This window comes from Micromonospora siamensis (assembly GCF_900090305.1).
Classification (GTDB): Bacteria; Actinomycetota; Actinomycetes; order Mycobacteriales; family Micromonosporaceae; genus Micromonospora; species Micromonospora siamensis.
On the sequence record NZ_LT607751.1, the window covers coordinates 5,892,895 to 6,117,659 of the forward strand.

Genomic DNA, 224,765 nt, shown 5'->3' on the forward strand with positions numbered 1-224,765 from the left:
GGTCGCGGTCGGCCGCCTCGGCCCGCCAGCGCTGTGCGCTCTCGTGCTCGCCGGTGGCCGCCCGTCCCCGGGTGATCTCCCCGGCCCAGCGTTCGGCCAGGCCGCTGGCGTTCCAGACCGACCAGAGCACGTCCTCGACGGTGGCGCCCGGCCGCTCGGCGGACTCCCGGGCGATGGCCAGCAGCCCGGCCACGGCCTGCGCCGGCTCCGCCCAGCGGCGGTCGATCGCGCCCAGCTCCTCCGGGTCGCGTAGTGCGTCGACGATCAGCTCACCGGAGGGGCGCCGGTCGCCGGCGGCCAGGGCCAGGGCACGCAGGCCCTGCCGCAGCCGCCGCTCGGCCAGCGGGTCGGCGCCGCCCAGCGGCGAGTGCAGCAGCGCGACGGCGGACTCCTCGTCCAGCCGCTCCGGCTCCAGCGCGCAGCGCAGCAGGAGCAGCAGCGGCGCGACCGCCGGTTGCAGGTGCAGCGGCAGGTCCTCGCCGTGCACCACGGTCGGTACGCCGGCCGCGTGCAGCGCCCGTTGCAGCGACGGCAGCCGCAGCGCGGTGGACCGCACCAGCACCGCCATCCGCGACCAGGGCACCCCGTCGAGCAGGTGCGCGGTGCGTAGCGCGTGGGCCAGCCAGACCGCCTCGCTGGTGGCCGAGCGGAAGGTGCGGACCTCCAGCTCGCCGGGGGGCGCGTCGGGCAGCGGATGCAGCCGCCGGTGCGCCGCCGGGCCGCGCAGTCGGCGGGCCAGCCGGCCGGTGGCGCCGAGCAGCCGCGCGCCGGCCCGGTAGGAGGTGGTCAGCACGACCCGGGCGGCGGGCGCTCCGGAGGCCGTCCGGAACCGGTGCGGGAAGGTGGTGACCACGGCGGGGTCGGCGCCGCGGAACGCGTACGTGGAGGAGTCCGGGTCGGCGAACGCGACCAGGGACCGGCCACCGCCGGTCAGCACGTGCAGCAGCTCCTGCTGGGCCGGGTCGGTGTCGGCCAGCTCGTCGACGTAGACGTGGCGCAGCCGGCGGCGCTCGGCGTCGAGCAGCTCCGGGTCGTCCAGCAGCATGCCGGTGGCGGCCCGGACCAGCTCCGCCGGGTCGTACGCGATGGAGCCGCGGTTGCTGACGTCGCGCAGGGCGAGGACGGCGACGTACTCCCGGAGGAAACGGGCGGCGGCCGGCCAGTCGGCGCGGCCCAGCTTCTCGCCCAGCCGGGCCAGCTCCACCGGACCGACGCCCCGCTCGGCGGCACGCATCAGCAGGTCCCGCAGCTGCGCGGCGAAGGCCCGGGTGCGCAGTGCGGGGAGCAGGTCCTCCGGCCAGCCGACCGGGTCGTCGTCGGGCTCCTCGCCGACCACGTCGAGCAGCTCGCGGATGATCAGATCCTGCTCGGGGCCGGTCAGCAGCCGCGGCGACGGCTCGCCCCGCTCGGCGGCGGCCCGGCGCAGCAGCCCGAAGGCGTACGCGGGGAAGGTGCGCACCAGCGGCTCGCGGAGCACCCGGTGCCCGTCGGCGGCGATCCGGGCCTCCAACCGGTGCCGCAGGTCGGTGGCCTGCCGGCGGCTGAAGGTCAGCACCAGGACGCGTTCCGGGTCGACGCCCTCGGCGACCCGGGCGGCCACCGCCTCGACCAGGGTGCTGGTCTTGCCGGTGCCGGGACCGCCGACGACCAGCAGCGGGCCGTCGGTGTGCGCGACGATCTCGGCCTGCACCGGGTCGGCCAGCCGCCCGGCCGTGAACCGGACCCCGGCCGGACCACCCGCGGCCCCGACCCGTACGCCCTCACCGGCCGGACCGCCCCCGGTCACCGCCTGGACGCCGGAACCGGCCGGCGTGCCGGGGCCGGCCTGCGTGGCATCGCCCGCCGACCCCTCGGGCCGGCGGCCCGCCTCGGCCCCCTCTGTGGACCGACCATCCCCCCGCGCCGTCCCGCCGTCCGCGCGGTCCCCCCGGACCCCCTCGGCGGGCCGGCGCACCAGCCGGTACGCCTGCATCACCTCATCCCACCACGCCGGTACGACATCCCCACCCCCACCACCCCGCCCTCAGCCCCAGCTCACGTCGATCATGAGGTTGACGGCACAAATGGAGATCCACTTCGCCGCGAACTTCATGATCAACGGGCCGGGTCGGGGGTGTGGGGTGGGGTGGGGCAGTCAGGTGAGGTGGGATTCGAGGGCGTCCAGGGCGGCGGGGACGGTGTCGGTAACCGTGAGCAGGGCCAGGCCGGCGGGCTTGAGGAAGGTCTGGTCGGCCAGGGCGCCGAGCCAGTCGACCAGCGGACGGTAGAACCCGTCGGCGTCCACCAGGGCCATCGGCTTGGTGTGCATGGTGAGCGTGGCGGTGGTCCAGACCTCGAAGAGCTCGTCCAGGGTGCCCAGCCCGCCGGGCAGGGTGAGGAACGCGTCCGACTTCTCGATCATGAGGGTCTTGCGGCTGGCCATCCCGTCGGTCACCAGCAGCTCGTCCGAGGCGAGGTCGGCCACCTCCAGGTCCACCAGCGCCTGCGGGATCACCCCGATCGTCCGCCCGCCGGCCGCGCGGGCGCCGTCGGCCAGGGCGCCCATCATCCCGACGCAGCCGCCGCCGCTGACCAGCGTGTGCCCTCGCCGGGCCAGCTCCGCGCCGGTGGCGGCGGCCAGGTCCAGCCAGCGCTGGTCGAGGGTCCGGGAGGAGGCGCAGAAGACGCAGATCGCCGCCACCGGATCAGACCTCCCCGCCCGGCCGGGTGACCCGTCCGCCGGCCGGTCCCCCGGTACGCTCCGGCTCCGGCGTCGCCTCGGCGGCGGCCTGCTGGTCCTCCCCGGTACGCGCCACGGCCTCCTCGCGGACGGCCTCCTGCTCGGCGGAGAGGGCCGCCTCGGCCTCCACGATGTGCCGCACCGCCGCGTCGACGTCGTCGGTGACGCAGATCAGCTCCAGGTCGACCGGGCCGATCTTGCCGTCGGCGGCCATGGTGTCCCGCAGCCAGTCCAGCAGCCCCTGCCAGTACGCCTGCCCCATCAGCACCACCGGGAACCGGGTCACCTTGCCGGTCTGCACCAGGGTCAGCGCCTCGAAGAGCTCGTCCATGGTGCCGAAGCCGCCGGGCAGCACCACGAACGCCTGGGCGTACTTGACGAACATGGTCTTGCGGGCGAAGAAGTACCGGAAGTCGATGGCCAGGTCGACCCAGTCGTTGAGGCCCTGTTCGAAGGGGAGCTCGATGCCGAGGCCGACGGAGAGGCCGCCGGCCTCGCTGGCGCCCCGGTTCGCCGCCTCCATGACCCCTGGGCCGCCGCCGGTGATCACGGCGTAGCCGGCCCGGGCCAGCGCGGCCCCCAGCTCCTCGGCCATCCGGCACTCGGGGCTCTCCGGCTTGCTGCGGGCCGAGCCGAAGACGCTCACCGCCGGCGGCAGGTCGGCGAGGGTGTCGAACCCCTCGACGAACTCGGAGAGGATCCGCAGTGCGCGCCAGGCGTCCTTGGTCTTCCAGTCCCCGCGCCCGCTGGAGTCCAGCAGGCGCTGGTCGGCGGTGCTGGACGGGATGGCGCCGCGACGCAGCGTCACGGCGCCCCGGTGCCGTTCCGGGTCGCGGCCGGGCTGGCGCCCGTTGCTCTGGCTCATGAGGGCCACCGTAGTGGAGCAGCTCACGGTTGGCGTGCGGGCCGGGCCGGCCGGGAAATAGTTCCGGATCTTGAGCAACCAAACCGGTTGCCCACACGTCTTACCATTCACATACCCGGTATGCCGGGGCACGCGCCTTCGGGGGAGGAGCCAGCGTGATCAGTAACAGCGAGATGACCCGGATCCGTCGTCAGATGCAGCGACGGATCCACGACGTCGTGGCCGAGCGCCGCCGCGCCCGCCTGTTGGAAGCCCACACCCCTGATCCCACCGCCCAGCCCACCACCACCCAGCCCCTCACCCCCGCCCCCTAGACCAACCCCACCCTCCCCAGCCCCGCCCAGCGGGGCGATCAAGGAGTTTGCGTCACCGGGAGCGTTCTCCGGTGACGCAAACTCCTTGATCAACGGGAGAGCCTGCGGGCGACGGGGGTGGGGTGGGGTGGGTCAGGCAGGGGTGAGCCAGCGGTGGAGGGTGGCGGCGCCGTCGCGGATCTTGCCGATCTCGACGTGCTCGTCCTTGTGGTGGGCCAGGTTGGGGTCACCCGGGCCGAAATTCAGCGCCGGGATGCCCAGGGCGGCGAAGCGGGCCACGTCGGTCCAGCCCAGCTTGCCGATCGGGGCGGCACCCACCGCCGCCAGGAACTCCCGCGCGGGCGGGGCGTCCAGGCCGGGCGCCGCGCCGGCGGCCGAGTCGGTCACCACCAGGTCGAAGCCGGCGAACACCTCGCGTACGTGCGCCTCGGCGGCGGCGGGGTCGCGGTCCGGGGCGTACCGGAAGTTCACCTCGACCTCGCAGCGGTCCGGGATCACGTTGCCGGCCACGCCGCCGTGGATGCCGACGGCGTTGAGCCCCTCCCGGTAGTCGCAGCCGTCGATCGTCACCCGGCGCGCCTCGTACGTCGTCAGCCGGCGCAGCACCTCACCGGCGGCGTGGATCGCGTTCGAGCCGTGCCAGGAACGGGCGGCGTGGGCCCGGGCGCCGGTGGTGGTCACCGTCGCCCGCAGCACGCCCTGGCAGCCGGCCTCGACGATGCCGTACGTCGGCTCCAGCAGGACCGCGAAGTCCGCCTCCAGCCACTCCGGGTGCGCCTGGGAGACCAGGGTCAACCCGTTGTAGCGGGACTCGATCTCCTCCGCCTCGTAGAAGAGGTAGGTGACGTCGTACCGCGGGTCGGGCAGGGTCACCGCGAGGTGCAGCGCGAACGCCACCCCGGACTTCATGTCCGAGGTGCCGCAGCCGTACATCAGGTCGCCGCGCATGGTCGACGGCCAGTTGTCGTTGTGCGGCACGGTGTCCAGGTGGCCGGCGAGGACCACCCGCTGGGACCGGCCCAGGTCGGTACGCGCCATCACGGTGTTGGAGTGCCGGTACGTGGTCAGGTGCGGGACGGACCGCAGGACCTCCTCGACGCAGTCGGCGATGGCCTTCTCGTTGAGGGACACGGACTCCATGTCGACCAGCACGCGGGTGAGCGCCACCGGATCGGCCAGGACCTCGGGGGTCAGCGGGTTCTGCATGTCTCGCACGGTACCGTCAAAATCGTGACCACTGCACAGTCTGCCTGGGGCATCGGCCTCGCCACGATCACCGCTGACGATCAGGTGCTCGACACCTGGTACCCGACCGGCAAGCTGGGCCTCGGCGAGCTGCCGCTGGTCCCCGGGGAGGACCAGGCCGACGTCCTGGACCTTCCGCCGGGCGCGATCGGCGAACGGGCGCTGCCCGGCCTGCGTACCGTCGAGGTGACCACGGTGATCGGCTCGCTGGACGACCCGATCTCCGACGCCTCCGACGCGTACCTGCGGCTGCACCTGCTCTCCCACCGCCTGGTGCGGCCCAACGAGCTCAACCTCGACGGCATCTTCGGCAAGCTGGCCAACGTGGCCTGGACCTCGGCCGGGCCGTGCCCGCCGGAGCGGGTGGACGAGCTGCGGGTCATCGAGCGGGCCGCCGGCCGCCACCTGGCCGTGTACGGGGTGGACAAGTTCCCCCGGATGACCGACTACGTGGTCCCGGCGGGCGTACGGATCGCCGACGCGGACCGGGTCCGGCTCGGCGCGCACCTGGCCGCCGGCACCACCGTGATGCACGAGGGCTTCTGCAACTTCAACGCCGGCACGCTGGGCACCTCGATGGTCGAGGGCCGGATCGTGCAGGGCGTGGTGGTCGGCGACGGCTCCGACATCGGCGCAGGAGCGTCGATCATGGGCACGCTCTCCGGCGGCGGCACCGACAAGGTGCGCATCGGCGAGCGGAGCCTGGTCGGCGCGAACGCCGGCATCGGCATCTCGCTCGGCGACGACTGCGTGGTCGAGGCCGGTTGCTACGTCACCGCCGGCTCCAAGATCACGCTGCCGGACGGCCGGGTGGTCAAGGCCCGCGAGCTCTCCGGGGTGGACGGGCTGCTCTTCTGGCGCAACTCGGTCAGCGGCGCGCTGGAGGCGAAGCAGCGCAGCGGCAAGGGCATCGAGCTGAACGCGGCGCTGCACGCCAACTGACGTTCGCCGCGCGGAGTGAGCCGGGTCTGCGAGCCCGGCAGTCGCGAACAGAGTCGGCACTGACCGGACCGCTCCGGGTCCGCGGCGCATCGGCCGCGGACCCGGAGGTACGGCTCACCGCAGCCGGTAGGCCCCGATGATCCGCTCGGTCACCGTGCTGCCGGCCGCGTCCCGGGCTTCGGCCCGCAGCGAGACGTACCCGGCCCGGTCGGGGTGGCGCACCACGGCCACCCAGCCCAACGGCGTGTGCCGCACCCGGGCCGGCTGCCACCTCTTCCCACCGTCGTACGACACGTCGACGGTGAGCGCCGTCAGCTTCGCCGTCGGCGCGCCGGGCTGGCGCTGCACCGCCACCGGGATGACGTACGGCCGCCCCTTCGGGGCGCTGTTGTCGATCCGCAGCGGCGGCGTGAAGCGGACCGCCATCGCCGGCAGCCGCACCCAGTCCTTGCCGGCCACGTGCCGGGACCGGAACGTCCAGGCGGCGCCGACCTCGCTGCTGAGGTCGGTGAAGCCACGCCGGGCCGAGGTCACGACCTTGTAGTCGGCCGCCCCCGGCGGCACGGTGAACTCGGCGTAGCCGGCCGAGTCGCTCTCGGCGAGCAGCTTGCCGTTGCGGTAGAGCGCGGTCCGCGCGGTGTCGTTCAGCGACCCGCCGGGGTGGCCCGCCGCGTCAGTGTGCACCGGCAGGATGACCAGCAGCGTGTCGCCGAGCCGGGTGATGCCCTGCTCCGGCCAGCGGGGCTGCGGGAACGACGGCCCGTACGGCGCGGAGTTCCAGTCCTCGTGCGCGGTCCGGCCGGCCCGGTACGCGGTCGGCACCGACTCCAGCACGGCCTTGACGTCCAGCCAGCCCTCCTCGGTCGGGGTACCGAAGTCCAGCTCGGAGGCCCAGCGCATCCCCGGGCTGGTGCTGTAGTGCTCGGTCCGCCGGCCGGGCAGCGGCGCGGCGAGGATCAGCGCCGAGCCGCCCGTGTTGTAGCCGGACTCCGGCATGACGTACCGCTCGGCCTGCATTCCCGGATAGCCACCCCGGAACCGGTGCACCACGGTGGCCAGGTCCCGCTGCCGGTAGTCCCGGACGAAGCCGGTCGGCATCCGGCCGGGGAAGACCTCGCTCAGCGCGTACAGGTAGGGGCTGGTCCGGGTCCCGTCGGTCCACTGGCTGGAGAGGCTGGCGACGAACCGGTCGGCGGAGACCCGGGGGCCCAGGTGGGCGGTGTACAGCCCGTCGAAGCCGGCCGCCCAGAGCCCGAAGCCGTAGATCACGTCCTTGCCGTAGTAGGTGGTGCTCAGGTCGATCAATTCCGGGCTGGCACCGGATCGGGGCACCGTCATCCCGACCGGCCGCCCCGCGCGGGCGGAGAGGGTGATCCGCTGGTCGTGGTCGACCACCATGTCGGGACGGGCGAGCATCGTGGTCTCCACCCAGTCGCCGGACCCGTCAGGCCGGTAGATCAGGCTGTTGAGCGCGTACCGACCCCTGGGGACGCGGACGGTGGCCTCGCCATCCGGGTCGTTGATGTCCAACGGAAATTCGAAGCGGTCCAGGTTGACCAGCGAGGTGTAGTGGTCGCCGGTCCGGGCGCCGGCGCGGTCCTCGGTCCGGATGGTCAGCGCGTAGCTCTCCACCTCCCGGTTCACCGCCAGCGGGGTGACCGCGACGGTGGTTCCCGCGTGGGCGACCAGCCGGCCGGTCCAGAAGCCGTCCGCCCCGCCGAGGCGGGTGTCTGCGGTGACGGTCACCTGGCCGGTGCCGCCGGCCGGCACGGTCAGCCGGGACGGGCTGACCCGGAACATCCCGGCCGGCGCGGGCCGTCCGCCCGGCCCGCTGATCTCGGTGCCGATCTCCAGCGTCAGCGGCCCGGTGCCGGCGTTGCGGTAACGGACCGTCCGGGTGATCGGCGCGTCGTCGCCGTGCGGCCACAGCGCCTTGCCGAACGAGACGCTGGCCGGATCGCTGGTGACCTGCTCGGTGATGGCGTGCGCCACGTCCACCCGGCCGGCGCCCTGCGCGAAGGCGGTCTGCGCCGGGTGCGGTTTCGCGGACGCCATCAGGAGGGCCTTGTACCGGCCGGCGTTCCAGCCGGGGTGCTGCTGGGCGAGGAGCGCCACCGCGCCGACCACGTGCGGGGTGGCCATCGAGGTGCCGGAGAGGGCGACGTACTTCTCCCCCACCGGTTCGCCGATCACGCCGTGGGCGGCCCGGGCGGCGACGATGCCGACGCCGGGGGCGGTGATGTCGGGCTTGATCGCGTCGTCACCGATGCGCGGGCCTCGACTGGAGAAGTCGGCCAGCTCGTCGTCGCGGTCCACCGCACCGACGGCGAGGGCGGCGTCGGCGCTGGCCGGTGAGCCGACCGAGGCGTCGGACCCGTCGTTGCCGGCGGCGGTGACGAAGAGGGTGCCGGTCTGCGCGGTCAGCGTCTGCACGGCCTGCTCGAGCGGGTCGACCTCGGGGGTGTCCCAGCCGCTGAGGCTCATGTTGACCACGGTGGCGTGCTTCTCGGCCGCGGCCCACTGCATGCCGGCGAGGATGGCCGAGTCGGTGCAGCCCTCGTCCTCGCAGACCTTGCCGGAGAGCAGGGTCGCGTCGGGGGCCACGCCCCGGTACTTCCCGCCGGAGGCGGCGCCGCTGCCGGCGATGATGGAGGCCACGTGCGTGCCGTGCCCGACCGTGTCGTCGTTCTCCGGGACGGCACTGAAGTTGCGGGCCTCGGCGACCCGGCCGGCCAGGTCGGGGTGGGTGAGGTCGACGCCGGTGTCGAGCACCGCGACGGTGACGCCCTTGCCGGTGAAGCCGGCCTTGTACGCGGCGGGCGCGCCGATCTGCGGCACGCTGTGGTCGAGGGTGACCCGCCGCCTGCCGTCGAGCCAGATCCGGTCGACACCCCCTGCCGTGTCGACGCGGGCGCCGGCCCGTCCGGTGGTGAGGCCAGCCCAGACCCCGGCGGTGTCGGTCTTCGTGGCCACCAGGGCCGCGCCGCCGATCGCCGGCAGGTCGCGGGTCACCCGGGTGCCGGCCGGCGTGGCCGTCGCCCGGCGGGCCACCCCCTGGCGGTACGACACCAGCAGCGGCAGCGTGTCCCGGTGGGCGTCGTCGTAGCCGGCGGCGATCAGCTCGGTGACGTCGAAGAGCCGCCGGTCGACCCGGCCGGCCCGGATCAGCGGCAGCGCGTCCTGCGGCAGCACGGTGAGATGGTCGCGGTCGCGGCGGACCAGGAATCCGATGCCGGCCCGGCCGGCGCCGGGGCGGACGGCGGCCCGGCCGGCGGCGGTGAGGGTGACCCGGTCACCGGTGAGCAGGGTGACGGTCGCCGACCGGCCGGCGCCGGGCGGTGCGGCCGGGGCTGCGCTGGTCGGGGCTGCGGTGGCCGGCCCGGCCGGTGCGGTACGCGGTGCGGCGGAGACCGGCGCGTGCCCGCCGATCACCATCCCGAGCGTGAGGCCGAGGGCGGCCAGTTTTCTTCTGCTTCGGGGCAACGGTTCCTCCTCCTGAGGCGTCTACATCGATGGGAGCTACATCGATGGATCGCCCCAGGATTGCATACCAGGTATGCAACAGGGAGTCGCCAAGCCGACATATCTCGCCAAACAGCCGAACCGGCATCGGGCATGATCGACTCATGGCATCCATGAAGGAACGCATGCTGGCCGGCGAGCCGTACATCGCCGAGGGCCCCGAGATCATGGCCGACCTGGACCGGGCCGCCCGACTGGCCGAACGCTTCAACACCAGCTCCGCGAGCGACCCGGAGGGCCGGCTGGCGGCCCTGAAGGAGCTGCTCGGCTCCGTCGGCGAGGACACCTGGATACGCCCACCCTTCCACTGCGACTACGGCACCCAGATCCACCTCGGCCCGCGTTGCTTCGTCAACTTCAACGCGGTGTTCCTCGACGTCGCCCCGATCACCATCGGCGCGGACGTCCAGATCGGACCGAACGTCCAACTGCTCACCGCCACCCACCCGATCGAGCCGGAGGCCCGGCGGGCCAAGTGGGAGGGCTCCGCCCCGATCACCATCGAGGACAACGTCTGGCTGGGCGGCGGCGTCATCGTGCTGGCCGGGGTGACCATCGGCGCCAACACCGTGGTCGGCGCCGGCGCGGTGGTCACCCGCGACCTGCCACCCAACGTGGTCGCCGTGGGTAACCCCGCCAAGCCGATCCGGACCCTGTAGACGCCGTTTGAGCTGCCAATACGACGGATCGGCCGGTGGCCGGAAGCCCTCCGAGAGGCGCACTCTGGGTAGCTAGAGGGTTACCAGGGAGTGGGCATGGTGGAGCGGGTGCTGGAACTGCGGGTGCACGGGGTCTCCAACACCCCGCCCCAGCAGATCCTCGGGCTGCAACCGGAGCCGGGCGGCGCCGGGGCCCAGCCGTGGCTGGTCGCCGGGGGCGAGGTCACCGGTTTCTACCGGTCCACCGCCGCCCGGCCGGACGAGCCGATCGCCGTCGAGGCGTACAGCTGGGGGCAGTTGACCTCCGGCGCGCGGACCGCGCGCGACGTGGAGCGGGCGTTGTGGACCGTGCTGTTGCCGTTCACCCTCGCCAACGTGGCCCTCTACGCCCGGCCCGGCATCCCGGCCGACCCGGACCGGGAACGCTGGGGCAGCCGGTCGGGGCTCACCGCCTGGTTGATCCGGTTGTTCTGCCTGAGCCTCACCGTCACCCTGGTGGTCACCGTGACCGGGATCGGCGTCGACCTCGTCGGTTGGCAGTGCGTGGACCGCAGCTGCCTGGGGCAGCTGCCCGGGCCCTGGGAGTTCCTCGCCGACGGGTGGTGGGGGCAGGGCACCCGGGCGCTCGCCGTCGGCCTGCTGCTGCCGCTGGCCCTGCTCGTCCTACTGGGCCTCATCACCTGGCGTACCTATCAGTACGAGGCGGAGATGCCGGCCGAACCGCGCACCCGGCCGGCCGCCCCGGAGACCGAGGCGGAACCGCCGGCCAACCCCCTGCAGGATCCCACGTTCTGGTGCGGTGAGGGGCAGCTGCGCCGGGCCGGCCTGCTGCACCTGTGCACCGGCGCGGCCGTCGCGGCGGCGGTGCCGTTGGCCGCGGTGATCCGGATGGACCCACCGCGGCACGCCCGGGCGGTGGTGGCCTGGCCGACCGCCGCCGTCCTCGGGGCGGTCCTGGTGATCGCCGTGGTCGCCGTCGGCCGTCCCTACCTGACCCGGCGTGGCGGGGACACCCCGCTCGGGCCGTGGAGCTTCGCGGTCGCCCTGCTCACCGGGCTCGGTCTGGTCGGGACGTTCCTGCTCCTGCTGCTGCCGGACGGGCCCGCCGGCCGGCCGCTGACCGACCTGCGGCCCCCGGCTGGCTGCGCGCGGGACGCCACCCTGCCGGGCTGCCGGGCCGACCGGTCACTGCCCGGCTACGACGGCGCCGTCGCCTGGTTCGCCACGTACCAGGTCCTGCTGCTGATCGCGATCGGCGCCGTTGCCCGGTCCGGCCGCCGAGGGCTGGTCCCGCCGGTGCTGGCCGGCACCCTGCTGCCGCCGGCGGTGATCTGGCTCCACCCGGGACTTCCGGGACTGCCGCCGGCCCCGCCCGGGCTGGCGACCTGGATGGTCGCCGTGCCGGCCATCGCGGTGGCCGGCACCGGGTTGCTGCTGCATCCGGTCCCGACCGACGGCGAGCAGCAACCACTCGGACCGCGAACCGGCATCGTCTGGGGCCGGCGCGGTCCGGCCCTCATCGCCGGCTTCGGCTGGCTGATGGCCATCTCCTACTGTGCCGGACTGTTCTCCTGGGTCACCGACCGGCTCGACAAGGCGACCGGCCCAAACGGCCTGCCACCGGTACGGCAGCCCGAGCCGGTGCTCTGGGCCGGCCTCGGGTTCGTCGTCGCGCTGCTCGCCCTCGGCTGCACCGCGCTGCGCGCGGGGATGCTCTTCCACAACCTGCGCCGCCAGGAGTACGCCCGACTGACCCGCCCCGGCACCGGGCTCTCCGCGCACGACCTGCGGCGGTGCCGCGACGTCGCCCGGTTCCGGGCCCTGCATCAGCTGGTCGGCGACCACGGGGTCCGGTTGATCGGTTGCTACGCCACGGCCGTCGCGGTGCTGGTCACCCTCACCTGCGCCGCCGCCCTCTCCCGCGACCGGCCCGCCCTCGAACCGGTCGCCGGCTGGTGGGGTGTCCTGGACCGCGTCGCCGACGTCGGCGACTCGATGCTGGCCTGGCTGCCGGTGGTCATTGCCGGTGTGGGCCTGCTGGTCTACCGCAACGACACCGTGCGCCGCACCGTCGGCGTGTTCTGGGACGTCGGCACCTTCTGGCCCCGCGCGGCGCACCCGCTCGCCCCGCCCAGCTACGCAGAACGGGCGGTGCCGGAGCTGCAGACCCGGGTCGCCGGACTGCTCGGGCTACCGCCGAACGACCCGCGCCGGATGGACGGTGTGATCCTCTCCGGGCACAGCCAGGGCGCCGTCATCTGCGCGGCGATGCTGTTCCAGCTGCCGCCCCGGTGGCGGCGGCACACCTGGTTCTTCTCCTACGGCTGCCAGCTCACCCGCCTCTACGGCCGCGTCTTCCCCGCCTACTTCGGCCCGGAACGGCTGCGCGCGCTCGCCACGGCGCTCACCCCGCCCGCCGGGTACGTCGCCTGGACCAACTTCTGGCGGGACACCGACCCGCTCGGCTGGCCGGTCGACGCCGGGGAACGGGACGTCCCGGTGGCCGACCCGGAGGCCCTGCACCCGAGCGGCGGCGAGGTGGCCGACCCGCCGATCCGCAACCACAGCGGCTACCCGGAGGCGCTTGAGTTCCGCCGGGAACGGGCGGTGGTGGCCCGGCTGCTGCGCCGGGCCGTGCCGTCACCCCGGCAGCGGGTCGGCTAGCCGGACCACCAGGTCCGCCCGGCCTGCGGTGCCGGCAACCAGCGCCGCGTTCGTCTCGTCGGTGCCCAACGCCCACTGCCGGGCCTGCTCGGGTGACCGCCCGTACGCCTCGTGCCGGGCGGTCAGCCGGCGCAGCCGCAGCTCCGCGTCCAGATCGAGGAACCAGGCCTGGTGCAGCAGCGCCCGGACCTCGTCCCACGGGTATTCCGGAAGCAGCAGATAGTTGCCCTCGGTCACCACCAGCGTCACCTCGGGCGGCACCGCGATCGCCCCGGCGACAGGCTCCTCCAGGTCGCGGCGGAACTGCGGAGCGTACACGGTGGTGGGTTCCAGCCGGCGCAAGCGGCGCAGCAGCGCCACGTAGCCGTACGCGTCGAAGGTGTCGACCGCCCCCTTGCGGGCGTCCCGGCCGAGCCGGCGCAGCTCCGCCTGGGCCAGGTGGAAGCCGTCCATCGGCACCAGTGCCGCGGTCGGGCCGACCGCCGCGACCACCCGCTCGGCCAGGGTGGACTTGCCCGCACCGGGCGCCCCGGCGATGCCCAGCAGCTGCCGCGGCCCGTCGGCGGCCAGCACCCGGGCCCGGTCCACCAGGTCGTCGAGCGGCAGGGTGTGCGCCTCGGCCATCAACTCAGGGCCGGTTCGCTGATCGTGAAGCGAGCCTGGACGACGGCGTTCACGCCCTGCGGCTGCGGGTCCAGGTCCAGCTCCGGCGGCCCGCCAGCGGCGCCCCCACCCTTGAACGCCCGGCCCATCATCGGCACGCCGGCACCGTCGGTGTCGGAGAGCTCCAGCAGGCCGGTCACCCGGGCACCGAGCGCCTCGGCGTACTCCCGGGCGCGGGCCAGCGCGTCGGTGATCGCCGCGTGCCGGGCCTCCCGGTACGCCGGGCTGTCCGGGCGCAACGACCACCACGGCCCGGAGACCTCGACCTGGTCCTGGTCGGCCAGGCGCAGCATCAGCTCACCCAGGTCGGTGAAGTCGGTGACGGTGACCGTGGTGGCGACGCTGCCGTGATAGGCGACCACCCGTTCCCCGGAACGCTTCGTCTCCGGCCGCACCCACAGGTCACCGGTCTCCCGGTGGGCGATCACCGGCCCGTACGAGTCGAGCAGCACCCGCACCGCGGCGGCCCGCTCGGCCAGCCGGGTCAGGGTGGTCTCCCGGTCCCGGTCCCGGGCCGACGCCCGCACCGTGAACCGGGCCAGCTCGGGCGCCACCTCCCGGTACGCCTCGCCGCGTACCGCCACGACCGGAGCGTCCACCATGACCAACACCCTAGTCGCCGGAGACCGGACGCGCCTCGGCGTCGGGGTCAGGCCGGACACAGCCCGTCGTACCCGACCACGCCGCCGGTGACCCGGCAGCCGGTGAGGTGTCCCCCGGCCGCCCCGAGCTCGCACAGCCAGGCCACCTCGCCGGCTGGGTCGGCGTCGAGCGGGAAGTCGGCGCGGACCGGGCGCGACCGGCCGGCGGCGAGGGCGGCCCGGGCGGTCGCCGCCCGCTCGTAGCCGGCCACCAACGCGGCCCGGTCGTCCCGCCGTAGCGCGGTGGCGAGCTCGTCCAGGGCGGCCCGCACCGCGTCGAGCTGGCCCAGCACCTCGTCCCGGTTGTCCAGGAGCATGTTGGCGGTGCGCGGGGCCGGCGTGCCGGCGACCCGGGTCCCGTCCCGGAAGCTCCCCGCCGCCAGGGAGAGCACGGCGTCGCGCACCGGGGAGGCGTCGACGGCGCCGGCCAGGCCCCCCGCCAGGAGGTGCGGCACGTGCGAGGAGAGCGCCACCACCCGGTCGTGCGCCACCGGGTCCATCGGCACCACCCTGGCCCGGAAGACCTCCAGCAGCAGCGCCGCCAACGTCCGGAACCGCCCGATCCCCGCCGGGTCCGGGCAGAGCACCCAGGCAGCGCCGGTGAACAGGTCGGGACTGGCCGAGGCGAGCCCGGCCCGCTCCGTACCGGCCATCGGGTGGCCGGGGACGAACCGGTCGGCCAGGCCGTGCGCGACGGCGAAGGTGGCCACCGCCCGCTTGGTGCTGCCGACGTCGGTGAGCACGCAGTCCGGGCGGGCGATGGCGGCCACCTGCGTCAGCGTCGCGGTCAGGGTGGGCAACGGCCCGCAGAGGAAGACCACGTCGCGGTCGGCCACCGCTTGTTCGATGCCGTCCGGGCTGGTCAGGCCCCGGTCACGGGCCAACGCCCGGGTGGCCGGATCCGGGTCCCAGGCGGCCACGTCCAGGCCCGCCTGACGCAGCCGCAGCAGCACCGAACCACCGATCAGCCCGGTGCCGACCACCGCCGCCCGGGGCGGCGCGCCCGTCCGACCGTTGCCCATGGTGGTCGGGCCGTCAGACCTCGGCGAGCCGGCCGGCGACCGCGGCGACGTGCTCGTCGGACTCGGTCAGCGCCGCCCGGACGTACCGCTGGCCACCGGGGCCGTAGAAGGCTCCCGCCGCGACCAGGATGCCGCGCCGGGCCAGCCAGTCCACCGTCGCCCAGCAGTCCTCGTCCCGGGTCATCCACAGGTAGAGCCCGGCCTCGGAGTGCTCGACGGTGAACCCGGCGCCGGTGAAGGCGGCGTACAGCTGCTCCCGTCGGGCCCGGTAGCGCTCCCGCTGGGCGTCGGCGTGCGCCTGGTCGCCCAGGGCGGCCACCATCGCGGCCTGCACCGGGGCCGGCACGATCATGCCGGCGTGCTTGCGCACCTTGAGCAGCTCGGCGACCAGCCGCGGGTCACCGGCCACGAACCCGGCCCGGTAGCCGGCCAGGTTGGAACGCTTGGAGAGCGAGTGCACGGCCAGCACCGAGTCGTAGGAGCCGCCGCAGACCTCGGGCGAGAGCACCGACACCGGCTCGGCGTCGGCGGACCAGCCCAGCGGCAGGTAGCACTCGTCGCTGGCCACCACCGCGCCCCGCTCACGCGCCCAGTCGACGACCTTGCGCAGGTGCGCGGCGGGCAGCACCCGGCCGGTCGGGTTGCCGGGCGAGTTGACCCAGACCAGGCGTACCCGAGGGCTCGGACCGACCGCGGTCAGCGAGTCGGCGCGGACCGTGGTGGCGCCGGCCAGCCGGGCCCCGTCCTCGTACGTCGGGTAGGCGATCGACGGCACCACGACCACGTCGCCGGGCCCGATACCCAGCAGGGTGGGCAGCCAGGCGACCAGCTCCTTGGAACCGATCGTCGGCAGCACGCCCAGCCCGTCGACGCCGGCGCCGCAGGCCCGGGCCACCCACGCCGCGATGGCGTCCCGCAGCGCGGGGGTGCCCGCGGTGAGCGGGTAGCCGGGGGTGTCGGACGCGTCGGCGAGCGCCTGCCGGATCACCTGCGGCACCGGGTCGACCGGCGTGCCCATGGAGAGGTTGATCAGTCCACCGGGGTGCGCCGCGGCCAGGGCGGCCGCGGCGTCCAGCGTGTCCCAGGTGAAGTCGGGCAGCCGCGACGAGACCGGCTCGGGCCGGTTCAGTGGCCCTCTCCGCGCGGCGGCTGCGCCGCCACGAAGGTCGCGTCCTTCTCGACCTTGCCGATCTTCGACGCGCCACCGGGCGAGCCCAGGTCCTCGAAGAACTCGTAGTTCGCGCCGGTGTAGTCCTTCCACTGCTCCGGCACGTCGTCCTCGTAGAAGATCGCTTCGACCGGGCACACCGGCTCACAGGCACCACAGTCGACGCACTCGTCGGGGTGGATGTAGAGCATCCGATTGCCCTCGTAGATGCAGTCGACCGGGCATTCCTCGATGCATGCCTTGTCGAGCACATCCACGCACGGCTCGGCGATGATGTAGGTCACCGGTCTTCTCCTCCGCAAGACTCGCCGCGATCACCGCGACGGGTAAGAGCCTAGTATCTCGCCGGGGAGGAGGTCGATCGTGCTCCGACAGCAGGATGTGGGACACCGGATCGTGGTCCGGCGGATTGTGGGGATTCGCGAAGGCCGGCCGCAGTTCTCGGACGCTCTCGGTGAGCTGGTCGAGCTGACCGAGACCCAGATCACCCTGGCCACCCGGCAGGGCCGGCTGACCGTTCCGCTGGCCCAGGTGCACCGCGCCAAGCGGGTGCCGCCCACCGCCCGGCCGACCGCCGCCTCCGTGGTGGCGCTGGAGGTCGCCGCCGACGAGGCGTGGCCCGCCGCGGTCCGCGGCCGGCTCGGTGACTGGCTGCTGCGCGGCGCCGCCGGGTGGAGCGGTCGGGCAAACTCGGCGCTGCCGATCGGCGACCCGGACCGGCCGCTGCCGGCCGCGGTGGACGCCATCGAACGCTGGTACGCCGACCTCGGCCAGCCGGCGATGGTGAACACCCCGCTGCCGCTGGCCGCCCCGGTCGGCGCGGAGCTCGACGCCCGAGGCTGGGGCACCCGGCCGCCGGTGCTGGTGCAGACCGTGCCGCTGGCCGCGCTGCCGCCGGCCCCGCCGGCGTCGGCCGATCGTCCTCCGGTGGAGCTCGCCACGGTGCCGTCCCCGGAGTGGCTGGCCGTCGCCGCCGGGCGCAAGGGCGGCCTCCCGGAGGCCGCGCGGCACGTGCTCACCGCCGTGGACCAGGTCCGCTTCGCCCACGTGTACGCCGACGGCGCGCTGGTCGCCATGGGGCGCGGCACGGTCACCGGCGGGGGCCGCTGGCTGGGGCTGAGCCTGATCGAGGTGGTCCCCGGGGCACGCCGACGGGGACTGGCCGACCGGGTGGTCCGTGAGCTGGTCGCCTGGGGTGCCGCAACCGGCGCGACGGACGCCTTCCTCCAGGTCGAGCAGCGCAACACCGCGGCCGTGGGCCTCTACCGGAAGCTGGGCTTCCACACCCACCACACCTACCTGACCCGGGTCGCCCCGCCCGCCTGACCGGGGCCCGGCGGGCCGAAGCGCGGAGATCAGCGGCGGACGACCTTGCGGGGCTTGGCGGACTTGATCTCCGCGTAGCGCTTGAGCAGCTGGGAGCGGTGGTCCCGGCCGAGGGCGGTCAGCAGGAGGTAGCCGATGGCGACCCCGGCGAACGCGGCGGCCAGGTAGAGCCAGATCTGGGCGAAGAAGAGCCCGGCGCCGCCGCCGAACGGGTTGTTGCCGACCAGCAGCGGACCGACCAGCACGGTCAGGGCCAACGCCACGCCCACCGCGGCGGCCACGTCGGCGGACCAACGGGCCAGCGGACGGGTGGCGCCCTGCCGGAAGGCCACCACGGCCAGGATCAGGCCGATCACCACGAACATCACCAGCGAGACCCGGTCCGCGGCCTTGTCGTCGCCCTCGAAGGCGAACCTGATGACCAGTCGAGCCAGCACGTTGACCGCGAACAGTGCCGCCGCGAGGGCGCCGATCGCGCGCCACCGATCCCTCATCGCACCTCTCCCGCCGTACCGCCCACCGGGGTCGGTGGGCCTTCTGGCAGGAATATGTACCACCCGTACCCGGGTGTCGTCATCACCCGCGGGACACGGCGGCGGCGGGGGCGAGCAACTGGCGGAAGATCATCACCGCGAAGGTCACCGCCCCGGCGAGGATCATCCCCAGGCCGAGGACGTTGTCCCCGCCGAGCAGGAGGTCACCCTCCCGGGTCCGGACGGCGGCCACCGCGATCAGCACGAACCACGGCAGCGCGGGCAGCAGGGCCGCCCAGCGGGTGCCGACGGCGGCGTGCGCGAACCAGCTCACCGCCACCGTCGCCGCGACCACCAGGCCGAGCCCGGCCACGCCGAACGCCAGGCCCACCAGGAGCTCCCCGGCCGAGGTGGACCGACCCTTGACGAACTCCCAGGCCGCCACCACCAGGATCAGCTCCAGCACCCCGGCCAGCGCGCCGGCGACCAGCGCCACCCCGCCGCCGGCCACCCGCAGCACCACGTCGAGCAGCCGCCCCGACCGGCCGGGCGGCGGCGGGGTGGTCTGCTCCGGCAGGACCGACATCGGCGCGATGGGCACGGTCACCGGGAGCCGACCGCCACGGCCGGGGACCGGTCGGCGCCGTCCGGCGCGAGGCCGGCGAAGAGGTCGTCCTCCCAGCCGTACGGGCCGCCGCCCGGTCCCTTCTCGCCGACCGCCAGGGTGAAGTACTCCACCCCCATGAACTCCGCGCCGAAGTTCCCGGCGATCGAGTAGAGCCACGAGTTGGCCGGGATCTGGGTGGCGTGCGCCCGCATCGCCGCCTCCTTGGCGGCGTGCTGGTCGGTGGCGTCGATCCGGGCGGCGATCTCCGGGTCCGGCGTGCCGAAGGGCAGCTCGTCGGCGTGGTCGATGCCCGCGAAGGGATTGTCCGACGACTCGGTGAAGTGGCTGAGGCCGGCCTCGAGGACGCTGCGCGGCATCGCCGTCCAGTAGACCTTGGCGGGGGCGATCCCCTCGGCGGCGGCCAGCTCGACGGCCCGCATCGCCACCCGGTGCGCCTGGATGTGGTCCGGGTGACCGTAGAAGCCGTTCGGGTCGTACGTGATCAGGACCTGCGGGCGGACCTCGCGGATCACCTCGACCAGCAGCCCTGCGGCCTCGTCGAGGTCGGCCCGCCAGAAGGCCCGGGGGTGCTCGTTGGTGGCCATGCCCATCATGCCGGAGTCGCGGTAGCGGCCGGCGCCGCCGAGGAAGCGGTGGTCGGCGACGCCGAGCGCGGCGCAGGCGGCGGCCAGCTCGGCGATCCGGTAGCCGCCGAGCTGGTCGGCCTCGGCAGCGGCGAGCTGCGCCAGCGCCGGCACGTGGATCTCGCCCTCCTCGCCGAGGGTGCAGGTGACCAGGGTGACGTGGGCGCCGTCGGCGGCGTAGTGGGCCATCGTCGAACCGGTGCCGATGGACTCGTCGTCGGGGTGCGCGTGGACCAGCAACAGGCGGCGGTCGGGCAGCGTCGTCACGACCGTCACTCTAACCGGCGGTCCGCCTCCAGACGGGCTGACGTGTCCGCCCAGGTCGGCCACATCACGCCGGGCGCGGCTCTACGATCCGGGTTGTGGACTTTCCCGAGCTGGCCGCCCGTACCCGTCGGTTCAGCCTCGGGGCGCCGCGCGCCGTCACCGTCGCCGAGGACGGCTCCCGGGTGGTGTTCCTCCGCTCGGACGGCCCCGAGGATCCCGCCGACGCCCTCTGGCTCTACGACGTGGCCGCCGGCGAGGAACGGGTGGTCGCCGATCCGGCGGCGCTGCTCGGCGCGGACGCCGACCCGGCCGCCCTCTCCCCCGGTGAACGGGCGTTGCGTGAGCGGCAGCGGCTGAGCGCGGCCGGCATCGGCTCGTACGCCCTGGACGCGGCCGGCCGGGTGGCGGTTTTCGCGCTGGCCGGGCGGGTGTTCCGGGCCGACCTGGTGCACGGCGACGTGATCGAGGTGGCCACCGTCGGCCCGGTGATCGACCCCCGGCCCGACCCGACCGGCGAACGGCTGGCCTACGTCACCGACGCCGCCGAGGGGGTACGCCGCGGCCAGCTGCGGGTGGTCGGGTCCGACGGCACGGACACCCTGCTCGCCGGGGAGGACTCCGGGGTCACCTGGGGCCTGGCCGAGCACATCGCCGCCGAGGAGTTCGGCCGGTTCCGGGGCTACTGGTGGGCGCCGGACGGGCGCTCGGTGCTGGCGGCCCGGGTCGACGACTCCCGGCTGCCCCGCTGGCACCTGCACGACCCGGCCGACCCGGCCGGTCCGCCGACGACGCTGCCGTACCCGGCGGCTGGCGGGGCGAACGCCGAGGTCAGCCTGCACCTGCTCGACCTGGACGACGGCTGGGTCGACGTGCACTGGGACCGGGAGACCTACCCGTACCTGACCTCGGTGGACTGGGCGGACGGCGGGCCGCTGATCACCGTGCTGCGTCGCTCCCAGCAGCACGGCCTGGTGCTGGCGGTGGACCCGCGTACCGGGGAGACGCAGGTGCACGCCGAGCTGGCCGACCCGCGCTGGGTGGAGCCGATCCCGGGCACCCCGGCGCACCTGCCGGACGGTCGGGTGCTGGTGGGCGGGGAGCTGGCCCACGACGGGTACGACGCCCGCTGCCTCTTCGCCGACGGCACCCTGCTCACCCCGCCCTCGCTCTACGTGCGCCGGGTGGTGGGGCGGCTGCCCTCGGGCGCGGGCGGCCCGGCGGACCTGCTGGTGGAGGCGAGCGACGGCGAGCCGAGCGAGCGGCACCTGTTCCGGGTGCGGACCGCGATCGGCGGTGGGGTGGACGCCCGCCGGCTGACCACGGACGCGGGCTGGCACACCGCCGCGGTCGGCGGGGACGTGCTGGTGGTGGGGTTCGCCTCGCTGGACCACCCGGGGACCCGCTGGACGGTGTACCGGGGCGAGCAGGAGGTGGCCGAGCTGCGGTCGCTGGCCGCCACCCCGCCGTACGCGCCGCTGCCGCTGCTGGAGCGGGTGACCGACCGGCGGCTGCCAGCCGCGGTGCTCTACCCGGACAACCACGTGACCGGCCGGCGGCTGCCGGTGCTGCTGGACGTGTACGGCGGCCCCGGCCACCAGGAGGTGGTGGCCGCGCGGGCGGCGTGGCTGGAGCGGCAGTGGTGGGCCGACTCCGGCTTCGCGGTGGTGACGATCGACAACCGGGGCACCCCCGGGGTGTCCCCGTCGTTCGAGAAGGCGATCCACCGGCGGGTGGCCGACGTGGTGCTCACCGACCAGATGGACGCGCTGGCCGCTCTCGCCGAGAAGCATCCCGACCTGGACCTGGGCCGGGTGGCGGTGCGGGGCTGGTCGTTCGGGGGCTGGCTGGCCGGGCTGGCGGTGCTGCGTCACCCGGAGCTGTTCCGGGCGGCGATCGTGGGGGCGCCGGTGACCGACTGGGCGTTGTACGACACCGCGTACACCGAGCGCTATCTGGGCCTGCCGGACGACGGGATGGACGTCTACGCCCACCATTCGCTGGTGGAGCTGGCCGCCGAGCCGGTCCGCGACCCGGAGCAGGCCCGCCCGATGCTGCTGGTGCACGGGCTGGTCGACGACAACGTGGTGGCCGCGCACACGCTGCGGCTCTCGGCGGCGCTGCTGGCCGCCGGCCGGCCGCACTCGGTGCTGCCGCTGACCGGCGCCACCCACATGGCCGCCGGGGGCACCGCCGAGCGCCTGCTGAGGCTGGAGCTGGACTTCCTGCGCGCCGTGCTGTGAGGGGCCCGGTCGTCGACCGGGCCCCTCACAGTCAGACGGTCACTGCTTGACGTACGCGTTGACGAACGACGGGTAGCCGAAGACGGAGGAGATGAAGACGCCGCCGACCTTGGAACCGTGCACCGCGTACGCCACGTCGACGTAGAGCGGCACCACCGGCGCGAACTCCTTCATGATCCGCTCGTCGAGCTTGCCCCACTCCGGGCCCTGCTCGGCCGGGGGCAGTGCCAGGATGCGGTCCATCTCGGCGTTGATCGCGTCGTCGTTGAAGAACGCGCTGTTGCTGTTGCCCTCGGGCTTGATGGTCCGGCCGTCGTAGAGCACCGGCAGGATCGACGCGCCGCTCGGCCAGTCGGCCGCCCAGTTACCGATGTAGAGGTCCCAGGGGTTGTCCTTCTTCTTGACCTCGTCGAGCTTCGCGTCGTCCGGAATGTTGCGCACGGTGATCTTGAAGCCGGCGCGCTCCAGGTTGCCCTTGAGCTGAACGGCGATCTGCTGCTCGTTGGTGTTGTCGGCGACGCCGAGCACCAGCTCGGGGGTCTGCCCACCGAGCAGCTCCTTGGCCTTCTCCGGGTTGCCGGTGGCGCCGGCAGGGTACGCGTCGTACGCCTGGTAGCCGATGGTGGACGGCGGCATCAGGGTGGTCATCGGCTGGGCCACGGTCTGCCCGCCGAGCGCCTTGATCAGGCCCTCCCGGTCGATCGCGTAGTTCAGTGCCTGGCGGACCTTGAGGTCCTTGACCCGCTGGTTGTTGATCACGAGCTGGTTGGCGCTCGGCGTCGGGGACAGGATGGTCCGCGACTTCAGCGCCTGGTCACCGGCGACCTTGGCGACCAGCGAGGCGGGCACGTAGTTCCAGGCCAGCGCGCTCTGGTCGGCGCCGTTGTCGGCGATCACCCGGTTGACCGCCGCGTCGGCGGTCGGGCCGAAGGTCCAGACGAACTGGTCCGGGTACTGGTGGCGTACCGGGTCGGTCTTCGGGTCCCAGTTCGGGTTGCGGTCCAGGGTGATCTGGACGCCCGCCTGGTTCTTCAGGATCTTGTAAGGCCCGGAGGAGAACGGCTTCTGGTCCAGGTTGACCCCGGTGTCCTGCTCCGGCTTCAGCGGGGCGGTGGTCGGCAGCGAGACCGCGAAGGGCAGGTCGCAGCGGGGCTTGGCGAACTCGAAGCGCAGCGTCTTGGCGTCCGGGGTGGTCAGGCCGGGCGGCAGCGACGTCTTGTTCTTCTTGAAGTCCCACTTGGTGTCGAACTGCGCGGTGTCGGCCAGCCACTCCTGGATGTAGGTGGGGCCGCTGGTGAGGTCGGGGTCGAAGGAGCGGGCGATGCCGTACGCGATCTCCTTCGAGGTGATCGGGCTGCCGTCCTCGAACTTCACCCCGTCCTTGATGGTGAATTCCCAGACCTTGCAGTCGTTGTTGACGTTCTTGCCCGGCGTCTCGGCCAGGTCGCCCACCAGGACCAGGCCACCCTTGCCGTCGTCCTTCCAGGTGGTCAGGTAGCGGGCGAAGAGCGGGCTGGCCATCAGGCCGGCGAACGAGTACGTCCGCTGGGGGTCCAGGTGGGAGATGGGGGTCTCCCGGATGATGGTGAACGTGCCGCCCTTGGTGGCGCCCTCCACCTCGGCGGCCGGCCCCTGGGAGTCCTTCGGGTCGGTCGCGATCACCCCGGTCTGCTGCCGGGTGGCGTCCACCGTGGTGCCTTCGCCGGTGTTCTCCGAACAGGCGCCGAGCGCCACAACCAGTGCGATGGCGCCGCCTGCGGCGGCCGCTGCGCGTGGTCGCATCTCCTACCTCCTCCACCCCGTTGCCGGCGGGGGTGTTCCGCCGACGTCCCGAGGATCGTAAAGAAGAAAACCTACAAGTTGTGTAACAGTTGTCGATAAATTCCGTCGCGGCCCACGGTGGCCACCGTAGAGCGTCAGCGCAGGCGGACCCGCGGGTCGATCGCGGCGTAGAGCAGGTCCACCACCATGTTGGCCAGCACCACGAAGATCGCCGCGATCAGCACCGTGGCCATGATGGTCGGCAGGTCGCCGGAGCGGACCGCGTCCACGGCCAGCCGGCCCATCCCGTTCAACCCGAAGGTGGTCTCGGTGATCACCGTCCCGCCCAGCGCCCCGCCCACGTCGAGCCCGGCGATGGTCACCACCGGCGTGATCGCCGCGCGCAGCGCGTGCCGGCCGTACACCTGGGGTTTGGCCAGACCCTTGGCCCGGGCGGTCCGGACGAAGTCCTCGGAGAGCGTCTCCAGCATCTGCGCCCGGGACAGCCGCGCGTAGATGGCGGAGAAGAGGAAGGCCAGCGCCACCCAGGCCAGCACCAGCCCGCTGGCCCACCGCAGGGGATCGTCCAGCAGGGACGTGTAGCTCGGCACCGGCAGCAACCGCAGGTTGTAGACGAAGACGATCAGCAGCACCGCGCCGACGAAGTAGAGCTGCAGCGACGCGCCGGTCAGCGAGAAGCCGATGGCGGCCCGGTCCAACCAGGTGCCGCGGCGCAGCGCGGAGACCATGCCCAGCCCCACCCCGAGCAGCAGCCAGAGGATCGCCGCGGGCACGACGATGCTCAACGTCACCGGCAGCACCCGGGCGATCGAGTCGGTGACCGCCTCGTTCGAGACGTACGACCAGCCGAGGCAGGGGGCGTCGCACCGACCGCCCTGGGCGCTGCCCAGGTCCCGCCCGGTGACGATGCCCTTCATGTAGCCGGCGTACTGGGCGATCAGCGGATCGTTCAGGCCCAACTCCTGGCGGACCCGCTCCAGGCGTTCCGGGTTGCAGTTCTTCGGGCACATGCCGGTGACCGGGTCGCGCGGCAGGGCGAAGAACATCAGGAAGCTGAGCACGCTGACCGCGAAGAGGGTGAGCGCCGCCGAGAGCAGCCGGCGGATGAGGAAACGCGCCATGGTGGCCCCCTACCTGGACGACTTCGGGTCGAGCGCGTCGCGCAGCGCGTCGCCGAAGAGGTTGAAGGCGAGCACGAGCGCGAAGATCGTGATGCCGGGGAAGAAGACGTACGCCGGGTCGGTCTGCAGGTAGTCCAGGCTGCGGTAGATCATCCGGCCGAAGCTGGGCGTGGCGTCGGTCAACCCGACCCCGATGAACGACAGCGCCGCCTCGCTGGTGATGTACTGCGGCACGGCCAGCGAGAACGAGACCAGGATCGGCGCCCAGACGTTCGGCAGCAGCTGGCGGAAGAGCATGTGGCCCAGCCCGGCCCCGCTGGCCCGCGCGGCGTCCACGAACTCCCGCTCGCGCAGCGCGATGACCTGGCCGCGGACCAGGCGGGCGGTGCTCGTCCAGCCGAACAGGGCGAAGATCCCGATCAGCACGCTGATCTGGAAGTACGCCGGCACCGCCTCGCGCTGGCCGTAGAAGCGCAGCGCGATGGTCGGGGTCAGCGCCAGCGCGATGATCAGGAAGGGCATGGCCAGGGTCAGGTCGGTGATCCAGTTGATCACCGCGTCGACCCAGCCGCCGAGGTAGCCGGCGAGGGTGCCCAGCGCCACCCCGATCGCGGCGGTGATCACCGCGGCGGCGAACGCGATGAACAGCGACGTACGCAGGCCGTGCACCATCCGGATGAAGATGTCCCGGCCCAGCCCGGGCTCCAGCCCGAACCAGTGCTCGCCGGTGATCCCGCCGGCATAGCCCAGCGGCATGCCGAAGCCGTCCAGCCGGCCCTGGAACTGCTCCTTCGGCCCCACCCCGTACACCGCCTGGATCAGCGGGACGGCCAGCGCGACCAGCACGAAGAAGACCAGCATCGCGCCGCTGACCAGGGCGGTCCGGTCGCGCTTGAGTCTCGCCCAGGCGAGCTGGCCGGGTGACCGGCCGACGAACCGCTTCGCCGGGGCCGAGCCGTCGCCGGTCGACTCGACCTCGGCCAGCGCCACACCCTCCACGGGGGACAGGCTCACTCCGCCACCTCCTCGACGCCGCCGCCCACCGGCGCGGGGTCACTTTCCCGCCGGGCCGCCGGTGGACCGTTCTCCGGCTGTGCCGCCGCCGGACCGTTCTCCGGCTGTGCCGCCGCCGGGCCGCTCTCCGGGTAGTGGCAGGCGGTCGCCTGCCGGCCGCCGTCGCGCGGGACCAGCGCCGGTTCCTCGGTGGCGCAGCGCTCCGTCGCCTTCCAGCAGCGGGTCCGGAACCGGCAGCCGGACGGCGGGTCCAGCGGGGTCGGCACGTCGCCGGTGAGCCGGATCCGCCCGGCCGGACCGAGCGCGGTCACGTCCGGGATCGCCGACAGCAGGGCCCGGGTGTACGGGTGTTGCGGCCGCTCGTAGATGTCCGCCCGGTCGCCGATCTCGACGATCCGGCCCAGGTACATCACGGCGACCCGCTGGCAGAAGTGCCGGACCACGGCGAGGTCGTGGGCGATGAAGACGAACGCCAGGTCCAGCTCGCGTTGCAGGTCGCGCAGCAGGTTCACCACCTGCGCCTGGATCGACACGTCCAGGGCGGAGACCGGCTCGTCGGCGACGATCAGCTTCGGCCGCAGCGCCAGGGCGCGGGCGATGCCGATCCGCTGCCGCTGACCGCCGGAGAACTCGTGCGGGTAGCGGTTGTAGTGCTCCGGGTTCAGCCCGACCAGCTCCAGCAGCTCCTGCACCCGGCGCTTGACGCCACCCGGCGGGTCGATCCCGTTGACCTGCAACGGCATGGCGACGATCCGGCCGACGGTGTGCCGGGGGTTCAGCGAGGCGTACGGGTCCTGGAAGATGATCTGGAGGTCCTGCCGCAGCGGGCGCAGCTCGCGGCGCCCGGCGTGGGTGATGTCCCGCCCGGCGAACTCGATCGTCCCCGCGGTGGGCTCCAGCAGGCGGACCAGCATCCGCCCGGTGGTGGTCTTGCCGCAGCCGGACTCGCCGACGAGGCCCAGGGTCTCCCCCGGCCGGACGTCGAAGTCCAGGCCGTCGACCGCCCGCACCAGGCCCGTCGTCCGGAACCCGTCCCGGACCGGGAAGTGCTTGCTCAGCCCGCGAACCCGCAGCAGCGGCTCGGTACTCATCTGTGCCCACCTTCGTTCGCGACTGCGGGACTCCGCTGCGCTGCGTTCCTCGCGCTCACCGAGCGACCCCCACCTGGGCGACGTCGGACCGGTAGAGGCGGTCCCGCTCCTCGGCGGGCAGGTGGCAGGCGACCAGGTGTCCCGGCTCCCCCGCCGGGCCCAGCGCCGGGACCTCGGTGCGCGACCGGTCACCGTTGCGGCCGGCGTACCGGCAGCGGGGGTGGAAGGCACAGCCCGGGGGCAGGTTGATCAGCGACGGCGGGTTGCCGGGGATGGGCAGCAGGTCCGCCTCCGCGTCGCCGTGCAACGAGGGCACGCTGGAGAGCAACCCCCAGGTGTACGGGTGCTGCGGGCGCCGCAGCACCTGCTCCACGCTGCCGTGCTCGACCGCCCGGCCGCCGTACATGACGAGCACCTCGTCGGCGACCTGGGCGACCACGCCGAGGTCGTGGGTGATCAGGATGATCGCCGAGTGGAACTCGGCCTGGAGGTCGGCGAGCAGGTCGAGGATCTGCGCCTGCACGGTCACGTCCAGCGCGGTGGTCGGCTCGTCGGCGATCAGCAGGGCCGGGTCGTTGACCAGGGCCATGGCGATCATGGCCCGTTGCCGCATCCCGCCGGAGAACTCGTGCGGGTACTGGTCGAAGCGGCGGGCCGGCTGCGGGATGCCGACCCGCCCGAGCATGTCGACCGCCCGGTTGCGGGCCTCCCGTTTGCCGGCGCGCGGGTGGTGCACCCGGTACGCCTCGGCGATCTGTCGACCCACCGTGTAGTACGGGTGCAGCGCCGAGAGCGGGTCCTGGAAGATCATCGCCACGTCGCGGCCGCGCAGCTTGCGTACCTCCTCCTCCGGCAGGCCGACCAGCTGGCGGCCACCGAGGGTGATCTCGCCGGTGACGGTGCCGCGGCGCGGGTCGTGCAGGCCGAGGACGGCGAGCGAGGTGACGCTCTTGCCGGAGCCGGACTCGCCGACGATGCCGAGGGTGCGGCCCCGGTCCACGCCGAACGAGATCCCGTCGACCGCGCGGACCACGCCGTCGGTGGTGTCGAAGTGGACCCGCAGGTCGCGTACGCGCAGATAGGGCTCCTCCGCCGCGCGCCGCGCCGACGGCTCGGGGCGGTCGTCCGACCGCGCCGGTTCCGGACTGTCCACGACCGCCTCCCTCGGGGTTGTAGGGAACCTACAACAATGAGCCGAAGGTGAAAATAAGCTACACGGCAGGTGGTGTCAGCAGGGCTGAGCGTAACGACTCGACAACGTCCCCGCACCCCGCACTCGGCTCCGGCATCGCACGCGAGGTGCGACCATGGTCGCGGTGACCATCGGAGAATCTCCCGGCACACGAGGTGAGGGGTGACCATGACCGCGGCGGTGTTCGACAGCCATGACGGCCCGTGGACCGAAGAGGAGTACCTCGCCCTCGGCGAGACGCCGCAACGCGTCGAACTCTTCGACGGGAGCCTGCACGTGACCCCTGCCCCCACCCCACGCCACCAGAACATCTCCGGCGAGCTGCGATCAGTGCTGCGCACGCCGGCCCGTGAGGCCGGACTGCACGTACTCGAAGGGGTGAACGTGCGGCTCAAGCCCGGCCGGATCCCCATCCCGGATCTCGTCGTCACCGGGCCGATCGACTTCGACGAACTCAACATCGAGGCCGGCGACGTGCGGCTGGTCTGCGAGATCCTCTCCCCGAGCAACTCGGCCACCGACAAGGTGCTGAAGATGCACTACTACGCCGCCGCGGGTATCGAGTGGTACCTGCTGATCGAGCAGGACAACGGCGCTCTGCACCTCTACCGCTGCAAGGACGGCCAGTACCACGAACACTCGGTGACCAGGGTCGGCGAGATCCTGGAGCTGACCGAGCCAGTGAAGGTGACGATCCGGCCGGAGGAGTTGCTGCCCTGACGGATGTCGGTGGGCTCGCCTAGGGTCGGTCCATGAGCGAGCGCCAGCGAGCGAATCATCGATGCAGCGCGGACGTGCCTCGGGCCGGCACGGAGCGAAGCGGAGGGCCGGCATGAGCGGGTTCGACGCGGCCACCGCCGCCGTCCAGGCCGCTCTCGACGCCGGCGCGCGCTACGCGGACGCCCGGGTGATGCACCGCCGCTACGAGTCGATGTCGGCGCGCAACGGCGCGATCGAGGAGCTGACCCAGCACGAGAGCATCGGGCTGGGGGTGCGGGCGCTGGTCGGGTCGAGCTGGGGGTTCCACGCCGTGCCGGAGCTCTCCGACGCCGCCGCCCGCGCCGCCGGGCGGCAGGCCGCGGCGATCGCCACCGCCAGCGCCCGGGTGCCCGGCCCGCCGATCGACCTGGTGCCGACCCGGGCGGTCACCGCGAGCTGGGCGTCGGAGTGCGCGGTCGACCCGCTCGGGGTGCCGCTGTCCGACAAGGGCGACCTGCTGGTCCGGGCCACCGCGACGATGCGCGAGCACGGCGCCGACCTGGCCGAGGGGCTCTACCAGGTCTGGGACACGGCCAAGTGGTTCGTCTCCAGCGAGGGGCACCGGATCGACCAGCGGATCCGCGAGTGCGGCGGCGGCATCTCCGCCACCTCGATCGGCGAGCGCGAGACCCAGCGCCGGTCATATCCCAGCTATCGCGGCCAGTACGGCACCACCGGCTGGGAGCTGGTCGACTCGCTCGACCTGACCGCGCACGCCGCCCGGATCGCCGAGGAGTCCCGGGCCCTGCTGACCGCGCCCGAATGCCCGGCCGGCGAGACGGACCTGATCCTCGGCGGCGAGCAGCTCGCCCTCCAGATCCACGAGTCGGTCGGGCACGCCATCGAGCTGGACCGGATCCTCGGCTGGGAGGCGGCCTTCGCCGGCACGTCCTGGCTGGACCTGGCCCAGCTCGGCTCGCTGCGGTACGGCTCCGAGCTGATGAACGTCACGATCGACCCGACCATCCCGGGTGCGCTCGGCAGCTTCGGCTTCGACGACGAGGGCTCCCCCGCCGTGGCCCGGGACGCGGTCCGCGAGGGGCGGTGGGTGGGGGTGCTCGCCGGCCGGGACTCGGCCGCCGTCGCCGGCCTCGACTACGGCGGCAGCGTACGCGCCGACGGCTGGGCCCGGCTGCCGATGGTGCGGATGACCAACGTGGGCCTGGAGCCCGGCCCGCACACCCTCGACGAGATCGTCGCCGCGACCGACGACGGGGTGCTGATGGATCTCAACCGCTCCTGGTCGATCGACGACAAGCGGCTCAACTTCCAGTTCGGCTGCGAGATCGGCTGGGAGATCAAGAACGGCCGGCGGGGGCGGATGCTGCGCAACCCGACGTACACCGGCATCGGCCCGCTCTTCTGGCGCTCGATGGACATGCTCTCCTCGGAGATCGTCCCGTGGGGCACGCCGAACTGCGGCAAGGGCCAGCCCGGCCAGATCGGGCACACCGGCCACCCGGCCGCGCCGGCCCGCTTCCGTAACGTCCGAGTGGGGGTGCGCGCGTGACCGACACCGAAGCCGCGATCGCCGGCCGGGTGGTGGAGCTGGTCCGCCGCCTCGCCGGGCCGGGCGCGCAGGCCGAGGTCGGGGTGACCCGGCGGCATCTGGCGCTCACCCGGTTCGCCAACTCCTTCATCCACCAGAACGTCGACGAGGTGGCCGTGTCGGTACGGCTGCGGCTGCACGTCGACGGGCGGACGGCCACCGGCGGTGGCAGCCTGGTCGACCCGGACGGCCTGACCGCGCTGGTCGAGCGGACCCTCGCGGCGGCCCGGCTCTGCCCACCCGACGAGAGCTGGCCGGGGCTGCTCGCACCCACCCCGGTCCCCGCCGCTCCCGCCTGGGACGACGCCACCGGGCACGCCGCCCCCGACGACCGCGCCGAGCGCGTCCGGGCTTTCGTAGCCGCGGCCGGCGGCCTGGAGACGGCCGGCTACTGCCGCACCTCCGCCACGATCGAGGCGTTCGCCAACTCGGCCGGGCACCTGGCGACCGGGCGGTCGGCCGCGGCGGCCATGGACGGCATCGCCCGGGCCGGCGGGGCGGACGGGGTGGCCCGGCTCGCCGTCGACCGGCTGGCCGACCTGGACGGCGCGGCGCTGGGCGGCCGGGCCGCCGCGAAGGCACGCGCCGCCGGCGACCCGGTCGAGCTGCCCCCGGGGCGCTACGAGGTGGTCTTCGAGCCCGCCGCCGTCGCCGACCTGCTGCAGAACCTCTCCTGGTACGGCTTCAACGGCAAGCGGTACGCCGAGCGGCAGTCCTTCGCCGAGCCGGGCACGGCACAGTTCGACCCGGCGGTGACCCTGGTCGACGATCCGCTGCACGGCTCCCACGTGCCGTTCGACTCCGAGGGCACCGCCCGCCGGGCGCTGACCCTGGTCGACGGCGGCGTCACCCGCGCCCTGGCGTACGACCGGCGCAGCGCCGCCGAGACGGGCACCGAGTCCACCGGCCACGGCATGCCCGGGGCCGCCACCTTCGGACCGGTCCCGCACAACCTGCGCCTGCTCCCGGCGCCGGACGGCGGGGCAGCGAGCGGCGGAGCAGCGGCCGGCGACCCGAGCGGCGGCGCGGCAACGAGCGGCACCGAATCGGCTGCGGTGGCCGGCGCGGTGGCCGATCCGGAAACCGCCGCGCTGGTGGCCGGGATGACGCGGGGGCTGCTGGTCAGCGACCTCTGGTACACCCGGGTGCTGGATCCGAAGAGCCTGGTGATCACCGGACTGACCCGCAACGGGGTGTGGCTGGTGGAGGACGGGGTGCCGGTGCGGGCGGTACGCGACTTCCGGTTCACCGAGGCGTACCCGCGCGCGTTGGGGCCCGGCGCGGTGCTCGCCCTGGGCACCCGGGCGGTACGCCTGCCCGACCGGGACGACGGTGTCTGGTGGGAGGCGCCACCGGTGCGGTTGGCCTCCTGGAACTTCACCGGCGGCGCCTCCGGCTGACCGGGAGGGCCGTTCCGCGCCGCCCCGACCGAGCGCGCGGACCGCCGCACCCCGACACCCTGACCCTGCCGCCCGGGTCCGGGGCGCCGGACGGGTCGAGGAGGTCGGGAGTCGATGCTCCGAGCGAGCGGGATACCTCAGAGGTATATCTATGACTCTGAGGTATCCCGCTCGAAAAGTTGTCCGCGCCGGGGTCCGGCTAGCCGGGCCGGGGCGACACCCCGAGACGCCGCAACCCGAAGCCTAGTGGGGGCCGGATCGGCCGGGTTGCGGCAAAGGGGGCGGTCCGCGCACCAGGCCGCCACATATTGATCTTGGTCTAGGGTCTTTCCAAGCTGAGGGACACACGGGACACTGCGTTGCACGGCCGGGCCGTGGAGATCGGCGTAACGTGTGTCACTTAGCTGCGCCCTTTCGCGGTGCGGTCGCATGCGTGCGCAAGACGTGCCAGTGGACGCGGTCCCGCCGGTCCGCTGAGGCGAACGAGAACGTGATCCGCGGCCCGCGAGGGCTGCGCCGTCAGGGAGACGACTCGAATGACTTCTACGGCAACGAGGCCGCGGGGAGCGCGAGCGCGCGCCGCCATCGCGGCGAAGACGTTGCGTACCGACCGTTGGTGGTTCGCCCCACTGATCACCGTCGTCGGGCTCAGCGCGTGGGTCATCTACGCGACGGTCCGGGTCTTCATGCACGACTTCTACTGGGTCCCCGACTACCACTACCTGACGCCGTTCTACTCGCCGTGCGTCACCGAGCGGTGCGTCGAGGGCTCCTCGCACTTCGGCAGCTTCCTGCCCGGCTGGTGGATCATCCCGGACGCCGCGCTGACCCTGCCGTTCCTGCTGCTGTTCCGGCTGACCTGCTACTACTACCGCAAGGCGTACTACCGGTCGTTCTGGTTGTCGCCGCCGGCCTGCGCCGTGCCGGACGGGCACAAGTCGTACAGCGGTGAGACCCGGTTCCCGCTGCTCGGGCAGAACCTGCACCGCTACTTCTTCTACGCCGCCGCGATCATCTCGCTGATCAACACCTGGGACGCGATCTACGCCTTCCACTCGCCGAAGGGCTTCGGCTTCGGGCTGGGCAACGTCATCCTGCTGGTCAACGTGGTGATGCTCTGGGCGTACACGATCTCCTGCCACTCCTGCCGGCACATCATCGGCGGCCGGTTGAAGCACTTCTCCAAGCACCCGGTGCGCTACAAGGCCTGGACCGGGGTGTCCTGGCTGAACACCCGGCACATGCAGCTCGCCTGGATCACCCTCGGCACGCTGGCGCTGACCGACTTCTACGTGATGGCCATCGCCGCCAACTGGTTCCCCGACCTGCGGTTCATCAACTGAGAGCCCGGACATGACTGAGACACGAATCGAACGACACCACTACGACGTCGTCGTGATCGGGGCCGGCGGCGCCGGCCTGCGCGCGGCGATCGAGGCCCGGCTGGCGGGCAAGCGCACCGCGATCATCTCCAAGTCGCTGTTCGGCAAGGCGCACACGGTGATGGCCGAGGGCGGCGCCGCCGCGGCGATGGGGAACGTGAACAGCCGGGACAACTGGCAGGTGCACTTCCGGGACACCATGCGCGGCGGCAAGTTCCTGAACAACTTCCGGATGGCCGAGCTGCACGCGAAGGAGTCGCCGCAGCGGATCTGGGAGCTGGAGACGTACGGCGCGCTCTTCGACCGCACCTCCGACGGCAAGATCTCGCAGCGCAACTTCGGTGGCCACGAGTACCCGCGGCTGGCGCACGTCGGCGACCGGACCGGCCTGGAGCTGATCCGTACCCTCCAGCAGAAGATCGTCTCCCTCCAGCAGGAGGACAAGCGCGACCACGGCGACTACGAGGCCCGGATCAAGGTCTTCTCGGAGACCACGATCACCGAGCTGCTGCTCGACGGGGACCGGATCGCCGGCGCGTTCGGCTACTACCGGGAGTCCGGCGAGTTCGTCCTCTTCGAAGCGCCCGCGGTGGTGCTGGCGACCGGCGGCGTCGGGCGCTCCTACAAGGTCACCTCGAACTCGTGGGAGTACACCGGAGACGGGCACGCGTTGGCGCTGCGGGCCGGCGGCACGCTGATCAACATGGAGTTCCTCCAGTTCCACCCGACCGGCATGGTCTGGCCGCCGTCGGTGAAGGGCATCCTGGTCACCGAGTCGGTCCGCGGTGACGGCGGCGTGCTGAAGAACTCCGACGGCAAGCGGTTCATGTTCGACTACGTCCCCGACGTCTTCCGCAAGCAGTACGCGGAGACCGAGGAGGAGGCGGACCGCTGGTACACCGACCCGGACAACAACCGGCGTCCGCCGGAGCTGCTTCCCCGCGACGAGGTCGCCCGGGCGATCAACACCGAGGTCAAGGAAGGCCGGGGTACGCCCGCCGGTGGCGTCTACCTGGACATCGCCTCCCGCAAGTCGGCCGAGGAGATCCGTCGCCGCCTGCCGTCGATGTACCACCAGTTCAAGGAGCTGGCCGACGTCGACATCACCAAGGAGCCGATGGAGGTCGGCCCGACCTGCCACTACGTGATGGGTGGCGTGGAGGTCGACCCGGACAGCGGCGCGGCGTTCGGGACGGTACGCGGGCTCTTCGCCGCCGGTGAGGTCTCCGGCGGCATGCACGGCTCCAACCGGCTCGGCGGCAACTCCCTGTCCGACCTGCTGGTCTTCGGCAAGCGGGCCGGCGGCCACGCAGCCTCGTACGCCGACGGGCTGACCGCCCGGCCGAAGCTGGCGGTGGCCGCGGTCGAGGCCGCGGTGGAGACGGCGCTGGCGCCGTTGCAGCGGGACACCGGCGAGAGCCCGTACGTCCTCCAGCAGGACCTCCAGGCGGTCATGGGAGATCTGGTCGGCATCATCCGCCGGGAGGGCGAGCTGGTGGACGCGCTGTCCCGGCTGGCCGAGCTGCGGGAGCGGGTGGCGAAGGTCAGCGCGTCCGGTGGCCGGCGCTACAACCCGGGCTGGCACCTGGCGCTGGACCTGCGCAACATGCTGGTGGTCTCGGAGTGCACCGCGAAGGCCGCCCTGGAGCGGCAGGAGTCGCGGGGCGGGCACACCCGGGAGGACTTCCCGGCGATGGACCCGAAGTGGCGTCGGGTCAACCTGGTCTGCGCTCTGGAGGGCGACACGGTCCGGCTGACGCACAAGCCGCTGCCGAAGATGCGCCCCGAGCTGATCAATCTCTTCGACCGGGCGGAGCTGGGCAAGTACCTGACGGACGAGGAGCTCGCCGAGTTCGACGCCCTCGCGAAGGAGGCGGGTAACTGATGGGCAGCAAGAGGCAGTTCCGGATCTGGCGGGGCGACGAGTCCGGCGGCGACCTGCAGGACTACACGGTCGAGGTGAACGAGGGCGAGGTGGTCCTCGACGTCATTCACCGGCTCCAGGCCACCGAGGCCCCGGACCTCGCCTGCCGGTGGAACTGCAAGGCGGGCAAGTGCGGCTCCTGCTCGATGGAGATCAACGGCAAGCCGCGGCTGAGCTGCATGACCCGGATGTCGACCTTCGAGGAGGCGGAGACGGTCACGGTGACCCCGCTGCGGACCTTCCCGGTCATCCGCGACCTGGTCACCGACGTCTCCTTCAACTACGAGAAGGCGCGGGAGACGCCGGCGTTCGCGCCCCCGGCCGACCTGGCTCCGGGCGAGTACCGGATGCAGCAGGTCGACGTGGAGCGCTCGCAGGAGTTCCGCAAGTGCATCGAGTGCTTCCTGTGCCAGAACGTCTGCCACGTGATCCGCGACCACGACGAGAACAAGCAGGCGTTCTCGGGCCCGCGGTTCTTCATCCGCGCCGCCGAGCTGGACATGCACCCGCTGGACGCGAAGACCGACCGCAAGGAGTACGCGCAGGCCGAGCAGGGTCTGGGCTTCTGCAACATCACCAAGTGCTGCACCGAGGTCTGCCCGGAGCACATCAAGATCACCGACAACGGGATCATCCCCATGAAGGAACGGGTCGTCGACCGCAGGTACGATCCCCTCGTGTGGCTTGGTAGCAAGATCTTCCGGAGGGGTCAGGTGCCTCAGACCAGCGTGAACAGCGGGCAGCACAGCGGCGCCGCGACCGCCAGCGCGGCCCACCGCGGCGTGCACTCGCACGCGGGCGGTTCGCACGACGCCCGGGCCGAGCGCCAGGCGCAGCAGGGCGTGAACTGGCACCGGGAGGTGCCGCACCCGACGGCACCGGCGGTGGACGACAACGGCAAGCTGCCGCTGACGGAGCTGACCTTCGACCGGGCGGCGGCCCCGTCGCCGTTCGGCGACGACGTCACCTTCCCGCTGCCGCCCGAGCACCTCAACTTCGCTCACCCGCAGCAGGACGAAAAGCACTGAGCACGACGAGCACCACGACGGGGGCCACGGCACATGCCGGCGGCCCCCGTCCCGTTTTCGACCTGCTGTCCGTTTTCCCCGGGTCAGCCGCCGGTGAGCAGTTCGCGCAGCGCGGGCACGATCGGCACGTCGGCGGGGAGCCAGTCGACGCTGTCCAGTTCGTCGACCGAGAGCCAGCGCAGGGCCGAGTGTTCCAGCAGCCTGGGTTGGTCGCCGTGCAGCAGCCGGGCGGCGTAGACGCGCAGCACGGAACGGCCGTGCGCCATCCGGACGTCCCGGCCGACCCGCTCACCGACCTGCACGCGTACGGCGAGCTCCTCGGCGCACTCGCGGGTCAGCGCGGCGGTCTCCGTCTCACCAGGCTCGACCTTGCCGCCGGGGAACTCCCACCGGCCGGCCACCTCGGGCGGCGCGGATCGGGCGCAGGCGAGCACCCGCCCGTCCGCGATGATCGCCGCCCCGACCACGACCTTCAGGTCCCGTCGGTCGGCCTGCCCATTCCCGTTAGCCCGTTCGGTCCGCACGGCCGTCCAGCGTGCCAGATCAATCGGCGATTCGGGTACCGTGACCGGCCGCCAGGACAGTAGATCTGAGAAGTGTGGGCGTGGACACACCCCCGGCGCGGCGACAAGACTTGGGGGTACCGACGAGGACACGGGACGGCGACGATTTGGCCACAAGCCGGCAACGACGCCTGGGAGGTGCGGTGATGCGCGCGCTCTTCAACGGCCGAACGAAGCACGACTACCTCACCGACGCGTTGACCCTGCTGACCGGCTGGACGCGCGAGGGCGAGCAGATCCGCCGCACCCTGGTCATCGACGACACCCAGCACGCGGCCCTGACCGAGCGGGTCAAGGTGGTCGCGGACGCGCTGCGCCTGCGGCCGGAGATCAGCCGACGCGCCGACCACACCCAGATCCGGGTCGGTCACGGTGACGGCGTGCCGCTCACCGAGGGCGAGGTCCTGCTGGCCGCCCGCATCGAGGACGCGTACCGCGCCGTCACGGGCGCCTGATCCCCCTCGACGCTCGCGGCCGGTGGCCCGGGGTTCCTACCGTGGGGTGCATGGCCAACGCGACGTACGACCGCAAGGAGCAGTTCCAGCAGATCCAGAGCGGCCTGCTCGACGGGGAACGGATCATCGCCGTCTACGACGCCGTCGGGACGGGCACCGGGTTCATCGGCCTGACCGACCGGCGCGTGATCATCCAGGACCGCTCGTTCGTCGGCAAGAAGTACGCGATCACCAGCATCCCGTACTCGAAGATCACCAGCGTGAGCGTGGTGAGCAACAAGTCGTGGGGCGGGTCGTTCTTCTCCACCGGCGCGATCGCCATCCACGTCGGCACCCACACCTACGAGGTGGAGTTCCGGGGGGCCGAGAAGAGCCACCACGTGCACAACGTCATCCTGCACTACATCTCGTGACCGCCCGGCCCGTCGGCGGGCCGCCGCCGCCAGGGCCGCCACCCGGTCGGCGCGTTCGCGCCCCGGGACATCTGCCGGTTGATCGCCCAGATGAGGACCAGGCCGGGGAGCACGAGCCATCCCGCCCAGCCACCGAGGCCCGCGGCCACGGCGACCAGCCCGCAACCGAACCCGAACGCGAGGTACTGCCAGCCGTGCCGCCGGGTCACCGGGTCCCGCCGAACGGCGCCCTTGACCAGCAACGTCAGGCCCGCCAGGGCGAACAGGCCGCCGACCACCCCGCCCGACCAGGCGCCGAGATGCTCCACTGGGTCCCCCGATCCGTCGGCGTCGGCTCAGCCTAGGGCCGGTCGGCCGGGCCCGCGACCCCACGCCGGGCCGCGGGGGTGGCAGGCTGGCGACCATGCCGGGCATCGAGGACCATCACCGGGTACGCCGCAGCTACGACACGGTCGCCGGGACCTACCGGGAGCGCATCGGCGACGAACTGGACGGCAAGCCGCTGGACCGGGCGCTGCTCGCCGCGCTGGTCGAGGAGGCCGGGCCCGAGCCGGTCGTCGTCGACCTGGGCTGCGGGCCGGGCCACATGGCGGCGTGGCTGGCCGTTCAGGGGGTACGCGCCGTCGGCGTCGACCTCTCCCCCGCGATGGTGGCCACCGGGCGGGCGGCGTACCCGGGGGTGGAGTTCCGGGAGGGCGACCTGCTGGCGCTGCCGGCGGGGGACGGCGAGTTCGACGCGGCGGTGGCGCTGTACTCGGTGATCCACCTGGCGGCGGACGAGCTGCGGCCGGCGTTCACCGAGATGCGCCGGGTGCTGCGGCCCGACGGAACGCTGCTACCTGCTGGCCCGCCGTCCGACATGACCGGAAATCCGTTGCCCGCACCCGTCGACGGCGGTTGACTGGCCCGGTTGTCCACTGAGGGGAGACGGCGTGTCGGTCTTCGATGATCCCGCCCTGTTCGGCCGGCTCTGGGCCGCCAGGTACGACTCGACCGACAATCCGGACCCGACGGCGGCCGTGGAGTTCCTGGCCGGTCTCGCCGACGGTGGCCCGGTCCTGGAGTTGGCGATCGGCACCGGGCGGGTGGCGCTGCCGCTGGCCGAGCGCGGCCTGGCCGTCGAGGGGATCGAGGCGTCCGAGGAGATGGTGGCCGTGCTGCGCGGCAAGCCGGGCGGCGACCGGATCCCGGTGGTGATCGGCGACATGGCGGACGTGCCGGTGGACGGGTCGTACCCGCTGGTGTTCCTGGTCTTCAACACGTTGTTCAACCTGACCGGCGCGGGGCGGCAGGCGGACTGCTTCCGCAACGTGGCGCGGGTGCTCGCGCCGGGCGGCGCGTTCGTCATCGAGACCTTCGTGCCGGACGCGGCGAGCTTCGACCGGGACGAGCAGGTGCAGATCCGCGAGGTCACCGAGGACTCGGCGACGATCCGGTTGCACCAGTACGACCGGGCCGCGCAGACCTTCGTCCGGCAGACCATCACCTTCGACCGTGACGGCGTACACCTGAAGCCCTTCGCCATGCGGTACGCCTGGCCGGAGCAGATCGACGAGTTGGCCGGGCGGGCCGGCCTGCACCTCACCGAGCGGTACGCCGACTGGGACCGCTCGCCGTTCACCGCCGAGAGCCGGTCGCACATCTCCGTCTACCGGCCACGCGACTAGGGTCGACCCATGTTCCGCTCGCCGCAGGTCATCCTGTTCAGCGAGGACGTCCCTCGGGCCGCCGCGTTCTATTTGGGGCTCGGCTTCACCGAGACGTTCCGGGTGCCGGCCGAGGGCGAGCCGATCCACGTCGACCTGATCCTCGACGGCTACAAGATCGGCATCGCGTCGGCACGGTCCACCCGGGACGACCACGGCCTGGACCCGATCAGCCAGGGCCAGCGGGCCGCCGTCATCCTCTGGACCGACGACACCGCCGCCGCTTTCGCCGAGGTCACGGCCGCCGGGGCCGCCGCCCTGGCGGCGCCGTACCGGTGGCTAGACCGGTTGCTGATCGCCTGGGTCGCCGACCCGGACGGCAACCCGATCCAGCTGGTCCAGCCCCTCTGAGCTGCCCCGGCCGCCCCCGGTCGTCTGCTGTGGACCGCGCGCCCGGACCCGCCACCGCGTCGGCTGCCGGCAGGTCACGCGGCTGCGCGGCAATGGTGCGCCGCCCCACCGGGTGGGCCGTCCGCCGCCTACAGACTTGAGAGCGTCAACGACTCAGCAGCCGGTGCGGATCCGTTCTCCGCCGGGCAGGGCGGAGGCTCCGCCGATCCCCGGAAGGCCCGGAGGCTTTCGTGAGTCGTCCGTGCTCTCAAGTCTGTAGGCGGCGAACAAGCACCTCGCCGCCCGAGAACGCGACGCGGACAAGCGGCAACGACCCTTGACCGCCGCTTCGGAAAGCCCGGCCACCACGCGCCGAGCCGGCCGGCTCAGCCGGTGAGCTGGTCGCGGACGAGGGCCAGCAGCTCGGCGTGCGTCTGCTCGTCCGCGGCGACGAGCAGCCCGACCGGGCCGGCCGCGAGCGGCGCACCGCGCAGGTCGGTCACCACACAGCCGGCCGCCCGGCACAGCGCGATCCCGGCCGCGAAGTGGACGCTGTCGGCGACCGCACCGTCGGTCAGGTAGGCGGCCCGCCGGCCCGCGGCCACCCAGGTGAGCGCCAGGGTGGTGGAGAGCACCCGGGGCCCGAACCGGGCGACGAACCGGTCGTCGGCGAGCAGCCGGGCGGCCCGGAAGGCGGAGGCGTTCGGGAACGGCGGGTCCAGGTTGACGTCCACCAGCCGGGACTCCCCGGTCGGTGCGAGCGGCTCGTCCGTGCCGGCGTGGCGGACGGACGCACGGGCGCCGTCGGTCCAGAAGACCTCGTCGGTGAACGGGTCCGCCATGGCAGCCGCGCTGACGTGGGAACCGGTGCGCAGGGCCACGTTCACCGCCACCAGCTGGGTCCGCGCGGCGAAGTTGAGGGTGCCGCAGAGCGGGTCGACCAGCCAGGTGCGCGCGGCGTCGGTGCCGCCGGTCCGCCCGCTCTCTTCCGCGAGCACGGCGTCGTCCGGCCGGGCCGTGCGCAGCACGTCCAGGATGGCCTGCTCGGCCTCGATGTCCGCCGCCGTGGCGAAGTCCGTCGGCGACTTGTCGAACCGGGCGAGCACGGTGCCGTAACGGACGCGGACCACGTGGGCACCGGCCGACGCGGCAGCCACGGCCAGTTCAGAATCGGGGATCGACATGCCCGGGAGCGTAGCCGGGGCATCGGGGCCCGCCGCCCCGTCGACAGCGGGACACCGCCACAGCGGGTCAACGAGTCGATCTGCGGGCGCACGGCCCGTCGTGGTCGGCCCGGAGCAGGCACCGCCGGCCGCCGGGCAGCCGCAGGTCGCAGAAGACCCGATGGCGTACGCCCTGGTCGTCCTCGGCGGACACGGTGGTCTCCCCCGGGTCCGCGGCCGGCAGCAGGCCCGCCCACCGCGCCACCACCCGGGCCAGCCGCAGGGCCGCGGCCAGGTCGGTCGTGACCAACGGCAGGTGTACGACGAAGCGCTCCCGCCCGACCCTCACCGCCGGGCCGCCTGGCCCCGTTGCGCCTGCTCGGACTGCCAGCGGCGCAGCGCCTCCTTGATCCGGGCCGTCTCCAGGCGGCTCTCGCGGAGCGCGTCGTGGACCGCGGCGAGATCACCGGCGACCCGCTCCAGAAAGGTCTGCACCTCGTCCGGGTCCAGGCCACGGCGGCCGAGGCGGGTCCACCGGAACTGCCGCTCCCGCACCTGCCAGGGCAGCAACGGCAGGTACGCCGACGATCGGTAGTTCGCTCCCGGCCCACGGGTCCGGAGCGGTCGCTGGTTCCGGCCGGTACGCCGCAGCAAGGCACGCAAGGTCTCCACCTCTCGGAGTCGGGCTGGAAGGGGTGGTCGACCCGCCCGCCGCGCGCGGGCCGACCACCCCGCCCCACCACCGCAGCTCCGATCAGCAGTACGACAGCAGGGCCGCGCACAGCGAAGGACACCTTCGGGTGAGGGTGTTCGGTCACCCGACGAGCACCCTTCGCTAACGGCGACTCTAGCAAGAGGGCAATGTTCCAACAATGCCAACATGGCTCGTAGCCACAGGGGCACAAGGCTTGACGAATGACCATCGATCCGTATTCGCACACCCCGGTCTATGTGCAACTCGCCGACCTGATCCGCGAGCGGATCGAGTCCGGCAGTCTTCCTGCCGGCGCGCCCGTCGGAACCGAACTGCAGCTCAGCCAGGAGCACGGGATCGGCCGGGACGCGGTGCGCATGGCCATCTCGCTGCTGCGGTCCGAGGGACTGGTCACCACGACCCGTCCGATGGGCACGCGGGTACGCGAGACGCCCACCCGGCGGCAGGTCGAGCTGGCGCCGGGGGCGACCGTGGTGGCGCGGATGCCCAGCGGCAAGGAGCGGCGGGCGATGCAGTTGGACGAGGGCGTACCGATCCTGGAGGTGCGCAATCCCGGCGGCGCCGTCGAGGTGCTGCCCGGCGATGAGGTGGAACTCATCCGGCCCGAGGCCTGACCGGTGGTCGCCGCAACTACCGGAAAGATCAGCAGCCCAGCGACCTGTGGACGTTCAAGCGCTCCGGTCCGCCCCTTCAGCGACCCGCGAACGACGCGCCGACCCGCTCGAGCTGAGATTGTTCTAAAATCGAACACGTGGCGACAACTGACAGCGAGGCGATGGGCCGCCGTATCGCGGAAGCCCGCGCTCGCACCGGCCTGACCCAAGAAGAACTTGCGGCACAGATCTCTATCGACCGCTCCGCGCTCGCCAAGATCGAGAAGGGGTCGCGCAGAGTTTCCGCTCTGGAACTCGCCCGCATCGCGCACGTCCTGCAGGAGCGGATCGAGTGGTTCGTGCTGGACACTCCGCCAGCGATCGTCTCGCACCGCAACGTCACCGAACCTGGGGCGGCGAGCCCTGCCATCGATCAGGTGGCCGAGAGGATCGCCTGGCACGTCGAATTCGTCGACAAGAACGACGACCGATTGGCACTCGTTTCGCCGGAGTTCATGGCGCGGCCCCGCAGCCCCGAGGAGGTAGAGAAGGCTGCCGCGACCGCTCGACGGCTTCTGCGCCTAGACACCTCAGAGCCATGCTTCGACGTTTCGAAGCGCCTGGCCCATGTGGGCCTGTTCACGTTCGCCTTCGATCTGGGGGCGGACGCAGCAGACGCCGCCTCACTCCATCTGCGCCAGGGTGGGATCGCGCTCATCAACGGCCATCTGCACGTCGGCCGACGGCGACTGGCCGCCGCCCACGAATTCGGCCACTACCTGTTTGCCGACGAGTACACCGTCGACTGGAGGGTCGGCGAGAGTGAGGACGACGCCGCGTGGGAGGCACGACTGGACAGATTCGGTCGCGCTTTACTCCTGCCGCCACAGGCCGTGCGGGCCAGTTGGAGCACTCTGCGCTCCCAAGGTGATGATCTGCGGACGGCATCGGTCAAGCTCGCCAGCGCCTTCCGGGTGGACATGTCGACCCTGGCTCGTCGACTCCTCGAACTCGAACTCGTACCGCCGAGTGAGGCTCACAGGGTGCGGCAGACCCGCACCACTCGTGCCGACATCATCGAGTTCAACCTTCTGGTGAACGACGAGTTGGCCGCGCCCCACCTGCCGCAGGCATACCAGGCGGCAGTTCTGCGTCTCTACCGCCAGGAGACAGTCACCGCGGCCCGAGCCACTGACCTACTGTTCGACACCTGGGACGAGGACGATCTACCGGAACTGCCGAAGTTGCCGCAGAGCGCCGTTTGGAACCTCGTGTGAACGCCGAGGACGGTGCGGCCGCGCACGATGAGGAGCGAGAGATACTGGTGTTCGACACCAGCCCCCTGGTGCACTTCGCACGGCAGAACTGGCTGGGAGTGTTAAAGGCGGTCGTCGGAGATCGTCTAGCCCTCGTGCCCGATGTCGTGGTGGACGAGTTGCAACAGTTCGCGGCCGTGGACAGTCGGGTGAAGGCAGTGCTGGAAGCCTCCTGGATCGAGCCCCGAGAGTTGCGGAGCCCTGCCGAAATCTTGGCATTCGCCGAGTTCTCACAATTTCTGGTCAGAGGAGAACGTAACAAGGGCGAAGCAGGTGTCCTCGCCTTGGCGTCGACCATCGGTGGAATCGCAGTCGTCGACGACGGCGCTGGACGGAAGGCCGCCCAGCGGGCAGGAGTTCACCTGCGCGGAACCCTCGGACTGCTCTGCGACGCCATCCGGAAGAACCTCCTGACCATCGCGCTGGTGAGCGCGTTGGCTGACGACCTACTTGCCAGCGAGTACCGTCTGCCGTTCAAGCACGGCGAGTTCGAAAAATGGGCCATCGAGAACGGCCTGTGTTAGGGCTGTCTGTTCGTCCGGCAGGTGGTGGGGTACGGGATCGGGACACGACCGGAACGGAGACACCCCTGATGCGCTACACCACTCTCGGATCCACCGGCCTCGAGGTGTCCGCCCTCTGCCTCGGCTGCATGAGCTACGGCGTACCCGACCGTGGCCCGCACCCGTGGTCGCTGCCGGAGGATCAGGCCCGCCCGTTCATCAAGCAGTCGATCGAGGCGGGGATCAACTTCTTCGACACCGCCAACGTCTACTCCGACGGCACCAGCGAGGAGATCGTCGGCCGGGCCCTCAACGAGTACGCCCGCCGCGAGGAGGTGGTCATCGCCACCAAGGTGCACGGCCGGATGCGGCCCGGGCCGAACGGCGCCGGCCTGTCCCGCAAGCACATCATGACCGAGATCGACAACAGCCTGCGCCGGCTCGGCACCGACTACGTGGACCTCTACCAGATCCACCGGCTGGACCCCGGCACGCCCATGGAGGAGACCCTCGAAGCGCTGCACGACCTGGTCCGGGCCGGCAAGGTGCGCTACCTCGGCGCTTCCTCCATGTACGCGTGGCAGTTCGCCAAGGCGCTGTTCCTGGCCGACGCGCACGGCTGGACCCGGTTCGTGTCCATGCAGCCGCACTACAACCTGCTCTACCGCGAGGAGGAGCGGGAGATGCTGCCGCTCTGCGCCGACCAGGGCGTCGGGGTCATCCCGTGGAGCCCGCTGGCCCGGGGCCGGCTCACCCGCGACTGGGACGAGACCACCGAGCGTTCCGGGACGGACGAGTTCGGTCGTACCCTCTATGCCGGCACCGAGGCCGACGACCGGCGGGTGGTCGACGCGGTCGCCGCGGTGGCCAAGGCCCGGGGCGTGCCCCGCGCGCAGGTCGCGCTCTCCTGGCTGGCCGACCGGCCCGGTGTCACCGCGCCCATCGTCGGCGCCACCAGGCCGCACCACCTCACCGACGCCGTCGCCGCCCTCGACCTGCACCTCACCGACGAGGAGAACGAGACGCTGGAGAGCCCCTACCGGCCGCACCCCGTCCTCGGCTTCTCCTGAGTACGGCGGCTCATGTGCCGACGGTGCCGTCCGGGCCACGCTGGGCGGCATGACTGCCACTTCCACGCCCTCGCGCCCGCGGCCCGGCGGTCCGGTCGTCGGACTCCTGGTGCTGCTCTGGATCGGTGGCCTGCTCGCGGCCGGCTGGTGGTTGTTCAGCATCGGCATGGAGCAGTGGGCCGCCTCGTACTCCCCGCCGGACGCCGCGTCGGCGGAGCTGGAGCGGCGGGCGTCCCGGGCCGGGACGACCCTGGTCCTCGTCGTGGCGGGCGGGCCGCTGGTGATCGCGCTGGTGGCGTACGGGATGCGGCTGGTCCGGACCGCGGTCGTCTTCCTGGTGCTGACGCTGCTGCTCGGCGGTCCCGCGCTGGTGCTGGGCGCGGCGGCCAACCGGGATCGGCAGCCGCCCGTCCCGCCGCCGTCGGCCCCGGGGCACTGTGTCGAACTCAGCGGTGGCGACACCCGTTGCCCGGGCGGCTGACCCGCCCGGCCCGGTCAGCCGCCGAGGACGATGAACTCGTTGCCGTCCGGGTCGGCCAGCACCACGGCGCCGTCCGCGGCGGCCCCCAGCCGGGTCGCTCCGAGCGAGACGAGCCGGTCGACCTCGGCCCGCTGGTCGCCGTCGGGCGGGGCGAGCTCGAAGCGCTGCGGGTTGCGTACCTCCTTCGCGGCCACCGGGGGCCCGCCCCACGCGGCCTTCGTGCCGCCGTGCGGCGACTGGACCGCGGTCTCCTCGTCCTGGTCCCACACCAGCGGCCAGTCGAGCACCGCGCTCCAGAAGAGGCCGACCTGCCGGGTGCCGTCGCAGGCCACCTCGCCGAGCGGGCCGCAGCCGGCGAGGAAGTTGTTCTCCGGCTCGATCACACAGAACGCGTTGCCCTCCGGGTCGGCCAGGACGACGTGCCCCTCGTCGGGGCGCTGCCCGACGTCCAGGTGACCGGCGCCGAGCCGCAGCGCCGCCGCCACCACCTGCTGCTGGTCGCCGGAGACGTCGCTGGTCACATGCAGGTGCAGGCGGCGGTGCGGGCCGCCCTCGTCCGGGCCGGCCGGGACGAAGCGGAGGGCGACCTGGGTGTCCGTGCCGGGCACCAGCGCACCCCGGGCGTCCTCGACCACCTCCCGGCCGAGCAGGTTGGCCCAGAACCGCGCCAGGCGGGTGGGATCGTCCGCGTCGAAGGCCACCGTCAGCGTTCGCGAGAGCATCCCTGCACCGTAGACACGGGGCAGCGCCGCGCCAACCGAGTTACTACGCTGCCGGGATGGCAGTCACCGATGGGCCGACGTCGGAGTTCCCGCCGGACCAGGTGCCCGGTCGAGGACGCGACTGGTACCGGGGGGACTGCCATGTCCACTCGACGCACTCCAACGGTGGGGAGCTGACACCCGACCAGCTGGCGGCGGACGCCCGGGCCGTCGGGTTGGACTTCGTGGCGACCACGGAACACAACAACTGCGCCGGGCACCGGGACTGGGCTCCGTACGCCGACGACCTGCTGGTGATCCTGGGTCAGGAGGTCGTCACCCGGACCGGGCACTGGCTCGCGCTCGGCCTCGAACCGGAACAGGTCGTCGACTGGCGGTACGGAGTGCGCGACGGCCTGGTGGACGGGCAGCTGCGCGAGGTGTCCCGGGTAGGTGGCCTGTGCGTGGCCGCCCACCCGCACGCGCCGTACCCCTGCGGGGTGTTCATGTACCCGTACGGGAAGTTCGACGTGGTCGAGGTGTGGAACGGGCGGTGGACCTCGGACCTGCCCTGGAACGCGGACAACGAGGCGGCGCTGGCGGAATGGGGCCGTGGCCTCGCGGCCGACATCCACGGCGGGCGGTGGCGGCCGGCGCTGGGCAACAGTGACGTCCACGTGGCCGGCCAGCTCGGCACACCGCACACCGTCGTGCTGGCCGAGGAGCTGAGCACGGAAGCGGTCCTGGCCGGCATCCGCGCCGGGCGGAGCTGGATCGCCGAATCGGCCGCCGTCGAACTGGAGCTGACGGTCTCCGCCGGAGATCGCAGCGCCGGAATCGGTGATCGGCTGGAGACCGCCGGCGACCCGGCGGAGGTACGGGTGAGCGTCCGTGGGGTGCCGTCCGGGCTGGTCAGCTTCCACACCGAGCGGGGCACGGCGCACCGCGAGTCGTTGCCCGAAGACGGCACGGGCACCGTGCGGTGGCACACCGCCGCCGACGCGTCGGCGTTCGTCCGCGTCGAGGTACGCCACCCGGATCGCACCATGGCGGCGCTCACCAACCCCGTCGTGCTGAACTGAACGCTGCCGACTGGTAGCGACCGCCCGAACAATCCGGCGGAAGAAGGGCTGAGCGGGCCGTTCACTGGGTATCTGAACGGAATGGACAACGAGACCGAACTCTGGCGGACGCTGGCAGAGCAGCACCGGCAGCACGACGACGACCCGCGGCGTTGCCGCGACTGCCAGGCGTACTGGCCGTGCACCTACCGCCTCGACGCCGACCGCCACCTGCTCGCCACCGTCGGCGCGGCCGGGATGCCCGGCCAGCAGCACTTCGTCTTCGCCTGACCCCGCCACCCGCAGGCGGCCGTTTAGCAGCAGCTCGCAGCCGCCCCGGTGGTGGCCGGCGCCGCCTCGGTGCCGGTCGTGCAGCCGGCGCTCTCGACGGCCTTCCCCAACTGCGGCGAATCGGCCTTGACGGTGTAGACCTCCCACGGCTCGTCGCCTGGACCCCGCACCCAGACTTTGTCCTGGAGGGCGTAGCAGCACTCGGTGTCGTTCTCCTCCAGCGTGATCAGGCCGGAGTGCTTGCGATGGGGTCGATGTAGTCCCGCTACTCGATGATGAGCCCGTCGCGGATGAAGGTTTCGCGGGGGTTGCTCACGTCGGGCTCCTTCGAGTCGGTGGGCCGTCTGTCGGCACGCCGAAGGGCCCCGCGAATACGAACGTCATCCTGAAGTCAACTTCGCCGGACCTTCAGTTGGCCCCGATCAACATCTCAAGCACGCACTCAGCCGAATCGCTTCGGGTCGAAGGGCGCAGGGTAGTGGAATCGGCCGCGTTGCCCGTTGTAGTGGGTGAGTGCGCGAACCTGAAAATACGTCCCCCACGACGCATCGGGTGGGTGGATGTCGTACTGCTGCGCAGGGACGAACCCGAATCGGTGATAGTAGTTCGGGTCACCTAGCAGCGCCACCAATGGCTCGCCGAGCGCGTCGGCCGCGCCGAGGACGGCGTGCATCATCGCCGAGCCGATCCCGGCCCGTTGGCGATGCGGGAGCACACTGACCGGGCCGAGGGCCAAAGCTGGTTCGGCATCGACGCGGGCGCGGGTCGCGAGCACGTGACCGACCACCTCATCGTCCTCGATCGCGACCAACGACAGCTCAGGGATCCAACTCTCGTCAGCGCGAAGCCACGACACGAGCGTCGCTTCACCGGGATCGCCGCCGGGCTCCACCGGTGGGGCGCTGTGGTCAAGGCCCCGGAATGCGGCTGCAGTCACGACCCGGATCGCCTCTGCGTCATGGTCGAGTTCGCGTCGAATGATCACCGCCGAACCCTGGCAGCATCCAACAGACACGACAACTCATTTACAGTCTGAGAACGTACTTGAGATGGGGGTGAAGGGGCCCGGGACGATGGCTGGCGGGATGGACCGCGCAACCACCCACGGACCGTGGCCGGAGTCGGAGCGCCAGCGGTGCCGGCTTCCTGCCCAGCCTCCATCAACTCCCGGCCGGCGGCACTGACGCCGGGATCGACCGAGCGGCTCGCCCGCATGCCCGCGGTCCGAGGCCCTCGACCGACGGCCCGACGCTAACCCACGAGGCTCTTGGTCATGACGTGCTCGCGGCGCACCCCGTCGGGCATGAGATCGCCGAGTTCACCCGTGTCACGGAAGCCGTTGCGTTGGTAGAGGGCCCAGGCGTTCTGGTTGCCCTCCACAACGGCCAGCCGCAGCGTCCGCGCGCCCACCAGCCGGGCCCAGTGCTCGACCGCCCGCACGAGGTGGTCGCCCGCGCCTTGGCTACGCCCCGCAGGTGCCACGTACATCGAGATCAGTTCGATGCCCTCATCGTGGTCGGTCGGCACCCCGCTGGCCATCCCGACGGCTTGCCCGTCGAGCATGGCGAAGATGTTGTACGAGCCGGGGATGGCCAGTCGATCGCGCCAGCGTTCCTCGCGGTCGCCGTCGCCCTGCCAGTCCGCCAGCTGGGAACCGAAGGCGTACCCGGCCTCCGCCAGCGCAGCGAACCGAAGTTCCCGCCACATCTTCCAGTCGCCCTCGCCGAGCACACGTGTTTCGATCACGCGGAGAGGGTTCCGCGGGCGCGGCGAGCAGGCAACTCGGTATCCGGCGACGGAGTCCACGACCTCGCTGATCCGCTCGGCAGCCGTCGAGCGGGCCGGGGCTACCCGAAGACCCCCGCCTACGCTGCCGATTCCCGCCCGTAAGATCCGAACCGGAGTTGTTAAGCGGGGGCCCCTGCTATACCGAATGCGCCGCGTTGACAGGGGGCCCCTGCTTACACGTTGAAGCGGAACTCCACCACGTCGCCGTCCTGCATGACGTACTCCTTGCCCTCGATCCGGACCTTGCCGGCGGCCTTCGCCGCCGCCATCGATCCGGCCTCGACCAGGTCGTCGTAGGAGACCACCTCGGCCTTGATGAAGCCGCGCTGGAAGTCGCTGTGGATCACCCCGGCGGCCTCCGGCGCGGTCGCGCCGACCGGGACGGTCCAGGCCCGCGCCTCCTTGGGGCCGGCCGTCAGGTACGTCTGGAGCCCCAGCGTGCGGAACCCGACCCGGACCAGCTGGTCCAGCCCCGGCTCGGACTGCCCGATCGACTCCAGCAGCTCGCGGGCCTCCTCCTCGGGCAGGTCCACCAGCTCGGACTCGATCTTGGCGTCCATGAAGACGGCCTCGGCGGGCGCGACCAGCGCGCGCAGCTCGTCGAGGAACTCGGCGTTGCCCAGCTCGGCCTCGTCGACGTTGAAGACGTAGAGGAACGGCTTGGTGGTGAGCAGGTGCAGCTCGCGCAGGTGCTCCAGCTCGATCTTGGCGGCGGCGGCCCCGGAGTAGAGGGTGGTGCCGCCGTCGAGCACCTCGACGGCCTGCTTCGCGGCCTGGACGGCGGCGGCCCGGTCCTTGCGGAGCTTGGCCTCCTTCTCCAGCCGCGGCAGCGCCTTCTCCAGAGTCTGGATGTCGGCGAGGATCAGCTCGGTGTTGATCGTCTCGATGTCGTCGGCCGGGGAGACCTTGCCGTCGACGTGCACCACGTTCGGGTCGGAGAAGGCGCGCACCACCTGGCAGATCGCCGAGGCGTCGCGGATGTTCGCCAGGAACGCGTTGCCCCGGCCCTGCCCCTTGGAGGCGCCCCGGACCAGGCCGGCGATGTCGACGAACGAGACCGGCGCCGGGAGCACCTTCTGCGAGGAGAAGATCTCCGCCAGCTTGCCCAGCCGCTCGTCGGGCAGCCCGACGACGCCGACGTTCGGCTCGATCGTGGCGAACGGGTAGTTCGCCGCGAGCACGTCGTTCTTGGTCAGCGCGTTGAACAGGGTGCTCTTGCCGACGTTGGGCAGGCCGACGATCCCGATGGTGAGGCTCACGGGCGGCCAGTCTACGCGGCCGACCCGGCCCGGCTCCGACCAGCACAGCCGCCGGCGGGCCGGGGACCGCTCAGCCGAGCACCCGGGGCGTGATCACCGTCTCGGTCACCGTGCCGTCGTCGCCCCGACGCAGCTCGTACGCCGCCACCCCGGCGCGCTCGGCGACCGCCTCGACCCGCCGGGTGCCCCGGTAGACCAGCCCCACCCCGTCGTCGGTGCAGTGGCTGGTCGGCAGGGTGCCGTCGGCCACCAGCCGGTGCATCAGCGGCCGGCGCTGCTTCTCGCTGTCGTAGTGCACCCCGTTGCCGTACGGGAGCCAGCCCAGGCCGTCGGTGAAGGCGCGCAGCCGCGGGCCGTAGCTGTCGGTGGCGCCACCGACGTGCCAGCAGATCGAGCCGGCGGAGACGCCACCGAGCACCACCCCCGCCTCCCAGCACTCGCGGAGGATCTCGCCCAGGCCGTGCGTCCGCCACACCGCGCAGAGGTTGGCGACGCTGCCGCCGCCGACCCAGACGACGTCCTGGGCGAGCAGGTGGGCCCGGATGTCGTCGACGTTGGGCATCGGGAAGAGCGCCAGGTGCGACGGCCGGTAGCGGGTGCCGGCGAACGCGCCGTACCAGAGGGTGAGCGAGGTGGGCTGGTCGCCGACGGCCTGGTTGAGGTAGCAGATCCGCGGCTCGGCGGCGCCCGACAGCTCGGCCATCAGCTCGAAGACCGGGCCGGGGGCCGCCACCCAGGGGCCCCGGCCGCTCGGCGAGAAGCCCATGCTGGTGGCGACGATGGTGGGTTCACTGGCGGGCACGGCGCTCCTCTTTCCCCTCGGTGGTGGTGGTCATGCAGCGGGCACGGGTCGGGCCGGCGCGGTCAGGTCTCCGCCCCGGCGGCGGCCAGCAGGGCACGCAGCAGGTCTCCCAGGTGTTCCTGATCCCGCGCCGGCAGGGCGTCCAGGATCCGCCGTTGCACGGCCAGGCCGGCGTCGGCGGACTCCTCGACGACCCGCCGCCCCTGGTCGGTCAGGCTGATCCGCAGCCCGCGCCGGTCGGTCGGATCGGGGGTACGCCGGACCAGGCCGGAACGCTCCAGCCGGTCCAGCCGGCCGGTCATCCCGCCGGAGGTCAGCATCAGCCCGGCGGCGAGCGCCTTGGGGGCCAGCGCGTACGGCGAGCCTGCGCGGCGCAGCGCGGCGAGCACGTCGAACTCACCCCGGCTGATCCCCCAACCGGCGTAGACCTTCTCCTGCGCGTCGCCGACCAGCCGGGCCAGCCGGTAGATCCGGCCGAAGACGGCCATCGGCTCGGGACTCATTCCGGCGCGCTCCCGCCGCCACTGCTCGACGATCACGTCGACGTCGTCCCGCTCGGCCACCACCGGATTGTGCCGCACCTCGCACCCCACCTCCGACCCCACGGCAAATAGCTTAGCGCTAAGCTACTTAGCGTCGAGAGAAAAGGGGTGACCGATGAGTCGCCGTGCCGCCGACGTGGCGCTGACCGCCCTCGCCCCCGCCACCTGGGGCACCACCTACCTGGTCACCTCCGAACTGCTGCCGCCGGACCGGCCGCTCTGGTCCGGTGTGATCCGCGCCCTCCCGGCCGGGCTGCTGCTGCTCGCCCTCACCCGCCACCGGCCGCACGGCTCCTGGTGGTGGCGTTCCGCGGTGCTCGGCGCGCTGAACATCGGCGCGTTCTTCCCGCTGCTCTTCCTCGCCGCGTACCGGCTGCCCGGCGGGACCGCCGCCGTGCTCGGCGCCGCCCAACCACTGCTGGTGGCCGGGCTGGCCGTGCTGGTCCTGCGCGACCGGCCGCACCCGCGGGCGGTGCTCGCCGCGACGGCCGCCCCGCTGGGCGTCGCGCTGGTCGTGCTCCGGCCGGACGCCGGCACCGACCCGATCGGCGTCGCCGCCGGGCTGGTCGCCACCGCGGCGATGGCCACCGGCCTGGTGCTCACCCGGCGCTGGGGGCGCCCGCCCCGGGCCGGCGGCCTCGCGGCCACCAGCTGGCAGCTCACCGCCGGCGGCCTGCTCATCGTGCCGGTCGCGGTCGCCGTCGAGGGCCCGCCGCCCGCGCCGGACGGCCCGGCCCTGCTCGGGTACGCCTGGCTCGGGCTGGCCGGCACCGCACTGGCGTACGCGCTGTGGTTCCGGGGCGCGGCCCGGCTGCCGTTGACCCAGGTCTCGGTGCTCGGGGCGCTGAGCCCGCTCACCGCCGCCGCGCTCGGCTGGCTGGTGCTGGGGCAGGCGCTCACCCCGGCCCAGCTCGGCGGCTTCGCGCTCGCCGTCGCGGCGATGATCGCCGCCCAGCTGCCGGCCGGCACCGGGCGCGCCGCACGGATCCAGCGGGCCGGACGGCTCCGATGGGCGGCGCGGCTCCGATGGGCGGAGCGAGGTGGGCGGATCGGGAGCAGTCAGCCCGCCAAGCGCCAGTCCGCCTCGCCGCCACCCGCTGCCGCATCCTCGGCGCCGCCCGCCGTGCCACCGGCGTCGACCGTGGTCGGCAGGGTGCCGGGCGGCAACTCGGCCGCGGCGGCGAGCGGCAGGGTGAACCGGTGCGCGGCGGCCGGGCCGGCCGCGTAGGAGCGTTCGAGCAGCCAGCACACCTCGTCGGCCGTCCAGCCCAGCCCGGAGCGGGTGGCGATCTCGCGCACCAGCCGCAGGCCGACCCGGGTGTCGTCGTCGTAGAAGCGCATGCACCAGTGGTGCGCCCACATGCCGAGCGCCCGCAGCCCGGGACCGTCGAGCGAACCGGCCAGCCGGCCGCAGGCCGTCTCCGCGAAGGGCAGCTCCGGGTCGCCGGCCCGGTCCCGCTCGATCGCGCCGTACGCCGCCGACGCCACCACCCGCATCCGGTCGTAGAGACCCTGCACCACCGCGCGGTCCAGCTGTGTCCGCTCCGACCGCATCAGCGGGCACCTCGCCCGGCCACGCTCGCCATCCCCGCACCTTTTCTGAAGTTGGTGAACGCCGACGGTACCGACCACTACCGACACTTTCTCGCGTCCGGGACGGGCGGGCCGGCTCGGCACGGCGCGGACGACGGCCGCCACGGCCAGGTCCGAATCCCGCCAGCCACCCACCCTGAACTGGGGGCATCATCGTTGGCGTGGAGTTGGACTTCGAGCGTTGCTACCGCGCCGTCGACAGCCGTGACCAGCGCTTCGACGGCTGGTTCTACACCGGCGTGACGTCGACCGGGATCTACTGCCGGCCGTCCTGCCCGGCGATGACCCCGAAGCGGCGCAACGTCCGGTTCTTTCCGTCGGCCGCCGCCGCGCAGGGCGCCGGGCTGCGGGCCTGCCGCCGCTGCCGACCGGACGCCGCCCCCGGCTCACCGCAGTGGGACGTCCGCGCCGACGTGGTCGGCCGGGCGATGCGGCTGATCGCCGACGGGATCGTCGACCGGGACGGCGTACCGGGGCTGGCCCAACGGCTCGGCTACACCGAACGGCACCTGCACCGGATGCTCCACGCCGAACTGGGCGCCGGACCGCTCGCGCTGGCCCGGGCGCAACGCGCGCAGACCGCCCGCACGTTGATCGAGACCACCGCCATGGGCATGGCCGAGATCGCGTTCGCGGCCGGCTTCGGCAGCGTCCGGCAGTTCAACGACACGGTCCGCGAGGTGTACGGCGTACCCCCGTCGGAGCTGCGCACGGCGCGCGGGCGGCGACCGGCGGCCGGCGGGGCGGGCACGATCACGCTGCGCCTGGCGTACCGGCCGCCGCTGCACGCCGACGCGCTGCTGGACTTCCTCGCGGTGCGGGCGCTGCCCGGTGTGGAGGAGGTCCGCGACGGGACGTACCGCCGGGGGCTGCGGCTGCCGCACGGCACCGGCGAGGCGGCCCTGACCCCGGCGGACGGGCACGTCGCCGCCACCCTGCGGCTGACCGACATGCGTGACCTGGCCCCCGCGGTGGCCCGCTGCCGCCGCCTGCTCGACCTCGACGCCGACCCCGAGGCGATCGACGCCACCCTCTCCACCGACCCCACCCTGGCCGCGCTGGTCGTCGAGGAACCCGGCATCCGCCTCCCGAGAGCGGTGGACGGCTTCGAGATGGCCCTGCGCGCCATCACCACCCAACAGGTCTCCCTGGCCTCGGCGAGAACCACCCTCACCCACCTCCTCCACCACCTCACCACCCCCGCCCAAGGCGTTGATCATGAAGTTAGCGGCGATGTCGATCTCCAAAACCGACGCAAACTTCATGATCAACGCGAGCCGGGCGGCAGCCCGGCGGCGGGTGGGCTGCGGGGGTTTCCGGGCGCGGAGGAGGTGTTGGAGGTGCCGGATGCGGGGTTCCGGATGCCTGTCGGGCGGCGCGAGACGATCCGGGGGCTGGCGCGGGCGGTGGTGGCCGGGGAGGTCGACCTCGACGGGGCCGGGGACCGGGCGGAGACCGTACAGCGGCTGACCGCGCTGCCCGGGATCGGCCCGTGGACCGCCGGCTACGTCGCCATGCGCGCCCTCGGCGACCCCGACGTCCTGCTCGCCACCGACCTGGCGGTACGCCGGGGCGCCCGCGCCCTCGGCCTGCCCGACGACCCGACCACCCTCGACCCGTACGCCGACCGCTGGCGCCCCTGGCGGTCGTACGCGACCATCCGACTCTGGAGAGCGGCATGACCACCCTGGACAGCACCGTCATCGACACCCCGGCCGGACCGTTGAGCGTCCTCGCCGACCCCGACGGGGCGGTACGCGCCGCCGGCTTCACCGCCGACCCGGCCACCCTGCTCCCGCTGATGCACCCGAGCCTGCGCGGTGACCTGCGACCCCGCACCGACCTCGGGCCGGTCGACCGGGCCGTGGCGTCCTACCTGGACGGCGAGCTGACCGCGATCGACGCGGTGCCGGTCCGTCAGCACACCGGTGGCCCGTTCATGGGGCACGCCTGGGCGGTGCTGCGCGAGGTCGCGCCGGGCGGACCGGTGACGTACACCGGTTTCGCCGCCCGCGCCGGACGCCCCCTGGCGGTACGGGCGGCGGCGGCGGCCTGCGCCCGCAACGCGGTCGCCCTCTTCGTGCCCTGCCACCGGGTGCTGCGCACCGACGGGACGCTCGGCGGCTACCGGTGGGGACTGCCGGTCAAGCGGTGGCTGCTCGCCCACGAGCAGGGCAAGGTGCCCGCGATGACGGCAAGCTGACACCGAAACTGTCGGCTACTGCCGCTACCGTCGGGTAGTGCCTGCGCGCATCGACGGTGACCGCACTCCCAGCGGCGGCACCCGCCCGCGCCCGCTGCACAACCTGCTGCGGCTGCGCCCCTACCTGCGCCCGTACGCCGGGCAGTTCTGCTGGCTGCTGGCCGCCGCCCTGGCGGCCACGGCGGCCAGCCTGACCGTTCCGCTGCTCACCCAGCGGGTGGTGGACGGGCCGATCGCCCGGCACGACACCGGCGGTGTGCTCCGCCTCGGCGCGCTGGCCCTGCTGCTCGGGCTCACCGAGGCCGTGCTGATCTTCATCCGGCGGTGGACCCAGTCGTCCTCGTCGGTCGGCATGGAGGCGGCGATCCGCGCCGACGTCTACGCCCACCTGCAACGGTTGCCGGCCGGCTTCCACGACCGGTGGCAGTCCGGCCAGCTGCTGTCCCGGATCACCAGCGACCTGTCGGTGATCCGCCGGTTCCTCTCCTTCGGCCTGCTCTTCCTGGTGCTCAACGTGGCCACCTACCTGGCGGTGGTGGTGCTGCTGATCCGGCTGCACCCGGGGCTGGGGCTGCTGGTCGCCGCGAGCGCCGTCCCGCTGTTCCTGATCAGCCGCCGGTTCGCCCGGCACTACCACGCCGCGTCCCGCCGGATGCAGGACCAGCAGGGTGACGTCGCCACCCTGGTCGAGGAGACCGCCCAGGGGCTGCGCACCATGAAGGCGTACGGGCGGGGGCCGCAGCTGGCCGAACGGTTCGCCGGCAGCGCCCGCACGTTGCACGACACCGGGGTCGCCAAGGCCCGGCTGCTGGCCCGCACGTCGGCGCTGTTCGACCTGGTGCCCAACCTGACCCTCGGGGCCGTGCTGGTGCTCGGCGCCGCCGCCGTCGCCGACGGCCGGCTCACCGTCGGCCAGCTGGTGGCCTTCGTCAGCCTCCAGCTCATGCTGATCTGGCCGGTCCAGTCGCTCGGCTGGATCATCGCCAACGGGCAGGAGGCCGCCACCGCCGCCGACCGGATCCACGAGGTGCTCGACACCGCCCCGTCGATCGTGGACGCCCCGCACGCCGTCGAGCTGTCCCGCGCCGCGGTGCGCGGCCGGCTCGTCTTCGAGCAGGTCGCCTTCCGCTACCCGGGCACCACCGCCCCGGTGCTGCGCCAGGTCGACCTGACCGTCGAACCGGGCGAGACGCTCGCCCTGGTCGGCGCCACCGGCAGCGGCAAGAGCACCCTGCTGTCGCTGGTACCCCGGCTGCACGAGGTCACCGGCGGGCGGATCACCGTCGACGGGCACGACGTGCGGGACCTGCGGCTCGGCTCGCTGCGCCGGCTGGTCGGCGTGGCGTTCGAGGAGCCCACTCTCTTCTCCATGTCGGTCTGGGAGAACCTCACCCTCGGCCGGCCCGACGCCGGCGAGGACGAGGTCCGGGCGGCGCTGGCGCTGGCCCAGGCGGACTTCGCGTACGAGCTGCCGTGGGGGTTGGCCACCCGGGTCGGTGAGCAGGGGCTGTCGCTCTCCGGCGGCCAGCGGCAACGGCTGGCGCTGGCCCGCGCGGTGCTCGGCCGGCCGGCGCTGCTGGTCCTCGACGACCCGCTCTCCGCGCTGGACGTGCAGACCGAGGCGCTGGTCGAGGGGGCGTTGCGCCGGGTGCTGGCGGACACCACCGCGCTGCTGGTGGTGCACCGCCCCTCCACGGTGGCGCTGGCCGACCGGGTGGCGCTGCTCGACGGGGGCCGGATCGTCGCCACCGGCACCCACTCCGAGCTGCTGGCACAGGTCCCGGCGTACCGCGCGGTGCTCTCCGCCGGCCCCGGCGGGACCGGGCCTGCGGTGCCGTCGCCCCGCAAGCCGAACGGCGCCGGGCTGGTGCGGTCGTGACCGCCGACCACGCCGGGGCGGCGGCCGGGGACGCGGCCGAGCTGGCCCGGTGGCGGGGCCGGGCCACCGACCCGGACGCCGACCGCAGCCGCGCCGAGGACGCCTCGCCGGAGGCGGTGGCCCGGCTGCGCGCGCGCAGCCGGGTGCTGCTGCGCGACCTGCTCCGCCCGCACCGCCGCCGGCTGGGTGGCGCCGTCGCGCTGCTGCTGGCCCAGAACGCCGCCGCGATGGCCGGGCCCTACCTCGTCATGCTCGGCATCGACCGGGGCATCGCGCCGCTGCGGGCCGGCGACCCGCGACCGCTGGTCGCGCTGGCCGTCGCGTTCGGCCTGGCCGCCGGAGTCGAGTACGCGGCCCGGCGCGGCTTCCTCACCCTCTCCGCCCGGATCGGCCAGGCCGTCCTGCTGGAGCTGCGCCGCCGGGTGTACGACCACTTCCTGCGGCTGTCCGTCGGCTTCCACGAGCGGTACACCTCCGGCCGGATGGTCTCCCGGCTGACCAGCGACCTCGACTCGATCGCCGAACTGGTCGACGGCGGCATCGACCGGCTGGTCGTCTCCGCGCTGTCGGTGCTCACCGTGGCCGGCATCCTGCTCTGGCTGGACCCGCCGCTGGCCGCGGCGACCCTGCTCGCCTTCCCGTTCCTGCTGCTGCTGTCCCGCTGGTTCGCCCGCTCGTCGGCGGCGGCCTACCGGCGCACCCGGGAGGCGGTGGCGCTGGTCATCGTCCACTTCGTCGAGTCGCTGCGCGGGATCCGCGCGGTCCAGGCGTACCGGCGGGAGCGGCGCAACCAGCGGATCTTCGACGCGGTCAACGACGACTACCGGGAGGCGAGCCTGCGGGCGTTCCGGCTGATCGCGATCTTCTCGCCGGGGATCCGGGCGATCGGCAACGTCACCGTGGCGGTGGTGCTCGGCTACGGCGGCGCCCGGGTGCTCGGCGGCGGGATGGCGGTCGGGGTGCTCGCCGCGTTCCTGCTCTACCTGCGCCGCTTCTTCGAGCCGATGGAGGAGCTGAGCCAGTTCTACAACTCGTTGCAGTCGGCGACGGCCGCGCTGGAGAAGCTCGCCGGGGTGCTCGACGAGCCGCCCGGGGTGCCCGAACCGGCGCGGCCGGTGCCGCTGCCCGCCGGCCCGGGCCGCGGCGCACTGCGCTTCGACGGGGTCGGCTTCGGCTACCGGGCCGACGCGCCGGTGTTGTCGGGGCTGGACCTGACGGTCCCGGCGGGGCAGACGGTGGCGCTGATCGGGCCGACCGGCGCCGGCAAGTCCACCATCGCCAAGCTGGTCGCCCGGTTCCACGACCCGGTCACCGGCACCGTCGGCCTCGACGGGGTCGACCTGCGCGACCTGGCCGACGCCGAGCTGCGCCGGGCCGTGGTCCTGGTGACCCAGGAGAACCACCTGTTCAGCGGCTCGGTGTCGGAGAACATCCGGTTCGGCCGGCCGGACGCCGACGACGCCGAGGTCGAGGCCGCCGCCCGGGCGATCGGCGCGCACGACTTCATCGCCGCCCTCCCCGACGGGTACGCCACCGAGGTGCACCGGCGCGGCGGTCGGCTCTCCGCCGGGCAGCGGCAGCTCGTCGCGTTCGCCCGGGCGTTCCTGGCCGACCCGCGCGTGCTGATCCTCGACGAGGCCACCTCGTCGCTGGACGTGCCGAGCGAGCGGCTGGTGCAGCGGGCGCTGGCCACCGTACTGCGGGACCGGACGGCGCTGGTGATCGCGCACCGCCTCTCCACCGTCGAGATCGCCGACCGGGTGCTGGTCGTCGACGGCGGCAGGATCGTCGAGGACGGCCCGCCCGAACGGCTCACCGCGGCCGGCGGCCGGTACGCGGCCCTGCACCGGCAGTGGCGCGAGTCGCTGCTCTGAACCGGAACTGCGTGGCCCGGGTCGGGTCCGCTGCCTACCATCGAGCGATGACCGACACGGCGAGGACGGCCCGCGCCGGCGTCCCCGAACGTCCGACCCTGGACGGCATCGAGGACACCTGGGCGCGGCACTGGCAGCAGGAGGGCACGTACACGTTCGACCGCAGCAAGGAGCGGCGGGACGTGTACGCGATCGACACGCCGCCGCCGACCGTATCGGGCGAGCTGCACATGGGGCACGTCTTCTCGTACACGCACACCGACACGGTGGCCCGGTTCCAGCGGATGCGCGGCCGGGCGGTCTTCTACCCGATGGGCTGGGACGACAACGGCCTGCCCACCGAACGCCGGGTGCAGAACGTCTACGGGGTGCGCCCCGATCCGGCCCTGCCGTACGACCCGGGCTGGACGCCGCCCGGCCAGCCGGTGAGCGAGGACGCCCGGAAGAACCCGACCGCCATTTCCCGGCGCAACTTCATCGAGTTGTGCGAGCTGCTGACGGCCGAGGACGAGCAGGTGTTCGAGGCGCTGTGGCGGCGGCTCGGACTGTCGGTGGACTGGTCGCTGACGTACACCACCATCGGGCGGGCGGCCCGGACGGCCAGCCAGCGGGCGTTCCTGCGGAACCTCACCCGGGGCGAGGCGTACCAGGCGGAGGCGCCCACGCTCTGGGACGTCGGCTTCGCCACCGCCGTGGCGCAGGCGGAGCTGGAGGACCGGGAGCGGCCCGGCGCGTACCACCGGCTGCGGTTCCACGGCGCCGGCGGGCGGGAGGTGCTGATCGACACCACCCGTCCCGAGCTGCTGCCGGCCTGTGTGGCGCTGGTCTGCCACCCGGACGACGAGCGGTACGCCGACCTGGTGGGCTCGGCTGTGCGTACCCCCGTCTTCGACGTCGAGGTGCCGGTGCGCGCGCACCCGCTGGCGGACCCGGCCAAGGGCACCGGCATCGCGATGGTCTGCACGTTCGGCGACCTGACCGACGTGACCTGGTGGCGCGACCTGGAGCTGGAGACCCGGGTGGTGATCGGCCGGGACGGCCGGCTGCTGCCGGAGCCACCGGCCGGTGTGCCGGCCGGGGCCTACGCGGCGCTGGCCGGGCAGACCGTCAACGCCGCCCGGCGGGCCCTGGTGGAGCTGCTGACCGAGGCCGGTGACCTGGTGGGCGAGCCCCGCCCGATCACCCATCCGGTGAAGTTCTACGAGCGGGGCGACCGGCCGCTGGAGATCGTCTCGACGCGGCAGTGGTATCTGCGCAACGGCGGCCGGGACGCCGACCTGCGCGAGGAACTGCTGGCCCGGGGCCGGGAGCTGCGCTGGGTGCCGGAGCACATGCGGCACCGCTACGAGCACTGGGTGGGCGGGCTGACCGGTGACTGGCTGGTCAGCCGGCAGCGCTTCTTCGGCGTGCCGGTGCCGGTGTGGTACCGGCTCGACGACGCTGGCGAGCCGGACTTCACCCACCCTCTCACACCGGACGAGGCGGCACTGCCGATCGACCCGTCCAGCGAGCCGCCGCCCGGGTTCGACGAGGCGCAGCGCGGCCGGCCCGGCGGTTTCGTCGGCGACCCGGACGTGCTGGACACCTGGGCCACCTCGTCGCTGACCCCGCAGATCGTCGGCGGCTGGGAGACCGACCCGGACCTGTTCGCCCGGGTCTTCCCGATGGACCTGCGCCCGCAGGGGCAGGAGATCATCCGGACCTGGCTCTTCTCGTCGGTGGTCCGCGCCCACCAGGAGCACGGCGTGCTGCCCTGGCGGGACACGGTCCTCTCCGGCTGGATCCTCGACCCGGACCGCAAGAAGATGTCCAAGTCCAAGGGGAACGTGGTCACCCCGATGGCCCTGCTGGAGCAGCACGGCTCGGACGCGGTCCGCTACTGGGCGGCCAACGGCCGGCCCGGCACCGACCTGGCCTTCGACCCGGCGCAGATCAAGGTGGGCCGGCGGCTCGCCACCAAGCTGCTCAACGCCTCCCGGTTCGCCCTCGGGCTGGGCGCCGCCGACGCCCTGCGCGCCCCGGCCACGGAACCGCTGGACACCGCCATGCTCACCGAACTGTCCGGCGTGGTCGCCGCGGCCACCACCGCCTTCGACGGGTACGACCACACCGCGGCGCTGATGGCCACGGAGGCGTTCTTCTGGCGGTTCTGCGACGACTACATCGAACTGGTGAAGGAACGCGCCTACGGCACCGGGCCGGGCGCCGACTCGGCCCGGGCGGCGCTGGCCACCGCCCTGTCGGTGCAGTTGCGGCTCTTCGCGCCGGTGCTGCCGTTCGTCACCGAGGAGGTCTGGTCGTGGTGGCGGTACGGCTCGGTGCATCGGGCCACCTGGCCCACCACCTACGAGGTCGGCCGGGCCGTCCAGGCGCCCGGTGACCCGGAGCTGCTGCGCCTGGCGTCGGACGCGCTGGGGCAGATCCGCCGGGCCAAGTCGGAGCGGAAACTGTCGATGAAGGTGGACGTGCCGCTGGCCGAGGCGCTCGGCCCGGCCGCCCTGCTCGACCGGCTCACCCTGATCGCCGACGACGTCCGCGCCGCCGGCCGGGTGGCCAAGCTGGACCTGCTCCCGGACCGCACCCCCGAGCTGGTGATCGCCTGCGCGTTCTGACCCGTCGAGATTCGCCTATCTTCGGGGAAATTGCTGCCTCCCGGCGACAGGAGGCAGCACTTTCCCCGAAGTTCCCGCCACGTCAGCTCGTCTCGCCCGCCACGGAGAAGGAGCGGAGGCGGTCGATCGCCAGGACGGTGAAGCCGACGCTGACCAGGGCGGTCAGCACGGCGGCGACCGGGACGGAGACGCTGCCCGACAGCAGGTCGGTCGGGGCGATCCGGTCGGCGAGGGTGATCACCCACTGCTGGACCGACAGCACCTTCGTACCGTCGATGAAGTTGCCCAGCAGGCCCTCCCAGATCAGCACGTACGCCAGGCCGAGCAGCACCGGCCGCCGGGTGAGCAGGCAGAGCGCCAGGAACAGCGCCGAGTAGGCCAGGGCGCCGAGCGTCGCCGCGACGGCCAGCCCCAGCCCGAGCCGTACCGAGTCGGCGAGCACCCCGGCGACGAGCAGCGGGACGCCCACCGTGGCCGCGGTGACGCCGGTGGCCACCGCCAGCTTCGGCAGCACGATCTGCCAGCGGGGCAGCGGCTTGGTCAGGATGTGCACCACCGTGCCGTCGTCGATCTCGGCGCCGAGCACGCCGGTGCCGACGACCAGCGCCACCACCGGCAGCACCACGGCCAGGCCGAGGCCGACCAGCACCGGCGGCCCCCAGTCGGCGGGCGCCACCCGCAGCGCCCGGCAGAGCACGGCGAGCCCGACCAGCAGCAGCGGCAGCGGCAGGAGCAGCAGGAAGCGGCGGCGGCCGAAGAGCCCGCGCGCGGTGATCCAGGAGACGGTCGACATGATCCTCAGGCCTCCACCAGGTAGGAGAAGACGCTCTCCAACGACTCGTCCTCGGGCAGCAGCTGGCGCACCCGGATTCCCTCCCGCAGCGCGATCTTCGGCAGCCTCCGGGTGAAGGCGCCGTAGTCCCCGGCCTTGACGGTCAGGCCGGTACGGCCCAGCTCCACGCCGGTGACCGAGGGTTCGGCCATCAGCGCCACGGCCAGCGCCCGATCGTCGGTGGAGTGCACGGCGAACACGTGCGGCCGGTTGGTCATCAGCCGGCGGATGGTCCGGAAGTCGCCGGAGGCGGCGAGCCGCCCGGCCACCATCACCTGCACGGTGCCGGAGACCTGCTCGACCTCCTCCAGGATGTGCGAGCTGAACAGGATCGTCCGGCCGGCGTCGCCGAGGGAGTGCAGCAGACCCATCATGTGCAGCCGCTGGCGCGGGTCCATCCCGTTGAACGGCTCGTCGAGCAGCAGCACCTGCGGGTCGTGCACCAGTGCCGCGGCGACCCGGGTGCGCTGCCGCATCCCCTTGGAGTACGTGCCGATCCGCCGGTCCTGCGCGTCGGCCATCTCCACCAGGGCGATCGCCCGCCGGGCGGCCGCAGCCGGGTCGGCCAGCCGGTGCAGCTTCGCGCTGGCCAGCACGAACTCGTACGCGGTGAGGAAGCCGTGCACCGCCTCCCGCTCGCTGACCAGGCCGAGTCGCCGGTAGACGGCAGGGTTGCGCCAGGTCGGCTCGCCGCCGAGGGTGACCGTGCCCCGGGACGGGGCGAGGAAGCCGGCCATCATGTGCAGCAGCGTGGTCTTGCCGGCGCCGTTCGGGCCGAGCAGGCCGGTCACCCCGGAGCCGAGCCGCATGGTGACGTCGTTGACCGCCACCACGTTGCCGTACCAGCGGGAGACGCCGGCCAGGTCGACGGTGGCGGCGGGGGTGCTCGGAGCCGCCGGCTCCGCGCTGATCGTGGTCATCGGGCAGCCACCTTCCGGTAACGCAGCAGCAGCAGGGTGACGCAGCCGGCGACGAGCAGCGCGGCGGCGACCGCGTAGAGCGGGCCCCACCGGCCGATCTGCATACCGTCGCCCGCCTCCGGCGCGAGCCAGTCCCGCAGGGCCCACACCCCGACGCCGTTGACGAGCGTGGACGGTGAGGCGAGGAAGGCCAGCTCGTTGACCGTCCGGGAGGGCAGGACCGACAGCACGCCGACGATCGGGGTGGTCATCAGGAAGACCGCCACGATGCCACCGGCGGCGAACGCCCGCTTGCCGGTCAGCGAGGCGACCAGCAGCCCGATCGAGGCGAAGACCACCGCCCACAGGCCGGCGTAGAGCAGCCCGGGCAGCAGGTCCAGCAGCTCGTCCCAGACCCCGCGCATGCCGTTGCCGGTGCTGAACGCCGCGCCGAGGAACATCAGCAGCTGCGGGCCGCCCAGCAGCAGCCAGAGCGCGGTGACCAGGGCCGTCAGCTTGGCCAGCGCGTAGTCGCCGCGGGGCAGCGGCCGGGAGAAGTACAGCGGCAGCACCCCGCTGCGCAGGTCGCGGGAGACCAGCTCCGGCGCGGCCACCGCGACGAAGAAGATGACCAGCCAGGCCATCGCGTCGGCGAACTGGGCGTACGTCATGACGACCTGGCCGAACTGGGCGCGTACCGCGGTCGCTCCGGCGGCCACGACGGTGAGCACGGCGACGATCAGCCAGGGGAAGATCTTCGCCTTGGCGCTGCGCCCCAGCCCGAACGCGGTGCGTACGCCGTGCAGGTAGAGCGCGCCGAACACGTGCCCGCGCCCCAGTCGGGGGCCGGTGTAGCGCTGGTAGCCGATGTCGTGGATGACTCCGGTCGGCTCAGACATGGCTGGGCTCCCTCGCGGCGAAGAGTTCGGCCACCCGGTGCCGGCGCTGGTCCAGCCGGTGCAGCGGCAGGTCCAGCTCGGCCACCGCGCCGAGGATCAGGTCGTAGGTGCCCTCGTCGGCGAGCGGGACGAGCAGCGTCCGGCCGTCCCGGGTCACCGGCAGGTCGAGCGCGGCCAGCCGACCGGCGAGCTCGTCCGTACCCTCACTGACCTCGACGGCGAGCAGATCGGTGCTGGTGGTCATCGCGGCGATCCGGTCGGCGCGCAGCAGCCGGCCACCGTCGATGGCAACCAGCGTGTCGCAGATCCGTTCCACCTCGCCGAGCAGGTGCGAGCAGACCACCACCGAGATGCCGAACTCGGTGCCGATCCGGTGGATCAGCGCGAGCATGGCGTCCCGACCGGCCGGGTCGAGGCCGTTGGTGGGCTCGTCGAGCAGCAGCAGGTCCGGGTCGTGCACCAGCGCCTGGGCCAGCTTGACCCGCTGCTTCATGCCGGTGGAGTAGCCGCCGACCGCCCGGTGCCGCTCCTCGTGCAGACCGACGTGCCGCAGCGCCTCGGAGGCCCGCTCGCGGGCCACCATGCGGGGCAGGCCGCTGATCCGGCCGAGGTGGGTGACCAGCTCGGCGGCGGAGAGATCGGGCGGGAGGGCGTCGTGCTCCGGCATGTAGCCGACCCGGGCGCGTACCGCCGCCGGATCGGTGGTCGGGTCCAGGCCCAGCACGCCCACCCGGCCGCTGGTCGGGGCGAGCAGGCCGAGCAGGATCTTGATCAGGGTGGACTTGCCGGCGCCGTTCGCGCCGACCAGACCGACGATGCCGGGTTCGACGGCGACCGTCAGGTCGTTCAGGGCGGTGACCCGGCCCGCGTACGTCTTGGTCAGCGACTCGGTCGCTATCAGCGTCACGACGGTCAGCGTATGGACCGGACGCCAGCGCGGGTATCAGGAATCGCCCGGGGCGGGCCCTGAGATGTCTCAGGGCGGTCGACCGGGCCGGTAAGGGTTCCGTAAGACCGGCGGGCCGGCCACCGGCTCCGGTTGCCGGCCAGAATGACCGGCATGCTCACCCGCCTGCCGCGCACCGCTGTGCTCTGGACCGCCGTCGTCGTGTTCGCCGCCGGGGCGACGGTCGGGCTGTGGTGGTTCCAGCCCTGGAAGGCGGTGACCGACACCCGGGTCAGCGAGCAGCTGTCCGAGGTGGCGGAGACCGCGTCGCCGGCCGCCACCGCCAGCGCGGCGCCGGCCACCTCGGTACGGACCGCCGGGCCGGCGCTGGTCAGCCGGGGTGAGTTCGTCACCCAGGAGCACGACACCTCGGGCACCGCCCGGGTGGTCCGGGCCGCCGACGGCAGCCACCGGCTGGAACTGGTCGGCCTGGCCACCCTCAACGGCCCCGACCTGCGGGTCTGGCTGAGCGACCAGCCGGTGCGGGCCGGCCGGTCAGGCTGGGACGTCTTCGACGACGGTCGCTGGGTCGAGCTGGGCCGGCTCAAGGGCAACCGCGGCGACCAGGCGTACGACATCCCGGCCGGCACCGACCTCGCCCGGCTGACCAGCGTCTCGATCTGGTGCAAGCGGTTCGCCGTCTCGTTCGGCGCCGCACCGCTGACGTCCGTGAGTTGACCTGCCGGCCGATCGGTCGTCCACCCGCCGGTGAACCCCGGGTGGAGTGGCGGTCTCGACCGATCGGCGGCCGGCTGCGAAACTGTGTGCCGGCCAGGGAGTGGGGGGGTTCGATGAGCAACGGATGGGTGCTGCCCGACGACGTGCTTCGGGGCGCGCAGGCGTACACGCCGCGGCCGGCGGAGCTGGCCGATCTGGAGCTGCTGCTGTCCGGGGCGTACGCGCCGCTCACCGGCTTCATGACCCGCGCCGACCTGACCTCGCTGGCCCGCCGGGGCCGGCTGGCCGACGGCACCCCGTGGCCGGTGCCGGTGACCCTGCACGTGCCCGCGGCGCTCGCCGAGGGGCTGGACCCGCACGACCCGCAGCGGCGGGGGCTGCTGCTCACCGACGGCGAGGGCGCGCCGGTGGCCGGGCTGGAGGTGACCGACCTCTGGCCGGCCCGGGACGGGCTGGTCGGGGTCGGCGGCGGCGTACGCCGGATCGGCGACGGCGGGCACGGGCCGTTCCAGCGGCTGCGCCGCAACGCCGACGAGGTGCGGGCGCTGCTGCCGCCCGGCCGGGTCCTCGGGGTGATCGCCGACCGGCCGCTGCACCGGCCGCAGCTCGCCCAGATCGCACACGCCGCCCGGACTCTCGGCGCGCACCTGCTGGTGATGATCCCGGTGGGTGACGGGGTGGCTGGCGCGCTGCCCTCGGAGGCGCTGGTCCGCAGCGTCTTCGCCGCCCGGGACCGGATGCCCCCGGCCACCATCGTGGCGGTGCCGCTGTCCCGCCGGGTCGACGAGATCAGCGACGCGCTGCTGCGCGCCCGGGTCTCCGCCGCGTACGGGGTGACCCATCTGCTCACCACCGGCGAGATGCTCTCCGGCGCCGGGCTGCGGGTGCTGGTGCCCCGGGAGCTGGCCTACGACAACCGGGACGGCCAGTGGCGGTGGCGGGAGGACATCCCGCCGCGCAACCGGCGGCTGGCGCTCAGCCAGGCCGAGATCGACGACCTGCTGGACCGGGGCTTCCCGCTGCCCGAGTGGCACACGCCGCCGGCGGTGGCCAAGGAGCTGGCCCGGGCGCGGCCGGCCCGGCGACACCGGGGCCTGGTGATCTTCCTGACCGGGCTCTCCGGCTCCGGCAAGTCGACCATCGCCCGCGGGCTGGCCGACGTGCTGCGGGAGCAGGGCGACCGGACGATCACCCTGCTCGACGGGGACGTGGTGCGCCGGGAGCTCTCCGCCGGGCTGGGCTTCAGCAAGGCCGACCGGGACGCCAACGTGCGGCGGATCGGCTGGGTGGCCGCCGAGATCGCGAAGCACCGCGGGGTCGGCATCTGCTGCCCGATCGCCCCGTACGCGCAGGCCCGGGCGACCGCCCGGGAGATGGCGCTGACCACCGGGGCGGGGTTCCTGCTGGTGCACGTGGCGACCCCGCTGGAGGTGTGCGAGCAGCGCGACCGCAAGGGCCTGTACGCGCGCGCCCGCGCCGGCCTGCTCACCGGGATGACCGGCATCGACGACCCGTACGAGACGCCGGTCGACGCGGACGTCGTGGTGGACACCACCGACCTGACCGTCGACGGGGCGGTCCGCACGGTGATGGAGCACCTGACCGAGCACGGCTGGGTGGAGCCGCGCCTCCAGTCCACCTGACGGCCGCCTTCGCAGGTCGACCTTCCGTCGCGCCCGGCTGCGCGCTAGTGTTCGTTCTTGTTGGAACACGTTCGACCGCGTGGGAGTGGGCGCGGGAAGCCGGAGGTGCGGAGGATGCTCGCGCGGCAGCGGCAGGCGGCCATCCTGGACCGGGTCCGGAGCACCGGCGGCGTCCGGGTGACCGACCTGGCCACCGAGTTCGGCGTCTCCGACATGACCATCCGGCGCGACCTGGAGACCCTGCACGAGCGCGGGCTGCTCGCCAAGGTGCACGGCGGCGCCACAGCCGCCGGCCCCGGCTCCACCGACGAGCCGGGTTTCGCCGCGAAGTCCGTCCGGCAGCTGGCCGAGAAGGCCGCCATCGCCACCCGGGCCGCCGAGCTGGTCCGCCCCGGCGCCGCGATCGCCCTCTCCGCCGGCACCACCACCGCCGAGCTGGCCCGCCGGCTGGTCGACGTGCCCGGGCTGACCGTGGTGACCAACTCGCTACCGGTGGCCGAGGTCTTCCACACCGCCGGCGGGCCGGACCAGACCGTGGTGCTCACCGGCGGTGTGCGTACGCCGTCGAACGCCCTGGTCGGGCCGCTCGCCGTGGCCGCGGTCCGGTCCCTGCACCTGGACCTGCTCTTCCTCGGCGTGCACGGGATCACCGAACGGGCCGGCTACACCACCCCGAACCTGATGGAGGCGGAGACCGACCGGGCGCTGGTCGCCGCCGCCGACCGGCTGGTGGTGATCGCCGACCACACCAAGTGGGGCACCGTCGGCATCTCCTCCATCGTCGAGCTGGCCGCGGCGGACGTACTGGTCACCGACGACCGGTTGGCACCCGAGGCCCGCCGGGTACTCGACGAACACGTGGGCGAGCTGGTGATCGTGCCGGGCACCGAGGGGGCGCAGTGAAGCGTACGCAGATCGAACTGGCCGACGGCCGCGACCTGATCTACTTCGACGAGCGGGACGACGCGGTCCGCGACCAGCCGGACCGCCGCGAGCTGCCTCCGCCGCCGCCCGCCTCCCAGCTGCGGTACGACCCGCTGACCGACGAGTGGGTGGCGGTCGCCGTGCACCGGCAGACCCGCACCTTCCTCCCCCCGGCCGACCAGTGCCCGCTCTGCCCGTCCCGCGGCGACCGGCACAGCGAGATCCCGGCCCCCGACTACGACGTGGCGGTCTTCGAGAACCGCTTCCCCTCGCTCAGCCAGCGGGTGGCCGAGGAGCCGGCCGAGATCACCCCGTTCACACCGGTACGCCCCGGTCGCGGGCGGTGCGAGGTGGTCTGCTTCACCGACGACCACAACACCTCCTTCGCCAGCCTCTCCCCGGAACGGGTCCGCCTGGTGATGGAGGCGCTCGCCGACCGGACCACCGCGCTGTCCGCGCTGCCCGGCGTCGAGCAGGTCTTCCCGTTCGAGAACCGGGGCGTGGAGATCGGGGTGACCCTGCACCACCCGCACGGGCAGATCTACGCGTACCCCTTCGTCACGCCGCGCACCCGGTCGCTGCTCGCCGCCGCCCGCCGGCACGCCGAGCGCACCGACGGTCGCAACCTCTACGCCGACGTGCTCGCCGCCGAGCGGGCCGCCGGCGACCGGGTGGTCGCCGCCAACGAGCACTGGACGGCGTACGTCCCGGCGGCCGCCCGCTGGCCGTTCGAGGTGCACGTGGCCCCGCACCGGCCGGTGCCGGACATCCCGGCCCTGGACGACGCCGAGCGGGCCGCCTTCGGGCCGCTCTACCTGGACGTGCTGCGCCGCTTCGACGGCCTGTTCGAGATGCCGATGCCCTACATCGCCGCCTGGCACCAGGCCCCGGTACGCGTCGACCGCGAACTGGGCCACCTGCACCTTCAGCTGTTCAGCATCCGGCGGGCCAAGGACAAGCTGAAGTACCTGGCCGGGTCGGAGTCGGGGATGGGCGTCTTCATCAACGACATCGCCCCGGAGCGGGCCGCCGAACTCCTGCGTGCCGTGTGAGGAATGGGCGCGGCGTTTCGCTGCGCCCGGGCCGGGTAGCGGTTTCGAGGATGTCTGCGCAGAACCCGACGCTCCGGCAGCACCGGAAGCTCATGCTGTTCATTCGCCGATACCCGCTGGCCCACTTGGCCATCGGCCTGCTCGGCAACCTTCTCTTCCTCACCGGCAGCACGCTGTTTGTGCTGGGCCTCTCGCATCCGGCGGGATATCTCTTCCTGGCCGGCAGCTTCGCCATGCTTCTCGGCGCGCTCGGCGAGGTGGTGAAGGCCATCGGGCGGCGAGCCATCCGGCGACACGACGCCGCCCTGCCGAACAGCGAGCGGACGGGCCCGCGAGCGCGGAACCACGAGCTGACGCCGCCGTAGCCGACGAGCGCCGAACCGGAACGGACAGGGCGCGGGGGGCCCGGGACAGGGCCCCCCGCAGGGAAGGGACGGCTGGCTGTGCAGGACAGCCGGGAAGGCCGGCTGGTCGGCACTCGCGTCGCGAGGCGACGGGTCAACCTTCCAGGACGCGACTGGCACCACGTCCACCCCGTACAACGACGGCGCCGCGGTGGAGTGACGAACGGCCGTCCGCCGCGCGGATGCGGCGGGGCGGCAGAGCAGCGGCGGCCGAAGTCGACCGCGGATCGAGCGTGATACCTCTGAGTCATATCCATGCCCGAGAGGAATCATGCTCGTCGAGCTTCTGCCCCCCGGGCACGACGGAGCCCGCCGGCAGCGGGGCCGGCGGGCTCGGTCGGTGACGCGGGCGAGGATCAGGCGTTGATCCGGCGCGCCAGGTTCTCGTCGAGCGCGTTCATGAACTCGTCGGTGGTCAGCCACGGGGCGTCCCGCGAGATGAGCAGCGCGAGGTCCTTGGTCATCTGCCCGCCCTCGACGGTGTCGACGATGACCTTCTCCAGGGTGTTGGCGAACTCGGTGACCGCCGGGGTGCCGTCCAGCTTGCCCCGGTGGGCCAGGCCCCGGGTCCAGGCGTAGATCGACGCGATCGGGTTGGTCGAGGTCTTCTCGCCCTTCTGGTACTGCCGGTAGTGCCGGGTGACGGTGCCGTGGGCGGCCTCCGCCTCGACGGTACGGCCGTCCGGGGAGAGCAGCACGGAGGTCATCAGGCCCAGCGAGCCGAAGCCCTGCGCGACGGTGTCGGACTGCACGTCACCGTCGTAGTTCTTGCAGGCCCAGACGTAGCCGCCCTCCCACTTGAGCGCGGCGGCGACCATGTCGTCGATCAGCCGGTGCTCGTAGGTGATGCCGGCGGCGTCGAACTCGGCCTTGAACTCGCTCTCGAAGACCTCGGCGAACAGGTCCTTGAACCGGCCGTCGTACGCCTTGAGGATGGTGTTCTTGGTCGACAGGTAGACCGGGTACTTGCGGTCCAGGCCGTACCGGAACGAGGCGCGGGCGAAGTCCCGGATCGACTCGTCGTAGTTGTACATGCCCATGGCGATGCCGCCGCCGGGGAAGTTGGCGACCTCCATCTCCATCGGGGCGCCACCGTCGGTCGGGGTGTAGGTGATGGTCACCTTGCCCGGGCCGGGGACCACGAAGTCGGTGGCCTTGTACTGGTCGCCGTGGGCGTGCCGGCCGATGACGATCGGCTTGGTCCAGCCGGGCACCAGGCGGGGCACGTTGGACATGATGATCGGCTCGCGGAACACGACGCCGCCGAGGATGTTGCGGATGGTGCCGTTCGGCGACCGCCACATCTTCTTCAGGCCGAACTCCTCGACCCGGGCCTCGTCGGGGGTGATGGTCGCGCACTTGACGCCGACGCCGTGCTCCTTGATGGCGTTGGCGGCGTCGACGGTGACCTGGTCGTCGGTCGCGTCGCGGTTCTCGATCGACAGGTCGTAGTAGTGCAGGTCGACGTCGAGGTACGGCAGGATCAGCTGCTCGCGGATCTGCTTCCAGATGATCCGGGTCATCTCGTCGCCGTCGATCTCAACGACCGGGTTGTTTACCTTGATCTTCGCCATCGACCGGCGCTCCTCTCGGGGGACACGTGCTCAAGCAGTACGAGCGTACTGCAAACGGGCCGGCACCCCCCAGCCGGCCTCGGTGGGTGGGAAAAACCGGGCGGTCGGCGCGGGAGATCACTGGCATCATCGGCCGATGCCACTGAGCCGCACCTTCGGGTCTATCACGGTCACCGCCCTCACCGACGCGGAGGGCCCGTTCTTCCAGCCCTGCGCGGAGGCGTTCCGGGACGCCACCGAGGCGCAGTGGCGGGAGGCGGACCGGCGGGACCCGGCCGCGGTCACCGCCGACGGCGAATGGTGGCTGCCGTTCCGCGCCTTCGCGCCGCGTACCGGGGACGGGCCGGCCACCCTGGTCGACGTGGGCCCGCCGGCCAGCTCCGGGTGCTCGACGGCGACACCGACCTCACCCCCGGGGTACGCGCCCTGAGCACCCCCGGCCACCAGTGCGTACTGGTGGACGGCCGCGACGAGCGCCTGCCCCTCACCGGCGACCTCCTCGTCCACACCCTCGACCCCGTTGATCATGAAGTTGGCGGCGGTGGAAGAGATCGACTTCGCCGCTAACTTCATGATCAACGCGGGCAAGGTCCGGGGTGGGTGGGGTCGGGAAAGCCGGAAGGGCGGGCCGGCGGGAGCCGGCCCGCCCTTCCGGCGGTGGTTCTCAGGTCACATGCTGGCCACGTCGGCCTGCTTGGCGCGGACGGCCTCGGCGGCCTCCTTCAGGGCGGCCAGCTCGTCGGCGTCCAGGTCGGTCTCGACGACCTTCTTGACGCCCTCGGCGCCGATCTGGGCCTCGACGCCCAGGTAGACGCCGGAGATGCCGTACTCGCCGTCGACCCAGGCGCAGACCGGCATGGTGTCGCCGGAGTCCTCCGCGACGGCCTTCGCCATCCGGGCGGCGGCGGCGGACGGGGCGTAGTACGCCGAGCCGGTCTTGAGCAGCGCGACGACCTCGGCGCCACCGTTGCGGGTCTTGACGACCAGCTCCTCGATCTGCTCGGCCGGCATGGCCTCGCGCAGCGGCTTGCCGTTGACGGTGCTCTTCGACGGCACCGGCACCATGGTGTCGCCGTGCGAGCCGAGGGTCAGCGTCCGGACCGACTTCACCGGCACGTTCAGCGCCTCGGCGACGAAGTTGGTGAACCGGGCGGTGTCGAGCATGCCGGCCTGGCCGAGCACCCGGTTCTTGGGGAACTGGGTGGCGAGCTGGGCCAGCGCGGTCATCTCGTCGAGCGGGTTCGACACGACGATGACGACGGCGTTGGGGGCGTACTTGGCGACGTTCTCGGCGACCTGACGCACGATCTTGGCGTTGGTCTCCAGCAGGTCCATCCGGCTCATGCCCGGCTTGCGGGGCAGGCCGGCGGTGATGACGACGACGTCGGAGCCCTCGATGGCCTCGTAGCCCTCACCGTTCGGGCCGGTGGTGACGCCGACGACCTTGGTCTCGAAGCCCTCGACGGCACGGGACTGGTTGAGGTCCAGGGCCAGGCCGGCCGGCTTGCCCTCCACGATGTCGGTGATCACGACGGTGTCGAAGACGTCGTACTCGGCCAGGCGCTGTGCGGTGGTGGAGCCGTAGAAGCCGGCCCCGACGACAGTGACCTTCTTACCCATGGTCGTCCCACTCCCTGATACCAGTCGGTTTTCCGGACCGTATCAGTCATCGTGGCACCTAACCGGGCAGGGGCGGCGCCCATCGGCTGGATGGGGCGAACGTCACCGGTGGGCGGTTCGAACCGGCGCCCCGACCGTCAGCCGCGCTCGGCGCGCTCCACCACGTTGGTCAGCAGCATGGCGCGGGTCATCGGGCCGACGCCGCCCGGCATCGGGACCACCCGGCCGGCGACCTCGTTGACCTCCGGGTCGACGTCGCCGGTGTAGCGGCCCTTGCCGTCGGCGCCGATCACCCGGGTGATGCCGACGTCCACCACGGTCGCCCCGGGGGTGACCATGTCGGCGGTGAGCAGACCGGGCACGCCGGCGGCCACGATGACGATCTCCGCGGCGCGGGTGTGCGCGGCGAGGTCGAGGGTGCCGGTGTGGCAGAGGGTCACCGTGGCGTTCTCGCTGCGCCGGGTGAGCAGCAGGCCGAGCGGCCGGCCGACGGTGTTGCCCCGGCCGACCACGGCGACCCGGGCGCCACGCAGCGGCACCTCGTACCGGCGCAGCAGCTCGACGATGCCGCGCGGCGTGCAGGGCAGCGGTGCGTCGTAGCCGAGGACGAGCCGGCCGAGGTTGACCGGGTGCAGGCCGTCGGCGTCCTTGGCCGGGTCGATCATCTCCAGGGCCCGCTGGGTGTCCAGGTGCCCGGGCAGCGGCAGCTGGACGATGTAGCCGTGGCAGGCCGGGTCGGCGTTGAGCTCGGCGAGCACGTCGTCGACCTGCTGCTGGGTGGCGTCGGGCGGCAGCTCCCGGCGGATCGAGGCGATGCCCACCTCGGCGCAGTCCCGGTGCTTGCCGTTGACGTACGCCTGGGAGCCGGGGTCGGCCCCGACCAGGACGGTGCCGAGCCCGGGGGTGATCCCGCGCTCCGCCAGTGCCTTCACCCGCGTCCGCAGCTCGTCCTTGATCTCGGCCGCGGTCGCCTTGCCGTCCAGGATGATCGCCGTCACGAAGCGATCGTCTCACGTCCGGCCGCCGCCGGTCCGAACGGAACGCTCGATCACTTTGCGTGACGTGTTCTTCGTCACCGAGAGTGACGTTTTGTGGAACAGGCCACAGCTCGACCGGGACGCGACACCACGAAGCCGGACATTTCCGCTTCCGGGTCGGGCGGTACGCTGCCGGCGCGAAACCGGACGACCCTCCGGCGACTCGGGCGCCGGATCGGCCCTGAGCTGCCCCTGGGCGGCCAATTCGCTAGCAGACGACGAGGCGGCCGACAAGACCGGCGACCCCGGAACGTTATCCGTTCGCAACCCTCGCGTTGTCGAAGCCATCCCGGCGACTTACCGTTGCGGATCGTTGCGCAGCGTCACCCAGCGCCGGGCCTGACTGCGCAGCGTGAGGAGATGAGGAGACCCCCATGCGTGTTCGTAGGCTTGCCGCCTGGACCGCCCTCCCGCTCGCGGTGACCCTGGGCCTGGTGGCCTGCGGCTCGGGCGGCGACGGCGGTGGCCAGAGCGACCCCAACGGGGCCGTGCGGATCGAGATCGCCGAGCCCCAGCACCTGGTGCCGACCAACACCAACGAGACCAACGGCTCCCAGGTGCTCAGCGCCCTGTTCAGCCCGCTGGTCGACTACGACGAGGCCAACAAGCCCTACGAGGTCGCGGCCCAGTCGGTGGAGTCGTCGGACAACAAGGTCTGGACGATCAAGCTCAAGGACGGCTACACCTTCCACAACGGCGAGAAGGTCACCGCCGACAGCTACCTCGACGCCTGGAACTACGGCGCGTACGCCCCGAACGGGCAGAACTCCAGCTACTTCTTCGAGAAGATCGCCGGGTACGACGACCTCCAGGGCGAGTCGCCCGCGGCGAAGACGCTGTCCGGGCTGAAGAAGGTCGACGACCTCACCTTCACCGTGACGCTCTCCCAGCCGTACTCCGAGTTCAAGACCATGCTCGGCTACACGGCCTTCTATCCGCTGCCCAAGGCGGCCTTCTCCGCCCCCGGCGTGCTGAAGGAGGGCTACGAGCAGGCCCCGATCGGGCAGGGCCCGTTCAAGATGAAGGGCACCTGGCAGCACGACGCCAAGGTCGACGTGGAGCGCTACGACGCCTTCCCGGGCGAGAAGCCCAAGGTGGCCGGCGTCGAGTTCCGGATCTACCAGCAGCCCACCGCCGCGTACGCGGACGTGCTCTCGGACAACCTCGACGTGATCAAGACGATCCCGACCGAGAACCTGTCGACCGCCGCCGACGACCTCGGTGACCGGTTCCAGCAGAGCCCCGCCTCGTCGCTCCAGGTGCTCTCCTTCCCGACCTTCCAGAAGGAGTTCAGCAAGCCCGAGGTGCGCAAGGCGATCTCGATGGCGATCGACCGGGACGAGATCAGCAAGTCGATCTTCAAGGGCTCGCAGAAGTCGGCCCGCTCGTTCGTCTCCCCGGTCGTCGCCGGCTACCGGGAGAACACCATCGGCGACGCCGGCACCTTCGACCCGGCCAAGGCCAAGGCGATGTACGAGGCCGCGGGCGGCCCGAAGAAGATCGAGCTCTCCTACAACGGCGACGGTGGCCACAAGGACTGGATCGACGCGACCTGCAACCAGCTCAAGGCCAACCTGGGCGTGGACTGCGTCGGCACCGCCGAGCCGAAGTTCGCCGACCTGCTGACCAAGCTCAAGCAGAAGCAGCCGGTGGGCCTGTTCCGGATGGGCTGGGTCATGGACTACCCGTCCATGGAGAACTACCTGGGCCCGCTGTACAGCACCAACGGGTCGTCGAACTACTACGGCTACAGCAACCCGCAGTTCGACAAGCTGCTCACCCAGGGCGCCCAGGCGCCGACCGAGGAAGAGGCGATCAAGAAGTACCAGGCGGCCGAGGACCTGCTGGCCAAGGACCTGCCGGTGATCCCGCTGCGGTACGGCCAGAACAACTTCGGCCACTCGACCAAGGTCAAGAACGTCGAGATGGACCTCTTCGACCGGATCAACCTGCTGAAGATCGAGGCCGTGAAGTAACACCGTCGTGAGGTAACACCGCCGTACGGCACCAGCACACGGAGCGGGTCGGGTCACCAAGGTGACCCGACCCGCCACGCGCTTCGCACCTTTTCCGGAAGAATGCACAATATGCTCAGGTTCGTTCTGCGGCGACTGCTCCAGATGGTCCTCGCCTTCTTCGGGACCACGCTGATCGTCTACGCGCTGATGTTCGCCGGCCAGGGCGACCCGATCCAGGCGCTCGCCGGGGAACGGCCCGTAACCGCGGCCCAGCGGGCGTACCTGACGCAGAAGTACCACCTGGACGCGACCGGGGTCGGCGGCTTCTTCTACCGCTACTTCGACTACCTCAAGAACCTGCTCCGGGGCGACCTGGGCCAGTCGCTCACCGGCCGGTCGATCGGCGACATCCTGGTCGCCGCCTGGCCGGTCACCGTCAAGCTGGCGCTGATCGCGATGGCCGTGACCATCCTGATCGGGGTCACCGCCGGGGTGATCGCCGGCATCCGCCGGGCCAGCGTCTTCGACAACTCGACGCTGGTGCTGACCCTGCTGGTGCTCGGCATCCCGACCATCGTGCTGGCCCCGCTCGCGCAGTACTTCCTCGGCGTGAAGTGGCAGCTTTTCCCGCCCACCGCCGGCGCCCAGCCCGACCTGTACGCGCTGCTGCTGCCCGGCATCGTGCTCGGCTCGCTGTCGCTGGCCACCGCGCTGCGGCTGACCCGGACCTCGGTGGCGGAGAACCTGCGCGCCGACTACGTGCGTACCGCCCGGTCGAAGGGGCTGGTCAAGCGCCGGATCGTCGGCGTCCACGTGCTGCGCAACTCGCTCATCCCGGTGGTCACCTTCCTCGGCGTCGAGCTGGGCAACCTGATGAGCGGCGCGATCATCACCGAGGGCGTCTTCAACATCCCCGGCGTCGGCTTCAACCTGTTCCGCGGCATCCGCACCGAGGACGGCCCGCTGGTGGTGGGCATCGTCAGCGTGCTGGTCGTGGTCTACCTGATCTCCAACCTGGTGGTGGACGTGCTCTACGCCGTACTCGACCCGAGGATCCGCTATGAGTGACTTTGAAACGGTGGCCGCCACGGAGGACCAGTCGGCGCGGCGCGGGGTCTCCGGGGAGCCCGGCACGCCGGCCGCCCGGCAGCGGCCCCGCAGCCTGGCCGGGGACGCCTGGCGCGACCTGCGCCGCAAGCCGGTCTTCTGGATCAGCCTCGTGCTGGTCGTGCTGGTCGCCGCGATGGCCGCCGTGCCGTCGCTGTTCACCACCAACGACCCGCGCGACTGCCTGCTCTCCCGCCAGCACGCCGGGCCGTCCGGCGGAGCCATCTTCGGGTACGACTTCCAGGGCTGCGACACGTACGCCCGGGCGGTCTACGGCGCCCGCGCCTCGCTGCTGGTCGGCGCGTTATCGGCGCTGCTCACCGGCGTGATCGCGCTGGGGGTCGGGATGGTCGCCGGCTTCTTCGGTGGCTGGGTCGACACCGTGCTCTCCCGGGTGATCGACATCGTGCTCGGCATCCCGCTGCTGCTCGCCGCGATCGTGCTGCTCAAGCGGGTCAGCACCGCCAGCGACAACGTCCGGCTCTTCGCGGTCATCTTCGTGCTGGCCGTGCTGGGCTGGACCACCGCCGCCCGGGTGGTCCGCTCCTCGGTGATCACGGCGAAGGAGCAGGACTACGTGGCCGCGGCCCGGATGCTCGGCGCCGGCAACGGCCGGATCATGTGGCGGCACATCCTGCCCAACGCGCTGGCCCCGGCCATCGTGGTGCTCACCATCGCGCTCGGCTCGTTCATCGCCGCCGAGGCGACGCTGAGCTTCCTCGGCATCGGCCTCAAGGCCCCGACGATCTCCTGGGGGATCGAGATCGACGCCGGCCGGGTGCACATGCGCGAGAGCGCGACCCCGCTGGTGGTGCCGTCGGTGTTCCTGGCGCTGACCGTGCTCGCCTTCATCATGCTGGGCGACGCGATCCGCGACGCCTTCGACCCGAAGCTGCGGTGACGATCTCATGACCCACGCTGCCGTCCGGCCCACGCCGGCCTCCCCCACCCCGCCCGGTGGACACCTGCTCGAGGTACGGGACCTGCACGTCGAGTTCCGCACCGGTGAGGGCGTCGCCAAGGTGATCAACGGGGTGTCGTACCACCTGGACGCCGGGGAGACCCTGGCCGTGCTCGGCGAGTCCGGCTCCGGCAAGTCGGTGACCGCCCAGGCGATCATGGGCATCCTGGACACTCCCCCGGCGCACGTCCGCGCCGGCCAGATCCTCTACCAGGGGCAGGACCTGCTCACCCGGTCCGAGGAGCAGCGCCGGCAGGTGCGCGGCACGGAGATCGCGATCATCTTCCAGGACGCGCTCTCCGCGTTGAACCCGACCTTCCCGGTGGGCTGGCAGATCGGCGAGACGCTGCGCCAACGGGCCGGGATGTCCCGCGCCGACGCCCGGGCCCGGGTGGTCGAGCTGATGGACCTGGTCCGCATCCCGGGCGCGGCGAACCGGCTCGGCGACTACCCGCACCAGTTCTCCGGCGGCATGCGGCAACGCGTCATGATCGCGATGGCGCTGGCGATGAACCCGAAGGTGCTGATCGCCGACGAGCCGACCACCGCCCTGGACGTCACCGTGCAGGCCCAGATCATGGACCTCCTGGCCGACCTGCGGCGCGACCTCGACATGGCGATGATCCTGATCACCCACGACCTCGGGGTGGTCGCCGGCGTCGCCGACCGGATCGCCGTGATGTACGCCGGCCGGATCGTCGAGCACGCCGACGTGCGTTCGCTCTACCGGGCGCCCGCCCACCCGTACACGAAGGGGTTGCTGGAGTCGATCCCGCGCCTCGACGTGCGTGGCCAGGCGCTCTCGACGATCAAGGGGTTGCCGCCCAACCTGATGCGGATCCCCTCCGGCTGCCCGTTCCACCCCCGGTGCCCGTACGCGCAGCAGGTCTGCGTGGACGTGGTGCCGCACGACCTGGTCCTCGGCGACGGCCGGACCAGCGCGTGCCACTTCGCCCAGGAGGTCCGCGATGACAGCGCCCGCTAGCCCGGCAAAGGTCCGCGGCGAGACGATCCTCGCGGTCGACAACGTGGTCAAGCACTTCCCGATCACCCGGGGAGTGCTGCTCCAGAAGCAGGTCGGCGCGGTCAGGGCCGTCGACGGGGTGAGCTTCGAGCTGCGCCGCGGCGAGACCCTCGGCATCGTCGGCGAGTCCGGCTGCGGCAAGTCCACCCTGGCCCGGCTGCTGATGCGGCTGGAGACGCCGACCGCCGGGCGGGCCGTCCTGGAGGGGCGGGACCTGTTCGCCGCGAAGGGCGCCGAGCTGCGCCGGCTGCGCCGCAACATGCAGATGGTGATGCAGGACCCGTACACCTCGCTGAACCCGCGGATGACCGTCGGCGACATCATCGGCGAACCGTTCGAGATCCACCCCGACGCCGCCCCGAAGGGCAGCAAGCAGAAGCGGGTACGCGAGCTGCTGGACGTGGTCGGCCTGAACCCGGAGCACATCAACCGCTATCCGCACCAGTTCTCCGGCGGCCAGCGGCAGCGCATCGGCATCGCCCGGGCGCTCGCCCTGCGCCCCGAGATCATCGTCTGCGACGAGCCGGTCTCCGCCCTCGACGTCTCCATCCAGGCGCAGGTGATCAACCTGCTGGAGCAGCTCCAGGACGAGTTCGGGCTGTCGTACATCTTCATCGCCCACGACCTGTCGGTGGTCCGGCACATCTCCGACCGGGTCGCCGTGATGTACCTGGGCCGGATCGTGGAGATCGGTACCGAGAACGAGATCTACGAGCGGGCCACCCACCCGTACACCCAGGCGCTGCTCTCCGCCGTGCCCGTCCCCGACCCGGACGCCCGGGAGAACCGGAACATGATCCGGCTGACCGGCGACGTGCCCAGCCCGGCCGACCCGCCGTCCGGCTGCCACTTCCGCACCCGCTGCTGGAAGGCGCAGGAGATCTGCGCGACGCAGGACCCGGCGACGGTGCCGAGGGCCGCCGACCCGCACCCGTCGGCCTGCCACTTCGCCGAGCTGCGCCCGGTCGCCTGACCGGACGGGGTTGACGCCCGCGGGAGACTCGACACATGGGGGCGCGTCGATCGGCGATCGGACTGGCGGTGGCGACCGGGCTCCTGGTCGCCGGATGCGACGGGGCGGCGCCGGCGGCCGGACCGGGTCCCGGCCGACCGGCCGGCGCCGGACCGGAAGCCTCCGCCGGTGGCCGCAGCGCGCCGGCCCATCCCCCGGCGGCCGCGCCCACCCCGACCTGTCCGCCGGACAACCGGCTCGACACCCTCACGGCCGGCGGTGGTGGCGAACTGGTCGGCAACCCCGGGGTGTTCTGGGCGTTGCTCTTCCACACCGAGGAACGCCTGCGCCCCGGCCAGCGGCTCAAGATCGCGCTCAAGATGACCGGCTCCGGCGCGCTGACGGCGCGGGCCGTCGGGCCCGACGGCGCGACCGTCGAGCCCGAGGGGCTGGACACCCACGGCGACAGCGACTGGCGCCGCCCCGGTGACGAGTGGGGTTCCTACTGGGTTTTCCCCACGGCCGGTTGCTGGACCGTCCAGGCGGAACGCGCCGACGGTACCCGGGGCGCCTTCAGCCTGCGCGCCGGCTGAACGACCCCGACGCGAGAGGCCCCGCCCCCTGGAGGAAGAGGGGGCGGGGCCTCCGCCGTCCGGTCCGGGCCGCGGGACCGGCCCGGACCGGACGACGTCTGCTACAGCTGGGCCAGGTCGAACGCCCAGATGCCGCGTCCGTGGGTGGCGACGTAGAGCGAGTTGGTCGCCGCGTCGTACTCGACGTCCATCCCGACGGTCAGCGGCAGGCCGCTGCCGAGCCGCTGCCAGGTGGTCGCCCCCGGCGCCCGGTAGAAGGAGGCCAGGTCGGTGGCGAGCACCAGCGCGCCGTTGGGCAGCTCCTTGACCGAGCTGGCCGGCACGTCCGGCAGGTTCGCCGAGACGTCCTTCCAGGTCGCGCCCGCGTCCGTGGTCTCGAAGACGTGGCCGAAGCCGGCCCCCGGGCCCTCGGTGAACCGGCGGGAGAAGCCGTTGACCGCCACGAAGGCGTGCGAGGCGTTCGCCGGGTCGACCCCGACGCCCTGCACGAACCGGTTCGGGAACTCCGCCGGCAGGGTCAGCTGGTGCCAGCTGGCCGGGTCGTTCACCTTGCCGACCGCGACACCCCGGGTGAAGCCCGAGTTGTTGCACGGCCCGCACCAACCGACGTACGCGGTGCCGCCGGAGACGCCGACCGAGGTGGCGGTGTGTCCGGCACCCAGGTCGAACACGTTGCTCCAGCCCTTGCCGTCCGGGATCGAGTAGCCCTTGGTGTTCACCCAGACGTGCTGGCCACCGGCCACCCAGACGTTGGCGTCCCTGGTGTCCCCCGAGAACGGCGCGATGAACCGGGCCGGCTCGTCACCCGGCGACGAGGTGTACGGCTGGATGTCCCGCGAGGTGGAGGTCTCCGCCGTGCCCGGACCGGGGTTGGCGTTGCAGTTCTCCGTCACCCGCATGGCCAGGTTGGTGTACTCCTGCACCTGGCGGCAGCCGTTGGCCGGGTCGGCCAGCGAGTCGCCGCCGTCACCGCCGAAGTTGGAACCCATCACGGTGTCGCCGGGCCGCAGCACCGACACGCCGTTGTCCTGGAGACCGCCGCTGACCACGTTGCCGGCCTTCGCCGGGTCCTTGCCGACCGCCACCGCGTAGTACTGGAGGGCGTCGATGGTGCCGTCGTTCAGGCTCTGCCAGTCGGTGGCGTGGCCTTCCTTGTCGGTCTTGCCGCTGATCGGCCGGCGGTAGATGCCGCCGTCGTTGCCGACGTAGACGAACCCGTTGCCGACCGCCACCGAGTGCTGGTCGGAGTGGGTGGTCTTGTTGCACTTGTTCTGCGCGTCGTAGATGTTCCAGCAGGCGAAGCCGAAGTTCCAGTACGGCCCGACGGTCTTCCAGTTGGCGCCCGCGTCGGTCGACTCGTAGACCTCCTCCAGACCCGCCCAGACATGGTTCGGGTTGGCCGGGTCGACGGTGAGGAACTGGTTGTACCAGGCCTGGATGCCGGGGCCGTACCCCTTGCCGATCACCGTCTGCTTGAGCGCGGAACCGGAGTTGCCCAGCTTCGACGAGTCGGCGATCTTGTTCCACGGGCCGGCCGGGTTGCCGGTGTTGGATACGTAGATGCCGTCCAGGTAGCTGTTGACGTTGCCGGCCGGCTTGTTCAGCAGCTTCGGCGACTGGTTGATCGCGTACAGCTTGCCCCCGTCGGCGGAGAACGCGAACGTCACGTAGCCGATGTCGTCGGCCGGCATGGCGCCGGTCGGGTTGACCTTCGCCCAGCCGCCCGCGGTGTAGTCGGTGGTCTCGTAGAAGCCGTTGTACGTGTCGCCGGACCGCCAGGCGGAGGCCACCACGACGTGCTTCGGGTTGCGCGGGTCGTCGGCCACGTCGTTGACGATGTTCTTGTACGCGGCGTTGGCCGTGCCGGCGTTCGCGCCGCCCGGCAGGTACGACGGGTTCGGCGCCCACTCGAACTTCCACGCGCCGGAGGCGCTGCTCATCGAGTGCGAGTACAGGCCCCGGTTGGTGGCCGCCCAGACCTTGCCGTCGAAGAAGCGCAGCTTGTTGATGACCGAGCTCTCCAGCTCGGTGCCGCCGACCCGGTCGCTCGGGCTGAACGTGCCGGTCGTCGGGTTGGCCAGCCGGTAGACGCCGGCGCCCACGAAGGAGGTGGCGCCGGTGTTCGCCTCGCCGGTCGCGTACCAGAGGGAGCCGTCGGAGGCGAGCACGACGTCGCCGCTGGACAGGGTGGGCAGCTTGTCCGTGATCGGCGTCCAGCTCCCGCCGCCGATCGAGGACCGCCACACACCGCCGTCGGCGCCGGCCGCGTACACGTGACCGCTGTTGTCGGCCGCGAGGCCGGTGATCCGGCCGGTCTGCAGGCCGGCGCCCCCGGAGGAGTTGGAGGCGTAGTCGCGGTAGCGGGGGTCGTCACCGTCGTACTTGATCCTCGTGACCTCGCGCCAGTTGCCCGCGGTCGCCGGCATGCTGCCCAGCTCGCTGAACGCGTTGGCGTACGCGCCCGGCGCGACGATGCCCGGCGCGGACCGGGCCTGGGCGAACTGCTCGGCGATCACCCGGGCCTCGAAGGCCTCCTCGCCCGCCTCGGCCGAGTCCTCCCCGGCCGCCATCTCCATGAACTCCCGGGCGTGCCAGGGCATGTTGGCGCCCGGCTCGTCGGCCAGGCCGAGAGCTTCCTGCACCTCGTGGTTGGTGGCTACCACGCCACCGAGCGCGGCGGTCAGCACCAGCGCGCCCGCGATTGTCGCCGGCTTGCGCCAGCGGGACTTCGACATGTGAATCCTCCGGGATTCAGGGGGATCCCGGGCGGCTGTGGCCCGGGGAGGGGGATCCGGGACGGCGGACGGCCGGCCACGAACCTGGGGAGACGGACGGGTGTCGGGACACGACGGTCCCCGGTGGTGGTCGACGCAGGAACGGCCGGCGACGAGGCGTTCGGACCAGGTCACTGGTCGGGTGGCCGCCGCACGGCGGGGGCCGGTGCGCCGGCGGTCGTCGTGCCGCGGGGGCCGCGGCCGGCTGACCGGCGTCGTGGGGCGGGTCGACGTGGCCCGGTCAGGCGACGGGTGGGGCCCGGGAGGGCAGCGTGCCGCGCGGCGGCAGCGGGACGGCCGGCGCCCGGTAACGCGGGGCGGCCACGACGACGGTCGACGGGCCACCGGCGCGCACGGGCGGGCCGAGGAGGGGATCGTCCGGTCCGTCGCTGGTGACGACGCCGGCGCGGTGGTCACCACACGGCCCGCCGCACGCGCCCTCCCGCAGCTCCGACGGTGCGCCGGGCCGCGCGAGGCGGTCCGCGACGGCACGGGGGTCGCCGGTGGCCGGGACGGTGCGGTGCGGGGTGGTGACCGGAGCGTCGACGCGCCGCGCGTCCCCGGCGGGGAGGTGCGACGCGTCGTGGACGATCGACCGGTGCGCGGCGGTGACCACCGCGCCGGGCTGATGGGTCTCCGCACAGGCCGGGGCGCCCAGTCCCGCCAGGACGAACGCCAACGCGACGGCGACGGCGCTCAGCCGTTCGAACACGCGCATGGGCGGACCTGCCGGGGGATTCGGGGAGCCGCTCAGGCCGGCGGCCGCACGGGCCGGGGGCGGGAGGCGGCGGCGGGGAGAACGGGGAGGGTCGATCGCTTGCTGCCGCGACCACGCTAGCAACAACATTTGACCGACGGCAACGGCCGGGTCGTCGTACTTTCGGCTGCTCAGCGCCGCCCGGTCCGCAGTGGAGCAGACGGCGCGGGACGCGACGACCGCGTCCCGCGCCGCGGCCTCAGTGGAAGAAGTGCCGGGTGCCGGTGAAGTACATCGTCACGCCGGCCTCCTTGCAGGCGGCGATGGTCTCCTCGTCGCGGATCGAACCACCGGGCTGCACGATCGCCGTGACGCCCGCGTCGAGCAGGATCTTCGGCCCGTCGGCGAACGGGAAGAACGCGTCCGAGGCCGCCACCGCGCCCCGGGCCCGCTCGGCGCCGGCCCGGTCGACCGCCAGCCGCGCCGAGTCCACCCGGTTCACCTGGCCCATGCCCACCCCGACCGAGGCGCCGTCGCGGGCGAGCAGGATGGCGTTGCTCTTCACCGCGCGTACCGCCCGCCAGGCGAAGACCAGGTCGGCCAGGGTCGCCTCGTCCGCCGCCTCGCCGGCCGCCAGCCGCCAGTTCGCCGGGTCGTCGCCCTCGGCGTCGATCAGGTCCCGGGTCTGCACCAGCAGGCCGCCGGTGACCTCCCGCGACTCCACCCGCGGCGGGGCGTACGCGGGGGCGCGCAGCAGCCGGACGTTCTTCTTGGCCCGGAGCACCTCCAGGGCGCCCTCGTCGTACCCGGGGGCCACCACGACCTCGGTAAAGATCTCCGCGACCTGCCGGGCCAGCTCCACCGAGACCGGCCGGTTGACCGCGATCACGCCGCCGAACGCGGAGACCGGGTCGCAGGCGTGCGCCTTGCGGTGCGCCTCGGCCACGTCCGCGCCGACCGCGATGCCGCACGGGTTGGCGTGCTTGATGATCGCCACCGCCGGCTGGCCGGTGAAGTCGTTCGCCGACCGCCACGCGGCGTCCGCGTCGACGTAGTTGTTGTAGGACATCTCCTTGCCGTGCAGCTGCTCGGCCTGGGCCAGCCCGGCCGGGGCGGCCGGGTCGACGTAGACCGCCGCGCCCTGGTGCGGGTTCTCGCCGTAGCGCAGCACCGCCTGCCGGCGCAGCGCCGACCCGGTGAACCGCGGCCAGGTGTCGGCCTCCGGCGCCAGCTCCCGCGCGAACCAGTCGGCGACCGCCACGTCGTACTCGGCGATGTCGGCGAAGGCGCGGGCCGCGAGCGCCCGGCGCTGCGCCAGCGTGAAACCGCCCGCGCCGAGGGCGGCGACCAGCCCCGGGTACGCGGCCGGGTCGGTCACCACGGCCACCGACGCGTGGTTCTTCGCGGCGGCCCGGACCATCGCCGGCCCACCGATGTCGATCTGCTCGACGCACTCGTCCTGGGTCGCGCCGGAGGCGACGGTGGCCTGGAACGGGTAGAGGTTGGAGACCAGCAGGTCGATCCCGCCGATGCCGTGCTCGTCGAGCTGGGCGGCGTGCGAGTCCTTGCGCAGGTCGGCCAGGAGGCCGCCGTGGATCTTCGGGTGCAGGGTCTTCACCCGGCCGTCGAGGATCTCCGGGAAGCCGGTCACCTGCTCCACGGCGGTCACCGGGACGCCGGCCCCGGCGATCGTCGAGGCGGTGCTGCCGGTCGAGACGATCTCCACCCCGGCGGCGTGCAGCGCCCCGGCCAGCTCGACCAGGCCGCTCTTGTCGTAGACGCTGACCAGCGCCCGCCGGATCGGGCGGCGCTCGTCCCCAGTGGCACTCACGGAATGGTGACCTTTCTCCCGGTGATCGTCCAACCTTCACGGACCAGGCGGCCGACCTGCTCGACGAGCTGGCGCCGCTCGGCTTCCTTGATGCGCTCGGTGAGCGCCTCCTCGTCGTCGCCGTCGAGGACCGGCACGGCGACCTGCGCGACGATCGGACCGGTGTCCATCCCCGCGTCGACGAAGAAGAGGGTGGCCCCGGTGACCTTGACGCCGTAGGCCAGCGCGTCGCGGGGGCCGTGGATGCCGGGGAACGCCGGCAGCAGGGTGTTGTGCGTGTTCAGGTAGCGGTCGCCGAACGCGCCCAGGAAGTGCGGGCCGACCAGCTTGAGGAACCCGGCGCTGATCACCAGGTCGGGCCGGTGCTCCGCGACGTGCGCGGTCAGCGCCTTGTCCCAGTCCTCCCGGGTCGGGTGGTCCTTCAGCCGGTCCACGAAGGTCGGCACCCCGGCCGCCGCCGCCCGGTCCAGGCCGGCGATGCCGTCCCGGTCCGCGCCGACCGCCACCACCCGGGCGCCGTACCCGGGGTCGGCGGCGGCGTCCAGCAGCGCCTGGAGGTTGCTGCCGGAACCGGAGACGAGGACGACGAGGCGGGCGGCGGACGCGGGCTCGGTCACGCGGCAACCCTATCGGGCTGCCCCGGACGCCCGGCGGACGGGCGGTACGGCACGGCACGCGGCGTCCGCCGGGTGGGCGACGCGGCGTTCGTCTCGATCATCGGTCGCGCGGACGCGATACGCTGCCGATCGCTCGGTGTCCGGCGTACGCCCGGCCCGGGGACCGCCGTCGCCAACGAGGAGTACGCCGAATGCAGCCCGGACAGCCCGGACAGGACCCGTACGGCCAGCAGCCCAACCAGGACCCGACCGCTCCCCACTACCCCGCCGACCCGTACGCGCCGCCGCCGCAGGCGCCCTACGGGCAGCAGCCCCCCGCCGGGCAGGACCCGTACGCCCCGCCGCCGCAGGCCCCGTACGGCCAGCCCTACGGCCAGCAGCCCACCTCGGGCCAGCCGTACGGCCAGCCGACCTCGGGCCAGCCCTATGGTCAGCCGACGTCGGGGCAGCCGTACGGCCAGCCCACCTCCGGGCAGCCCTACGGCCAGCAGCAGCCGTACCAGGACCCGTACGGCCAGCAGCAGCCGCCGTTCGGCGCGCCGTCGTACCCGGGGGCCGGCTACCCGCAGCCGCAGGCGCAGAACAACACCCTCGGTCTGGTGTCGATGATCCTCGGCATCGCCGCGATCCCGATGCTCTGCTGCCTCTACCTGGGCATCCCGATCGGCATCGCCGCGGTGATCACCGGTTACCTGGGCCAGCAGAAGGTCGCCCAGGGCGTGGCCAACAACGGTGGCCAGGCCAAGGCGGGCATCATCTGCGGCGCCATCGCGGCGGTCCTCGGCATCGTGCTGATCATCCTGGCGGTGGCCGGCGGCCTGAAGATGCCGACCAACCCCTGATCCACCGGCGTCACGAAGGGGCGTCCCGGCTCGCGCCGGGGCGCCCCTCGCCGTCTCCCGGTCAGCGGGAGGTGGCGCGGGGAGCCAGCACCTTCGCCGCCGCGCTCCCCAGCACGGCGCCCACGGCGACGACGCCGGTCGCCACCGCCGCCACCTGCCACGGCACCGGCCCCACCTCGGCCAGCCGGCCACCACCGACCGGCCCGCGGGAGGCCGCCGCCGCGGCGCCGAGGAGCAGCCCGGCCACCGGGCCGGCGAGCGCCGCCGACCCGACCAGCGCCGCCCAGCCCAGCTCGGCCCGGCGCTCCGCGGCGTCCCGGAGCAGCCGGCGACCGAGCAGCCAACCGGCGGCCATGGCGACCAGCACCGGGACGGCCAGCAGCGCGCCGCCCACCCCGTCGACCGGGCCGCGCGGCAGCCCGGCCAGCAGCGGTACGGCCGGCAGCGCGCCGACGGAGACCTCGCTGGTGCGTACGGCCGTGTCGACGCCGACGGCGAAGCCCGGCCCGAGCAGGTAGCTGGCCGACCAGACCGCGGCGTTCGGCGCGTAGGCGAGGCTGACCAGGGTGATCCCCGCCTGACCGGCCGCCCCGGTCCGGTACGCGCCGATCATGTCGGCGGCGTCCCCGCCGCCGGTGGCCACGGCCAGCCCGGCCGCGCCGGCGCCCGCCCCGAGCAGCAGCAGCACGGCGACCACGCCGGCCCGGGCACCGTGGGCCAGCCACCCCGGCGTCGCCCGGGTGAGCAGGGCGCCGACGCCGGTGGTGCCCAGCGCGCCGAGCAGCGCGCCCGGCACGCCGACGGCCAGGCAGGTGAGCGCGGCCCGGAGCGGGGAGACGTGCGGGCCGGAGATCCCGACCAGCACCGCGGCGAGCGCTCCGACCAGGGCGTACGCGATGCCGACCGCGCCGGCCACGGTGAGTGCCGCCCGGGGTGAACGGCCGCCGCGGGCGCCGACGGCCCGGCTGGCGTGCACACCCGCGCGGGTGAGCCGCCAGATGCTCAGCCCGGTGAGCGCCAGCGGGCTCAGCCCGAGCGGGCCCGCGGCGGTCTCCAGCGGAACGCCGTGACCGAGCAGCCAGCCCGCTCCCCCGGCGCCGAGGGCGCCCCACAGGGATCCGGTCCCGTCACCGAGCCGCACCAGGGCCAGCACCACGACCACCGGCAGCCAGCCGGTGAGGGCGGCCCAGAGCGCCGCGACACCGGCGGCGACGGGCAGCGGCGCCCGGCTGCGGGGCGGCTCGCCGGCCCGTGGCGCGGGCACCCTCGGGCCCGCGCCGGGACGACCGGGCGGCCGGGTGCCGGCGCTGGGGCGGCGCGGCTGGTCAGGGGTGACGGAGGACATCGCGTCTACTCTGGCATGCCCGGCGGGTCGGGGCCGCCCGGTACCGCCCCCGACCGGCGGCGAGTTCCGTGATCCACGGATCCGGCCCCCCGATCCGGTCTAGCCTCGGGCCAGGGACGCGACCTTCCCGTCGCGGCACCGACCGCTCGGAGGAAGCTGTGAACGCTCCGTATCCGCCGCCACCGCCGCCGCCGGCCGCGGGCCGGGACCGCACCACCCTGTGGGGTGTCCTCGGCATCGTGCTCGGCCTGATCTGCTGCGGCATCCTGGGCATCGTCTTCGGCTACCTGTCGATCCGGGACGCCAGACGCTTCGGGAAGTCGCCGCTGCTCGGCTGGCTGGCCATCGCGGCCGGTGTACTCAACATCATCATCAGCCTGATCGTGCGGGCGCGGGGCAGCTACTACTACCCGTACTGGTACCGCTGAGAAGCCCGAGGGGGCCGACCGTGACCGGTCGACCCCCTCGTCGTCAGTGGGCCGCTGTGCGGCCCCAGGTGATCCCCCGGCCGCCGGAACGGCCGATGGGGATCCAGCCGGCCGCTCAACGGCCGGACATGATCTCCCGCATCAGCTTGGCGGTCTCGGTCGGCGTCTTGCCGACCTTGACGCCGACCGCCTCCAGCGCCTCCTTCTTGGCGTCCGCGGTGCCCGCCGAGCCGGAGATGATGGCGCCGGCGTGACCCATGGTCTTGCCGGGCGGGGCGGTGAAGCCGGCGATGTAGCCGACCACCGGCTTGGTGACGTTCGCCTTGATGAACTCGGCGGCCCGCTCCTCGGCGTCGCCGCCGATCTCGCCGATCATCACGATCGCGTCGGTCTCCGGGTCGGCCTCGAACGCGGCCAGGGCGTCGATGTGGGTGGTCCCGATGATCGGGTCACCGCCGATGCCGACGCAGGTGGAGAAGCCGATGTCGCGCAGCTCGTACATCATCTGGTAGGTCAGCGTGCCGCTCTTGCTGACCAGGCCGATCCGGCCGGAGCCGGTGATGTCGGCCGGGATGATGCCGGCGTTGGACGCGCCCGGCGAGGCGATGCCCGGGCAGTTCGGGCCGATGATCCGGGTCTGCTCACCCTTGGCCACGTTGTACGCCCAGAACGCGGCGGTGTCGTGCACCGGCACGCCCTCGGTGATCACCACGGCCAGGTCGATGCCGGCGTCGATCGCCTCGACCACCGCGCCCTTGGTGAACTGCGGCGGCACGAAGATGACCGTGACGTCCGCCCCGGTCTCCTTCATCGCGTCCGCGACGGAGGCGAAGACCGGCAGCTCGGTGCCGTCGAAGTCGACCGTGGTGCCGGCCTTGCGCGGGTTCACGCCGCCGACCACGTTGGTGCCCGCGGCGAGCATCCGCCGGGTGTGCTTGGACCCCTCGGAGCCGGTCATGCCCTGCACGATGACCTTGGAGTCCTTGGTCAGCCAGATAGCCATTGTCAGACCCCCGCAGCTGCCAGCTCGGCGGCCCGCTCGGCCGCGCCGTCCATGGTGTCGACCCGCTGGATGAGCGGGTTGTTCGCGTCGTCGAGGATCGCCCGGCCGGCCTCGGCGTTGTTGCCGTCGAGGCGGACGACGAGCGGCTTGGTGACCTCCTCGCCGCGCTGCTTGAGCAGGTCGAGCGCCTGCACGATGCCGTTGGCGACGGCGTCGCAGGCGGTGATCCCACCGAAGACGTTGACGAAGACGCTCTTCACCGCCGGGTCGGAGAGGACGATCTCCAGGCCGTTGGCCATGACCGCGGCGCTCGCGCCGCCGCCGATGTCGAGGAAGTTGGCCGGCTTGACGCCGCCGTGCCGCTCGCCCGCGTACGCGACCACGTCGAGGGTCGACATGACCAGACCCGCGCCGTTGCCGATGATGCCGACCTCGCCGTCGAGCTTGACGTAGTTGAGGTCCTTCTCCTTGGCGGCCTGCTCGAGCGGGTCCACCGACGCCTGGTCGACCAGGGCCTCGTGGTCCGGGTGCCGGAAGCCGGCGTTCTCGTCCAGGGTGATCTTGGCGTCGAGCAGCAGCACCTTGCCGTCGCCCGTCTTGGCCAGCGGGTTCACCTCGACCAGCGTGGCGTCCTCGGCGACGAAGGCCTTCCACAGGCCCACCGCGACCTCGACGACCTGGTCGGCGACCTCGGCCGGGAAGCCGGCGGCGGTCACGATCTCGCGGGCCTTCGCCTCGTCCACGCCCTTGACGGCGTCGATCGGGGCCTTGACCACCTTGTCGGGGGTCTCCGCGGCGACCTGCTCGATGTCCATGCCGCCGGCGACGCTGGCGATGCAGAGGAAGGTGCGGTTCGCCCGGTCGAGCAGGTACGAGAAGTAGTACTCCTCGGCCACGTCCGCGGTCACGGTGATCATGACCTTGTGGACGGTGTGACCCTTGATGTCCATGCCGAGGATGTCGGTGGACCGGGCCACCGTCTCCTCCGCGCCCTCGGCCAGCTTGACGCCGCCGGCCTTACCGCGGCCACCGACCTTCACCTGCGCCTTGACGACCACTCGACCGCCGAGGCGTTCGGCGATCGCGCGGGCCTCCTCCGGGGTAGTGGCGACGCCGCCGGCGAGCACGGGCAAACCGTGCCGCTCGAACAGGTCCCGCCCCTGGTACTCGTACAGGTCCACGATTGCGCGTCCCGTCCCGTCTCCGCGGCGCGCCGTCGCGCCGCCACCAGCGTTGGAAATCAGTTTGACGCCTGTCATCAGATGAGACAGGCCATTTGCCGCAGCCTAACGAGATGGGAACCGGCGGCAACCGAGCGGGTGTGGGGTGTGCGGTAATGCACAGCCGCCGGGCCATCGGGTCAGTCGATCGGAGCGCGGCCGCGGGCGTACCGGCGCAGGGCCGCCACCACCTCCGGCGTCGACCGGTCGGTGTGGCGCAGTCGGGCGGTGAACCCGGGGTGCGGCACCCGGCCCCGCCCGGCCGGACCGGGCGCGTACGCGTCCAGCCAGGCGAGCAGCCCCAACCGGCGGAACAGGCCGCGGTCCCGCGGCTCGACGCAGAGCACCCGCTCGCCGCCGTACCACCGTTGGTGCACCAGGGCGACGTCCGACCAGGGCAGATGGACCACCTGCCCGCGGAACGCGCGGGCCCGGACCCAGAGGCCATCCGGCCCGGCGGCCAGGGTGGGGGTGTTCGGGTTGGACAGCCAGAACAGCAGCGCCAGCAGCAGACACCAGCCGACGGCCGGGACGGCGAGCGCGGCGACCGGCCCACCCACCACCACACCGGTCACGGCGAGCCCGAGGGGCGGTGCGGCCAGCAGGGCGGCGCCCCGGAGTGCCCGGCGACGCACGTCCGGCCACACCACGAAGGGCTGACCCTCCGGGATCCGTCGGGCGACCGGGACAGGCGAGGGCGGGCTGATCACGACGGCCTCCGGCTACGGAACGGGTGGCACCGGCATCCGCAGGATAGAACCGTACGTCAATGGCCGGTGACCCCTTGTCACCGAGCCGGGTCCGGGCCGCCGCCGCCCCGACCGCAGAAGAGGGCCAGCCGGCCACCGCTCCGGGCGTCAGGAAGGGTGCCTTCCCTGCGCGCGGGCACCACCCGTTCGGGGGACGGCCGAAGAGTTCCGGAGGGGGCGCGTAACCCCCGCTGGGGGACGTCGTTGAGTGTGATGTCGGAGCGCTGATGCAGCGCGAGGACGGGAGCGGCCGATGCCCTGTCGGTCGAGGGGTGGCGGCGGGGCATCGTGCATAGAAGGGCCGGGCGTGTGAGGGGTGCGTCCGGCCCTTCCCCCTGTCCGGAAACCGGCGGTCGCCGCCGGCTCAGCCGCGCCGGGTTCCGGCGGGCTCAGCCGCGGCGGGGCCGACGGTCAGGCGACGGCCTGCGCGACGTTCGCCCGGACCCACTCGACGATCGACTGGGTGGTGGCGCCCGGCGTGAAGATCTTGGCGACGCCGAGCTGCTGGAGCTCGGGGATGTCGGCCTCGGGGATGATGCCCCCGCCGAAGACCACGATGTCCCGCGCGTCGCGCTCACCGAGCAGTTCGAGCACCCGGCGGAAGAGCGTCATGTGCGCCCCGGAGAGGACGGACAGGCCGACCGCGTCGGCGTCCTCCTGGATCGCGGTCTCCACGATCTGCTCCGGGGTCTGGTGCAGGCCGGTGTAGATGACCTCCATGCCGGCGTCACGCAGGGCGCGCGCGACCACCTTGGCGCCCCGGTCGTGGCCGTCCAGGCCCGGCTTCGCGACGACGACCCGGATACGAGAGCTCATCAGCGCACTACCTTTCACGGGCTCCGCGACTCTTCACCTGAACGAACGGTAACCCGCCGCGTCCGGGCCGGGAAATCGGGGCTGCGTCACTACCGTGACTTCGTTCCGCCGCGAAGCCGGACACCTCCGCCGTTCGGTCACTCTGCGCGACGAACGGGCAGTATCGGGGACGGCCATCTGGAGGGCCAAGCTATGACAATGTCGTACGGAAATGGACAGAAAGAAACGCCGGTTCGGCGCTTCCGCTTGTGACCAGGGCAGGGGTTGGCTAACGTGTCCACGGTTGTCATCAGGTCCACGGACGGGTGACGACGCGGCCCCGGACGTTCGGCAGAACTTCACCGAACGGTCGGACGTCGCATCGGATCCCCGACAACGGAGGGTGTGCGTGCGCCAGCGCCTGTCGTCTGAGCCCGATAGATATCGCGGTCGCCGCCGCGTACCCACCCCACCGCGGAGCCGCTACGCCGCCGTCGTCACCACCGCCTTCGTCGGCGCCGGTGTCGTCGCGCTGGGCGCCGGCGCCCTGCCCGACGCCAAGAGCGTCAGCCCGTCGGTCCTCGACGAGCTCAAGCAGGCCTCGATCACCAGCCAGGATGTCGCCGACCGCGCCGACTCCGCCGACCGGGCCGACCGTTCCTCGCGGGACAGCGAGGCCAGCCGGGACGAGGTCTGGCTCCTCCCGCTCCAGGGCTACGACTTCAACTCGCCCTACGGCATGCGCTGGGGCAAGCTGCACACCGGCATCGACCTGGTCGCCCCGGAGGGCACCCCGTTCGTCGCCATCCACGAGGGCAAGGTCACCAAGGCCGGCTGGTTCGGCGGCTACGGCTACGCGGTGATCGTCCAGCACGCCGACGGCAGCGAGGCGATCTACGGTCACGCCTCGCAGGTCAGCGTGCGCGAGGGCCAGCAGGTCAAGGCGGGCGACCAGCTCGGGCTGGTGGGCAACACCGGCCACTCCTACGGCTCGCACCTGCACCTGGAGGTCCACGTCAAGGGCCAGCCACTGGACCCGGTGCCGTGGCTCGCCGAGCGCGGAGTGGACATCAAGCTCCAGGTGGAGGCAATCTACAGCGAGGTAGCCGCGTCCTGACGCTGCGTACCGCCCGTTGACCGCCCGGATCGATCGATCCGGGCGGTTTTTCGTCGCGGTCGCCGGTCGCATGTCTGCCGGGTCACAGCCGGCGATGTGGTCGACGCCACCGACGGCCAAGATCACTTATCCGGCCGAACCGTCCAGTGAGGCAGAAAGTCGGGCAGCGGGCTGTCGCGTCCCCGGCTTCGCCCCGGGACCCCTACCCGCCGGTCACCTTTCGCACACCAGTATTTGCGGGGTCAAGTGCCCCGAGAATCTGCGAAGGTCCCCGTGCAGGAAGACAGCAACAGCCGCGACGACACACGTATCGCCCCCGCCCGCCACCGGCTACGGCGGCGCGGGCGTGGCCTGGTCGTCGGCGCGGTCGCCCTGGTCGCCGTGGGCGTCACCGGGGTGTCGGCCGCCACCCTGAGCCGCCACGACTCCCCGGAACCCGCCGTGGTCTCGCTGGACGCGCAGGCCCGCGCCGAGGCCGCCGGCCGGGCCGACCGGTCCACCCGCGAGTCGGCCGCGCCGGCCAGCCCGTCCGCCACCACCGCGCCGAGCCCGGCCGCCACCACCGCCAGCCCTTCGGCCCGCCCCACCCGTACCGCCACCACGAAACCCCGGCCGAAGCCGAAGCCCACCCCCACGGCCACCGCCACCGTCAAGCGCACGGCCAAGCCGAAGCCCAGCTGGGTCGTCCCGATGAAGGGCGCCGAGATCACCTCCTGCTACGGGCAGCGGTGGGGCACCCTGCACGCCGGCATCGACTTCGCGATGCCCGCCGGCACCCCGATCCACGCCGCTGCCGCCGGCACCGTGGTCAAGGCCGGCGACGCCGGCGACGGGTACGGCAACTCGGTCTTCATCGACCACGGCAACGGCTACCTGACCCACTACGCGCACCAGAGCAGCCTCGAGGTGAGCGTGGGCGACAAGGTCGCCGCCGGTGAGGTGATCGGCTACGAGGGGGCCACCGGCGACGCCACCGGCCCCCACCTGCACTTCGAGGTGCACCAGGGCCAGATGTGGAACCAGATCGACCCGGCGCCGTTCCTGCGCGCCCGGGGCATCGACGTGGCCTGCTGACACCACCCGCACGGCAGAGGGCCCGGCCGCCGGCATGTCGCCGACGACCGGGCCCTCGCCCCGTTCAGATCTTCTCGACCGGAGCGTGCCGGAGCACCAGCCACATCGTCTGGTCGCCGAAGTCGATCTGCGCCCGCGCGCCCGGGCCGTGCCCCTCCACCGCGAGCACCCGGCCGAGGCCGTACCGCTGGTGGTTGACCCGGTCCCCGGCGGCGACCTTCGGGGCCTGCGGCAGCTCGCTGGCGGTGGCCAGCCGGCTGCCGTCGACGCCGAGCTTGCGCGCCAGCTCCGCCGCCTTGGGGGTGCCCCCGGCGAAGCCGCCGCGCGGCGCGCGGTCCGCGCGGCCACCGACGCCGCCGCCCCCGCCGGCCCACGAGGTGTACGACCCCTCGGTGCGCTCCCAGCGCACCAGCTCCGTCGGCAGCTCCTCCAGGAACCGGGACGGAGGGTTGTAGGCCGGCTGCCCCCAGGCCGAACGGGTGACCGCCCGGGACAGGTAGAGCCGTTCCCGGGCCCGGGTGATGCCGACATAGGCCAGCCGGCGCTCCTCCTCCAGCTCGCGGGTGTCGCCCAGCGACCGCAGGTGCGGGAAGACCCCGTCCTCCAGGCCGGTCAGGAAGACCACCGGGAACTCCAGGCCCTTGGCGGTGTGCAGCGTCATCAGGGTGACCACGCCCTGGTGGTCGGGATCGTCGGAGGGGATCTGGTCGGCGTCGGCGACCAGCGCCACCTGCTCCAGGAAGCCGGCCAGGGTGGCGCGCTCCCCGTCGGCGCCCAGCGCCTCGATCCGCTCGGTGTACTCCCGGGCGACGCTGACCAGCTCCTGGAGGTTGTCCACCCGGCCGGCGTCCTGCGGGTCGAGGCTCTCCTCCAGCTCGGTGAGGTAGCCCGAGCGGGTCAGCAGCGCCTCCAGCACCTCCTCCGGGGTGCCGGTCTCGGCGAGCTCCCGGGCGCCGTCGAGCAGCGCCACGAAGTCCGCGATGCCGTTGGCCGCCCGGGTGGAGATGCCCGGCGCGTCCCTGGCCCGGCGCAGCGCGGCGCCGAAGGAGACCCGGTCCCGGCTGGAGAGCGCCTCGACGCAGGCCTCGGCCCGGTCGCCGATGCCCCGGCGCGGGGTGTTCAGGATCCGGCGCAGGCTGACCGTGTCGTCGTCGTTGACCACGGCGCGCAGGTAGGCCAGCGCGTCGCGGACCTCCTTGCGCTCGTAGAAGCGCACCCCGCCGACCACCTTGTAGGGCAGGCCGACCCGGATGAACACCTCCTCGAAGACCCGGGACTGGGCGTTGGTGCGGTAGAAGACCGCCACGTCGCCGGGGCGGGTCTCGTCGGCGTCGACCAGCCGGTCGATCTCCCGGCCCACCCAGTCCGCCTCGGCGTGCTCGGTGTCGGCGACGTAGCCCACGATCCGCTCGCCGGCCCCGGCGTCGCTCCACAGCCGCTTCGGCTTCCGGGAGGTGTTCCGGTCGATCACGGCGTTGGCGGCGTTGAGGATGGTCTGGGTGGAGCGGTAGTTCTGCTCCAGCAGGATCGTGCGGGCGTCGGTGAAGTCCCGCTCGAACTCCAGGATGTTGCGGATCGTCGCGCCGCGGAACGCGTAGATCGACTGGTCGGCGTCGCCGACCACGCAGAGCTCCGCCGGTGCCAGCCCCTCGGTGCCGGCGACCAGCTCCTTGATCAGCGTGTACTGCGCGTGGTTGGTGTCCTGGTATTCGTCCACCAGCACGTGCCGGAACCGGCGGCGGTAGGTCTCGGCGACGTGCGGGTGCGACTGGAGCAGGTGCACGGTCGTCATGATCAGATCGTCGAAGTCCAGCGCGTGCGCCTCGCGCAGCCGCCGCTGGTAGAGCGTGTACGCCTCGGCGAGCGCCCGCTCGTTGGGGCCCTTCGCCCCGGCGGCGAACGTCTCCGGGTCGGTCAGCTCGTTCTTCAGGTTGGAGACCTGCGCGGCCAGCCCCCGGGCCGGGTAGCGCTTGGGGTCCAGGTCCAGCTCGCGGGTCACCATCTGCATCAGTCGGCGGGAGTCGTCCGCGTCGTAGATCGAGAAGGTCGACTTCAACCCGGCGTGCTCGTGCTCGGCGCGCAGGATCCGCACGCAGGCGGAGTGGAACGTCGACACCCACATCAGCCGGGCGCGCGGGCCGACCAGGTTGGCCACCCGCTCCTTCATCTCACCGGCGGCCTTGTTGGTGAAGGTGATCGCGATGATCTCGCCGGGGTGCACGTCCCGGGCGGCGAGCAGGTAGGCGATCCGGTGGGTCAGCACCCGGGTCTTGCCGGAGCCGGCGCCGGCCACGATCAGCAGCGGGGAGCCGGAGTGGGTCACCGCGTCCCGCTGGGGCCCGTTGAGGCCCTCGACCAGCTGCTGCGGGTCGAGGTGGCCGCGGGCGGGCCCGGGCCGGTGCGGCGCGGGGCGGGCGGGCTCGGGCGCGGACGGGGACGCGGGGATGTCGAAGAGAGGATGCATCGCACGGCGAGTCTATGCCGCCGGCCGGACACTTCCCGTCCGCGTACGCGCCGGGGAGATGTAGCCGTCATCCCACTGGTTGGCGGAATCCTTGCGAGGCCCGCGGAGCAGCCGGCATACTCGACGACGTGTTCGGTCAGCGCTTCTACTTTTACTACGGCACCGGGAGTCCGGCAGCCGTGGGTCGCGCCTGATCAACCAGACCTACGAAAAGCCCCGGGCTCGAGGAGCCCGGGGCTTTTTCGTCCCGGTTCCCGGCACCGGGCCCGATCTCGGCGAGGAGTACGGCGATGATGGCAGATGTGATGCAGTCGGACGGCGCGCAGCGGGCGGCCGGTGACCGGCCCGACGCGGTGGACGGCGGCGCAGGCGACGACCGGCCGGCCGGCACCGGCACCGGCACCGGCACCGAGGATTCGGCGGCCGCCGCCCGGATCGTCGCCATCCGGGAGCGGATCGACGAGATCGACCGCACGATGATCGACCTCTGGCAGGAGCGGGCCGCCCTCTCCCAGCAGGTGGGGGCCACCCGGATCGCCTCCGGCGGCACCCGGCTCGTGCTCTCCCGCGAGCGGCAGATCCTGGAGCGGTTCCGCGAGGCCCTGGGCGCCGACGGCACCCAACTGGCCCTGCTGCTGCTGCGGGCCGGCCGCGGACCGCTGTGAGGCGTACCGTCCGCACCGGGAGCCGGGCGGCACGCCCGGTCCACCCGACGGGCGGCGTACCCCTGGCAGCCGGCGCGGGCGGGCGGCCGGGACCGGCGGGCGGACGTCGCCGGCCGACGGCCCGGGCCGGGATACGCCGAACCGCCCGTCGGCGTCGTGCTGACGCGGGCGGGCGGTTCGGCGAGGGTCACCCCTCGTAGCTGCCGACGATCTCCCGCTTCTCAGCGAAGTGGCAGGCGCTCGGGTGGTCCGAGCCCGGCCGGATCTCCAGCAGCGGCGCCTCCTGGGCACAGACATCCTGCGCCTTCCAGCACCGGGTGCGGAAGCGGCAGCCCGACGGCGGGCTGATCGGCGAGGGGACGTCACCGGTGAGCCGGATGATCGACTTGCTCTCCCGCAGGGTCGGGTCCGGCACCGGCACCGCCGAGAGCAGCGCCTGGGTGTACGGGTGGGTCGGCCGCTCGTAGATCTCGTCCTCGGTGCCGATCTCCACCATCTTGCCCAGGTACATCACCGCGACCCGGTCGGAGAGGTGGCGCACGACCGACAGGTCGTGGGCGATGAACACGTACGACAGGCCGAACTCCTTCTGGAGCTGCTCCAGCAGGTTCATCACCTGCGCCTGGATCGACACGTCGAGCGCGGAGACCGGCTCGTCGCAGACGATCACCTCGGGCCGCAGGGCCAGCGCCCGGGCGATGCCGATGCGCTGCCGCTGCCCGCCGGAGAACTGGTGCGGGTAGCGGTTGATGTGCTCCGGGTTCAGGCCGACCAGGTCGAGCAGTTCCTTGACCTTGTCCCGGCGGCTGCCCTTGGGGGCGACGTCGGGGTGGATCTCGAACGGCTCGCCGATCAGGTCACCGACCGTCATCCGCGGGTTCAGCGAGGTGTACGGGTCCTGCATGACCAGCTGGATCTGCCGGCGCAGTCGACGCAGCGCGCCGCCGGACAGCCGGGAGATGTCCTGGCCCTTGTAGAGCACGCTGCCGGCGGTCGGCTTCTCCAGGTTCATCAGGACCCGGGCCAGCGTCGACTTGCCGCAGCCGGACTCACCCACCACGCCGAGCGTCTCACCGGTCTTCAGCTCGAAGGAGACGCCGTCGACCGCCTTCACGTGACCGATGGTCTTCTTGAACACCACCCCGCTGGTGACGGGGTAGTGCTTGACCAGGTCACGGACCTCGATGATGTTCTCAGTCACGGTTCACGAGCTCCTCGGCGAAGTGGCACGCACTGGCCCGACCGGCGCCGACCTGCAGCAGCGGCGGCACCTTCTCCGTGCACACCGGCTGGGCCATCGGGCAGCGCGGGTTGAACGGGCAGCCCGTCGGGATGTTCATCAGGTTCGGCGGCAGGCCCTTGATCGTACGCAGCTCCTGGCCCCGCTCGTCCATCCGCGGGATCGAGTTGAGCAGGCCGAGCGTGTACGGGTGCGCCGGCTTGCGGTACAGCTCGAACACGTCGGCTTCCTCGACGATCCGGCCGGCGTACATGACCGCGATCCGGTCCGCGACGTCGGCGACCACGCCGAGGTCGTGGGTGATCAGGATCATGCCCATCTGCCGCTCCCGCTGAAGCTCACCGAGCAGGTCCATGATCTGGGCCTGCACGGTCACGTCCAGCGCGGTGGTCGGCTCGTCCGCGATCAGCACCTCGGGGTCGAGCGCCAGCGACATCGCGATCATCGCGCGCTGCCGCATACCGCCGGAGAACTGGTGCGGGTAGTTGCTGTACCGACCCTTGGCGTTCGGGATCTTCACCTGGTCGAGCATCTCGATCGCGCGCTTCTTGGCGTCCGCGCGGCTCATGCCGCGGCGGATGCGGAACTGCTCGGCGATCTGGAAACCGACGGTGAAAACCGGGTTGAGGGCGGAGAGCGAGTCCTGGAAGATCATGGCGATGCCCTCGCCACGGATCCGCCGCCGCTCCTCGGAGGACATCTTGAGCATGTCCTTGCCGTGGAAGCGGACCTGGCCGTTGGTGACGAACCCCGGCGGGGTGTCCAGGATGCCCATGATGGTCTGGGCCGTCACGCTCTTGCCGGAGCCGGACTCGCCGAGCACGGCGAGGGTCTCCCCCGCGTCGACGTGGTACGTGACCCCGTTGATGACCTTGGCGACGCCGTCCCGGGTACGGAACTCGACCCGCAGGTCTTCCACCTCGAGCAGCCGACCCGACGGGCGGCCGGATCCGTCGGCGCCCGGTGCGGACTGCTCGGACACGAGAATGTCGGACACTTCAGTCTCCCCTATCGGAGCTTCGGGTCGAGGGCCTCGCGGACCGCTTCACCGAGCATCACGAAGCTCAGCACGGCGAGAACGAGGAACAGCGAGGGGAAGAACAGCAGGGACGGCGAGACCCGGATGAAGCTCTGCGACTCGCTGATCATGATGCCCCAGGAGACCACCGGGCTCTTCAGGCCGACGCCCAGGAAGGAGAGCGTCGCCTCGGCGCCGATGAAGGAGCCGACCATGATCGTGCCGTAGACCAGCAGTGGCGCCAGGCAGTTCGGCAGCAGGTGCTTGAGGATGATCCGGCCGGTGCCGGCGCCGAGCGCCCGGGCGGCGACGATGTAGTCCGCCTCCTTGGTGGCGAGCACCGAGGAACGCATCAGCCGCATCACGACCGGCCAGCTCAGCACGATCAGGGAGGCGGTGACCAGCCCCATGATCTTCCACTGGCTGTTGCTGGTGCCGGAGCCGTTGAAGGTGGTCAGGATGACGATCGCGCCGAGCACGAACGGCAGGCCGAAGAAGACGTCGGCGACCCGGCTCAGCACCGCGTCGACCCAGCCGCCGCGGTAACCGGCGATGATGCCCATCGTCCCGCCGACCAGCAGGGTGCCGAGCACGGAGAGCACCGAGACCACGATCGACGCGCGGGCGCCGTAGATCACCCGGGCGTACACGTCGCGACCCTGGAAGTCGTAGCCGAACCAGGCGTCCCCGGAGGGCTTGACCAGGCTCCGGTCCAGCGAGCCGTTGACCGCGTCACCCGAGGTGAACAGCTGCGGGAAGGCGGCCATCAGCAGGAAGACCAGGATGAAGAAGGCCGAGATCCAGAACAGCGGCTTGCGGCGCAGGTCGAGCCAGGCGTCGCCGAGGAGGCCGCGCACCTTCTGCTGGCGGGTGTTCTCCACAAGCTCGGGCTCGCCCGGCGGGACGGCACCGGCCGGCTGCTCGGCTCGGGGCGGGCTGGCGATCGAAGCGGCGTTCGGGTCACTCATAACGGATCCTCGGGTCCAGGGCGGCGTAGAGCAGGTCCACCAGCAGGTTCATCAGCAGGTAGACGAGCACCAGGACCACCACGATGGAGACAACGGTAGCGCTCTCCTTGGTGACGATCGCGCGGTAGACCTGCCGGCCGATGCCGTTGATGCCGAAGATGCCCTCGGTCACGATCGCGCCGCCCATCAGGGCGCCGAGGTCGGTGCCGAGCAGGGTCACCACGGGGATCAGCGAGTTGCGTAGCAGGTGCACACCGACGACCCGCCGCATGGGCAGGCCCTTGGCGATCGCGGTGCGGACGTAGTCGGCGCGCCGGTTCTCGGCGATGCTCGTACGGGCCACCCGGGCGATGTACGCCATCGAGGCGCTACCGAGCACGAAGCCGGGCACCAGCAGTTCGGTGATCCGCATCTCACTGGAGACGGTGGGGGTCACGATGCCCCACTTCACGCCGAGCAGCCACTGGAGCACGAAGGCGATGACGAAGATCGGCAGCGCCAGGAGGAAGAGCGTGGACACCAGGACCAGGTTGTCCAGGAAGCCGTTGCGGCGCAGGCCGGTCAGCACGCCGGCGCCGAGGCCGATGACGGCCTCGATCAGCAGGGCGACCACGGCCAGCTTCAGCGTGTTGGGGTACGACGTCATGATGATGTCGTTGATCGACCGGCCGCCGAACGTCTGCCCGAAGTCCCCCTGGAACAGGTTCTTCATGTAGGTGGCGTACTGCACGAAGATCGACTGGTCGAGCTGGTACTTGTCGGTCATGAAGTCGACGTACTGCTGCGGGCAGCGTCGTTCGCCGCACTTGCCGGCGAACGGGTCACCCGGCACCGACCAGACGAGCCAGTAGATCAAGAACGTCGTGCCGATGAAGACCGGCACGAGTTGCAGTAGCCGTCTCAACAGATAACGGCCCATGGGGTGGTCCTCCTGACAGGGGGCGCGTCGGGCGGCCGACACGGGGGTGGCGACAAACGCGAGGGGAGCCATCTCGCGGAACGCGAGGGAAGCTACACCCTCTCGTGGAACGGCCCCAGGTCGGGCTCACCGGAGGTGGTGAGCCCGACCCGGGGGTCATGCCGTGTGGATCAGAGCTCGATCGAGGTGATGTCCGCCTCGCCGACGTTGTTCAGCTCCATCTTCTTGATCTTCTCCGAGTGGCCGGACTGCTGGCCGTAGAAGTAGATCGGGATGGACGGAACCTTCTGGTCGACGATCGCGACGGCCTCGGCGAACTTCTCGTGCGAAGCCTCCAGGCTCGGCGCGGCGGAGGCCTCCTTGGCCAGGGCGTCGACCTGCGGGTCGCTGAACTTGCCGTCGTTCGAGGAACCGCCGGTCACGAAGAGCGGGTTGACCCAGTTCTCCACGTCCGGGTAGTCCTGCTGCCAGGCCGCGCGGTACGGGCCCTTCATCTTGTACGCGTTGATGTTCTGGCGGAACACCGCGAAGGTCGGCACACCCTCGGCGCGGGCGTTGATGCCCAGGTTGGTCTTGACCTGCTGCGCGACCGCGTCCATCCACTCCTTGTGGCTGGAGTCGGCGTTGTAGTAGAAGACCATCTCACCCTGGAAGCCACCGGCCTCGGTGAGGAGCTGCTTGGCCTGCGTCGGGTCGAACTTGCAGACGGTGCAGTTGCCCGGCTTGGCGCCCGGGGTCAGCGGGTTGGCCCAGCTGTCAGCCGGCTTGCGGGTACCGAAGAAGATCTTCTCGGAGATCTCCTGCCGGTTGATCGACAGCGAGACGGCCTTGCGCAGCTTCTCGTTGGTGAAGCGCTTGTCGTACAGCGGGAACGCGATGAACGCGGTCGACGGCGTGACGGTGTTCATGGCGCGGTCGCCCAGGTCGGACTTCCACTTCTCACCGGCCAGCGCGGAGGTCGGGATCGTCTCCAGGAAGTCCAGGTTGCCGGAGAGCAGGTCGTTGTAGGCCGCCCCCTCGTCCTGGTAGATCTTGACGGTGACGTCCTTGATCTTCATCTTGTCGCGCAGGTTGTAGTCGTCGAACTTGGTCAGCTTGATCGCGACGTCGTCTTCCCACGACACGAACTTGACCGGGCCGTTACCGATCGGCTTCTTGCCGAAGTCCTCGGGCTTCTGGCTGAAGAAGGCGTCCGGCAGCGGCATGAAGGCGCTGTAGCCCAGCTTGGTCGGGAACACGGCGGTCGGCGCGGAGAGCGTGACCTCGAAGTTCCAGTCGTCGACGACCTTCAGACCGGACATCTTGTCGGTCTTCGGCTCCGGGGCCTTCTTCGGGCCGTCGCCGTCCGGGTCGGCGGTGTTCACGTCGGCGAAGCCGGCGATGTCCGCGAAGAAGCTGGAGTTCGCCGCGCCGTTGGGCGAGTAGGCGGCCCAGTTCCAGGCGTCCACGAAGTTCTTGGCCTTGACGGGGGTCCCGTCGTGGAACTTCGTGTTCTCCTTGATCTTGATCTTGAAGACCTTGGAGTCACTGGTGTCGATCGACTCGGCGACCGCGTTCTGCGGGGCGCCACCGTTGTTCGGGTACTCGACCAGGCCGGTCCACAGCCAGTCGACGACCTTGCCGCCACCGGTCTCGGTGGTGTTCGACGGCACCAGGGGGTTCTCCGGCTGCACGCCGTTGATGACGACCGCGCCGTCAGCGTTGCCGCTGCCGCCCTCGTTGTCACCGCTACCGCCGCTCGAGCAACCGGACGCGATGAGCGCGACTGCCGCGCTCAGCGCAACCGCGCTCGCCCGCTTCGAGACTCTCATTCCGAGGGGCCTCCTCTTTCTGACCTGATGCCGTCGTGGGTTTCACGCACGTCTTGGGGGGTGACACCGCCGGTGGCCCCACGGGGCCGCCGGCTTACCGCAGTGAAATCGGGACACCCCTGATGTACCGATCCGCCGGGCTGCCGCGCCTCCGCGATCGGCACCGCGCAGGGCCGATGGCCACGGAGCCGCGCTCAGGGGCGGGGTCCCATGGCCCTCGGGCCGAACGGGGTGCCTCACCCGGGGGCGAGGTGCTGCAACTGTGACACCAACCGGCCGCTTCCGTGAAGGTGCCGTTATCAAGCCGTTAGTTGGCTGGCACGTTGCCGATACTTGAGAAAAGATCATGAAACATCGCGGTCGCACCGTTCTGAGCAGGTAAGACCTGGCGACGCACCGGGCGAGAGCGGCCGCAGCTGCCGAATTCGGGCAAGCAGGATCCGGTCCGTGCAGGTCAACCGCCCGGAACCGGAATCTGGCCGTCCGACCGACGCCGGGCTCAGCCGTGGGGACCGAGCCGACCTCCAGGCGTACGAGGGCGGAACCGGGCACACGCCGCCACCGGGTCCGGCCGGAGACGACCAGACGCCGTCACACCAGCCGACGGTCGGCCGCCCAGCGGGACAACTCGTACCGGTTCGACATCTGGAGCTTGCGCAGCACGTTCGACACGTGCGTCTCCACCGTCTTGATGGAGATGAAGAGCTCCTTGGCGATCTCCTTGTACGCGTACCCCCGGGCCAGCAGGCGCAGCACCTCGCGCTCCCGGTTGGTGAGCTGGTCCAGCTCGGGGTCGGCCACCGGCGCGTCCGGCCGGGCCGCGAAGGCGTCCAGCACGAACCCGGCCAGCCGGGGGCTGAACACCGCGTCCCCGTCGGCCACCCGGCGGATCGCGTCGGTCAGCTCGTCCGGCGAGATGGTCTTGGTGACGTAGCCGCGGGCACCGGCCCGGATCAGCCCGATCACGTCCTCCGCCGCGTCGGAGACGCTCAACGCCAGGAACCGCACCTGCGGGTGGGTACGCCGCATCGCCTCCAACACCGCCCGGCCACCGCCGTCGGGCATGTGCACGTCCAGCAGCACCACGTCCGGCCCGGTGGCGGCGATCCGGCTGACCGCCTCGGCGACCGTGCTCGCCTCCCCCACCACCTCGACGTGGCCGCCCAGCTCCGACCGGACCCCGGCGCGGAACATGGCGTGGTCGTCGACGAGGAAGACCCGCAGGCGCCCGGCCGGCGCCGACGCGCCCTCGACCGGTCCCGACCCGTGCTCGGCCATGGTCATCTGTCCCTCTCCGCTGTGCCGCCGTTGCCGGTGATCGGCAGGATCAACCGGACCTCGGTGCCCTCACCCGGGCCGGAGCGGATCTCCGCCCGGCCGCCGTGCCGCTTCATCCGGCCGATGATGGAACCTCGTACTCCGTGCCGATGGTCCTCCACCGTATCGGGGTCGAAGCCCCTGCCCCGGTCGCGCACGAAGACGCTGACCTGATCGGGCTCCACCTCGGCATAGAGCGAGACGGTCCGTACCTCGGCGTGCCGGGCGGCGTTCACCAGCGCCTCCCGGGCCGCGGCGATCAGCGCGCCGACCCGCTCGTCGGTCTCCCGGTCACCGACCACCACCGCCTCGACGGTGATCGCGAAGGTGTCCTCGACCTCGGCGGCGGCCTGCTCCAGGGCGGCCGCGAAGCGCTCGTTGGGCGACGCGGTGGGCCGGTAGAGCCAGTTGCGCAGGGACCGTTCCTGGCCCCGGGCCAACCGCTGCACGGTCTTCACGTCGGCGGCGTTGCGCTGGATCAGCGCCAGCGTGTGCAGCACCTGGTCGTGCACCATCGCCGCCAGTTCGGCGCGCTCCTGCTCCCGGATCCGCCCCTCCCGCTCGGAGCGGAGCTGGTTCCAGGTGCGCCACAGCACGGGTGCCGCGACCACCCCGACGCCGGCCAGGCCGACCAGGGCGAAGATGACGCCGTTGACCACGACGTCGAAGTTCTGCACCGGGGAGTAGACGGCGACGACGCCGATGATGCCGACCGCGACGAGCACCCCGCCGCCGATGAACCGGAGCACGAAGGCCCGCCGGTCGCTCTCCTCCACCACCGCACCCAGCCAGGGCACCGGCATCGACTCGCCCCACTGCCGGCGGCGCTCCGGGGCGGACTGGTGCCAGATCACCCCGGCCCCGACCGCGATGATCGCGACCAGCCAGCCGGCGGTGCCGGCGGCGCCCACCGAGTGGAAGACCATCATCTGGACCAGCAGCACGCCCAGCCCGATCGCCACGAACGGCAGCAGCTCGGCGACGTCCCGCCGGGCCGGGGCGGCGGTGTCGCCGGGGCGCAGCGGGACGACCGCCCAGAAGGCGGCGTAGAGCAGCAGGCCCAGCCCGCTCAGCCCGAGCAGGACCATGAAGGCGATCCGTACCCGCACCACCGAGATGCCGAGGTGCTCGGCGATGCCTGCGGCGACGCCCGCCGCCATCCGGTGCTCGGGCGCCCGGTAGAGGCGGGGTGGCTGGGTCACGGTGCTGATCGGAGGCTCCCGGGTGCGGTGGGCGGCGGTGCCGTCGCGGGGTGGCGGCACCGGTACCGATCGTCACACGCGGTGCACCCCACGGACCACGGGGACGCCCCCGACATTCGCCGCCCAGGGATCTCAGGGTGGGGTCAGGGTCGGTTCCTGAGGACGCTCGGGCGGATCGCGCAGCAGGATCGACGCATGACCGACGACGCCGCCCGTCCGCCCCTGCCCGGGGCGTCACCGCAGGACGCGCCACCACCGCCGGCGGCGGCCACCCCCGCCGGCGCGGAGCCCGCAGCGGACTCCGCCACGCCACCGCCGCCCGGGCCGCCCCGGCCGGGCGAGGGCCCCGCCGGCCCGCCGCCGGGCGCCGGGCAGCAACCCCCTCCCGGGTACGCTCCGCCGCCCGGCGCCAGCTTCACCTCCCGGTACGGCCTGGTCCGTCCCCGGGAGGGCCGCTACCTGGCGGGCGTCTGCGCGGCGATCGGCCGGGCCACCAACACCGATCCGGTGCTCTGGCGGGTGATCCTCGCGGTGCTGGGCTTCTTCGGCGGCATCGGCGTCCTGGTCTACGTGTCCGCCTGGCTGATCATCCCCGGCGAGGGGGACACCGCCTCCCCGGTCGAGTCGATGCTGGGACGCGGCCGGTCGAGCATGTCCCCGGTCACGGTGATCGTGCTCGGCATCCTGGTGGCGGTGAGTTTCGGCTACATCGTCACCGACGCCTTCCGGGCGGTGCTGCTCGGCGCGGCCATCCTGGTCGGCGGCGCCCTGCTGCTCAACCGGGAAGACCGACGGCCGGTCGCCGGGCCCGGCCCGGTCCCGCCGCCGGGCCCGCCGGGCGCACCACCCGGTCCGGTGCCGCCGGTCGCCTGGCCGGCGCCGGCCCCCACCGTCGCGCCGCCGCCCGTCGTGCCGACGGCACCGGTCTCCGGCGGTCCGGCGGCTGCTCCGGTGACCGCTCCACCGGCCCACCAGCAGGCGGCCCCACCTGAAGTGGGCTATCCACCAGCCGCCTGCGCGGAGGCCGGCCACCCACCGCCGGCCCCACCTGAGGTGGGCTACCCACCGGCCGCCCGCGCGGAGGCCGGCTACCCACCGCCGGCCCCACCTGAGGTGGGCTATCCACCGGCCGCCCCACCTGAGGTGGGCTACCCACCGGCCGCCCGCGCGGAGGCCGGCTACCCACCGGCCGCCCACCCCGTGCCGGGGTACCGGCCGGAGCCGGCGTCGCCGGTCGGCGTACCGCCGGTCGGCCCGCTGCCCCCGGCCGGCTACCGCCCGCCGTTCGCCCCCGGTGGCCCCTGGGCGGCCGGTCCCCGGCCACCGGCCGCACCGCCGGCCCCACCGAGCAAACCGCCGAAGCGGCCGCGCGAGCGGTCCCCGCTCGGTGCGGTCACCTTCTCGCTGATCTTCCTGGCGCTGGGGGTGGTGGCGCTGCTGGACCTGCTGGACGTCTTCCCCATCGGGGCGGCCGCGTACTTCGCGGCGGCGCTCACGGTGATCGGCCTCGGCCTGCTCGTCGGCGCCTGGTTCGGTCGGGCCCGCTGGCTGGTGGCGCTGGGCCTGGTCACCGCCGCCGCCCTGGGCGTGGCCACGGTGGCCGACTCCTACGACGGGGTCGGCGGCCTCGAGGGCGACGTGACCTGGGCTCCGACCAGCTACCAGGAGCTCGCCGTGCGGTATCGCAACGACCTCGGCAACGCGGTGCTGGACCTGCGCGCCGTGGACTTCGACAAGCGGGAGACGACGGTCGACGTGACGGTGAACCTGGGCAACGCCACCGTGGTGGTGCCACCGGACGTCGACGTGACGACGGTCGCCGAGGTCCGGGCCGGTGAGGCGGTGGTCTTCGGGGAACGCACCACCGGCCCCGGTGGCCAGCCCCGGAAGGAGGTGACCGACCTGGGTCGGGACGGACCGGGCGGTGGCCGGCTGCGGTTGGTCGCCCACGTCAACGCGGGCAATCTGGAGGTGACCCGGTGAAGGCGCACCGCACGGACGTCGTCTCGCTCGGCTTCGGGCTGGTCTTCCTCGCGCTGTCGGCCTGGTGGCTGCTCGCCCAACTGCTCGGGCTGGCCCTGCCGCCGATCGGCTGGTTCCTCGCCGGCGGTCTGCTCCTGGTCGGCGTGCTCGGGCTGGTCGGCGCCCTGCGCTCGGCCCGGCCCGACCCGGCCGTACCCGCCGGCGAACAGGGCTGGCCGGCCGCACCCGCCGCCGCGGAACAGGTATGGCCAACCTCATCCGCCGCCGCGGAGCAGGGCTGGTCGGGCGGAGAGGTGCCACCGGTCGACCCGGCAGCGGCCGCCTGGGGCAACCCGGACGCCGGCCGGCCGGCCGACGACGAAGGGCCCACGGCCGAGTTGTCGCCGGAGCGACCGGACGCCGACGAGTGGCGCACCGAGGCGTCCACGGACGAGCCGCGTACGGCGGTCGAGGACCGGGTGGCCGACGAGCCGGCCGGCCCGCCCGGCCGGTCCGACCCGGCACCGCCGGCCGACCCGACCGACCCACCGTTCCCGCGGTCGGGTCGGGACGGTTGACCACGGCGGTGGGCGGCCCGCGGTCCGGCGCTTATGCTGACCGTGGAGAACTCGCTCCGCCGGCCGGCCCGCGCCGCCGGGCCCCGACCGCCGCCGAGCCGCTCGGCACGTGCGTCCGGTCCCGCCGCGATTCCCTCCCTACCTCGTCAGGAGTCCTTCCGAGATGACCCAGTCCCCCGCCGTGCGGACCTCCGGCCAGCCCGGTCCGGTCCGCATCGGCGAGCGCGCCGCCCGTGCCCTCGTCAGCGAACTCGCCCGTCGCAACGACCCGAAGTCCGCCCTGCTGGTGGGGGCGACGCCGGAGTCCGCGGTGCTCGCCGCGGCGGTCGACGCGCTGCTGCCCGGTGACACGCTCACCGTCGTGCCGGCCGAGGCGGCCACCTCGGCCGCGCTGCGCGATCACGTGACGGCCCAGGGACGCTGGGTCGCCGACCGGGTCCGGGTCGTGGACTCGCTCGCCGAGGCCGACGCCGCCGAGGTGGTGATCGCGGCCGAGCCGTTCGCCGGCACCGCGGAGGAGACCCGCGCCGCCGTGGACGGCCTCGCGAAGTACCTCACCGACGGCGCGGTGCTCAGCGTGGCCGGCCCGCTCTACCGCACCGCCGGGGCGAGCGCCGAGCTGGACCGGCACGGCGTGCTGTACGGGTTCCGCACCGACCTGGTGCTGCGCAACACCCCGCCGGTGCGGGTTCACCACCTGCGCTTCACCCCGGCGAGCGCGGCGCTGGCCGGCCGGCTGGCGCCCGCGTACCGGCCGTCGAGCGTGCCGCTGACCCGGGGCATGCACATCGACTCCAACGGTGTGGCCGCGGCCGGCATCACGCTCGGCCTGGCCGCGCTGGCCCGGATCAGCCGGCCGAAGTCCAAGCTCTGGCTGCTGCCGGCGCTGGCCGCCGCCCCGGTGGCCGCCTTCTTCCGGGACCCGGAGCGGGACGTGCCGGAGGACGCGTCGGCCGTGGTGGCCTCCGCGGACGGGCAGGTCCTCTCGGTGCAGCGGCTGCGCGACGAGCGGTTCGGCGAGGGCGAGTGGCTGCGGATCGCCGTCTTCCTCTCGGTGCTGGACGTGCACGTCAACCGCTCGCCGGTGGCCGGCAAGGTGGTCGACTACTTCGTGGCCGACGGCGGCTTCGTCAACGCGATGAAGCCGGACGCCGAGCACAACGTCGCGGCGTACACGGTGCTGGACACCGAGCACGGCACCGTGGTGGTGGCCCAGCGGACCGGGCTGATCGCCCGGCGCATCGTGCAGCGGGCACCGATCGGCTCGCTGCTGGCCCGTGGCGAGCGCTTCGGGCTGATCCGGTTCGGGTCGCGCACCGACGTCTACCTGCCGGCCGACGCGGCCGAGCCGCTGGTCGGCCCGGGTGACAAGGTGGTGGGCGGCTCGACCGTCATCGCCCGCTGGAGCTGACGAACGACATGAGAAAGGGGCGCCGCTCGTCGCGGCGCCCCTTTCTTCGTGCTTCGGGTCAGACCGCCCGGCGCTGGTGCAGCCAGAGCAGCGGACCGCTGACCAGGTAACCCACCACCACCAGGGCGAAGGTGAGCCGGATGTCGACCAGCGCGCCGACGACCGGGGCGAGCCAGAGCCACGGCGGGAGCTTGACCAGCCGGGCGAGCTTGGCGTACGGGAAGCTGGAGACCATCGCGAAGGCGAGCAGCGCCACCCCGGCCACCAGCACCGCGCCGGGGACGGGCAGCCCGATGGCGACCGTCAGGGCCAGCACCGCCGCCGACATGGTGGTCGGTACGCCGCAGAAGAACCGGCCGTCCTTCGGCGAGACGTTGAACCGGGCCAACCGGATGGCGGCACAGGAGGCGACCAGCGCGCAGGCCACCGCCGCGGCGGCCGGCGGGGCCGAACCGGCCAGCGAGGCGTAGACCACCACCGGCGCGGCCAGGCCGAACGAGCACATGTCGGCCAGCGAGTCCATCTGGGCGCCGAACGGGCTGGCCACCCCGAACTTGCGGGCCAGGGCGCCGTCCAGGCCGTCGAAGACCACGCAGGCGATCAGGAAGAAGGCCGCGATCCGGGCCTGGCCGTTCATCGCCACGAAGATCGCGTTGATGCCGAGCATCAGGCTGGCCAGGGTGCACGCCTGGACCAGCGCGAACTTCATCCGGCGGGACGCGGTGCGCTCGCCCGGGAGCAGCGGGATCGACATCGCCGGCGACTCGTCCACCGGCTGGCTCGGCGCGAGGGCCGGGCTGACCGGCATGACGGCCTCGACCTCGGCGCGCTCGTAGCGGGCGCGGCCGCGCCGGCGGAGCTGCCGGTCGACGTAGCGGGGCTCGGGCAGGTCGGTGCCGGGCATCAGGTCGCCGTCGCGGCGGCCCACCCGGACCAGCAGCACCTGGCGGGCGAACGTGCTGCTGCGGCGCAACGGGCCCGCCCAGCGACGCCCTGCGGGGCGCGGACTGTCAGTCGTACGACGCCGGCGCCATGGGGCTCTCGGCACGTTTCCTCCATCACCGGATCGACTGGCCGCCACGGGGGCGGGTGTCCGGCTGTCTCGTGCCGGACCGCTCTTGGCCCGGCAGCCGTTAGCGGAGTACACCATTGCACAGGGGAACGGGGCTTGGCGATAGCTGCCGGCGGTACTTATATCAGGCTTAAACCGCTCGAACCGCCTTCTTATTCCCATCCCGGGCTCCATCGCCCGTTTTCTTCGCCTGCCCTCACCGCTGACTGTACCGGAGGCCGCCGATGTCGGCCCGGCGAGCGGTATCTATCGCCCCCGACGTCCGGTTGCCAGCGCGGCCACCTCGGTGAGCCTCAGGGCATCGAGTTCAGCGGGTGGGAACCACGCCGCACTGGCGGTGGAACCGCCCGCCAGCTCGGTCACCCGCGCCTCGGTGGGGTCGTCCACCACCACCCGGTAGATCACCCGCACCCCGTGCCAGTCCAGCGGGCGGCCCTCCGGCCCCAACGCTGCCGGGTTGTGCAGATTGTCCACGCCGATCAGCTCGACCACCCGACCCAACTGGCCGGCCTCCTCGACCAGCTCGCGGAGCAGCCCGGCGGCCGGCTGCTCGCCGTGGTCGGTGCCGCCACCGGGCAGGTGCCAGCGGCCGGCACCCGGGTAGCCGGGAGCGATCTGGGTCAGCAGCACCCGGCCCGTCGGATCGGTGACCAGCCCGTACGCGCCGAACCGCAGGCGCCGGTCGAGCGGCGGCTCGGCCGCGGCCGGAGTCGGGGCGGACCGGGGCAGGCCGGCCGGCAGCGGTGTGACCGGCAGCCCGAGCAGCTCGGCGGTGAACGGCATCAGCGACAGCCCGGCGGCTTCCTCCGGGGTCACCCAGGCCAGCTCGTCGGTGCCGCCGGCGACCTCCGGCCGCAGCTCACCGGAACGGACCTCGACGTCGAAGACCAGCCGGTCCACGTGCAGCGCCACCCCCGCGTCCCGGAGGGTCAGCACGTCGGCCACCGCGGCCCGCAGCCCGGTCGGGGCCACGGTCAGCCCGGTCTCCTCGGCGAACTCGCGGACCAGCGCGTCGGCCGGGTGCTCGGCGTGCTCCAGCCCGCCACCCGGCACCTGCCACACCCCGGGGGCCGGGCCGGCCGCCGAACCCCGGGTCAGCAGCACCCGCTCACCCTCGCGCAGCACCCCGTACGCGCCGACCCGCCGCTCCTGCCGCATCGACCGCTTCCCCCGCCTCCCGTAGCGCTTCGTCGATCATGAGCGTACGGGAGAAGGGGCTCAGGTGAGCTGGGCGGCGTGCACGGCCTCGGCGGTCACCTCGGTCAGCCGGTCGGTGGGCAGGGCGCCCAGCTCGTCCCGGGCGAACCAGCGGGCCTCACAGGTCGAACCGCCGACGTCGGCCACGGTGGGCGGGGCGGGCTGGTCGACCACTACCCGGTAGAAGGCGCGCACCCCGTGCCAGTCGATCGGGTAGCCCTCCGGGCCGAGCGAGGCGGCGTCCCGGTGGCTGGCCACCCCGAGCAACTCCACCAGGCGGCCGGTCTGGCCGGTCTCCTCGACCAACTCGCGGATCAGCGCCGCGCCGGGCTGCTCGCCGTAGTCGGTGCCGCCGCCGGGCAGGTGCCAGCAGCCGGCGCCCGGGTAGCCGTCGGAGACCCGGGTCAGCAGCACCCGGCCGTCCGGGTCGGTCACCACGGCGTACGCGGCGAAGCGCTGGGCCCGGTGCAGCCCGTCGGGACCGGGCACGGCGTAGAAGGAGGGGAACTCCGGGGCCTCGTCCGGGACGATGTCGGCGGAGGAGGCGGGCAGCCCGAGCGCCCGGGCGGTGAACGAGCGCAGCGGCAGCTCGCGAGCCTCGTCCAGGGTGAACCAGCGGGCCAGGTCGGTGGGGCGGTCGACCCGTTCGGTCAGCGTGCCGCCGCGCACCGTCACCCGGTAGAGCAGCCGGTCGGTGTGGATGGTGATGCCCCGCTCGGGCAGGGCCCGCATGTCGGCGAGGACGTCGTGCAGGCCGGACACGGCGACCGAGAGGCCGGTCTCGGCGGCGGTCTCCCGGACGACCGTGTGTTTCGGGTCCTCGCCGTGGTCGACCGCCCCACCGGGCAGGGACCACGTGCCGGGGGTGCCGGAGCGCTCCGATGCGCGGACCAGCAACACTCGGCCGACTGAATCAGCACAAACTGCGTATGCCGCGATCCTGCGGAGCGGCTCCAGCAAGGTGGTCACGGGTGCAAATTCTCCCCCGACCGGGTTACCTCCATCGAAAAGAGTCAGATTCCTGACTCTTCGCTGGCGTCTCAGGGATCGATCAGGGTAGGAGTCCGGGCGGTCACCGAGGTCGTCGCGCGGGCGGCGAGCGACCGTGGGGACATGACCTCCACATTCCCGCCCCAGGCCCCGTACAAGCAGCTCCGCCGACCCACCACCGACCGGATGCTGGCCGGCGTGGCCAGCGGCCTCGGTCGCTACTTCGACGTCGACCCCACCCTGGTCCGGGTGGTGTTCGCGGTGAGCGCGCTGCTCACCGGCGGCTTCGCCGCGCTGGCGTACCCGATCATGTGGTTCCTGATGCCCGAGGAGCCGGCGGGCGCCCCCGCCTGGCCGCACCCCACGGACACCGCGCCCCGACCCACCCCACCGGCCCCGCCGGCCGGGTGAGCCGGGCTCACTCCCACTCGATGGTGCCCGGCGGCTTGCTGGTCACGTCCAGCACCACCCGGTTCACCTCCGCCACCTCGTTGGTGATCCGGGTGGAGATCCGAGCGACCACGTCGTAGGGCAGCCGGGACCAGTCGGCGGTCATCGCGTCCTCGCTGGAGACCGGGCGCAGCACCACGGGATGCCCGTAGCTGCGCCCGTCACCCTGCACCCCGACGCTGCGCACGTCGGCCAGGAGCACCACCGGGAACTGCCACACGCCCCGGTCCAGGCCGGCGGCGGTCAGCTCCTCCCGGGCGATCAGGTCGGCCCGGCGCAGCACGGCGAGCCGCTCCTCGTCGACCGCGCCGATGATCCGGATGGCCAGGCCCGGGCCCGGGAACGGGTGCCGCCAGACCATCGCCTCGGGGAGACCGAGCTGGAGACCGAGCCTGCGGACCTCGTCCTTGAACAGCGTGCGCAGCGGCTCGACCAGGGCGAACTTCAGGTCCTCCGGCAGGCCGCCGACGTTGTGGTGACTCTTGATGTTGGCGGTGCCGGTGCCACCGCCGGACTCCACCACGTCCGGGTAGAGGGTGCCCTGCACCAGGAACTCGACGTCACCGTGCGCGGCGACCTCCCGCGCGGCGGCCTCGAAGACCCGGATGAACTCCCGGCCGATGATCTTGCGCTTCTGCTCCGGGTCGGTCACCCCGGCCAGCGCCCCGAGGAACCGCTCGCGGGCGTCGACCACCTTGAGCTTGATCCCGGTGGCCGCGACGTAGTCCTTCTCCACCTGCTCGGCCTCACCGGCCCGCAGCAGCCCGTGGTCGACGAAGACGCAGGTCAGCTGGTCACCGACCGCCTCGTGCACCAGCGCCGCGGCGACCGCCGAGTCCACCCCGCCGGACAGGCCGCAGATGACCTCCTTGTCACCGACCTGCTCCCGGATCCGGGCGACCTGCTCCTCGATGATGTTCTCGGGCGTCCAGGTCGGCTCGATGCCGGCGATGTCGTAGAGGAACCGGGTGAGCATCTCCTGGCCGTGCGCGGTGTGCCCGACCTCCGGATGGAACTGCACCCCGGCCCGACGCCCGGCCAGGTCCTCGAACGCGGCAACCGGCGCGCCCGCCGACTCGGCGGTCACCGTGAAGCCCGCCGGCGCCTCGGTCACCGCGTCGCCGTGGCTCATCCAGACCGGCAGGTCCGCCGGCAGGTCCCGCAGCAGCACCCCGGGCTCCAGCAGGCGGGGGCGCAGCGGCGTGCCGCCGTACTCCCGGTTGCCGGTGCGGGCCACCGTGCCGCCGAGGGCCTGGGCCATCGCCTGGAAGCCGTAGCAGATGCCGAAGACCGGGACGTCGGAGTCGAACATGCCGGCGTCGATCTGCGGGGCGTCCGGCGCGTAGACGCTGGACGGGCCGCCGGACAGGATGATCGCGGCGGGGTTCTTCGCCAGCATCTCGGCGACGGGCATCGAGTGCGGGACGATCTCCGAGTAGACCTTCGCCTCGCGCACCCGGCGCGCGATGAGCTGGGCGTACTGGGCTCCGAAGTCCACCACGAGGACGGGGCGAGGCGTGCTCATGGTCTGCAGATCCTATCCGTCGCGCCCTGGCGCCCCACCACGGCCGCCCCGCCCGCCCCTCGCGACGCCACGGTCGTCCGTGACGCCACCGCGGGGCAGTGCCAACTCGTCGTCCATGGCGGGGGCGTAGCCCTCGACGGCGCTGACCCGGCGGGCGATGAGCCCGAGCAGGACGCCGTAGACCACCTTCGACGTGACGTCGGCAACCGTGTAGGTGATCTGCCGGGCCACCACCCCGTCGGCTGAGTCCCACATCGCCGGCATCAGGTACGCCCCGGGATAGAGCAGCCAGGAGACGACGACCAGCCAGAACACCCCCCTGGCCATGCCCCGTGCCGACTCGGGCAGCCGATGGAGGTTGCCGAAGATCACCCGCGCCACCAGGGCGAGCAGGAGCAGGAAGAAGACCGTGCTGATCAACCCCCACACCCAGAACGGCGCGTTGCGATCGACCTCGTGGAACTGCCCGACATAACCGGTGTAGATCATCGCCAGGCCGCCGACCACGAACGCCACCCAGCTCAGGTGGAACCGACGACCGGTCACCCCCATCACGACCAACAACTGGATCAACAACACCGGCACGTCGATCGACCAGTTGACGTACCGGTAGCCATTGGAAAAGAGGGTGCCAGCCTGGACGAAGGCGGAGCCGTTCCACTGAAAGGCACCGACCCAACGTTGGTAGAGCAGCAGCAGCTCAAAGAAGGCCGACACCATCACCACCGCGGAGAGCAGCGACGCCGACTGGTAGCGAGGGGCGACGGTACGCCTGTTGACCAGGAAGTAGACCAGCCCCGCGGCCATCACTGCGAAGCCCAGGCTCAGCACGTGGGAGATCAACGTGAACTGATCCACGTTGTACGAGAACGTGTTCTCGAAGTTCACCTCTGCCTCCGGTCGGCATCACGGCTTTCAGCTTTTGACGCGTTTATGTCGGTTTATCCTATGGATCGTCGGAGGGCACGCGGACGGATCTCCCGAACCCGAGCCCGGAACCGACGGCGACCGGCCGGGACCGATCCGGCCCGGTGGACGGGCGGAGCGGGCGATGAGCGGGTGGTGGCTGTGGGGCTACGTCGCCGCCATGGCGGCCGGCGCACTGCTGTTCCTGCGCTGGTGGGCCGACCCGAAGGGGGTGCCGTCGGTCGAGTACCGGGTGGCCCTCGCAGTCCCGGTCTGGTCTGGCCTCTGGTACACCCTGCTGGCCCTCGGCGGCGGCCGCACGGACGGCGGTGGCCATCCGGTCTACTGGGCGCGGTACGCCGACTGGGCAGTCAGCGCCTCACTGCTGCTGACCGCGCTGGCCCTCACCGCGACACACGCCCTACCCCACCGGCACCCCCGGCTGCTGACGACGCTGGTCGGCGCGAACCTGGTGATGATCCTCAGCGGCCTGCTCGGCGACCTCGCCGTCGATCCATGGAGCCGATACCTTCTCTTCGGGTTCGGAGCTCTCAGCCTGCTCGCCATCCTCACCTTGATCTACGGACCGCTCCGCGCCGTCGCCCGCCGGCAGCCGACCGAGCTTTACCGGGCCTATCGGGAGGCGGCCCTGCTGCTCGGCGCGCTCTGGCTCGGATACCCCGTGTTCTGGTTGCTCGGGCCCTCCGGCGTGGGGCTGCTCGGCGGCACCACCGACACGGCCCTGTTCGTCCTGTTGTCCGTCGCGTCCAAGGTCGGCTGGGGAGCCCTCGACCTCGCCCGGCTCCGCGAACTGGGCGCGCGGCACGAACTCCCACTCGGATCAACCCGGTGACCGTCCCCGCCGCCGGCGACGCCGCATGCACCGCAGCGGACAGCGGGGCCCGAACCGCCTCCCCGCCGTACGCCACCGGCGCAGGAGGTGCGGGCACCCGCCGAGTGCTGTCCCGGTCCGGCGGAGCCGCCACACTGGTGGCACTGGCACTGCTCGTCCTGGCCCCCGTCCTGCGCCGGTACGACCTGGGCGCGTCCCCGCCGTACCTCGTCGCCGGGCTGCTCCTCGGCCTGCCGCACGGGGCGGTCGACCACCTCGTGCCGGCCTGGCGGTCGACCCGGACGCGCCCCCTGCGCACCCGGCTGGCGGTACTGCTCGGCTACGCCACGATCGCCACTGCCGCCCTGCTGGCGTTCCGGGCCGCCCCGACCCCGGCGACCCTCACCTTCCTCGCCCTCTCGGTCCTCCACTTCGGCACCGCCGACGAGGGATTCCACGCCGAACGCGCCGGGCGGCCGATCCGGTACCCGGTGTCGGGGGTCCTGGCCCGCGGCGGCCCGCCGGTGGTCGTACCCCTGGCACTGTGGCCCGGGACGGTGGATCCGCTGATGACATCGGTGGCCCCCGGCGCCGCGGCCCTGCTCACCGTCGAGGTCCGGCTGCTGGCGGCGGCCGGGCTGCTGCTGGCGGTGACGGCGACCGTCGTCCGCGCGCTACGGGCCGGCCGGACGGCCGAGGCCGGTGAACCGGTCCTGCTGATCCTGCTCTTCGCCGCGGTGCCACCCGCGCTGGCCGTCGGCGCCTACTTCGCCGCCTGGCACTCGACACGGCACGTCGCCCGGCTGCTGTCCGATGACCCCGCCAACCGGGACGATCTGGCCGCCGGCCGCCTCGGGCCGCCGGTACACCGCTTCATCCGCCGGGCGGCGCTGCCGTCGCTCGCCGCGGTCGCCGTCCTGGCGGCACTGGTCGGCGGGCCGGCCGATCCGCTGCCGGCCACCGTCGCCGTCCTGGCCGCGCTGACCGTTCCGCACGCGGCGCTGGTGGCCTGGACGGACCGGTCCGGATCCGCCGGCACCCCTCGCCACGACCACAGCTAGTGGCGCAGCGCGGCCGGGGCGTCCGCCGGGACGGCCGGCGCCCGCGGCGGGACCGGGTCGAGCCGGCGGTACGGCGCGCCGAGCGGCGGCCGGGGATCCTCCTCGCCCTTGTTCGGCCAGAACGACATCGCCCGCTCCGCCTGCGCGGTGATCGTCAGCGACGGGTTGACGCCCAGGTTCGCCGAGACCGCCGCCCCGTCCACGACGTGCAGCCCCGGGTGCCCGAACACCCGGTGGTACGGGTCGACCACCCCGTCGGCCGGGGTGGCTCCGATCGCCGCGCCGCCGAGGATGTGCGCCGTCATCGGGATGTTGAACGGCTCGGTGAGCGCGCCGCCGGGCGTACCGCCGATCTCCTCGGCGAGCAGCCGGACGGCCTGGTTGCCGGCCGGGATCCAGGTCGGGTTCGGCGCGCCGTGACCGGGACCGGCCACCAGCCGCCGGCCCAGCGGGCCGCGCCGGAACCGGGTGGTCAGCGAGTTGTCCACCGACTGCATCACCAGGGCGATCACCGTCCGCTCGGACCAGCCCCGCACCGACAGCATCCGGGCGGCCAGGCCCGGCTGCCGCAGGATGCTGCCCAGCCAGCGGCGGACCCGGTGCGGCCCGCCGTCGACCAGCAACGACTGGAGCAGCCCCATCGCGTTGGAACCCCGGCCGTAGCGGACCGGCTCGATGTGGGTCTGCGGGTCCGGGTGGAACGAGCTGGTGATCGCCACCCCCTCGGTGAAGTCGGTCCCCGCGGAGCGGGCCCGCTGCCGGGGCACCGACGCGCCGAGGATCGCCTCGGAGTTGGTCCGGGTCAGCTCGCCCAGTCGCGGCGAGAGGCCGGGCAGCGCGCCGGTCGCCCTCATCTCGTGCAGCAGCCGCTGGGTGCCGAGCGCGCCGGCCGCGAAGACCACCTGGTCGGCGTGGAGCACCTGGCGCCGCCTGCGCAGCCAGGCGCCCGTCCGCTCGGTGTGCACCTCGTAGCCGCCACCGGCGGCGGGGCGGACCGCGGTCACCGTGGTCAGCGGGTGGACCTGGACGCCGAGCTTCTCGGCCAGCCAGAGGTAGTTCTTGACCAGGGTGTTCTTGGCGCCGTGCCGGCAGCCGGTCATGCAGGAGCCGCAGTGCGTGCAGCCGGTGCGCTCCGGCCCGGCCCCGCCGAAGTACGGGTCGGCGACCCGCTGCCCGGGCCGGCCGATGTGCACGCCCACCGGGGTGGCGTGGAAGGTGTGCCCCACCCCCATCCGCTCGGCCACCGACCGCATCACCCGGTCGGCGCCGGTGTGGACCGGGTACGTGGTGACGCCCAGCATCCGCTTCGCCTGGTCGTAGTGGGGGGCCAGCTCGGCCCGCCAGTCCGTCACGTCCCGCCACTGCGGGTCGGCGTAGAAGGCGTCCAGTGGCTCGTAGAGGGTGTTGGCGTAGACCAGCGAGCCGCCGCCCACCCCGGCCCCGGAGAGCACCATGACGCCCCCACCGGCGCTCCGGTCGGCCGACCGGAGCAGGGTGATCCGTTGCAGGCCGTAGCAGCCCAGCCGCGGCGCCCAGAGGAAGCGGCGCAGCCGCCAGGAGGTCTGCGGGAACTCGTCGTCGGCGAACCGCCGGCCGGCCTCGAGCACCCCGACGGTCCAGCCCTTCTCGGCCAGCCGCAGCGCGGTGACGCTGCCGCCGAAGCCGGACCCGATGACGAGCACGTCGTACCGCATGAACGCATCATTACCGACGGGTAGCGGTCGCGCCAGGGTCGGTTTTCGCGCGATCATGCTGCGGTCCACCGGCCGGTACGCTGCGGTCCGCCGGCCGGTACGGGGAAAGGGAGCCGGAATGGTTGAGCAGGGAGCGGCGCCGCGCCGGCGCTGGCACTGGGGCTGGGCGGTGCTCGCCGCCGTGGTGCTGGTCGCGGCGGGCTCGGTGGTGGTCACCCGGCTGGTCGGCCGGTCGACCGTCGAGTCGCCGCCACCGCCGGCCGCCGCGCCTACCAGCGCCACTCCGAGCCCGAGCCCGACCGTCACCGTCGCGCCGCCCACCCCGAGCCCGACCCGGCCCCCGGGCGCGGACATCAAGGGGCCGCTGACCCTGCTGCTGGTCGGCGTGGACACCCGGGTCAAGATCCCCGGCTGGGAGCCGCACTCCGACGCGGTGCTGGTGCTGCACGTGCCGAAGGGGCTGCGCCGGGCGTACCTCTTCTCCCTCCCCCGCGATCTGCTGGTGGACATTCCGGCTTACCCGAAGGCCGGCTACTCCGGCGGCCGGACCAAGCTCACCCACGCGATGGGCTACGGCAGCCGGGTCGCCGGCCGGCCCGGGCGACACAGCACCGCCCAGGGGTACGAGCTGCTGCGTACCACGGTGAGCCGGTACACCGGGCTGAAGATCGACGCCGGCGCGGTGATCACCTTCAACGGCTTCGACGACCTGGTGGACAGCCTCGGCGGCGTCGACCTCTACGTCGACCAGCGGGTCCCCTCCAAGCACCGGCGACCGGACGGGCAGCACCGGCCGCCGGGCCCGGGCGGCTACGTCGGCCCGCAGATGGTGTACGAGAAGGGCAACCGGCACCTCAACGGCTGGCAGGCGCTGGACTACGCCCGGCAGCGCTACATCCCCGGCGGCGACTACGCCCGGCAGCGCCACCAGCAGCAGCTGATCCGGGCGCTGGCCCGGGAGATCCTGAGCCAGCGGCTGGCCCGCGACCCGGAGCGGGTGCAGCGGGTCGCCCGGGCCCTCGGCGCCACCGTGCTCTTCGCCGGCGGCGGACTCAAGCTGGTCGACCTGGCGTACGCGCTGGGCGGGCTACCGCCGACCGCGTTCACCCTGGTCGGCCTGCCTGGCAGCGGGGTCGGTTCGGGCAGCGCCTACCGGGGCGAGCAGCTGTCGCCGCTGGGCCGGGGCTTCCTGCCGGCGCTGCGGAGCGGTAAAGCCGACGCCTACCTCGCCGCCCACCCGCAGCTCCGCGTCCGCAGCTGAGGCGGGGCCCTCGTCGACGCTCGGTGTGTCGACGAGGGCCCCGTCCTTCCCTACGCCTTCTTCGGCAGCGGGGGACGCTTCTTGCCGTACAGCCAGGCGTCGAAGAGCTTGTCGAGCTGCTTGCCGGAGACCTTCTCGGCGAGCGCCACGAACTCGGCGGTGGTGGCGTTGCCGTCCTTCTTCTCCGCCGCCCAGGTCTTCATGATCTTGAAGAAGGCGGCGTCGCCGACGGTCAGCCGCAGCGCGTGCACGGTCATCGCGCCGCGCTCGTAGACCGACTCGCCGAACAGCTCCTTCATGCCCGGCTTGCCCGGCGGCACCTGCCACATCGACTGCGGCGCCCGCTGGTAGCGCACGTCGAACGCCCGCTGCGCGGTCCACTCGCCGCTGTGCTCCATCCAGAGCCAGGCGCCGTACGAGGCCAGCCCCTCGTTGAGCCAGATGTCCTGCCACTTCGCCAGCGCCACGCTGTCGCCGAACCACTGGTGGGCCAGCTCGTGCGCGACCACCTCGGTGTTCTCGCCCCGGCGGAAGAAGCCACCGGAGTAGACCGGCCGGCTCTGCGTCTCCAGCGCGAAGTGGATCCGGTCGTCGGAGATCACCACCCCGCCGTACGCGTCGAACGGGTACGGCCCGAAGACCGTCTCCAGGTAGTCGGCCACCTTGACGGTCTGCTTGATCGACGCGTCCGCGGCGCCCTTGGGCAGCGAGGTGGTGACCGCGCTGTAGACCGGGCGTCCCTTGTGGGTGCCTTCGGTTACCCGGAACTTACCGATCACCACGGTGCTCAGGTAGCTGGCCATCGGCGCCGACTCGGCCCACTTCCAGGTGGTCCAGCCGGCTTCGGTGGTCTTACCCTTCGGCACGCCGTTGCTGATCGCGACCAGGTTCTTCGGGACGGTGATCTCGAAGTCGTAGGTCGCCTTGTCGGAGGGGTGGTCGTTGACCGGGTACCAGCTGCTGGCCGACTCCGGCTGGCCGAGGGCGATCGCCCCGTCCGGGGTGTGGAAGAAGCCGCCCGACCCGAGCGTCTTGTTCTCCAGCGGCTTCGGCTTGCCGCCGTAGCTGATCTCGGCGACGAAACCGTTGCCGTTGGTCAGCCCGCTCTTCGGCGTGACGACCAGCTCGTTGCCCTGCCGGGCGGCGGTGGCGGGCGCACCGTCCACGGTGACCTTCTGCACCGTCAGCCCGGCCAGGTCGAGGTTGAACGAGGACAGGTCGGCCGTCGCCGTGGCCTGCACCGTGGTCGTGCCGGTGAGCTGGTCCTTCGCCGGGTCGTAGCGCACCTTCACGGTGTACTTCCCGACGTCGTAGCCCCCGTTGCCGTACTTGGGGAAGTAGCCGTCCCCGACGCCGGCCGCCCCCGGCTCGAAGTCCCGCGACGGTGTCGGCGACGGCGTCGCCACCGGCGTCCCGCTCGCCGTGGCCGGCGGCTCGTCGTTGTCGTCGGCCGACGAGCATCCGGTCAACCCGAGCGCTCCGGCCAGCAGCGTCGCGACCGCGCGTCGCGGCTCCCACCAGGTCATGTGCGAGGTCCTTCCCCCGTATGTCCACGCCGGACCGTCACCGTCGGGTCCGCCGCCCGCGGCAGACTATCGAGGATCGATCACGGTCACGTCACGGCAGGCCGGGCGGGGTCGTCCCGGAGAGCCAGGCGTCCAGCAGCGGCTTCAGGTCGCGGCCGGCGACCTGTCCGGCATACCCGACGAAGTCGGCGGTGGTGGCGTTGCCGCCGCGCCGCTGCGCGGCCCAGCCGCGCAGGATCCGGAAGAAGGTGTCGTCGCCGACCGCCCGGCGCAGCGCGTGCAGCGCCAGCGCGCCGCGCTGGTAGACGCCCTCGCCGAACATCGCCGCCCGGCCCGGGTCCACCGACGGCTTCGACCAGTCGGTCGCCGCGTAGCGCAGCTCCGCGTTGCGCTGCGCGGTCGGCCCACCGTCGTGCTCCTCCCACAGCCATTCCGCGTACGTCGCGAAGCCCTCGTTGAGCCAGATGTCGCTCCACCGGGCCACCGACACGCTGTCGCCGAACCACTGGTGGGCCAGCTCGTGCGCGACCACCACCGTGTTCGGGCCGGACCGGAAGAAGCCCGGCCCGTAGACCGGCCGGGACTGCGTCTCCAGCGCGTACCGGATCCGCTCGTCGGCGATGGCGATCCCCCCGTACGCGTCGAACGGGTACGGCCCGAACCGGCTGGCCAGGAAGTCCACCACCGCCCCGGTACGCGCCACCGAGGCGGCCGCCGGACCGTCGGCGGGCAGCGCGGCGGCGACGGCCGTCACCATCGGCTTCCCGGCGTGGGTGCCGGTGGAGACCCGGTAGTCGCCGATCACCAGGGTGGTCAGGTAGCTGGCCATCGGCGCGTCCTCCACCCACCGCCAGGTGGTCCAGCCGCCGCTGGTGCGCTCGCCCCGCGGCACCCCGTTGCTCAACGCGGCCAGCCCCTCGGGGACGGTCACCTCGATGTCGTACGTGGCCTTGTCCGAGGGGTGGTCGTTGACCGGGAACCAGGTGCTCGCCGAGGTGGGCTGGCCGAGGGCGACCGCCCCGTCCGGGGTGGCCAGCAGGCCGCCGCTGCCCAGCTCGCCGTCGACCACCGGGGTGGGCACCCCGCCGTACGCCACGTCGACGGTGAACCGCTTGCCGGGGTCGAGCCGGTGGGCGGGGGTGACGACGAGTTCCGCGCCGTCGTGGCGGTGCCGGGCGTCGGCCCCGTCGACGCGTACCCGGTCGACGGTGAGGCCGGCGAGGTCCAGGTTGAACCGGGACAGCTTCGCGGTGGCCGTCGCGGTGACGGTGGCCTGCCCGGTGAGCCGGTCGGTGGCCGGGTCGTAGCGCACCCGCAGCCGGTAGTCGGCGACGTCGTAGCCGCCGTTGCCGGCCCCCGGGACGTACGGGTCTCCGGCGTCGGCCGCGCCCGCCCGGTACCCGTCGTCGGGGTGCGTGCAGCCGCTGGCCAGCAGCACCGCCAACAGCGCCGTCGCGTACCACCGCCTGCGGGTCATCCGCCGAGCGTAGATGCGCGACGGCGCGGGCGGGACCGGAATCCCCACCCGCGCCGTCGTGGCGTCGTGCCAGGTCAGCGGTCCAGGACCAGGCCGACCTTCTGGAACTCCTTGAGGTCGCGGTAGCCGCACTTGGCCATCGCCCGACGCAGGCCGCCGAAGAGGTTCAGCTGGCCGTCCGGCTCGTCGGCCGGCCCGAACAGCAGCCGCTCCATCGAGCCGATCGGCTCGCCGGCGGACTCGAACGCGCCGCGCGGCAGCGACGGGTGGCTGGCGGCGGAGTGCCACCAGGCGCCGCCGGCCGGGGCCTCCTCGCAGAGCGACAGCGGCTCGCCGAGCATCACCGCGTCCGCCCCGCAGCCGAGCGCCTTGGCGATGTCGCCGGAGGTCTGCATGTCACCGTCGGCGATCAGGTGCACGTACCGGCCGCCGGTCTCGTCCAGGTAGTCCCGGCGGGCCGCGGCGGCGTCGGCGATCGCGGTGGCCATCGGCACCCGGATGCCGAGCACCGACTCGGTGGTCGACCAGTCGTCGCCGCCGATGCCGACGATCACGCCGGCCGCGCCCGTCCGCATCAGGTGCAGCGCCGTCTTGTAGTCGGTGCAGCCGCCGACGATGACCGGCAGGTCGAGGTCGGCGATGAACTCCTTGAGGTTCAGCGGCTCGTCGGTGGTCGAGACGTGCTCGGCGGAGACGATGGTGCCCTGGATGACCAGGATGTCGACGCCGGCGTCGAGGATCACCGGGGCGAGCGCCAGGGTGTGCTGCGGGGAGACCCGCACCGCCACCGTGCCGCCACCGGCGCGCAGCTCACGGACCCGCTCGGCGATCAGGTCGGGGCGGATCGGCTCGGCGTACACCTCCTGGAGCCGCTTGGTGGCCCGGGCGTCCTCGCCCAGCCCGGCCAGCTCCTCCAGGATCTTGGTCGGGTTCTCGTAGCGGGTCCAGAGACCCTCCACGTTGAGCACGCCGAGGCCGCCGAGCTGTCCGAGCCGCACCGCCGAGGCCGGGCTCATGGTGGCGTCCGACGGGTGGCCGACGCAGGGGATGCCGAACGGGTACGCGTCGAGCTGCCAGGCGGTGGAGACGTCGTCGACGTCCCGGGTGCGGCGGCTCGGCACGATGGCGATGTCGTCCAGGTGGTAGCCGCGCTGCGCGGTCTTGCCCAGCCCGATCTCGACCACGTCACGCATGGGGGACTCCAGGTGGTTGGGGGTGGTGGGTCAGCGGGAGTGGTAGTTCGGCGCCTCGACGGTCATCTGGATGTCGTGCGGGTGGCTCTCCTTGAGCCCGGCCGCGGTGATCCGGATGAGCTGGCCGCGCCGGTGCAGCTCGGGGATGCTCTCGGCGCCGACGTACCCCATGGCGGCGCGGAGGCCACCGGTGAGCTGGTGGGCGACCGCGGAGAGCGGGCCCCGGTAGGGCACCTGGCCCTCGACGCCCTCGGGGACCAGCTTGTCCTCGGCGAGCACGTCCTGCTGGAAGTACCGGTCCTTGCTGTAGGACTTGGCCTGCCCGCGGGACTGCATCGCGCCCAGCGAGCCCATCCCCCGGTAGGCCTTGTACTGCTTGCCGTTGATGAAGATCAGCTCGCCGGGGCTCTCCTCGCAGCCGGCCAGCAGGCTGCCGAGCATCACCGTGTCGGCGCCGGCCACCAGGGCCTTGGCGATGTCGCCCGAGTACTGGATGCCGCCGTCGCCGATCACCGGCACGCCGGCCGGGCGGGCGGCCCGGGCCGCCTCCATGATCGCGGTGATCTGCGGCACGCCCACGCCGGCGACGATCCGGGTGGTGCAGATCGCGCCCGGGCCGACACCCACCTTGACGCCGTCGGCGCCCGCCTCGACCAGGGCCCTGGCCCCGGCGTAGGTGGCCACGTTGCCGCCGACGATGTCGATGGCGACGTCCTTCTTGAGCCGGGCGACCATCTCCAGCACGGCCCGCTGGTGCCCGTGCGCGGTGTCCACGATCAGCACGTCCACGCCCGCGTCGACCAGCGTCCGGGCCCGCTTGTAGGAGTCCTCGCCGACGCCCACCGCGGCGGCGACCCGCAGCCGGCCCGCGTCGTCCTTGGTGGCGTTCGGGTACTGCTCGCTCTTGGTGAAGTCCTTGACGGTGATCAGGCCGCGCAGCCGGCCCGACTCGTCGGTGATCGGCAGCTTCTCGACCTTGTGCCGGCGCAGCAGCTCCAGCGCGTCGTCCTTGCTGACCCCCACCCGGGCGGTGACCAGCGGGGTACGGGTCATGATCGAGTGCACCGGGGTGGCCGGGTCGGAGACGAAGCGCATGTCCCGGTTGGTGACGATGCCCACCAGCTGGCCGTCGCCGTCGACCACCGGGACGCCGGAGATCCGGTAACGCCCGCACAGCTCGTCGACCTCGCGCAGCGTGTCGTCGGGGCTGGCCGTCACCGGGTTGGTGATCATGCCGGACTCGGAGCGCTTGACCAGGTCGACCTGGAGCGCCTGGTCCTCCATCGAGAGGTTGCGGTGCAGCACCCCGATGCCGCCCTGGCGGGCCATGGCGATCGCCATCCGCGCCTCGGTGACGGTGTCCATCGCGCTGGACAGCAGCGGCACGGTCAGCTCGACGTTGCGGGTGAGCCGGGTCCGGGTGTTCACCCGGCTGGGCACGACGTCCGACTCGCCGGGCTGGAGCAGCACGTCGTCGAAGGTCAGCCCGAGCGGCACCACGCGGGCCGAGCCGGCCGGCAGCTCCGGCAGGTGGCCGCCCAGCTCGCCGGTGTCGGCGCCGGCAGGAAGGTCGGTGCTGGGCGAATTCTCCACGATTGCTCCCCTGAGCTGCTCGGACGGGCTTCAGCGAGGCGGCGCGCGCGGGCACCGGCGTGCGCCGGCGTGCACGGCGCGTGGCTTCATCGTACCCATTGAGCTGGGGAGCCCCCGCCGGTGCCGGGCCGGGCCACGCCGGCCGCCGACCGGCCCTCCCGGCGGCCCAGGGGCGGACTTGGGCCAGGGGATGGGACTACGGTGAGGGGGTGCACGAGGAGCCCATCGACCCGTTCAACGGTGACCCCGCCGACCCGGCGGCGGGCCTGCACGACCCGGGCGACGACGCCGAGCTGGATCCGCTGACCGACGTCGAGCGCCAGGACGTGCTGGAGGACCTGGCCGACCTGGAGATCTACCAGGCCCTGCTGGCCCCGATCGGGGTGCGCGGGCTGGTGATCGAGTGCGAGGACTGCCGCGAGCCGCACTACTTCGACTGGGACCTGCTCCGCGGCAACCTGCGTCACCTGCTCAGCTCCGGCCGCCCCCGGGTGCACGAGCCGGCGTACGACCCGGACCCGGACCACTACGTGACCTGGGACTACGCCCGTGGTTACGCCGACGGGGTGCACGACACCCTCACCGAGGGCACCGACGAGGGCACCTCCTCGCCGGGCTGACCGCCTCAGGCCACCAGGCCGGCCCGGAAGCCGGCGGCCACCGCGTGCGCCCGGTCCCGGGCGCCGAGCTTGCGGAACAGCCGGCGGGCGTGCGTCTTGACGGTGTCCTCCGAGACGAACAGCTCCCGCCCGATCTCCGCGTTGCTCTTCCCCTCGGCCATGCCGAGCAGCACCTGGAGTTCCCGCTCGGTGAGCCCCACCGAGCTCCGTTCGGCCGGCACCGTCGAGCGCCGCGCCCCGGCGTCGCCGTCGGCCTCCTCCTCGGCGTCGACCTCGTCGTCGCCGCGCTGCACGGGGACCACGGCCGGCGTGTTGCCGTTCAGCTCCGGACCACCGGGCCAGGCCGGCGCGGGCGCCCCCGGCGTACGCCCCGGCGTCGCCGGGCGGGCCGGGCCACCGACCGCGGCGGTGTCCCGGGCAGGGTCGCTCACCCGGGCCCGGTTCGCCCGGCCGGGGGCCGACAGCAGCAGCAGCGCCTTGGCGACCGCGCTGGTCAGGTCGTGGTCGGTGCCCTGGATCAGGCCCCGGGCCCCGGCGCTGATGGTCGCCGCCGCCGCCTCCGACTCCTCCGCCCCGAGCAGCAGCACCGCGGCCTGCGGCGCCCGGGCGAGCACCCGGCGCACGAAGCCGGCGCTGTCCGGCCGGGTGAGCGCCGTGTCGGCGAGCACCACGTCGGTGGGACGTTCGGCCAGCCGCAGCATCACCTCGGGATCGGAGGCCGCGGTGCGGATGACCGCGGACAGACCGAGCCGGGCCGCCGCGGACGTCAGCTGCTGGGCGGCGACCGGGGTCCGAACGCACACGAGAACCGTACGCACAGTTGCTCTCCTCTCCGCCTCAGAGCAGACCATGAGGGGCTCGCCCCGGGAGGAGGTTCCGGGCAATCCTCCGAACTTTTCCGACAGATGGGGCATATGCCGCAGGTTGTCCAACCTTTTCGATCACACACGTGTGAGGAGCGGGAGGGCAGGGTACCGACCAGCCAGGCCGGAAACGGTGAGCCTGCGCGGTCCGCCGCCCGGGTCGATTCACGAGATCTCCGCGGTGCCGCGCGGGAGGAGGGGTGCTGATGTCCAACGTACGCAGACTGCCCGGGCCGATCGTCGACCTCTGGGACTGGCAGCGGCTCGGCGCTTGCCGGGGCCGGGACAGCGCACAGTTCTTCCACCCCGACGGCGAGCGGGGATCGTCGCGGCTGCGCCGCGAGTCCGGCGCCAAGGCCGTGTGCAAGGCCTGCCCGGTGCGGGCCGAGTGCGCCGCCCACGCCCTCGCCGTCCGTGAGCCGTACGGAGTGTGGGGCGGCTTCAGCGAGTCCGAGCGGCTCCGGCTGCTCGCCGTCGGCTGGGAGGACGCCGCCGACCGCCGGCAGAGCCGGGTGGACGTCGCCCGACTGGAGGCCCGTCTCGGCCGGCCGCACAAGTCGACCGTCCCGGACCAGCGCGCCACCCTGACCGAGCAGCCCAAGACCGTCCCGGACCAGCGCAAGATCGCCTGACCGGCACCCCCCTGACATTCGTCGACGCCGCGCCCCGGACCACCGGGGCGCGGCGTCGCGTCGTACCCATAGTCACCGGTTCCCGGCGCGGGGCCGGCGCAGGAGCCACAGCCCGAGCTCACCGGTCCAGGCCAGCAGGGGCAGCACGGCGACCCGTTCCATGCCCCCGACGCCGAAGCCCGGGTCGACCCGGGCCAGGAACAGGGCGCACCCCACCATCCCGGTGATCCCCAGAGCGAGGCTGAGCCCACGCACCGCGCCCAGCGTCGTCGCTCGCGGGGCCAGCACCGCCGCGAGCATGCCGACGTTGCCCAGCGCGAAGATCAACAACGCCCCCATGACGTGGACGTTCTCGTTGACGTCCGCCGGGTACGCCCCGACCAGCACCCACCCGGCGGCAGCGGCGCCGGTGGCGACCTGGGCGGAGCGGACCGCGGTTCCCCGGCCGAGGCGCGACCAGGTGAGCAGCACCCCGGCCACCAGCAGCACACCGAGCGCGACGAAGGCGCCGTTCGCCAGCACGTGCCACGGTGAGCAGACCTCCCGTGGGCGGGTGGTGTCCCACCGGCCGCAGGTGACGTTTCCCAGATCGCTGACGTTGTGGACGGCCCAGCTGTACGGCGGGTCCCGCCACGCCAGCCCGGTGATCAGATTTGCGGCGAGGAACAGCGGCAGCCCCAGCAGCCAGCAGCGGGCGCCCCAACGGTCGACGGTCATGCCGCCACTCAAGCGCCGACGGCACCCGCGGCACACGGGGCGCAGACCCCGGAGTCGGAGTGGGGCTGGGTATACCCACGAGGTGGGTCCTGTCGGCTGGGTCGCCGCCCGCGCCGTCACTAGCGTCGGCGGCATGACCACCCGAGTCACCCACCTCGCCGACGCGCTCCGCCTCCGCCACTACCTGCTCACCCGCTGGCCGTGGCGTGCCCTCGCCTACCTGGTGACCACCGTGCCGATCGCCGGCGTGCTCTGCGTCGGACCGCTCGCGGTGGCCGCTCCGCTGCTCGCGGCCGTCAACGGGGTGCGCCGCGACACCAACCCCGTCTCACTGCCCCTGCTGGCCTTCCTCACCCTCGGCGCCCTGCTGGTGGTCGCGGCGGCCCCGCTGGTCAGCTTCCCGGTGGCCGCCCTCGAACGGTGGCGACTCGGCATCGTGGACGGCCGCCCGATGCCGGCACGCGGCTGGCCGGGACTCGCCGCCCGCTACACCACCGCGACCGGTTGGCGGGAGGCCGGACACGCCTTCCTCCTCGCCGGCGTGGTGCCGCTGGTCCACTGGGTCGTCCTGCTCGCCATCCTCGTCGACCTGACGCTCGTCGCGGGGCCCTGGCTGGCCGACGACGGCAACCAGGTGGTGCTGGGCTGGACGAGCGTCGACACCCCTGCCCAGGCCGTCCCGTACGCGCTCCTCGGCGTCGCGCTGCTCCCCGCCCTCTGGTACGGCCTCGGGGTGCTCGCCGCGGCCCAGGGCGCCGCGACCCGGTGGCTGCTCGACCCACCGGCCGACTCGGCGCAGCTGCGGGAGGTCACCCGGTCCCGGGCCCGGCTGGTCGACGCGTACGAGGCGGAACGCCGGCGGATCGAGCGCGACATGCACGACGCGGCGCAACCCCGACTGACCAGCCTCACCCTCCAACTCGGCCTGGCCCGGCTGGACGTCGCCGAGGACTCCCCCGCCGCCCGGCCGCTCGCGGTCGCCCACGACCAGGCCCGGGACCTGATGACCCTGATCCGGCAGATCGTGCACGGCATCCGGCCGCAGAGCCTGACCGAGCTGGGCCTGGCCGGAGCGGTCCGGGAGATCGCCGAGGAGAGCACTGTGCCGGTCGACGTCCGCGCCGCCGTCGACGGCCCGCTGCCGGAGATCGTCGAGACGACCGCGTACTACGTCGTGTCCGAATGCCTGAGCAACGTCGCGCGGCACGCCGGGGCGACCCGGGCCGGCGTCCGGCTGGCCCGCACCGGCGGGCGGCTGACCGTGGAGATCACCGACGACGGTCACGGCGGTGCCGACCCGGCCCGCGGCACCGGCCTGACCGGCCTCGCCGACCGGGTCGCCGCGATCGGCGGGCGCATGCTGCTCGCCAGCCCGACCGGCGGCCCTACCCTGGTCCGGGTGGAGCTGCCGTGCCGCCCGTGACGCGCGTCGTGCTCGCCGAGGACGAGATCCTCCTCCGGGCCGGACTGGTCGCCCTGCTGGCCCGGTTCGACTTCGACGTGGTCGCGGCCGTGGGCACGGCGTCGGACCTGCTCGACGCCGCCCGGCACCACACGCCGGACCTGGTGGTCACCGACATCAGGATGCCGCCGGGTGGGCGCGACGACGGCCTCCGCACGGCGGTCACCCTCCGCGCCGAACGGCCCGACCTGGCGGTGGTGGTGCTCAGCCAGCACGTCCAGTCCGAGTACGCCGCCGCGCTGCTCGACAGTGGTGACGGCCGAGGCGTCGGCTACCTGCTCAAGGACCGGGTGGCCGAGGTGGCCGAGTTCGTCGAGCAGCTGCGCGCGGTGGCCGCCGGGGGCACGGTCATCGACCCCGACGTCGTACGCCGCCTGCTGCACCGGCCGCGCGATCCGCTCGCCGCCCTCTCCACCCGGGAGCGGGAGGTCCTGGGCCTGATCGCCGAGGGACGGTCCAACGCGTCGATCGCCGGCCGGCTGCACGTCACCGAGGCCGCGGTCGGCAAGCACGTCGGCAACATCATGACCAAACTCGGTCTGCTGCCCAGCGACGACACCAACCGCCGGGTGCTCGCCGTGCTCGCCTACCTCCGCGCGCAGCCGTGACCGGGGTCAGTCCACCCGCACCCGGACGGTGTGCCAGCCGGTGGCCCCGTCCGGCGCCACCGGCGCCGTCCGTGCGGTCTGCGTCTCCCCCTCGGCGTCGGTGGCCCGCACCTGGAGGCTGTGCTCGCCCGGGGTGGCGTTCCAGCGCCACGACCACTGCACCCAGGTGTCGTCCGACACCGCCGGGGCCAGGGTCGCCTCCTGCCAGGGCCCCTCGTCGACGCGTACCTCGACCTTGCGGACGCCCCGGTGCTGCGCCCAGGCCACCCCGGCCACCGGCACCGGCCCGGCGGTCAGCCGGTTGCGCTGGCGCGGCGTGTCGATCCGGGACTGCGTCTTGATCGGACCCTGCGCCGACCAGCCCCGCGGCACCCAGTACGCGTCGAAGTCCGCGAACCGGGTCAGCTCCAGCTCGGTCACCCACTTGCAGGCCGAGACGTACCCGTAGAGACCCGGCACCACCATCCGGACCGGGAAGCCGTGCTCGACCGGCAGCGGCTCGCCGTTCATGCCGACCGCCAGCAGGGCGTCCCGGCCGTCGCGCAGCACCGACGTGGGGGTGCCGCAGGTCCAGCCGTCGACCGAGCGGCCCACCACCTGGTCGGCGTCCTCCTCCGGCCGCGCCTCGTCCAGCAGCTCCTTGATGGGTACGCCCAGCCAGCGCGCGTTGCCGATCAGATCCCCGCCCACCTCGTTGGAGACGCAGGCCAGCGTCACGTACCGCTCCACCATCGGTCGGGCGAGCAGGTCGGCGAAGCTCAGCTCGATCGGGTTGCGGACCCTGCCGTGGATGCGCAGCCGCCAGGTCTCCGGATCCACCTGCGGCACCACCAGCGCCGTGTCGATCCGGTAGAAGGTCCTGTTCGGCGTCGTGTACGGGGCGAGCTGGGTGAGCGCCAGGTCGGCGCCCGCCGGGACCGCCGGGGCCGGGGAGGCCGGGGCCGGCAGGGTGACCGCCGACCGGGCCGAGGAGACCCCGCGCCGACCGGCCAGCCAGTGCCCACCCAGCCCGACCACGGCGGCGGACCCGGCCAGCCAGCCCACCCCGGCCAGGAACCGCCGCCGCCCGTCCGGATCGACCTCCCCGATGGGCTCTGCGCGACGGGACGGCGCGACGGGCGCGGGCCGACCGACGGGCTCGGCCGGACCGACGGGCGGGTGCGCCTCGGACGCGGCCGGACTCGCCGGTGTGGCCGGACCGGCGGGCGTGCCCGGACCGACGGGCTCGGCCGGACCGGCGGGCTCGGCCGGACCGGCGGGCTCGGCCGGACCGGCGGGCGTGGGTGGGGACCAGGTCCAGATGTCCGGGCGCAGCGGGCCGGCCAGCAACAGCCAGAGCACGCCGGCCCCGAGGGCCGCCCCGATCAGCGAGGGCAGCGCGTCGAAGGCGTTCGCTCCCGCCCGGGTCAGCGCGGCGGCCACCCCGAGGGCGGCGAAGGCCGCGATGCCGGCCAACCCGATCCAGAGCCGGCGTACGGCCAGCATCCCGAGCAGGGCGGCGAACGCGGCGAGCAGCACCCCCGTACCGACCAGCAGGGCGATCTTGTCGTAGGTGCCGAAGACGGAGATGGCGAACTGCTTCAGCGGCTCGGGCACGACGTCGACGACGAGCCCGCCGACCGCGATCAGCGGGGCGGAGCGCGGGCCGGTGAGGACCGCCACCGGCTCGGCCGCGCCGACCGCCACGACGGCGGCGGTGACCCCGGCGAGGGCGGCGTCGCGCCGCGAGAGGGTGGTCATGGCGTCCAGTGTCGCCGCCCGGCAGGAGAAGTCGCCAACCGCGTCAGGGTTCCGTAACACTCTCCGGACGCGACAGGGCGCACCGCCGCGGAGGCGGTGCGCCCTGTCCAGGCGTACGACGTCGGGTCAGAAGCCCGGGCCGTGCTGGTGGCTGTGCCCGTGGCCGTGGCCGTGCCCACCGGCGGCGGCCGGCTCCGGCTCGGCCGGCTTCTCGACGACCAGGCTCTCGGTGGTGAGCAGCAGGCCGGCGATCGAGGCGGCGTTGGTGACCGCGTTGCGGGTCACCTTCACCGGGTCGATGATGCCGGACTTCACCAGGTCGACGTACTCGCCCTTGGCGGCGTCGAGGCCGTTGCCCCAGTCCTGGGCGGCGACCTTCTGCACCACGACGTAGCCGTCGTGACCGGCGTTCTGGGCGATCCAGCGCAGCGGCTCGACCAGCGCCTTGCGGACGATCGAGACGCCGACCTTCTCGTCACCGGTGAAGCCGAGGTCGTCGGCGAGCACCGGGAGGATCTGGGCCAGGGCGGCGCCGCCGCCGGGGACCGTACCCTCCTCGACCGCGGCCTTGGTCGCGGCGATGGCGTCCTCGATGCGGTGCTTGCGCTCCTTCATCTCGACCTCGGTCGCCGCGCCCACCTTGATGACGGCGACGCCGCCGGAGAGCTTGGCCAGCCGCTCGGAGAGCTTCTCCCGGTCCCACTCGGAGTCCGAGGCCTCGATCTCCTTGCGGATCTGGGAGACCCGGTCGGCGACCTCGGTGGCCTGGCCACCGCCGTCGACGATCGTGGTGTTCTCCTTGTCGACCACGACGCGCCGGGCGGTGCCGAGCACCTCCAGGCCGACCTGGTCGAGCTTGTAGCCCAGCTCGGGGGCGACCAGCTCGGCGCCGGTCTGGACCGCCATGTCCTGGAGCATCGCCTTGCGGCGGTCACCGAAGCCGGGCGCCTTGACCGCGCAGACCTTGACGGTCTTGCGCAGCGCGTTGACGACCAGCGTGGAGAGCGCCTGGCCCTCGACGTCCTCGGCGATGATCAGCAGCGGCTTGCTGTCCTGGAGGACCTTCTCCAGCAGCGGCAGCAGCTCCTCGATCGCCGAGATCTTCTGCGTGGTGATCAGGATGTACGGGTCCTCGAGGACCGCCTCCTGGCTCTCCAGGTCGGTGACGAAGTTCGGCGAGATGAAGCCCTTGTCGAACTGGAGGCCCTCGGTGACCTCCAGCTCGGTGGTGAGCGCGGAGCCCTCCTCGACGGTGATGACGCCGTCGCGGCCGACCCGCTCCATCGCCTCGGCGATCAGCTCACCGATGGTGGCGTCCTGCGCGGAGATCGTCGCCACGTGCGCGATCGACTCCTTGCCGGAGACGTCGACGGCCTTGCCGAGCAGCGCCTCGGAGACCTTGGCGGCCGCCGCGTCGATGCCGCGCTTGAGGCCGGCCGGGTTGGCGCCGGCGGTCACGTTGCGCAGGCCCTCGCGGACCATGGCCTGGGCGAGCACGGTCGCGGTGGTGGTCCCGTCGCCGGCGACGTCGTTGGTCTTGGTCGCCACCTCCTTGACCAGCTGCGCGCCGAGGTTCTCGTACGGGTTGGTGAGCTCGATCTCCTTGGCGATGGTCACACCATCGTTGGTGATCGTCGGCGCACCGAATTTCTTGTCCAGGACGACGTTGCGCCCGCGCGGGCCGAGAGTGACCTTGACCGCGTCCGCGAGGGCGTTGACACCGTGCTCCAGCAGGTGCCGGGCGTCGTCCGAGAAGCTCAGGATCTTCGCCATCTGTATCCCTTCGAAGCGACGTTGCCCCGGCCCGGCGAGCCGGACCGGGGCAACGACACTGATCGGTTGCTTACTTCTCGATGACCGCGAGGACGTCGCGGGCGGAGAGCACCAGGTACTCCTCGCCGGCGTACTTGACCTCGGTGCCGCCGTACTTCGAGTAGATGACGGTGTCGCCGACGGCCACGTCAACCGGGATCCGGTTGCCCTTGTCGTCGATGCGGCCCGGGCCGACAGCGAGGACGGTGCCCTCCTGCGGCTTCTCCTTGGCGGTGTCGGGGATCACGATGCCCGACGCCGTGGTGGTCTCAGCCTCGTTCGCCTGGACCAGGATCCGGTCCTCGAGCGGCTTGATCGCAACCTTGGTCGCGGTAGTCACGGGCATACCCTCCTGGGGTACTTGGTGTCGTTACCGACGGCGAGCCGCCGGCGTCAATCTGCCACATGCCACCGGGCGGGGCCGTCGTCGCGGGTGCCGGTCCGCCTGGCGTCGCGCACCGGGTCCAGCAGGACCCGAACGCTGGCACCCTCCATGGGAGAGTGCTAATCGCAGGTTATGCCGTGGCTAGCACTCCGTCAAGGAGAGTGCCAACCAACCGTCCGGCGAGTCACCGCCAACGCCAGCGCGAAGGGCCGGGCCAGGGGCCAAGTTGCGGCAAGCCGGGCCGTCCGGAAGCACGGGGGCCGCGACCTGCCGCAAGCCGGGCCACCCGGAAGCGAGGGCGAGCGAGGCCGGACCAGGGCCGCCGCGAGCCGACCGGGAGAATGGGGCGGTGGATCTCGACCAGTTCGCCGCGCTGCGCACCCCCGAGGGGTCGGCCGCGCTCGCCGCGGCGACCGAACTGGCCGGCGGCGACCCGCTGACGTCGGCGGCCGCGCTCCGCTCGGCCGGCGTGCCGGCCGGGCTGGCCGCCACCGCGCTCACCCAGGCCGAGCTGCGCCGCCGGGCGGTCGGCAAGTTCGGGCCGGCCGCGGCCGGGATGTTCCTCACCCGGGCCGGGCTGGAGCAGGCCACCCGCGGCCCGGTCGCCGCCCGGCGCGCCCGTCGGCTGCGCGACGCCGGGGTGCGCACCCTGGCCGACCTGGGTTGCGGCCTGGGCGCGGACGCGCTCGCCGCCGCCCGCGCCGGCATCCGGGTGTACGGCGTGGAGGCCGACCCGGTGACCGCCGCGCTGGCCGCCGCCAACGCCGAGGCGGCCGGGCTGGCCGACCTGTTCACGGTGGAGTGCGGGGACGCCACCGCGTTCGACGTGTCCCGGGTGGACGGCGTCTTCTGCGATCCGGCCCGCCGCCGGGCCGGCACCGGACGGCGGATCTTCGACCCGAACGCCTACTCGCCGCCGTGGGACTTCGTCACCGGGCTGGCCGAGCGGGTGGCGTACACCGTGGTGAAGGTGGCCCCCGGGCTGGACCACGCGCTGATCCCGGCGGGCGCCGAGGCGGAGTGGGTCAGCGTGGACGGCGACCTGGTCGAGGCGGCGCTCTGGTGCGGCGGGCTCGCCGAGGTCCCGCGCCGCGCCACCCTGCTGCGCGGGGACGACGTCCGCCGGCTGACCGGCGCCGGTGACCGGGAGGCGCCGGTCGGACCGGTCCGGCGGTTCCTGTACGACCCCGACCCGGCGGTGGTCCGCGCGCACCTGGTCGCCGAGCTGGCGACGGAGTTGGACGCCACCCTCGCCGACCCGGACATCGCCTACCTCTACGCGGACGAGGCGCGGCCCACGCCGTTCGGCCGCTGCCTGGAGATCACCGACGTGCTGCCGTTCTCGTTGAAGCGGCTGCGCGCCCTGCTGCGGGAGCGCGGGGTCGGCCGGGTGGAGATCCTCAAGCGCGGCTCGGCGCTGGAGCCGGAGAAGCTCCGCCGGGACCTGCGGCTGTCCGGCGGCGCGGCGGCGAGCCTGGTGCTGACCCGGGTGGCGGACGCGCCGACGGTGCTGATCGGCCGTCCGGCCGCGGCCTGACGGGCGCGGGCCGTGGGGGAGACCGGCCCACCGGTCGGTTTCCGGCTCGCCGGACCGGTCGCGGCGGGTTAGCTTGTCGGGCATGGCGGGACAGGGCACTCCGGCGACGGCGCTGCTGGCGAAGCGGAGGATCGGCCACCGCACCCACCCGTACGACGTGTCGCCGGACGCCCCGAACTACGGCGCCCTGGTCGCGGCGGCCCTCGGGGTGCCGCCGGAGCGGGTGTTCAAGTCGCTGGTCACCGAGGTGGACGGCGCGCTGACCGTGGCAGTCGTGCCGGTCACCGGGGAGTTGGACCTCAAGGCCCTCGCCGCCGCCGTGGGCGGCAAGCGGGCCGCCATGGCCGACCGGGCGGTCGCCGAGCGGGCCACCGGTTACGTGCGCGGCGGGATCAGCCCGCTCGGGCAGCGTCGCCGGCTGCCCACGGTGGTCGACGCGTCGGCTCTGGACCACCCGACGGTGTACGTCTCCGCCGGCCGCCGGGGTCTCCAGGTCGAACTGGCCCCCACGGACCTGGTGGCCCTCACCGACGCGACCACCGCGCCGATCGCCGGCGGCGGCTGACCGTCGGGCACCGGCGCGGGTCGCGGTCCGCCGGACCGGAGAGCGGTTTCCGACCCGGTGACCAGGGCATGTCTGCCGCGTTGCGGAATTGTTACCGCTGCCAACAAACTTCTGACCTCGACACTCTTGCGGCCGGGTTGCTCGCGGGAATACGTTGCCGGACACAACAAAACACCGACAACACTCCCCCACCCCCGAAAGGACCCGTGCAGATGCGCAAGGGCTTCCTCACCTTCGCCGCCGTGGGCCTGCTGGCCGCCGGCAGCATGGCCGCCTGCGGCGACAACTCCTCCGACAGCAACCAGGCCGGCGGCTCGAACGACAAGAAGCCGAAGATCGGCGTGATCCTGCCGGACAGCAAGTCCTCCGCCCGCTGGGAGGGCGCGGACCGCAAGTTCCTCAAGGAGGCGTTCGACGCCGCGGGTGTCGAGTCCGACATCCAGAACGCGCAGGGCGACAAGAGCGCCTTCCAGACCATCGCCGACCAGATGATCACCAGCGGCGTGACCGCCCTGATGATCGTCAACCTGGACTCCGGCACCGGCAAGGCCGTGCTCGACAAGGCGAAGTCGCAGGGCATCGCCACCATCGACTACGACCGGCTCACCCTGGGCGGCTCGGCGCAGTACTACGTCAGCTTCGACAACGAGGCCGTCGGCAAGCTCCAGGGCGAGGGCCTGAGCAAGTGCCTGTCCGACAAGGGCGTCAAGAACCCGGCGATCGCCTACCTCAACGGCTCGCCGACCGACAACAACGCGACCCTGTTCAAGAACGGGTACGACTCGGTCCTCAAGCCGAAGTTCGACTCGAAGGAATACACCAAGGTCGCCGACGACTCGGTGCCGGACTGGGACAACGCCCAGGCCGCCACGATCTTCGAGCAGCAGCTGACCAAGGCCCGCGGCAAGATCGACGGTGTGCTCGCCGCCAACGACGGCCTCGGCAACGCGGCCATCTCGGTGCTGAAGAAGAACAAGCTCAACGGCAAGGTTCCGGTGACCGGCCAGGACGCCACCCCGCAGGGCCTGCAGAACATCCTCGCCGGTGACCAGTGCATGACCGTCTACAAGGCGATCAAGAAGGAGGCCGACGCGGCCTCCGAGCTGGCCATCGCCGTCGCCAAGGGCGAGAAGAAGGACACCGGCCAGACCGTCAAGGACCCGGAGGGTGGCCGGGACGTCCCCGCCGTCCTGCTGGAGCCGAAGGCGATCTACAAGGACAACGTCAAGGAGGTCGTCGACGACGGCTTCGTGACCAAGGACGAGCTCTGCACCGGGGCGTACGCGAAGCTCTGCGCCGACGCCGGCATCAGCTGACCCACGCCAACGGTCGTACCCGCTCCACGCGGCGCCGCCCGGCACGGATGATCCGTGCCGGGCGGCGCCCACGCCGGACGGGACCCGAGATCTCCCCTCCATCCGAAGGAGACCCCCAGTGTCCGCAACCCCCCTGCTGGAGCTGCGCGGGATCGACAAGAGCTTCGGTCCCGTCCAGGTCCTGCGTGACGTCGCCTTCGCCGCGCACCCCGGCGAGGTGACCGCGCTCGTCGGCGACAACGGCGCCGGCAAGTCGACCCTCGTCAAGTGCATCAGCGGCATCTACCCGGCCGACTCCGGCGAGTTCCTCTTCGACGGCCGACCGGTCACCATCAACAGCCCGCGCGACGCCTCCGCGCTGGGCATCGAGGTCGTCTACCAGGACCTCGCGCTCTGCGACAACCTCGACATCGTGCAGAACATGTTCCTCGGCCGGGAGAAGCGCAGCGGCATCGTGCTCGACGAGCCGACCATGGAGCAGATGGCCGCCGAGACCCTCGCCGGGCTCAGCGTCCGCACCGTGAAGTCGCTGCGCCAACACGTCTCCAGCCTCTCCGGCGGCCAGCGGCAGACCGTGGCCATCGCCAAGGCGGTGCTCTGGAATAGCAAGCTGGTCATCCTGGACGAGCCGACCGCCGCCCTCGGCGTCGCGCAGACCGCCCAGGTGCTCGAACTGGTCCGCCGGCTGGCCGACAACGGCCTCGCCGTGGTGCTGATCTCGCACAACATGAACGACGTCTTCGCCGTCTCCGACCGGATCGCCGCGCTCTACCTCGGCCAGATGGTCGCCCAGGTGAGGACCACCGACATCACCCACTCGCAGGTGGTGGAGCTGATCACCGCCGGGCGTTCCGGCAACCTCGGCCTGGCCGCCGAGCCCGCACTGAGCACCACCGGCAGCGGCGCCGAGTCCGCCGACACCAACCCGGGAGCCGTCCGATGACCACCACCGTCGTCAAGAAGGAAGGCACGGCCGCCGTCGCGCCGGCGCCGAGCGTCGGCAGCCACGTCCGCAACTACGTCAGCCGGGTACGCGGCGGCGACATCGGCGCGCTGCCCGCCGTGCTGGGGCTGATCGTGCTCTGCACGGTCTTCTCGATCATGCGGCCGTCGTTCCTGAGCGCCGGCAACTTCGCCAACCTCTTCACCCAGGGCGCCGCGACCACGCTGATCGCGATGGGCCTGGTCTTCGTGCTGCTGCTCGGCGAGATCGACCTCTCCGCCGGCTTCGCCAGCGGCGTCTGCGCGGCCATCCTGGCCAACGTCGTCACCGTGCTCGGCTACCCCTGGTACGTGGCGGTGCTCGCCGCCATCGTCACCGGCGTGGTGATCGGCACCGTGCTCGGCCTGCTGGTCGCCAAGGTCGGCATCCCGTCCTTCGTGGTCACCCTCGCCGGCTTCCTCGCCTTCCAGGGCATCGTGCTGATGCTCATGAAGTCGGGCACCAACATCTCGGTGCGGGACGACACGCTGGTCGCGATCGCCAACCGCAACCTCTCCCCCGCCCTGGGCTGGCTGCTCGCCGCCCTCGCGGTCGGTGGCTACGCCGCCGTGCAGCTGCTGCGGCACCGCAACCGCGTCAAGCGGGGCCTGGTCACCGACCCGGTCGCCGTGGTCGCCGCCCGGATCGGCGTCCTCGCCGTCCTGCTCGGCCTGGCCGTCGCCCTGCTCAACCAGGAGCGCAGCCGCAACGTGCTGGTCACCTCGCTCAAGGGCGTGCCGATCGTGGTACCGATCATCGCGGTGCTCCTGGTCGTCTGGACCTTCGTGCTCCAGCGCACCAGCTACGGCCGGCACATCTACGCGGTCGGCGGCAACAAGGAAGCCGCCCGCCGGGCCGGCATCAACGTCGACAAGATCCGCATCTCGGTCTTCGTGATCTGCTCCGCGATGGCCGCCGTCGGCGGCATCGTGGCCGCCAGCCGGGCCAACTCGGTGGACCCGAACACCGGTGGCAGTAACGTGCTCCTCTACGCCGTCGGCGCGGCCGTGATCGGTGGCACCAGCCTCTTCGGTGGCAAGGGCCGGGTCCTGGACGCGGTGCTCGGCGGCGCCGTGGTCGCGGTCATCGACAACGGCATGGGCCTGATGGGTTACAGCTCGGGAGTGAAGTACGTGGTCACCGGACTGGTTCTGCTCCTCGCCGCCAGCGTGGACGCGCTGTCGCGACGGCGTTCCGCCGCGGCCGGCGCCCGCTGACCCGTACCGAAAAAGGTGGCGGTGGCGATGCGCGCGGGACCGAGCCAGGACGAGATCCGGCGGCAGAACCTGGGCGCGTTGCTGCGGTACGTGCACGTCCACGGGGCCACCACCCGCGCGGAGCTCACCACCGCGCTGGGGCTCAACCGAAGCACCATCGGCGCGCTGACCGCCGACCTGGCCGGCGCCGGGCTGGTCAGCGAGGGGACGCCGAAGGAGACCGGCCGGGCCGGACGACCGTCACTGGTCGTCCGGCCCGAGTCCGGGCGGGTCTACGCGTACGCGTACTCGGTGGAGGTGGACCGGCTGCGCGCCGCGCGGGTCGGTCTCGGCGGCGCGGTGCTCGACCGCCGCGAACTGGACCGGCCGCGCAACCTGCTGGCCGGGGAGGCCGCCCCGCTGCTGGCCGGCGCGGTCAAGGAGATGCACCACGCGGTGCCCGCGGACGCGGTCTGCGTCGGCGCCGGCGTGGCGGTCTGCGGCATGGTCCGGCGCGAGGACGGGCTGGTCCGCCTCAGTCCCACCACCGGCTGGGTGGACGAGCCGATCGGTGCCGCCCTCGCCGCCGAGCTGGGCATCGACGTACCCATCACGGTCGGGAACGTGGCCGACGTGGCGGCCTTCGCCGAACACGCCCGTGGCGCCGCGGCCGGCTGCGACAACGTCATCTACCTGTACGGCGACGTCGGCGTCGGCGCCGGCATCATCGCCGGCGGCCGGCGGCTCACCGGCCACGGCGGGTACGGCGGCGAGGTCGGTCACATGGTGGTGGTCCGCGACGGCGCCCGCTGCGAGTGCGGCTCCCGAGGCTGCTGGGAGACCGAGATCGGCGAACACGGCCTGCTGCGCACCGCCGGCCGGGACGACGCCCGGGGGCGGGACGCGCTGCTCGGCGTCTTCGACGCCGCCGACCGGGGCGACGCCCGCGCCCAGAAGGCCGTCCGGCAGGCCGGCGACTGGCTCGGCTTCGGCGTGGCCAACCTGGTCAACATCTTCAACCCGGAGATGGTCATCTTCGGCGGCACCATGCGCGACCTCTACCTGGCCGCCGCGGCCCAGGTGCGCAGCCGGCTCAACTCGATGGCGCTGCCCGCCTGCCTGGAGCACGTCCGGCTGCGGACGCCGAAACTGGGCGACGACGCGGCCCTGGTCGGCGCCGCCGAACTGGCCTTCGAACGGCTCCTGGCCGACCCGCTCGACGCCGGCTGACGCGCGCCCACCCCGCCCGGCGTCAGCCCGTCCGGGCGACGTCACCAGGAGCGGGCGCCTCGTCGTCGGTCGGCCGGGGCGCCGCCACCGGCGACGGCGCGCCGGACGCCGGGTGGTCCAGTCGGCGCCAGGTCGGGCTGAGCAGCGGCCAGACGGTCACCGCGAGGTACGCGCCGCCGAAGACCAGTGCCGCCACCGCCGGGGTGGCCAGGTCGGCGCAGTAGCCGGCGAGCAGCCCGCCGAGCGGGATGCCGCCCCAGGAGATCGCGTGCCCGAGCCCGAGGACCCGGGCGCGCAGCGCCTCGGGAATCCGCTCGTAGGTGATCGCGCCGAGGATCGGGTTGATCGCGGCGAGGCCCAGCCCGGCCACGAAGGAGATCAGGTAGACCGCCCAGAGCCGGTCGACCAGGGCCAGCGCCAGGAACCGGGGCGCACCGCCGACCAGGAAGCCGACCGCGAAGGTGGCGAAGCGCGGCACCCGGGGGGCGAGCGCGGTGAAGACGACGTTGCCGAGCACCGCGCCGACCGCGAACGAGGCGGAGAGCGCGCCGAGCGCGGCCGGTGAGCCGGCCACCTCGCGCGCCCAGACCGGGGCCAGCACCGAGGAGTACGCGGCGTCGGCCAGGTTGGTCACCAGGAGCAGCACGGTCACCGAGCCGACCAGCGGATCCCGGAACAGGAAGCGCAACCCCTCGCCGAGTTCCCGCAGGTAGCTCGCCCATCGGCCCGGCCGCGCCGGCGCCGGAGCGGGCGCCACCGTCCGGACCGGGTCCGCCGGGGCCGGGACCAGGGCGGCCACGACCAGGCTGGCGAGCAGGAAGCTCACCGCGTCCAGCGCCAGCACCGCCGGGGCCTCCAGCGCCAGGATGAGTACGCCGGCCAGCGGCGCGCCGAGCAGGGTGGCCAGCCGGCCCAGCCCGTCGTGCAGGGCGGTGGCCCGGGTCAGCGCCATCCCGGAGGCGGTCACCGCGTCCGGAAAGAGCACCCGTTTCGCCGTCTCGCCGAAGCCGCGCAGCAGTCCCACCAGGGCGATCAGGGTGACCAGCAGGCCGAAGTCGAGTCGCCCCGCGTGGTGCAGCACGGGCACGGCCAGCAGCACGGGTGCACTGGCCAGGTCGGCCACCACGCTGACCCGCCGGTGACCGAGCCGGTCCAGCAGTGGACCGCCGAGCCCGCAGGCCAGCACGTACGGCAGCATCTCGGCGAACGCGACGACGCCGGCGCGGGCGGCGCTGCCGGTGGTGGCCAGGGTGAACCAGGGCAGCGCCACCATGCTCATCCGGGTCCCGGTCAGCGAGATCAGCTCGGCGGCGAGCAGGCCGGTCAGCGGGCCGCGTCGCCGGCTCACCGCTCCCCCTCGGGCCGGCTGTCCGGCGCGTCGGGCGCGGTGTCCGGCGCGTCGGGCTGGCGCAGGAAGGGCAGGAGCTGCGCCTGGAGCACCACGGACTCGGTGCCGGGCGGGGCGGGGACCTCGGGGTCGTCCCGTCGGTAGTCGTCGAGCAGCGCGAAGAGCCGTTCGTGCAGCTCGGCGGCCTCGTCCCGGGTGAGCCGCAGTCGCCAGTTGCTCAGCGTGCTGGTGGCCGCCCACTCGCGCGGCAGCGCCGCCCACTCGCCGAGCCAGCGGTCGACCCGTTCGGCGTACGCGGCGGCGACGGCGCGCAGGTAGGCCTCGGTGTCGGCGGGTGCCTGGTCGCCGAGGTCGCCGTCGAGCACGGTGTTGCGGTGGGCGGCCCGCCACCAGCGTTCCCGGCCGGCCGACCGCTGCGGGTCGTCGACGACGAAGCCGTACTGGGCGAGTTGGCGCAGGTGGTAGCTGGTGGCGCCGGTGGACTGACCGAGCCGCTCGGCGAGCCCGGTGGCGGTGGCGGGGCCCTGCTCGCGGAGCACGTTGAGGATGCGGACCCGCAGCGGGTGGGCCAGCCCGCGCAGAGAGGTGGCGTCGGGTCGGATCTCCCTGGGTGTCATGACCGCAAAGTTATCTTTGCAAAGAAGTCTTTGCAATTCCTTCTTTGCAGGAAGGGATCACTTCGCGGCGTCGGTGAACTGTTCCGGCCGCCCGGCCGTACCAGACGACGACGGGTCGCCGGCCGGTGCCGGCGACCCGAACCGGGTCAGGTCCGCCAGGAGGAGGCACCGCAGCATGGCACCGCTGGAATCCGTACGTCGCCGGTCCGGGCCCCAGGCCCGCCGGGTGGCCGTCCTGCTCGTCGCGGTGCTGGCCGGCCTGGCGCCGCTGCCCGGCACCGCCTCGGCCGCCCCGGCACCCGGCAACCAGCTCAACGCCGCCGACATGACGCTGCTCAACGGCGTACGGCTGGCCGGGCTCTGGGAGATGCCGGCCGGCCAGATGGCGGCGCAGAAGGGCCAGTCGAAGCGGGTCCGGGAGGTCGGGGCGGAGATCTCCCGCCAGCACGGCGTCCTCGACCAGCTGGTGGTGGAGGCCGCCAACCGGCTCGGCACCACCCTGCCGACCGACCCCACCGCCGAGCAGAAGGGCTGGCTGTCGGAGATGCAGGAGGCCCGCGGCACCCAGTTCGACCAGATCTTCGTCACCCGGCTCCGGGTCGCCCACGGCAAGATCTTCCCGGTGATCGGCGCCGTACGGGCCAGCACCCGCGACCCGATCGTCCGCAAGCTCGCCGACGAGGCCAACACGTTCGTCTCCGACCACATGCAGATGCTGGAGAGCACCGGGCTGGTCCGCTGGCAGCAGCTGCCGCCGGCCGCCATGCCCCCGGCGCAGAGCGACTCACTGCTGGCCGCCGCCCGGGCCGGCGCCCCGATCGGCCCCTCCACCGGGGTCAGCACCACCGTGGTCTGGCTGGTCTTCCTCGCCGCCCTGGGCACCGCCGGCCTGGCCACCTACCGGGTGCTGCGCCGCAGCTGACCGGGGCTGACCAGGCCGACCCGACGCACGGCCGGACGACGGGCACCGGACAGACCTGAGCCGGGCGGGAACCCACCCGCCCGGCTCAGCCGTGCCAGGAACGCCAGAGGGCCGCGTACGAGCCGTCCGCCGCGACCAGCTCGTCGTGGCTGCCCAGCTCGGCGATCCGGCCGTCCTCCACCACCGCCACCCGGTCCGCGTCGTGCGCCGAGAAGAGCCGGTGCGCGATGGCGATCACCGTACGACCGCGCAGCACCGCGGCCAGCGACCGCTCCAGCGCCCGGGCCGCCCGCGGGTCGATCAGCGAGGTCGCCTCGTCCAGCACCAGCGTGTGCGGGTCGGCGAGCACCAGCCGAGCCAGGGCCAGCTGCTGCGCCTGCGCCGGGGAGAGCGGATGGCCACCCGCACCCACCACGGTGTCCACCCCGTCGGGCAGGGCCTGAGCCCAGCCGAGGGCGTCCACCGCGGCCAGCGCCGACCGGACGGCCTCGTCGTCGGCGTCCGGCCGGACCATCGCCACGTTCTCCGCCAGCGTGCCGATGAAGACGTGGTGCTCCTGGCTGACCAGCGCCACGTGCGTACGCAGCTCGGCCAGGGGCAGCCCGGACAGCGGCCGGCCGGCCACGGTCACCGAACCGGAACGGGGGGCGTGCACCCCGGCCAGCAGCCGGCCCAGCGTGGACTTGCCGGCGCCGGACGGGCCGACCATCGCCAGCGTCTCCCCCGGCCTCGGCACCAGGGTCACCCCGTGCAGCACGTCGTGACCGTCGCGGTACGCGTACCGGACGTCGTGCGCGGCGACCCGGCGGTCGCCGTCGGCCGGCGCGACGCCGGCCGACGCCGGAGCCGGCTCGCTGTCCCCGGAGACCCCCAGCAGCCGGGCCATCGAGGCGCCGCCCACCTGCAACTCGTCCAGCCAGGAGAGCAACCGGTCGATCGGGTCCACCAGCTGCTGCACGTAGAGGGTGGCCGCGGTGACCTGCCCCAGGCTGACCCAGCCCTTCAGGTGGAACCAGCCGCCGATCAGCAGGGTGGCGGTCACCGGCACCACGTACCCGATCTCGGCGACCGGGAAGAAGACGGTCCGCAGGTTGAGCGTGTAGCGCTCGGCCGCGTACGACCGGCGGATGTCGGCGTCGCCGCGGGCCCGGCGGCGGGCCTGCTGGCGCAGCGCCTCGGTGGTCCGGGCCCCCTCCACGGCCTCGCTGATCCCGTCGGTGATGTCCGAGTAGGCGGCGTTCTCCCGCAGGTAGCCGGCGGGAGCGCGGCGCAGGTACCAGCGGGTGCCGGCCCAGAGGACCGGCACCGCCAGCAGGCAGGGCAGCGCCAGCAGCGGCCCGGTGAGCAGCAGCGCGCCGACGATCAGCACCACGGTCACCGCCGCGATCAGCGTCTCCGGCATCGCGAACCGGACCGTCTTGGACAGCGCCGCGACGTCCCGCGAGGTCCGGGTCAGCAGGTCACCGGTGCCGGCGCGTTCCACGGTGGACAGCGGCAGGGCGAGCACCCGGTCGACGAACTCCTCGCGCAGCTCGGCGAGGACCCGCTCGCCGAGCCGGGCCGACGCGAGGTGCGCGAGGCGGACCAGCACCGCCTGGGCCACCACGAAACCCGCGATGGCCAGCGCGATCCGGTCCACGGTCACCGTCGCCACGCCCTGGGAGATCCCCTCCACCAGGTCGCCGAGGAGCCGGGGCGCGACCAGGCCGGCCGCGGCGGCCAGCGCGTGCAGGCCGAGCGCCCCGACCAGGGCGCGCGGGTGCCGGCGCACCAGGGCACGGGCGTACCGGCGGACCTGGTGGGCGTCGGCGACGGGCAGCGCGCTGCTCACGCCTCCTCCTCCCGGCTCACCGCGGCCGCGTAGCGCGGCTCCGCGGCGAGCAGCTCGTCGTGCCGGCCCTCGGCCACCACCTTGCCGTCCTCCACGAAGATCACGTGCTCGGCCCGCCCCAGCACCAGCGGCGACGTGGTGCAGACCAGGGTGGTCCGGCCCAGCCGGGCCGCGCCGAGCCGGTCGGCGATGCGGGCCTCGGTGTGCGCGTCCACCGCGCTGGTCGGCTCGACCAGCACCAGCGTCTCCGGATCGGCGACCAGCGCCCGGGCCAGCCGCAACCGCTGCCGCTGGCCGCCGGAGAACTCCCGACCCCGCTCGGCCACCCGGCTGTCCAGGCCGTCCGGCAGGCCGGCCACCACGTCGGTGGCGCTCGCCGCGACCAGCGCCGCCTCGACGGCGGCCCGGTCGCCGCGGTCGTGCGGGTCCAGCTCCGCGAGCAGCGCGCCGGTGAACAGGTGCGCGTCGTTGTCGGCCACCAGGATCCGCTCGCGCACCGTCGCCAGCGCCACCTCCCGCAGCGGTACGCCGTGCAGCGTCACGTCGCCGTCGACGTACCGGCCCAGCCGGTCGGCGATCTCGGTGGCGTCCGCCGGATCGGTGGCGGCCAGCGCGGTGAACGTGCCGGGGCGCAGCACCAGCCCGGAGCGCTCGTCGACCAGCTCACCCGGCCCGTCGGGCAGCGGCACCGGCCGGGCCGGCTGGGCCAGCTCCGGGGCGAGCCGGAGCAGCCGGACCACCCGGCGGGCGGCCACGTGTCCCCGGGTCAGCTTGTCGGCCGCCTCGGTCAGGTTCCGCAGCGGGCTGACCAGGAACGCCGTGTAGCCGTAGAAGGCGACGAGCTGACCGGCGCTGAGCTGACCGCGCAACGCGAACCGGGCCCCCAACCAGGTCACCAGCACCAGGAACGCGCCGGGCAGCAGGATCTGCGCCGCCTGGAGCAGCGCCTCCACCCGGGCCACCCGCAGGCCGTCGACGCGCAACCGCTGGGACTGTTCGCGGTACCGGGCCGACAGCACCGGCTCGCCGCCCACCCCGCGCAGCACCCGCAGCCCGGAGACGATGTCCCCGGCCCGGGCGGTGAGCCGCCCCTCGGAGTCCCGGTACGCCTGCTGCTGCCGGTGCAGCGGCCGGATCAGCAGCCCGACCAGCCCCATCAGCAGCGGTACGCCGAGCACCACGACCAGCCCGAGCGGCACCGACGCGGTGAGCAGGATCGCCGCGACGGTGGCGATGGCGACCACCGAACCGGTGCCCCGGGCGGTGATGTCCACCGCGTGGCCGATCTGGCCGATGTCGGCCGTACCGATGGCGACCACCTCGCCCGCGGCGACCCGGCGGGGCAGCGCGGCGCCGAGCCGGTTGGTCGCCTCGACCGTGAGCTGCACCGTCCGGTACGAGGCGGCGAGCCAGTTGTGCACCGCGCAGCGGTGCCGCAGCACCCCGGCGACCGCCTGGAGCACGCCCAGCCCGAAGAGGGTGGCCGCCCAGGTGAGCAGCGCGTCCGGGTCGCGGTGGGTGAGGCCGGCGTCGATCGCCCGGCCCACGGCCGCGGGCATCAGCGCCTGCGCCACCATCCAGACGACGCCCAGCGCGATGCCGCTGCCGAAGAGCAGCGGGTGCCGACCGGCCAGCCACACCAGGTAGCGGGTGGCGGACCGGTCGTCGGGGGTGCCGGGATCACCGGCCGGTGAGAAGCGCATGGCTTCTCGACGCTAGGTCCCCGACCTGCCCCGACGCGAACGAATTCACGCCCGACGGGCCGTCGGAGGTCAGCGGTCGACCTGGGTGAAGTCCCAGGAGTGCGGCGGGCGGGCCAGCAGCGTCGCCGGTGGGTCGGGCAGCTCGCGCGGGCTGCTCCGCCACTTGGAGATCACCACCACCCGGTGGTCGGTGGAGGAGAAGACCTCACTGGACAGGTGCAGCGGATCGTGCTCAAATTCGGGCAGCGCCGTGTCGCAGACCCAGGTGATCAGGTCGGCGAGGCCGTACGACTCGGCCCGCGCCTCCCACATCCGGACGATCACAGCCGCCACCCCTCCGTCGCCGTCACACGCTCACCGTGGTCAGTGGCAGCGCCGAGTCGGCCGGCAGGTCCAGCCGGCTCGGCGCGACGCCGGCGGCGACCAGGTGCGAGCCGAGCGCTGCCACCATCGCGCCGTTGTCGGTGCAGAGCTTCGGCCGGGGCACCCGTACCCGGATGCCGTGCCTGCCGGCCCGCTCCTCGGCCATCGCCCGCAGCCGGGAGTTGGCCGCCACCCCGCCGCCGATCACCAGCGTGTCGATGCCGTCGGCCCGGCAGGCGGCCAGCGCCTTGGTGACCAGCACGTCGCAGACCGCCTCCTGGAAGGAGGCCGCCACGTCGGCCACCGGCACCGTCTCGCCGGCCCGCTGCCGTCCCTCGACCCAGCGGGCGACCGCCGTCTTCAGTCCCGAGAAGGAGAAGTCGTAGCGATGGGCGGCGAGGTCCTTGGCGGCGGTGAGGCCACGCGGGAAGGCGATCGACACCGGGTCACCGGCCCGGGCCTCCCGGTCGATGTACGGTCCGCCGGGGAACGGCAGGCCGAGCAGTCGGGCCACCTTGTCGAAGGCCTCCCCGGCGGCGTCGTCGATGGTGGCGCCGAGCGGCGTCACCCCGGTGGCCAGGTCGTCGACCCGCAGCAGCGAGGAGTGGCCGCCGGAGACCAGCAGGGCGATCGCCGGCTCGGGCAGCGGCCCGTGTTCCAGGGTGTCGACGGCCACGTGCGCGGCGAGGTGGTTGACCCCGTACACCGGCTTCTCGGCGGCCAGCGCGTAGCCCTTCGCCGCCGCCACGCCGACCAGCAGCGCGCCGGCCAGGCCGGGACCGGAGGTGACGGCGATGGCGTCGATGTCGGCGAGGGTCACCCCCGCCTCCTTCAACGCCCGGTCCATGGTCGGCACGATCGCCTCCAGGTGGGCCCGGCTGGCCACCTCGGGCACCACGCCGCCGAACCGGGCGTGCTCCTCGACGCTGGAGGCGAGCGCGTCGGCGAGCAGGGTGTGCCCGCGGACGATCCCCACGCCGGTCTCGTCGCAGGAGGTCTCGATGCCCAGGATCAGCGGTTCGTCAGCCATCGCCTCTCAGTCCGTCCCGCGCCGCATGACCAGCGCGTCGGTGTTGCTCGGTTGGTAGTAGCCCCGGCGTACGCCGATCGGTTCGAAGCCGTAGGTCGCGTAGAGCCGCTGGGCCGGCGCGTTGTCGGCGGCCACCTCCAGCAGCACCGAGGGCGCGCGGCGGCGGGCCGCCTCGGTCAGCAGCGCCTCCAGCAGCGCCCGGCCCAGGCCGTGCCGCTGGGCGTCCCGGCGGACCGCGATGTTCTGCACCCACGCCTCGTCGGCCTGCACGGTCAGCCCCGCGTAGCCGAGCACGGCACCCTCGGCATCCGTGGCGACCAGGTAGAAGTGCCCGTTGGCCAGTTCGTTCCAGAACATCCCCGGTGACCACTGCTCGGCGCCGAAGAGGTCCGCCTCGATCGGGAGCACCTGGTCGATGTGCCACCACCGGAACCGCTCCAGCCGGGCGGGACCGGTCATGGCAGGACCGGCTTGTGGCCGGTGGCCGCCACGGCGTCCGGGCGGCGCAGGTAGAGCGGGGTGAGCCGCTCCCCGGGCGCGCCGGCGCGGATCCGCTCGGCGGCCAGCCCGGCCAGCGCCGACGGGTCCGGGTAGCGCGGCTCGGCCCGCAGCGGCAGCCCGAGGACGTCGGCGTACCGGTGGGCGCCGTCGCCGACCGCGACCGTGACGGCGAGCTCGCGGGCCCGCTCGGCGGCGACCGCCGGGAGGTCGACGTCCGGGCCGGCGATCCGCTGGCCGGCGCCGTCGTAGACCGCCCAGTAGATCTCCCGGCGGCGGGCGTCGCCGGCGGCCAGGACCGGCTCGCCGGCCGCCGCCGGGTAGCCGATCGCGTCCAGCGAGCAGACGCCGTACGTGGGGATGTCGAGGGCCTGGCCCATGGTGGCGGCGGTGACCAGCCCCACCCGCAGCCCGGTGAACGGGCCCGGGCCGAGCCCGGCGACGATCGCGGTGAGGTCGGCGGGGCGGGCCCCGGCGTCCGCCAGCACCGCGTCGACCTGCGGGGCGAGCAGCTCACCGTGCGCCCGGGCGTCGACGGTGCACCGCTGGGCGCGGAGCGCGACGCCGTCGGCGGACACCTCCGCCAGCGCCGCGGTCACCGCGGGAGTCGAGGAATCCACCACGAGTACGAGCACGATATGCCAGCGTAGTCGGCCCTTCGGCTACCAGCCGTGACGCCCCCGCCCGGCCGCCGCTGTCCTGCCCCCACGCGGCTCGCGGCTGTGCCGCCTCGCCCGGCACCTTGCGCCGCCCCCGCCGGTCCCGGCTTCGGCCCCTCGCCCGGACCCGACGAGCGGGATCACCCTGCGTCACTAGGCGCCTGAACCGAACAACCGCGACGAGCGCGATACCTCAGAGTCATTTTGATGACTCTGAGGTATCGCGCTCACAAATCTCTGCGACACCATCCGGGGATGCCCGGAAACCGGTTGGCCGCCCTGCTGAGTGACGTGATCCGCCGGCAGCGGCAGCTCCACGACCTGAACCAGCGCCAGCTGGCGGAGCTGGCCGGGGTCAGCCAGGCCACGGTGGCCCGCATCGAACGCGGCGACCGCTCCCCCAGCCTGCCGGCGCTCGAGCGGCTGCTGGCGGCCATGGACCTGCAACTCACCGTCGGGGTAGAGGAGCTGGACGCGCACCTCGACGCCCGGCTCGCGGAGCAGTCCGCGCGACCGCTGGCCGAGGTGCTGGACGGTCTCGGGCTGGACCGGATCGTCGAGCGCCTCGGCGACCTGCCGTTTCTGCTGACCGGGAGCACCGCGGCGCTGCTCCAGGGCGTCCCCGTGCCGGCCGACGCGGTCGAGATCGCGGTGCGGTGGCGGGACTCGGCCCGCTTCACCGCCTGGCTCGACGCCGCGTACGCGCAGCGGTGGAGCGCCCACTGGGGCCGGTTCGGCGGGGTGCACATCGAACCGGCGGAGCCGGGTGAGCACCGGTGGCTGACCCGGCACGGTGAGCTCAGGGCCCAGATGTGTGACGAACTGCCGGAGGGCATCGAGGTGCGGCACGGGGACCGGAGCTACGGGGTGGTGCCGCTGGTCCAGGTGGAGCTGACCGACCCCCGGGCGGCCGACCTGCTCCGCCGCCACCGGCAGCGGCAGCAGGCCGGCTGAGGGCCGCCCGGAGCCCGGAGGGTCAGCCGGCGGAGCGTTCCCAGTCGACGGTGGGCAGGCCGGCATCGGCGAGGGCCTTGTTGGCCGCGCTGAACGGGCGGCTGCCCAGGAAGCCACGCGGGTTCATCGGGCTGGGGTGGCCAGCCTCCAGCACCACGTGCTGCGGGTTGGTGACCAGGGCGGCCTTCTTGCGGGCGTACCCGCCCCAGAGCAGGAAGACCACCCGCTCCGGCCGGGCGTCGAGGGCCCGGATGGTGGCGTCGGTGAACTCCTCCCAGCCGGAGTTGGCGTGCGAGCCGGGGGTGGCCTGGCGGACGGTGAGCACCGCGTTGAGCAGCAGCACCCCCTGCGCCGCCCAGCCGTCCAGGTTGCCGCTGCGCGGCTTGGGCACGCCCAGGTCCTCGCCCAGCTCCTTGAAGACGTTGCGCAGCGACGGCGGGACGGTCACCCCCTCCCGGACGCTGAAGCTCAGCCCGTGCGCCTGCCCCGCCTTGTGGTAGGGATCCTGCCCGAGGATCAGCACCCGGCACTGCTCCGGCCCGCAGAGCCGGTAGGCGGAGAAGAGGTCCTCCACCGGCGGGAAGACCGTCTGGGTCTCGTATTCCCGGGCGACGAACTCGGCCAGCGCGGCCGTGCGGGCCGGGTCGAGGTGCGGGGTGAGCACGGCACGCCACGCCTCCGGCAGCAGCGCCAGCAGGTCGAGGGTGGGGGCGTCGTCGGGCATCGGCAACCTTTCCAGGAGGGCAACTGGGCTCTCTTCCTATCAGCCCACACCGACAACGAGGGACGACAGCGTCGGTCGGGTGGCCCGGCCCTCTTTAGAATGGGAGGTCGGAGCACGACCTCTGGAGGCGGCATGACTCGCACCTTGACCGCGGCGGTCCACCAGGAGGACGACTGGTACGTCGCCCGCTGCCTGGAGCTTGACGTCGCCAGCCAGGGTGAGACGCTCGACGAGGCCCTCGGCAACCTGCGAGAGGCAGTCGAGGTCTACCTCGACGAGGTGCAGAACCCGACGATCGAGACCACTCCCCTGGTGACGTCCTTCCAGGTGGGACGAGCGGCATGAGCCCTGCGCTGGCCGATCTCCCGCTGCGCAAGGTGCTGGACGCTCTCAAGAAGGCCGGCTTCGACCATGTCCGGACCAAGGGCAGCCACGCCGTCTACAGAAATCCGGCAGGGAACGTCGTGGTGGTGCCCCAGCACGACACCGTGAAGCGGGGCACGCTCGCCTCGATCCTCCGACAGGCCGGGTTGACGCCAGCGGAGTTTCTCGACCTGCTGGGGTGACCCCTCGCCCTAGTCGAGGGCGGCGAGCCGGTCCGCCCAGTCCCCGCCGGCCGGCTCCAGGGCGATCAGCCGGGTGTCGTCGTCGCGGCGGTCGATGCGGACCCGCAGGTGCGTGTCGGCCAGCTGCTCGACCATGCCCTCGCCCCACTCGACCACGGTCACCGAGTCGTCCACCGAGGCGTCCAGGTCCAGGTCGTCGATCTCGGCCCGGGGGTCCGCCGCGTCGCCCAGCCGGTACGCGTCGGCGTGCACCAGCGGCACCCGGCCACCGCGCTGCGGGTCCGGCTGGTGCAGCCGGGCGATGACGAAGGTCGGCGAGGTGATGTCACCCCGCACGTGCAGCCCCGCGCCGATGCCCTGGGTCAGCGCCGTCTTGCCGGCCCCCAACGGACCGGTGAGCAGCAGCAGGTCACCGGGGCGCAGCAGCCCGGCCAGCCGGCGCCCGAACGCCTGGGTGTCGGCCGCGGTGCGCAACTCGACGACGTGACTCACAACCCCTCCAGGAACCTGGTCAGCGCGGCGTTGACCAGCTCCGCGTGCTCCAGCATCACGACGTGCCCGCTGTCCGGGATCCGGACCGCCTCGGAGTGCGGCAGCCGCCGGACGATCTCGTCGGAGTGGGTGGCCGGGATGATCAGGTCCTTGTCGCCGACCACCACCAGCACCGGCGTGCCGGCCAACGCGGCCAGCGCGGGCAGCCGCGAGTGGGTGGCCAGCGTACGCAGGTAGCGGGTCACCGTGTCGGCGGAGGTCCGCGAGTTCATCGTCTCGACGTACGACACCAGGGCCGGGCTGGGCTTCGGGGTGCCGAAGCCCAGTCGGCGGGTCAGCAGCCAGGCGACGTTCTGGGTCGAGCGCCGGGCGTGCTCGATGACGGTGCCGCCGTACCGGGTGGCGTTGTTGACCATGTAGAGCACCGGACCGCCGACCCGGTTGAGCAGGGCGGGCGCCACCAGCTTGCTCTCCGCCAGCAGGCCCCCGGAGGTGGCCATCAGCACCGTGCCGACCACCCGGTCGCCGAACATCTCCGGGAACAACTCGGCGAACGCCATGATGGTCATGCCGCCCATCGAGTGCCCGACCAGCACCAGCGGGCCCTCCGGGGTGGTCGCGTCGATCACCCGGCGCAGCGTGCGGCCGAGCCGCTCCAGGTCGTACTCGCCGGTCTCCAGCCGGCCCGAGCGGCCGTGCCCGGGCTGGTCGTACGCGACGATCCGGTAGTCGCCGCGCTCGGTGAGCAGCTTGCGCTGGAAGTGGAACGTCCCCATGTCGAGGCAGAAGCCGTGCACGAACACCACGGTCGGGTGCCCCTCGACCGGCCGCTTCGGCTCCACCACCTCGACGTGGATGTCGGTGCCGTCCGGCATCTCCAGCCGGTACGCCTCGTCGTACGGCAGGTCGCCGAAGACCTCGTGCGCGTACGGGTCGGTCGGGTCGGCCTTGAGCCGGCGGATCAGGGCGCGTTCGCTGACCACGCCCGCCGCGAGGCCGGCGGCGGCCACCCCGACCGCCGCCCCGACCACGCCGGCGACCCGCCCTGCGGCGGTCCGCGGGCGGGGAATGCGAAGCCTTCGCGGGCTACTCATGCCCGCTCGCCGTCGTAGACCCGGGGCACCCGGCTGCCGCCGAACCGGGTGACGATCTCGTAGTTGATGGTGCCGACCACCTCGGCCCAGTCGTCGGCGGTGGGACCGCCGTCGGCGCCGTCGCCGAAGAGGGTCGCCACGTCCCCGGCGGCGACCGGGTCGTCGCCGCAGTCCAGGACGAACTGGTCCATGCAGACCCGGCCGGAGATGGTCCGGCGGGCGCCGCCGAGCTGCACCGGGCCGACGTTCGAGGCGTGCCGGGGCACCCCGTCGGCGTAGCCGAGCGGCACCACGGCCAGGTTCGCGTCCCGCTCGGTGGTGTAGGTGTGGCCGTACGAGACGCCGGTGCCCTCGGGCACCCGCTTGGTGAGCATCACCCGGGCCCGCGCGGTCATCGCCGGGCGCAGCCCGAACCGCTCACCGGCGATCGGTGAGAGGCCGTAGGTGGCGATGCCAGGGCGGACCAGGTCGAAGTGGGTGTCCGGGCGGGTCAGCGTGGCGGCGGAGTTGGCCAGGTGGCGGTAGCGGGGGCGCAGGCCGGCCCGCTCGACCATGGCCAGCCCCTCGTGGAAGACGGCGAGCTGGCGGTCCGTGGTGGGGTGGCCGGGCAGGTCCGCGTACACGAAGTGGCTCCACACGCCGACCACCTCGACCAGGCCGTCGGCCTGGGCCTTCGCGGCGGCCTCCAGCAGGGTCGGCCAGTCGGCCACGGTCGCGCCGCCGCGCGACAACCCGGTGTCGATCTTGAGGTGCAGCCGGGCCGGGCGGCCGGCGATCCGGCTCGCCTCGATCATCTCGTCGAGCTGCGGCAGGCTCGCCGCGCCCAGGTCGACGCCGGCGGTGATCCCCTCGTGCAGCGGGAGGCCCGGGCTGAGCAGCCAGGCCAGCACCGGCGCGGTGATCCCGGCCCGGCGCAGCCCGAGCGCCTCGTCCAGGGTGCAGACGCCGAGCCAGTCCGCCCCGGCGTCGAGCGCGGCCTGGGCCGCCGGAACCATGCCGTGGCCGTAGCCGTCCGCCTTGACCACCGCCATCAGCTCGGCGCTGGTGCCCGACCGGAGTCGGGCCACGTTGTCACGGATCGCGTCGAGATCGACGCGCACCTCGGCCTGCCACATGCACCCAGCCTACTTCCAGGTAGATCACCTCGACCGCTACCCGGTCGTACCGCCCAACCGGCCCACCACCGGGCGCAGCGCCGCCGCCACGTCCGGCGCGGTCACCGGGCCGCCCCGGGCCGCCTCCCGACCGGCCAGCCCGTGCAGGTACGCCGCCGCGGCGGCCGCCCGGTCCGCCGGCACCCCACCGGCGAGCAGCGAGCCGAGCAGGCCGGCCAGCACGTCCCCGGTGCCCCCGGTGGCCAGCGCGGCGGTGCCGGTCGGGTTGACGTACGCCCGGCCGTCCGGGGTGGCGACCACCGTGCGGTCCCCCTTGAGCAGGACCACCGCGTTCATCCAGGCGGCCAGCCGCAGCGCCGAGCCGACCCGGTCCGCGCCCGGCTCCTCACCGCACAGCCGGGTGAACTCGCGGTCGTGCGGGGTGACCACGATCGGGGCGTCCCGGTCCCGCAGTCGCTCGGCCATCTTCCCGTCCACCATCAGGGTCAGCGCGTCGGCGTCCAGCACCACCGGCACCGGCGCGGCGAGCACCGCGCGCAGCTCGGCGGCGGCCTCCTCGCCGGTGCCCAGCCCGGAACCGCACACCCACGCCTGCACCCGGCCGGCGTCGGCGACCCGCCCGGTGGCGATCACCGACGGGTGCCGGTGCACCACCTCCGCCCGGGCCCCACCGGCGTAGCGGACCAGGCCGGTCGGGCCGGCCAGTGCCCCGCCCACCGAGAGCACCGCCGCGCCCGGGTACGTCGCCGACCCGGTCGCCACCCCCACCACGCCCCGGGTGTACTTCTCCGACGCCGGGCCCAGGTCCGGCCACCACCGCTCGACGTCCGACCACTCGACCACCCGCAGCGCCGGCGACCCGCGCAGCCACGGCCCGAGGCCGATGTCCACCAGCTCGACCTGCCCGGCCAACGCCGCCGCCGGCCCCACCACCAGGGCCGGCTTCAGCGCGCCGAAGGCCACCGTCACGTCGGCCCGCACCGCGCTCGGCCGGCCGGAGGCGCTCAGCGGCACGTTGCCGGTGTCCACCGCGACGCCGCTCGGCACGTCCACCGCCACCACCGTGGCCCGCTCGCCGTCGCGCCCGCAGTGCTCGACCAGGCTCGCCGCGAGCTGTTCGGCGGTCTCCCGCAGCCCGCCCCGGCCGCCGATGCCCACGATGCCGTCGAGCACCAGGTCGACGGTGGCCGGCGGCCGGTCCACCAGTCGCCCACCGGCGGCCCGGAACGCGGCCAGCCCCTCGGCGTGCGCCCGGCCGGGGCTGAGCAGCAGCGCCGACACCGTCGCGCCCCGGTGGGCGAGCCGAGCACCCGCGTACAGGGCGTCACCGCCGTTGTCACCGGAGCCGACCAGCAGCAGCACCCGGGCGCCGTAGACGCCGCCCCGCTCGGCGAGCAGCAGCCCGCAGCGCCGGGCCAGCCCGGCCGCGGCCCGCTGCATCAGCGTCCCCGGCGGGAGGGTCGCCATCAGGCCCGCCTCCGCCGCGCGTACGTCCGCCACCCGCCACACCGGCTTCATGCCACCCGTCCCCTCTCCCGCCCCGGGCCGGCCGGCCCGCCGGTCGACTCAGCGTTCCGCCACCACCATCGCCGACGCGATCCCGCCGTCGTGCGACAACGACAGGTGCCACCGGTTCACCCCGCGCTCGGTCGCCGCGGCGGCCACCGTGCCGGAGACGGTCAGCCAGGGCCGGCCGTCCGGGTCCGGCACGACCTCGCAGTCGTGCCAGCGCAACCCGCCCGGCGCGCCCAACGCCTTGGCCACCGCCTCCTTGGCGGCGAACCGGGCGGCCAGCGACTCCGGCGACCGGGGATTGCCGGAGCGGGTGAACCGCTCGGCCTCGGTGAAGAGCCGGTCCGCCAGCAGCGGCGTCCGTGCCAGGGCCTTGGCGAACCGTTCCACCAGGACCACGTCGATGCCGACCGCCACGATCACGAACTCACCCTACCGGCGGGCGGGGCCGGAGATTAGCCGCCGGGTCCGCGGTGGGCAACGCCTGTGGACGACCAGGACGTACGCGGGCCGGCCGCCGTCCACAGCCCGTTCCCGGGTACGCGGACGCCGCCTAGCGTCAGCTCCGTCGATGTCCGCCAACGTCCGTCGGGCGGACGTCCGGTGCGTTCTCCGGCCCCGAGGTCCGGAGGAGCCCGGCGAGGTGAGGAGCAGGCGATGATCGAGGAGCCGTTGAGCGTCCGCCCCGGCGTGCTGCACGAGGTGGCCGGTGGCCTGGACGGCGTCGCGTACCGGCTGGTCCGGGGGCTGGCCGGCGGGCTGCCGCCCGGTCCGACGCCGGACGGCTGGCAGGTCGACGCGGCGCTGGCCGACCTGACGGCGGCCGTGCACGCCTGGGCCGGCGCGCGGGGAGCCCGGCTCGCGGAGTCCGCCGGGGGGCTGCGCTGCGCCGCCGACGGATACCGGGCGGCCGACGAGCGGGCGGCGGGCCGACTCTCGGGCGTCGACCGGTGACCGAGCCGACCGGCGTACGCCCCGGGTCCGCCGTCCCGGCCCGGTGGCGGCCGAACTCCTCCGGGCCGGGCGGCCGGCGTCCCGTACCCTCGACGTCCCGGCCGCCGTCGACCGCGGGCTCCCGGCCGGCGTCGGGTCCGGTCGACCGGCGGCCTCCGGCCCCCGCCACCCGGCCCTCGCCGGTCCCGCCGGCCGGGCGGTTCCCGTCCCCGGCCGCTCACCGGCCAGTGACGTCGGGCACCCGACCGGCCGGGCCGGTGTCGCCCACCGCTCGCGGCGGCCTGGGCACCGGGTCACCCGGTCGGGCGGCCCCGACCGGCGGACCGGTCTCCGCCTACGAGCGGCTCTGGTCCACCGACCCGGCGGCCTGGGCGGCGACCGGGGCGGCCTGGGCCGGCTTGACCAGGCAGGTGGACGCGCGGCTGGGCGAGCTGGCCGAGGCGGCGGCGACGCTGCGCGGCGGATGGTCCGGGGCGGCGGCGGGGGCGGCCCGGTCGCGGCTGGACGGGCTCGGCGGGGAGCTGACCGCGATCCGGCCGGCCCTGATCGAGGTGGACCAGACCCTGGCGGTGCTCGCCGACCGGCTGGGCGCGGCGAAGGCCCGCCTGGCCGAGGCGGTGACCCTGGCCGGCCGGGCCGGGGTGGCGGTCGACCGGACCGGTCGGGTCGGCGCCGACCCGGCCGTCCCCCGTGCGGCGGAGCGGCTCGGGCCGACCGTGGCGCAGGTGTCGACGGCGATCCGTGCCGCGCTGGACGTCGCGGCTGCGGCCGACCGGCAGGCGACCGACCGGCTGTCGGAGTTGGCCGTCGCCGCCGGAGCCGGCTGGGTGACGGCACCGTCGCTCCGGCGCCCGCCCGCCGGGGCGGGGCCGGCGCTGGTGGCCCGCTGGTGGGACGGGCTCACCCCGCCCGAACGGCGGTGGCTGGTGCTGCACGAGGCCCGCCTGGTCGGGCGCCTCGACGGGGTGCCGGTCGCCGCCCGCGACCAGGCCAACCGGCTGCTGCTCGGCGCGCACCGGGCGGTCCTGCTCGCCCGCTGCCGGCGGTCCCGGGCCGGCGTGCCACGCGGGACGGTGGCGGCGGTCGGGCAGCGGCGGGCCGCGGCGGCCCTGGCGGGGCTGGACGCGCTGGCCGACCGGCTGGCGGCGGGGGCACCGCGGGCGTACCTGCTCGGCCTCGATCCGGCCGGGGACGGGCGGGCGATCATGGCGCTCGGCGACCCGGACCACGCCGACAACGTGCTGACCTACGTGCCGGGGATGACCTCCGACCTGGCCGGGGCGGCCGGTGAGCTGGGCCGGGCGGCACGGGTGCTGTCCCGCTGCACGGCGCTCGCCCCGGGCGCCGGCACCGCGGCGGTGCTCTGGCTGGACTACGACGCCCCGGACTTCCTGCCCGAGGCGACCCGCTCCGGCCAGGCGGGCGACGCCGGCCCGGCGTTGAGCCGGTTCCAGGACGGGCTGCGGGCCAGCCACGACGGCCCACCCGCCCGGCAGACCGTGCTCGGGCACAGCTACGGCTCAATGGTGGTGGGCGTCGCGGCCCGCGAGCACGGCCTCGGCGCCGACGCGCTGGTCTTCGTCGGCTCGCCCGGCGTGGGCGTCTCCGAGGCCCGGGAACTGCGGGTGCCACCCGGCCAGGTCTGGGCGTCCACCGCCCCGGACGACGTGATCCGGCTGGCCCGGCCGCTCGACGACCTGGCCCGGCACGCGGTGCTGGACCGGACGCCGGTCGGCCCGGTGGCGCGGCTGCTCGGCGGTGACCGGCACGAGTTGTGGTTCGGGCACGATCCGAGCGACCCCGGGTTCGGCGCCCGGCGCTTCCCCAGCGGCCGGTACGGCCACACCGGCTACTGGGAGCCGGACAACCCGGCCCTCGACGGCATGGCCCGCATCGTCGTCGGCCACTGACCGACCCTCACGCGAAGGCTGGCTACTCGACGGTGACCGACTTGGCCAGGTTGCGCGGCTGGTCCACGTCGTGGCCACGAGCGGCGGCGATCTCGGCGGCCAGCACCTGCAACGGCACGGTGGTGACCAGCGGGGCCAGCAGCGTCGGCGTACGGGGCACGGAGATGAGGTGGTCGGCGTACCGGACGACCGACTCGTCGCCCTCCTCGGCGATCACGATGGTACGGGCGCCGCGGGCGCGTACCTCCTGGATGTTGGAGACGACCTTGTCGTGCAGCATGCCCCGGCCCACCGGCGAGGGCACGATGCAGATGACCGGGGTGCCCTGGTCGATCAGTGCGATCGGGCCGTGCTTCAGCTCGCCGGCCGCGAAGCCCTCGGCGTGCATGTACGCCAACTCCTTGAGCTTCAGCGCGCCCTCCAGGGCCACCGGGTAGCCGACGTGCCGGCCGATGAAGAGCACGGTCGGCTCGGCGGCCAGCTCCCGGGCGAGCTCGCGTACCGGCTCGATCCGGTCCAGCAGCTCCCGCAGCTTGCCCGGCATCTCCTGGAGCTGGGCGACGACCGCACCCACCTCGTCGGCGAACTTGATGCCGCGTACCTGGGCCAGGTGCAGGCCGATCAGGTAGCAGGCGACGAGCTGGGTGAGGAACGCCTTGGTGGAGGCGACGGCGATCTCCGGCCCGCCGTGGGTGTAGAGCACCGCGTCGGACTCGCGCGGGATGGTGGATCCGTTGGTGTTGCAGATGGCCAGCACCCGGGCCTTCTGCTCCTTGGCGTGCCGCAGCGCCATCAGGGTGTCCATGGTCTCGCCGGACTGCGAGATGACCACGATCAGGGTGGACCGGTCGAGGACCGGGTCGCGGTAGCGGAACTCGCTGGCCAGCTCCACCTCGCAGGGGATCCGGGTCCAGTGCTCGATGGCGTACTTGGCGACCAGGCCGGAGTGGTAGGCGGTGCCGCAGGCGACGATGAAGATCTTGTCGATGTCGCGCAGGTCCTGGTCGCTGAGGCGGACCTCGTCGAGGGCGATCTCGCCGGTCTCGGTGAGCCGGCCGAGCAGCGTGTCGGCGATGGCCTGCGGCTGCTCCTCGATCTCCTTGAGCATGAACCAGTCGTAGCCGCCCTTCTCGGCGGCCGACGAGTCCCAGTCGATGTGGAAGTCCTTGCCGGTGGCGGGCTGCCCGGCGAAGTCGGTGATCTCGATGGCGTCCGGGGTGATCAGGACGATCTGGTCCTGGCCCAGCTCGACCGCCTCGCGGGTGTGCTCGATGAACGCCGACACGTCGCTGGCGAGATAGTTCTCGCCGTCGCCGCGGCCGACCACCAGCGGCGAGTTGCGCCGGGCGCCGACCACCGCGCCGGGGACACCGGCGTCCACGGCGAGCAGGGTGAAGGCGCCCTCCAGCCGCTGGCAGACCCGCCGCATGGCGGAGACGAGCAGCTGCGGGCCGTCGACCTCGCCGGCGGCCCGGAGGTCGGCCAGCGCCCGGCCGAGCAGGTGTGCCGCGCACTCGGTGTCGGTGTCGCTGGTGAACTCCACGCCGTCGGCCTCCAGCTCGGCGCGGAGCTTGGCGAAGTTCTCGATGATGCCGTTGTGGATCACCGCGACCCGCCCGTCCGGGGCGACGTGCGGGTGGGCGTTGCGGTCGATGGGTCCGCCGTGGGTGGCCCAGCGGGTGTGCCCGATGCCGGTGGTGCCGTCGCCGATGTTGATCGGACTGGCCGCGCAGGACTCGGGATCGGCTGCGGCCCGCTCGGCGAGCACCTTCTCCAGGTTGGCCAACCGGCCGGCCTTCTTCTCGGTCAGCAGCACGTCGTCGCAGACGACCGCCACGCCGGCCGAGTCGTAGCCGCGGTACTCGAGTCGCCGCAGCCCGTCGAGCACGATGCCCAGCGCCGGGCGCGCGCCGGCGTAACCCACGATTCCACACATGGTAGCCAGCGTAACCGAGTTTCGCTCACGTGTGGTGCGCAAAAGCCGGGGTATCGATCACACCATTTGATCGATCGGGGCGTCGGCGGGCATCTCCGGGACAAACCGGTCCGGTCGACGACCCGACGACGGGGTGGTCGAGCGAGGTCGGATGCGGAAGGATGTCCCGGTTCCCCCGTGCACGTCCGGAAGGCCGCTCGATGTCCGACCCCACCCCGTCACCGTCCCGTCGGCCGCCGGCCGAGGGCCCCCGGGACGACTGGGCCGACCTGCGCGGCTCAGCGACCGAACACCCCTTCACCGGGCCGGCGCGACCCTCCGCGCGCCGGGTCCTGCGCGGCCTGGTCGCCGGCCTGGCGGCCGCCGTGGCCGCGGTCACCTTCCTGCACCGGCAGGGCGTCTGGACCACCCCTGCGGCGGCGCCGGCCCCGGGTCCGACCATCACCGCCGGCCCGCGGCCCGACCAGACGGGCGGCGGGCCGGTACTGGGCGGAGGTGGCGCGGCGCCGAGTGGTTCCGCCGCGCACACCGTGGTCTTCGAGCTGACCGGCGAGGGACCGGCGAGCGTCCTCTACTGGGTCGAGGGCGGGACACCGCAGAACGTCGAGACCCGCCGGTTGCCCTGGCGGGCGGAGCTGAGCGCCGCCGCGGGCGTCGGCGCCACCATGCTGGCCAGCCGGGAGCGCGGCGGTGGCACGATCCGCTGCCGGCTGCTGGTGGACGGGGTGGAACGGGCCCGGGACACGGCGGGTGGGGCCGTACCGGTGGCCGACTGCAGCGCCAGGATGACCGGCTGAGCCCCGGCCCGTAGGCTGGCCGGCGTGACGACGACCGCGAATGTCGATCCGCTGGTGGCCCGGATGCGTCCGTTCGGGACGACCGTCTTCGCCGAGATGTCCGCGCTCGCGGTCCGCACCGGCGCGGTCAACCTCGGCCAGGGCTTCCCGGACAGCGACGGCCCGCCGGAGATGCTCGCCGCCGCCGCCGAGGCGCTGCGCGGCGGGCAGAACCAGTACCCTCCGGGCCCCGGCGTCCCGGCGCTGCGCGCGGCGGTCGCCACGCACCAGCGCCGGTTCTGGGGGCTGGAGTACGACCCGGACGGCGAGATCGTGGTCACCGCCGGCGCCACCGAGGCGATCGCCGCCAGCATCCTCGCCCTTTGCGAGCCCGGTGACGAGGTGCTCTGCTTCGAGCCGTACTACGACTCGTACGCCGCCTCGATCGCGCTGGCCGGGGCGGTCCGCCGGCCGGTGACGCTGCGGCCCGGGGCCGACGGCCGGTACGCCTTCGACCCGGCCGAGCTGCGCGCCGCGTTCGGGCCGCGGACCCGGCTGGTGCTGCTGAACTCCCCGCACAACCCGACCGGCAAGGTCTTCACGCCGCAGGAGCTGGCCCTGGTGGCCGAGCTGTGCCAGGAGCACGGCGCGTACGCGGTCACCGACGAGGTGTACGAGCACCTGGTCTTCACCGACGCCGCCACCCCGCACGTGCCGCTGGCCACCCTGCCCGGGATGCGGGAGCGGACGCTGCGCATCTCCTCGGCGGGCAAGACGTTCTCCTGCACCGGTTGGAAGGTCGGCTGGGTGAGCGGGCCCGCTTCGCTGGTCTCGGCGGTGCTGCGGGTCAAGCAGTTCCTCACCTTCGTCAACGCCGCGCCGCTGCAACCGGCCGTGGCGGTGGCGCTCGGGCTGGGCGACGACTACTTCACCGGCTTCCGGGACGACATGCAGGCCCGACGGGACCAGCTCGTCGCGGGGTTGACCGATGCCGGCTTCGGGGTGCTGGCTCCGGAGGGGACGTACTTCGTCACCGCCGACGTCACGCCGCTGGGCGGCCGGGACGGGATGGAGTTCTGCCGGTCGCTGCCGGAGCGGTGCGGGGTGGTGGCGGTGCCCAACCAGGTCTTCTACGACGATCCGGCGGCCGGCCGGCGACTGATCCGGTTCGCCTTCTGCAAGCGGCCCGAGGTGCTGGCCGAGGCGGTGACCCGGCTGCGCACCCTGGCCGGCGGCCGGTGAACGCCGAACGGGCCCGCCGGTTGGCGGCGCAACGGGGCTGCGACCGGATCCTCTCCGGGGCCCGGCCGGTCCCGCCGGACGAACAGCTGGACCGGATCCGGGCGGCGTTGGGCGACGATCCGGTGGCCGACGTCTACGGCGAGGGCGGCGCGGTCGAGGCGCTGGAGCGGCGGGTCGCCGGGCTGCTCGGCACCGAGGCGGCGGTGTTCTTCCCGTCCGGGACGATGGCGCAGCAGGTCGCCCTCCGGTACGGCGCCGAGCTGACCGGCCGCACCGGGGTGGGGCTGCACCCGCTCAGCCATCCGATGGTGCACGAGCGGGACGCTCTCCCGCTGCTGGCCGGCCTGCGCCCGGTACGCGTCACCGACGCCCCGCGCAACCCGACCGCCGAGGAGGTGGCCGGCCTCGACGAGCCGATCGGCACCCTGCTGCTGGAGCTGCCGTTGCGGGACGCCGGCTTCGTCCTGCCGACCTGGGACGAGCTGGTGGCGGTGGTCGACGCGGCCCGCGACCGGGGTGCCCGGGTGCACCTGGACGGCGCCCGGCTCTGGGAGTCCACCCCGCACCTGGGGCGCTCCCTGCCCGAGGTCGCCGCGCTCGCCGACAGCACGTACGTCTCGTTCTACAAGTCCCTCGGCGGGATCTCCGGCGCCGCGCTGGCCGGCCCCGACGACCTGGCCCGCTACGCCCGCGCCTGGCAGCACCGGTACGGCGGCCGGCTGTTCCAGCAGTGGCCGGCGGCCGCGGCGGCGCTGGCCGGGCTCGACGACGTGCTCCCCCGGCTCGCCGGGCAGGTGGCGCACGCCCGTACGGTGGCCGACGTCCTGGCCGGGCTGCCCGGGGGACGGGTGCACCCGGCCCCGCCGCACACCCACCAGTTCCGGTTCTGGCTGCCGCATCCGGCGCGGCTGCTCGACGAGGCGAACCTCGCCCTGGCCGAGCAGGACCGGGTGTGGTTCGTGGGTGGCTGGCGGGACACCGAACTGCCGGGCACGGCGGTGGCCGAGGTCACCGTCGCCGGGCCGGCGCTGGAGCTGACCGCCGCCGAGGTGGCGGAGCTGGCCGACCGCTTCCTGCGCCGGGTCGCCGCCGGCTGACGCTCAGCCCGCCGCGCGGGCCGGACCGTTGTCTCGGCCGTCCGCCTGCCCTGCGGGAGCGGCGGCGGCCAGGGTGCGCAGCGTCGCGCCGCCGTCGGCGAGCAGCGCGGCCTCCGCGTCGTCGACGAAGGCGAGGTCGGCCTCGACGTGCCGGCTCGCGGCGGAGAGCAGCAGCCGGACCACCGGGTCGTCGGAGCGGCGGCGCAGTCCGTCGAGGTTGCGCAGTTCGCGCATCAGGTGGCCGCGCTGGTTGCCGAGCACCGTGCGGACGGTGGCCGGTTCGCCGGAACGCGCCGCCGCGGTCACCTTGAGGAAGAAGTCGTCCCGGAAGCCGCCGCTGCGCGGACTGGGCTCGGTGAGCCAGCGGTCCAGTTCCGCCCGGCCGTCGGTGGTGATCTCGTAGACCACCCGGTCGGGCTTGACGGCCTGCGGGTGCCGCTCGGCGACCACCAGGCCGTCCCGGGAGAGCCGCTCCAGGATCTGGTAGAGGTGCCCGATGTTGAGCGGCCCCCACTGTGGACCGACGGCCGCCTCGAAGGCGCCCTTGAGCTCGTAGCCGTAGCTGGGGCCGCGGGCGAGCAGGGCCAGGACCGCGTGCTGGATCGCCACCGTCTCCTCCAATCCGGTCCGGACGACGTCCGCCCGGCGGGTCTTGCATTGTGACAATGTATCGCGCAGAGTGTGCTCAGCACACGGGGAGGCGCGACATGTTCGAGTTCATCTGGCGACAACTACGCGGCCGTGCCGGTCGGTCGGTGGCGCTGCTGTCGGGCGTACTGGTGGCCACCACCGGGTTCGTCGTCCTGACCGGCGCCACCACCACCTCCCGGCTCGCCGTCACCGGCACGGTCGAACGGAACACCCGCGCCGCGTACGACATCCTGGTCCGTCCGGCCGGCGCCCGCAGCCCGCTGGAGGCGCAGCGCCGGCTGGTCCGCCCCAACTACCTCTCCGGCCTCTTCGGCGGCATCACCACCGCCCAGTACGACCAGGTCAAGGAGCTGGGCGGCGTCGAGGTGGCAGCCCCGATCGCCATGCTCGGCTACTCCACCTCGCGGGTGCCGCTGACCTTCGACGTCACCGACGCCGTCGACCCGCGACTGGATCGGCAGCTGATCCGGGTCGAGCCGACGTACGTCGCCGAACGCGGCCTCTCCACCACGCGGGCCAAACCCAGCTACGTGTACGTGACCCGGCACCCGGTGCTGCACGCCCGGCTGGACCAGTGGGGCAGCACGAAGGACGTGCCCTACTCCGACGGCCGGTCGTACCCGCCGGACGAGGTCTGCGGACCGGCTCCCCGGGAGGTGCTGCCGGACGGCGGCACCCGGCTGATCTGCGCCCCGCAGTTCGGGCTGCTCGGCAACACCGCGACGCTCTCCGAACGCGACTTCTGGACCATCGACGCCGTGCGGATGCTGCCGAACGGGACGTTCGAGACCGTGGAGGCGGTGACCGCCGCCGGCTCCGGTCGGCCCGCCGCCACCGACCGACTCGTCCTGACCCGTGACCTGACCGTGCCGTTCCTGCTCGCCGCCGTCGACCCGGCCGCCGAGAACCGGCTGGTCGGCCTGGACGCGGCGGTGGTGGGCGGACGCGGCCTGCGGGCCGGCGACGCGGTCACCGAGGAGCGCCAGCCGAACCTGATCACTCGTACCGCCCCAGTGCTCGCCACCGGCCGGCCCTTCTTCGACGGCACGGTGAAGGCCCGCTACGAACGGCTGCCCGACACCCGGCCGCTCGCCACCCCCGCCATCGACCTGGAGCGCGCCCTGGCCAGGGCACGCGGGATCCCGGCCGGCACCGGCGAGGTCGACGGGGCCACCGCCTACCGGGAGCAACTGAACCGTGGCGTCGGCGCCGACGGGTGCTGCTGGGGGCAGCTCGACCGGATCATCCAGGCCGGTCCGGTCGCCTACCAGGAGCTGCCGGACGGCACCCTGCGGGCCGGCGAGACGCCCCCGGCCGATGCACGCGTCTACGGCACCCAGTCGACCGTCTCCTTCCTGCCCCGGCCGTGGCTGGCCGACGACTCCGGCTCCCGGTCAGTCAAGGCCATTCCCCGGGCGGAGGGGAGCGCGCTGACCCAGTACCACCAGTGGAAGGCGGTCGGCGTCTTCGACCCGGAGAAGCTGGCCGGGTTCAGCGACCTCGGCAAGGTGCCGCTGGAGACGTACGAGCCGCCGGCCGTGCCCGGCGCCGACGAGCGCAGCCGCGCCGCGCTGGGCGGCCGGCCGCTGCAGCCCAGCGGCAACCCGGCCGGCTACCTCTCCGCCCCGCCACTGCTGCTGACCAACCTGGCGAGCGTGCCGAAGCTGCTGGTCGACAGCATGAGCCCGCAGCGCACCGCGCCGATCAGCGCGATCCGGGTACGGGTGGCCGACGTGGACGGCTACAGCGACCGCTCCGCCGAGCGGGTCCGGCTGGTCGCCGAACGGATCAACCAGGCCACCGGCTTGGACGTCGACATCACCCTGGGTTCCTCCCCCGCCCCGCAGACCGTGGCGCTGCCGGCCGGGAAGTTCGGCCGACCGGAGCTGCGGCTCACCGAGAACTGGTCCGCGCTCGGGGTCGCCTCCACCATCACCAAAGCCGTCGACCGCAAGAGCGCCGTGCTCTTCGTGCTGGTCCTGGTGGTCTGCGTACTCTTCCTGGCCAATGCGGTCTCCGCCGCCGTCCGCGACCGCCGCCCCGAACTCGCCGTGCTGGCCTGCCTCGGCTGGCCGGCCCGCCGGATCGGGGCACTGATCCTCGGCGAGGTCGCCGCCCTCGGCCTGGCCGCCGGGCTGCTCTCGGTCGCACTGGCGGTTCCGCTGGGCGCCGCGCTCGACATCGACGTCGACTGGCGGCGGGCGCTGCTCGCCGTACCCGTGGCCCTGGCGCTGGCGCTGGTCGCCGGCCTGGCGCCGGCGCTACGGGCCGCCCGCGCCCACCCGGCCGCCGCGCTGCGCCCACCGGTCGCCACCGCCCGCTGGGTACGCCGACCCCGCACCCTGGCCGGCCTGGCCCTGGGCAACCTGGTCCGGACCCCCGGCCGAACCCTCGTCGCCGCCGCCGCCCTGGCCATCGGGGTCGCCGCGCTGACCCTGGTGAGCGCCGCCGCGTACGCCTTCCGGGGCGCCATCGTCGGCACCCTGCTCGGCGACACGGTGTCGCTCAGCGTGCGCGGCGCGGACACCCTCGCCGCCGCCGCCACCGTGCTGCTCGGCGCCGGGGCCGTGGCCGACGTGCTCTACCTCAACATCCGGGACCGGGCCGCCGAGCTGGCCACCCTGCGCGCCATTGGCTGGACCGACAGCGCCCTGGCCCGGCTGATCGGTTGGGAGGGCGCGCTCCTCGGCCTGCTCGGGGCCGCCCTCGGCGCGGCCCTCGGCCTCGGCGCGGCCGGCTGGCTGATCGGCGAGCTGCCGACGGCGCTGCTGCTGGTCGCCACCGCCGTGGCCGCGGCCGGCGTGCTGGCCACCTGCCTGGCGGCGCTGGTACCGGCCGCGCTGCTGCACCGCCTGCCCACCGCGCGTCTGCTCGCAGAGGAGTGACCATGGATCCGACCACCGGCAGCACCGTCCGCACCGCCGGGCTGGTCCGCCAGTTCCGCACCGGCAGCGAACGGCTGACCGCCGTCGACGACGTGTCCCTGACGATCGCGCCGGGCTCGGTGGTGGCGCTGACCGGGCCGAGCGGTTCGGGCAAGTCGACGCTGCTGCACCTGATCGGCGCCATCGAACGCGCCGACCAGGGCACGGTGACGGTGGACGACGTGGAGGTCACCGCGCTGGGTCGAGCGGACCTGGCCCGCTACCGGCAACGGGTCGGCTTCGTCTTCCAGCGCTACCACCTGCTGCCCGCGCTGACCGTGCTGGACAACGTCGTCGCGCCGATGCTGCCCCGGCGGGGACGCGCCGACCACGCGGCCCGGGCCCGGGAACTGCTGGACGCGGTCGGCCTCGCCGACCGGGAACGGGCGCTGCCCGCCCAACTCTCCGGTGGCCAGCAGCAGCGGGTGGCGATCGCCCGGGCGCTGATGGGCGCGCCACGGCTGTTGCTCGCCGACGAACCCACCGGGAACCTCGACTCCACCACCGGCGCGCAGATCCTCGACCTGCTGCTCGACCTGCGCGACCGGCACGGCATGACCATCGTGCTCGCCACCCACGAACGGGCGGTGGCGGCCCGGTGCGACCGGCTGGTCCGGCTGGGCGACGGCCGGATCGTCGAGGACGAGGACCTCACCGCGGGCGAGGACCCGGCCGACACCTTCGACCGCGCCAGCCGGCTGCGGCTCTGACGGCGGCGGGGCCGGGCCCCGGGCCGGCGGCGTGGTCCCCGCCGCCGCTCCCCGAAACCCGGCCCCGTCCGCGCGACGTCCGGTCAGGCCGCCGGGCTGGCGGTACGCACGTGCGTGGCGATCCGCTCGGCGACCTCGCGGGCGGTGGCCTCGGTGCCGGCCTCGACCATCACCCGGACCAGCGGCTCGGTGCCCGACGGGCGCAGCAGCACCCGGCCGGTCTCGCCCAGCTCGGCCTCGGCCCGCTCCACCTCGGCGCGGACCGAGGGCGCGTTGGCCCCGACGGTACGGTCGCCGACCGGGACGTTGATCAGCACCTGGGGAAGCTTGGTGATGACGCCGGCCAGGTCGGTCAGGGACCGGCCGGTGGCGGCCATCCGGGCCATCAGGTGCAGGCCGGTCAGCACCCCGTCGCCGGTGGTGGCGTGCGCGGGCATCACGATGTGGCCGCTCTGCTCGCCGCCCAGCGCCAGCCCGGCGGCGCGCAGCTCCTCCAGCACGTACCGGTCGCCGACCTTGGTCTCCAGCAGCCGGATGCCCTCCCGGGACATGGCCAGGCGCAGGCCGAGGTTGCTCATCACGGTGGCGACCAGGGTGTCGCCGGTGAGCGTGCCGGCCTCCCGCATCGCCAGCGCCAGGATCGCCATCACCTGGTCGCCGTCGACCTCCTCGCCGTCGGCGGTCACCGCCACGCACCGGTCGGCGTCGCCGTCGTGGGCGAGCCCCAGGTGCGCGCCGTGCGCGACCACGGCCTCGCGGAGGTTGTCGATGTGGTTGGAGCCGCAGTCGTCGTTGATGTTCAGGCCGTCGGGCTCCGCGTGGATCGCGATCACCTCGGCGCCGGCCTCCCGGTACGCGACCGGGGCGACGTCGGCGGCCGCGCCGTTGGCGCAGTCGACCACGACCTTGATCCCGTCCAGCCGGTGCGGGACCGACCCGACGAGGTGCTGCACGTAGTGGTCGGCGCCGTCGAGCAGGTCGTGCACCCGCCCGACGCCGGCGCCGATCGGCCGGTCCCAGGCGGTGGTGGCGTTCGCCTCGACGGCCGCCTCGATGCGCATCTCCAGCTCGTCGGGGAGCTTGTGCCCACCGGCGGCGAAGAGCTTGATGCCGTTGTCGGGCATCGGGTTGTGCGACGCGGAGAGCATCACGCCCAGGTCCGCCTTGGTCTCGGCGGTGAGGAACGCCACCGCCGGGGTGGGCAGCACGCCGACCCGGACCACGTTCGCCCCGGCGCTGGTGAGACCGGCCACCACGGCGGCCTCCAGCATCTCGCCGCTGGCCCGGGTGTCCCGGCCGACCACGGCCAGCGGGGGATGACTCTTGTCGGTCTCGGCGAGGGTGTGCGCGGCGGCCACCGCCACCGCGAGCGCCAACTCCGGAGTGAGATCCGCGTTCGCCCGCCCGCGTACGCCGTCCGTGCCGAACAACCGACCCATACCCGCCAACCTCCGATGAAACCGTTCCAGGGGGGGAAAAGGCGGACGGCCGGGCCACCTCCCGCTTGCAGGAGGGGGACCGGCCGTCCGTCAGAAGTACAACGTGCCGCTGAAGGTCAGCGCTTCGAGTACTGAGGAGCCTTACGGGCCTTCTTGAGGCCGTACTTCTTGCTCTCCTTGACCCGGGCGTCCCGGGTGAGGAAGCCGGCCTTCTTCAGGGCCGGGCGGTCGTCCGGCTCGTTGACGATCAGCGCGCGGGCGATGGCCAGCCGCAGCGCACCGGCCTGGCCGGTGGTGCCGCCGCCACGCAGGTTGGCGATGACGTCGAACTGCTCGGGCTTCTCGGCGGTGACCAGCGGGTCCTTGATCAGCTGCTGGTGCACCTTGCTCGGGAAGTACGCCTCGAGCTCCCGGCCGTTGCAGGTGATCTTGCCGCTGCCCGGGACGATACGCACCCGGACGATGGCCTCCTTGCGCCGACCCACGGTCTGGATCGGGCGGTCACCACGCGGCGCGCGAGCGACAGGCGCCGGCGCCTCGGTGACCTCGGGGGCCTCGGTGGCCTCGGGGGCGACCTCGGTCTCGGTGATGTCGGTCATGCTGTTTCCTTCGCCCGCGCTCACTGCGCGATCTGCTTGATCTCGAACGGCACCGGCTGCTGTGCGCCGTGCGGGTGCTCGGCACCGGCGTAGACCTTCAGCTTCTTGATCAGCTGACGGCCGAGCTTGTTGTGCGGGAGCATCCCCTTCACGGCAAGCTCGATGGCCCGCTCGGGACGCTTGGTCAGCAGCTCTTCGTAGCCGACCTGCTTCAGACCACCCGGGTAACCGGAGTGGCGGTAGGCGACCTTGGTCTGCCGCTTGTTGCCGGTCAGCGCGACCTTGCCCGCGTTCACGATGACGACGAAGTCGCCCGTGTCGACGTGCGGCGCGAAAGTCGGCTTGTGCTTGCCGCGCAGCAGCGTGGCGGCGTGGGTGGCCAGGCGGCCCAGCACGACATCAGAGGCGTCGATGACGTGCCACTGACGCTCGATCTCACCCGGCTTCGGGCTGTACGTACGCACAGGTCTACCTTGTCTCGTCGTCGGTCTGGGGTCGCGCGCCGAGGTGACCAGGCTTACCGGGTCGAACCAGCGCGCACGAACGACCAAGCGTACCTGATGCGGCACGCCTCTGGATGTCGTACAACAGCAGGCAACGATACCCGCCGCCCGGTCGGCAGGTCAAAACGGGGGGTCACCCCGCGTGGCCGGGCCTCCGCCGATGACCGGGGTCACACGACGGCGGTGGCGGTCAGAGTTCCTGGAGGATGCGCAGCGCCCGGCCGACCCGGCGCATGGTGTCGGTGTCCGCCACGTCGACACACTCGGTGAACCACTTCTTCATCGGCGCGGAGAGCCGGTCGGGCATCACCACCCACCGCCCCATCGGCACCGCGAGCGGCGAGTCGCGCAGCAGCGACTCGTCGACCACCTCGGCGACGATCACGATGGGCACGTCCGTGGAGTTGTAGACGTCGGAGCTGATCACCAACCCGAGTCGCGCCCGGGCACCCTCGATGCGCCAGACCTCGCCCCTACGCAGCACGCGGGCGACCGCCGAAGAGGACGTCGTCGACCATGCCCACCTCGTCGGCGTCGGCGAGGGCGGCGGCCTCCAGGTCGAGGCCGGCCCGGCCGACGGCGGTGGCGTGCGCGGTGAACACCTCGCGCAGCGCCTTCTCCCGCGCGGCCTGGTCCATCCAGGCGGAGAGCGACAGCCCTTCGCGCCTGGCGAACCGGCGCGCCTCCTCGATCGTCTCGTCGGAGAACGACAACGTCACCTTGGCGGTCATGCCGGAAAGATTACCCATTGGTATGACCACCGGTCATCCTCGCTCGCACGGGTCGGCTAACCGGACATCGGGCCGTTCAGGGGCGACGCCCACCGAACACCGCGAACCGCCACTCCTTGAAGAAGCAGTCAACGTCGACCAACCCCGCCTCGGCCAGCCAGTCGCACTGCGCGGCCACCGGCGCCGGCCGGTCGTGCCGCATCCGCGTCCGGGCGGCGGCGATCTCGGCCGCATCGGAGCCCAACGCGGTGATCCGGGCCGTCCAGACCTCGTCGTAGCGCCGGTCGAGCGCCCGGGTCGGACCGGCGACCTGCTCGGCGTTGACGAAGACCCCGCCGGGGACGAGCGCGGTGGCGGCCCGGCGGTAGAGGGCCCGCTTCCCGTCGTCGTCCAGGTGGTGGATGGCGAGCGCGGAGACCACGGCGTCGTACCGGCCGGACGGCAGCGGATCCGTCAGGTCGGCGCGCACCGTGCGATGCGCCACGCCCCGGGCGGTCAGGTGGTCGGCGGCGACCGCGAGCATCCGCGGCGCGCCGTCGACCAGGGTCACCCGGATCTCCGGCAGGACCGCGCCGAGCAACAGGGAGAGCAGGCCGGTGCCCGCGCCCAGATCCAGCACCTGCGGCGTACGCCCCGCCGCCAGCGCCGCCCGGAGCGGCGGGAGGGCGACGTCCACCGCCGTGCCGTAGAAGGCGTCGAAGCACGGCACCAGCCGCCGCCGGGCCTCGTCGTAGGAACCGGCCACGGCGTCGAACGCCTCCGTCACGACCATCCGGGACTCCCAACAGGTAGGAATGTTCTCCCACATACTAGACCGTCCAGTCTCGACCCGGCACCCCCGCGCGATGCGGTGGCGGCTCTTGACAGGCACGAAACAGAAGGGACCCGGACTCGAAACCCCCCGGCGGCACACTTTTCCGACATGACAGACGGTGTTCGTCCGGCGACGCAACCCGCCACCGGCACCGAACTGGCCGGCTTCACCATCGGCGTGACCGCCGACCGCCGCCGCGACGAGCTGGCCACCCTGCTGGAACGGCGCGGCGCCCGGGTGGTGCTCGCCCCCGCGCTGCGGATCGTGCCGCTGGCCGACGACACCGACCTGCGCGAGGCCACCCGGGCCTGCCTCGACCGACCGCCCGACGTGCTGGTGGCGAACACCGGCATCGGCATGCGCGGCTGGCTGGAGGCCGCCGAGGGCTGGGGGCTGGCCGAACCGCTGCGCGGGGCGCTCGGGCAGGCGTACGTGGTGGCCCGGGGCAGCCGGGCGCGGGCAGCGATCCGCGCCGCCGGCCTGCGCCACCACTGGTCCCCGGCGACGGAGAGCTCCGCCGAGGTGGTCGAGCACCTGCGCCGGCGTGGGGTCGCCGGGCAGGTCGTCGCCGTGCAACTGCACGGCGACCGGCAACCCGAGTGGACCGAGGCGCTCCAGGAGGCCGGCGCCACCGTCGTCGAGGTGCCCGTCTACCGCTGGGCGCCGCCGGCCGACCCCGCCCCGCTGCACCGGCTCGTCGACCTGGTCGCCGGCCGGCTGGTCGACGCGGTCACCTTCACCTCCGCCCCGGCCGCCGAGGCGCTGCTGCGCGCGGCCGGCGACCGGACCGAGACGGTGCTGGCCGCGTTCCGCGGCGACGTGCTGGCCGGCTGCGTCGGCGCCGTCACCGCCGAGCCCCTGGTCCGTCGGGGCGTGCCGGTCAGCGCGCCGAGCCGGGCTCGACTCGGCGCGCTGGTCCGCACCATCGTGGACGAGCTACCGCGCCGGACCACCACCGTACGGGCCGCCGGGCACCTGCTCACCCTGCGCGGACACGCCGCGGTCGTCGACGGTGAACTGCGTCCGCTCGCCCCGGCCCCGATGGCGGTGCTCCGGGCGCTGGCCCGCGTCCCGGGCAAGGTCCTCTCCCGTACGACGCTGCTGCGCACCCTCCCCCGGGGTGCCGACGAGCACGCCGTGGAGATGGCGGTGGCCCGACTCCGCGCCGGCCTGCGCGCACCCACGGTGGTGCAGACCGTGGTCAAACGCGGCTACCGGCTCCGGGTGGACTGACCGGCTCAGCCGCGCCGGGCGGCGGCCCGGTCCCCGCCGACCCCGCCCAGCTCCAGGTCGACCAGGGCGAACAGGAACGCCGAGGCGTGACCCGCCTCGTCGTGCGCGATCTCGGCGAACAGGTCCGCCGCCTCGTCTTCACCCACCGAGGCCGCCTGCCGGGCGAACGACGGGTACATGGTGCTCGCCTCGTACGTCTCGCCGTCGATCGCCTTGCGCAGGTTCTCGGCGTCGGCGCGGACCAGCCCTGCCAGCGTGGCCGTCTCGGCGAAGTGCTCGCCGAGTTCCTGGCCGGCGGTGTTCTCCCAGAGCCGGGCCAGCCGCAGCCGGCCACCGCTGCGGGCGTGCTCGGCGTAGAGGGTGTAGCTCGCGTTGGCGAACGCCTCGCCGCGCAACGTCGCCTCCAGGTTGTCCTGCGTCGCCCCGGAGCAGACCGGGGTACCGGCCACGGTGGGCACCGGCGGGACCGGCGTGCCGACCGGAACCCGTACGCCGGAGCCCGGGTGGGTGATCGCGTACAGGGCGAGGCGGAACTGGGCTGCGTGGGTCGCCTCGTCGGCCGCCAGCTCCCGGAACAGCCGCACGGCCTGCGGGCAACGGTCCCGGCGGGCCTGTTGGGCGTACCGCGGGTAGACCACGGTGGCCTCGTGCCACTCGCCCGCGATCGACGTGCGCAGGTTGGCCGCGTCCGCACCGACGAAGCCGATCAGGGCGGCCTCCTCGGTGAAGTGCTCGCCCAGCTCGGTGCCGCCGGTGGCGACGAAGAGGTCGGCGATGTCGGCGTGGCCGTTGCGGGCCGCCTCCGCTCCGTACGCCAGATAGCTGGCGTGGGCGAACGCCTCTCCACGCATGGCCGTCAGCGTGTTGGCCCGGGTCGTGTCGTTCGCCACCTCGGCCCACGCGGGCGCCTGGACCAGGCCCACCCCCAGCACGGTGCTCGCCACCGCGGCGACGGCCGCTCTGACTGTCCTCATGAGTTCCCCCTCCGGTCATGACGCAGAGCGGAGAAACCTTCACTCTGCGTGACAAGGTCGGGAGCGATTGTACGTTTTCGCAGGTCACGGGGCATAAAACGAAGCCGTGGAACGAACGCGCGCCGTCCCCTCCACTCCGGAGGTTGCCGCCCCCGAGGGCGGCTGCGGCGCTGGCTCCGGGTCAGCCGACCGGCGCCGGAAAGCCGCGGCCCTGCTCGGACTGCAGCCGCATCATGGCGTGCTCGACCACGGTCACCAGCACCTGCTTCACCGACTCCCGCCGCCGGGCGTCGATCATCACCAGGGGAACGTCGGGGGAGATCGCCAGGGCCTCCCGCACCTCGTCCAGCTCGTACTGCGGGGCGCCGTCGAAGTGGTTGAGCGCCACCACGTACGGCAGGTTCCGGTTCTCGAAGTAGTCCAGCGCGGCGAACGCGTCGGCGATCCGGCGGGTGTCGACCAGCACGGCGGCGCCCACCGCGCCTCGGATGATCTCGTCCCACATGAACCAGAAGCGGGTCTGCCCGGGCGTACCGAAGAGGTACAGGATCAGGTCCTGCGCCATGGTGATCCGGCCGAAGTCCATGGCGACCGTGGTGGTCTCCTTGCCGGGCACCTTCGACGGGTCGTCGATGCCGATGCCGGCGGAGGTCATCAGGGCCTCGGTGGTCAGCGGGGTGATCTCGGAGATCGCGCCGACCAGGGTCGTCTTGCCCACGCCGAAGCCGCCCGCGATCACGATCTTCGCGGAGACGATTCCCCGGTTCCGACCGGCCGCGGGGGCGGGGTCATAGCCTGCGAAGTCCACTTAGCACCCTTCCAAGGATCTCCATCCGCTCCTCGAACCCCTCGGCCGGAGCGGCAGTGTGTAACGTCAGCAGGCCCTCGGCCACCATGTCGGCGACCAGCACCCGGGTGACCCCCAACGGCATCCGGGTGTACGCGGCGATCTCCGCCAGCGACTGCGCCCGGCCCTCGCAGACCGTGGCGATGCGGTGCTTGTCGTGCCCGGCGAAGCGCGACTCGACGACCGAGGTGGGGCTGGCGCTCAGCACCGCCTCGATCGCGATGTCCATCCGAGCCTCGGTACGGCCCCGGGTGACCGCGTACGGCCGCACCAGCGCGCCCCGCGGGTCTTCACGCCGCTGGTCCATCTCGCGATCACCTCCTCCCGACCGGAGCCTGTCGGCGCCGGATCAACCCGTCCCGCTACGAGCGCACCGCGTCGCGGGGCAGCGGCACCAGCGCGGCGCCGACCCGTTCCACCAGCAACGCCATCTCGTACCCGACCTGACCCACGTCGCAGCTGCGGGCGGCGAGCACCGCCATCGACGAGCCGTCGCTGATCGACATGAGGAACAGGTAGCCGCTGTCCATCTCGATCACCGTCTGGAGCACGCCGCCGGCGCTGAACATCCGGGCCGCGCCCTCGGTCAGGCTCACCACGCCGGAGGTGATGGCGGCGAGCTGGTCGGCACGGTCCTGCGGCAGGTCCCGGGACGAGGCCAGCAGCAGCCCGTCCGCGGAGACCGCCACCACGTGCGCGATACCCGCGACGCTGTCGGCGAAGTTGGTGAGCAGCCAACCCATGTCCTGCATCGCTGCGGGCCTGTTCATCGAGTCGTCTCCTTGGTGGGGGTGCTGTTCAGTTCCGCCCCGGCCGTCCGACCGCGCTGCACGCCACGGTGGTAGGCCGACAACAGGCCGCGTACCTCGTCGGGGGTGCGCCGGGTGCGGTCCCGGCCACCCTTCTCCTCGATGCCGCCGGGCACCAGTTGCGCCTGGGGTACCCGCTTGGGCAGCCCCGACCGGGTGGTGCCGGCGGCGGCGGGAGCCGCCGCCTTCGACGCCCGGGTCCAGCCGTCGTCGGCCGCCGTACGCCAGGCGTCCGGCTCGACCAGCGGCTCGGATGCGGACGCCGCGACCGGTTCCTCGGCGTTCACCGCCGGCTCCGGCGCCGAGTAGGCGGGCGGAGCGGACACCGACAGGCCCTCGGACACCGACGCTGCCGGCCCGACCGGCGACGGCGCGGGCGTCGACGGCTCGGCCGGGGCCACCGGGACGGCGGCGGGCGGGGCCGCGGCGGGCGGGACGTACGGCGGCGGAGGCGGCGCGGGTGCGACCGGCGGCGCGGCGGCCACCGGCGGCGCGGGTACGACCGGCGGCGCGGCGGCCACCGGCGGCGCCGGGACCGGTTCCCGCTGCGGCAGGGCCGGCGGCTCCTCGTCGAAGCGCGGCCGGGTGAAGATGGCCGTGGCGTCGTTGCCGTGGGACCGGAACCAGACCGCCTCCATCTCCCGGAAGATCGGCGAGTCGGCCGGCCGGTCCGGGCGGGCGATCAGCGGTGCGGCGGAGGCGGCGACCGCCGGCGGCGCCGGCGGGGCGACCGGGAACGGCGGCGGCGCGACGGGCGGCAGTGGGACCGGGGGCGGCGACGTCGCGGCCACCGGCGCCGGACCGGCGGTCGGACCGCCGGACAGCAGCGGCTCGGCCGCACCCCGGCGGGGCAGCGCCCCCGACGCCCCCGCGCTCGGGGTGAACAACGACGCGCCGGAGTCCGGGGCCGCCGGCTGAGCCGAGACCGGAGCAGCGGACATCGACGGCGCGGAGAACGGCGCGGCGGAGACCGGCGCCCCCGACATCGGCGGCCCGGAGAACGGCGCGGCGGACATCGGCTGGGCCGAGACCGGGGCACCCGACATGGGCTGCGCCGAGAACGGCGCCGCGGACATCGGCTGCGCCGAGACCGGGGCACCCGACATCGGCTGCGCCGACACCGGCTGCGCGGAGAAGGGCGCGGCCGACACCGGGCCGGTGCCACCGACCCGCACGTCGGAGGCGAGTTCGCGCGCGTCGGCCGGGCCCTGCCAGACCGCCGGCGCCGGCACCGAGGTGCGCCAGGCGTCGGAGAGCGTCGCGGTACGGCCGGCGACCGGTGCCTCGCCGAGCCCTGCCGAGGCGTACGGGCCGGGCTCGGCGGCCAGCGACGGCCGGTTACGGGTCGGCAGCGGCTCCGGACCGGGGTCGGCCGGCAGCACCACCGTGGCGTTCGGCAGGGTCACCTGTGCCACCGTGCCGCCGTCGGCGTTGCGCCGCAGCTCGACCCGGATGCCGTACCGGCCGGCGAGCCGGCTCACCACGGCGAGACCCATCAGCCGGAACGCGGAGACGTCGACGGTCGGCGGGGCGGCCAGCCGGCGGTTGAGCGAGTCCAGCTGCTCGTCGCTCAGCCCGAGACCCCGGTCCTCCACCTGGATCAGCACGTAGTCCCGGATCCGCCGGGCGTCGGCGAGCACGGTGGTGTTCGGCGGGGAGAACCGGGTCGCGTTGTCGAGCAGCTCGGCCACGAGCCGGACCACGTCGTTGACCGCGTTGGCCACGATCGAGATGTCCGTGTCGATGCTGCCGAACTCGATCCGGTTGTACTGCTCCACCTCGGACTGCGCGGCCCGCAGCACGTCCACGAGGAGGGCGTCGTCGCGCCGGGGTGAGCCGGTGTCGGCGCCGGCGAGCACCAGCAGGTTCTCGTCGTTGCGGCGCATCCGGGTCGCCAGGTGGTCGAGTTCGAAGAGCTGCGCGAGCCGCTTCGGGTCCTCCTCGGCGCGCTCGATGGCGTCCAGTTCGCCGATCATCCGGTCGACCAGGGTCTGGCTGCGGCGGGCCAGGTTGAGGAACATGGTCGAGACGCTGGTACGCAGCGCGGCCTGCTCGGCCGCGACCCGGACCGCCTCCCGGTGCACCACGTTGAAGGCGAGGGCGACCTGGCCGACCTCGTCCCGGTTGGTGATCTGGATCGGGTCGCGTACCTCGCGGACGATCTCCTCGACCTCACCCTCGCCGACGCTGCCCATGCTCTGCAGGCGGCTCACCGCCTCGGGCAGGTCGTGGTTCGCCACCGCGAGGGCACCCTCCCGCAGTCGCCGCAGCGAGAAGTTCAGCGACCGGGCGAGCACCACCGCGAGGGTGATCGCGACGAGGAGGCTGACCAGCACCAGCACCGACTCGACGGCGGCCTGCCGGGTGGCGTCGACCCGGGCGCTCTCGGCGTCGGCCAGCAGCCGGTCCTGGAGCTCCACCTCGGCCTTGCGCATCAGGGCGTCGACGGCGCCGATCGCGGTGGCGGCGTCGGCCGCCTGGGCCACGGGCCGCTTGCCGATCGAGCGGCTGATGTCGGCGGCGACCTGGTCGGCGCGACGGACCGGGTCGCCGGTCACCGTGCGGGAGACGATGTCGCGCTGCGCCTGGTCGGCGGCCTCGGAGAAGGTGAGCTGAGCGTCGTTGCGCTGGGCCAGGGTCGACACGAAGGCGAAGTAGTCGGCCTCGGTCAGCCGGCCCCGGGACAGTGCGGAGAAGGCGACCGCCTCCTGTTCGGCCACCGCGGCCCGGGCCCGCCCGTACGCCGCCACCGCTCGCCGGCTCTCGGCGCCGCTCTCCTCGGGGGCGGCCTGGGCCAGCGCGTCGCCGTACCGGCTCAGTTCGCCGAGCACGTCGGCGTACCGCTCGGTCGCGTCACCGGCCGCCGACTGCTGCCGGCCGAGCGCCTGCCGCCGGACGTCGGGCAGCGTGTCCAACCGCTTGTCGATCTCGGCGAGCAGGTCCCGGACGGCTGCGGGCGGCTCGTCGAGCCCCTCGCGTCCGGTCCGGTACGTGGTGATCCGCTCGTCGGTCGCCCGGAAGAGCCTGCGGTACTCGTCCGGGCTGCTGCGCTGGTCGGCGAGAAAGGTGACGGCGGCCATCCGCTCGGCGTGCAGGTCCTCGGCCAGCCGGGAGACGTCGATGGAGATCGCGGTCATCGACCGGATCCGGGTGGCGTCCTCGGCGCCGGCCGCGACGGTCACCAGGCGGACCGTGGCGAGCGCGATCACCGCGGCGATCGGCACGACGAGGATCAGCGCCAGCTTCGTCCGGATCCGGGCGTCGCGCAGCCGGGGCAGCCCGCGACGACGGCTGAGCTGGCCGGGGCCACCGCTTTCGGGCAGGGTGGAAGGTCCGGTGCTCACGACATCGCCTCCGTCGTTTCATCCGCGCCCGACCCGCTGACCCGTGCCTGGTCCAGCGGACACCGCCACGCGCGGCACGGCCGCGATTTCATCAGACAAGATCCTGTTTGGGAAGCGGCGGTGAGGCCGAAAACGGTCGGTCGGCATTGAACGCGTGATCCGGTCACCGAATACCGCCATCTTCCCGAGTCCCTGAACAGGGCATGTAACTCCAGAGTGGTCACCCGCTTATTCAAGGTGAGCATTTGTTAACAGTGAGTATCCCCACGATGCGGGACGGCCATCCCGCCATGTGGCGGGGTATTTCGAGGGCCGACCGGCTCCGGCCACACGGTACGCCACCGTTGAGTGATCCTCCACTCAGGATCTGCGTCGCCGAGCGGGCGCGAGTAGGGGCGCCCGCACGGCGAGCCGCCGGAGGGCCCGACGGGGCGGCGACGCCCTCCGGGCGGACCCCGGTGCGCCATTCCGCCGAAGGGCGGCGAGTCCGCGAAATAGCGGCCGCCGGGACGCCTCGCATCGATGAATGGCCAATCATCACCGAGTCCGCAAAGGATCGGCATTGGTCACTACCCAAGGCATCCGACGGTCGCCGTCGTACCGCTCGGGCCACCGGACGGAGCCGACCCGGTCCCCGACGGCGCAGTGTCGGAGACCCGACCCGGCGAGCCTCTCCGACGCGGCCGGATAGCCGCAGCTGGAGCCCGGTCGCCGCGCCGCGCGGTGCCAAGGTGGCGATCGGGCGCACCGGCCCGTAACGTGCGCGACATGGCCAATCGGACGTGGGGCAGACCGCTGCTCACGGCGCTCGGGGCGAGCGTGCTGGCCGGGGCGGGCCAGCTCGGCATCGCGTACGGTTTCGGCATCGTCCGGCTGACCGGCGCGTTCACGGACGGCTCGGTCAACCGGTGGCCGGCGCAGCTGGTCTGGGTGGGCTGGTTCGCGGCGATCGCGGCGGTGACCGGGGCGGTCGTCACCGAGCGCCTCGCCCGCCGGGACGGCCCACCCGCCGAGACCGCCCAGCAGCTCGCCGTCGCCGGTGCCGCGGCACTCGGCTCGACCGTCGTCGCCCCGCTGTGCATGCAGCCCGCCCGGGCCGCCGACCTGCTCACCGTGGACCCGGTCTGGGCCGTCGGCATCTGCGCGGTGCTCGGCGCGGTGGCCGGCGCGGCCGCGGCCCTGGCCGTGCTCGTCCGTCCGCCACTGGGCTGGAACGTGGCGCTGGTCGCCGCCGCCGTCTGGTTGCTCGCCGTGGTCTCCGTCGCGCCGTCGCTGGCCGGCAGCGGCCCGCTGCCCACCGTACGCCTCGGCGTGCTCGAACCGTCCTGGCTCGCGCCCGACGCGGCCGAGCGGCTGGCCATGCTGATCCTGCCGGCGGTGGCGCTGCTCGGCGGCGCGGCCACCGGCGCGCTGGCCCGCTGGCGGGGAGAGCCACCGCTGGTCAGTGGCGGCAGCGGAGCGGCCGGGCCGGTGCTGGTGGCGTTCGCCTACCTGTCGGCCGGCCCCGGTGAGACCGTCGACCGCTACCAGCTCGCCCCCTACTACGGAGCCCTCATCGCGGTCGCCGCCGGGGTGCTCGGTTCGACCGCCGCCACCCTCCTGCGCTGGCCGCTCCTCTCCACCGCCGGTACGCGTCAGGACACCCTGGAACCGACCGACATCCTCCGCCCGTTGCCCACCGGGGCGGGGCTCCCGGCCGCCGAGACCGTGGCCACCCGGGCTCCGGCATCCGGCCCGGCCGCCACCGACCTGTTCGAGTCCGCCCGGCCGGTCCCCGGGGCCACACCGCCGCACTGGGACTGGCCGGCGACGGACACGCAGACCGCTACGCCGGGCGCACGTCCGGTCACCACCGCCGCCGGTCCGACCGCCGCCCACCTGGCCCTCGACGCGCCGGCCACCCCCGGCCCGACCGCGGTCGAGGGCTCCACCGCCCCGGCCGACGGACAGCGGAACGCCCCGGGCGGCGCGCACCCACCGGCGGCGGACACGACCGACCCGTCCTCGACACCGACCGCCCCGGCTACCGGCCTGCCCGGTGACGCCGACGAACCGGCCGGTGCGCGGGCGGAGGCACTGACCCCGGCCGTGACCGGCGTTGGCGGCACCGAGCCCGACGCGACGACCGACGGGCAGCCGACCAGCCCGCAGACCTCTGCCGCCGGGACGGCGGCCGCACCCGCGAGCACCCGGCGTTCCAGCCCCGCCCGCCGCCGGTCCGACCGCACGACGCGGGCCACCGGGGCGCGTACCGAGGTGGCCGACGGCACGACGACCCCGGCGGCAACGGCCGCCGAACCGGCCCTCGCCGGCCCGTCGGGACGTACCGGCCCCCCGAGCGACCCGACGGCGGACGTCACCACCGCGGGTGACTCCGGCGGGGACGCCGCGGGCCCGGACGACGTGCCGGGGGCGGCTCCCACCACTGCTGCTCCGCGCAAGGAGCTTCCCAAGGCGACGCCGCCGGTCCCGACCGGGCGGCCCCGCAAGGGCGCCAGGACGGCCGGACGCACCGCGGCCGGCCCCGCCACGCCACCGGCAGCCGTCTCGGACGCCACCGGCCCGGTTGCGACCAGCCAGGACGTTCCCGCCGACGCGACCAACGAGGGCGCCACCGCCACCGCGTCCAGCCAGGGCACCGCCGCCAGCGCGACCAGCCGGAGCACCGAGGTCGACGCGTCCGCCTCCGCCGCGACCAAGCCGGAGACGGTTCCCGCCGTACCCGAGGCTGCGCCGGTGGCCGCCACCCGCCCGAAGCGGCCGCGCGGCTCGCGGGCCGGCGCGGCGGCCGGACCGGCCGGCGGCGCGGCCACACCGAGCCCGACGGTCCCGGCCTCGGGCGACACCGACCCGGCCCGGGAGGCCGCCGGTCAGCCCGGCCCCGAGCCGGTCGGCCCGGACACCACGGCGCCGGCCCCGGCGTCACCCACGGTCGCCTTCTCCGGCCTCACCGGGCAGGGCGCGGGGCGGCCGGTACCGGTGCCGGCCTGGCCGGTCACGCCCACGCCCGCAACACTGCCGCCCGCCGCCGACCGGGGCGCGCGCGTGGAGCGCACCGAGCCGTCGGGCGACGCGCCGGCCCCCCGTCCCCGCCACCGGGCGCCGCTGCCCGACCTGGACCGGGCGGGCAACTGGGACGCGTTCGGCAACGGTTTCCGGCGGACCGCACCCGAGGCCGCGGCCCCGGGCGTCGCGGCCCGACCCGCCGGCGAGGAGCCGTCGGTCCCCCGCCAGGCCGAGGGTCCGGCGGAGAAGACCGAGCCGGCGACCGCCGAGCCGGCCGCCGAGAGGCCGCGCCAGAAGCGGGGCCTGTTCCGGCGCAACCGGCCCCGGCCCGCCGAGCCCGCCGCCGTCCCGCCGGCGGACGAACCGCTGCCGGCCAAGGACGAGGAGTACGTCGACTGGGTCACCGGGCTGGCCAAGCCGACGCCAGAGGCCGAGTCCGGCGGCTCCGAGCGCCGGTCACTGCGCTCCACCGGCCGGCACCACCGCGACTGACCGCCCCGGGCCGGGTGCCGGACGCACGGCCCGGGCGGTCAGGCCAGCGGCAGGTACACCCGGCCGCCGGAGGAGAGAAACTCCTCGGACTTGTCCTTCATCCCGCGCGCCGCGTACTCCTTCAGCTCCTGGGTGATCTTCATGGAGCAGAACTTCGGCCCGCACATCGAGCAGAAGTGCGCCGTCTTCGCCGGCGCGGCGGGCAGCGTGGCGTCGTGGTACGACCGCGCGGTCTCCGGGTCCAGTGAGAGGTTGAACTGGTCCTCCCAGCGGAACTCGAACCGCGCCTTCGACAGCGCGTCGTCCCACGCCTGCGCGCCGGGGTGCCCCTTGGCCAGGTCCGCGGCGTGTGCCGCGATCTTGTACGCGATCACCCCGGCCTTCACGTCGTCCCGGTCCGGCAGCCCCAGGTGCTCCTTGGGCGTGACGTAGCAGAGCATCGCGGTGCCGAACATGCCGATCATCGCGGCGCCGATCGCCGAGGTGATGTGGTCGTACGCGGGCGCGATGTCCGTGGTCAGCGGGCCGAGGGTGTAGAACGGGGCCTCGTGGCACCACTCCTGCTGGAGGTCCACGTTCTCCTTGATCTTGTGCATCGGCACGTGTCCCGGGCCCTCGATCATCACCTGGACGTCGTACTCCCAGGCCACCCTGGTCAGCTCGCCGAGGGTACGCAGCTCGGCGAACTGCGCCTCGTCGTTGGCGTCGGCGATCGAGCCGGGCCGCAGCCCGTCACCGAGCGAGAAGGTGACGTCGTAGCGGGCCAGGATCGCGCAGAGTTCCCGGAAGTTGGTGTAGAGGAAGTTCTCCTCGTGGTGCGCCAGGCACCAGGCGGCCATGATCGAGCCGCCCCGGGAGACGATCCCGGTCACCCGGTCCACCGCGAGCGGCACGTACGGCAGCAGCACCCCGGCGTGCACCGTCATGTAGTCCACGCCCTGCTCGGCCTGCTCGATCACCGTCTCCCGGAACACCTCCCAGCTCAGCTCCACCGGGTCCCCGCCGACCTTCTCCAGCGCCTGGTAGATCGGGACCGTGCCGATCGGCACCGGCGAGTTGCGCACGATCGCCTCGCGGGTCTCGTGGATCCGCTTCCCGGTCGACAGGTCCATCACGGTGTCCGCGCCCCACCGGGTCGCCCAGGTCAGCTTCTCCACCTCCTCGGCGACCGAGGAGGTGACGGCCGAGGTGCCGATGTTGGCGTTCACCTTCACCAGGAACGCCTTGCCGATGATCGCCGGCTCGCACTCCGGGTGGTTGACGTTGAGCGGCAGCACCGCCCGCCCGGCCGCGATCTCGTCCCGGACGAACTCCGGCGCGACGCCCTCCCGGATCGCCACGAACTCCATCTCCGGGGTGACCACCCCGGCCCGCGCGTACGCGAGCTGGGTCGGGCGCTCCCCGGCCAGCGGGGTGCCGGCACCGCGTACCGGTGCCACGTCACCGCGCTCGGCGATCCACGGCCCGCGCAGCGCGGGCAGCCCCACCTCCGGGTCGGAGCCCGGGCCGGAGGTGTCGTAGAGGCGCAGCGGCGGGTTGTCCCCGGTCAGCTCCACCTCGGCGAACGGCACCCGGACGTCCGGCCGGGACCCCTCGACGTAGACCTTGCGACGTGCCTGCATGACAGCCTCCCTGATGGTCAACGGGACCAGCCGAAGTGGTCCAGCGGGCCGCGTCCCGCACCCAGCTCCCAACCCCGCGCGCCGGTCAGCGCCCGGGTGACGTACTCCTTGGCGGCGGCCACCGCGACCGACACCGGGTCGCCCGCCGCCAACCCGACGGCGATCGCCGCCGAGAACGAACAGCCGGTGCCGTGGTTGTGCCGGGTGGGCACCCGAGGTGCCCGCAGCAGCGTGGTCGCGCCGCCGGAGACCAGCACGTCGACCGACTCGCCGGCCGCGTCCACGTCGCCGCCGGTCACCACCACGTGCGCCGGGCCGCCCGCGGCGAGGGCCTCGGCCGCCGCGACCATCTCCTCGACCGTGGTCACCGGGCTTCCGGTGAGGGCCGCGGCCTCCGCGCAGTTCGGCGTCGCCACCTCCGCGTACGGCAGCAGCCGCTCGACCGCGTCCACCACGCCGAGCCGGTGTCCGCTGGTGGCCACCAGCACCGGATCGACGACCAGCCGGGGCAGCCGGCCGTCCCGGGCCGCCGCGGCCACCGCGTCGGCGACCGCCGGGGTGCCGAGCATGCCGGTCTTCACCGCGCGTACGGCGAAGTCGCCGAGGACGCTGTCGAGCTGGTCGGTGACGGTCTGCGGCGGCAGCGGAAGGACGGCGTCGACGCCCCGGGTGTTCTGCGCGGTGACGGCGGTCAGGACGCTGGTGCCGTACGCGCCGAGCGCGGCGAACGTCTTCAGGTCGGCCTGGATGCCGGCGCCCGCTCCGGAGTCGGATCCGGCGATGGTGAGGACTGTCTGCGGCGTCACTTTTCTTCCTTGGTTGCGCTTTGGGGCTGCGGCCGACCGTGCCCACTCCGGGCGGTCAGGCTTGATCCCTGCGTGGGCACGGTCGGCCGCAGCCCCGTCGTGGGGGGCTCCGTCGACGGGTGCGGGGTTGACGGCAGGGGGGTGGCCGCCTCGGGGGAAGCTCTGCCCAGCGTGGTGACCGCGCGGTCCGTGGGGAGGGCGCGGGCGCTGGTGAAGGCTTGGGTCAGGGTGGCGGCGGTGTGGGTGGGGTCGGGGGCGCGCATGATCGCGCCGAGGACGGCGACACCGGCCGCGCCGGCCGTGACGCAGTCGCGGACCTGGTCGGGGGTTTCGATGCCGCCCAGCGCGAGGACCGGGACCGGGCTGATCGCCACCAGCCGGCGCAACCCGTCGACGCCCAGCGGCGGGCCGTACCCCGGTTTGGTGCGGGTCGGGTGGACCGGCGAGAGCGTCACGTAGTCCTCGCTGGTGAGCCGGTCGAGTTCCGCCGCGTCGTGGCAGGAGCGGCCGACCAGGGTGTGTTGGGGAGGCGGATAGGGCCCGGCGGCGGGCAGGTGGACGGCGTCACCGCCGAGCGGGTCCGGCCCGGCGACGATCAGCGTGCCGCCGGCCCCGGTGAGGACGGCCCGGAGGTCGGCGGCGAGGGCGGCCCGTTCGGCGCGGGGCAGGTCCTTCTCCCGCAGCACCACCGAGCGCACTCCCCCGGCCACCGCTGCGGCGATCACCTCGACCAGCGGCCGACGCGCCTGCCACCGGTCGGTGAGCACCACGACGCCGGCGGTCGGCGGCGCAGGCCGGGTCACAGCTCGGGCCGCCCCTCGTCGGGGGTGGAGGCGAGGGCGTGGAAGCGCCGGGCGATCCGGCCCGCCCCGTACGCGAGCCGGCCGGCCTCGACGGCGTACCGCATCGCGGTGGCCATCGCCACCGGGTCGGCGGCCCGGGTGACCGCGCTGGCCAGCAGCACCGCGTCGCAGCCCAGCTCCATGGCGAGCGCCGCGTCGGAGGCGGTGCCGATTCCCGCGTCCAGGATCACCGGCACGTCGACGACCTGCCGGATCAGCCGGATGTGGTGCGGGTTGCCCACGCCCAGACCGGAGCCGATCGGGGCGCCGGCCGGCATCACGGCGACGCAGCCCACGTCGGCCAGCCGCCGGGCCAGGACCGGGTCGTCGGACGTGTACGGCAGCACGGTGAACCCGTCCGCGACCAGCTCCTCCGCCGCCCGCAGCAGCTCCACCCCGTCGGGCAGCAGGGTGCGCTCGTCGCCGATCACCTCCAGCTTCACCCAGTCGGTGTCGAACGCCTCCCGGGCCAGGTGCGCGGTCTTCACCGCCTCGACGGCGGTGTGGCAGCCGGCCGTGTTCGGCAGCAGCCGCACCCCGCACCGGTCGAGCAGGTCGAGCAGCCCACCGCCGGCCACCGGGCCGGTGTCGACCCGGCGCAGGGCGAGGGTGACCAGCTCGGTGCCGGAGGCGCGGATCGCCTGTTCCAGCACGTGCAGGTTGGCGGCGCCGCCGGTGCCGAGGATGAGCCGCGACCCGAGGGTCACGCCGCCGATCTCCAGGGACATCCGGTTCACCCGCCCTGGGCGGCGCTGAGCACCTCGACGCGGTCGCCCTCGCACAGCACCCTCGCCGGCCAGCCGCCCCGGGGCACCACCTCGCCGTTGACCGCGACCGCCAGCCCGCGCCGCTGGTCGGTGACCACGCGGACCAGGTCCGCGAGCGTCGACGCGTCGGGCAGGCTGCGTCCGGCCCCGTTGACCGTCAGTTCCACGTCTCCTCCTGCGTTCTCGGGCCGGTGCCGTCGGGGCCGTCTCCCGGCCGCGCCGGATCGGCCACCCGGCTGGCTCCCGGCCGCGCGGCCGGGCCGGCGGTGAAGCGGTCGGCTGCGAAGGGCGCCAGCAGCGGGTCCGCCACGCCGGTGACGACCAGCTCGGTGATCAGGTCGGCGGTGAGCGGGGTGAGCACGATGCCGTGCCGGTGGTGGCCGGTGGCGGCGAGCACCCCGGGTTGGCCGGGCAGCGGCCCGAGGATCGGCGCGTTGTCCGGAGTGCCGGGGCGCAGCCCGGCCGCCGCCTCGACCAGGTCGTACTCGGCCAGCTCGGGGACCAGGGCGACGGCGGCGCGGAGCAGGCGCAGCACCGCACCGGCGGTCACCTCGGTGTCGGCGCGTTCCTCGACGGTCGCCCCGACCACCACCTCCCCGTCGGTGCGGGGCACCAGGTAGACGGGCTCGCCGTCGGCGTACCCGCGGATCACGTGCCGGAAGCCCGGCGCGGCGCGGCCGGGCGCGCGGAGCCGGAGCACCTGGCCCTTGACCGGCCGGACCGGCAGCCCGGTCAGCGTCGCCGCGCCGCACCCGGCGGCGACCACGACGACCCGGGCGTCCACCTCGGCGAGCGCGCCGACCACGGCCGGCGACCACCGCACGCCGGCCCGCTCGGCCGCCGCGCGCAGCGCCGTGACCAGCCGGCGCGGGTCGACCTGGTGGTCGCCGGGGGCGACCGCGCCGCCGCGCACCCGGGGGGCCAGCGCCGGCTCGCGGTCGCGCAGCTGCGACGGGCGCAGCGCCGTGATCGGCAGGCCCAGCTGCTGCTGGTACGACCAGAGCCGCCGCGCCTCGGCCAGGTCGTCGGCGGTCAGGCCGACCACCAGGGTGCCCTCGGTCCGGTGGCCGAACGGCATCCCGGCCGCCTCGGTCAGCTCGGCGGCGAAGTCGGGCCAGCGGGCGGCCGACGCGGTCAGCAGGCCGGTCAGCTCGTGCTCACCGAAGTACGCCTCGGCGACCGGCGCGAGCATCCCCGCCGCCACCCGCGACGCCCCCGAGCCCGGCGCCGGATCGTGCACCACCACCCGCAGGCCGCGCTGCGCGCACCGCCAGGCGATCGCCGCCCCCACCGGCCCCGCCCCCACCACCGCCACGTCGGGTCTGTCGTCGGCACCACGGGTGGTCAACACGTCAACGCCCCGAGCAGCTCCGCCGTGGCCCGGGCCGGATCGGCGGCGTCGGAGACCGCCCCGACCACCGCCACCCCGTACGCGCCGGCGGCCCGCAGCACCGGCACCGCCGCCGCGGTCACCCCACCGATGGCGATCACCGGTACGGCCACCGCCTCGGCGACCGCCCGCAGCCCGGCCGGCCCGATCGGGTCGGGCAGCCCGGTCTTCGTGCTGGTCGGATGGCAGGGGCCGACGCCCAGGTAGCTGGCACCGGCGGCGACCGCCGCGGCCGCGGTGGCCGGTTCCCGGGCGGTGGCGCCGAGCACGGCGGCCGAGCCGAGCACCCGCCGGGCCGCCCCGACCGGCAGGTCGTCCGCGCCGACGTGGCCGCCCGCCGCGGCGACCGCCAGGGCCACGTGCAGCCGGTCGTTGACCAGGCAGGTCGCCCCGTACGCGGCGCAGAGCGCCACCGCCCGACGAGCCAGGTCGTACGCCTGCCGGTCGGTGGCGGAGTCCTCGACCCGGACCTGGACGACCAGCTCGGAGCGGGCGACCGGCAGGGCGGCGCGGAGCACCGCGAGCGGGTTCCGGCCGGGCCGGGTGTCGGTGATCAGATGCAGTCGTCCCAGGGACGGCACGGCAACGCTCCTCCCTGCGCCGGCATTACCCGGATCAGGTTCGACGGTCGGGGGCTTCAGCCCCCCTCTCAGCCCGGTGCACCGGGCTCCCGTGGGTCACTTGCGGGCCTACCGTACGACGTCTCCCGTCGCCGATGGAAGACCGGGGTGACCTTTTTCCCATCCACCGTCCCGAGTGGAGCATCGGGACTGACGGTGGTCGGGTCGTCACGACATGCTGTCCGGATGCCCTCGTCCGCCCGGGTTCCGCGCCGCCTGGCGTACCTTCCGTTCCGCGGCGGCGCCGCCGTCGCCGCCGGGCAGTTGAGCTGGGCGATGCTGCGGGGCCCGGCATGGCAACGGCTCCTGCCCGACGTGTACGTGCACCGCGACGGCTACCGCCCCGACGACCACCGGATGTGGTGCGAGGCGGTGGCCTTGCGGCTGCCGTTCGATGCCGCCGTCGGTGGACGCAGCGCGGCATACCTCTGGGGTGCCGACCTGCTGGGCCGGGATGCCCCCGTCACGGTGCTGCTGCCCCGGTCGGCCCGGATGCGTCCGCACCCACGGCTGCACATCGTCCGCTCGGTGCTGCCCGAGGTCGACCGCACCCGGTTCGCCGGGCTGCCAGTCACCACGCCCGTGCGTACGGCCTTCGACCTGGGGCGGCAGGCTCCCCGCGTCGAGGCGCTGGTCGCCGTGGAAGCGCTGTTGCACCGCCGGGTGGTCAGGCTGCCCGCCCTCCGCTCGTTCGCGGACACGCATGCCGGCTGGCCGGGCGCGGCCCTGCTCAGGGAGGTGCTGGCGCTGGCCGAGCCGCTGAGCGAGTCCCCGATGGAGACCCGTCTCCGGTTGCTCCTGATCGAGGCCGGTCTGGGCCCGCTCGTGGCCCAGCACGACGTCCTCGACCAGCGGGGGCGCTTCGTCGGCCGGGTCGACCTCGCCTGGCCGGCACTACGGGTGGCGGTCGAGTACGACGGCGACCACCACCGGGAACGGGCACACTTCCGCCAGGACGTGAGCCGTCTCAACGCGCTGCGCGCGGCCGGCTGGCTCGTTCTCCGCTTCACCGCCGACGACGTGCTCCGCACCCCGGACGCCACGATCGCCCTGGTCGCCCAGGCCCTCCGCGAACGCCGCCCCGTCCCCTCCTCCCGTTGACCTGCGCCGGCAGCAGACCTGCGCCTCGGTGGAACGTGATGGCTGTGCCAGCACGCGGGACCCACCCACGGTGTTCCACCGACGCTCCGCCGGCCGCACCGAGCGCGCGACCGCCCGCACCCTCGCCGGCCCGGCCACCGCCGCGCCACTCGCCCACACCGCGCACGCCCACCACCGGCGTCGGTGGAACGCCATGGAGGTCAAAACCAGCCGGAGACCTCCATGGCGTTCCACTCCCCCGTGGCGCCGACGAGCAACGGCGCGGCAGGCCCGCGAGCGACGGCGCGACGGCGCGACGGCACGGCGCGGCACGACGGCACGGCGGCACGGCACGGCGCGCCGGGGCGGCGGCGCGCGGGGTGGCGGCCGACGGGCGTCGGGGGGTGCGGTCAGAGGATGGCGTCGAGGGCGGCCAGGTCGTCGTCGGTGGGCTGCCAGGTGCCGGCCTCGGCGTTGGCGCGCACCTGCTCGGGGGTGGTGGCGCCGGCGATGACCGAGGTCACCGCGGGCCGGGCGGCGAGCCCGCCGATGGCCACCTGGAGCATGGTGAGCCCCCGCTCGGCCGCGTACGCCTCGATGGCCTCGATGGTGTCCCAGTCGGCGGCGGCGAGGCGCTGGGCGTACCGGCCGCCACCGGCGAGCCGACTGCCGGCGGGCGGCGCGGAGTTCCGCTGGTACTTGCCGGTGAGCAGCCCGTTGGCGAGTGGGAAGAACGGCAGCATGCCGAGCCCGAAGCGCTCGCAGGCGGGGATCACCTCGGCCTCGACGGAGCGCTCCAGCAGCGAGTAGTGGTTCTGCGCGCTGACGAAGCGGGACCGCCCGGTGGAGGAGGCGACCCAGTCGGCGTCGGCGATCTGCCAGCCGGCGAAGTTGGAGTTGCCCAGGTAGCGGACCTTGCCGGCGTGGACCAGGTCGTCCAGCGCGGCGAGGGTCTCGTCGATCGGGGTGCCCGGGTCCGGCTCGTGCATCTGGTACAGGTCGATGTGGTCGGTGCCGAGCCGGCGCAGCGACGCCTCCACCGCGCGGGTGATGTAGCGGCGGGAGCCGCGGGCGTTGAAGTCGGGCCCGTTGAGGCCGTGCATGTCCATGCCGAACTTGGTGGCGAGCACGACGTCGTCCCGGCGGCCCTTGAGCGCCTGGCCGAGCAGCTCCTCGGAGCCGCCCTGCGGCTCGCCGTAGATGTCGGCGGTGTCGAAGAGGGTGATGCCGGCGTCAACGGCGGCGTCGACCACCGCCCGGGTGCCGTCGAGGTCGAGCTTGCGGCCGAAGTTGTTGCAGCCGATGCCGACCACGGACACCACGAGCCCGGAGTCGCCCAGCCGGCGGTAGGTCATCTCAGTCACGCGTCCCACCCTATGCCGGCCCCGACCAGCCAGCCCGGGCACGCCGACGGGGCCGGGCACCGGAACGGAGGCGGCTCAGGCCAGCACGTCGGCGACCAGCCGCCGCGCGGCGTCCACGGTCGCCGCCTGCTCCTCCGGGGTACGCCCCACCGCGCCGAGCAGCGCCTGCGCGCGGGAGGCGAAGTCCGGTGGCGTGCCGGGCAACCAGCCGGCGGAGGCGATCATGCCCTTCTCGTTGACCAGCCAGCGTCCGGCCTGCCCGTGCAGCGCCTGGACCAGCACGCCGACCGCCCGGAACAGGCAACCCGCCACGTACCCGCTGTCCCCGGCGGAGGCCGCCTTGGCGGCGTTGTCGACCAGGAACCCGGCCTCCCAGCCGCCGCCCCGCAGCGCCTCGGCCAGCGCCGGCGGGTACGTCGCCGTCTCGGCGCGCAGCGCGGTCAGCTCGCCGGTGGGGTCGGCGAGCACCCGGCACAGCGCCACTTCCCCGGCGTACGCGTGGGAGTAGAAGCCGAGCGGGTGGCCCGGCTGCACGCCCACCTCGTAGCGGCCGGCGCGGCAGTCGGCCCAGGTCCGGCGTACCCGGTCGAGGTCGCGGTAGATCCAGTCGACGGCGACTCCGCCGACCCGCAGCCATCCGCCGCCGTCGACCCACGGGCCCCAGCCACCGGGCTCGGTGAGCTCCACCGCGTCGTCGGCGACGGTGGCCGCGACGGCGCGCAGGCCGGCCACGTCGAGCGGCCCTCGGTAGTAGAGGCCGAGGTCCCAGTCCGAGTCGGGGCGGTGGTCGCCGCGGGCCCGGCTGCCGCCGAGCGCGACCGCCACCACGCCGTCCACCGCGCAGATCCGCGCAGCCAGCTCGGCGGAGATCACGCCACGTCCCAGACCGGTTCGGGGGTCTCCACCACGTCCCCGTCGCCGCGGAACAGCACGAACCGGTCGAAGGTCCGGGTGAACCAGCGGTCGTGGGTGACCGCGACCACCGTGCCGGCGAACGCGGCGAGCCCGGCCTCCAGGGCCTCGGCGGAGGCCAGGTCCAGATTGTCGGTGGGCTCGTCGAGCAGCAGCAGGGTCGCCCCGGACAGCTCCAGCAGCAGCACCAGGAAGCGGGCCTGCTGGCCGCCGGAGAGGCTGCCGAACCGCTGGTCGCCCTGGCCGGCCAGTTCGTACCGGCCGAGCGCCGCCATCGCCGCGTGCCGGTCCATCCCGGTCCGGTGCTCGTCACCGCGCCAGAGGATGTCGACCAGCGACTTCTCCATCAGCTCCGGCCGGTCGTGGGTCTGCGAGAAGTGGCCGGGGCGGACCCGGGCGCCGAGGCGTACCACCCCGTCGTGGGCGACCGGGGCCAGCGCGGTGGCGCCGACCGGGGTGTGGGCCGGGTCGGGGTCGGTGCCGCCGCGGGCCAGCAGCCGCAGGAAGTGCGACTTGCCGGTGCCGTTGGCGCCGAGCACGGCGAGCCGGTCGCCGTACCAGAGCTCCAGGTCGAAGGGGTAGGTGAGGCCGTCGAGCTCCAGCTGCTCGGCGATCACCGCGCGCTTTCCGGTCCGCCCGCCGGTCAGCCGCATCCGGATGTCCTGGTCCTTTGGGGGTACGGGCGGCGGCCCGGCCTCCTCGAACTTGCGCAGCCGGGTCTGCGCCGCCTGGTAGCGCGACGCCATCCCGTCGTTGTACGCGGCCTTCTGCTTGTACATCAGCATCAGCTCGCGCAGCTTCTGGTGTTCCTCGTCCCACCGTTTGCGCAGCTCGTCGAGGCGGGCGTGCCGGGCCACCCGTGCGGAGTGCCAACTGGCGAAGCCGGCCGGGTGCACCCAGGCGCTGCCGCCCTCGACGGCGACCACCCGGTCGGCGGTACGCGCCAGCAGTTCCCGGTCGTGCGAGACGTAGAGCACCGACTTGGCGGACTCGCGCAGCCGCGCCTCCAGCCAGCGCTTGCCGGGCACGTCGAGGAAGTTGTCCGGCTCGTCGAGGAGGAGCACCTCGTCGGGGCCGCGGAGCAGCAGTTCCAGCGCGAACCGCTTCTGCTGGCCGCCGGAGAGGGTCCGCACCGGCCGGTCCCGGACGGCGTCCCAGGGCAGGTCGAGCACGATGGTGGTGACGGTGTCGAAGAGCACCTCGGCGTCGTACCCGCCGGCCTCGCCCCAGGCGGCGAGCGCGTCCGCGTACGCCAGTTGGGCCTTGCCTGCGGCGGTGCTGTACTTGCCGCGGGTCTCGGCCGCCCGCATGGCCGTCTCGGTGTCGGCCAGCCGGCGGCCGGCGTCGCGCAGCACCGGTGGGGCCAGCGACAGGGCCAGGTCGGCGAGGGTTGACTCGTCGCCGATCATGCCGATGAACTGCCGCATCACGCCGAGGCCGCCAGAGCGGGCGATGGCGCCGGTGGTCACCGGCAGGTCGCCAGCGACCATCCGCAGCAGGGTCGTCTTTCCGGCGCCGTTCGGGCCGACCAGGGCGACCTTGGCGCCTTCACCGACCCGGAACGACACGTCGCTGAGCAGTTCCCGGCCGTCGGGCAGGATGTGCCCGACCCCTGCCACGTCCACGTATCCCACGCCGGCATCGTGCCCCAACCGCCGGTGGGAGGGACATTCAATTACGGGTGACGCGCAGCACCCGGTAGCCCTTCTGGCTGGCCGTCCGCTCGACCTGCCAGCCCTGCTCGTCGACGAGCCAGCGCTGCAACGAGTCCCCGCCGAGGTGCTTGGCGACGACCAGCCAGCCGACGCCGTCCGGCGCGAGCCGGGGCAGCCAGCGGCGCAGCAGTTCGTGCAGTTCCGCCTTGCCGATCCGGATCGGCGGGTTGGACCAGAGTTGGGCGAACGTGACGTTCGCCGGTACGTCGTCGGGGGCAACGGCCCGGATCCGTCCGGCGGCGCCGACCCGTTCGGCGTTCGCGGCGGTCAGTGCCCGGGCCCGTTCGTTGACGTCGACCGCCCAGACGGTCGCGGCGGGGGCGGTGCTGGCCAGCACGCAGCTGATCGGTCCGAAGCCGCAGCCGAGGTCGAGCAGGGCGCCGGTGGTGTCCGGGTCGGGCAGCTCCGCCTTGCGCAGCAGCACCGCGGTGCCGGCGTCCAACCGGTCGGCGGAGAAGACACCGCCGGCGGAGTGCAGCGTGTAGTCGCGCCCGGCGACGGAGAACTCGACCTCGCGGGGTTTACCGGCGGTCGAGGGTGCGGTGCTGAAGTAGTGGTCCCCGGTCACGTCCGCATTGTCGCACCGCCGGTGCGACGCTTCCCGGACGGTACGGGCGTACGCTCCGGAAGGACTCGCACGGCAATTTCCGGATATTACCCTCTAAAGGGACAATGGACCCTACGCTGTCCTCCATGGTGTATCGGCACGAGTCCGACGAGGACGCCTACGAGTACCCACTGCCCGACGGCGAACCGGCCGGGCCCGTGGCGGGTCGCCCCCCGGCCGCCGGCCCCTCGCCGTCCCGCTTCCCGACGCCCTCGTTGCCCCGGGCCGACCGGCTCGCCCTCCCGCAGTCCGCGTCGGCGCAGCCGCCGACCGGCCGGGCCGCGCTGCCGGCCCCGGTCTCCTCGCCCCCACCGCCGCACCACGTCCACGCGTACGTCGCCGAGCCGGTGGATCCGCCCCGCGTCCACGGCTACGCCACCACCGAGCCACTGGACCTGCCCCGGTCCCGCCGGGCGGCCGACACCCGCGGCGGCGGTCGGCTGTGGCAGGCGCTGGTCGGGGGCGCCGCGGTGCTGGTGCTGCTCGCGCTCTGCGGTCTCGGCGCCGCGGCGCTGCTCGCCGGCCGCACCACCGACCCGGAGCCCACCCGGACGAACCAACCGGCCGCGCTGCCATCGCCCACCACCAGCCCCGACAACCGCCAGGACCTCGACTCCCGGGACACCGACCAGACGCCACTGACCGTCAAGGAGGTCTTCCCCGGCAAGGCCCTCGTCGTCGCAGACGGCCGCCCGGCGTACCGCGTGCTGAAGGCGCAGGCCAGCACCGGCTGTGCGGTGGCCGCCACCGGTGAGGTCGCCGACCTGCTGGTCCGGCTCGGCTGCAACCAGGTGGTCCGCGCGACGCTTCGCTCCCCGGACGGCGACCACCTGCTCACCGCCGGGCTGTTCAACCTGACCGACCGGGTCAGCGCCGAGCGGACCCGGGACCGGATCCGGCCCATGCTCGACGACCGGCAGGGCCGGTTCCGCGGCCTGGTGGCCGGCGAGGGCACCGAGGCGGTCGCCCGGGCCGCCGCCCGGGTCGGCTGGCAGGTACGCGGCCACTACATCGCCTACTGCCTGGTCACCAGGGCCGACGGCGAGGCGGTCAAGACCGGCGACCCGACCGCCCGGGAGATCCTGTACGACATGATCGAGCTGTACCTCAACCAGGGCGTGCTGGAGCGCCGGGCGGCCGGCGGAACGGCGAGCCAGCCGACCGACGAGCCCTCGGCGACGACGGACACCCAGCGCGGCACGGAGCCCGACGGCGGCTCGTCGAACGGCGGCTCCTCCGACGGCACCGACGGCGGCAACTGACCCGGTACCGCCGACGGAAGCCCACGCGGCGCCCGCCCTGCCGGGGCGTCCCGTGCCGGCGAATCAGCCCTCGGTGACCGGCACCCGGAGCCGGCGGGTGACCTCGGCGCGGTCCGCGTACCCGGCCGGGTCGGTGGGATAGCCCACCTCGACCAGGGCCAGCCCGTGCGCCGGCGCGACCGTCACCTCACTGGACCGCTCGCGGCGGCTGAGCAGGCTACCCGGCCACTGGACCGGCCGGCGACCGTCCCCGGCCACCAGCATCGCCCCGACCAGGCTGCGCACCATGTTCTGGCAGAACGCGTCGGCCTGCACGGTGGCGACCAGGATGCCGTCCGGGTCCCGGCGCCAGTCCAGCCGGGTCACCTCGCGCACCGTGGTGGCGTTCTCCTTGCGCCGGCAGTACGCGGCGAAGTCGTGCTCCCCCACCAGGCCGGCCGCCGCGGCGTTCAACGCGCCCAGGTCCAGCGGCTTCGGCCAGGCCAGGGTGTCCCGGCGGCGCAGCGGCTCGGCGCCCCACGGCGCGTCGGTCACCCGGTACTCGTAGCGGCGGAAGGTCGCCGAGAAGCGGGCGTCGAAGTCGCCCGGGACCTCGGTCATCGCGCGTACCCGCACGTCGCCGGGGAGCAGCCGGCCCAGCCGGCGCAGCAGCAGCCCGTCGTGCTCCCGCCAGACGTCGGCGGGCAGGTCGAGGTGGCAGACCTGGCCGGTGGCGTGCACCCCCGCGTCGGTCCGGCCGGCGACGGTCAGCCCGGTCGCCGTACCGGCGCCGAGCACCAGGTCCAGCGCCTCGACGAGCGCCCCGGCCACGGTGCGCCGGTTCGGCTGGACCGCCCAGCCGGAGAAGTCCGTGCCGTCGTAGGAGACGTCCAGCCGCAGCCGGATCCGCTCGTCCACCTCGTACCCCCTGTCATGCGTCGGGCCCGGCACCCCGTGGGGGATGCCGGGCCCGACGATGCTGCTGCCTGCGCTCAGGCCTTGTTCTCGTTCTCGGTGGCCTCGTCGCTGTCCTCGCGGGCGGCGGCGGTGTCACCGGAGGCGGAGACCGGAGCCTCGGAGTCCTGGTCGGTCTCGGCGTCGGCCGGGGTCGACTTCGGGGTCTCCTCGGCCGGGGCCAGGGCCTCGACCTTGTCCTGCTGCGCGGCCTTGCGGGCGGCGGTCTTCTTGTTCGCCTTGGGCTCGGCGACCTGAAGCTCCTCCACCAGCTCGATGACCGCCATCGGAGCGGCGTCACCCTTGCGCGGGCCGGTCTTCACGATCCGGGTGTAGCCACCGTTGCGGTTGGCGTACCGGGGCGCGATCTGGTCGAACAGGGCGTAGACCACGTCCTTGTCCTTGACGACGCCCGCCACCCGCCGGCGGGACGCGAGGTCGCCGCGCTTGGCCTTGGTGATGAGCTGCTCGGCCAGCGGACGCAGCCGCCGGGCCTTCGTCTCGGTGGTCTGGATCTTGCCGTGCTGGAACAGCGCAGTGGCCAGGTTGGCCAGCATGAGCCGCTCGTGCGCGGGGCTGCCGCCGAGGCGGGGGCCCTTGGTGGGCGTGGGCATTGTTGGTGCTCCTCAGATGTGGCGGCAGCCGGGGTTAGAGCTGCTCGGTCTCGCGGTAGTCGTCGGTGTCGTAGTCGGCCTCACCGAAGGCGTCCACGACGTGCGCCGGGTCGAAGTTCGGAGCCGAGTCCTTCAGACCCAGACCCATCCCGGCGAGCTTCATCTTGACCTCGTCGATCGACTTCTGCCCGAAGTTCCGGATGTCGAGGAGGTCGGCCTCGGTACGCCCGATGAGCTCACCAACGGAGTTGATGCCCTCGCGCTTGAGGCAGTTGTAGGAGCGGACGGTGAGGTCCAGCTCCTCGATCGGCAGGGCCAGGTCCGCCGCGAGCTGGGCGTCCTGCGGGGACGGCCCGATGTCGATGCCCTCGGCGGTCTCGTCCAGCTCCCGGGCCAGCCCGAAGAGCTCCACCAGCGTCGAACCGGCGGAGGCCAGCGCGGTACGCGGGCCCATCGACGGCTTGGTCTCGACGTCGATGATCAGCCGGTCGAAGTCGGTACGCTGCTCGACACGAGTCGCCTCGACCCGGTAGGTCACCTTCAGCACCGGCGAGTAGATCGAGTCGACCGGGATCCGGCCGATCTCGGCACCCGCCTGCTTGTTCTGCGCCGCCGTGACGTAGCCACGACCCCGCTCGACGGTCAGCTCCATGTCGAGCCGGCCCTTGCCGTTGAGGGTGGCGAGCTTCAGGTCCGGGTTGTGCACCGAGACACCGGCCGGAGGCTGGATGTCACCGGCGGTCACGTCGCCCGGGCCCTGCTTGCGCAGGTACATGCTGACCGGCTCGTCGTGCTCGGAGCTGACGCACAGCTCCTTGATGTTCATGACGAGCTCGACCACGTCCTCCTTGACCCCGGGGATCGTGGTGAACTCGTGCAGCACACCGTCGATCTTGATCGAGGTGACCGCCGCGCCCGGGATGGACGACAGCAGCGTGCGCCGCAGCGAGTTGCCGAGGGTGTAGCCGAAGCCCGGCTCCAGCGGCTCGATGGTGAACCGGGAGCGGGTCTCGTTGATCGACTCTTCGGAGAGAGACGGTCGCTGGCTGATGAGCATTTCTTCTCTTCTCTTCCGGGGCGCCCGCTATTTGACGCCCACCACACAAACTGTTCCGGTGGCCCGCCCCGGTGAGGGCGGGCCACCGCAACGAGCCCTTACTTGGAGTAGAGCTCGACGATCAGCTGCTCCTGGACCTGGGTGTCGATCACCTGGCGGGCCGGGAGCGAGTGCACGAGAACCTTCATCTGGCTGGGGATCGCCTCGAGCCACGCCGGGACGGTCTTCGAGCCGGCCTGGGCCTGCGCGACGATGAACGGGGTGAGCTCCTTGCTCTTGCCCCGGACCTCGATGATGTCGTGCTCCTTCACCCGGAACGACGGGATGTCGACCTTCTTGCCGTTCACGGTGAAGTGGCCGTGCTTGACCAGCTGGCGGGCCATGTCCCGGGACTGGGCGTAGCCGGCCCGGTAGACCACGTTGTCCAGCCGCGACTCGAGGATCTGGAGCAGAACCTCACCGGTCTTGGCCTTCTTGCCGACGGCCTCTTCGTAGTAGCCGCGGAACTGCTTCTCCAGCACGCCGTAGACACGACGGGCCTTCTGCTTCTCACGGAGCTGGAGCAGGTACTCCGTCTCCTTGGTGCGGCCGCGGCCGTGCTGCCCGGGCGGGAACGGCCGGGACTCGAACGGGCACTTCGGACCATCGCACTTGCTGCCCTTGAGGAACAGCTTCATCTTCTCCCGCCGGCAACGGCGGCAGTCAGCACCGGTGTAACGAGCCATCTCTCTCTACCTCTCAGACCCGACGACGCTTGGGCGGACGGCATCCGTTGTGCGGCTGCGGCGTGACGTCGGAGATCTGCCCGACCTCGAGGCCGGCGGCCTGCAGCGAACGGATGGCGGTCTCCCGGCCGGAGCCGGGGCCCTTGACGAACACGTCGACCTTGCGCATGCCGTGCTCCATGGCCCGACGCGCGGCGGCCTCGGCGGCCAGCTGCGCGGCGAACGGAGTCGACTTGCGGGAGCCCTTGAAGCCCACCTGGCCGGAGGAGGCCCAGGAGATGACAGCACCGGTCGGGTCGGTGATCGACACGATGGTGTTGTTGAAGGTGCTCTTGATGTGCGCCTGCCCGTGGGCGACGTTCTTGCGTTCCTTGCGCCGGACCTTCTTGACAGCGGCTCCGGCACGAGCCTTCGGTGGCATAAGTCTGTGCGCTCCTAGTTACTTCTTGCCGGGCTTCTTCTTGCCGGCCACGGTCCGCTTCGGGCCCTTCCGGGTACGCGCGTTGGTCTTGGTGCGCTGACCACGCACGGGCAGACCACGGCGGTGCCGGATACCGGCGTAGCAGCCGATCTCGACCTTGCGGCGGATGTCAGCGGCGACCTCGCGGCGCAGGTCGCCTTCAACCTTGTAGTTGCCCTCGATGTGGTTCCGGAGCTCGACGAGCTCCTCGTCCGTGAGGTCCCGGACTCGCTTGTCCGGCGAGATGCCGGTCGCGGCGAGCGTCTCCAGGGCGCGGGTGCGGCCCACGCCGAAGATGTAGGTGAGCGCGATCTCCATCCGCTTTTCGCGGGGGAGGTCGACGCCGACTAGACGTGCCATGTGCGGGCGTACTCCTCGTGATGTTGTGGCGGAGGTCTGGACCCGACCCATCCCGCTACCGACCGTCCCGTCCTTCCGACGCCTGTGGCGCCGGCGACCGGGAGTGGTCGTTGCCCGAGCGGGCCCCGGCCTCCGACCGGGGGTCAACCACGAGGGGGTACGCGCTGCGTACCGCTCGCGGCTGGGACGAGCTTGGTGATGTGTGCTGGACCTGCGGCCCGGACCGATCCAACCGGCCGTGTGTCACGACCGGTGCGACTGGTTCAGCCCTGGCGCTGCTTGTGGCGCGGGTCGGTGCAGATGACCATGACCCGGCCGTGCCGGCGAATGACCCGGCACTTGTTGCAGATCCTCTTGACGCTCGGCTTGACCTTCACGGTTGCCTTACTTCCCATCTGGCCCGGAGGCACGATCACGCGCGACGCCGGACGTCGAAGACGGACACGGGGACGTCCCGGCCGCCGTCAGGACTACTTGTAGCGGTAGACGATGCGCCCGCGGGTCAGGTCGTACGGCGAGAGTTCGACGACGACACGGTCCTCCGGCAGGATGCGGATGTAGTGCTGCCGCATCTTGCCGCTGATGTGAGCCAGCACCTTGTGACCGTTCGCGAGCTCCACCCGGAACATGGCGTTCGGCAGGGGCTCGATGACCCGACCCTCGATCTCGATGGCTCCGTCTTTTTTCGGCATGTCCTCCGCTGTCCTGACGTCGGTTGCTCCGGACGGCTCACAACGTCTTACACGGGCGACCTGACCAAGATCAGGCAACCCGCGCCAGCCGCGGCTCCAGCTCCCACCGAAGCGCAGGGTGGGCATGCCGGAGTGGACGCTGTGCGCCGATCTGAAAGTGTACGCCCGCCCGTCCGCCGTCGCCAAACCGGCCACCCGGCCTGTCACCCGCCGGAGCGAACCGGACACCCGTCGGGCCCGCCGCGGCCGGATTCCCCGGGGCCGCCGCGGTCGGTGTGCCCGGCTCCGCCGGGCCCGCCGCGGTCAGTGTCCCCGGCCCCGCCGGGCCTGCCGCCGTCGGCGCCGTTCCGCGCGGCGCGCCACCACCCGTGCCGGTTCCCCGGTGGCCAGCCCGCCCGCGGTCCGGAACAGCAGCACCGCTCCCCACGGCCCGAGCACCCAGGCCGGCCAGTAGCCGTCGATGTCCCGGTCACCGAGCGACGAGAGCAGCCAGATCGCGGTCAGGATGGCGGCGACCCGCAACCAGGGCGACCACTCCTCCAGCAGCCACTGGCCAGCGCCGCCGGTCACCGGTCCGCCGCCGGGCGTGACCGGGGCCATCCGACTCGGCGGCTCCGGCGTGACCGACGCCACCGGGTACGCCCCCTCGGACCCGACCACCGCGCCGGACCGTTCCCCGCCGGGCTGAGCCGGGACAGGCCCGGATCGCCCCGTCACCGCCGGCCCCGGAAGATCCGCCAGCACGCCGTCGAGTTCGCCGTAGGTCTTCGCCGCGTACGCCCGCTGCAGGCGCTCGTCGTACTCGTGCAGGTCGAGCCGGCCCTCCTCCAGCGCCACCCGGAGCCGATCCGCCGTCTCCTGCCGGTCAGCGTCAGCCGCCCGCATCCCGTCCCGCGCGTCCATGCCGCCCAGCATGCCACCGGAGCGCCACCCGGGGCCCGCCGAGACGGCAGGGCCACCGCCAGATCTGCCCGTCGCGCCGAGGGTCACCGACCCGAGGCCCGCGGTGTCCCCGGAGTCGGTTTCCCCGATGGGACGGGGTGGATGGGTCAGATCGCCGGGGAACCGACGGGCTGGCGGGCGGTGACGAGATCACCGAGCCGGCCCCGGCCGCCGTCGAACGCGGTCAGCACCCACACGCCGTCGTCCAGCAGCGCCATCGAGTGCTCCACGTGCACGGCCATCGAGCGGTCGCGGGTGATCACCGTCCAGCCGTCGGAGAGCTCGACGGTGCGCGGCGAACCCATCGTGATCATCGGCTCGATCGCCAGCGCCAGGCCGGGCACCAACCGGGGGCCGCGACCCGGGCGGCCGTGGTTGAGCACGTGCGGGTCCTGATGCATCTCGGTGCCGATGCCGTGCCCGCCGTAGCCGTCGACGATGCCGTACCGGCCACCGCGCCGGACGGCCTTCTCCACCGCGTGCGAGATGTCCGTCAGCCGGCCCCGGCCGTTCGCGGCGCCCCGAGCGGCGGCGGCGATCCCGGCCCACATCGCGTCCTCGGCCACCGCGGTCATCTTCAGCAACGCCGGGTCGACCTCGCCCACCCCGACGGTGATGGCCGCGTCGCCGTGCCAGCCGTCGAGGATCGCCCCGCAGTCGATCGAGATCAGGTCGCCGTCGCGGAGCACCTGGTCGGCAGCCGGGATGGCGTGCACCACCTGCTCGTTGACCGACGAGCAGATCGACGCCGGGAAGCCGTGGTAGCCCTTGAAGGAGGGTACGGCCCCGGCCTCGCGGATCGTCGACTCGGCGATCGCGTCCAGGTCGGCGGTGCTGACGCCCGGGGCCACCGCCTCCCGCATCCGGCGCAGCGCCTCGGCGACCACCAGGCCGGCGGCGCGCATCTTCTCGATCTGGTCCGGGGTCTTCAGCTGGATGTCCAGCTGGTGACGACGCATGGAGGCGTTACCTTTCGTTGCGCGGAACAGCGGGGCACGTCTCGCGTACCCCGCTGTTCGCACTCTATCCGCCGGCGGACCGGCGGTACGTCAGCCGCCGTACGAGCGGAGGGCGTCGATGGCGCGGACGGTGACGTCCTCCACCGGGCCGGTGGCGTCGATGCCCACCAGCTTGCCCTGGGCGCCGTAGTAGTCCACCAGCGGCGCGGTCTTCTCGGCGTACTCGCGGAGCCGGGCCGCGATGGTCTCCGGCTTGTCGTCGTCGCGCTGGAACAGCTCGGCGCCGCAGCGGTCGCAGATCCCGTCCCGGGTGGTGGCGTCGAACTCGACGTGCCAGATCTTGCCGCAGCCCCGGCAGGTACGCCGGCCGGCGAGCCGCCTGATCACCTCGTCGTCGTCGACGACCAGCTCCAGCACCAGGTCCATCGCGGTGCCCAGGTCGGCGAGGAGCTTGTCCAGCGCGGCTGCCTGCGGAGTGGTCCGCGGGAAACCGTCGAGCAGGAAGCCCTCGGCGGCGTCCGGCTCGGCGAGCCGATCCCGGACCATGTTGATGGTCACCTCGTCCGGAACCAGCTTGCCGGCGTCCATGTACCGCTTGGCTTCGACGCCCAGCGGCGTGCCCTGCGAGACGTTCGCCCGGAAGATGTCACCGGTCGAGATCTTCGGCACCGAGAGGTGGGCGGCGATGAACTCCGCCTGTGTGCCCTTGCCCGCGCCCGGCGGGCCAACCAGAACGAGTCGCATCTACCGCAGGAACCCTTCGTAGTTCCGCTGCATGAGTTGGCTCTCGATCTGCTTCACGGTCTCCAGACCGACGCCGACCATGATGAGCACAGCGGTGCCGCCGAACGGGAAGTTCTGGAACTGCTGGTTGTTCAGCCAGATGAAGAAGAAGTTCGGCAGGACCGCGACGATGCCCAGGTAGAGCGCACCCGGCAGGGTGATCCGGCTGAGGATGAAGTCGAGGTATTCGGCCGTCGGCTTGCCCGGGCGGATACCCGGCACGAAGCCGCCGTACTTCTTCATGTTGTCCGCGACCTCGGTCGGGTTGAACGTGATCGACACGTAGAAGTACGTGAAGAAGATGATCAGCAGGAAGTAGATCGCGATGTGCAGCGGGCTGGCCGGCGCGACGATGTTGTTCTGGATCCAGGCCTGGGTCTTGCCCGGGTTGTTCTGGTCGAAGAACTGCAGCGCCAGCTGCGGCAGGTAGAGCAGCGACGAGGCGAAGATGACCGGGATGACACCGGCCTGGTTCACCTTCAGCGGGATGTAGGTGGAGGTGCCGCCGTACATCCGCCGGCCGATCATCCGCTTGGCGTACTGCACCGGGATCCGGCGCTGCGCCTGCTCGATGAAGGTGACCGCGGTGATGACCAGCAGGACCAGCGCGAGCACCAGGAAGAACTTGGGCCAGCCCTGCTGGGTCTTGATCTTCCAGCCCTCGCTGGGGAGGCGGGCCGCGATCGAGGTGAAGATCAGCACGGACATGCCGTTGCCGACGCCGCGGTCGGTGATCAGCTCACCGAGCCACATCACCACACCGGTGCCGGCGGTCATCGTCATGACCAGGATGGTCAGCGTCAGCCAGTCCGGGATGCCGGTCCCCTCGGGGATGATCGGGAACTGGTCGCACCTGTTCTGGAAGAGCTGCCCGGAGCGGGCCAGCGCCACGAACGCCGACGACTGGAGGATGCCCAGGCCCAGCGTCAGGTAGCGGGTGTACTGCGTGATCTTGGCCTGACCGGCCTGACCCTCCTTGCGGAGCTGCTCCAGCCGTGGGATGACCACGGTCAGCAGCTGCAGGATGATCGACGCGGTGATGTACGGCATGATGCCCAGCGCGAAGACCGACAGCTGGAGCAACGCTCCACCCGAGAAGAGGTCGAGCAGGCTCAGCACCCCGGTGGTGTCACCCTGGATGCTGTCGAGGCACTTCTGCACGTTCGCGTACGAGACGCCGGGGCTGGGGAGCGTGGCACCCAGCCGGTAGACCGCGATGATGCCTACTGTGAACAGCAGCTTCTTGCGCAGGTCAGGCGTACGGAACGCACTGAGAAAGGCGGACAGCAACTTCTTCCTCCTGCGCGAGGCGGGCCGCCGGTGAACCCTGGCGGGGCGGGGTTGGTGCCGGGCGAGTGCCCGATATCCATAGCTGGGATGGGACTCTAACAGCCTCATCCCGGTCCGGGCAGGTGTGCCCGGCTACATAAACCGGATCCGATGTTACCCGGCGCACACGCACCGGGTGAGACCACGGCGCCCGCCCAGTTGCGACAACTGAGCGGGCGCCGTGTTTCTGCCTTACAGCTCGGTGACGGAGCCACCGGCGGCGGTGATCTTCTCCTTGGCCGACGCGCTGAACGCGTGCGCCGACACCTGGAGCGCCACACCACCGAGGTCGCCGGTGCCGAGCACCTTGACCGGCTGGCCCTTGCGGACCGCACCGGCCTCGACCATCTCGATCGGGCCGACCTGGCCGCCGTTCGGGAAGAGCTCGGCGAGCCGGTCCAGGTTGACCACCTGGAAGACGACCTTGAACTTGTTCTTGAAGCCCTTCATCTTCGGCAGGCGCATGTGGATGGGCATCTGCCCACCCTCGAACGCCGCCGAGATGTTCTTGCGGGCCTTGGAACCCTTGGTACCGCGACCGGCGGTCTTGCCCTTGGAGCCCTCACCGCGACCCACCCGGGTCTTCGCGGTCTTGGCACCCGGGGCCGGGCGCAGGTGGTGAACCTTGATCGTCATTACTCGACCTCCTCGACCTTCACGAGGTGGTTGACCTTGAAGATCATGCCCCGAATCTCGGGACGGTCCTCCTTGACCACCACGTCGTTGATCCGCTTGAGGCCGAGCGAACGCAGCGACTCACGCTGGTTGTGCTTGGCCCCGATCTCGGACCGGAGCTGGGTGACCTTCAGGCGAGCCATCAGGACGCCACCCCCGCCCGCGACGCCAGCATCGCCGCCGGCGCCACGTCCTCCACCGGGAGGCCACGACGCGCCGCGACCTGCTCCGGGGACTCGAGGCCCTTCAGGGCCGCCACGGTGGCGTGCACGATGTTGATCGGGTTGGACGAGCCGAGGCTCTTGGAGAGCACGTCGTGGATGCCCGCGCACTCCAGCACGGCACGCACCGGACCACCGGCGATGACACCCGTACCGGCCGAGGCCGGCTTGAGCAGCACCACACCGGCGGCGTCCTCGCCCGTGACCGGGTGCGGGATCGACTGACCGATCCGCGGCACCTTGAAGAAGTGCTTCTTGGCCTCCTCGACACCCTTGGCGATCGCCGCGGGCACCTCCTTGGCCTTTCCGTAGCCCACACCGACGGTGCCGTCGCCGTCGCCCACGATCACCAGGGCGGTGAAGCTGAAGCGACGACCACCCTTCACGACCTTGGCGACGCGGTTGATCGCGACGACCCGCTCGAGGTGCGGGGTCTTCTCGACGGGCGCGTTTCCGCGGCCGCCCTCACGGCGGTTGTCGCGGCGACCACCCTCGTTGCCACCGGACCCGCCGCCACGGCGCTGTTGACCTGGCATCAGCAGCCTTCCTTCTCTCTCGTGACGGGGTTTCTAGAACTCGAGCCCGGCTTCGCGGGCGGCGTCGGCAAGCGCGGCGACCCGCCCCGCGTACCGGTTGCCACCGCGGTCGAAGACGACCTTCGAGACGCCGGCGGCCTTGGCCCGCTCGGCGAGCAGGGCGCCGACCTTGCCGGCCAGGGCGCTCTTGTCGCCCTCGGTGCCGCGCAGCGAGGCGTCCAGGGTCGAGGCCGACGCCAGGGTGTGACCCTTGGTGTCGTCGACGACCTGAGCCGTGATGTGCCGCAGGGACCGGGTGACGACCAGGCGGGGACGCTCGGCGGTGCCGTTGACGTTCTTGCGGACCCGGAAGTGCCGGCGCGCACGCCCGACGGCACGCTTGGCGGCGACGCCGCGGCGGCGCTTGAGCAGCGTGGCGCTCACTTCTTACCTGCCTTTCCAGCCTTGCGGCGGATGACCTCGCCCTGGTACTTGACGCCCTTGCCCTTGTAGGGCTCCGGCGGGCGGATCTTCCGGATGTTGGCGGCAACCTCGCCGACCTGCTGCTTGTCGATGCCGGCCACGTGGAACAGCGTCGGCCGCTCCACCGTGAAGGTGATGCCGTCCGGCGCGGGGACGACCACCGGGTGCGAGAACCCGAGCGCGAACTCCAGGTCCTTGCCCTTGGCGGTCACGCGGTAACCGGTACCGGCGATCTCCAGGCTCTTGCGGTAGCCCTCGGTGACGCCGACGATCATGTTGGCGACCAGGGTACGGCTCAGGCCGTGCAGCTCCTTGGCCTTGCGCTCGTCGTTCGGCCGGTTGACGTGCAGCTGGCCGTCCTCGCCCCGCTCCGCCTTGATCGGCTCGGCGAGCGTGTGCGACAGCTCGCCCTTCGGGCCCTTGACCTTGACGGTCTGGCCTTCGATCGTGATGTCGACGCCGGAAGGCACCGGGATCGACTTACGTCCAATACGCGACATTTCTACCAGTCTCCCGTTACCAGACGAAGGCGAGGACTTCCCCGCCAACGCTCCGCTTGCGGGCCTGCCGGTCGGTCAGCAGTCCCTGGGACGTCGAAATGATCGCCACGCCCAGCCCGCCGAGCACCCGCGGGAGCCCGTCCGACTTGGCGTACACCCGGAGACCGGGCTTGGACACGCGCTTGATGCCGGCCAGGCTCCGCTCGCGGTTCTGGCCGTACTTCAGCTCGACGACCAGTCGCTTGCCGACGGCGCCCTCCTCGGGCTCCTCGACCAACCAGGTGGCGATGTAACCCTCGGCCTTGAGGACCTCGGCGATGTTCGCCTTGATCTTCGAGTAGGGCATCGTCACCCGGTCGTGGTACGCCTGGTTGGCGTTCCGCAGACGCGTGAGCATGTCTGCGATCGGGTCGGTCATCGTCATGAAATTCGTCAACCTTTCTCGCCGGGGTTCCCCGGGCCAGGCCCGGGGCCTACGGCGAAGAGACAGTTCAGCTGACGCGCTAGGCGCGCCGGGCTATTACCAGGAAGCCTTGGACACGCCGGGCAGCTCACCGCGGTGGGCCATCTCCCGGATGCACACCCGGCAGAGACCGAACTTGCGGTAGACCGCCTTCGGACGCCCGCACCGCTGGCAGCGGGTGTACGCGCGAACCGAGAACTTCGGCTTCGCGGCCGCCTTGAGGATCAGCGCCTTCTTGGCCATCTCAGTTCTCCTTGAACGGGAAGCCCAGGAGCTTGAGCAGCGCCCGGCCCTCGTCGTCGGTCGTGGCGGTGGTGACCACCGTGATGTCCATGCCCCGCTGGCGATCGATCTTGTCCTGGTCGATCTCGTGGAACACCGACTGCTCGGTCAGACCGAACGTGTAGTTGCCGTGCCCGTCGAGCTTGCGCCCGTCGAGACCGCGGAAGTCGCGGATACGCGGCAGCGCGATCGACAGCAGCCGGTCCAGGAACTCCCACATCCGGTCGCCGCGCAGGGTCACCTTCGCGCCGATCGGCATGCCCTCGCGGAGCTTGAACTGCGCGATGGACTTGGTCGCCTTCCGCACCTGCGGCTTCTGGCCGGTGATCGTGGCGAGGTCGCGGACCGCGCCGTCGATCAGCTTGGCGTCGCGAGCGGCCTCGCCGACACCCATGTTAACGACGATCTTGACCAGCCGCGGCACCTGCATCGCGTTGCCGTAGTTGTGCTGCTCCTGCAGCTTGGCCACGATCTCGTTGCGGTACCGCTCCTTGAGGCGCGGCATGGTCTTGGTTTCGGTAGCCGTGGTCATCACAGGTCCTTACCGGTGCTACGCGCGATGCGGACCTTCTGGCCGTTGTCGTCGATCCGGTAACCGACGCGGGTCGGCTTCCCGTCGGAGTCCAGGACCTGCACGTTCGAGACGTGGATCGGGGCCTCCTGGGTGACGATGCCACCGGTCTTGGCGCCACGCTGGGTGGTGCTGATGCGGGTGTGCTTCTTGACCCGGTTCACGCCCTCGACCAGGACCTTGTCCTGCCGCGGGTAGGCCGCGATGACCTTGCCCTTGGCACCCTTGTCCTTGCCGGCGATGACGACGACCGTGTCGCCCTTCTTGACCTTCACGGTCACAACACCTCCGGCGCGAGAGAGATGATCTTCATGAACCGCTTGTCCCGCAGCTCCCGACCCACCGGGCCGAAGATACGGGTACCGCGCGGGTCCCCGCCGTCCTTGATGATGACGGCGGCGTTCTCGTCGAAGCGGATGTACGAACCGTCCGGCCGACGCCGCTCCTTGGCGGTGCGGACGACGACCGCCTTGACGACGTCGCCCTTCTTGACGCCGGCACCCGGGATCGCGTCCTTGACGGTGGCCACGATGACGTCGCCGATGCTCGCGTAGCGCCGACCGGAGCCACCGAGAACCCGGATGCACAGGATCTCCCGGGCACCCGTGTTGTCGGCGACGCGCAGTCGCGACTCCTGCTGAATCACGTCTATCTCCTATGTCTGCCGGTTCTCCGGCCGCCCGCTGGGCGGCCGGAGCCTGGCGGAACTTCGCCCGACCGTTTCGGCGGCCGAGCTCGAGCCTTCGCTACTTGGCCTTCTCGAGGATCTCCACGAGCCGCCACCGCTTGGTGGCGGAGAGCGGCCGGGTCTCCATGATCGTGACCCGGTCGCCGATCCCGGCGGAGTTCTGCTCGTCGTGGACCTTCAGCTTGCGGGTACGGCGCATGATCTTGCCGTACAGCGCGTGCTTGACCCGGTCCTCGACCTCGACCACGACGGTCTTTTCCATCTTGTCGCTGACCACGAGGCCCTCACGCACCTTACGGCGGGCCCGCGCGGCGGCGGTGGTGTTCTCGCTCATGATGCAGTCACCTCAGTCGGCGCGGCCGAGAGACCCAGCTCGCGCTCACGCATGATCGTGTAGATCCGGGCGATCTCCCGACGGATGACCTGCAGCCGCCGGTTGTTGTCCAGCTGCCCGGTTGCGGCCTGCACGCGGAGGTTGAACAGCTCCGCCTTGGCCTCACGCAGCTTCGTGACCAGCTCCTCCTCGGAGAGCTCACGCAGCTCGGAAGGCTTGACGCCCGCTGCCATCAGGATTCACCCACTTCGCGCGTAACAATGCGGCACTTCATCGGGAGCTTGTGGATCGCGCGACGCATCGCCTCTCGCGCGATCTGCTCGTTGGGGAAGGACATCTCGAAGAGAACCCGCCCCGGCTTGACGTTGGCGACCCACCACTCGGGCGAACCCTTACCGGAACCCATGCGGGTTTCCGCCGGCTTCTTGGTGAGGGCCTGGTCCGGGAAGATCGTGATCCAGACCTTGCCGCCACGCTTGATGTGGCGGGTCATCGCGATACGCGCCGACTCGATCTGCCGGTTGGTCACGTACGCCGGCTCGAGAGCCTGGATCCCGAACTCGCCGAACACCACCCGGTTACCACCCTTGGACGCGCCGTGGCGGTCCGGGTGGTGCGGCTTGCGGAAGCCCTTCGGGGGCTTGCGCGGCATCAGCATCTGTCAGCCCTCCTGCTGCGTTTCTGCCGGCTGAGTGGCGGCCGCGGCGACAGCGCCGGCGTCCACCGGGTCGCCGGCCGGCGTCTCCGCCTGCTGCGCGATGGTGGTCGCCGCAGCGCGGCCGGCCTCGGTGCCACCGGCGGTCGTGCCGGACGAACCCGACCGGCCACGGCGCGGCCGCTCAGGCCGGTCGCCACGGTCACGGCGCGGGCCGCGGGACGGAGCCGCCTCGGCCGGAGCCTCCCGGCCCGGAACGGCGTCGCCCTTGTAGATCCAGACCTTCACGCCGATCCGGCCGAAGGTGGTACGGGCCTCGAAGAAGCCGTACTCGATGTTGGCCCGCAGCGTGTGCAGCGGAACCCGACCCTCGCGGTAGAACTCGGTCCGGCTCATCTCGGCGCCGCCGAGACGGCCCGAGACCTGAACCCGGATGCCCTTGCAGGCCGGGTTCTTCATCGCGGACTGCATCGACTTGCGCATGGCCCGACGGAAGCTGACCCGGCTGGAGAGCTGCTCGGCGACGCCCTGGGCGACCAGCTGCGCGTCCGACTCGGGGTTCTTCACCTCGATGATGTTCAGCTGCACCTGCTTGCCGGTGAGCTTCTCCAGCTCGCCGCGGATCCGGTCCGCCTCGGCACCCTTACGGCCGATCACGATGCCCGGACGGGCGGTGTGGATGTCAACCCGGACCCGGTCCCGGGTGCGCTCGATGTCGACCTTGGAGATCCCGGCGCGCTCGAGGCCCTTGGACATCATCCGGCGGATCTTGACGTCCTCGCCGATGTAGTCCTTGTAGAGCTTGTCCGCGAACCAGCGGGACTTCCAGTCGGTCGAGATGCCGAGCCGGAACCCAGTGGGGTGAACCTTCTGACCCATTACTCGGCACCCTCCGTCGTGCTCTGCGTGTCGGCAGCCTCGGCCTGCTTCGCCGGGGCGGCCTTCTTCGCCGACTTCTTCGGCGCCGCTGGCGCGACCGCCTCGACCGCCACGGTGATGTGGCAGGTGCGCTTGCGGATCCGGTAGGCCCGGCCCTGCGCACGCGGCCGGAACCGCTTCATGGTCGGGCCCTCGTCGACGAAAGCCTCGCTGACGAGCAGCGCGTCAGGGTCCAGCCGCTCGTTGTTCTCCGCGTTGGCGATCGCGCTCGCGAGCACCTTGTACACCTGCTCGCTCGCAGCCTGCGGCGCGAACTGCAGCACCGTGAGAGCCTCCTTCGCGGGCAGGCCGCGGACGAGGTTGACCACCCGGCGCGCCTTCATCGGCGAGATGCGCACGTGTCGCGCAACCGCCCGCGCGCCCGGAAGCACCGGAGCGTCGCCCTTTCCTGGCATCGCTGTAACCCCTTGTTCCTCTATCCGTATGCCCGCGGCGTCAGCGCCGGCGGCTCTTCCGGTCGTCCTTCTCGTGACCCTTGAACGTGCGGGTCAGCGCGAACTCGCCGAGCTTGTGCCCGACCATCGCCTCGGTCACGAACACGGGGACGTGCTTGCGCCCGTCGTGCACGGCGATCGTGTGCCCGAGCATCTCGGGGATGATCGTCGAGCGCCGCGACCAGGTCTTGATGACGTTCTTCGAGCCCTTGTCGTTCTGCGTCTCCACCTTCTTGAGCAGGTGGTCGTCGATGAACGGGCCCTTCTTCAGGCTGCGAGGCATGCTCTATCTCCCTCAGCCGCGCTTACGCGTGGCGTAGCGGCGGCGGACGATCAGCCGGTCGCTCGGCTGGCCCTTACGACGGGTGCGGCCCTCGGGCTTACCCTGCGGGTTGACCGGGTGGCGACCACCGGAGGTCTTACCCTCACCACCACCGTGCGGGTGGTCGACCGGGTTCATGGCGACACCACGGACGGTCGGGCGCTTGCCCTTCCACCGCATCCGGCCGGCCTTGCCCCAGTTGATGTTCGACTGGTCGGCGTTGCCGATCTCGCCGATGCTGGCGCGGCAGCGCACGTCGACCCGCCGGATCTCGCCGGACGGCATGCGGAGGGTCGCGTACGCGCCCTCACGGCCGAGCAGCTGGATGCCGACGCCGGCCGAACGCGCCAGCTTGGCGCCACCGCCGGGACGAAGCTCCACGTTGTGGATCGTCGTACCGACCGGGATGTTGCGCAGCGGCAGGTTGTTGCCCGGCTTGATGTCGGCGCCCGGGCCCGACTCGATCGCGTCGCCCTGCTTCAGGTCCTTCGGCGCGAGGATGTAGCGCTTCTCGCCGTCGGCGTAGTGCAGCAGCGCGATACGCGCGGTGCGGTTCGGGTCGTACTCGATGTGGGCGACCTTGGCCGGGATGCCGTCCTTGTCGACCCGCTTGAAGTCGATCAGACGGTACTGGCGCTTGTGACCGCCACCGTGGTGCCGCGTGGTGATCCGGCCGTGGGCGTTACGCCCGCCCTTCTTCGGCAGCGGAGCCAGCAGCGACTTCTCCGGCGTGGACCGGGTGATCTCGGCGAAGTCGGCGACGCTGGAGCCACGGCGGCCCGGCGTCGTCGGCTTGTACTTACGGATAGCCATTGTCTACACCCCTCAGCTGACCGGGCCGCCGAAGGCCTCGATACGGTCTCCGTCAGCCAGCTTCACGATCGCCCGCTTGGTGGCCTTGCGCTGACCGAAGCCGGTCTTGGTGCGCTTGCGCTTGCCCTGGCGGTTGAGCGTGTTGACCGTCAGGACGCGGACGTTGAAGATCTGCTGGATAGCGATCTTGATCTCGGTCTTGTTCGCGTCCGGGTGCACCAGGAAGGTGTACCAGTTCCGGTTCAGCTCGCTGTAGCTCTTCTCCGAGACGACCGGCGCGACGATGACGTCACGCGGATCGGCGATCGTGCTCACTTGCCACCCTCCTCGGTGGTCTCGGCGGGAACACCGAGGAACTCGTCCAGGGCGTCCTTGGTGAAGACCACGTCGTCGGCCACCAGCACGTCGTACGTGTTGAGCTGGCCGGCCTCGATCAGGTGCACCCGCGGCTCGTTGCGCAGCGACACCCAGTTCAGCTCGTCGGCGCTGCTCAGCACGACCAGAACCCGACGGGCCCCGGTGAACTTCGCCAGCGCGGTCAGCGCCGCCTTCGTCGACGGCTTCTCGCCGGAGACGAACGACTCGACGACGTGCACCTGGCCGGCGCGAGCCCGGTCGGAGAGGGCGCCACGCAGGGCGGCGGCCTTCATCTTCTTCGGGGTGCGCTGGCTGTAGTCGCGCGGCACCGGGCCGTGGACCACGCCACCGCCGGCGAACTGCGGCGCGCGGGTCGAGCCCTGGCGGGCACGACCGGTGCCCTTCTGCTTGTAAGGCTTCTTGCCGCCGCCGGACACCTCGCCGCGGGTCTTGGCCTTGTGCGTGCCCTGACGGGCCGCCGCGAGCTGGGCCACCACGACCTGGTGCATCAGGGCGACGTTCGCCTGGACGTCGAAGATGTCGCCGGGCAGCTCGACGGAGCCGCTCTTGGCGCCTTCGACGTTGAGGACGTCAACGGTGGTCACTTGGCCGCACCGCCCTTCTTCGCCTTGGTCTTGGCCGCGGTACGGACCAGGACCAGCGCGCCCTTGGGGCCGGGGATGGCGCCACGGACGAGCAGGAGGTTGTTCTCGGTGTCGACCGCCTGGACGGTCAGGTTCTGGACGGTGTAGCGAACGCCACCCATCCGGCCGGCCATCCGGGTGCCCTTGAAGACACGACCCGGGGTGGCGCAGGCGCCGATGGAGCCCGGCGAGCGGTGCTTGCGCTCGACACCGTGGCTGGCGCGCAGACCGTGGAAGCCGTGCCGCTTCATCGGGCCGGCGTAGCCCTTGCCCTTGGTCTTGCCGGTGACGTCGATGACGACGCCCGCCGGGAACTCCTCGACCGTGACCTCCTGGCCCAGCGAGTAGTCGGCGGCGTCGGCGGTGCGCAGCTCGACGATGTGCCGGCGCGGCGCCACGTCCGCCTTCGCGTAGTGCCCGCTGACCGGCTTCTTGACCTTGCGCGGGTCGATCGTGCCGTACGCCAGCTGGACCGCGGAGTAACCGTCCTTCTCGGCGCTACGAACCTGGCTGACGACGCACGGGCCGGCCTGAACCACGGTCACGGGAACAACCTTGTTGTTGTCCCAGACCTGGGTCATGCCGAGCTTGGCGCCCAGGATCCCCTTGACTTGCCTGTCCATTTGTCCGATCCCTACAGCTTGATCTCGATGTCGACGCCAGCCGGCAGGTCGAGGCGCATGAGCGAGTCGACCGTCTTCGGGGTCGGGTCGATGATGTCGATCAGCCGCTTGTGCGTGCGCATCTCGAAGTGCTCGCGCGAGTCCTTGTACTTGTGCGGCGAGCGGATAACGCAGAAACGGTTGATCTCCGTGGGCAGCGGCACCGGGCCCGCGACCTGCGCCCCGGTACGCGTCACCGTCTCGACGATCTTCCGCGCCGAGGAGTCGACGACCTCGTGGTCATAGGCCTTGAGCCGGATGCGGATCTTCTGTCCCGCCATGGTGGCTTCTGTTCCTTCTCTCGATGCCGCTGTGTTGCGGGCGCCTGCACCGGCTGGTGCAGGCCCACTTCGCCGACCCCCGCGGTCGGGCGTGTCGCGCCCTCGGATCAGGCTCCGCCCCGGGACTCCGGAGCGATTCGCTGACCGCGCGGTGGGTCAAGACGCCGATCGCATCACAGCGATCTGGACGCCGTGCGAGGGTGGTTGATCACCAGTGGTGATCAACCACCCTACGCGCGACTGTTTGTCTTTCCCGGAGGTCCAGCTTCGCCGGACACGGGCGACTAACCGTCGTTGCGCAACCTGACCAGTATGCCGTACGGACGCACGGCAACGCCAATCGGGTTACCTAGCTCACTTGAGGATCTTGGTGACGCGACCAGCGCCGACCGTACGGCCACCCTCGCGGATCGCGAACTTGAGGTTGTCCTCCATGGCGATCGGCTGGATCAGCTTCACGGTCATGGAGGTGTTGTCGCCCGGCATGACCATCTCGGTGCCCTCGGGCAGCGTGACGACACCGGTGACGTCCGTGGTCCGGAAGTAGAACTGCGGACGGTAGTTCTGGAAGAACGGGGTGTGCCGGCCGCCCTCCTCCTTGGAGAGGATGTAGACCGTCGCCTCGAACTCCGTGTGCGGGGTCGTGGTGCCCGGCTTGATGACGACCATGCCGCGCTCGACGTCCTCGCGCTTGGTGCCACGCAGCAGCAGACCCACGTTCTCGCCTGCGCGGGCGTCGTCCAGGGTCTTCCGGAACATCTCGATCGCGGTGACCTTGGTCTTGAAGCCCTTCTCCTTGATGCCGACGACCTCGACGTCCTCGTTCGGCAGGAGAACGCCGCGCTCGACACGACCGGTGACGACGGTGCCACGACCGGTGATCGTGAACACGTCCTCGACGGGCATGAGGAACGGCTTCTCGGTCTCGCGCTCCGGCTGCGGGATCGCGGTGTCGACCGCGCTCATCAGCTGGAGCAGCTTCTCGGTCCAGACCGGGTCGCCCTCGAGCGCCTTCAGCGCGGAGACCTGGACGACCGGCAGGTCGTCACCCGGGTACTCCTGCGACGAGAGCAGCTCGCGGACCTCGAGCTCGACGAGCTCCAGGAGCTCCTCGTCGTCGACCATGTCGCTCTTGTTGAGCGCCACGACGATGTACGGCACACCGACCTGACGGGCCAGCAGCACGTGCTCGCGGGTCTGCGGCATCGGGCCGTCGGTCGCCGCCACCACCAGGATCGCGCCGTCCATCTGCGCGGCACCGGTGATCATGTTCTTGATGTAGTCGGCGTGACCGGGGCAGTCGACGTGCGCGTAGTGCCGCGCCTCGGTCTGGTACTCGACGTGCGCGATGGAGATCGTGATACCACGAGCCTTCTCCTCGGGCGCCTTGTCGATCTCGTCGAACGGCGTGTACGGGTTCAGGTCCGGGTACTGGTCGTGCAGGACCTTGGTGATGGCCGCCGTCAGCGTCGTCTTACCGTGGTCGATGTGACCAATGGTGCCGATGTTGACGTGCGGCTTAGTCCGCTCGAACTTAGCCTTCGCCACTGGTGTCCTCCTGTGGACTTCTTGGTTCGTTCGCCCCGGCGCGCCGGTCGGCGCTTAGGACTCTGTCGACAGCCTTTCCGGCCTGGCGGCCGGAGAGCCTTTGTGGGTTCTGCGGCGATGAAGCCTACAGGCCCGGATTCACACAGCCCGACCGAGGTGGCCGCGGGCGGGAGAACCCTCCCGCGACCGTCCCCGGCTCATCGGACTCAGCTCAGGTGAGCGTCACTCACCGGTCGCCTTGGCGATGATCTCCTTGGCCACGCTCTGCGGAACCTCGGCGTAGGAGTCGAACTGCATGCTGTAGCTAGCCCGGCCCTGGGTCTTCGACCGCAGGTCGCCGACGTAGCCGAACATCTCCGACAGCGGCACCAGGGCCCGGACGACGCGAGCGCCGCTGCGCTCCTCCATCGCCTGGATGATGCCCCGCCGGGAGTTGAGGTCGCCGATGACGTCACCCATGTTTTCCTCAGGGGTGGTGACCTCAACGGCCATCATCGGCTCGAGCAGTGCGGGGTCGGCCTTGCGGGCCGCCTCCTTCATCACCATCGAGCCGGCGATCTTGAACGCCATCTCCGACGAGTCGACCTCGTGGTACTGGCCGTCCAGCAGCGTCAGCTTGACACCCACCAGCGGGAAGCCGGCGAGGATGCCGTACTGCATGGCGTCCTGGGCGCCCGCGTCCACCGACGGGATGAACTCCCGAGGGATGCGGCCACCGGTGACGGCGTTGGCGAACTCGTAGGTCGGCGCGTCGTTGCCCAGGGGCAGCGGCTCGAGACTCACGATCACCCGGGCGTACTGGCCGGAACCACCGGTCTGCTTCTTGTGGGTGTACTCGATCTTGTCCACCTTGCGGCGGACGGTCTCGCGGTACGCCACCTGCGGCTTACCGATGTTCGCCTCGACGTTGAACTCGCGGCGCATCCGGTCGACCAGGATGTCCAGGTGCAGCTCGCCCATGCCGGAGATGACCGTCTGACCGGTCTGGTCGTCCAGCTTGACGCGGAAGGTCGGGTCCTCCTCGGCCAGCCGCTGGATGGCGGTGCTGAGCTTCTCCTGGTCGGCCTTGGTCTTCGGCTCGATGGCCACCTCGATGACCGGCTCCGGGAAGGTCATCGACTCCAGGATGACCGGGTTCGCCGGGTCGCACAGGGTGTCACCGGTGGTGGTCTGCTTCAGACCCTGCACCGCGATGATGTCGCCAGCCTGGGCCGAGCTGCGCTCTTCCCGCTTGTTGGCGTGCATCTGGTAGATCTTGCCGATCCGCTCCTTGCGGTCCTTGGTGGAGTTGACCACCTGGGACCCGGACTCGACCACGCCGGAGTAGACCCGGACGTAGGTGAGCTTACCGAGGTGCTTGTCGGTCTGGATCTTGAAGGCCAGGCCCGAGAACGGCTCGCTCTTGGACGGCTTCCGCTGCATCGGGGTCTCGCCGTCGGTGGCGGTGCCCTCGATGGCCGGGATGTCCAGCGGCGACGGCAGGTAGTCGATCACCGCGTCGAGCATCGGCTGGACGCCCTTGTTCTTGAACGCCGAGCCGCAGAGGACCGGGTTGGCCTTGCTGGCGATGGTCGCCCGACGGATGGCGGCCTTGATCTCCTCGACGGAGATCTCCTCGCCCTCCAGGTACTTCTCCATCACCGCGTCGTCGACGTCGGCCAGGGTCTCCATGAGCTTCTCGCGCCACTCGTTCGCGGAGTCGACCAAGTCGGCCGGGATCTCCTCGATCGCGTAGTCCTCACCCTTCTGGGTCTCCCCGCGCCAGGTGAGCGCCTTCATGTTGACCAGGTCCACGACGCCGATGTGGTCGCCCTCGAGCCCGATCGGGATCTGGAGCACCAGCGGGGTGGCGTTCAGCCGGTCGATCATCATCTGCACGCAGCGGAAGAAGTCGGCACCGGTCCGGTCGAGCTTGTTGACGAAGCACATCCGGGGGACGTTGTACTTGTCGGCCTGGCGCCAGACGTTCTCCGTCTGCGGCTCCACGCCGGCGACACCGTCGTAGACCGCGACCGCACCGTCCAGCACCCGCAGCGACCGCTCGACCTCGACCGTGAAGTCGACGTGGCCGGGCGTGTCGATGATCTGGATCGTGTGGCCCTTCCACTCACACTTGGTAGCAGCGGAGGTGATGGTGATACCACGCTCCTGCTCCTGCTCCATCCAGTCCATGACGGCGGCGCCCTCGTGGACCTCACCGATCTTGTACGTGATACCGGTGTAGAAGAGGATCCGCTCGGTGGTCGTGGTCTTACCGGCATCGATGTGCGCCATGATGCCGATGTTGCGTACGTTGGCGAGCGCGTCTGCGGCGGCCACTTCAATCCCTACTTATCGTCGTCTCGACACAACTGGTGGCGGTTCCGGCGCCGGTCCGGCGCCGGAACCAGGGTGTTACCAGCGGTAGTGCGCGAAGGCCTTGTTGGACTCCGCCATCTTGTGCGTGTCCTCGCGCCGCTTGACGGCGGCACCCAGACCGTTGCTCGCGTCGAGCAGCTCGTTCATCAGCCGCTCGATCATGGTCTTCTCGCGACGGGCCTTGGAGTAGGTGACCAGCCAGCGCAGGCCCAGGGTGGTCGCGCGGGCGGGCCGCACCTCGACCGGAACCTGGTAGGTGGCGCCACCGACCCGACGGCTGCGGACCTCGAGGGTCGGCTTCACGTTGTCCATCGCCCGCTTGAGGGTGACGACGGGGTCGGTGCCGGACTTCTCGCGGCAGCCCTCCAGGGCGGCGTACACGATGCGCTCGGCGAGCTGACGCTTGCCGCGCAGCAGGATCTTGTTCACCAGCTGGGTGACCAGCGGCGAGTTGTACACCGGGTCAGCGACCAGCGGCTTCCGCGGAGCGGGTCCCTTACGCGGCATGTCAGCTCTTCTCCTTCTTCGCGCCGTAACGGCTGCGAGCCTGCTTGCGGTTACGGACACCCTGGGTGTCGAGCGAACCGCGGACGATCTTGTACCGCACGCCGGGGAGGTCCTTCACCCGGCCGCCGCGGACGAGCACGATCGAGTGCTCCTGCAGGTTGTGACCCACGCCCGGGATGTAGGCGGTCACCTCGATCTGGCTGCTGAGCTTGACACGCGCGACCTTGCGGAGCGCCGAGTTCGGCTTCTTGGGGGTGGTGGTGTACACGCGGGTGCACACGCCGCGCCGCTGAGGGGAACCCTTCAACGCCGGGGTCTTGGTCTTGGTCGTCTTGGCCTGGCGGCCCTTTCGGACCAGCTGCTGAATGGTGGGCACCGGGTTTCTCCGCTCCCTTCGGCCGCTGCGAAGCGACCGCGCCGTCTGCTCTAGCCGGCCGGATGGACGGCTCTCCTACATTCCAGCCAGGAGCCGCCTCGCGGCGGTCCTGGCACCCGCGGTCGGGCGTGTCGCCCGGATCGCGGCCCGGTGTCGTCGCTCGCGCTGGTCACCGGGTTTTCTGTCGCCGGCGCGCGGAACACCACGCGCCGGGTCTTGAGCTTGTGTCGTGCCGCCGCGCGATCACCGGCGGAGCCGGGTCCAGCGCACGCACGAGTTGCCCGGGCAGGCCCGGGCACAAGGGGAAAGAGTACCTACCACAGCCGCACAGGTCAAAACGGAACGGCTCGAGTGGGCTGCGTCCCAGCCCCCATGACCTCATCCCTCGTCCCCGTACGCCCGCGATGGGCACCTACGGCGTCAAGTGTACCGGCTCACCCGACGCGCGACCGCTCGGCCCCGGAGCGACCGCCGTCACGCGAACTGCAGCGCCAGGGCCAGCAGCAGGCCGAGCAGGCTCAGCCCGACACCGACGGCACCGCAGGTCAGCCCGGCCCGGGCCAGGCCGCGGCCGGAGAACCGGACCTCCGGCGGCGAGACCGGCCGGCGGATCTGCCGCAGCGCCAGCAGGCCGGTCACGATCCCGGCCGTCCCGGCGATGGTCCCCAGCACGGTGAACGCGCCCGCCGGCCAGGCACCACCGCCCCAACTGCGCCCACCGATACCGAAACAGAGCACCAGCACCGAGATCAGGATCGACACCACGCCGACGCCCAGCGAGGCGGTGGCCAGGCCGGAGGTGACCGGCGGCACGTCCAGGTGGACCACGCCGAACGGCGTACCGGGAACCGGTGCGACCCGCTTCGGCGGCCGGGCCGGCTCCCGCGGCGGCCGCGGAGCACCGCCCCAGCCGGGCTGCGCCCCGGCCGGCGGCCACCCCGGTGCGTGCTGCGCCGTCGCCGGCGGCCACCCCGGCCCGACCGGCGACGGCTGCCATGACGGTCCCGGACCGCCACCGGACGGGCCACCGGGGTACGACGAAGGGCGGGGCGCCCGGTCACCGGACCACCCGGGATCCGGGGCGGGAGTGGCCGGTGCGACAGGTGGTCCAGGGGTGCCCCACGAGTTCGCCGCAGGCATCGGGGCGGGCGCGGGCCAGGGGTTCGAGCCGGACACCGGAGCGGCCGGCGCGGAAACGGGCGGTGGGGCGTACCCGACGGAGGCGGTCTCCGGGGGCAGGCTGGACGGCTCGTCCCAGCGCGCCCCGGAGCGGTCGGCCTCGGGCGACCCGGCATCCTCCCCGGAACGTCCCGGGTCACCCTCCGCTGGCGGCACCGGTTCCGTCACGAGCCCCTCCTCCAGTCACAGCCACCGCCATGCGACGGACACCGGCCAGGCTACCGTCGCGGCGCCCGCCGGCCGGGCCCGCCGGGGAAACGATCCACCGGTGGTCAGTCCATGTTCGGCGCGAAGTCGTGCCCGAACGGCGCGTCCGCCATCCGCACCACCCCGACCACCACCGCGGTCACCACGGCCACCGCACCGAGCACCAGCCCGATCCAGGCCAGCCGCTCCCCCCGGCGCAGCCAGACGGCGCCGGTCAGGAAGCCGCCCGAGGCGTACGCCTCCCGCCGGGCCTGCCGGGAGAGCTGGAGCGCGATCGTCGCGGGCACCACCCCGCCCACGAAGAGGCCGGTCAACGCCGCGATCAGCCCAAGCGCGAAGACCGCCCGGGCTTTCGTCGCCCGGGCCGGGTCCGGGTCCAGCGGGTGGCGGGTGCCGGCGTACCCGAGGGGCACCTGCCCGGGCGCGGTCGTCATGCCCTCCATCATGCCTGTTTCCCACGGCCGCGGAGACGACGAAGCCCCCGGCCGGTGGGCCGGGGGCTTCGTCGCTGGCACTGCTTAGCGGTACGACCCGAAGTCGAAGTCGTCCAGCGGAACCGCCTGCCCGCTGGCCGGTCCGAAGCCGTAGTCGGTCTCCGGGTAGCCGGTCATCGAGTAGACCTTGGCCTTCGCCTCCTCGGTCGGCTCGACCCGGACGTTGCGGTACTTGCTGATGCCCGTACCGGCCGGGATGAGCTTACCGATGATCACGTTCTCCTTGAGGCCGACCAGCGAGTCGCTGCGCGAGTTGATCGCCGCGTCGG

The 224,765-nt window shown here is 72.9% G+C and carries 224 protein-coding genes, 3 pseudogenes and 1 riboswitch (2 of these 228 only partly in view); of the genes and pseudogenes, 79 read left to right on the forward strand and 148 right to left on the reverse strand.

Annotation, left to right across the window (positions count from 1 at the left end; all coding sequences use genetic code 11):
• The 3 genes from GA0074704_RS26925 to GA0074704_RS26935 form a co-directional block, all read right to left on the reverse strand.
• On the reverse strand, positions 1–1,972 hold the 5' portion of the coding sequence (locus GA0074704_RS26925; RefSeq protein ID WP_231926692.1) for an ATP-dependent DNA helicase. It extends 1,664 nt beyond the left edge of the window; the window shows 1,972 of its 3,636 coding nt (coding positions 1–1,972); its start codon is at positions 1,970–1,972; the stop codon falls past the left edge of the window.
• Between the two features lie 162 nt (positions 1,973–2,134).
• Complete coding sequence (locus GA0074704_RS26930) at positions 2,135–2,680, reverse strand: LOG family protein (protein WP_088973065.1); 546 nt, start codon at positions 2,678–2,680, stop codon at positions 2,135–2,137.
• A gap of 4 nt (positions 2,681–2,684) precedes the next feature.
• The gene (locus GA0074704_RS26935) at positions 2,685–3,584 is read right to left on the reverse strand and encodes an LOG family protein (RefSeq protein WP_088973066.1); all 900 of its coding nucleotides are present in this window, start codon (positions 3,582–3,584) and stop codon (positions 2,685–2,687) included.
• Positions 3,585–3,739: 155 nt separating this feature from the next.
• Between GA0074704_RS26935 and GA0074704_RS29135 the strand changes: the two genes are divergently transcribed.
• Positions 3,740–3,898 (forward strand): hypothetical protein, encoded by a 159-nt coding sequence (locus GA0074704_RS29135; RefSeq protein WP_172880810.1) that lies wholly within the window; start codon positions 3,740–3,742, stop codon positions 3,896–3,898.
• Between the two features lie 132 nt (positions 3,899–4,030).
• Here GA0074704_RS29135 and dapE read toward each other — a convergent pair whose 3' ends face one another.
• Positions 4,031–5,104 (reverse strand): succinyl-diaminopimelate desuccinylase, encoded by a 1,074-nt coding sequence (dapE, locus tag GA0074704_RS26940; RefSeq protein ID WP_088973067.1) that lies wholly within the window; start codon positions 5,102–5,104, stop codon positions 4,031–4,033.
• Between the two features lie 24 nt (positions 5,105–5,128).
• Between dapE and dapD the strand changes: the two genes are divergently transcribed.
• Positions 5,129–6,085 (forward strand): 2,3,4,5-tetrahydropyridine-2,6-dicarboxylate N-succinyltransferase, encoded by a 957-nt coding sequence (dapD, locus tag GA0074704_RS26945; protein ID WP_088973068.1) that lies wholly within the window; start codon positions 5,129–5,131, stop codon positions 6,083–6,085.
• A gap of 114 nt (positions 6,086–6,199) precedes the next feature.
• On the opposite strand, the gene GA0074704_RS26950 is transcribed toward dapD, so the two are convergent.
• The gene (locus GA0074704_RS26950; protein WP_231926693.1) at positions 6,200–9,568 is read right to left on the reverse strand and encodes a S8 family serine peptidase; all 3,369 of its coding nucleotides are present in this window, start codon (positions 9,566–9,568) and stop codon (positions 6,200–6,202) included.
• Between the two features lie 143 nt (positions 9,569–9,711).
• Here GA0074704_RS26950 and GA0074704_RS26955 point away from each other — a divergent pair, with 143 nt between their 5' ends.
• Together GA0074704_RS26955 and GA0074704_RS26960 are read left to right on the forward strand one after the other, a co-directional pair.
• A complete protein-coding gene (locus GA0074704_RS26955; protein WP_088973070.1) occupies positions 9,712–10,266 on the forward strand; it encodes a sugar O-acetyltransferase in 555 nt (184 codons plus the stop codon).
• Positions 10,267–10,362: 96 nt separating this feature from the next.
• Positions 10,363–12,930: a hypothetical protein gene (locus GA0074704_RS26960; RefSeq protein WP_231926694.1), complete on the forward strand. Its 2,568-nt coding sequence runs from the start codon at positions 10,363–10,365 to the stop codon at positions 12,928–12,930.
• On the opposite strand, the gene GA0074704_RS26965 is transcribed toward GA0074704_RS26960, so the two are convergent.
• From GA0074704_RS26965 to fdxA, 5 genes are read right to left on the reverse strand one after another with little or no spacing between them, the layout of a single operon-like run.
• On the reverse strand, positions 12,907–13,554 hold the full coding sequence (locus GA0074704_RS26965; RefSeq protein WP_088973071.1) for a nucleoside/nucleotide kinase family protein: 648 nt from the start codon (positions 13,552–13,554) through the stop codon (positions 12,907–12,909). The two genes, GA0074704_RS26960 and GA0074704_RS26965, sit on opposite strands and share 24 nt — an antisense overlap.
• A complete protein-coding gene (locus tag GA0074704_RS26970) occupies positions 13,554–14,195 on the reverse strand; it encodes an SIMPL domain-containing protein (protein ID WP_088974016.1) in 642 nt (213 codons plus the stop codon). The genes GA0074704_RS26965 and GA0074704_RS26970 overlap by 1 nt, the downstream gene beginning before the upstream one ends.
• Positions 14,196–14,242: 47 nt before the next feature.
• A complete protein-coding gene (locus tag GA0074704_RS26975) occupies positions 14,243–15,256 on the reverse strand; it encodes a prephenate dehydrogenase (protein WP_088973072.1) in 1,014 nt (337 codons plus the stop codon).
• A gap of 13 nt (positions 15,257–15,269) precedes the next feature.
• On the reverse strand, positions 15,270–16,385 hold the full coding sequence (gene dapC, locus GA0074704_RS26980) for a succinyldiaminopimelate transaminase (protein ID WP_157743825.1): 1,116 nt from the start codon (positions 16,383–16,385) through the stop codon (positions 15,270–15,272).
• Positions 16,382–16,708, reverse strand: coding sequence for a ferredoxin (gene fdxA / locus GA0074704_RS26985; RefSeq protein ID WP_007464872.1), 327 nt, complete (start codon positions 16,706–16,708; stop codon positions 16,382–16,384). The genes dapC and fdxA overlap by 4 nt, the downstream gene beginning before the upstream one ends.
• A gap of 79 nt (positions 16,709–16,787) precedes the next feature.
• Here fdxA and GA0074704_RS26990 point away from each other — a divergent pair, with 79 nt between their 5' ends.
• Complete coding sequence (locus GA0074704_RS26990; protein ID WP_088973074.1) at positions 16,788–17,750, forward strand: GNAT family N-acetyltransferase; 963 nt, start codon at positions 16,788–16,790, stop codon at positions 17,748–17,750.
• A gap of 29 nt (positions 17,751–17,779) precedes the next feature.
• On the opposite strand, the gene GA0074704_RS26995 is transcribed toward GA0074704_RS26990, so the two are convergent.
• The 3 genes from GA0074704_RS26995 to mshB form a co-directional block, all read right to left on the reverse strand.
• A complete protein-coding gene (locus GA0074704_RS26995) occupies positions 17,780–18,244 on the reverse strand; it encodes a hypothetical protein (RefSeq protein ID WP_088973075.1) in 465 nt (154 codons plus the stop codon).
• An 82-nt stretch (positions 18,245–18,326) separates the two neighbouring features.
• Positions 18,327–18,830 (reverse strand): hypothetical protein, encoded by a 504-nt coding sequence (locus GA0074704_RS27000; protein WP_377471925.1) that lies wholly within the window; start codon positions 18,828–18,830, stop codon positions 18,327–18,329.
• Positions 18,827–19,750, reverse strand: coding sequence for an N-acetyl-1-D-myo-inositol-2-amino-2-deoxy-alpha-D-glucopyranoside deacetylase (gene mshB / locus GA0074704_RS27005; RefSeq protein ID WP_172880813.1), 924 nt, complete (start codon positions 19,748–19,750; stop codon positions 18,827–18,829). Before mshB ends, GA0074704_RS27000 begins: the two co-directional genes overlap by 4 nt.
• A gap of 86 nt (positions 19,751–19,836) precedes the next feature.
• Here mshB and GA0074704_RS27010 point away from each other — a divergent pair, with 86 nt between their 5' ends.
• Positions 19,837–21,981 (forward strand): S9 family peptidase, encoded by a 2,145-nt coding sequence (locus GA0074704_RS27010; protein WP_088973077.1) that lies wholly within the window; start codon positions 19,837–19,839, stop codon positions 21,979–21,981.
• A 39-nt stretch (positions 21,982–22,020) separates the two neighbouring features.
• On the opposite strand, the gene GA0074704_RS27015 is transcribed toward GA0074704_RS27010, so the two are convergent.
• From GA0074704_RS27015 to GA0074704_RS27035, 5 genes are all read right to left on the reverse strand, one after another.
• Positions 22,021–23,763 carry an ABC transporter substrate-binding protein gene (locus tag GA0074704_RS27015; protein ID WP_088973078.1) on the reverse strand — a complete coding sequence of 581 codons (1,743 nt, stop codon included), beginning with the start codon at positions 23,761–23,763 and terminating at the stop codon, positions 22,021–22,023.
• Between the two features lie 134 nt (positions 23,764–23,897).
• Positions 23,898–24,884 (reverse strand): ABC transporter permease, encoded by a 987-nt coding sequence (locus GA0074704_RS27020; protein WP_088973079.1) that lies wholly within the window; start codon positions 24,882–24,884, stop codon positions 23,898–23,900.
• A 9-nt stretch (positions 24,885–24,893) separates the two neighbouring features.
• The gene (locus GA0074704_RS27025; protein WP_088973080.1) at positions 24,894–25,898 is read right to left on the reverse strand and encodes an ABC transporter permease; all 1,005 of its coding nucleotides are present in this window, start codon (positions 25,896–25,898) and stop codon (positions 24,894–24,896) included.
• Complete coding sequence (locus GA0074704_RS27030) at positions 25,895–26,989, reverse strand: ABC transporter ATP-binding protein (RefSeq protein WP_231926695.1); 1,095 nt, start codon at positions 26,987–26,989, stop codon at positions 25,895–25,897. Before GA0074704_RS27030 ends, GA0074704_RS27025 begins: the two co-directional genes overlap by 4 nt.
• 55 nt (positions 26,990–27,044) lie before the next feature.
• Positions 27,045–28,142 carry an ABC transporter ATP-binding protein gene (locus GA0074704_RS27035; RefSeq protein ID WP_088973081.1) on the reverse strand — a complete coding sequence of 366 codons (1,098 nt, stop codon included), beginning with the start codon at positions 28,140–28,142 and terminating at the stop codon, positions 27,045–27,047.
• Positions 28,143–28,349: 207 nt separating this feature from the next.
• Between GA0074704_RS27035 and GA0074704_RS27040 the strand changes: the two genes are divergently transcribed.
• The 6 genes from GA0074704_RS27040 to GA0074704_RS27065 all read left to right on the forward strand — a co-directional run bounded on the left by GA0074704_RS27040 (position 28,350) and on the right by GA0074704_RS27065 (position 36,223).
• On the forward strand, positions 28,350–28,901 hold the full coding sequence (locus GA0074704_RS27040) for a Uma2 family endonuclease (protein WP_088974018.1): 552 nt from the start codon (positions 28,350–28,352) through the stop codon (positions 28,899–28,901).
• A 112-nt stretch (positions 28,902–29,013) separates the two neighbouring features.
• The gene (locus GA0074704_RS27045; protein WP_088973082.1) at positions 29,014–30,450 is read left to right on the forward strand and encodes a TldD/PmbA family protein; all 1,437 of its coding nucleotides are present in this window, start codon (positions 29,014–29,016) and stop codon (positions 30,448–30,450) included.
• Complete coding sequence (locus tag GA0074704_RS27050) at positions 30,447–31,889, forward strand: TldD/PmbA family protein (RefSeq protein ID WP_231926696.1); 1,443 nt, start codon at positions 30,447–30,449, stop codon at positions 31,887–31,889. Before GA0074704_RS27045 ends, GA0074704_RS27050 begins: the two co-directional genes overlap by 4 nt.
• A gap of 536 nt (positions 31,890–32,425) precedes the next feature.
• Positions 32,426–33,232: a hypothetical protein gene (locus GA0074704_RS27055; RefSeq protein WP_088973083.1), complete on the forward strand. Its 807-nt coding sequence runs from the start codon at positions 32,426–32,428 to the stop codon at positions 33,230–33,232.
• A 10-nt stretch (positions 33,233–33,242) separates the two neighbouring features.
• Positions 33,243–35,156 (forward strand): fumarate reductase/succinate dehydrogenase flavoprotein subunit, encoded by a 1,914-nt coding sequence (locus tag GA0074704_RS27060; protein ID WP_088973084.1) that lies wholly within the window; start codon positions 33,243–33,245, stop codon positions 35,154–35,156.
• Positions 35,156–36,223: a succinate dehydrogenase/fumarate reductase iron-sulfur subunit gene (locus GA0074704_RS27065; protein ID WP_088973085.1), complete on the forward strand. Its 1,068-nt coding sequence runs from the start codon at positions 35,156–35,158 to the stop codon at positions 36,221–36,223. The genes GA0074704_RS27060 and GA0074704_RS27065 overlap by 1 nt, the downstream gene beginning before the upstream one ends.
• Positions 36,224–36,306: 83 nt before the next feature.
• Here GA0074704_RS27065 and GA0074704_RS27070 read toward each other — a convergent pair whose 3' ends face one another.
• Positions 36,307–36,747: a (deoxy)nucleoside triphosphate pyrophosphohydrolase gene (locus tag GA0074704_RS27070; RefSeq protein ID WP_088973086.1), complete on the reverse strand. Its 441-nt coding sequence runs from the start codon at positions 36,745–36,747 to the stop codon at positions 36,307–36,309.
• Positions 36,748–36,932: 185 nt separating this feature from the next.
• On the opposite strand from GA0074704_RS27070, the gene GA0074704_RS27075 reads away from it, so the two are divergent.
• Positions 36,933–37,241 (forward strand): 4a-hydroxytetrahydrobiopterin dehydratase, encoded by a 309-nt coding sequence (locus GA0074704_RS27075; protein WP_088973087.1) that lies wholly within the window; start codon positions 36,933–36,935, stop codon positions 37,239–37,241.
• 50 nt (positions 37,242–37,291) lie between these two features.
• Positions 37,292–37,654, forward strand: a complete 363-nt coding sequence (locus tag GA0074704_RS27080) for a PH domain-containing protein (protein ID WP_088973088.1) — start codon at positions 37,292–37,294, stop codon at positions 37,652–37,654.
• On the opposite strand, the gene GA0074704_RS27085 is transcribed toward GA0074704_RS27080, so the two are convergent.
• On the reverse strand, positions 37,642–37,962 hold the full coding sequence (locus GA0074704_RS27085; protein ID WP_088973089.1) for a hypothetical protein: 321 nt from the start codon (positions 37,960–37,962) through the stop codon (positions 37,642–37,644). The two genes, GA0074704_RS27080 and GA0074704_RS27085, sit on opposite strands and share 13 nt — an antisense overlap.
• Positions 37,963–38,057: 95 nt before the next feature.
• On the opposite strand from GA0074704_RS27085, the gene GA0074704_RS27090 reads away from it, so the two are divergent.
• Genes GA0074704_RS27090 through GA0074704_RS27100 form a run of 3 tightly spaced genes read left to right on the forward strand, consistent with a single transcriptional unit; the run spans position 38,058 to position 39,711 of the window.
• Positions 38,058–38,555: a class I SAM-dependent methyltransferase gene (locus GA0074704_RS27090; RefSeq protein WP_088973090.1), complete on the forward strand. Its 498-nt coding sequence runs from the start codon at positions 38,058–38,060 to the stop codon at positions 38,553–38,555.
• Positions 38,556–38,586: 31 nt separating this feature from the next.
• The gene (locus GA0074704_RS27095; protein WP_088973091.1) at positions 38,587–39,321 is read left to right on the forward strand and encodes a class I SAM-dependent methyltransferase; all 735 of its coding nucleotides are present in this window, start codon (positions 38,587–38,589) and stop codon (positions 39,319–39,321) included.
• A 9-nt stretch (positions 39,322–39,330) separates the two neighbouring features.
• Entirely contained in the window at positions 39,331–39,711 is a 381-nt protein-coding gene (locus GA0074704_RS27100) for a VOC family protein (RefSeq protein WP_088973092.1), read from the forward strand.
• A 365-nt stretch (positions 39,712–40,076) separates the two neighbouring features.
• Here GA0074704_RS27100 and GA0074704_RS27105 read toward each other — a convergent pair whose 3' ends face one another.
• The 3 genes from GA0074704_RS27105 to GA0074704_RS29570 form a co-directional block, all read right to left on the reverse strand.
• Complete coding sequence (locus GA0074704_RS27105; RefSeq protein WP_088973093.1) at positions 40,077–40,874, reverse strand: inositol monophosphatase family protein; 798 nt, start codon at positions 40,872–40,874, stop codon at positions 40,077–40,079.
• Between the two features lie 67 nt (positions 40,875–40,941).
• A complete protein-coding gene (locus GA0074704_RS27110; protein ID WP_088973094.1) occupies positions 40,942–41,202 on the reverse strand; it encodes a hypothetical protein in 261 nt (86 codons plus the stop codon).
• On the reverse strand, positions 41,199–41,516 hold the full coding sequence (locus GA0074704_RS29570) for a DivIVA domain-containing protein (RefSeq protein ID WP_377471935.1): 318 nt from the start codon (positions 41,514–41,516) through the stop codon (positions 41,199–41,201). The genes GA0074704_RS27110 and GA0074704_RS29570 overlap by 4 nt, the downstream gene beginning before the upstream one ends.
• 252 nt (positions 41,517–41,768) lie before the next feature.
• On the opposite strand from GA0074704_RS29570, the gene GA0074704_RS27120 reads away from it, so the two are divergent.
• The 5 genes from GA0074704_RS27120 (at position 41,769) to GA0074704_RS27140 (ending at position 45,531) form a co-directional block, all read left to right on the forward strand.
• On the forward strand, positions 41,769–42,182 hold the full coding sequence (locus GA0074704_RS27120; protein WP_088973095.1) for a GntR family transcriptional regulator: 414 nt from the start codon (positions 41,769–41,771) through the stop codon (positions 42,180–42,182).
• Between the two features lie 137 nt (positions 42,183–42,319).
• The gene (locus GA0074704_RS27125) at positions 42,320–43,438 is read left to right on the forward strand and encodes a helix-turn-helix domain-containing protein (RefSeq protein WP_197697575.1); all 1,119 of its coding nucleotides are present in this window, start codon (positions 42,320–42,322) and stop codon (positions 43,436–43,438) included.
• Complete coding sequence (locus tag GA0074704_RS27130) at positions 43,435–44,001, forward strand: hypothetical protein (RefSeq protein ID WP_088973096.1); 567 nt, start codon at positions 43,435–43,437, stop codon at positions 43,999–44,001. The genes GA0074704_RS27125 and GA0074704_RS27130 overlap by 4 nt, the downstream gene beginning before the upstream one ends.
• Before the next feature lie 68 nt (positions 44,002–44,069).
• On the forward strand, positions 44,070–45,050 hold the full coding sequence (locus GA0074704_RS27135; protein WP_088973097.1) for an aldo/keto reductase: 981 nt from the start codon (positions 44,070–44,072) through the stop codon (positions 45,048–45,050).
• Positions 45,051–45,099: 49 nt separating this feature from the next.
• Positions 45,100–45,531 carry a DUF6234 family protein gene (locus GA0074704_RS27140; RefSeq protein ID WP_157743800.1) on the forward strand — a complete coding sequence of 144 codons (432 nt, stop codon included), beginning with the start codon at positions 45,100–45,102 and terminating at the stop codon, positions 45,529–45,531.
• A 14-nt stretch (positions 45,532–45,545) separates the two neighbouring features.
• Here GA0074704_RS27140 and GA0074704_RS27145 read toward each other — a convergent pair whose 3' ends face one another.
• Positions 45,546–46,253 carry a VOC family protein gene (locus GA0074704_RS27145; RefSeq protein WP_088973099.1) on the reverse strand — a complete coding sequence of 236 codons (708 nt, stop codon included), beginning with the start codon at positions 46,251–46,253 and terminating at the stop codon, positions 45,546–45,548.
• Between the two features lie 56 nt (positions 46,254–46,309).
• Here GA0074704_RS27145 and GA0074704_RS27150 point away from each other — a divergent pair, with 56 nt between their 5' ends.
• Together GA0074704_RS27150 and GA0074704_RS27155 are read left to right on the forward strand one after the other, a co-directional pair.
• The gene (locus GA0074704_RS27150; protein ID WP_088973100.1) at positions 46,310–47,314 is read left to right on the forward strand and encodes a CehA/McbA family metallohydrolase; all 1,005 of its coding nucleotides are present in this window, start codon (positions 46,310–46,312) and stop codon (positions 47,312–47,314) included.
• Between the two features lie 81 nt (positions 47,315–47,395).
• Positions 47,396–47,584 carry a hypothetical protein gene (locus tag GA0074704_RS27155; RefSeq protein WP_088973101.1) on the forward strand — a complete coding sequence of 63 codons (189 nt, stop codon included), beginning with the start codon at positions 47,396–47,398 and terminating at the stop codon, positions 47,582–47,584.
• Between the two features lie 23 nt (positions 47,585–47,607).
• Here GA0074704_RS27155 and GA0074704_RS27160 read toward each other — a convergent pair.
• From GA0074704_RS27160 to GA0074704_RS27185, 6 genes and pseudogenes are all read right to left on the reverse strand, one after another.
• Positions 47,608–47,823, reverse strand: a pseudogene (locus GA0074704_RS27160) (glyoxalase/bleomycin resistance/dioxygenase family protein); the annotation flags it as partial.
• A 203-nt stretch (positions 47,824–48,026) separates the two neighbouring features.
• A complete protein-coding gene (locus GA0074704_RS27165; protein ID WP_088973102.1) occupies positions 48,027–48,569 on the reverse strand; it encodes a GNAT family N-acetyltransferase in 543 nt (180 codons plus the stop codon).
• Positions 48,570–48,835: 266 nt separating this feature from the next.
• Positions 48,836–49,330 (reverse strand): GNAT family N-acetyltransferase, encoded by a 495-nt coding sequence (locus tag GA0074704_RS27170; protein ID WP_088973103.1) that lies wholly within the window; start codon positions 49,328–49,330, stop codon positions 48,836–48,838.
• Between the two features lie 215 nt (positions 49,331–49,545).
• Positions 49,546–50,631 (reverse strand): redox-regulated ATPase YchF, encoded by a 1,086-nt coding sequence (ychF, locus tag GA0074704_RS27175; RefSeq protein WP_088973104.1) that lies wholly within the window; start codon positions 50,629–50,631, stop codon positions 49,546–49,548.
• 70 nt (positions 50,632–50,701) lie between these two features.
• Positions 50,702–51,433, reverse strand: a complete 732-nt coding sequence (locus GA0074704_RS27180) for a Type 1 glutamine amidotransferase-like domain-containing protein (protein ID WP_088973105.1) — start codon at positions 51,431–51,433, stop codon at positions 50,702–50,704.
• A 62-nt stretch (positions 51,434–51,495) separates the two neighbouring features.
• Positions 51,496–52,038: a MarR family winged helix-turn-helix transcriptional regulator gene (locus GA0074704_RS27185; protein WP_231926697.1), complete on the reverse strand. Its 543-nt coding sequence runs from the start codon at positions 52,036–52,038 to the stop codon at positions 51,496–51,498.
• A gap of 52 nt (positions 52,039–52,090) precedes the next feature.
• Here GA0074704_RS27185 and GA0074704_RS27190 point away from each other — a divergent pair.
• A pseudogene (locus GA0074704_RS27190) lies at positions 52,091–52,861 on the forward strand (EamA family transporter); the annotation flags it as partial.
• A gap of 173 nt (positions 52,862–53,034) precedes the next feature.
• On the opposite strand, the gene GA0074704_RS27195 reads toward GA0074704_RS27190, so the two are convergent.
• Positions 53,035–53,529: a hypothetical protein gene (locus tag GA0074704_RS27195; protein WP_231926698.1), complete on the reverse strand. Its 495-nt coding sequence runs from the start codon at positions 53,527–53,529 to the stop codon at positions 53,035–53,037.
• Positions 53,530–53,729: 200 nt separating this feature from the next.
• Between GA0074704_RS27195 and GA0074704_RS27200 the strand changes: the two genes are divergently transcribed.
• Genes GA0074704_RS27200 through valS form a run of 5 tightly spaced genes read left to right on the forward strand, consistent with a single transcriptional unit; the run spans position 53,730 to position 62,136 of the window.
• Positions 53,730–55,250 (forward strand): DNA-3-methyladenine glycosylase 2 family protein, encoded by a 1,521-nt coding sequence (locus GA0074704_RS27200; protein ID WP_088973107.1) that lies wholly within the window; start codon positions 53,730–53,732, stop codon positions 55,248–55,250.
• Complete coding sequence (locus GA0074704_RS27205; protein WP_088973108.1) at positions 55,247–55,771, forward strand: methylated-DNA--[protein]-cysteine S-methyltransferase; 525 nt, start codon at positions 55,247–55,249, stop codon at positions 55,769–55,771. The genes GA0074704_RS27200 and GA0074704_RS27205 overlap by 4 nt, the downstream gene beginning before the upstream one ends.
• A gap of 37 nt (positions 55,772–55,808) precedes the next feature.
• Positions 55,809–57,650: an ABC transporter ATP-binding protein gene (locus tag GA0074704_RS27210; protein WP_088973109.1), complete on the forward strand. Its 1,842-nt coding sequence runs from the start codon at positions 55,809–55,811 to the stop codon at positions 57,648–57,650.
• The gene (locus GA0074704_RS27215; RefSeq protein ID WP_088973110.1) at positions 57,647–59,524 is read left to right on the forward strand and encodes an ABC transporter ATP-binding protein; all 1,878 of its coding nucleotides are present in this window, start codon (positions 57,647–57,649) and stop codon (positions 59,522–59,524) included. Before GA0074704_RS27210 ends, GA0074704_RS27215 begins: the two co-directional genes overlap by 4 nt.
• 47 nt (positions 59,525–59,571) lie before the next feature.
• Positions 59,572–62,136: a valine--tRNA ligase gene (valS, locus tag GA0074704_RS27220; RefSeq protein ID WP_088973111.1), complete on the forward strand. Its 2,565-nt coding sequence runs from the start codon at positions 59,572–59,574 to the stop codon at positions 62,134–62,136.
• Positions 62,137–62,218: 82 nt separating this feature from the next.
• Here valS and GA0074704_RS27225 read toward each other — a convergent pair whose 3' ends face one another.
• Genes GA0074704_RS27225 through GA0074704_RS27240 form a run of 4 tightly spaced genes read right to left on the reverse strand, consistent with a single transcriptional unit; the run spans position 62,219 to position 65,673 of the window.
• Entirely contained in the window at positions 62,219–62,929 is a 711-nt protein-coding gene (locus GA0074704_RS27225; protein WP_088973112.1) for an ABC transporter permease, read from the reverse strand.
• A 5-nt stretch (positions 62,930–62,934) separates the two neighbouring features.
• Complete coding sequence (locus GA0074704_RS27230; RefSeq protein ID WP_088973113.1) at positions 62,935–63,888, reverse strand: ABC transporter ATP-binding protein; 954 nt, start codon at positions 63,886–63,888, stop codon at positions 62,935–62,937.
• Complete coding sequence (locus GA0074704_RS27235; protein WP_088973114.1) at positions 63,885–64,766, reverse strand: ABC transporter permease; 882 nt, start codon at positions 64,764–64,766, stop codon at positions 63,885–63,887. The genes GA0074704_RS27230 and GA0074704_RS27235 overlap by 4 nt, the downstream gene beginning before the upstream one ends.
• Positions 64,759–65,673 (reverse strand): ABC transporter ATP-binding protein, encoded by a 915-nt coding sequence (locus GA0074704_RS27240; protein ID WP_088973115.1) that lies wholly within the window; start codon positions 65,671–65,673, stop codon positions 64,759–64,761. The genes GA0074704_RS27235 and GA0074704_RS27240 overlap by 8 nt, the downstream gene beginning before the upstream one ends.
• A gap of 153 nt (positions 65,674–65,826) precedes the next feature.
• On the opposite strand from GA0074704_RS27240, the gene GA0074704_RS27245 reads away from it, so the two are divergent.
• The 5 genes from GA0074704_RS27245 (at position 65,827) to GA0074704_RS27265 (ending at position 70,374) form a co-directional block, all read left to right on the forward strand.
• Positions 65,827–66,390 (forward strand): DM13 domain-containing protein, encoded by a 564-nt coding sequence (locus GA0074704_RS27245; protein ID WP_088974023.1) that lies wholly within the window; start codon positions 65,827–65,829, stop codon positions 66,388–66,390.
• Between the two features lie 113 nt (positions 66,391–66,503).
• Positions 66,504–68,033, forward strand: coding sequence for an adenylyl-sulfate kinase (cysC, locus tag GA0074704_RS27250; protein WP_088973116.1), 1,530 nt, complete (start codon positions 66,504–66,506; stop codon positions 68,031–68,033).
• A gap of 114 nt (positions 68,034–68,147) precedes the next feature.
• On the forward strand, positions 68,148–68,936 hold the full coding sequence (locus GA0074704_RS27255; protein WP_088973117.1) for a DeoR/GlpR family DNA-binding transcription regulator: 789 nt from the start codon (positions 68,148–68,150) through the stop codon (positions 68,934–68,936).
• Entirely contained in the window at positions 68,933–70,009 is a 1,077-nt protein-coding gene (galT, locus tag GA0074704_RS27260) for a galactose-1-phosphate uridylyltransferase (protein WP_088973118.1), read from the forward strand. The genes GA0074704_RS27255 and galT overlap by 4 nt, the downstream gene beginning before the upstream one ends.
• A gap of 50 nt (positions 70,010–70,059) precedes the next feature.
• Entirely contained in the window at positions 70,060–70,374 is a 315-nt protein-coding gene (locus GA0074704_RS27265) for a YrhK family protein (protein WP_088973119.1), read from the forward strand.
• 395 nt (positions 70,375–70,769) lie between these two features.
• Here the strand turns inward: GA0074704_RS27265 and GA0074704_RS27270 are convergent, their stop codons facing one another.
• Positions 70,770–71,987, reverse strand: coding sequence for an NADP-dependent isocitrate dehydrogenase (locus GA0074704_RS27270; protein ID WP_088973120.1), 1,218 nt, complete (start codon positions 71,985–71,987; stop codon positions 70,770–70,772).
• Between the two features lie 136 nt (positions 71,988–72,123).
• Here GA0074704_RS27270 and GA0074704_RS27275 point away from each other — a divergent pair, with 136 nt between their 5' ends.
• Positions 72,124–72,417 carry a hypothetical protein gene (locus GA0074704_RS27275; RefSeq protein WP_197697576.1) on the forward strand — a complete coding sequence of 98 codons (294 nt, stop codon included), beginning with the start codon at positions 72,124–72,126 and terminating at the stop codon, positions 72,415–72,417.
• 239 nt (positions 72,418–72,656) lie between these two features.
• Here the strand turns inward: GA0074704_RS27275 and GA0074704_RS27280 are convergent, their stop codons facing one another.
• Entirely contained in the window at positions 72,657–73,607 is a 951-nt protein-coding gene (locus GA0074704_RS27280) for a malate dehydrogenase (protein ID WP_088973121.1), read from the reverse strand.
• A gap of 137 nt (positions 73,608–73,744) precedes the next feature.
• A complete protein-coding gene (locus GA0074704_RS27285; protein WP_088973122.1) occupies positions 73,745–74,605 on the reverse strand; it encodes a bifunctional methylenetetrahydrofolate dehydrogenase/methenyltetrahydrofolate cyclohydrolase in 861 nt (286 codons plus the stop codon).
• A gap of 413 nt (positions 74,606–75,018) precedes the next feature.
• Here GA0074704_RS27285 and GA0074704_RS27290 point away from each other — a divergent pair, with 413 nt between their 5' ends.
• The 6 genes from GA0074704_RS27290 to GA0074704_RS27315 all read left to right on the forward strand — a co-directional run bounded on the left by GA0074704_RS27290 (position 75,019) and on the right by GA0074704_RS27315 (position 81,239).
• Complete coding sequence (locus tag GA0074704_RS27290; protein WP_088973123.1) at positions 75,019–76,620, forward strand: peptide ABC transporter substrate-binding protein; 1,602 nt, start codon at positions 75,019–75,021, stop codon at positions 76,618–76,620.
• A gap of 111 nt (positions 76,621–76,731) precedes the next feature.
• Entirely contained in the window at positions 76,732–77,670 is a 939-nt protein-coding gene (locus GA0074704_RS27295) for an ABC transporter permease (RefSeq protein ID WP_088973124.1), read from the forward strand.
• Positions 77,663–78,610, forward strand: coding sequence for an ABC transporter permease (locus GA0074704_RS27300; RefSeq protein ID WP_088973125.1), 948 nt, complete (start codon positions 77,663–77,665; stop codon positions 78,608–78,610). Before GA0074704_RS27295 ends, GA0074704_RS27300 begins: the two co-directional genes overlap by 8 nt.
• Before the next feature lie 7 nt (positions 78,611–78,617).
• A complete protein-coding gene (locus GA0074704_RS27305) occupies positions 78,618–79,655 on the forward strand; it encodes an ABC transporter ATP-binding protein (protein WP_088973126.1) in 1,038 nt (345 codons plus the stop codon).
• Positions 79,639–80,667 (forward strand): ABC transporter ATP-binding protein, encoded by a 1,029-nt coding sequence (locus tag GA0074704_RS27310; protein ID WP_088973127.1) that lies wholly within the window; start codon positions 79,639–79,641, stop codon positions 80,665–80,667. Before GA0074704_RS27305 ends, GA0074704_RS27310 begins: the two co-directional genes overlap by 17 nt.
• Before the next feature lie 35 nt (positions 80,668–80,702).
• On the forward strand, positions 80,703–81,239 hold the full coding sequence (locus GA0074704_RS27315) for a hypothetical protein (RefSeq protein ID WP_157743801.1): 537 nt from the start codon (positions 80,703–80,705) through the stop codon (positions 81,237–81,239).
• A 101-nt stretch (positions 81,240–81,340) separates the two neighbouring features.
• Here GA0074704_RS27315 and GA0074704_RS27320 read toward each other — a convergent pair whose 3' ends face one another.
• The 4 genes from GA0074704_RS27320 to purN form a co-directional block, all read right to left on the reverse strand.
• Positions 81,341–83,974, reverse strand: a complete 2,634-nt coding sequence (locus GA0074704_RS27320) for a beta propeller repeat protein (protein WP_088973129.1) — start codon at positions 83,972–83,974, stop codon at positions 81,341–81,343.
• A gap of 280 nt (positions 83,975–84,254) precedes the next feature.
• On the reverse strand, positions 84,255–84,731 hold the full coding sequence (locus GA0074704_RS28955; protein ID WP_157743802.1) for a hypothetical protein: 477 nt from the start codon (positions 84,729–84,731) through the stop codon (positions 84,255–84,257).
• A 238-nt stretch (positions 84,732–84,969) separates the two neighbouring features.
• A complete protein-coding gene (purH, locus tag GA0074704_RS27330; RefSeq protein ID WP_088973131.1) occupies positions 84,970–86,541 on the reverse strand; it encodes a bifunctional phosphoribosylaminoimidazolecarboxamide formyltransferase/IMP cyclohydrolase in 1,572 nt (523 codons plus the stop codon).
• On the reverse strand, positions 86,538–87,158 hold the full coding sequence (gene purN / locus GA0074704_RS27335) for a phosphoribosylglycinamide formyltransferase (protein WP_088973132.1): 621 nt from the start codon (positions 87,156–87,158) through the stop codon (positions 86,538–86,540). Before purN ends, purH begins: the two co-directional genes overlap by 4 nt.
• A 191-nt stretch (positions 87,159–87,349) precedes the next feature.
• On the opposite strand from purN, the gene GA0074704_RS27340 reads away from it, so the two are divergent.
• Positions 87,350–88,000 (forward strand): DUF4190 domain-containing protein, encoded by a 651-nt coding sequence (locus GA0074704_RS27340; protein WP_088973133.1) that lies wholly within the window; start codon positions 87,350–87,352, stop codon positions 87,998–88,000.
• A gap of 61 nt (positions 88,001–88,061) precedes the next feature.
• Here GA0074704_RS27340 and GA0074704_RS27345 read toward each other — a convergent pair whose 3' ends face one another.
• A complete protein-coding gene (locus tag GA0074704_RS27345; RefSeq protein WP_088973134.1) occupies positions 88,062–89,345 on the reverse strand; it encodes a cell division protein PerM in 1,284 nt (427 codons plus the stop codon).
• A gap of 158 nt (positions 89,346–89,503) precedes the next feature.
• Here GA0074704_RS27345 and GA0074704_RS27350 point away from each other — a divergent pair, with 158 nt between their 5' ends.
• The gene (locus GA0074704_RS27350) at positions 89,504–89,773 is read left to right on the forward strand and encodes a hypothetical protein (RefSeq protein WP_088973135.1); all 270 of its coding nucleotides are present in this window, start codon (positions 89,504–89,506) and stop codon (positions 89,771–89,773) included.
• 115 nt (positions 89,774–89,888) lie between these two features.
• On the opposite strand, the gene sucD is transcribed toward GA0074704_RS27350, so the two are convergent.
• The 4 genes from sucD to GA0074704_RS27370 all read right to left on the reverse strand — a co-directional run bounded on the left by sucD (position 89,889) and on the right by GA0074704_RS27370 (position 93,561).
• Positions 89,889–90,776, reverse strand: a complete 888-nt coding sequence (sucD, locus tag GA0074704_RS27355; protein WP_088973136.1) for a succinate--CoA ligase subunit alpha — start codon at positions 90,774–90,776, stop codon at positions 89,889–89,891.
• Positions 90,777–90,778: 2 nt separating this feature from the next.
• Positions 90,779–91,957 carry an ADP-forming succinate--CoA ligase subunit beta gene (sucC, locus tag GA0074704_RS27360; RefSeq protein WP_088973137.1) on the reverse strand — a complete coding sequence of 393 codons (1,179 nt, stop codon included), beginning with the start codon at positions 91,955–91,957 and terminating at the stop codon, positions 90,779–90,781.
• 179 nt (positions 91,958–92,136) lie between these two features.
• Positions 92,137–92,706 carry a hypothetical protein gene (locus tag GA0074704_RS27365; RefSeq protein ID WP_157743803.1) on the reverse strand — a complete coding sequence of 190 codons (570 nt, stop codon included), beginning with the start codon at positions 92,704–92,706 and terminating at the stop codon, positions 92,137–92,139.
• 450 nt (positions 92,707–93,156) lie between these two features.
• Positions 93,157–93,561, reverse strand: a complete 405-nt coding sequence (locus GA0074704_RS27370; protein WP_088973139.1) for a cobalamin B12-binding domain-containing protein — start codon at positions 93,559–93,561, stop codon at positions 93,157–93,159.
• Positions 93,562–93,949: 388 nt separating this feature from the next.
• Between GA0074704_RS27370 and GA0074704_RS27375 the strand changes: the two genes are divergently transcribed.
• Together GA0074704_RS27375 and GA0074704_RS27380 are read left to right on the forward strand one after the other, a co-directional pair.
• A complete protein-coding gene (locus GA0074704_RS27375; protein ID WP_088973140.1) occupies positions 93,950–94,657 on the forward strand; it encodes a M23 family metallopeptidase in 708 nt (235 codons plus the stop codon).
• Positions 94,658–94,930: 273 nt separating this feature from the next.
• Positions 94,931–95,731 (forward strand): M23 family metallopeptidase, encoded by an 801-nt coding sequence (locus GA0074704_RS27380; RefSeq protein WP_088973141.1) that lies wholly within the window; start codon positions 94,931–94,933, stop codon positions 95,729–95,731.
• 64 nt (positions 95,732–95,795) lie between these two features.
• Here GA0074704_RS27380 and pcrA read toward each other — a convergent pair whose 3' ends face one another.
• Positions 95,796–98,195 (reverse strand): DNA helicase PcrA, encoded by a 2,400-nt coding sequence (pcrA, locus tag GA0074704_RS27385; protein ID WP_088973142.1) that lies wholly within the window; start codon positions 98,193–98,195, stop codon positions 95,796–95,798.
• A gap of 290 nt (positions 98,196–98,485) precedes the next feature.
• On the opposite strand from pcrA, the gene GA0074704_RS27390 reads away from it, so the two are divergent.
• Positions 98,486–98,860: a chorismate mutase gene (locus tag GA0074704_RS27390; protein WP_088973143.1), complete on the forward strand. Its 375-nt coding sequence runs from the start codon at positions 98,486–98,488 to the stop codon at positions 98,858–98,860.
• 187 nt (positions 98,861–99,047) lie between these two features.
• Here the strand turns inward: GA0074704_RS27390 and GA0074704_RS27395 are convergent, their stop codons facing one another.
• The 7 genes from GA0074704_RS27395 to GA0074704_RS27425 form a co-directional block, all read right to left on the reverse strand.
• Complete coding sequence (locus GA0074704_RS27395; protein WP_088973144.1) at positions 99,048–100,061, reverse strand: ABC transporter ATP-binding protein; 1,014 nt, start codon at positions 100,059–100,061, stop codon at positions 99,048–99,050.
• Entirely contained in the window at positions 100,054–101,082 is a 1,029-nt protein-coding gene (locus GA0074704_RS27400; protein WP_088973145.1) for an ABC transporter ATP-binding protein, read from the reverse strand. The genes GA0074704_RS27395 and GA0074704_RS27400 overlap by 8 nt, the downstream gene beginning before the upstream one ends.
• A 26-nt stretch (positions 101,083–101,108) precedes the next feature.
• Positions 101,109–102,086 (reverse strand): ABC transporter permease, encoded by a 978-nt coding sequence (locus tag GA0074704_RS27405; protein WP_088973146.1) that lies wholly within the window; start codon positions 102,084–102,086, stop codon positions 101,109–101,111.
• Complete coding sequence (locus GA0074704_RS27410; RefSeq protein WP_088973147.1) at positions 102,079–103,005, reverse strand: ABC transporter permease; 927 nt, start codon at positions 103,003–103,005, stop codon at positions 102,079–102,081. The genes GA0074704_RS27405 and GA0074704_RS27410 overlap by 8 nt, the downstream gene beginning before the upstream one ends.
• Positions 103,006–103,175: 170 nt before the next feature.
• Entirely contained in the window at positions 103,176–104,816 is a 1,641-nt protein-coding gene (locus GA0074704_RS27415) for a peptide ABC transporter substrate-binding protein (RefSeq protein ID WP_088973148.1), read from the reverse strand.
• Positions 104,817–105,407: 591 nt separating this feature from the next.
• Positions 105,408–106,094 (reverse strand): response regulator, encoded by a 687-nt coding sequence (locus GA0074704_RS27420; RefSeq protein ID WP_088974024.1) that lies wholly within the window; start codon positions 106,092–106,094, stop codon positions 105,408–105,410.
• A 2-nt stretch (positions 106,095–106,096) separates the two neighbouring features.
• Entirely contained in the window at positions 106,097–107,293 is a 1,197-nt protein-coding gene (locus tag GA0074704_RS27425; RefSeq protein WP_231926961.1) for an ATP-binding protein, read from the reverse strand.
• Positions 107,294–107,530: 237 nt separating this feature from the next.
• Here GA0074704_RS27425 and GA0074704_RS27430 point away from each other — a divergent pair, with 237 nt between their 5' ends.
• From GA0074704_RS27430 to GA0074704_RS27440, 3 genes and pseudogenes are all read left to right on the forward strand, one after another.
• Positions 107,531–109,318 (forward strand): PspC domain-containing protein, encoded by a 1,788-nt coding sequence (locus GA0074704_RS27430; protein WP_231926699.1) that lies wholly within the window; start codon positions 107,531–107,533, stop codon positions 109,316–109,318.
• Positions 109,315–109,530: pseudogene (locus GA0074704_RS29575) on the forward strand (hypothetical protein); the annotation flags it as partial. The gene GA0074704_RS27430 and the pseudogene GA0074704_RS29575, both read left to right, overlap by 4 nt.
• 508 nt (positions 109,531–110,038) lie before the next feature.
• Positions 110,039–111,286 carry a phosphatidylserine decarboxylase gene (locus GA0074704_RS27440; protein ID WP_088973150.1) on the forward strand — a complete coding sequence of 416 codons (1,248 nt, stop codon included), beginning with the start codon at positions 110,039–110,041 and terminating at the stop codon, positions 111,284–111,286.
• 58 nt (positions 111,287–111,344) lie between these two features.
• Here the strand turns inward: GA0074704_RS27440 and GA0074704_RS27445 are convergent, their stop codons facing one another.
• From GA0074704_RS27445 to GA0074704_RS27455, 3 genes are all read right to left on the reverse strand, one after another.
• The gene (locus tag GA0074704_RS27445; RefSeq protein ID WP_088973151.1) at positions 111,345–112,259 is read right to left on the reverse strand and encodes a CDP-alcohol phosphatidyltransferase family protein; all 915 of its coding nucleotides are present in this window, start codon (positions 112,257–112,259) and stop codon (positions 111,345–111,347) included.
• A gap of 345 nt (positions 112,260–112,604) precedes the next feature.
• Positions 112,605–113,516 carry an NUDIX hydrolase gene (locus tag GA0074704_RS27450; protein WP_088973152.1) on the reverse strand — a complete coding sequence of 304 codons (912 nt, stop codon included), beginning with the start codon at positions 113,514–113,516 and terminating at the stop codon, positions 112,605–112,607.
• A gap of 60 nt (positions 113,517–113,576) precedes the next feature.
• Entirely contained in the window at positions 113,577–114,524 is a 948-nt protein-coding gene (locus GA0074704_RS27455; protein ID WP_088973153.1) for an NUDIX hydrolase, read from the reverse strand.
• A gap of 144 nt (positions 114,525–114,668) precedes the next feature.
• Between GA0074704_RS27455 and GA0074704_RS27460 the strand changes: the two genes are divergently transcribed.
• A complete protein-coding gene (locus GA0074704_RS27460) occupies positions 114,669–114,956 on the forward strand; it encodes a PspC domain-containing protein (RefSeq protein ID WP_088973154.1) in 288 nt (95 codons plus the stop codon).
• A 7-nt stretch (positions 114,957–114,963) separates the two neighbouring features.
• Here the strand turns inward: GA0074704_RS27460 and guaA are convergent, their stop codons facing one another.
• Positions 114,964–116,520: a glutamine-hydrolyzing GMP synthase gene (gene guaA, locus GA0074704_RS27465; protein WP_088973155.1), complete on the reverse strand. Its 1,557-nt coding sequence runs from the start codon at positions 116,518–116,520 to the stop codon at positions 114,964–114,966.
• A gap of 12 nt (positions 116,521–116,532) precedes the next feature.
• Entirely contained in the window at positions 116,533–117,408 is an 876-nt protein-coding gene (locus GA0074704_RS27470) for a bacteriorhodopsin (RefSeq protein ID WP_088973156.1), read from the reverse strand.
• A 163-nt stretch (positions 117,409–117,571) separates the two neighbouring features.
• Here GA0074704_RS27470 and GA0074704_RS27475 point away from each other — a divergent pair, with 163 nt between their 5' ends.
• Positions 117,572–118,279 (forward strand): bacteriorhodopsin, encoded by a 708-nt coding sequence (locus tag GA0074704_RS27475; RefSeq protein ID WP_088973157.1) that lies wholly within the window; start codon positions 117,572–117,574, stop codon positions 118,277–118,279.
• Between the two features lie 137 nt (positions 118,280–118,416).
• On the forward strand, positions 118,417–119,319 hold the full coding sequence (locus GA0074704_RS27480) for a Brp/Blh family beta-carotene 15,15'-dioxygenase (RefSeq protein ID WP_157743804.1): 903 nt from the start codon (positions 118,417–118,419) through the stop codon (positions 119,317–119,319).
• Here the strand turns inward: GA0074704_RS27480 and GA0074704_RS27485 are convergent.
• Complete coding sequence (locus GA0074704_RS27485; RefSeq protein WP_088973159.1) at positions 119,316–121,013, reverse strand: FAD-dependent oxidoreductase; 1,698 nt, start codon at positions 121,011–121,013, stop codon at positions 119,316–119,318. The genes GA0074704_RS27480 and GA0074704_RS27485 overlap by 4 nt on opposite strands.
• 118 nt (positions 121,014–121,131) lie before the next feature.
• On the opposite strand from GA0074704_RS27485, the gene GA0074704_RS27490 reads away from it, so the two are divergent.
• The gene (locus GA0074704_RS27490) at positions 121,132–122,274 is read left to right on the forward strand and encodes an LCP family protein (RefSeq protein ID WP_088973160.1); all 1,143 of its coding nucleotides are present in this window, start codon (positions 121,132–121,134) and stop codon (positions 122,272–122,274) included.
• A gap of 50 nt (positions 122,275–122,324) precedes the next feature.
• Here GA0074704_RS27490 and GA0074704_RS27495 read toward each other — a convergent pair whose 3' ends face one another.
• The 4 genes from GA0074704_RS27495 to guaB all read right to left on the reverse strand — a co-directional run bounded on the left by GA0074704_RS27495 (position 122,325) and on the right by guaB (position 128,063).
• A complete protein-coding gene (locus GA0074704_RS27495; protein ID WP_088973161.1) occupies positions 122,325–123,800 on the reverse strand; it encodes a M1 family metallopeptidase in 1,476 nt (491 codons plus the stop codon).
• A 91-nt stretch (positions 123,801–123,891) separates the two neighbouring features.
• Positions 123,892–125,277, reverse strand: a complete 1,386-nt coding sequence (locus GA0074704_RS27500; protein WP_088973162.1) for a M1 family metallopeptidase — start codon at positions 125,275–125,277, stop codon at positions 123,892–123,894.
• A gap of 74 nt (positions 125,278–125,351) precedes the next feature.
• On the reverse strand, positions 125,352–126,470 hold the full coding sequence (locus GA0074704_RS27505; RefSeq protein ID WP_088973163.1) for a GuaB3 family IMP dehydrogenase-related protein: 1,119 nt from the start codon (positions 126,468–126,470) through the stop codon (positions 125,352–125,354).
• 30 nt (positions 126,471–126,500) lie between these two features.
• Positions 126,501–128,063, reverse strand: a complete 1,563-nt coding sequence (guaB, locus tag GA0074704_RS27510; RefSeq protein ID WP_088973164.1) for an IMP dehydrogenase — start codon at positions 128,061–128,063, stop codon at positions 126,501–126,503.
• Positions 128,064–128,272: 209 nt separating this feature from the next.
• Between guaB and GA0074704_RS27515 the strand changes: the two genes are divergently transcribed.
• Positions 128,273–128,683, forward strand: a complete 411-nt coding sequence (locus GA0074704_RS27515; protein ID WP_088973165.1) for a DUF5319 domain-containing protein — start codon at positions 128,273–128,275, stop codon at positions 128,681–128,683.
• Between the two features lie 5 nt (positions 128,684–128,688).
• Here the strand turns inward: GA0074704_RS27515 and GA0074704_RS27520 are convergent, their stop codons facing one another.
• Positions 128,689–129,501 (reverse strand): helix-turn-helix transcriptional regulator, encoded by an 813-nt coding sequence (locus GA0074704_RS27520; RefSeq protein WP_088973166.1) that lies wholly within the window; start codon positions 129,499–129,501, stop codon positions 128,689–128,691.
• A gap of 251 nt (positions 129,502–129,752) precedes the next feature.
• Here GA0074704_RS27520 and GA0074704_RS27525 point away from each other — a divergent pair, with 251 nt between their 5' ends.
• Positions 129,753–130,178: a WhiB family transcriptional regulator gene (locus tag GA0074704_RS27525; RefSeq protein WP_088974027.1), complete on the forward strand. Its 426-nt coding sequence runs from the start codon at positions 129,753–129,755 to the stop codon at positions 130,176–130,178.
• 72 nt (positions 130,179–130,250) lie between these two features.
• On the opposite strand, the gene GA0074704_RS27530 is transcribed toward GA0074704_RS27525, so the two are convergent.
• On the reverse strand, positions 130,251–130,895 hold the full coding sequence (locus GA0074704_RS27530) for a DUF998 domain-containing protein (protein WP_088973167.1): 645 nt from the start codon (positions 130,893–130,895) through the stop codon (positions 130,251–130,253).
• A 133-nt stretch (positions 130,896–131,028) separates the two neighbouring features.
• On the opposite strand from GA0074704_RS27530, the gene GA0074704_RS27535 reads away from it, so the two are divergent.
• Together GA0074704_RS27535 and GA0074704_RS27540 are read left to right on the forward strand one after the other, a co-directional pair.
• Positions 131,029–132,318 (forward strand): sensor histidine kinase, encoded by a 1,290-nt coding sequence (locus GA0074704_RS27535; protein WP_088973168.1) that lies wholly within the window; start codon positions 131,029–131,031, stop codon positions 132,316–132,318.
• Positions 132,306–132,965, forward strand: a complete 660-nt coding sequence (locus tag GA0074704_RS27540) for a response regulator transcription factor (protein ID WP_088973169.1) — start codon at positions 132,306–132,308, stop codon at positions 132,963–132,965. The genes GA0074704_RS27535 and GA0074704_RS27540 overlap by 13 nt, the downstream gene beginning before the upstream one ends.
• Positions 132,966–132,971: 6 nt before the next feature.
• On the opposite strand, the gene GA0074704_RS27545 is transcribed toward GA0074704_RS27540, so the two are convergent.
• The 3 genes from GA0074704_RS27545 to groES all read right to left on the reverse strand — a co-directional run bounded on the left by GA0074704_RS27545 (position 132,972) and on the right by groES (position 136,863).
• A complete protein-coding gene (locus GA0074704_RS27545) occupies positions 132,972–134,705 on the reverse strand; it encodes a molybdopterin-dependent oxidoreductase (protein ID WP_088973170.1) in 1,734 nt (577 codons plus the stop codon).
• Between the two features lie 126 nt (positions 134,706–134,831).
• A complete protein-coding gene (gene groL / locus GA0074704_RS27550; protein WP_088973171.1) occupies positions 134,832–136,478 on the reverse strand; it encodes a chaperonin GroEL in 1,647 nt (548 codons plus the stop codon).
• 70 nt (positions 136,479–136,548) lie between these two features.
• Complete coding sequence (gene groES, locus GA0074704_RS27555; protein WP_088973172.1) at positions 136,549–136,863, reverse strand: co-chaperone GroES; 315 nt, start codon at positions 136,861–136,863, stop codon at positions 136,549–136,551.
• Between the two features lie 388 nt (positions 136,864–137,251).
• Between groES and GA0074704_RS27560 the strand changes: the two genes are divergently transcribed.
• From GA0074704_RS27560 to GA0074704_RS27585, 6 genes are all read left to right on the forward strand, one after another.
• Positions 137,252–138,439 (forward strand): THUMP-like domain-containing protein, encoded by a 1,188-nt coding sequence (locus GA0074704_RS27560; RefSeq protein WP_088973173.1) that lies wholly within the window; start codon positions 137,252–137,254, stop codon positions 138,437–138,439.
• An 82-nt stretch (positions 138,440–138,521) separates the two neighbouring features.
• On the forward strand, positions 138,522–139,004 hold the full coding sequence (gene ybaK / locus GA0074704_RS27565; RefSeq protein ID WP_088973174.1) for a Cys-tRNA(Pro) deacylase: 483 nt from the start codon (positions 138,522–138,524) through the stop codon (positions 139,002–139,004).
• Positions 139,005–139,216: 212 nt separating this feature from the next.
• Positions 139,217–140,320: a sugar ABC transporter substrate-binding protein gene (locus GA0074704_RS27570; RefSeq protein ID WP_088974028.1), complete on the forward strand. Its 1,104-nt coding sequence runs from the start codon at positions 139,217–139,219 to the stop codon at positions 140,318–140,320.
• 118 nt (positions 140,321–140,438) lie between these two features.
• Complete coding sequence (locus tag GA0074704_RS27575) at positions 140,439–141,263, forward strand: ATP-binding cassette domain-containing protein (RefSeq protein WP_088973175.1); 825 nt, start codon at positions 140,439–140,441, stop codon at positions 141,261–141,263.
• The gene (locus GA0074704_RS27580; RefSeq protein WP_088973176.1) at positions 141,260–142,519 is read left to right on the forward strand and encodes a sugar ABC transporter permease; all 1,260 of its coding nucleotides are present in this window, start codon (positions 141,260–141,262) and stop codon (positions 142,517–142,519) included. The genes GA0074704_RS27575 and GA0074704_RS27580 overlap by 4 nt, the downstream gene beginning before the upstream one ends.
• A gap of 27 nt (positions 142,520–142,546) precedes the next feature.
• The gene (locus GA0074704_RS27585) at positions 142,547–143,728 is read left to right on the forward strand and encodes an ROK family protein (protein WP_088974029.1); all 1,182 of its coding nucleotides are present in this window, start codon (positions 142,547–142,549) and stop codon (positions 143,726–143,728) included.
• Positions 143,729–143,750: 22 nt separating this feature from the next.
• On the opposite strand, the gene GA0074704_RS27590 is transcribed toward GA0074704_RS27585, so the two are convergent.
• Positions 143,751–145,076: an MFS transporter gene (locus GA0074704_RS27590; RefSeq protein ID WP_088973177.1), complete on the reverse strand. Its 1,326-nt coding sequence runs from the start codon at positions 145,074–145,076 to the stop codon at positions 143,751–143,753.
• On the reverse strand, positions 145,073–145,693 hold the full coding sequence (locus tag GA0074704_RS27595) for an ArsR/SmtB family transcription factor (protein WP_088973178.1): 621 nt from the start codon (positions 145,691–145,693) through the stop codon (positions 145,073–145,075). Before GA0074704_RS27595 ends, GA0074704_RS27590 begins: the two co-directional genes overlap by 4 nt.
• Positions 145,694–145,868: 175 nt before the next feature.
• On the opposite strand from GA0074704_RS27595, the gene GA0074704_RS27600 reads away from it, so the two are divergent.
• The gene (locus GA0074704_RS27600; protein WP_088973179.1) at positions 145,869–146,615 is read left to right on the forward strand and encodes a DUF4142 domain-containing protein; all 747 of its coding nucleotides are present in this window, start codon (positions 145,869–145,871) and stop codon (positions 146,613–146,615) included.
• Positions 146,616–146,700: 85 nt separating this feature from the next.
• Here the strand turns inward: GA0074704_RS27600 and GA0074704_RS27605 are convergent, their stop codons facing one another.
• The 6 genes from GA0074704_RS27605 to tsaB form a co-directional block, all read right to left on the reverse strand.
• Positions 146,701–148,446 (reverse strand): ABC transporter ATP-binding protein, encoded by a 1,746-nt coding sequence (locus GA0074704_RS27605; protein ID WP_088973180.1) that lies wholly within the window; start codon positions 148,444–148,446, stop codon positions 146,701–146,703.
• Positions 148,443–150,149, reverse strand: coding sequence for an ABC transporter ATP-binding protein (locus GA0074704_RS27610; RefSeq protein ID WP_088973181.1), 1,707 nt, complete (start codon positions 150,147–150,149; stop codon positions 148,443–148,445). Before GA0074704_RS27610 ends, GA0074704_RS27605 begins: the two co-directional genes overlap by 4 nt.
• A 69-nt stretch (positions 150,150–150,218) precedes the next feature.
• Positions 150,219–150,473: a hypothetical protein gene (locus GA0074704_RS27615; RefSeq protein WP_088973182.1), complete on the reverse strand. Its 255-nt coding sequence runs from the start codon at positions 150,471–150,473 to the stop codon at positions 150,219–150,221.
• Positions 150,474–150,495: 22 nt separating this feature from the next.
• On the reverse strand, positions 150,496–151,542 hold the full coding sequence (gene tsaD, locus GA0074704_RS27620; protein ID WP_088973183.1) for a tRNA (adenosine(37)-N6)-threonylcarbamoyltransferase complex transferase subunit TsaD: 1,047 nt from the start codon (positions 151,540–151,542) through the stop codon (positions 150,496–150,498).
• Positions 151,543–151,548: 6 nt separating this feature from the next.
• Positions 151,549–152,001, reverse strand: coding sequence for a ribosomal protein S18-alanine N-acetyltransferase (rimI, locus tag GA0074704_RS27625; RefSeq protein WP_088973184.1), 453 nt, complete (start codon positions 151,999–152,001; stop codon positions 151,549–151,551).
• A complete protein-coding gene (gene tsaB, locus GA0074704_RS27630) occupies positions 151,998–152,675 on the reverse strand; it encodes a tRNA (adenosine(37)-N6)-threonylcarbamoyltransferase complex dimerization subunit type 1 TsaB (protein ID WP_088973185.1) in 678 nt (225 codons plus the stop codon). The genes rimI and tsaB overlap by 4 nt, the downstream gene beginning before the upstream one ends.
• Before the next feature lie 279 nt (positions 152,676–152,954).
• Between tsaB and GA0074704_RS27635 the strand changes: the two genes are divergently transcribed.
• Positions 152,955–153,653 (forward strand): helix-turn-helix domain-containing protein, encoded by a 699-nt coding sequence (locus GA0074704_RS27635; RefSeq protein WP_088973186.1) that lies wholly within the window; start codon positions 152,955–152,957, stop codon positions 153,651–153,653.
• Between the two features lie 22 nt (positions 153,654–153,675).
• Here the strand turns inward: GA0074704_RS27635 and ung are convergent, their stop codons facing one another.
• A complete protein-coding gene (ung, locus tag GA0074704_RS27640) occupies positions 153,676–154,377 on the reverse strand; it encodes a uracil-DNA glycosylase (RefSeq protein ID WP_088973187.1) in 702 nt (233 codons plus the stop codon).
• Between the two features lie 132 nt (positions 154,378–154,509).
• Between ung and GA0074704_RS27645 the strand changes: the two genes are divergently transcribed.
• Entirely contained in the window at positions 154,510–154,722 is a 213-nt protein-coding gene (locus tag GA0074704_RS27645) for a type II toxin-antitoxin system HicB family antitoxin (RefSeq protein ID WP_088973188.1), read from the forward strand.
• Positions 154,719–154,943 (forward strand): type II toxin-antitoxin system HicA family toxin, encoded by a 225-nt coding sequence (locus GA0074704_RS27650; RefSeq protein WP_088973189.1) that lies wholly within the window; start codon positions 154,719–154,721, stop codon positions 154,941–154,943. The genes GA0074704_RS27645 and GA0074704_RS27650 overlap by 4 nt, the downstream gene beginning before the upstream one ends.
• A gap of 9 nt (positions 154,944–154,952) precedes the next feature.
• On the opposite strand, the gene tsaE is transcribed toward GA0074704_RS27650, so the two are convergent.
• From tsaE to GA0074704_RS27675, 5 genes are read right to left on the reverse strand one after another with little or no spacing between them, the layout of a single operon-like run.
• Positions 154,953–155,435 carry a tRNA (adenosine(37)-N6)-threonylcarbamoyltransferase complex ATPase subunit type 1 TsaE gene (gene tsaE / locus GA0074704_RS27655; RefSeq protein WP_088973190.1) on the reverse strand — a complete coding sequence of 161 codons (483 nt, stop codon included), beginning with the start codon at positions 155,433–155,435 and terminating at the stop codon, positions 154,953–154,955.
• On the reverse strand, positions 155,432–156,529 hold the full coding sequence (locus tag GA0074704_RS27660; RefSeq protein WP_088973191.1) for an alpha/beta fold hydrolase: 1,098 nt from the start codon (positions 156,527–156,529) through the stop codon (positions 155,432–155,434). Before GA0074704_RS27660 ends, tsaE begins: the two co-directional genes overlap by 4 nt.
• Entirely contained in the window at positions 156,526–157,644 is a 1,119-nt protein-coding gene (gene alr, locus GA0074704_RS27665) for an alanine racemase (protein WP_088973192.1), read from the reverse strand. The genes GA0074704_RS27660 and alr overlap by 4 nt, the downstream gene beginning before the upstream one ends.
• Positions 157,645–157,680: 36 nt before the next feature.
• Positions 157,681–159,162 carry an NAD(P)H-hydrate dehydratase gene (locus GA0074704_RS27670; protein WP_088973193.1) on the reverse strand — a complete coding sequence of 494 codons (1,482 nt, stop codon included), beginning with the start codon at positions 159,160–159,162 and terminating at the stop codon, positions 157,681–157,683.
• Between the two features lie 48 nt (positions 159,163–159,210).
• Positions 159,211–159,579, reverse strand: a complete 369-nt coding sequence (locus tag GA0074704_RS27675; protein ID WP_088973194.1) for a holo-ACP synthase — start codon at positions 159,577–159,579, stop codon at positions 159,211–159,213.
• 234 nt (positions 159,580–159,813) lie between these two features.
• On the opposite strand from GA0074704_RS27675, the gene GA0074704_RS27680 reads away from it, so the two are divergent.
• Together GA0074704_RS27680 and GA0074704_RS27685 are read left to right on the forward strand one after the other, a co-directional pair.
• Positions 159,814–160,110, forward strand: a complete 297-nt coding sequence (locus tag GA0074704_RS27680; RefSeq protein WP_088973195.1) for a hypothetical protein — start codon at positions 159,814–159,816, stop codon at positions 160,108–160,110.
• Between the two features lie 257 nt (positions 160,111–160,367).
• Complete coding sequence (locus GA0074704_RS27685; protein ID WP_231926700.1) at positions 160,368–162,020, forward strand: alpha/beta hydrolase; 1,653 nt, start codon at positions 160,368–160,370, stop codon at positions 162,018–162,020.
• Between the two features lie 22 nt (positions 162,021–162,042).
• Here GA0074704_RS27685 and glmS read toward each other — a convergent pair whose 3' ends face one another.
• Positions 162,043–163,956: a glutamine--fructose-6-phosphate transaminase (isomerizing) gene (glmS, locus tag GA0074704_RS27690; protein ID WP_088973196.1), complete on the reverse strand. Its 1,914-nt coding sequence runs from the start codon at positions 163,954–163,956 to the stop codon at positions 162,043–162,045.
• 200 nt (positions 163,957–164,156) lie between these two features.
• Here glmS and GA0074704_RS27695 point away from each other — a divergent pair, with 200 nt between their 5' ends.
• Genes GA0074704_RS27695 through GA0074704_RS27705 form a run of 3 tightly spaced genes read left to right on the forward strand, consistent with a single transcriptional unit; the run spans position 164,157 to position 167,071 of the window.
• Entirely contained in the window at positions 164,157–164,753 is a 597-nt protein-coding gene (locus tag GA0074704_RS27695; protein ID WP_088973197.1) for an MmpS family transport accessory protein, read from the forward strand.
• Positions 164,754–164,777: 24 nt separating this feature from the next.
• The gene (locus GA0074704_RS27700; RefSeq protein ID WP_088973198.1) at positions 164,778–165,974 is read left to right on the forward strand and encodes a pyridoxal phosphate-dependent aminotransferase; all 1,197 of its coding nucleotides are present in this window, start codon (positions 164,778–164,780) and stop codon (positions 165,972–165,974) included.
• Positions 165,971–167,071, forward strand: coding sequence for a threonine aldolase family protein (locus GA0074704_RS27705; protein WP_088973199.1), 1,101 nt, complete (start codon positions 165,971–165,973; stop codon positions 167,069–167,071). Before GA0074704_RS27700 ends, GA0074704_RS27705 begins: the two co-directional genes overlap by 4 nt.
• 3 nt (positions 167,072–167,074) lie before the next feature.
• On the opposite strand, the gene GA0074704_RS27710 is transcribed toward GA0074704_RS27705, so the two are convergent.
• The gene (locus tag GA0074704_RS27710; protein ID WP_157743805.1) at positions 167,075–167,680 is read right to left on the reverse strand and encodes a PadR family transcriptional regulator; all 606 of its coding nucleotides are present in this window, start codon (positions 167,678–167,680) and stop codon (positions 167,075–167,077) included.
• Between the two features lie 98 nt (positions 167,681–167,778).
• Between GA0074704_RS27710 and GA0074704_RS27715 the strand changes: the two genes are divergently transcribed.
• Both GA0074704_RS27715 and GA0074704_RS27720 read left to right on the forward strand, forming a co-directional pair.
• Positions 167,779–170,607, forward strand: a complete 2,829-nt coding sequence (locus GA0074704_RS27715; RefSeq protein ID WP_157743806.1) for an FtsX-like permease family protein — start codon at positions 167,779–167,781, stop codon at positions 170,605–170,607.
• A 2-nt stretch (positions 170,608–170,609) separates the two neighbouring features.
• Positions 170,610–171,356, forward strand: coding sequence for an ABC transporter ATP-binding protein (locus GA0074704_RS27720; protein WP_088973202.1), 747 nt, complete (start codon positions 170,610–170,612; stop codon positions 171,354–171,356).
• A gap of 83 nt (positions 171,357–171,439) precedes the next feature.
• Here the strand turns inward: GA0074704_RS27720 and glmM are convergent, their stop codons facing one another.
• The 6 genes from glmM to GA0074704_RS27750 all read right to left on the reverse strand — a co-directional run bounded on the left by glmM (position 171,440) and on the right by GA0074704_RS27750 (position 175,400).
• Entirely contained in the window at positions 171,440–172,795 is a 1,356-nt protein-coding gene (gene glmM / locus GA0074704_RS27725; protein ID WP_088973203.1) for a phosphoglucosamine mutase, read from the reverse strand.
• A 116-nt stretch (positions 172,796–172,911) separates the two neighbouring features.
• Positions 172,912–173,394 (reverse strand): 30S ribosomal protein S9, encoded by a 483-nt coding sequence (rpsI, locus tag GA0074704_RS27730; protein WP_088973204.1) that lies wholly within the window; start codon positions 173,392–173,394, stop codon positions 172,912–172,914.
• 20 nt (positions 173,395–173,414) lie between these two features.
• Positions 173,415–173,858: a 50S ribosomal protein L13 gene (gene rplM / locus GA0074704_RS27735; RefSeq protein ID WP_088973205.1), complete on the reverse strand. Its 444-nt coding sequence runs from the start codon at positions 173,856–173,858 to the stop codon at positions 173,415–173,417.
• A gap of 229 nt (positions 173,859–174,087) precedes the next feature.
• Positions 174,088–174,381, reverse strand: coding sequence for a hypothetical protein (locus GA0074704_RS27740; RefSeq protein ID WP_088973206.1), 294 nt, complete (start codon positions 174,379–174,381; stop codon positions 174,088–174,090).
• Positions 174,371–174,628, reverse strand: a complete 258-nt coding sequence (locus tag GA0074704_RS27745) for a DUF6364 family protein (protein WP_172880816.1) — start codon at positions 174,626–174,628, stop codon at positions 174,371–174,373. The genes GA0074704_RS27740 and GA0074704_RS27745 overlap by 11 nt, the downstream gene beginning before the upstream one ends.
• Positions 174,629–174,704: 76 nt before the next feature.
• Positions 174,705–175,400, reverse strand: coding sequence for a class I SAM-dependent methyltransferase (locus GA0074704_RS27750; protein ID WP_088973208.1), 696 nt, complete (start codon positions 175,398–175,400; stop codon positions 174,705–174,707).
• Positions 175,401–175,550: 150 nt separating this feature from the next.
• Here GA0074704_RS27750 and GA0074704_RS27755 point away from each other — a divergent pair, with 150 nt between their 5' ends.
• On the forward strand, positions 175,551–176,675 hold the full coding sequence (locus GA0074704_RS27755) for a uroporphyrinogen-III synthase (RefSeq protein ID WP_088973209.1): 1,125 nt from the start codon (positions 175,551–175,553) through the stop codon (positions 176,673–176,675).
• 5 nt (positions 176,676–176,680) lie between these two features.
• Here GA0074704_RS27755 and GA0074704_RS27760 read toward each other — a convergent pair whose 3' ends face one another.
• The 5 genes from GA0074704_RS27760 to GA0074704_RS27780 form a co-directional block, all read right to left on the reverse strand.
• Positions 176,681–177,649 carry a ferritin family protein gene (locus tag GA0074704_RS27760; protein ID WP_088973210.1) on the reverse strand — a complete coding sequence of 323 codons (969 nt, stop codon included), beginning with the start codon at positions 177,647–177,649 and terminating at the stop codon, positions 176,681–176,683.
• A 181-nt stretch (positions 177,650–177,830) separates the two neighbouring features.
• A complete protein-coding gene (locus GA0074704_RS27765; protein ID WP_088973211.1) occupies positions 177,831–178,457 on the reverse strand; it encodes a GTP-binding protein in 627 nt (208 codons plus the stop codon).
• Positions 178,438–178,803 (reverse strand): DUF742 domain-containing protein, encoded by a 366-nt coding sequence (locus GA0074704_RS27770; protein ID WP_088973212.1) that lies wholly within the window; start codon positions 178,801–178,803, stop codon positions 178,438–178,440. Before GA0074704_RS27770 ends, GA0074704_RS27765 begins: the two co-directional genes overlap by 20 nt.
• A gap of 55 nt (positions 178,804–178,858) precedes the next feature.
• Complete coding sequence (locus tag GA0074704_RS27775; RefSeq protein ID WP_088973213.1) at positions 178,859–179,266, reverse strand: roadblock/LC7 domain-containing protein; 408 nt, start codon at positions 179,264–179,266, stop codon at positions 178,859–178,861.
• Positions 179,263–182,649, reverse strand: a complete 3,387-nt coding sequence (locus GA0074704_RS27780; protein ID WP_088973214.1) for a sensor histidine kinase — start codon at positions 182,647–182,649, stop codon at positions 179,263–179,265. The genes GA0074704_RS27775 and GA0074704_RS27780 overlap by 4 nt, the downstream gene beginning before the upstream one ends.
• Positions 182,650–183,417: 768 nt before the next feature.
• Here GA0074704_RS27780 and GA0074704_RS27785 point away from each other — a divergent pair.
• Complete coding sequence (locus tag GA0074704_RS27785) at positions 183,418–186,147, forward strand: hypothetical protein (protein ID WP_088973215.1); 2,730 nt, start codon at positions 183,418–183,420, stop codon at positions 186,145–186,147.
• Between the two features lie 38 nt (positions 186,148–186,185).
• Here the strand turns inward: GA0074704_RS27785 and thiC are convergent, their stop codons facing one another.
• The 7 genes from thiC to thiE form a co-directional block, all read right to left on the reverse strand.
• Entirely contained in the window at positions 186,186–187,769 is a 1,584-nt protein-coding gene (gene thiC, locus GA0074704_RS27790; RefSeq protein ID WP_088973216.1) for a phosphomethylpyrimidine synthase ThiC, read from the reverse strand.
• Between the two features lie 17 nt (positions 187,770–187,786).
• A complete protein-coding gene (thiD, locus tag GA0074704_RS27795; RefSeq protein WP_088973217.1) occupies positions 187,787–188,575 on the reverse strand; it encodes a bifunctional hydroxymethylpyrimidine kinase/phosphomethylpyrimidine kinase in 789 nt (262 codons plus the stop codon).
• Entirely contained in the window at positions 188,572–189,378 is an 807-nt protein-coding gene (locus GA0074704_RS27800; RefSeq protein WP_088973218.1) for a thiamine phosphate synthase, read from the reverse strand. The genes thiD and GA0074704_RS27800 overlap by 4 nt, the downstream gene beginning before the upstream one ends.
• The gene (locus GA0074704_RS27805) at positions 189,375–190,145 is read right to left on the reverse strand and encodes a thiazole synthase (protein WP_172880823.1); all 771 of its coding nucleotides are present in this window, start codon (positions 190,143–190,145) and stop codon (positions 189,375–189,377) included. The genes GA0074704_RS27800 and GA0074704_RS27805 overlap by 4 nt, the downstream gene beginning before the upstream one ends.
• Positions 190,146–190,150: 5 nt before the next feature.
• Positions 190,151–190,351 carry a sulfur carrier protein ThiS gene (gene thiS / locus GA0074704_RS27810; protein WP_088973220.1) on the reverse strand — a complete coding sequence of 67 codons (201 nt, stop codon included), beginning with the start codon at positions 190,349–190,351 and terminating at the stop codon, positions 190,151–190,153.
• A complete protein-coding gene (thiO, locus tag GA0074704_RS27815; RefSeq protein ID WP_231926701.1) occupies positions 190,342–191,535 on the reverse strand; it encodes a glycine oxidase ThiO in 1,194 nt (397 codons plus the stop codon). Before thiO ends, thiS begins: the two co-directional genes overlap by 10 nt.
• Positions 191,529–192,155 (reverse strand): thiamine phosphate synthase, encoded by a 627-nt coding sequence (thiE, locus tag GA0074704_RS27820; RefSeq protein ID WP_088973221.1) that lies wholly within the window; start codon positions 192,153–192,155, stop codon positions 191,529–191,531. The genes thiO and thiE overlap by 7 nt, the downstream gene beginning before the upstream one ends.
• A riboswitch (TPP riboswitch) is annotated at positions 192,150–192,258 on the reverse strand. Its footprint overlaps the gene before it by 6 nt.
• A gap of 122 nt (positions 192,259–192,380) precedes the next feature.
• On the opposite strand from thiE, the gene GA0074704_RS27825 reads away from it, so the two are divergent.
• Entirely contained in the window at positions 192,381–193,295 is a 915-nt protein-coding gene (locus GA0074704_RS27825; protein ID WP_088973222.1) for an endonuclease domain-containing protein, read from the forward strand.
• 389 nt (positions 193,296–193,684) lie between these two features.
• On the opposite strand, the gene GA0074704_RS27830 is transcribed toward GA0074704_RS27825, so the two are convergent.
• The 4 genes from GA0074704_RS27830 to GA0074704_RS27845 form a co-directional block, all read right to left on the reverse strand.
• Positions 193,685–194,629, reverse strand: coding sequence for an aldo/keto reductase (locus GA0074704_RS27830; protein ID WP_088973223.1), 945 nt, complete (start codon positions 194,627–194,629; stop codon positions 193,685–193,687).
• Positions 194,630–194,713: 84 nt separating this feature from the next.
• Positions 194,714–195,511, reverse strand: coding sequence for a nucleotidyltransferase domain-containing protein (locus GA0074704_RS27835; protein WP_088973224.1), 798 nt, complete (start codon positions 195,509–195,511; stop codon positions 194,714–194,716).
• Positions 195,508–197,184: an ABC-F family ATP-binding cassette domain-containing protein gene (locus GA0074704_RS27840; protein ID WP_088973225.1), complete on the reverse strand. Its 1,677-nt coding sequence runs from the start codon at positions 197,182–197,184 to the stop codon at positions 195,508–195,510. Before GA0074704_RS27840 ends, GA0074704_RS27835 begins: the two co-directional genes overlap by 4 nt.
• 37 nt (positions 197,185–197,221) lie before the next feature.
• A complete protein-coding gene (locus tag GA0074704_RS27845) occupies positions 197,222–197,833 on the reverse strand; it encodes a class I SAM-dependent methyltransferase (RefSeq protein ID WP_088973226.1) in 612 nt (203 codons plus the stop codon).
• Positions 197,834–197,958: 125 nt separating this feature from the next.
• Between GA0074704_RS27845 and GA0074704_RS27850 the strand changes: the two genes are divergently transcribed.
• Entirely contained in the window at positions 197,959–199,134 is a 1,176-nt protein-coding gene (locus GA0074704_RS27850) for a hypothetical protein (protein ID WP_088973227.1), read from the forward strand.
• Between the two features lie 63 nt (positions 199,135–199,197).
• On the opposite strand, the gene truA is transcribed toward GA0074704_RS27850, so the two are convergent.
• The 40 genes from truA to GA0074704_RS28050 form a co-directional block, all read right to left on the reverse strand.
• Complete coding sequence (truA, locus tag GA0074704_RS27855; RefSeq protein ID WP_088973228.1) at positions 199,198–200,031, reverse strand: tRNA pseudouridine(38-40) synthase TruA; 834 nt, start codon at positions 200,029–200,031, stop codon at positions 199,198–199,200.
• A gap of 74 nt (positions 200,032–200,105) precedes the next feature.
• Positions 200,106–200,681, reverse strand: coding sequence for a 50S ribosomal protein L17 (gene rplQ, locus GA0074704_RS27860; protein WP_088973229.1), 576 nt, complete (start codon positions 200,679–200,681; stop codon positions 200,106–200,108).
• 34 nt (positions 200,682–200,715) lie between these two features.
• Positions 200,716–201,738, reverse strand: coding sequence for a DNA-directed RNA polymerase subunit alpha (locus tag GA0074704_RS27865; protein WP_007073009.1), 1,023 nt, complete (start codon positions 201,736–201,738; stop codon positions 200,716–200,718).
• A 98-nt stretch (positions 201,739–201,836) separates the two neighbouring features.
• Positions 201,837–202,463 (reverse strand): 30S ribosomal protein S4, encoded by a 627-nt coding sequence (rpsD, locus tag GA0074704_RS27870; RefSeq protein WP_088973230.1) that lies wholly within the window; start codon positions 202,461–202,463, stop codon positions 201,837–201,839.
• 13 nt (positions 202,464–202,476) lie between these two features.
• On the reverse strand, positions 202,477–202,884 hold the full coding sequence (rpsK, locus tag GA0074704_RS27875) for a 30S ribosomal protein S11 (protein ID WP_014440747.1): 408 nt from the start codon (positions 202,882–202,884) through the stop codon (positions 202,477–202,479).
• 18 nt (positions 202,885–202,902) lie between these two features.
• Positions 202,903–203,283, reverse strand: a complete 381-nt coding sequence (gene rpsM, locus GA0074704_RS27880; protein WP_013288614.1) for a 30S ribosomal protein S13 — start codon at positions 203,281–203,283, stop codon at positions 202,903–202,905.
• Between the two features lie 263 nt (positions 203,284–203,546).
• Positions 203,547–203,660 carry a 50S ribosomal protein L36 gene (rpmJ, locus tag GA0074704_RS27885; RefSeq protein WP_012184307.1) on the reverse strand — a complete coding sequence of 38 codons (114 nt, stop codon included), beginning with the start codon at positions 203,658–203,660 and terminating at the stop codon, positions 203,547–203,549.
• 93 nt (positions 203,661–203,753) lie between these two features.
• The gene (infA, locus tag GA0074704_RS27890; RefSeq protein WP_007073013.1) at positions 203,754–203,975 is read right to left on the reverse strand and encodes a translation initiation factor IF-1; all 222 of its coding nucleotides are present in this window, start codon (positions 203,973–203,975) and stop codon (positions 203,754–203,756) included.
• 303 nt (positions 203,976–204,278) lie between these two features.
• On the reverse strand, positions 204,279–204,878 hold the full coding sequence (locus tag GA0074704_RS27895; RefSeq protein WP_231926702.1) for a DUF1707 SHOCT-like domain-containing protein: 600 nt from the start codon (positions 204,876–204,878) through the stop codon (positions 204,279–204,281).
• 146 nt (positions 204,879–205,024) lie between these two features.
• Positions 205,025–205,876 (reverse strand): type I methionyl aminopeptidase, encoded by an 852-nt coding sequence (map, locus tag GA0074704_RS27900; protein ID WP_088973231.1) that lies wholly within the window; start codon positions 205,874–205,876, stop codon positions 205,025–205,027.
• Between the two features lie 90 nt (positions 205,877–205,966).
• Positions 205,967–206,620, reverse strand: coding sequence for an adenylate kinase (locus GA0074704_RS27905; RefSeq protein WP_088973232.1), 654 nt, complete (start codon positions 206,618–206,620; stop codon positions 205,967–205,969).
• The gene (gene secY / locus GA0074704_RS27910) at positions 206,621–207,949 is read right to left on the reverse strand and encodes a preprotein translocase subunit SecY (protein ID WP_088973233.1); all 1,329 of its coding nucleotides are present in this window, start codon (positions 207,947–207,949) and stop codon (positions 206,621–206,623) included.
• 231 nt (positions 207,950–208,180) lie between these two features.
• The gene (gene rplO, locus GA0074704_RS27915) at positions 208,181–208,624 is read right to left on the reverse strand and encodes a 50S ribosomal protein L15 (RefSeq protein ID WP_088973234.1); all 444 of its coding nucleotides are present in this window, start codon (positions 208,622–208,624) and stop codon (positions 208,181–208,183) included.
• Positions 208,624–208,806, reverse strand: a complete 183-nt coding sequence (rpmD, locus tag GA0074704_RS27920) for a 50S ribosomal protein L30 (protein ID WP_088973235.1) — start codon at positions 208,804–208,806, stop codon at positions 208,624–208,626. Before rpmD ends, rplO begins: the two co-directional genes overlap by 1 nt.
• On the reverse strand, positions 208,806–209,420 hold the full coding sequence (gene rpsE / locus GA0074704_RS27925; protein WP_013288621.1) for a 30S ribosomal protein S5: 615 nt from the start codon (positions 209,418–209,420) through the stop codon (positions 208,806–208,808). The genes rpmD and rpsE overlap by 1 nt, the downstream gene beginning before the upstream one ends.
• A gap of 33 nt (positions 209,421–209,453) precedes the next feature.
• Positions 209,454–209,843, reverse strand: a complete 390-nt coding sequence (gene rplR, locus GA0074704_RS27930) for a 50S ribosomal protein L18 (protein WP_088973236.1) — start codon at positions 209,841–209,843, stop codon at positions 209,454–209,456.
• Positions 209,840–210,382, reverse strand: a complete 543-nt coding sequence (rplF, locus tag GA0074704_RS27935) for a 50S ribosomal protein L6 (RefSeq protein WP_088973237.1) — start codon at positions 210,380–210,382, stop codon at positions 209,840–209,842. The genes rplR and rplF overlap by 4 nt, the downstream gene beginning before the upstream one ends.
• A gap of 16 nt (positions 210,383–210,398) precedes the next feature.
• Positions 210,399–210,806, reverse strand: a complete 408-nt coding sequence (rpsH, locus tag GA0074704_RS27940) for a 30S ribosomal protein S8 (protein ID WP_067301438.1) — start codon at positions 210,804–210,806, stop codon at positions 210,399–210,401.
• A 96-nt stretch (positions 210,807–210,902) separates the two neighbouring features.
• A complete protein-coding gene (locus tag GA0074704_RS27945) occupies positions 210,903–211,088 on the reverse strand; it encodes a type Z 30S ribosomal protein S14 (RefSeq protein WP_007073023.1) in 186 nt (61 codons plus the stop codon).
• A gap of 1 nt (position 211,089) precedes the next feature.
• Entirely contained in the window at positions 211,090–211,659 is a 570-nt protein-coding gene (gene rplE, locus GA0074704_RS27950; RefSeq protein WP_088973238.1) for a 50S ribosomal protein L5, read from the reverse strand.
• Positions 211,659–211,979 carry a 50S ribosomal protein L24 gene (gene rplX / locus GA0074704_RS27955; RefSeq protein ID WP_007465276.1) on the reverse strand — a complete coding sequence of 107 codons (321 nt, stop codon included), beginning with the start codon at positions 211,977–211,979 and terminating at the stop codon, positions 211,659–211,661. Before rplX ends, rplE begins: the two co-directional genes overlap by 1 nt.
• Positions 211,976–212,344 carry a 50S ribosomal protein L14 gene (gene rplN / locus GA0074704_RS27960; RefSeq protein ID WP_007465279.1) on the reverse strand — a complete coding sequence of 123 codons (369 nt, stop codon included), beginning with the start codon at positions 212,342–212,344 and terminating at the stop codon, positions 211,976–211,978. The genes rplX and rplN overlap by 4 nt, the downstream gene beginning before the upstream one ends.
• Before the next feature lie 100 nt (positions 212,345–212,444).
• On the reverse strand, positions 212,445–212,720 hold the full coding sequence (gene rpsQ, locus GA0074704_RS27965) for a 30S ribosomal protein S17 (protein WP_088973239.1): 276 nt from the start codon (positions 212,718–212,720) through the stop codon (positions 212,445–212,447).
• Complete coding sequence (gene rpmC, locus GA0074704_RS27970) at positions 212,717–212,953, reverse strand: 50S ribosomal protein L29 (protein ID WP_013288628.1); 237 nt, start codon at positions 212,951–212,953, stop codon at positions 212,717–212,719. Before rpmC ends, rpsQ begins: the two co-directional genes overlap by 4 nt.
• On the reverse strand, positions 212,953–213,378 hold the full coding sequence (gene rplP / locus GA0074704_RS27975) for a 50S ribosomal protein L16 (RefSeq protein ID WP_073834927.1): 426 nt from the start codon (positions 213,376–213,378) through the stop codon (positions 212,953–212,955). The genes rpmC and rplP overlap by 1 nt, the downstream gene beginning before the upstream one ends.
• A gap of 3 nt (positions 213,379–213,381) precedes the next feature.
• The gene (rpsC, locus tag GA0074704_RS27980; RefSeq protein WP_088973240.1) at positions 213,382–214,254 is read right to left on the reverse strand and encodes a 30S ribosomal protein S3; all 873 of its coding nucleotides are present in this window, start codon (positions 214,252–214,254) and stop codon (positions 213,382–213,384) included.
• Entirely contained in the window at positions 214,254–214,709 is a 456-nt protein-coding gene (rplV, locus tag GA0074704_RS27985) for a 50S ribosomal protein L22 (protein WP_088973241.1), read from the reverse strand. Before rplV ends, rpsC begins: the two co-directional genes overlap by 1 nt.
• Before the next feature lie 40 nt (positions 214,710–214,749).
• Positions 214,750–215,031: a 30S ribosomal protein S19 gene (gene rpsS / locus GA0074704_RS27990; protein WP_088647003.1), complete on the reverse strand. Its 282-nt coding sequence runs from the start codon at positions 215,029–215,031 to the stop codon at positions 214,750–214,752.
• 12 nt (positions 215,032–215,043) lie between these two features.
• Positions 215,044–215,883 carry a 50S ribosomal protein L2 gene (gene rplB, locus GA0074704_RS27995; RefSeq protein WP_088973242.1) on the reverse strand — a complete coding sequence of 280 codons (840 nt, stop codon included), beginning with the start codon at positions 215,881–215,883 and terminating at the stop codon, positions 215,044–215,046.
• A 12-nt stretch (positions 215,884–215,895) separates the two neighbouring features.
• Positions 215,896–216,198 (reverse strand): 50S ribosomal protein L23, encoded by a 303-nt coding sequence (gene rplW, locus GA0074704_RS28000; RefSeq protein WP_067301418.1) that lies wholly within the window; start codon positions 216,196–216,198, stop codon positions 215,896–215,898.
• On the reverse strand, positions 216,195–216,845 hold the full coding sequence (gene rplD / locus GA0074704_RS28005; protein WP_088973243.1) for a 50S ribosomal protein L4: 651 nt from the start codon (positions 216,843–216,845) through the stop codon (positions 216,195–216,197). Before rplD ends, rplW begins: the two co-directional genes overlap by 4 nt.
• On the reverse strand, positions 216,842–217,507 hold the full coding sequence (gene rplC, locus GA0074704_RS28010; RefSeq protein ID WP_088973244.1) for a 50S ribosomal protein L3: 666 nt from the start codon (positions 217,505–217,507) through the stop codon (positions 216,842–216,844). Before rplC ends, rplD begins: the two co-directional genes overlap by 4 nt.
• A gap of 11 nt (positions 217,508–217,518) precedes the next feature.
• The gene (rpsJ, locus tag GA0074704_RS28015) at positions 217,519–217,827 is read right to left on the reverse strand and encodes a 30S ribosomal protein S10 (RefSeq protein ID WP_007073037.1); all 309 of its coding nucleotides are present in this window, start codon (positions 217,825–217,827) and stop codon (positions 217,519–217,521) included.
• A gap of 354 nt (positions 217,828–218,181) precedes the next feature.
• The gene (gene tuf / locus GA0074704_RS28020; RefSeq protein WP_088973245.1) at positions 218,182–219,375 is read right to left on the reverse strand and encodes an elongation factor Tu; all 1,194 of its coding nucleotides are present in this window, start codon (positions 219,373–219,375) and stop codon (positions 218,182–218,184) included.
• A 222-nt stretch (positions 219,376–219,597) separates the two neighbouring features.
• Entirely contained in the window at positions 219,598–221,694 is a 2,097-nt protein-coding gene (fusA, locus tag GA0074704_RS28025; RefSeq protein WP_088973246.1) for an elongation factor G, read from the reverse strand.
• A 75-nt stretch (positions 221,695–221,769) separates the two neighbouring features.
• On the reverse strand, positions 221,770–222,240 hold the full coding sequence (gene rpsG, locus GA0074704_RS28030) for a 30S ribosomal protein S7 (RefSeq protein WP_088973247.1): 471 nt from the start codon (positions 222,238–222,240) through the stop codon (positions 221,770–221,772).
• Between the two features lies 1 nt (position 222,241).
• Complete coding sequence (gene rpsL / locus GA0074704_RS28035; RefSeq protein WP_007465318.1) at positions 222,242–222,616, reverse strand: 30S ribosomal protein S12; 375 nt, start codon at positions 222,614–222,616, stop codon at positions 222,242–222,244.
• 474 nt (positions 222,617–223,090) lie between these two features.
• Complete coding sequence (locus GA0074704_RS29140; RefSeq protein ID WP_172880826.1) at positions 223,091–223,444, reverse strand: hypothetical protein; 354 nt, start codon at positions 223,442–223,444, stop codon at positions 223,091–223,093.
• A gap of 623 nt (positions 223,445–224,067) precedes the next feature.
• Positions 224,068–224,436, reverse strand: a complete 369-nt coding sequence (locus GA0074704_RS28045) for a hypothetical protein (RefSeq protein ID WP_088974034.1) — start codon at positions 224,434–224,436, stop codon at positions 224,068–224,070.
• 84 nt (positions 224,437–224,520) lie between these two features.
• Positions 224,521–224,765 carry the end of a DNA-directed RNA polymerase subunit beta' gene (locus GA0074704_RS28050; protein WP_088973248.1) on the reverse strand. It continues 3,643 nt past the right edge of the window, so the window shows 245 of its 3,888 coding nt (coding positions 3,644–3,888); its start codon lies beyond the right edge, outside the window — the gene reads right to left on this strand; its stop codon occupies positions 224,521–224,523.

Excerpts from the sequence above, each read along its gene's own strand:
- GA0074704_RS27275 (WP_197697576.1), top strand. The coding sequence starts at position 72,124 with ATGCCACTGAGCCGCACCTTCGGGTCTATCACGGTCACCGCCCTCACC.
- GA0074704_RS27225 (WP_088973112.1), bottom strand. The coding sequence starts at position 62,929 with ATGTCGACCGTCTCCTGGATCACCGCGCGCGGGCTCTTCGGCCGCCGC.
- rpsH (WP_067301438.1), bottom strand. The coding sequence starts at position 210,806 with ATGACGATGACCGACCCGATCGCAGACATGCTCACGCGTCTGCGGAAC.
- rpmC (WP_013288628.1), bottom strand. The coding sequence starts at position 212,953 with ATGGCAGCGGGCGTCAAGCCTTCCGAGCTGCGTGAGCTCTCCGAGGAG.
- rimI (WP_088973184.1), bottom strand. The coding sequence starts at position 152,001 with ATGACCGGTCCCGCCCGGCTGGAGCGGTTCCGGTGGTGGCACATCGAC.
- GA0074704_RS27205 (WP_088973108.1), top strand. The coding sequence starts at position 55,247 with ATGACCACCCTGGACAGCACCGTCATCGACACCCCGGCCGGACCGTTG.
- GA0074704_RS27720 (WP_088973202.1), top strand. The coding sequence starts at position 170,610 with ATGGATCCGACCACCGGCAGCACCGTCCGCACCGCCGGGCTGGTCCGC.
- ung (WP_088973187.1), bottom strand. The coding sequence starts at position 154,377 with ATGCCCGACGACGCCCCCACCCTCGACCTGCTGGCGCTGCTGCCGGAG.
- GA0074704_RS27230 (WP_088973113.1), bottom strand. The coding sequence starts at position 63,888 with ATGACCACGATCAGCGCGGAGCCGGCGGCTCCGAGCACCCCCGCCGCC.
- GA0074704_RS27295 (WP_088973124.1), top strand. The coding sequence starts at position 76,732 with ATGCTCAGGTTCGTTCTGCGGCGACTGCTCCAGATGGTCCTCGCCTTC.
- GA0074704_RS27805 (WP_172880823.1), bottom strand. The coding sequence starts at position 190,145 with ATGTCCCTGGAGATCGGCGGCGTGACCCTCGGGTCGCGGCTCATCCTC.
- groL (WP_088973171.1), bottom strand. The coding sequence starts at position 136,478 with ATGGCGAAGATCCTGAGCTTCTCGGACGACGCCCGGCACCTGCTGGAG.
- sucD (WP_088973136.1), bottom strand. The coding sequence starts at position 90,776 with ATGGCTATCTGGCTGACCAAGGACTCCAAGGTCATCGTGCAGGGCATG.
- rpsC (WP_088973240.1), bottom strand. The coding sequence starts at position 214,254 with ATGGGTCAGAAGGTTCACCCCACTGGGTTCCGGCTCGGCATCTCGACC.
- GA0074704_RS27585 (WP_088974029.1), top strand. The coding sequence starts at position 142,547 with ATGCGCGCGGGACCGAGCCAGGACGAGATCCGGCGGCAGAACCTGGGC.
- GA0074704_RS27475 (WP_088973157.1), top strand. The coding sequence starts at position 117,572 with ATGAGCGGGTGGTGGCTGTGGGGCTACGTCGCCGCCATGGCGGCCGGC.
- GA0074704_RS27090 (WP_088973090.1), top strand. The coding sequence starts at position 38,058 with ATGCCGGGCATCGAGGACCATCACCGGGTACGCCGCAGCTACGACACG.
- GA0074704_RS27645 (WP_088973188.1), top strand. The coding sequence starts at position 154,510 with ATGACTCGCACCTTGACCGCGGCGGTCCACCAGGAGGACGACTGGTAC.
- infA (WP_007073013.1), bottom strand. The coding sequence starts at position 203,975 with ATGCCGAAAAAAGACGGAGCCATCGAGATCGAGGGTCGGGTCATCGAG.
- GA0074704_RS27535 (WP_088973168.1), top strand. The coding sequence starts at position 131,029 with ATGACCACCCGAGTCACCCACCTCGCCGACGCGCTCCGCCTCCGCCAC.
- GA0074704_RS27055 (WP_088973083.1), top strand. The coding sequence starts at position 32,426 with ATGACTTCTACGGCAACGAGGCCGCGGGGAGCGCGAGCGCGCGCCGCC.
- GA0074704_RS27715 (WP_157743806.1), top strand. The coding sequence starts at position 167,779 with ATGTTCGAGTTCATCTGGCGACAACTACGCGGCCGTGCCGGTCGGTCG.
- GA0074704_RS27410 (WP_088973147.1), bottom strand. The coding sequence starts at position 103,005 with ATGGGCCGTTATCTGTTGAGACGGCTACTGCAACTCGTGCCGGTCTTC.
- GA0074704_RS27785 (WP_088973215.1), top strand. The coding sequence starts at position 183,418 with ATGGCCAATCGGACGTGGGGCAGACCGCTGCTCACGGCGCTCGGGGCG.
- GA0074704_RS26935 (WP_088973066.1), bottom strand. The coding sequence starts at position 3,584 with ATGAGCCAGAGCAACGGGCGCCAGCCCGGCCGCGACCCGGAACGGCAC.
- GA0074704_RS27485 (WP_088973159.1), bottom strand. The coding sequence starts at position 121,013 with ATGCGGTACGACGTGCTCGTCATCGGGTCCGGCTTCGGCGGCAGCGTC.
- GA0074704_RS26960 (WP_231926694.1), top strand. The coding sequence starts at position 10,363 with ATGGTGGAGCGGGTGCTGGAACTGCGGGTGCACGGGGTCTCCAACACC.
- GA0074704_RS27600 (WP_088973179.1), top strand. The coding sequence starts at position 145,869 with ATGGCACCGCTGGAATCCGTACGTCGCCGGTCCGGGCCCCAGGCCCGC.
- GA0074704_RS27075 (WP_088973087.1), top strand. The coding sequence starts at position 36,933 with ATGCGCGCGCTCTTCAACGGCCGAACGAAGCACGACTACCTCACCGAC.
- GA0074704_RS27505 (WP_088973163.1), bottom strand. The coding sequence starts at position 126,470 with ATGCGTGACGTGGTCGAGATCGGGCTGGGCAAGACCGCGCAGCGCGGC.
- cysC (WP_088973116.1), top strand. The coding sequence starts at position 66,504 with ATGAGCAACGGATGGGTGCTGCCCGACGACGTGCTTCGGGGCGCGCAG.
- GA0074704_RS27145 (WP_088973099.1), bottom strand. The coding sequence starts at position 46,253 with ATGCTCTCGCGAACGCTGACGGTGGCCTTCGACGCGGACGATCCCACC.
- rpsK (WP_014440747.1), bottom strand. The coding sequence starts at position 202,884 with ATGCCACCGAAGGCTCGTGCCGGAGCCGCTGTCAAGAAGGTCCGGCGC.
- dapE (WP_088973067.1), bottom strand. The coding sequence starts at position 5,104 with ATGCAGAACCCGCTGACCCCCGAGGTCCTGGCCGATCCGGTGGCGCTC.
- GA0074704_RS27370 (WP_088973139.1), bottom strand. The coding sequence starts at position 93,561 with ATGAGCTCTCGTATCCGGGTCGTCGTCGCGAAGCCGGGCCTGGACGGC.
- GA0074704_RS27490 (WP_088973160.1), top strand. The coding sequence starts at position 121,132 with ATGGTTGAGCAGGGAGCGGCGCCGCGCCGGCGCTGGCACTGGGGCTGG.
- GA0074704_RS27680 (WP_088973195.1), top strand. The coding sequence starts at position 159,814 with ATGATCGAGGAGCCGTTGAGCGTCCGCCCCGGCGTGCTGCACGAGGTG.
- rpsE (WP_013288621.1), bottom strand. The coding sequence starts at position 209,420 with ATGCCAGGTCAACAGCGCCGTGGCGGCGGGTCCGGTGGCAACGAGGGT.
- GA0074704_RS28955 (WP_157743802.1), bottom strand. The coding sequence starts at position 84,731 with ATGCGCGTGTTCGAACGGCTGAGCGCCGTCGCCGTCGCGTTGGCGTTC.
- GA0074704_RS27495 (WP_088973161.1), bottom strand. The coding sequence starts at position 123,800 with ATGACCTGGTGGGAGCCGCGACGCGCGGTCGCGACGCTGCTGGCCGGA.
- GA0074704_RS27030 (WP_231926695.1), bottom strand. The coding sequence starts at position 26,989 with ATGAGTACCGAGCCGCTGCTGCGGGTTCGCGGGCTGAGCAAGCACTTC.
- GA0074704_RS27440 (WP_088973150.1), top strand. The coding sequence starts at position 110,039 with ATGACCCAGTCCCCCGCCGTGCGGACCTCCGGCCAGCCCGGTCCGGTC.
- GA0074704_RS27120 (WP_088973095.1), top strand. The coding sequence starts at position 41,769 with ATGACCATCGATCCGTATTCGCACACCCCGGTCTATGTGCAACTCGCC.
- GA0074704_RS27060 (WP_088973084.1), top strand. The coding sequence starts at position 33,243 with ATGACTGAGACACGAATCGAACGACACCACTACGACGTCGTCGTGATC.
- GA0074704_RS26955 (WP_088973070.1), top strand. The coding sequence starts at position 9,712 with ATGGCATCCATGAAGGAACGCATGCTGGCCGGCGAGCCGTACATCGCC.
- GA0074704_RS28045 (WP_088974034.1), bottom strand. The coding sequence starts at position 224,436 with ATGACGACCGCGCCCGGGCAGGTGCCCCTCGGGTACGCCGGCACCCGC.
- alr (WP_088973192.1), bottom strand. The coding sequence starts at position 157,644 with ATGTGGCAGGCCGAGGTGCGCGTCGATCTCGACGCGATCCGTGACAAC.
- GA0074704_RS27320 (WP_088973129.1), bottom strand. The coding sequence starts at position 83,974 with ATGTCGAAGTCCCGCTGGCGCAAGCCGGCGACAATCGCGGGCGCGCTG.
- GA0074704_RS27635 (WP_088973186.1), top strand. The coding sequence starts at position 152,955 with ATGCCCGGAAACCGGTTGGCCGCCCTGCTGAGTGACGTGATCCGCCGG.
- GA0074704_RS27775 (WP_088973213.1), bottom strand. The coding sequence starts at position 179,266 with ATGAACAGGCCCGCAGCGATGCAGGACATGGGTTGGCTGCTCACCAAC.
- GA0074704_RS27270 (WP_088973120.1), bottom strand. The coding sequence starts at position 71,987 with ATGGCGAAGATCAAGGTAAACAACCCGGTCGTTGAGATCGACGGCGAC.
- GA0074704_RS27530 (WP_088973167.1), bottom strand. The coding sequence starts at position 130,895 with ATGACCGTCGACCGTTGGGGCGCCCGCTGCTGGCTGCTGGGGCTGCCG.
- GA0074704_RS27415 (WP_088973148.1), bottom strand. The coding sequence starts at position 104,816 with ATGAGAGTCTCGAAGCGGGCGAGCGCGGTTGCGCTGAGCGCGGCAGTC.
- GA0074704_RS27315 (WP_157743801.1), top strand. The coding sequence starts at position 80,703 with ATGGGGGCGCGTCGATCGGCGATCGGACTGGCGGTGGCGACCGGGCTC.
- GA0074704_RS27255 (WP_088973117.1), top strand. The coding sequence starts at position 68,148 with ATGCTCGCGCGGCAGCGGCAGGCGGCCATCCTGGACCGGGTCCGGAGC.
- GA0074704_RS27020 (WP_088973079.1), bottom strand. The coding sequence starts at position 24,884 with ATGGCGCGTTTCCTCATCCGCCGGCTGCTCTCGGCGGCGCTCACCCTC.
- GA0074704_RS27450 (WP_088973152.1), bottom strand. The coding sequence starts at position 113,516 with ATGCGGCAGGAGCGGCGGGTCGGCGCGTACGGGGTGCTGCGCGAGGGT.
- rplV (WP_088973241.1), bottom strand. The coding sequence starts at position 214,709 with ATGCCAGGAAAGGGCGACGCTCCGGTGCTTCCGGGCGCGCGGGCGGTT.
- GA0074704_RS27305 (WP_088973126.1), top strand. The coding sequence starts at position 78,618 with ATGACCCACGCTGCCGTCCGGCCCACGCCGGCCTCCCCCACCCCGCCC.
- tsaD (WP_088973183.1), bottom strand. The coding sequence starts at position 151,542 with ATGGCTGACGAACCGCTGATCCTGGGCATCGAGACCTCCTGCGACGAG.
- rpsG (WP_088973247.1), bottom strand. The coding sequence starts at position 222,240 with ATGCCGCGTAAGGGACCCGCTCCGCGGAAGCCGCTGGTCGCTGACCCG.
- GA0074704_RS27300 (WP_088973125.1), top strand. The coding sequence starts at position 77,663 with ATGAGTGACTTTGAAACGGTGGCCGCCACGGAGGACCAGTCGGCGCGG.
- GA0074704_RS27460 (WP_088973154.1), top strand. The coding sequence starts at position 114,669 with ATGACCTCCACATTCCCGCCCCAGGCCCCGTACAAGCAGCTCCGCCGA.
- GA0074704_RS26965 (WP_088973071.1), bottom strand. The coding sequence starts at position 13,554 with ATGGCCGAGGCGCACACCCTGCCGCTCGACGACCTGGTGGACCGGGCC.
- GA0074704_RS27015 (WP_088973078.1), bottom strand. The coding sequence starts at position 23,763 with ATGCGACCACGCGCAGCGGCCGCCGCAGGCGGCGCCATCGCACTGGTT.
- map (WP_088973231.1), bottom strand. The coding sequence starts at position 205,876 with ATGCGTCGTCACCAGCTGGACATCCAGCTGAAGACCCCGGACCAGATC.
- rplE (WP_088973238.1), bottom strand. The coding sequence starts at position 211,659 with ATGACCACGGCTACCGAAACCAAGACCATGCCGCGCCTCAAGGAGCGG.
- GA0074704_RS27670 (WP_088973193.1), bottom strand. The coding sequence starts at position 159,162 with ATGAAGCCGGTGTGGCGGGTGGCGGACGTACGCGCGGCGGAGGCGGGC.
- rplO (WP_088973234.1), bottom strand. The coding sequence starts at position 208,624 with ATGACGATCAAGGTTCACCACCTGCGCCCGGCCCCGGGTGCCAAGACC.
- GA0074704_RS27155 (WP_088973101.1), top strand. The coding sequence starts at position 47,396 with ATGGACAACGAGACCGAACTCTGGCGGACGCTGGCAGAGCAGCACCGG.
- rpsM (WP_013288614.1), bottom strand. The coding sequence starts at position 203,283 with ATGGCACGTCTAGTCGGCGTCGACCTCCCCCGCGAAAAGCGGATGGAG.
- GA0074704_RS27405 (WP_088973146.1), bottom strand. The coding sequence starts at position 102,086 with ATGAGTGACCCGAACGCCGCTTCGATCGCCAGCCCGCCCCGAGCCGAG.
- GA0074704_RS27265 (WP_088973119.1), top strand. The coding sequence starts at position 70,060 with ATGTCTGCGCAGAACCCGACGCTCCGGCAGCACCGGAAGCTCATGCTG.
- GA0074704_RS27420 (WP_088974024.1), bottom strand. The coding sequence starts at position 106,094 with ATGGCCGAGCACGGGTCGGGACCGGTCGAGGGCGCGTCGGCGCCGGCC.
- GA0074704_RS27045 (WP_088973082.1), top strand. The coding sequence starts at position 29,014 with ATGAGCGGGTTCGACGCGGCCACCGCCGCCGTCCAGGCCGCTCTCGAC.
- GA0074704_RS27580 (WP_088973176.1), top strand. The coding sequence starts at position 141,260 with ATGACCACCACCGTCGTCAAGAAGGAAGGCACGGCCGCCGTCGCGCCG.
- GA0074704_RS27345 (WP_088973134.1), bottom strand. The coding sequence starts at position 89,345 with ATGTCCTCCGTCACCCCTGACCAGCCGCGCCGCCCCAGCGCCGGCACC.
- GA0074704_RS27660 (WP_088973191.1), bottom strand. The coding sequence starts at position 156,529 with ATGAGTAGCCCGCGAAGGCTTCGCATTCCCCGCCCGCGGACCGCCGCA.
- GA0074704_RS27105 (WP_088973093.1), bottom strand. The coding sequence starts at position 40,874 with ATGTCGATCCCCGATTCTGAACTGGCCGTGGCTGCCGCGTCGGCCGGT.
- glmM (WP_088973203.1), bottom strand. The coding sequence starts at position 172,795 with ATGGGTCGGTTGTTCGGCACGGACGGCGTACGCGGGCGGGCGAACGCG.
- GA0074704_RS27905 (WP_088973232.1), bottom strand. The coding sequence starts at position 206,620 with ATGCGACTCGTTCTGGTTGGCCCGCCGGGCGCGGGCAAGGGCACACAG.
- rpsS (WP_088647003.1), bottom strand. The coding sequence starts at position 215,031 with ATGCCTCGCAGCCTGAAGAAGGGCCCGTTCATCGACGACCACCTGCTC.
- GA0074704_RS26995 (WP_088973075.1), bottom strand. The coding sequence starts at position 18,244 with ATGAGGGATCGGTGGCGCGCGATCGGCGCCCTCGCGGCGGCACTGTTC.
- GA0074704_RS27245 (WP_088974023.1), top strand. The coding sequence starts at position 65,827 with ATGCTCACCCGCCTGCCGCGCACCGCTGTGCTCTGGACCGCCGTCGTC.
- GA0074704_RS27140 (WP_157743800.1), top strand. The coding sequence starts at position 45,100 with ATGACTGCCACTTCCACGCCCTCGCGCCCGCGGCCCGGCGGTCCGGTC.
- GA0074704_RS27945 (WP_007073023.1), bottom strand. The coding sequence starts at position 211,088 with ATGGCCAAGAAGGCGCTGATCCTCAAGGCGGCCGCGAAGCCGAAGTTC.
- GA0074704_RS27850 (WP_088973227.1), top strand. The coding sequence starts at position 197,959 with ATGGTGTATCGGCACGAGTCCGACGAGGACGCCTACGAGTACCCACTG.
- rpsJ (WP_007073037.1), bottom strand. The coding sequence starts at position 217,827 with ATGGCGGGACAGAAGATCCGCATCCGGCTCAAGGCCTATGACCACGAG.
- GA0074704_RS26970 (WP_088974016.1), bottom strand. The coding sequence starts at position 14,195 with ATGGTGGACGCTCCGGTCGTGGCGGTACGCGGCGAGGCGTACCGGGAG.
- GA0074704_RS27310 (WP_088973127.1), top strand. The coding sequence starts at position 79,639 with ATGACAGCGCCCGCTAGCCCGGCAAAGGTCCGCGGCGAGACGATCCTC.
- groES (WP_088973172.1), bottom strand. The coding sequence starts at position 136,863 with ATGCCCGTGACTACCGCGACCAAGGTTGCGATCAAGCCGCTCGAGGAC.
- GA0074704_RS27135 (WP_088973097.1), top strand. The coding sequence starts at position 44,070 with ATGCGCTACACCACTCTCGGATCCACCGGCCTCGAGGTGTCCGCCCTC.
- GA0074704_RS27695 (WP_088973197.1), top strand. The coding sequence starts at position 164,157 with ATGTCCGACCCCACCCCGTCACCGTCCCGTCGGCCGCCGGCCGAGGGC.
- GA0074704_RS27195 (WP_231926698.1), bottom strand. The coding sequence starts at position 53,529 with ATGCGGTCGGAGCGGACACAGCTGGACCGCGCGGTGGTGCAGGGTCTC.
- glmS (WP_088973196.1), bottom strand. The coding sequence starts at position 163,956 with ATGTGTGGAATCGTGGGTTACGCCGGCGCGCGCCCGGCGCTGGGCATC.
- GA0074704_RS27830 (WP_088973223.1), bottom strand. The coding sequence starts at position 194,629 with ATGACCTACCGCCGGCTGGGCGACTCCGGGCTCGTGGTGTCCGTGGTC.
- GA0074704_RS27825 (WP_088973222.1), top strand. The coding sequence starts at position 192,381 with ATGCCCTCGTCCGCCCGGGTTCCGCGCCGCCTGGCGTACCTTCCGTTC.
- GA0074704_RS27865 (WP_007073009.1), bottom strand. The coding sequence starts at position 201,738 with ATGCTCATCAGCCAGCGACCGTCTCTCTCCGAAGAGTCGATCAACGAG.
- GA0074704_RS27235 (WP_088973114.1), bottom strand. The coding sequence starts at position 64,766 with ATGTCTGAGCCGACCGGAGTCATCCACGACATCGGCTACCAGCGCTAC.
- GA0074704_RS27080 (WP_088973088.1), top strand. The coding sequence starts at position 37,292 with ATGGCCAACGCGACGTACGACCGCAAGGAGCAGTTCCAGCAGATCCAG.
- GA0074704_RS27390 (WP_088973143.1), top strand. The coding sequence starts at position 98,486 with ATGATGGCAGATGTGATGCAGTCGGACGGCGCGCAGCGGGCGGCCGGT.
- GA0074704_RS26975 (WP_088973072.1), bottom strand. The coding sequence starts at position 15,256 with ATGGGCAACGGTCGGACGGGCGCGCCGCCCCGGGCGGCGGTGGTCGGC.
- GA0074704_RS27425 (WP_231926961.1), bottom strand. The coding sequence starts at position 107,293 with ATGGCGGCGGGCGTCGCCGCAGGCATCGCCGAGCACCTCGGCATCTCG.
- GA0074704_RS27290 (WP_088973123.1), top strand. The coding sequence starts at position 75,019 with ATGCGTGTTCGTAGGCTTGCCGCCTGGACCGCCCTCCCGCTCGCGGTG.
- GA0074704_RS27595 (WP_088973178.1), bottom strand. The coding sequence starts at position 145,693 with ATGACACCCAGGGAGATCCGACCCGACGCCACCTCTCTGCGCGGGCTG.
- rplC (WP_088973244.1), bottom strand. The coding sequence starts at position 217,507 with ATGGACAGGCAAGTCAAGGGGATCCTGGGCGCCAAGCTCGGCATGACC.
- GA0074704_RS27570 (WP_088974028.1), top strand. The coding sequence starts at position 139,217 with ATGCGCAAGGGCTTCCTCACCTTCGCCGCCGTGGGCCTGCTGGCCGCC.
- GA0074704_RS27895 (WP_231926702.1), bottom strand. The coding sequence starts at position 204,878 with ATGGACGCGCGGGACGGGATGCGGGCGGCTGACGCTGACCGGCAGGAG.
- GA0074704_RS27745 (WP_172880816.1), bottom strand. The coding sequence starts at position 174,628 with ATGACCGCCAAGGTGACGTTGTCGTTCTCCGACGAGACGATCGAGGAG.
- rpmD (WP_088973235.1), bottom strand. The coding sequence starts at position 208,806 with ATGGCTCGCCTGAAGGTCACCCAGCTCCGGTCCGAGATCGGGGCCAAG.
- GA0074704_RS27500 (WP_088973162.1), bottom strand. The coding sequence starts at position 125,277 with ATGACCCGCAGGCGGTGGTACGCGACGGCGCTGTTGGCGGTGCTGCTG.
- rplF (WP_088973237.1), bottom strand. The coding sequence starts at position 210,382 with ATGTCGCGTATTGGACGTAAGTCGATCCCGGTGCCTTCCGGCGTCGAC.
- rpsQ (WP_088973239.1), bottom strand. The coding sequence starts at position 212,720 with ATGAGCGAGAACACCACCGCCGCCGCGCGGGCCCGCCGTAAGGTGCGT.
- valS (WP_088973111.1), top strand. The coding sequence starts at position 59,572 with ATGACCGACACGGCGAGGACGGCCCGCGCCGGCGTCCCCGAACGTCCG.
- rplB (WP_088973242.1), bottom strand. The coding sequence starts at position 215,883 with ATGGCTATCCGTAAGTACAAGCCGACGACGCCGGGCCGCCGTGGCTCC.
- guaA (WP_088973155.1), bottom strand. The coding sequence starts at position 116,520 with ATGAGCACGCCTCGCCCCGTCCTCGTGGTGGACTTCGGAGCCCAGTAC.
- GA0074704_RS27525 (WP_088974027.1), top strand. The coding sequence starts at position 129,753 with ATGTCCAACGTACGCAGACTGCCCGGGCCGATCGTCGACCTCTGGGAC.
- GA0074704_RS27340 (WP_088973133.1), top strand. The coding sequence starts at position 87,350 with ATGCAGCCCGGACAGCCCGGACAGGACCCGTACGGCCAGCAGCCCAAC.
- GA0074704_RS27430 (WP_231926699.1), top strand. The coding sequence starts at position 107,531 with ATGACCGACGACGCCGCCCGTCCGCCCCTGCCCGGGGCGTCACCGCAG.
- GA0074704_RS27770 (WP_088973212.1), bottom strand. The coding sequence starts at position 178,803 with ATGGACCAGCGGCGTGAAGACCCGCGGGGCGCGCTGGTGCGGCCGTAC.
- rpsI (WP_088973204.1), bottom strand. The coding sequence starts at position 173,394 with ATGACCGACATCACCGAGACCGAGGTCGCCCCCGAGGCCACCGAGGCC.
- GA0074704_RS27545 (WP_088973170.1), bottom strand. The coding sequence starts at position 134,705 with ATGACCACCCTCTCGCGGCGCGACGCCGCCCTCGCCGGGGTCACCGCC.
- pcrA (WP_088973142.1), bottom strand. The coding sequence starts at position 98,195 with ATGCATCCTCTCTTCGACATCCCCGCGTCCCCGTCCGCGCCCGAGCCC.
- rplQ (WP_088973229.1), bottom strand. The coding sequence starts at position 200,681 with ATGCCCACGCCCACCAAGGGCCCCCGCCTCGGCGGCAGCCCCGCGCAC.
- GA0074704_RS27760 (WP_088973210.1), bottom strand. The coding sequence starts at position 177,649 with ATGAGGACAGTCAGAGCGGCCGTCGCCGCGGTGGCGAGCACCGTGCTG.
- GA0074704_RS27750 (WP_088973208.1), bottom strand. The coding sequence starts at position 175,400 with ATGGTCGTGACGGAGGCGTTCGACGCCGTGGCCGGTTCCTACGACGAG.
- GA0074704_RS27100 (WP_088973092.1), top strand. The coding sequence starts at position 39,331 with ATGTTCCGCTCGCCGCAGGTCATCCTGTTCAGCGAGGACGTCCCTCGG.
- thiC (WP_088973216.1), bottom strand. The coding sequence starts at position 187,769 with ATGCAGGCACGTCGCAAGGTCTACGTCGAGGGGTCCCGGCCGGACGTC.
- ybaK (WP_088973174.1), top strand. The coding sequence starts at position 138,522 with ATGGCGGGACAGGGCACTCCGGCGACGGCGCTGCTGGCGAAGCGGAGG.
- rplP (WP_073834927.1), bottom strand. The coding sequence starts at position 213,378 with ATGCTGATGCCGCGCAAGCCCCCGAAGGGCTTCCGCAAGCCGCACCAC.
- GA0074704_RS27040 (WP_088974018.1), top strand. The coding sequence starts at position 28,350 with ATGACCGCGGCGGTGTTCGACAGCCATGACGGCCCGTGGACCGAAGAG.
- GA0074704_RS27755 (WP_088973209.1), top strand. The coding sequence starts at position 175,551 with ATGACAGACGGTGTTCGTCCGGCGACGCAACCCGCCACCGGCACCGAA.
- GA0074704_RS27650 (WP_088973189.1), top strand. The coding sequence starts at position 154,719 with ATGAGCCCTGCGCTGGCCGATCTCCCGCTGCGCAAGGTGCTGGACGCT.
- GA0074704_RS27610 (WP_088973181.1), bottom strand. The coding sequence starts at position 150,149 with ATGCGCTTCTCACCGGCCGGTGATCCCGGCACCCCCGACGACCGGTCC.
- GA0074704_RS27280 (WP_088973121.1), bottom strand. The coding sequence starts at position 73,607 with ATGGGTAAGAAGGTCACTGTCGTCGGGGCCGGCTTCTACGGCTCCACC.
- rpsD (WP_088973230.1), bottom strand. The coding sequence starts at position 202,463 with ATGGCTCGTTACACCGGTGCTGACTGCCGCCGTTGCCGGCGGGAGAAG.
- GA0074704_RS27065 (WP_088973085.1), top strand. The coding sequence starts at position 35,156 with ATGGGCAGCAAGAGGCAGTTCCGGATCTGGCGGGGCGACGAGTCCGGC.
- GA0074704_RS27150 (WP_088973100.1), top strand. The coding sequence starts at position 46,310 with ATGGCAGTCACCGATGGGCCGACGTCGGAGTTCCCGCCGGACCAGGTG.